Annotated in this window: 216 protein-coding genes and 5 tRNA genes (2 of these 221 only partly in view); 136 read left to right on the top strand and 85 right to left on the bottom strand. The window is 56.4% G+C overall.

What is annotated here, in order from left to right:
* Together BQ8290_RS13770 and BQ8290_RS13765 are read left to right on the top strand one after the other, a co-directional pair.
* Window positions 1-188, top strand: the 3' end of a protein-coding gene (locus BQ8290_RS13770; protein ID WP_108791234.1) for a TIGR03084 family metal-binding protein. Its footprint begins 622 nt before the window's first position; 188 of the gene's 810 nt are visible here — the last part of the coding sequence; its start codon lies beyond the left edge, outside the window; it ends in the stop codon at window positions 186-188.
* A gap of 88 nt (window positions 189-276) precedes the next feature.
* Window positions 277-1,935 carry an acyl-CoA dehydrogenase family protein gene (locus BQ8290_RS13765; RefSeq protein WP_108791232.1) on the top strand — a complete coding sequence of 553 codons (1,659 nt, stop codon included), beginning with the start codon at window positions 277-279 and terminating at the stop codon, window positions 1,933-1,935.
* A 4-nt stretch (window positions 1,936-1,939) separates the two neighbouring features.
* Here the strand turns inward: BQ8290_RS13765 and BQ8290_RS13760 are convergent, their stop codons facing one another.
* Window positions 1,940-2,731 (bottom strand): enoyl-CoA hydratase-related protein, encoded by a 792-nt coding sequence (locus BQ8290_RS13760; protein WP_108792442.1) that lies wholly within the window; start codon window positions 2,729-2,731, stop codon window positions 1,940-1,942.
* Between the two features lie 204 nt (window positions 2,732-2,935).
* On the opposite strand from BQ8290_RS13760, the gene BQ8290_RS13755 reads away from it, so the two are divergent.
* From BQ8290_RS13755 to BQ8290_RS13700, 12 genes are all read left to right on the top strand, one after another.
* Window positions 2,936-6,544, top strand: coding sequence for a hydantoinase B/oxoprolinase family protein (locus BQ8290_RS13755; RefSeq protein ID WP_108792440.1), 3,609 nt, complete (start codon window positions 2,936-2,938; stop codon window positions 6,542-6,544).
* The gene (locus tag BQ8290_RS13750) at window positions 6,545-7,252 is read left to right on the top strand and encodes a 5-oxoproline transporter, DUF969 family subunit (RefSeq protein ID WP_108791230.1); all 708 of its coding nucleotides are present in this window, start codon (window positions 6,545-6,547) and stop codon (window positions 7,250-7,252) included.
* A complete protein-coding gene (locus tag BQ8290_RS13745; protein ID WP_337661421.1) occupies window positions 7,249-8,232 on the top strand; it encodes a DUF979 domain-containing protein in 984 nt (327 codons plus the stop codon). The genes BQ8290_RS13750 and BQ8290_RS13745 overlap by 4 nt, the downstream gene beginning before the upstream one ends.
* Window positions 8,223-9,221, top strand: a complete 999-nt coding sequence (locus tag BQ8290_RS13740; RefSeq protein WP_337661420.1) for a DUF2891 domain-containing protein — start codon at window positions 8,223-8,225, stop codon at window positions 9,219-9,221. The genes BQ8290_RS13745 and BQ8290_RS13740 overlap by 10 nt, the downstream gene beginning before the upstream one ends.
* Before the next feature lie 518 nt (window positions 9,222-9,739).
* Window positions 9,740-10,765, top strand: coding sequence for a hypothetical protein (locus tag BQ8290_RS13735; protein ID WP_108791228.1), 1,026 nt, complete (start codon window positions 9,740-9,742; stop codon window positions 10,763-10,765).
* A gap of 26 nt (window positions 10,766-10,791) precedes the next feature.
* Window positions 10,792-11,271 carry a hypothetical protein gene (locus tag BQ8290_RS13730; protein WP_108791226.1) on the top strand — a complete coding sequence of 160 codons (480 nt, stop codon included), beginning with the start codon at window positions 10,792-10,794 and terminating at the stop codon, window positions 11,269-11,271.
* Window positions 11,272-11,368: 97 nt separating this feature from the next.
* The gene (locus tag BQ8290_RS13725; RefSeq protein WP_108791224.1) at window positions 11,369-12,502 is read left to right on the top strand and encodes a hypothetical protein; all 1,134 of its coding nucleotides are present in this window, start codon (window positions 11,369-11,371) and stop codon (window positions 12,500-12,502) included.
* Between the two features lie 22 nt (window positions 12,503-12,524).
* Complete coding sequence (locus tag BQ8290_RS13720) at window positions 12,525-17,750, top strand: DUF11 domain-containing protein (RefSeq protein WP_108791222.1); 5,226 nt, start codon at window positions 12,525-12,527, stop codon at window positions 17,748-17,750.
* A gap of 69 nt (window positions 17,751-17,819) precedes the next feature.
* Complete coding sequence (locus tag BQ8290_RS13715) at window positions 17,820-19,925, top strand: proprotein convertase P-domain-containing protein (protein ID WP_337661419.1); 2,106 nt, start codon at window positions 17,820-17,822, stop codon at window positions 19,923-19,925.
* Between the two features lie 86 nt (window positions 19,926-20,011).
* Window positions 20,012-20,767, top strand: a complete 756-nt coding sequence (gene otsB / locus BQ8290_RS13710) for a trehalose-phosphatase (protein WP_108791220.1) — start codon at window positions 20,012-20,014, stop codon at window positions 20,765-20,767.
* A gap of 3 nt (window positions 20,768-20,770) precedes the next feature.
* Complete coding sequence (locus BQ8290_RS13705) at window positions 20,771-22,570, top strand: glycoside hydrolase family 15 protein (RefSeq protein ID WP_108791218.1); 1,800 nt, start codon at window positions 20,771-20,773, stop codon at window positions 22,568-22,570.
* Complete coding sequence (locus BQ8290_RS13700; RefSeq protein ID WP_108791216.1) at window positions 22,567-23,958, top strand: trehalose-6-phosphate synthase; 1,392 nt, start codon at window positions 22,567-22,569, stop codon at window positions 23,956-23,958. Before BQ8290_RS13705 ends, BQ8290_RS13700 begins: the two co-directional genes overlap by 4 nt.
* Before the next feature lie 27 nt (window positions 23,959-23,985).
* On the opposite strand, the gene BQ8290_RS13695 is transcribed toward BQ8290_RS13700, so the two are convergent.
* Window positions 23,986-24,447: a response regulator gene (locus tag BQ8290_RS13695; RefSeq protein WP_108791214.1), complete on the bottom strand. Its 462-nt coding sequence runs from the start codon at window positions 24,445-24,447 to the stop codon at window positions 23,986-23,988.
* Window positions 24,448-24,615: 168 nt separating this feature from the next.
* Between BQ8290_RS13695 and BQ8290_RS13690 the strand changes: the two genes are divergently transcribed.
* Both BQ8290_RS13690 and trxB read left to right on the top strand, forming a co-directional pair.
* Complete coding sequence (locus tag BQ8290_RS13690; protein WP_337661418.1) at window positions 24,616-25,416, top strand: tyrosine-protein phosphatase; 801 nt, start codon at window positions 24,616-24,618, stop codon at window positions 25,414-25,416.
* An 88-nt stretch (window positions 25,417-25,504) separates the two neighbouring features.
* Window positions 25,505-26,476, top strand: a complete 972-nt coding sequence (gene trxB, locus BQ8290_RS13685; protein WP_108791210.1) for a thioredoxin-disulfide reductase — start codon at window positions 25,505-25,507, stop codon at window positions 26,474-26,476.
* Between the two features lie 34 nt (window positions 26,477-26,510).
* On the opposite strand, the gene BQ8290_RS13680 is transcribed toward trxB, so the two are convergent.
* From BQ8290_RS13680 to BQ8290_RS13665, 4 genes are all read right to left on the bottom strand, one after another.
* On the bottom strand, window positions 26,511-26,936 hold the full coding sequence (locus tag BQ8290_RS13680; protein WP_108791208.1) for an MAPEG family protein: 426 nt from the start codon (window positions 26,934-26,936) through the stop codon (window positions 26,511-26,513).
* A gap of 33 nt (window positions 26,937-26,969) precedes the next feature.
* Window positions 26,970-27,419: an MAPEG family protein gene (locus BQ8290_RS13675; RefSeq protein ID WP_108791206.1), complete on the bottom strand. Its 450-nt coding sequence runs from the start codon at window positions 27,417-27,419 to the stop codon at window positions 26,970-26,972.
* 91 nt (window positions 27,420-27,510) lie between these two features.
* Complete coding sequence (locus tag BQ8290_RS13670; RefSeq protein ID WP_108791204.1) at window positions 27,511-28,461, bottom strand: pyridoxal-phosphate dependent enzyme; 951 nt, start codon at window positions 28,459-28,461, stop codon at window positions 27,511-27,513.
* 186 nt (window positions 28,462-28,647) lie between these two features.
* Entirely contained in the window at window positions 28,648-29,793 is a 1,146-nt protein-coding gene (locus tag BQ8290_RS13665; protein WP_337661417.1) for a serine hydrolase domain-containing protein, read from the bottom strand.
* Window positions 29,794-29,931: 138 nt separating this feature from the next.
* On the opposite strand from BQ8290_RS13665, the gene BQ8290_RS13660 reads away from it, so the two are divergent.
* Window positions 29,932-31,143, top strand: coding sequence for a saccharopine dehydrogenase C-terminal domain-containing protein (locus BQ8290_RS13660; protein WP_108791200.1), 1,212 nt, complete (start codon window positions 29,932-29,934; stop codon window positions 31,141-31,143).
* Between the two features lie 27 nt (window positions 31,144-31,170).
* Window positions 31,171-31,668, top strand: coding sequence for a GNAT family N-acetyltransferase (locus BQ8290_RS13655; RefSeq protein WP_108792432.1), 498 nt, complete (start codon window positions 31,171-31,173; stop codon window positions 31,666-31,668).
* A gap of 36 nt (window positions 31,669-31,704) precedes the next feature.
* Here BQ8290_RS13655 and BQ8290_RS13650 read toward each other — a convergent pair whose 3' ends face one another.
* On the bottom strand, window positions 31,705-33,117 hold the full coding sequence (locus BQ8290_RS13650; protein ID WP_337661416.1) for a serine hydrolase domain-containing protein: 1,413 nt from the start codon (window positions 33,115-33,117) through the stop codon (window positions 31,705-31,707).
* Window positions 33,118-33,220: 103 nt separating this feature from the next.
* Between BQ8290_RS13650 and BQ8290_RS13645 the strand changes: the two genes are divergently transcribed.
* On the top strand, window positions 33,221-34,414 hold the full coding sequence (locus BQ8290_RS13645) for a carboxynorspermidine decarboxylase (protein WP_108791198.1): 1,194 nt from the start codon (window positions 33,221-33,223) through the stop codon (window positions 34,412-34,414).
* 21 nt (window positions 34,415-34,435) lie between these two features.
* On the top strand, window positions 34,436-34,951 hold the full coding sequence (locus BQ8290_RS13640) for a YbjN domain-containing protein (protein WP_108791196.1): 516 nt from the start codon (window positions 34,436-34,438) through the stop codon (window positions 34,949-34,951).
* Between the two features lie 66 nt (window positions 34,952-35,017).
* Here BQ8290_RS13640 and BQ8290_RS13635 read toward each other — a convergent pair whose 3' ends face one another.
* Window positions 35,018-35,974: a DUF3137 domain-containing protein gene (locus BQ8290_RS13635; RefSeq protein WP_108792428.1), complete on the bottom strand. Its 957-nt coding sequence runs from the start codon at window positions 35,972-35,974 to the stop codon at window positions 35,018-35,020.
* A gap of 158 nt (window positions 35,975-36,132) precedes the next feature.
* Here BQ8290_RS13635 and BQ8290_RS13630 point away from each other — a divergent pair, with 158 nt between their 5' ends.
* Together BQ8290_RS13630 and BQ8290_RS13625 are read left to right on the top strand one after the other, a co-directional pair.
* The gene (locus BQ8290_RS13630; RefSeq protein ID WP_337661415.1) at window positions 36,133-36,690 is read left to right on the top strand and encodes a LemA family protein; all 558 of its coding nucleotides are present in this window, start codon (window positions 36,133-36,135) and stop codon (window positions 36,688-36,690) included.
* A gap of 169 nt (window positions 36,691-36,859) precedes the next feature.
* On the top strand, window positions 36,860-38,065 hold the full coding sequence (locus tag BQ8290_RS13625; RefSeq protein WP_108791192.1) for a type III PLP-dependent enzyme: 1,206 nt from the start codon (window positions 36,860-36,862) through the stop codon (window positions 38,063-38,065).
* A 30-nt stretch (window positions 38,066-38,095) separates the two neighbouring features.
* Here BQ8290_RS13625 and BQ8290_RS13620 read toward each other — a convergent pair whose 3' ends face one another.
* The 5 genes from BQ8290_RS13620 to murI all read right to left on the bottom strand — a co-directional run bounded on the left by BQ8290_RS13620 (window position 38,096) and on the right by murI (window position 43,763).
* The gene (locus BQ8290_RS13620; protein ID WP_108791190.1) at window positions 38,096-39,664 is read right to left on the bottom strand and encodes a DUF6923 family protein; all 1,569 of its coding nucleotides are present in this window, start codon (window positions 39,662-39,664) and stop codon (window positions 38,096-38,098) included.
* 208 nt (window positions 39,665-39,872) lie between these two features.
* Window positions 39,873-40,547, bottom strand: a complete 675-nt coding sequence (locus BQ8290_RS13615) for a nitroreductase family protein (RefSeq protein ID WP_108791188.1) — start codon at window positions 40,545-40,547, stop codon at window positions 39,873-39,875.
* 44 nt (window positions 40,548-40,591) lie between these two features.
* On the bottom strand, window positions 40,592-41,449 hold the full coding sequence (locus BQ8290_RS13610) for a TauD/TfdA dioxygenase family protein (RefSeq protein WP_337661414.1): 858 nt from the start codon (window positions 41,447-41,449) through the stop codon (window positions 40,592-40,594).
* Between the two features lie 103 nt (window positions 41,450-41,552).
* The gene (hemA, locus tag BQ8290_RS13605; protein ID WP_108791184.1) at window positions 41,553-42,773 is read right to left on the bottom strand and encodes a 5-aminolevulinate synthase; all 1,221 of its coding nucleotides are present in this window, start codon (window positions 42,771-42,773) and stop codon (window positions 41,553-41,555) included.
* Between the two features lie 201 nt (window positions 42,774-42,974).
* A complete protein-coding gene (gene murI, locus BQ8290_RS13600; RefSeq protein WP_108791182.1) occupies window positions 42,975-43,763 on the bottom strand; it encodes a glutamate racemase in 789 nt (262 codons plus the stop codon).
* A 178-nt stretch (window positions 43,764-43,941) separates the two neighbouring features.
* Here murI and plsY point away from each other — a divergent pair, with 178 nt between their 5' ends.
* From plsY to BQ8290_RS13550, 10 genes are all read left to right on the top strand, one after another.
* Window positions 43,942-44,538, top strand: coding sequence for a glycerol-3-phosphate 1-O-acyltransferase PlsY (plsY, locus tag BQ8290_RS13595; protein WP_108792426.1), 597 nt, complete (start codon window positions 43,942-43,944; stop codon window positions 44,536-44,538).
* Window positions 44,535-45,683: a DNA-processing protein DprA gene (gene dprA / locus BQ8290_RS13590; protein ID WP_108791180.1), complete on the top strand. Its 1,149-nt coding sequence runs from the start codon at window positions 44,535-44,537 to the stop codon at window positions 45,681-45,683. Before plsY ends, dprA begins: the two co-directional genes overlap by 4 nt.
* Window positions 45,684-45,708: 25 nt before the next feature.
* Window positions 45,709-46,395, top strand: coding sequence for a hypothetical protein (locus BQ8290_RS13585; RefSeq protein WP_108791178.1), 687 nt, complete (start codon window positions 45,709-45,711; stop codon window positions 46,393-46,395).
* Between the two features lie 36 nt (window positions 46,396-46,431).
* Window positions 46,432-47,139 (top strand): glycerophosphoryl diester phosphodiesterase membrane domain-containing protein, encoded by a 708-nt coding sequence (locus tag BQ8290_RS13580; RefSeq protein WP_108791176.1) that lies wholly within the window; start codon window positions 46,432-46,434, stop codon window positions 47,137-47,139.
* A gap of 111 nt (window positions 47,140-47,250) precedes the next feature.
* Window positions 47,251-48,834, top strand: coding sequence for a VWA domain-containing protein (locus BQ8290_RS13575; RefSeq protein ID WP_108791174.1), 1,584 nt, complete (start codon window positions 47,251-47,253; stop codon window positions 48,832-48,834).
* A gap of 98 nt (window positions 48,835-48,932) precedes the next feature.
* A complete protein-coding gene (gene topA / locus BQ8290_RS13570) occupies window positions 48,933-51,536 on the top strand; it encodes a type I DNA topoisomerase (RefSeq protein WP_108791172.1) in 2,604 nt (867 codons plus the stop codon).
* A 124-nt stretch (window positions 51,537-51,660) separates the two neighbouring features.
* Window positions 51,661-52,116, top strand: coding sequence for a hypothetical protein (locus BQ8290_RS15235; RefSeq protein WP_337661413.1), 456 nt, complete (start codon window positions 51,661-51,663; stop codon window positions 52,114-52,116).
* 158 nt (window positions 52,117-52,274) lie between these two features.
* Window positions 52,275-52,682, top strand: a complete 408-nt coding sequence (locus tag BQ8290_RS13560) for a response regulator (protein ID WP_108791170.1) — start codon at window positions 52,275-52,277, stop codon at window positions 52,680-52,682.
* 41 nt (window positions 52,683-52,723) lie between these two features.
* Complete coding sequence (locus BQ8290_RS13555) at window positions 52,724-52,906, top strand: hypothetical protein (RefSeq protein ID WP_108791168.1); 183 nt, start codon at window positions 52,724-52,726, stop codon at window positions 52,904-52,906.
* A gap of 11 nt (window positions 52,907-52,917) precedes the next feature.
* On the top strand, window positions 52,918-53,511 hold the full coding sequence (locus BQ8290_RS13550) for a hypothetical protein (RefSeq protein WP_108791166.1): 594 nt from the start codon (window positions 52,918-52,920) through the stop codon (window positions 53,509-53,511).
* Window positions 53,512-53,530: 19 nt separating this feature from the next.
* On the opposite strand, the gene era is transcribed toward BQ8290_RS13550, so the two are convergent.
* The 3 genes from era to lepB are packed head-to-tail and all read right to left on the bottom strand — an operon-like array spanning window position 53,531 to window position 56,097.
* Complete coding sequence (era, locus tag BQ8290_RS13545) at window positions 53,531-54,469, bottom strand: GTPase Era (protein ID WP_108791164.1); 939 nt, start codon at window positions 54,467-54,469, stop codon at window positions 53,531-53,533.
* Window positions 54,470-54,471: 2 nt separating this feature from the next.
* Window positions 54,472-55,185 (bottom strand): ribonuclease III, encoded by a 714-nt coding sequence (rnc, locus tag BQ8290_RS13540; RefSeq protein ID WP_108791162.1) that lies wholly within the window; start codon window positions 55,183-55,185, stop codon window positions 54,472-54,474.
* A 27-nt stretch (window positions 55,186-55,212) separates the two neighbouring features.
* Window positions 55,213-56,097, bottom strand: a complete 885-nt coding sequence (lepB, locus tag BQ8290_RS13535; RefSeq protein ID WP_108791160.1) for a signal peptidase I — start codon at window positions 56,095-56,097, stop codon at window positions 55,213-55,215.
* A gap of 49 nt (window positions 56,098-56,146) precedes the next feature.
* On the opposite strand from lepB, the gene pgi reads away from it, so the two are divergent.
* The 22 genes from pgi (at window position 56,147) to BQ8290_RS13425 (ending at window position 78,414) form a co-directional block, all read left to right on the top strand.
* Complete coding sequence (pgi, locus tag BQ8290_RS13530; RefSeq protein ID WP_108791159.1) at window positions 56,147-57,688, top strand: glucose-6-phosphate isomerase; 1,542 nt, start codon at window positions 56,147-56,149, stop codon at window positions 57,686-57,688.
* Between the two features lie 367 nt (window positions 57,689-58,055).
* Complete coding sequence (locus BQ8290_RS13525; protein ID WP_108791156.1) at window positions 58,056-58,532, top strand: hypothetical protein; 477 nt, start codon at window positions 58,056-58,058, stop codon at window positions 58,530-58,532.
* A gap of 1 nt (window position 58,533) precedes the next feature.
* The gene (locus BQ8290_RS13520) at window positions 58,534-58,992 is read left to right on the top strand and encodes a hypothetical protein (protein WP_108791154.1); all 459 of its coding nucleotides are present in this window, start codon (window positions 58,534-58,536) and stop codon (window positions 58,990-58,992) included.
* Between the two features lie 195 nt (window positions 58,993-59,187).
* Complete coding sequence (locus tag BQ8290_RS13515) at window positions 59,188-60,633, top strand: DEAD/DEAH box helicase (protein WP_108791152.1); 1,446 nt, start codon at window positions 59,188-59,190, stop codon at window positions 60,631-60,633.
* A gap of 132 nt (window positions 60,634-60,765) precedes the next feature.
* A complete protein-coding gene (locus BQ8290_RS13510; protein ID WP_108791150.1) occupies window positions 60,766-61,794 on the top strand; it encodes an SIR2 family protein in 1,029 nt (342 codons plus the stop codon).
* 101 nt (window positions 61,795-61,895) lie between these two features.
* On the top strand, window positions 61,896-63,248 hold the full coding sequence (gorA, locus tag BQ8290_RS13505) for a glutathione-disulfide reductase (RefSeq protein ID WP_108791148.1): 1,353 nt from the start codon (window positions 61,896-61,898) through the stop codon (window positions 63,246-63,248).
* A 58-nt stretch (window positions 63,249-63,306) separates the two neighbouring features.
* Window positions 63,307-64,329 (top strand): NAD-dependent epimerase/dehydratase family protein, encoded by a 1,023-nt coding sequence (locus tag BQ8290_RS13500; RefSeq protein ID WP_108791146.1) that lies wholly within the window; start codon window positions 63,307-63,309, stop codon window positions 64,327-64,329.
* A 2-nt stretch (window positions 64,330-64,331) separates the two neighbouring features.
* The gene (locus BQ8290_RS13495) at window positions 64,332-65,054 is read left to right on the top strand and encodes an SDR family NAD(P)-dependent oxidoreductase (RefSeq protein WP_108791144.1); all 723 of its coding nucleotides are present in this window, start codon (window positions 64,332-64,334) and stop codon (window positions 65,052-65,054) included.
* Between the two features lie 93 nt (window positions 65,055-65,147).
* Window positions 65,148-65,777: a hypothetical protein gene (locus BQ8290_RS13490; RefSeq protein WP_337661412.1), complete on the top strand. Its 630-nt coding sequence runs from the start codon at window positions 65,148-65,150 to the stop codon at window positions 65,775-65,777.
* On the top strand, window positions 65,777-66,016 hold the full coding sequence (locus BQ8290_RS13485) for a helix-turn-helix domain-containing protein (RefSeq protein ID WP_108791140.1): 240 nt from the start codon (window positions 65,777-65,779) through the stop codon (window positions 66,014-66,016). The genes BQ8290_RS13490 and BQ8290_RS13485 overlap by 1 nt, the downstream gene beginning before the upstream one ends.
* 97 nt (window positions 66,017-66,113) lie before the next feature.
* Window positions 66,114-67,646 carry a carboxyl transferase domain-containing protein gene (locus tag BQ8290_RS13480; protein ID WP_108791138.1) on the top strand — a complete coding sequence of 511 codons (1,533 nt, stop codon included), beginning with the start codon at window positions 66,114-66,116 and terminating at the stop codon, window positions 67,644-67,646.
* A 40-nt stretch (window positions 67,647-67,686) separates the two neighbouring features.
* The gene (locus BQ8290_RS13475; RefSeq protein ID WP_337661411.1) at window positions 67,687-67,929 is read left to right on the top strand and encodes a hypothetical protein; all 243 of its coding nucleotides are present in this window, start codon (window positions 67,687-67,689) and stop codon (window positions 67,927-67,929) included.
* Window positions 67,930-67,945: 16 nt separating this feature from the next.
* Window positions 67,946-68,380 carry a methylmalonyl-CoA epimerase gene (mce, locus tag BQ8290_RS13470; RefSeq protein WP_108791134.1) on the top strand — a complete coding sequence of 145 codons (435 nt, stop codon included), beginning with the start codon at window positions 67,946-67,948 and terminating at the stop codon, window positions 68,378-68,380.
* Window positions 68,381-68,449: 69 nt separating this feature from the next.
* Window positions 68,450-70,699 (top strand): methylmalonyl-CoA mutase, encoded by a 2,250-nt coding sequence (gene scpA, locus BQ8290_RS13465; RefSeq protein ID WP_108791132.1) that lies wholly within the window; start codon window positions 68,450-68,452, stop codon window positions 70,697-70,699.
* A 192-nt stretch (window positions 70,700-70,891) separates the two neighbouring features.
* Window positions 70,892-71,353, top strand: a complete 462-nt coding sequence (locus tag BQ8290_RS13460; RefSeq protein WP_108792424.1) for a DMT family transporter — start codon at window positions 70,892-70,894, stop codon at window positions 71,351-71,353.
* A complete protein-coding gene (gene bioB / locus BQ8290_RS13455; RefSeq protein ID WP_108791130.1) occupies window positions 71,350-72,387 on the top strand; it encodes a biotin synthase BioB in 1,038 nt (345 codons plus the stop codon). The genes BQ8290_RS13460 and bioB overlap by 4 nt, the downstream gene beginning before the upstream one ends.
* Window positions 72,384-73,217 (top strand): alpha/beta hydrolase-fold protein, encoded by an 834-nt coding sequence (locus tag BQ8290_RS13450; protein ID WP_108791128.1) that lies wholly within the window; start codon window positions 72,384-72,386, stop codon window positions 73,215-73,217. The genes bioB and BQ8290_RS13450 overlap by 4 nt, the downstream gene beginning before the upstream one ends.
* Window positions 73,189-74,028, top strand: coding sequence for a heme-dependent oxidative N-demethylase family protein (locus tag BQ8290_RS13445; protein WP_337661410.1), 840 nt, complete (start codon window positions 73,189-73,191; stop codon window positions 74,026-74,028). The genes BQ8290_RS13450 and BQ8290_RS13445 overlap by 29 nt, the downstream gene beginning before the upstream one ends.
* Window positions 74,025-74,441, top strand: a complete 417-nt coding sequence (locus BQ8290_RS13440; RefSeq protein ID WP_337661409.1) for a lysozyme inhibitor LprI family protein — start codon at window positions 74,025-74,027, stop codon at window positions 74,439-74,441. The genes BQ8290_RS13445 and BQ8290_RS13440 overlap by 4 nt, the downstream gene beginning before the upstream one ends.
* Window positions 74,441-75,742, top strand: coding sequence for an O-acetylhomoserine aminocarboxypropyltransferase (locus tag BQ8290_RS13435; protein ID WP_108791124.1), 1,302 nt, complete (start codon window positions 74,441-74,443; stop codon window positions 75,740-75,742). The genes BQ8290_RS13440 and BQ8290_RS13435 overlap by 1 nt, the downstream gene beginning before the upstream one ends.
* Before the next feature lie 111 nt (window positions 75,743-75,853).
* The gene (locus BQ8290_RS13430) at window positions 75,854-77,902 is read left to right on the top strand and encodes an ATP-binding protein (RefSeq protein WP_108791122.1); all 2,049 of its coding nucleotides are present in this window, start codon (window positions 75,854-75,856) and stop codon (window positions 77,900-77,902) included.
* A 233-nt stretch (window positions 77,903-78,135) separates the two neighbouring features.
* Window positions 78,136-78,414, top strand: coding sequence for a hypothetical protein (locus BQ8290_RS13425; RefSeq protein WP_108791120.1), 279 nt, complete (start codon window positions 78,136-78,138; stop codon window positions 78,412-78,414).
* 41 nt (window positions 78,415-78,455) lie between these two features.
* Here the strand turns inward: BQ8290_RS13425 and BQ8290_RS13420 are convergent, their stop codons facing one another.
* The 3 genes from BQ8290_RS13420 to BQ8290_RS13410 are packed head-to-tail and all read right to left on the bottom strand — an operon-like array spanning window position 78,456 to window position 80,895.
* Window positions 78,456-79,226 carry a cyclase family protein gene (locus BQ8290_RS13420; protein WP_108791118.1) on the bottom strand — a complete coding sequence of 257 codons (771 nt, stop codon included), beginning with the start codon at window positions 79,224-79,226 and terminating at the stop codon, window positions 78,456-78,458.
* Window positions 79,223-80,338 carry a 3-dehydroquinate synthase gene (gene aroB, locus BQ8290_RS13415; protein ID WP_108791116.1) on the bottom strand — a complete coding sequence of 372 codons (1,116 nt, stop codon included), beginning with the start codon at window positions 80,336-80,338 and terminating at the stop codon, window positions 79,223-79,225. Before aroB ends, BQ8290_RS13420 begins: the two co-directional genes overlap by 4 nt.
* Window positions 80,329-80,895 carry a shikimate kinase gene (locus BQ8290_RS13410; protein WP_108791114.1) on the bottom strand — a complete coding sequence of 189 codons (567 nt, stop codon included), beginning with the start codon at window positions 80,893-80,895 and terminating at the stop codon, window positions 80,329-80,331. The genes aroB and BQ8290_RS13410 overlap by 10 nt, the downstream gene beginning before the upstream one ends.
* 38 nt (window positions 80,896-80,933) lie before the next feature.
* Here BQ8290_RS13410 and BQ8290_RS13405 point away from each other — a divergent pair, with 38 nt between their 5' ends.
* From BQ8290_RS13405 to BQ8290_RS13385, 5 genes are all read left to right on the top strand, one after another.
* Window positions 80,934-81,143 carry a hypothetical protein gene (locus BQ8290_RS13405; RefSeq protein ID WP_108791112.1) on the top strand — a complete coding sequence of 70 codons (210 nt, stop codon included), beginning with the start codon at window positions 80,934-80,936 and terminating at the stop codon, window positions 81,141-81,143.
* Window positions 81,140-83,038 carry a hypothetical protein gene (locus tag BQ8290_RS13400; RefSeq protein ID WP_108791110.1) on the top strand — a complete coding sequence of 633 codons (1,899 nt, stop codon included), beginning with the start codon at window positions 81,140-81,142 and terminating at the stop codon, window positions 83,036-83,038. The genes BQ8290_RS13405 and BQ8290_RS13400 overlap by 4 nt, the downstream gene beginning before the upstream one ends.
* A gap of 10 nt (window positions 83,039-83,048) precedes the next feature.
* Window positions 83,049-83,936, top strand: coding sequence for a tyrosine recombinase (locus BQ8290_RS13395; protein WP_108792420.1), 888 nt, complete (start codon window positions 83,049-83,051; stop codon window positions 83,934-83,936).
* Between the two features lie 10 nt (window positions 83,937-83,946).
* Window positions 83,947-84,906, top strand: coding sequence for an acetyl-CoA carboxylase carboxyltransferase subunit alpha (locus tag BQ8290_RS13390; protein WP_108791108.1), 960 nt, complete (start codon window positions 83,947-83,949; stop codon window positions 84,904-84,906).
* 102 nt (window positions 84,907-85,008) lie between these two features.
* Complete coding sequence (locus BQ8290_RS13385; protein WP_337661408.1) at window positions 85,009-86,502, top strand: M48 family metalloprotease; 1,494 nt, start codon at window positions 85,009-85,011, stop codon at window positions 86,500-86,502.
* Window positions 86,503-86,648: 146 nt separating this feature from the next.
* On the opposite strand, the gene BQ8290_RS13380 is transcribed toward BQ8290_RS13385, so the two are convergent.
* Together BQ8290_RS13380 and BQ8290_RS13375 are read right to left on the bottom strand one after the other, a co-directional pair.
* Window positions 86,649-86,813, bottom strand: coding sequence for a Flp family type IVb pilin (locus BQ8290_RS13380; RefSeq protein ID WP_108791106.1), 165 nt, complete (start codon window positions 86,811-86,813; stop codon window positions 86,649-86,651).
* Window positions 86,814-86,928: 115 nt separating this feature from the next.
* Window positions 86,929-87,117: a Flp family type IVb pilin gene (locus BQ8290_RS13375; protein WP_108791104.1), complete on the bottom strand. Its 189-nt coding sequence runs from the start codon at window positions 87,115-87,117 to the stop codon at window positions 86,929-86,931.
* Window positions 87,118-87,214: 97 nt separating this feature from the next.
* Here BQ8290_RS13375 and BQ8290_RS13370 point away from each other — a divergent pair, with 97 nt between their 5' ends.
* The 5 genes from BQ8290_RS13370 to BQ8290_RS13350 all read left to right on the top strand — a co-directional run bounded on the left by BQ8290_RS13370 (window position 87,215) and on the right by BQ8290_RS13350 (window position 89,888).
* The gene (locus tag BQ8290_RS13370; protein WP_108791102.1) at window positions 87,215-87,649 is read left to right on the top strand and encodes an NUDIX domain-containing protein; all 435 of its coding nucleotides are present in this window, start codon (window positions 87,215-87,217) and stop codon (window positions 87,647-87,649) included.
* A gap of 128 nt (window positions 87,650-87,777) precedes the next feature.
* Window positions 87,778-87,854: transfer RNA gene (locus tag BQ8290_RS13365), tRNA-Arg, on the top strand.
* A gap of 327 nt (window positions 87,855-88,181) precedes the next feature.
* The gene (folE, locus tag BQ8290_RS13360; RefSeq protein WP_108791100.1) at window positions 88,182-88,805 is read left to right on the top strand and encodes a GTP cyclohydrolase I FolE; all 624 of its coding nucleotides are present in this window, start codon (window positions 88,182-88,184) and stop codon (window positions 88,803-88,805) included.
* Between the two features lie 45 nt (window positions 88,806-88,850).
* Window positions 88,851-89,288, top strand: coding sequence for a hotdog domain-containing protein (locus BQ8290_RS13355; protein ID WP_108791098.1), 438 nt, complete (start codon window positions 88,851-88,853; stop codon window positions 89,286-89,288).
* 45 nt (window positions 89,289-89,333) lie between these two features.
* On the top strand, window positions 89,334-89,888 hold the full coding sequence (locus BQ8290_RS13350) for a DUF5655 domain-containing protein (protein ID WP_108791096.1): 555 nt from the start codon (window positions 89,334-89,336) through the stop codon (window positions 89,886-89,888).
* A gap of 84 nt (window positions 89,889-89,972) precedes the next feature.
* Here the strand turns inward: BQ8290_RS13350 and BQ8290_RS13345 are convergent, their stop codons facing one another.
* Window positions 89,973-90,452, bottom strand: coding sequence for a redoxin family protein (locus tag BQ8290_RS13345; protein WP_108792416.1), 480 nt, complete (start codon window positions 90,450-90,452; stop codon window positions 89,973-89,975).
* Between the two features lie 157 nt (window positions 90,453-90,609).
* Here BQ8290_RS13345 and BQ8290_RS13340 point away from each other — a divergent pair, with 157 nt between their 5' ends.
* The 9 genes from BQ8290_RS13340 to trxA all read left to right on the top strand — a co-directional run bounded on the left by BQ8290_RS13340 (window position 90,610) and on the right by trxA (window position 104,520).
* Complete coding sequence (locus tag BQ8290_RS13340; protein ID WP_108791094.1) at window positions 90,610-91,416, top strand: hypothetical protein; 807 nt, start codon at window positions 90,610-90,612, stop codon at window positions 91,414-91,416.
* Window positions 91,417-91,532: 116 nt separating this feature from the next.
* Window positions 91,533-92,963, top strand: coding sequence for an adenosylhomocysteinase (gene ahcY / locus BQ8290_RS13335; protein WP_108791092.1), 1,431 nt, complete (start codon window positions 91,533-91,535; stop codon window positions 92,961-92,963).
* A 93-nt stretch (window positions 92,964-93,056) separates the two neighbouring features.
* Complete coding sequence (locus tag BQ8290_RS13330) at window positions 93,057-95,414, top strand: PAS-domain containing protein (protein ID WP_108791090.1); 2,358 nt, start codon at window positions 93,057-93,059, stop codon at window positions 95,412-95,414.
* Window positions 95,411-95,893 (top strand): tRNA (adenosine(37)-N6)-threonylcarbamoyltransferase complex ATPase subunit type 1 TsaE, encoded by a 483-nt coding sequence (tsaE, locus tag BQ8290_RS13325; RefSeq protein ID WP_108791088.1) that lies wholly within the window; start codon window positions 95,411-95,413, stop codon window positions 95,891-95,893. The genes BQ8290_RS13330 and tsaE overlap by 4 nt, the downstream gene beginning before the upstream one ends.
* Window positions 95,890-96,915, top strand: coding sequence for a phosphotransferase (locus BQ8290_RS13320; RefSeq protein ID WP_108791086.1), 1,026 nt, complete (start codon window positions 95,890-95,892; stop codon window positions 96,913-96,915). The genes tsaE and BQ8290_RS13320 overlap by 4 nt, the downstream gene beginning before the upstream one ends.
* Window positions 96,912-97,634 carry a sugar phosphate nucleotidyltransferase gene (locus BQ8290_RS13315; RefSeq protein WP_108791084.1) on the top strand — a complete coding sequence of 241 codons (723 nt, stop codon included), beginning with the start codon at window positions 96,912-96,914 and terminating at the stop codon, window positions 97,632-97,634. Before BQ8290_RS13320 ends, BQ8290_RS13315 begins: the two co-directional genes overlap by 4 nt.
* Entirely contained in the window at window positions 97,627-100,650 is a 3,024-nt protein-coding gene (gene addB / locus BQ8290_RS13310) for a double-strand break repair protein AddB (protein ID WP_108791082.1), read from the top strand. Before BQ8290_RS13315 ends, addB begins: the two co-directional genes overlap by 8 nt.
* Window positions 100,647-104,144: a double-strand break repair helicase AddA gene (gene addA, locus BQ8290_RS13305; protein ID WP_108791080.1), complete on the top strand. Its 3,498-nt coding sequence runs from the start codon at window positions 100,647-100,649 to the stop codon at window positions 104,142-104,144. Before addB ends, addA begins: the two co-directional genes overlap by 4 nt.
* A gap of 55 nt (window positions 104,145-104,199) precedes the next feature.
* On the top strand, window positions 104,200-104,520 hold the full coding sequence (gene trxA / locus BQ8290_RS13300) for a thioredoxin (protein WP_108791078.1): 321 nt from the start codon (window positions 104,200-104,202) through the stop codon (window positions 104,518-104,520).
* Here trxA and BQ8290_RS15285 read toward each other — a convergent pair.
* The 3 genes from BQ8290_RS15285 to argJ are packed head-to-tail and all read right to left on the bottom strand — an operon-like array spanning window position 104,517 to window position 106,902.
* Window positions 104,517-104,858, bottom strand: coding sequence for an SEC-C metal-binding domain-containing protein (locus BQ8290_RS15285; protein WP_443112325.1), 342 nt, complete (start codon window positions 104,856-104,858; stop codon window positions 104,517-104,519). The genes trxA and BQ8290_RS15285 overlap by 4 nt on opposite strands.
* 17 nt (window positions 104,859-104,875) lie before the next feature.
* Window positions 104,876-105,679: an inositol monophosphatase family protein gene (locus BQ8290_RS13290; protein ID WP_108791076.1), complete on the bottom strand. Its 804-nt coding sequence runs from the start codon at window positions 105,677-105,679 to the stop codon at window positions 104,876-104,878.
* Complete coding sequence (gene argJ / locus BQ8290_RS13285; RefSeq protein ID WP_108791075.1) at window positions 105,676-106,902, bottom strand: bifunctional glutamate N-acetyltransferase/amino-acid acetyltransferase ArgJ; 1,227 nt, start codon at window positions 106,900-106,902, stop codon at window positions 105,676-105,678. The genes BQ8290_RS13290 and argJ overlap by 4 nt, the downstream gene beginning before the upstream one ends.
* Before the next feature lie 107 nt (window positions 106,903-107,009).
* On the opposite strand from argJ, the gene BQ8290_RS13280 reads away from it, so the two are divergent.
* The 3 genes from BQ8290_RS13280 (at window position 107,010) to BQ8290_RS13270 (ending at window position 110,965) form a co-directional block, all read left to right on the top strand.
* The gene (locus tag BQ8290_RS13280) at window positions 107,010-107,285 is read left to right on the top strand and encodes a hypothetical protein (RefSeq protein WP_108791072.1); all 276 of its coding nucleotides are present in this window, start codon (window positions 107,010-107,012) and stop codon (window positions 107,283-107,285) included.
* Between the two features lie 133 nt (window positions 107,286-107,418).
* Window positions 107,419-110,181: a preprotein translocase subunit SecA gene (gene secA / locus BQ8290_RS13275; protein WP_108791070.1), complete on the top strand. Its 2,763-nt coding sequence runs from the start codon at window positions 107,419-107,421 to the stop codon at window positions 110,179-110,181.
* A gap of 34 nt (window positions 110,182-110,215) precedes the next feature.
* The gene (locus BQ8290_RS13270; protein WP_108791068.1) at window positions 110,216-110,965 is read left to right on the top strand and encodes a TSUP family transporter; all 750 of its coding nucleotides are present in this window, start codon (window positions 110,216-110,218) and stop codon (window positions 110,963-110,965) included.
* Window positions 110,966-110,997: 32 nt separating this feature from the next.
* Here the strand turns inward: BQ8290_RS13270 and BQ8290_RS13265 are convergent, their stop codons facing one another.
* The 3 genes from BQ8290_RS13265 to BQ8290_RS13255 all read right to left on the bottom strand — a co-directional run bounded on the left by BQ8290_RS13265 (window position 110,998) and on the right by BQ8290_RS13255 (window position 112,480).
* Window positions 110,998-111,408 carry a hypothetical protein gene (locus BQ8290_RS13265; RefSeq protein WP_337661407.1) on the bottom strand — a complete coding sequence of 137 codons (411 nt, stop codon included), beginning with the start codon at window positions 111,406-111,408 and terminating at the stop codon, window positions 110,998-111,000.
* A gap of 76 nt (window positions 111,409-111,484) precedes the next feature.
* A tRNA-Asn gene (locus BQ8290_RS13260) sits at window positions 111,485-111,559 on the bottom strand.
* A gap of 84 nt (window positions 111,560-111,643) precedes the next feature.
* Window positions 111,644-112,480 (bottom strand): NAD kinase, encoded by an 837-nt coding sequence (locus BQ8290_RS13255; RefSeq protein ID WP_108791064.1) that lies wholly within the window; start codon window positions 112,478-112,480, stop codon window positions 111,644-111,646.
* A gap of 189 nt (window positions 112,481-112,669) precedes the next feature.
* Between BQ8290_RS13255 and BQ8290_RS13250 the strand changes: the two genes are divergently transcribed.
* A complete protein-coding gene (locus tag BQ8290_RS13250; protein ID WP_108791062.1) occupies window positions 112,670-113,536 on the top strand; it encodes an EAL domain-containing protein in 867 nt (288 codons plus the stop codon).
* A 20-nt stretch (window positions 113,537-113,556) separates the two neighbouring features.
* On the opposite strand, the gene BQ8290_RS13245 is transcribed toward BQ8290_RS13250, so the two are convergent.
* The 3 genes from BQ8290_RS13245 to BQ8290_RS13235 form a co-directional block, all read right to left on the bottom strand.
* A complete protein-coding gene (locus tag BQ8290_RS13245; RefSeq protein WP_108791060.1) occupies window positions 113,557-114,015 on the bottom strand; it encodes a phosphatase domain-containing protein in 459 nt (152 codons plus the stop codon).
* Window positions 114,016-114,025: 10 nt separating this feature from the next.
* Entirely contained in the window at window positions 114,026-117,508 is a 3,483-nt protein-coding gene (gene mfd / locus BQ8290_RS13240) for a transcription-repair coupling factor (protein ID WP_108791059.1), read from the bottom strand.
* Between the two features lie 64 nt (window positions 117,509-117,572).
* Window positions 117,573-117,851: a succinate dehydrogenase assembly factor 2 gene (locus BQ8290_RS13235; protein WP_108791057.1), complete on the bottom strand. Its 279-nt coding sequence runs from the start codon at window positions 117,849-117,851 to the stop codon at window positions 117,573-117,575.
* A 93-nt stretch (window positions 117,852-117,944) separates the two neighbouring features.
* Here BQ8290_RS13235 and recG point away from each other — a divergent pair, with 93 nt between their 5' ends.
* Entirely contained in the window at window positions 117,945-120,020 is a 2,076-nt protein-coding gene (gene recG / locus BQ8290_RS13230; protein ID WP_108791055.1) for an ATP-dependent DNA helicase RecG, read from the top strand.
* A 6-nt stretch (window positions 120,021-120,026) separates the two neighbouring features.
* On the opposite strand, the gene BQ8290_RS13225 is transcribed toward recG, so the two are convergent.
* Window positions 120,027-120,524: an arsenate reductase/protein-tyrosine-phosphatase family protein gene (locus BQ8290_RS13225; protein WP_108791053.1), complete on the bottom strand. Its 498-nt coding sequence runs from the start codon at window positions 120,522-120,524 to the stop codon at window positions 120,027-120,029.
* Window positions 120,525-120,592: 68 nt separating this feature from the next.
* Between BQ8290_RS13225 and BQ8290_RS13220 the strand changes: the two genes are divergently transcribed.
* Window positions 120,593-122,359 (top strand): DUF885 family protein, encoded by a 1,767-nt coding sequence (locus BQ8290_RS13220; RefSeq protein WP_108792412.1) that lies wholly within the window; start codon window positions 120,593-120,595, stop codon window positions 122,357-122,359.
* Here the strand turns inward: BQ8290_RS13220 and BQ8290_RS13215 are convergent.
* Both BQ8290_RS13215 and BQ8290_RS13210 read right to left on the bottom strand, forming a co-directional pair.
* Window positions 122,356-123,660 (bottom strand): AarF/UbiB family protein, encoded by a 1,305-nt coding sequence (locus BQ8290_RS13215; protein WP_108792410.1) that lies wholly within the window; start codon window positions 123,658-123,660, stop codon window positions 122,356-122,358. The genes BQ8290_RS13220 and BQ8290_RS13215 overlap by 4 nt on opposite strands.
* Before the next feature lie 181 nt (window positions 123,661-123,841).
* Window positions 123,842-124,633 carry an SDR family oxidoreductase gene (locus BQ8290_RS13210; protein ID WP_108791051.1) on the bottom strand — a complete coding sequence of 264 codons (792 nt, stop codon included), beginning with the start codon at window positions 124,631-124,633 and terminating at the stop codon, window positions 123,842-123,844.
* Window positions 124,634-124,710: 77 nt separating this feature from the next.
* On the opposite strand from BQ8290_RS13210, the gene BQ8290_RS13205 reads away from it, so the two are divergent.
* From BQ8290_RS13205 to BQ8290_RS13180, 6 genes are all read left to right on the top strand, one after another.
* Window positions 124,711-125,211, top strand: coding sequence for a DUF3429 family protein (locus tag BQ8290_RS13205; protein ID WP_108791049.1), 501 nt, complete (start codon window positions 124,711-124,713; stop codon window positions 125,209-125,211).
* 77 nt (window positions 125,212-125,288) lie between these two features.
* A complete protein-coding gene (thyA, locus tag BQ8290_RS13200; protein WP_108791047.1) occupies window positions 125,289-126,254 on the top strand; it encodes a thymidylate synthase in 966 nt (321 codons plus the stop codon).
* 117 nt (window positions 126,255-126,371) lie between these two features.
* Entirely contained in the window at window positions 126,372-127,700 is a 1,329-nt protein-coding gene (locus tag BQ8290_RS13195) for a thiamine pyrophosphate-dependent enzyme (RefSeq protein WP_108791045.1), read from the top strand.
* The gene (locus BQ8290_RS13190) at window positions 127,697-128,755 is read left to right on the top strand and encodes a transketolase C-terminal domain-containing protein (RefSeq protein ID WP_108791043.1); all 1,059 of its coding nucleotides are present in this window, start codon (window positions 127,697-127,699) and stop codon (window positions 128,753-128,755) included. The genes BQ8290_RS13195 and BQ8290_RS13190 overlap by 4 nt, the downstream gene beginning before the upstream one ends.
* A 3-nt stretch (window positions 128,756-128,758) precedes the next feature.
* Window positions 128,759-130,060: a 2-oxo acid dehydrogenase subunit E2 gene (locus BQ8290_RS13185; RefSeq protein WP_108791041.1), complete on the top strand. Its 1,302-nt coding sequence runs from the start codon at window positions 128,759-128,761 to the stop codon at window positions 130,058-130,060.
* A 112-nt stretch (window positions 130,061-130,172) separates the two neighbouring features.
* Window positions 130,173-130,249 (top strand) — tRNA-Asp (locus tag BQ8290_RS13180).
* 79 nt (window positions 130,250-130,328) lie between these two features.
* Here the strand turns inward: BQ8290_RS13180 and BQ8290_RS13175 are convergent.
* The 4 genes from BQ8290_RS13175 to BQ8290_RS15230 all read right to left on the bottom strand — a co-directional run bounded on the left by BQ8290_RS13175 (window position 130,329) and on the right by BQ8290_RS15230 (window position 132,296).
* The gene (locus BQ8290_RS13175) at window positions 130,329-130,580 is read right to left on the bottom strand and encodes a DUF2842 domain-containing protein (RefSeq protein ID WP_108791039.1); all 252 of its coding nucleotides are present in this window, start codon (window positions 130,578-130,580) and stop codon (window positions 130,329-130,331) included.
* 12 nt (window positions 130,581-130,592) lie between these two features.
* On the bottom strand, window positions 130,593-131,180 hold the full coding sequence (locus BQ8290_RS13170; RefSeq protein ID WP_108791037.1) for a 5-formyltetrahydrofolate cyclo-ligase: 588 nt from the start codon (window positions 131,178-131,180) through the stop codon (window positions 130,593-130,595).
* A gap of 314 nt (window positions 131,181-131,494) precedes the next feature.
* Window positions 131,495-132,073, bottom strand: a complete 579-nt coding sequence (zapA, locus tag BQ8290_RS13165; RefSeq protein ID WP_337661406.1) for a cell division protein ZapA — start codon at window positions 132,071-132,073, stop codon at window positions 131,495-131,497.
* 10 nt (window positions 132,074-132,083) lie between these two features.
* Window positions 132,084-132,296, bottom strand: coding sequence for a hypothetical protein (locus BQ8290_RS15230; RefSeq protein ID WP_337661405.1), 213 nt, complete (start codon window positions 132,294-132,296; stop codon window positions 132,084-132,086).
* A 293-nt stretch (window positions 132,297-132,589) separates the two neighbouring features.
* Between BQ8290_RS15230 and tkt the strand changes: the two genes are divergently transcribed.
* The 8 genes from tkt (at window position 132,590) to BQ8290_RS13120 (ending at window position 139,854) form a co-directional block, all read left to right on the top strand.
* Window positions 132,590-134,587, top strand: coding sequence for a transketolase (tkt, locus tag BQ8290_RS13155; protein ID WP_108791031.1), 1,998 nt, complete (start codon window positions 132,590-132,592; stop codon window positions 134,585-134,587).
* A 15-nt stretch (window positions 134,588-134,602) separates the two neighbouring features.
* Window positions 134,603-135,613, top strand: a complete 1,011-nt coding sequence (gene gap / locus BQ8290_RS13150) for a type I glyceraldehyde-3-phosphate dehydrogenase (RefSeq protein ID WP_108791029.1) — start codon at window positions 134,603-134,605, stop codon at window positions 135,611-135,613.
* A 21-nt stretch (window positions 135,614-135,634) separates the two neighbouring features.
* On the top strand, window positions 135,635-136,054 hold the full coding sequence (locus BQ8290_RS13145; protein ID WP_108791027.1) for a hypothetical protein: 420 nt from the start codon (window positions 135,635-135,637) through the stop codon (window positions 136,052-136,054).
* A gap of 20 nt (window positions 136,055-136,074) precedes the next feature.
* Window positions 136,075-137,274 carry a phosphoglycerate kinase gene (locus BQ8290_RS13140; RefSeq protein WP_108791025.1) on the top strand — a complete coding sequence of 400 codons (1,200 nt, stop codon included), beginning with the start codon at window positions 136,075-136,077 and terminating at the stop codon, window positions 137,272-137,274.
* A 1-nt stretch (window position 137,275) separates the two neighbouring features.
* Complete coding sequence (locus BQ8290_RS13135) at window positions 137,276-137,704, top strand: DUF4440 domain-containing protein (RefSeq protein ID WP_108791023.1); 429 nt, start codon at window positions 137,276-137,278, stop codon at window positions 137,702-137,704.
* A 38-nt stretch (window positions 137,705-137,742) separates the two neighbouring features.
* Window positions 137,743-138,402, top strand: a complete 660-nt coding sequence (locus tag BQ8290_RS13130; protein WP_108791018.1) for a TIGR02466 family protein — start codon at window positions 137,743-137,745, stop codon at window positions 138,400-138,402.
* A gap of 4 nt (window positions 138,403-138,406) precedes the next feature.
* Window positions 138,407-138,862 (top strand): hotdog domain-containing protein, encoded by a 456-nt coding sequence (locus BQ8290_RS13125; RefSeq protein ID WP_108791016.1) that lies wholly within the window; start codon window positions 138,407-138,409, stop codon window positions 138,860-138,862.
* 101 nt (window positions 138,863-138,963) lie between these two features.
* On the top strand, window positions 138,964-139,854 hold the full coding sequence (locus tag BQ8290_RS13120; protein ID WP_108791014.1) for a fructose bisphosphate aldolase: 891 nt from the start codon (window positions 138,964-138,966) through the stop codon (window positions 139,852-139,854).
* Between the two features lie 14 nt (window positions 139,855-139,868).
* Here the strand turns inward: BQ8290_RS13120 and BQ8290_RS13115 are convergent, their stop codons facing one another.
* On the bottom strand, window positions 139,869-140,300 hold the full coding sequence (locus tag BQ8290_RS13115) for a hypothetical protein (RefSeq protein ID WP_108791012.1): 432 nt from the start codon (window positions 140,298-140,300) through the stop codon (window positions 139,869-139,871).
* 151 nt (window positions 140,301-140,451) lie between these two features.
* Between BQ8290_RS13115 and thiE the strand changes: the two genes are divergently transcribed.
* Window positions 140,452-141,126: a thiamine phosphate synthase gene (gene thiE / locus BQ8290_RS13110; RefSeq protein ID WP_108792408.1), complete on the top strand. Its 675-nt coding sequence runs from the start codon at window positions 140,452-140,454 to the stop codon at window positions 141,124-141,126.
* Entirely contained in the window at window positions 141,123-141,695 is a 573-nt protein-coding gene (locus tag BQ8290_RS13105) for an ElyC/SanA/YdcF family protein (protein WP_108791010.1), read from the top strand. The genes thiE and BQ8290_RS13105 overlap by 4 nt, the downstream gene beginning before the upstream one ends.
* 22 nt (window positions 141,696-141,717) lie before the next feature.
* Here the strand turns inward: BQ8290_RS13105 and BQ8290_RS13100 are convergent, their stop codons facing one another.
* The gene (locus BQ8290_RS13100) at window positions 141,718-142,119 is read right to left on the bottom strand and encodes an elongation factor P (RefSeq protein WP_108791008.1); all 402 of its coding nucleotides are present in this window, start codon (window positions 142,117-142,119) and stop codon (window positions 141,718-141,720) included.
* Between the two features lie 254 nt (window positions 142,120-142,373).
* Here BQ8290_RS13100 and efp point away from each other — a divergent pair, with 254 nt between their 5' ends.
* The 3 genes from efp (at window position 142,374) to BQ8290_RS13085 (ending at window position 143,898) form a co-directional block, all read left to right on the top strand.
* Window positions 142,374-142,937, top strand: a complete 564-nt coding sequence (gene efp, locus BQ8290_RS13095; protein ID WP_108792406.1) for an elongation factor P — start codon at window positions 142,374-142,376, stop codon at window positions 142,935-142,937.
* 6 nt (window positions 142,938-142,943) lie between these two features.
* Window positions 142,944-143,762 (top strand): inositol monophosphatase family protein, encoded by an 819-nt coding sequence (locus BQ8290_RS13090; RefSeq protein WP_108791006.1) that lies wholly within the window; start codon window positions 142,944-142,946, stop codon window positions 143,760-143,762.
* A gap of 51 nt (window positions 143,763-143,813) precedes the next feature.
* Window positions 143,814-143,898: transfer RNA gene (locus BQ8290_RS13085), tRNA-Leu, on the top strand.
* Between the two features lie 69 nt (window positions 143,899-143,967).
* Here BQ8290_RS13085 and BQ8290_RS13080 read toward each other — a convergent pair.
* A complete protein-coding gene (locus tag BQ8290_RS13080) occupies window positions 143,968-145,017 on the bottom strand; it encodes a zinc-binding dehydrogenase (protein WP_108791004.1) in 1,050 nt (349 codons plus the stop codon).
* Between the two features lie 121 nt (window positions 145,018-145,138).
* Between BQ8290_RS13080 and BQ8290_RS13075 the strand changes: the two genes are divergently transcribed.
* Both BQ8290_RS13075 and BQ8290_RS13070 read left to right on the top strand, forming a co-directional pair.
* Entirely contained in the window at window positions 145,139-146,947 is a 1,809-nt protein-coding gene (locus BQ8290_RS13075; protein ID WP_108791002.1) for an SLC13 family permease, read from the top strand.
* 239 nt (window positions 146,948-147,186) lie between these two features.
* Window positions 147,187-148,551 carry an amidohydrolase gene (locus BQ8290_RS13070; RefSeq protein ID WP_108792404.1) on the top strand — a complete coding sequence of 455 codons (1,365 nt, stop codon included), beginning with the start codon at window positions 147,187-147,189 and terminating at the stop codon, window positions 148,549-148,551.
* 170 nt (window positions 148,552-148,721) lie between these two features.
* Here the strand turns inward: BQ8290_RS13070 and BQ8290_RS13065 are convergent, their stop codons facing one another.
* On the bottom strand, window positions 148,722-148,907 hold the full coding sequence (locus BQ8290_RS13065; protein WP_108791000.1) for a hypothetical protein: 186 nt from the start codon (window positions 148,905-148,907) through the stop codon (window positions 148,722-148,724).
* A 189-nt stretch (window positions 148,908-149,096) separates the two neighbouring features.
* On the bottom strand, window positions 149,097-150,695 hold the full coding sequence (locus BQ8290_RS13060) for an isocitrate lyase (RefSeq protein ID WP_108790998.1): 1,599 nt from the start codon (window positions 150,693-150,695) through the stop codon (window positions 149,097-149,099).
* Between the two features lie 154 nt (window positions 150,696-150,849).
* Here BQ8290_RS13060 and BQ8290_RS13055 point away from each other — a divergent pair, with 154 nt between their 5' ends.
* The 6 genes from BQ8290_RS13055 (at window position 150,850) to BQ8290_RS13030 (ending at window position 159,861) form a co-directional block, all read left to right on the top strand.
* Window positions 150,850-152,187: a short-chain fatty acyl-CoA regulator family protein gene (locus tag BQ8290_RS13055; protein WP_108790996.1), complete on the top strand. Its 1,338-nt coding sequence runs from the start codon at window positions 150,850-150,852 to the stop codon at window positions 152,185-152,187.
* A gap of 199 nt (window positions 152,188-152,386) precedes the next feature.
* On the top strand, window positions 152,387-153,772 hold the full coding sequence (locus tag BQ8290_RS13050) for a TIGR03013 family XrtA/PEP-CTERM system glycosyltransferase (RefSeq protein WP_108790994.1): 1,386 nt from the start codon (window positions 152,387-152,389) through the stop codon (window positions 153,770-153,772).
* On the top strand, window positions 153,772-155,940 hold the full coding sequence (gene prsK / locus BQ8290_RS13045) for an XrtA/PEP-CTERM system histidine kinase PrsK (protein ID WP_108790992.1): 2,169 nt from the start codon (window positions 153,772-153,774) through the stop codon (window positions 155,938-155,940). Before BQ8290_RS13050 ends, prsK begins: the two co-directional genes overlap by 1 nt.
* On the top strand, window positions 155,940-157,304 hold the full coding sequence (prsR, locus tag BQ8290_RS13040) for a PEP-CTERM-box response regulator transcription factor (RefSeq protein WP_108790990.1): 1,365 nt from the start codon (window positions 155,940-155,942) through the stop codon (window positions 157,302-157,304). The genes prsK and prsR overlap by 1 nt, the downstream gene beginning before the upstream one ends.
* Complete coding sequence (locus BQ8290_RS13035) at window positions 157,297-158,775, top strand: tetratricopeptide repeat protein (protein ID WP_337661404.1); 1,479 nt, start codon at window positions 157,297-157,299, stop codon at window positions 158,773-158,775. Before prsR ends, BQ8290_RS13035 begins: the two co-directional genes overlap by 8 nt.
* A gap of 60 nt (window positions 158,776-158,835) precedes the next feature.
* Window positions 158,836-159,861 (top strand): bile acid:sodium symporter, encoded by a 1,026-nt coding sequence (locus BQ8290_RS13030; protein ID WP_108790986.1) that lies wholly within the window; start codon window positions 158,836-158,838, stop codon window positions 159,859-159,861.
* Between the two features lie 59 nt (window positions 159,862-159,920).
* Here BQ8290_RS13030 and panB read toward each other — a convergent pair whose 3' ends face one another.
* Complete coding sequence (gene panB, locus BQ8290_RS13025) at window positions 159,921-160,793, bottom strand: 3-methyl-2-oxobutanoate hydroxymethyltransferase (protein WP_108790984.1); 873 nt, start codon at window positions 160,791-160,793, stop codon at window positions 159,921-159,923.
* A 146-nt stretch (window positions 160,794-160,939) separates the two neighbouring features.
* Between panB and BQ8290_RS13020 the strand changes: the two genes are divergently transcribed.
* From BQ8290_RS13020 to BQ8290_RS13010, 4 genes are all read left to right on the top strand, one after another.
* Complete coding sequence (locus BQ8290_RS13020) at window positions 160,940-162,373, top strand: sodium-dependent transporter (RefSeq protein WP_108790982.1); 1,434 nt, start codon at window positions 160,940-160,942, stop codon at window positions 162,371-162,373.
* 120 nt (window positions 162,374-162,493) lie between these two features.
* The gene (locus BQ8290_RS15225; RefSeq protein ID WP_337661403.1) at window positions 162,494-163,435 is read left to right on the top strand and encodes a recA-like protein; all 942 of its coding nucleotides are present in this window, start codon (window positions 162,494-162,496) and stop codon (window positions 163,433-163,435) included.
* On the top strand, window positions 163,377-164,972 hold the full coding sequence (locus BQ8290_RS13015; protein ID WP_337661515.1) for a Y-family DNA polymerase: 1,596 nt from the start codon (window positions 163,377-163,379) through the stop codon (window positions 164,970-164,972). Before BQ8290_RS15225 ends, BQ8290_RS13015 begins: the two co-directional genes overlap by 59 nt.
* A 135-nt stretch (window positions 164,973-165,107) precedes the next feature.
* Window positions 165,108-165,443 carry a PilZ domain-containing protein gene (locus BQ8290_RS13010; protein ID WP_108790978.1) on the top strand — a complete coding sequence of 112 codons (336 nt, stop codon included), beginning with the start codon at window positions 165,108-165,110 and terminating at the stop codon, window positions 165,441-165,443.
* Between the two features lie 69 nt (window positions 165,444-165,512).
* On the opposite strand, the gene BQ8290_RS13005 is transcribed toward BQ8290_RS13010, so the two are convergent.
* Window positions 165,513-166,079, bottom strand: coding sequence for a phosphoribosyl-AMP cyclohydrolase (locus BQ8290_RS13005; protein ID WP_337661402.1), 567 nt, complete (start codon window positions 166,077-166,079; stop codon window positions 165,513-165,515).
* Between the two features lie 326 nt (window positions 166,080-166,405).
* Between BQ8290_RS13005 and BQ8290_RS13000 the strand changes: the two genes are divergently transcribed.
* Together BQ8290_RS13000 and BQ8290_RS12995 are read left to right on the top strand one after the other, a co-directional pair.
* Entirely contained in the window at window positions 166,406-169,924 is a 3,519-nt protein-coding gene (locus tag BQ8290_RS13000) for an error-prone DNA polymerase (protein WP_108790976.1), read from the top strand.
* Between the two features lie 22 nt (window positions 169,925-169,946).
* Window positions 169,947-170,699 (top strand): extensin family protein, encoded by a 753-nt coding sequence (locus BQ8290_RS12995; protein WP_108790974.1) that lies wholly within the window; start codon window positions 169,947-169,949, stop codon window positions 170,697-170,699.
* Here the strand turns inward: BQ8290_RS12995 and phoB are convergent.
* The 10 genes from phoB to recJ form a co-directional block, all read right to left on the bottom strand.
* A complete protein-coding gene (gene phoB, locus BQ8290_RS12990; protein WP_108790973.1) occupies window positions 170,696-171,385 on the bottom strand; it encodes a phosphate regulon transcriptional regulator PhoB in 690 nt (229 codons plus the stop codon). The two genes, BQ8290_RS12995 and phoB, sit on opposite strands and share 4 nt — an antisense overlap.
* 148 nt (window positions 171,386-171,533) lie before the next feature.
* Window positions 171,534-172,202: a phosphate signaling complex protein PhoU gene (gene phoU / locus BQ8290_RS12985; protein ID WP_108790971.1), complete on the bottom strand. Its 669-nt coding sequence runs from the start codon at window positions 172,200-172,202 to the stop codon at window positions 171,534-171,536.
* Window positions 172,203-172,949, bottom strand: coding sequence for a phosphate ABC transporter ATP-binding protein PstB (pstB, locus tag BQ8290_RS12980; protein ID WP_337661514.1), 747 nt, complete (start codon window positions 172,947-172,949; stop codon window positions 172,203-172,205).
* Window positions 172,950-172,987: 38 nt separating this feature from the next.
* Window positions 172,988-174,253: a phosphate ABC transporter permease PstA gene (gene pstA / locus BQ8290_RS12975; protein WP_108790967.1), complete on the bottom strand. Its 1,266-nt coding sequence runs from the start codon at window positions 174,251-174,253 to the stop codon at window positions 172,988-172,990.
* Window positions 174,246-175,628, bottom strand: a complete 1,383-nt coding sequence (pstC, locus tag BQ8290_RS12970; RefSeq protein WP_108790965.1) for a phosphate ABC transporter permease subunit PstC — start codon at window positions 175,626-175,628, stop codon at window positions 174,246-174,248. The genes pstA and pstC overlap by 8 nt, the downstream gene beginning before the upstream one ends.
* A gap of 19 nt (window positions 175,629-175,647) precedes the next feature.
* The gene (locus BQ8290_RS12965; RefSeq protein WP_108790963.1) at window positions 175,648-176,694 is read right to left on the bottom strand and encodes a substrate-binding domain-containing protein; all 1,047 of its coding nucleotides are present in this window, start codon (window positions 176,692-176,694) and stop codon (window positions 175,648-175,650) included.
* Window positions 176,695-176,822: 128 nt separating this feature from the next.
* Window positions 176,823-178,199: a porin gene (locus BQ8290_RS12960; protein WP_108790961.1), complete on the bottom strand. Its 1,377-nt coding sequence runs from the start codon at window positions 178,197-178,199 to the stop codon at window positions 176,823-176,825.
* A gap of 112 nt (window positions 178,200-178,311) precedes the next feature.
* Window positions 178,312-179,505 (bottom strand): ATP-binding protein, encoded by a 1,194-nt coding sequence (locus BQ8290_RS12955; RefSeq protein WP_108790959.1) that lies wholly within the window; start codon window positions 179,503-179,505, stop codon window positions 178,312-178,314.
* 91 nt (window positions 179,506-179,596) lie between these two features.
* Window positions 179,597-179,671, bottom strand: a tRNA-Glu gene (locus tag BQ8290_RS12950).
* 105 nt (window positions 179,672-179,776) lie between these two features.
* The gene (gene recJ / locus BQ8290_RS12945) at window positions 179,777-181,576 is read right to left on the bottom strand and encodes a single-stranded-DNA-specific exonuclease RecJ (RefSeq protein WP_108792400.1); all 1,800 of its coding nucleotides are present in this window, start codon (window positions 181,574-181,576) and stop codon (window positions 179,777-179,779) included.
* A 95-nt stretch (window positions 181,577-181,671) separates the two neighbouring features.
* On the opposite strand from recJ, the gene BQ8290_RS12940 reads away from it, so the two are divergent.
* The 3 genes from BQ8290_RS12940 to BQ8290_RS12930 all read left to right on the top strand — a co-directional run bounded on the left by BQ8290_RS12940 (window position 181,672) and on the right by BQ8290_RS12930 (window position 183,655).
* Entirely contained in the window at window positions 181,672-182,154 is a 483-nt protein-coding gene (locus BQ8290_RS12940) for a flavodoxin (protein ID WP_108792397.1), read from the top strand.
* 205 nt (window positions 182,155-182,359) lie between these two features.
* The gene (locus BQ8290_RS12935) at window positions 182,360-183,088 is read left to right on the top strand and encodes a hypothetical protein (protein WP_108790957.1); all 729 of its coding nucleotides are present in this window, start codon (window positions 182,360-182,362) and stop codon (window positions 183,086-183,088) included.
* A gap of 3 nt (window positions 183,089-183,091) precedes the next feature.
* Entirely contained in the window at window positions 183,092-183,655 is a 564-nt protein-coding gene (locus BQ8290_RS12930; RefSeq protein WP_337661401.1) for an AHH domain-containing protein, read from the top strand.
* 13 nt (window positions 183,656-183,668) lie between these two features.
* On the opposite strand, the gene BQ8290_RS12925 is transcribed toward BQ8290_RS12930, so the two are convergent.
* Window positions 183,669-184,652 carry a nitronate monooxygenase gene (locus BQ8290_RS12925; RefSeq protein ID WP_108790953.1) on the bottom strand — a complete coding sequence of 328 codons (984 nt, stop codon included), beginning with the start codon at window positions 184,650-184,652 and terminating at the stop codon, window positions 183,669-183,671.
* Between the two features lie 62 nt (window positions 184,653-184,714).
* On the bottom strand, window positions 184,715-185,758 hold the full coding sequence (locus BQ8290_RS12920) for an amidohydrolase family protein (protein WP_108790951.1): 1,044 nt from the start codon (window positions 185,756-185,758) through the stop codon (window positions 184,715-184,717).
* 560 nt (window positions 185,759-186,318) lie between these two features.
* Here BQ8290_RS12920 and BQ8290_RS12915 point away from each other — a divergent pair.
* Window positions 186,319-187,392 carry a hypothetical protein gene (locus BQ8290_RS12915; protein ID WP_108792395.1) on the top strand — a complete coding sequence of 358 codons (1,074 nt, stop codon included), beginning with the start codon at window positions 186,319-186,321 and terminating at the stop codon, window positions 187,390-187,392.
* Window positions 187,393-187,547: 155 nt separating this feature from the next.
* On the opposite strand, the gene BQ8290_RS12910 is transcribed toward BQ8290_RS12915, so the two are convergent.
* The 3 genes from BQ8290_RS12910 to leuA all read right to left on the bottom strand — a co-directional run bounded on the left by BQ8290_RS12910 (window position 187,548) and on the right by leuA (window position 191,817).
* Window positions 187,548-188,843, bottom strand: coding sequence for an amino acid permease (locus tag BQ8290_RS12910; protein WP_108790949.1), 1,296 nt, complete (start codon window positions 188,841-188,843; stop codon window positions 187,548-187,550).
* 126 nt (window positions 188,844-188,969) lie between these two features.
* Window positions 188,970-190,148 (bottom strand): serine hydrolase, encoded by a 1,179-nt coding sequence (locus tag BQ8290_RS12905; RefSeq protein ID WP_108790947.1) that lies wholly within the window; start codon window positions 190,146-190,148, stop codon window positions 188,970-188,972.
* Window position 190,149: 1 nt separating this feature from the next.
* Window positions 190,150-191,817 (bottom strand): 2-isopropylmalate synthase, encoded by a 1,668-nt coding sequence (gene leuA / locus BQ8290_RS12900; RefSeq protein ID WP_108790945.1) that lies wholly within the window; start codon window positions 191,815-191,817, stop codon window positions 190,150-190,152.
* 337 nt (window positions 191,818-192,154) lie between these two features.
* Here leuA and BQ8290_RS12895 point away from each other — a divergent pair, with 337 nt between their 5' ends.
* Window positions 192,155-192,709 (top strand): YHS domain-containing (seleno)protein, encoded by a 555-nt coding sequence (locus BQ8290_RS12895; RefSeq protein ID WP_337661400.1) that lies wholly within the window; start codon window positions 192,155-192,157, stop codon window positions 192,707-192,709.
* A gap of 121 nt (window positions 192,710-192,830) precedes the next feature.
* On the opposite strand, the gene BQ8290_RS12890 is transcribed toward BQ8290_RS12895, so the two are convergent.
* Window positions 192,831-193,298, bottom strand: a complete 468-nt coding sequence (locus BQ8290_RS12890; protein WP_108790941.1) for a hypothetical protein — start codon at window positions 193,296-193,298, stop codon at window positions 192,831-192,833.
* A gap of 76 nt (window positions 193,299-193,374) precedes the next feature.
* Window positions 193,375-194,532, bottom strand: coding sequence for an alpha-hydroxy-acid oxidizing protein (locus BQ8290_RS12885; protein WP_108790939.1), 1,158 nt, complete (start codon window positions 194,530-194,532; stop codon window positions 193,375-193,377).
* Between the two features lie 391 nt (window positions 194,533-194,923).
* On the opposite strand from BQ8290_RS12885, the gene BQ8290_RS12880 reads away from it, so the two are divergent.
* Entirely contained in the window at window positions 194,924-195,415 is a 492-nt protein-coding gene (locus BQ8290_RS12880) for a YHS domain-containing (seleno)protein (protein WP_108790937.1), read from the top strand.
* A gap of 338 nt (window positions 195,416-195,753) precedes the next feature.
* On the opposite strand, the gene BQ8290_RS12870 is transcribed toward BQ8290_RS12880, so the two are convergent.
* The 6 genes from BQ8290_RS12870 to miaA form a co-directional block, all read right to left on the bottom strand.
* Window positions 195,754-196,059 carry a hypothetical protein gene (locus BQ8290_RS12870; protein WP_108790933.1) on the bottom strand — a complete coding sequence of 102 codons (306 nt, stop codon included), beginning with the start codon at window positions 196,057-196,059 and terminating at the stop codon, window positions 195,754-195,756.
* Between the two features lie 199 nt (window positions 196,060-196,258).
* Window positions 196,259-196,858, bottom strand: coding sequence for a DUF4329 domain-containing protein (locus tag BQ8290_RS12865; protein WP_108790931.1), 600 nt, complete (start codon window positions 196,856-196,858; stop codon window positions 196,259-196,261).
* 16 nt (window positions 196,859-196,874) lie between these two features.
* Entirely contained in the window at window positions 196,875-197,894 is a 1,020-nt protein-coding gene (gene ilvC, locus BQ8290_RS12860; protein WP_108790929.1) for a ketol-acid reductoisomerase, read from the bottom strand.
* A 55-nt stretch (window positions 197,895-197,949) separates the two neighbouring features.
* Window positions 197,950-198,465 carry an acetolactate synthase small subunit gene (ilvN, locus tag BQ8290_RS12855; protein ID WP_108790927.1) on the bottom strand — a complete coding sequence of 172 codons (516 nt, stop codon included), beginning with the start codon at window positions 198,463-198,465 and terminating at the stop codon, window positions 197,950-197,952.
* A 28-nt stretch (window positions 198,466-198,493) separates the two neighbouring features.
* Window positions 198,494-200,218 (bottom strand): biosynthetic-type acetolactate synthase large subunit, encoded by a 1,725-nt coding sequence (gene ilvB, locus BQ8290_RS12850; protein ID WP_443112341.1) that lies wholly within the window; start codon window positions 200,216-200,218, stop codon window positions 198,494-198,496.
* Between the two features lie 290 nt (window positions 200,219-200,508).
* On the bottom strand, window positions 200,509-201,504 hold the full coding sequence (miaA, locus tag BQ8290_RS12845; protein ID WP_108790923.1) for a tRNA (adenosine(37)-N6)-dimethylallyltransferase MiaA: 996 nt from the start codon (window positions 201,502-201,504) through the stop codon (window positions 200,509-200,511).
* Between miaA and serB the strand changes: the two genes are divergently transcribed.
* Together serB and BQ8290_RS12835 are read left to right on the top strand one after the other, a co-directional pair.
* Window positions 201,497-202,402 (top strand): phosphoserine phosphatase SerB, encoded by a 906-nt coding sequence (serB, locus tag BQ8290_RS12840; RefSeq protein WP_443112323.1) that lies wholly within the window; start codon window positions 201,497-201,499, stop codon window positions 202,400-202,402. The two genes, miaA and serB, sit on opposite strands and share 8 nt — an antisense overlap.
* Window positions 202,403-202,530: 128 nt before the next feature.
* A complete protein-coding gene (locus tag BQ8290_RS12835) occupies window positions 202,531-203,364 on the top strand; it encodes a Coq4 family protein (RefSeq protein WP_108790920.1) in 834 nt (277 codons plus the stop codon).
* Here BQ8290_RS12835 and BQ8290_RS12830 read toward each other — a convergent pair.
* On the bottom strand, window positions 203,361-204,047 hold the full coding sequence (locus tag BQ8290_RS12830; protein ID WP_108790918.1) for a nitroreductase family protein: 687 nt from the start codon (window positions 204,045-204,047) through the stop codon (window positions 203,361-203,363). The two genes, BQ8290_RS12835 and BQ8290_RS12830, sit on opposite strands and share 4 nt — an antisense overlap.
* 130 nt (window positions 204,048-204,177) lie before the next feature.
* On the opposite strand from BQ8290_RS12830, the gene BQ8290_RS12825 reads away from it, so the two are divergent.
* Window positions 204,178-204,969, top strand: a complete 792-nt coding sequence (locus tag BQ8290_RS12825) for a Coq4 family protein (RefSeq protein WP_108790916.1) — start codon at window positions 204,178-204,180, stop codon at window positions 204,967-204,969.
* Between the two features lie 265 nt (window positions 204,970-205,234).
* On the opposite strand, the gene BQ8290_RS12820 is transcribed toward BQ8290_RS12825, so the two are convergent.
* The 4 genes from BQ8290_RS12820 to BQ8290_RS12805 are packed head-to-tail and all read right to left on the bottom strand — an operon-like array spanning window position 205,235 to window position 208,960.
* Window positions 205,235-205,573 carry a DUF6122 family protein gene (locus BQ8290_RS12820; RefSeq protein ID WP_108790914.1) on the bottom strand — a complete coding sequence of 113 codons (339 nt, stop codon included), beginning with the start codon at window positions 205,571-205,573 and terminating at the stop codon, window positions 205,235-205,237.
* The gene (gene purL, locus BQ8290_RS12815; protein ID WP_108790912.1) at window positions 205,558-207,810 is read right to left on the bottom strand and encodes a phosphoribosylformylglycinamidine synthase subunit PurL; all 2,253 of its coding nucleotides are present in this window, start codon (window positions 207,808-207,810) and stop codon (window positions 205,558-205,560) included. Before purL ends, BQ8290_RS12820 begins: the two co-directional genes overlap by 16 nt.
* A 16-nt stretch (window positions 207,811-207,826) precedes the next feature.
* On the bottom strand, window positions 207,827-208,501 hold the full coding sequence (locus BQ8290_RS12810) for a hypothetical protein (protein WP_108790910.1): 675 nt from the start codon (window positions 208,499-208,501) through the stop codon (window positions 207,827-207,829).
* A 45-nt stretch (window positions 208,502-208,546) separates the two neighbouring features.
* The gene (locus tag BQ8290_RS12805; protein WP_108790908.1) at window positions 208,547-208,960 is read right to left on the bottom strand and encodes a DUF2177 family protein; all 414 of its coding nucleotides are present in this window, start codon (window positions 208,958-208,960) and stop codon (window positions 208,547-208,549) included.
* A 123-nt stretch (window positions 208,961-209,083) separates the two neighbouring features.
* On the opposite strand from BQ8290_RS12805, the gene BQ8290_RS12800 reads away from it, so the two are divergent.
* The 11 genes from BQ8290_RS12800 to BQ8290_RS12750 all read left to right on the top strand — a co-directional run bounded on the left by BQ8290_RS12800 (window position 209,084) and on the right by BQ8290_RS12750 (window position 216,929).
* Entirely contained in the window at window positions 209,084-209,353 is a 270-nt protein-coding gene (locus BQ8290_RS12800; protein ID WP_108790906.1) for an exodeoxyribonuclease VII small subunit, read from the top strand.
* A 1-nt stretch (window position 209,354) separates the two neighbouring features.
* Window positions 209,355-210,281: a farnesyl diphosphate synthase gene (locus BQ8290_RS12795; protein WP_108790904.1), complete on the top strand. Its 927-nt coding sequence runs from the start codon at window positions 209,355-209,357 to the stop codon at window positions 210,279-210,281.
* Window positions 210,278-210,673 carry a hypothetical protein gene (locus tag BQ8290_RS12790; protein WP_108790902.1) on the top strand — a complete coding sequence of 132 codons (396 nt, stop codon included), beginning with the start codon at window positions 210,278-210,280 and terminating at the stop codon, window positions 210,671-210,673. Before BQ8290_RS12795 ends, BQ8290_RS12790 begins: the two co-directional genes overlap by 4 nt.
* Window positions 210,670-211,182 (top strand): pantetheine-phosphate adenylyltransferase, encoded by a 513-nt coding sequence (gene coaD, locus BQ8290_RS12785; RefSeq protein ID WP_108790900.1) that lies wholly within the window; start codon window positions 210,670-210,672, stop codon window positions 211,180-211,182. The genes BQ8290_RS12790 and coaD overlap by 4 nt, the downstream gene beginning before the upstream one ends.
* Before the next feature lie 73 nt (window positions 211,183-211,255).
* Window positions 211,256-212,005: a peptidylprolyl isomerase gene (locus tag BQ8290_RS12780; RefSeq protein ID WP_337661399.1), complete on the top strand. Its 750-nt coding sequence runs from the start codon at window positions 211,256-211,258 to the stop codon at window positions 212,003-212,005.
* A gap of 42 nt (window positions 212,006-212,047) precedes the next feature.
* Window positions 212,048-213,088, top strand: a complete 1,041-nt coding sequence (queA, locus tag BQ8290_RS12775; protein ID WP_108790898.1) for a tRNA preQ1(34) S-adenosylmethionine ribosyltransferase-isomerase QueA — start codon at window positions 212,048-212,050, stop codon at window positions 213,086-213,088.
* 4 nt (window positions 213,089-213,092) lie between these two features.
* Entirely contained in the window at window positions 213,093-213,548 is a 456-nt protein-coding gene (locus tag BQ8290_RS12770; RefSeq protein ID WP_108790896.1) for a hypothetical protein, read from the top strand.
* 13 nt (window positions 213,549-213,561) lie between these two features.
* Complete coding sequence (locus BQ8290_RS12765; protein WP_108790894.1) at window positions 213,562-214,539, top strand: ATP-binding cassette domain-containing protein; 978 nt, start codon at window positions 213,562-213,564, stop codon at window positions 214,537-214,539.
* Window positions 214,536-215,306, top strand: coding sequence for an ABC transporter permease (locus BQ8290_RS12760; protein ID WP_108790892.1), 771 nt, complete (start codon window positions 214,536-214,538; stop codon window positions 215,304-215,306). Before BQ8290_RS12765 ends, BQ8290_RS12760 begins: the two co-directional genes overlap by 4 nt.
* Window positions 215,307-215,386: 80 nt before the next feature.
* Window positions 215,387-216,514 (top strand): tRNA guanosine(34) transglycosylase Tgt, encoded by a 1,128-nt coding sequence (gene tgt / locus BQ8290_RS12755; protein WP_108790890.1) that lies wholly within the window; start codon window positions 215,387-215,389, stop codon window positions 216,512-216,514.
* A 100-nt stretch (window positions 216,515-216,614) separates the two neighbouring features.
* Window positions 216,615-216,929: a chorismate mutase gene (locus tag BQ8290_RS12750; protein ID WP_108790888.1), complete on the top strand. Its 315-nt coding sequence runs from the start codon at window positions 216,615-216,617 to the stop codon at window positions 216,927-216,929.
* Here the strand turns inward: BQ8290_RS12750 and BQ8290_RS12745 are convergent.
* The 8 genes from BQ8290_RS12745 to BQ8290_RS12710 form a co-directional block, all read right to left on the bottom strand.
* On the bottom strand, window positions 216,926-217,561 hold the full coding sequence (locus tag BQ8290_RS12745) for an NAD(P)H-dependent oxidoreductase (RefSeq protein ID WP_108792391.1): 636 nt from the start codon (window positions 217,559-217,561) through the stop codon (window positions 216,926-216,928). The two genes, BQ8290_RS12750 and BQ8290_RS12745, sit on opposite strands and share 4 nt — an antisense overlap.
* A gap of 102 nt (window positions 217,562-217,663) precedes the next feature.
* The gene (gene rpsD, locus BQ8290_RS12740) at window positions 217,664-218,278 is read right to left on the bottom strand and encodes a 30S ribosomal protein S4 (RefSeq protein ID WP_108790887.1); all 615 of its coding nucleotides are present in this window, start codon (window positions 218,276-218,278) and stop codon (window positions 217,664-217,666) included.
* Window positions 218,279-218,482: 204 nt separating this feature from the next.
* Entirely contained in the window at window positions 218,483-218,836 is a 354-nt protein-coding gene (locus BQ8290_RS12735) for a hypothetical protein (RefSeq protein WP_108790885.1), read from the bottom strand.
* Between the two features lie 172 nt (window positions 218,837-219,008).
* Complete coding sequence (locus BQ8290_RS12730; protein ID WP_108790883.1) at window positions 219,009-219,773, bottom strand: TrmH family RNA methyltransferase; 765 nt, start codon at window positions 219,771-219,773, stop codon at window positions 219,009-219,011.
* A gap of 6 nt (window positions 219,774-219,779) precedes the next feature.
* On the bottom strand, window positions 219,780-220,241 hold the full coding sequence (nrdR, locus tag BQ8290_RS12725) for a transcriptional regulator NrdR (RefSeq protein WP_108790881.1): 462 nt from the start codon (window positions 220,239-220,241) through the stop codon (window positions 219,780-219,782).
* Between the two features lie 9 nt (window positions 220,242-220,250).
* Window positions 220,251-220,517, bottom strand: coding sequence for a hypothetical protein (locus tag BQ8290_RS12720; RefSeq protein WP_337661398.1), 267 nt, complete (start codon window positions 220,515-220,517; stop codon window positions 220,251-220,253).
* A gap of 31 nt (window positions 220,518-220,548) precedes the next feature.
* Window positions 220,549-221,853 carry a serine hydroxymethyltransferase gene (glyA, locus tag BQ8290_RS12715; RefSeq protein ID WP_108790879.1) on the bottom strand — a complete coding sequence of 435 codons (1,305 nt, stop codon included), beginning with the start codon at window positions 221,851-221,853 and terminating at the stop codon, window positions 220,549-220,551.
* Window positions 221,853-222,329, bottom strand: a complete 477-nt coding sequence (locus BQ8290_RS12710) for an RpiB/LacA/LacB family sugar-phosphate isomerase (RefSeq protein ID WP_108790877.1) — start codon at window positions 222,327-222,329, stop codon at window positions 221,853-221,855. Before BQ8290_RS12710 ends, glyA begins: the two co-directional genes overlap by 1 nt.
* A gap of 199 nt (window positions 222,330-222,528) precedes the next feature.
* On the opposite strand from BQ8290_RS12710, the gene BQ8290_RS12705 reads away from it, so the two are divergent.
* Entirely contained in the window at window positions 222,529-223,206 is a 678-nt protein-coding gene (locus BQ8290_RS12705) for a hypothetical protein (RefSeq protein ID WP_337661397.1), read from the top strand.
* 47 nt (window positions 223,207-223,253) lie between these two features.
* On the opposite strand, the gene parA is transcribed toward BQ8290_RS12705, so the two are convergent.
* On the bottom strand, window positions 223,254-223,898 hold the full coding sequence (parA, locus tag BQ8290_RS12700; RefSeq protein ID WP_108790873.1) for a ParA family partition ATPase: 645 nt from the start codon (window positions 223,896-223,898) through the stop codon (window positions 223,254-223,256).
* 129 nt (window positions 223,899-224,027) lie between these two features.
* On the opposite strand from parA, the gene BQ8290_RS12695 reads away from it, so the two are divergent.
* A complete protein-coding gene (locus BQ8290_RS12695) occupies window positions 224,028-224,459 on the top strand; it encodes a hypothetical protein (protein WP_108790871.1) in 432 nt (143 codons plus the stop codon).
* Window positions 224,460-224,508: 49 nt separating this feature from the next.
* On the opposite strand, the gene rpoD is transcribed toward BQ8290_RS12695, so the two are convergent.
* The 3 genes from rpoD to BQ8290_RS12680 all read right to left on the bottom strand — a co-directional run bounded on the left by rpoD (window position 224,509) and on the right by BQ8290_RS12680 (window position 229,045).
* Window positions 224,509-226,524, bottom strand: coding sequence for an RNA polymerase sigma factor RpoD (gene rpoD / locus BQ8290_RS12690; RefSeq protein ID WP_108790869.1), 2,016 nt, complete (start codon window positions 226,522-226,524; stop codon window positions 224,509-224,511).
* A 105-nt stretch (window positions 226,525-226,629) separates the two neighbouring features.
* Complete coding sequence (gene dnaG, locus BQ8290_RS12685; protein ID WP_108790867.1) at window positions 226,630-228,495, bottom strand: DNA primase; 1,866 nt, start codon at window positions 228,493-228,495, stop codon at window positions 226,630-226,632.
* Between the two features lie 97 nt (window positions 228,496-228,592).
* Window positions 228,593-229,045 (bottom strand): GatB/YqeY domain-containing protein, encoded by a 453-nt coding sequence (locus BQ8290_RS12680; protein WP_108792387.1) that lies wholly within the window; start codon window positions 229,043-229,045, stop codon window positions 228,593-228,595.
* A gap of 150 nt (window positions 229,046-229,195) precedes the next feature.
* On the opposite strand from BQ8290_RS12680, the gene carA reads away from it, so the two are divergent.
* Together carA and BQ8290_RS12670 are read left to right on the top strand one after the other, a co-directional pair.
* On the top strand, window positions 229,196-230,377 hold the full coding sequence (carA, locus tag BQ8290_RS12675) for a glutamine-hydrolyzing carbamoyl-phosphate synthase small subunit (RefSeq protein WP_108790865.1): 1,182 nt from the start codon (window positions 229,196-229,198) through the stop codon (window positions 230,375-230,377).
* Window positions 230,374-230,686 carry the 5' portion of a hypothetical protein gene (locus BQ8290_RS12670; protein WP_108790863.1) on the top strand. Its footprint extends 215 nt past the window's final position, so 313 of the gene's 528 nt are visible here — the first part of the coding sequence; it begins with the start codon at window positions 230,374-230,376; its stop codon lies beyond the right edge, outside the window. Before carA ends, BQ8290_RS12670 begins: the two co-directional genes overlap by 4 nt.

Genomic DNA, 230,686 nt, shown 5'->3' with positions numbered 1-230,686 from the left:
GATCGGAACGGATTGAGGGATCGGCGACCGAATTTTGTCAGGTCGTCACGCAATGTCGCAATATTGGCGACACTGCGTTGACAGTAACCGGGCCCAACGCGACCCGATGGATGGATGTGGCACAGTGTTTTGCGGGGCCACCGCAAGACCCGCCACCGCCCGGCGCAAGAGCCAAAAACTCAGCTTAAGCTGCTTTCCCTGTCATAACTGACAAGGTTTGACTGTTCTGATCATAATCCGCTTCAACTCGATCAGATGCCCCGCTACGGCAGTGGTATGAGCGAATGGATTTCTTTGGCGCAACAAGTCTGCGCCGCCACCCAAACTTACCTCGATGCTGTGCGCGAGACCACCGCACGGATCGTTGCGCCCAATGGCAAGCCCGAAGCCGCCTTGATCGAAACACATCAACGTCAGGTGCACGGATTGGCGTGGATCGGAACAGTGGTCGCATCGTTGGAAGCGGTCGCCGATTGGGGTGCGCGGGCGCAAAAGACGGGCCGCTTTTCCGAAGTGGATGAATTGACCCTGCGCATTGGCGTCGGCGAATATTGCCAGCAATTGGTCAGCGCCTTGGCAATGAGCGCAAGCGAGTATTTGCGCCCTTCCGAAATGGGGGTCGAGCCCGCAGCAAATGCATTGCGAGATGACGCCGCAACGCGACGTTTCTTGACCGAAGGCAACACCGCCGAAACGCGTGCAAAGCTTGCGATATTGTTGGCGGATGGTGCGCGTCCGGACGAAGCATTTGATGATGAAACGTTGGATTTGATCCGGGATCAGTTCCGAGCCTTCACCGCAGATCGGATCACACCGCATGCGCATCAATGGCATTTGGCCGATGATTTGATCCCGATCGAAGTGGTTGACGAAATGGCGCAACTGGGCGTCTTTGGCGTTTGCATTGCCGAGGAATTTGGCGGCCTCGGGTTGGGCAAGACCGCGATGTGCCTTGTTTCCGAAGAATTGTCGCGCGGATGGATATGTGCCGGGTCATTAGGCACTCGTTCAGAAATCGCGGGCGAATTGATCGGGGAAAATGGCACCCCCGAACAAAAGGCGAGACTACTTCCCAAGATTGCCGATGGGTCAATATTGCCGACGGCCGTTTTCACCGAACCCGACACCGGCTCAGATCTGGCATCGGTGCGGACGCGTGGCGTATCAAATGCAGACGGCAGTTGGACCATCACTGGGGCAAAGACGTGGATCACGCATGCTGCGCGGGCGGATTTGATGACGGTGTTGTGCCGGACCGATCCGGACACGCCGGGATATGGCGGGTTGTCGATGTTGCTTGCCACAAAAACGCGCGGCGATGATGCCAACCCTTTCCCCGATGCGGGGATAGATGGCAGCGAGATCGAGGTGTTGGGCTATCGCGGGATGAAGGAATACGCCTTAGGCTTTGATGGGTTTGCTGTTTCCAGCGATGGATTGTTGGGCGGTGTCCAAGGGCAAGGCTTCAAACAATTGATGCGAACATTCGAAGGGGCCCGGATTCAAACGGCGGCACGCGCCATCGGTGTGGCTTGGAATGCGTTTGATTTGGCATTGAAATATGCATTGGAGCGCAAGCAGTTTGGGAAAAACCTGCTCGCCTTTCCGCGTGTTTCGGACAAAATCGCGTTGATGGCGACTGAGATCGTTATGGCGCGAGAGCTAACCTATTCGGCGGCACGGCATAAGGATAAGGGCGAACGGTGCGATATCGAAGCGGGAATGGCAAAATTGCTGGCCGCGCGAACCGCGTGGAGCAACGCCGACAACGCGTTGCAGGTTCATGGCGGCAATGGATACGCTCTTGAATATGAGATTAGTCGCGTTTTGTGCGACGCGCGTATCCTCAACATTTTTGAAGGTGCAGGAGAAATTCAGGCACAAGTGATTGGACGCGGCCTGCTCTCTGGTGTGCAGGCCGCGCCGAAATCATAACGGATTAGCGGCCTTTAAAGACCGGCTTGCGTTTTTCTAGGAAGGATCGACCGCCTTCCGCAGCGTCTTCGGTGGAACCGGCGATGCGTTGGCCTTCGGCTTCGTTTTGAAGTGCGGTGGTGAAATCGGTCTGCAATCCACCGCGCAGATTGGCTTTCATCTTTGCCAAGGCGACCGTTGGGCCGGCAGCGAGTTTTTCGGCCAGAGCGTTGGCTTCATCAGCGAGTGCGTCGTCTTCAACGCATTTCGTGATCAATCCAATGCGCTCAGCTTCTTCACCGTGGATGCGTTCACCCAACATCATCATGCGGGTTGCATGCGCCAGTCCGGCGAGGCGCGGCAGCATCCAGCTTGACCCGCCATCGGGCACAAGGCCGATATTAACGAATGCCTGAAGGAAATAGCCGCTTTTACCGGCGATGACGAAATCCCCGGCAAGGGCGATTGAACAACCAATCCCTGCCGCCGGGCCGTTCACGGCGGTTACGACCGGGATCGGCAATTTCCAAAGCGCGGCCATCATCGGGTTATAGCTTTGTTGGAGCACTGTGTACGAACGGTCCCCGCCAGACACAGCGGAATCGCCGCTGCGGCCGCCGGATAAATCGGCGCCAGAACAAAATGCGCGACCTTCGCCCGCAATCAACAAGGCGCGTGCGTCACCCAAATCGCGGATCGCATCGAAAATCTCATCCGCCATCTGCGGCGCACAAGCGTTCAACCGCTCAGGTTTGTTCAGCGTCAGCTTGGCGACGCCTCCCACACGCTCCACGCGGATTGATTCATATTCGGCCATCTCGTCAGTCTCCCAAAATTTGTTCTCTTGCTGCCCCTCTTCGGCCAACCTGGTTGCGAAATGCAACCTCTCAATTTGTTGGTTAGAGTGCTGGCCGCCCCAATTGACCCGGCCCGCCGCGCTTGCAAAGAAGGGTTGTGTTCGCAGGTGCCTCTACAAAAGGAGCCTGTTTCGACGGCCAACTGCAACGAAAGCCTCCCGCATATGAAAGCTTGGCGATTTGCGATTGATCGCGGGGGTACATTCACCGACGTTGTGGCGATGACGCCTGATGGGCGGATGTTGACGGATAAATTGCTATCGGAAAATCCCGATCATTACGCCGATGCTGCGAGCGAAGCGGTAAAGCGGTTGATGAAGGGGGAAGGTGGTGCGAACGCCAATGCACCGATTGCGGAACTGCGGATTGGCACCACGGTCGCCACCAACGCGCTGCTTGAACGCAAAGGCGAACGGTTGGCGCTGGCTATAACGGGGGGATTTGGCGATGCGTTGCGGATCGGCACGCAGGCGCGACCCCACATATTTGCGCGGCGCATCGACCTGCCCGAACAATTGCCCGCCGAAGTCGTTGAGATTGGTGAGCGAGTCGGTGTTGATGGAGAAGTCCTAACACCTCTGGATGAAGTCGATGCGCGGGAGAAGTTCGCGGCGCTGCGGCAGGATGGCTTTGATGCGATTGCGATCGTGTTGGTACACGGCTGGAAATATCGCGATCATGAGGTTCGATTGACGGCAATCGCACGTGAATTGGGCTTTGCTCAGATCAGCACCAGCCACGAAGTTGCGCCTTTGATCAAATTAATCCCGCGCGGCGACACCAGCGTGGTCGATGCCTATCTATCGCCGGTCTTGCGCCGATATATAGATACGTTGCGCGACGAACTGCCCAGCACCAACCGCCTTCGCTTTATGCAATCCAACGGCGGCCTCGCCGAAGTGGGCGCATTTCGCGGTAAGGATGCGATCCTTTCTGGCCCAGCGGGCGGCGTTGTCGGAATGGTCGCGGCTTGCGAACCGTTGGGGCATACAAAGATCATTGGTTTCGACATGGGCGGGACTAGCACCGATGTTGCCCATTTTGGCGGTGAGTACGAATTGACAGGCGACAGCGTGGTTGCCGGCGTGCGCGTCGCCGCGCCAATGATGCAAATTCACACGGTGGCGGCTGGCGGTGGGTCGATTTGCAGCTTTGACGGCGCGCGCTTTCGTGTTGGCCCACACAGCGCCGGAGCCGATCCGGGGCCAGCATGTTACCGCAAGGGCGGCCCCTTAACGGTCACGGACTGCAACCTATTCCTAGGGCGCATCGATCCAGCATTCTTCCCAAGTGTTTTTGGGGAGGGCGGGGATCAACCGTTGGACCGTGTTGCGGCGCGCGCCGCTTTGCAATCCGTCGCCGACATTCTGCCGAAACCAAAGCCATTGGCAGAGATCGCCGAAGGTTTCTTGGCGATTGCGGTCGACAATATGGCGAATGCGATCCGCAAAATTTCGGTTGCCCGCGGCCACGATGTTACCGCCTATGCCTTGGCGTGTTTTGGCGGAGCAGGGGGGCAACACGCTTGCAAGGTCGCCGATCAGCTTGGGATGGAAACGGTGTTGGTCCACCCATTGGCCGGCATATTGTCCGCGTTCGGGATAGGATTGGCACCAATCAAAGTTGTGCGGGAGGTAAGCCTTGTCCAACCTTTGACGCAGGATTTCGCGTTGGAGCTTTCCGATCTAACCGGCCAAGCGCGATCCGCTTTGCTGGATCAAGATATCGATGACGACGCCATCACAGTGTTGCCGCACGCCCGACTTCGGTTTGATGGAAGCGATTCCGTCATCACGGTTCCGTGTGAAGAAATCGAAACGATGGATGCCAAGTTCCGGACTTTGCATCGTCAAAGGTTTGGATATTCCGACGAAGCGGCCAGCATCATCATTGATGCCCTAAGTGTGGAAGCGGTCGGCGTGTCCGGCGGACTTTCATCGGTTGCGGCCATTCCGGCGGAACGCAACAACGCATCCTCATCGTTCAAGGATCCTCGCTCAGACAGTCAAAACGATTGGCGCACATTGACTAGGGCAGGGATGCAAGTTGGGGATCGGATTGCTGGTCCCGCCTTGGTCATCGATCCAGGCTCAACAACTGTGGTCGAGGCGGGTTGGACCGCGGAATTGGCGCAAGAGGGCAGTTTGATCCTATCACGCCAAGTGCCGTTTGAACGCGGTCGCGCAATCGGGACACAGGTCGACCCGGTGCGCCTTGAGATATTCAACAACCTATTCATGGCCATTGCGGAAGAAATGGGCGTTGTCCTCCAATCCACGGCAACGTCGGTGAACATCAAAGAACGATTGGATTTTTCCTGCGCCGTGTTTGACGCGCGCGGCGCATTGATCGCCAATGCGCCGCACATCCCCGTCCATTTGGGATCAATGGGCGACAGCATAGCGCGCGTGGTGGAAGCACGGGGAAATGGCAAAGACGGGCGCGGTTCCCGTCGTGGGGACGCCTATGTCCTGAACGATCCCTATCGCGGGGGCACCCATCTGCCCGACATCACGGTCATCGTTCCGGTTTTCTATAATAACACCGGTGCATCACCCGACGCCTTTGTTGCGGCGCGTGGACACCATGCGGATATTGGCGGCATCGCACCGGGCTCTATGCCACCGGAAAGTCGAACGATTGAAGAGGAGGGGGTCATGATCGACAACCTTCTCATGGTCGATGAAGGGGTTTTTCAGGAAACGGCAATACGCGATGTCTTGGCATCGGCCGTGCATCCAGCCCGCAATCCGGGGCGCAACATTTCCGATTTACGGGCTCAACTTGCGGCCTGCACACGCGGTGCTGATCTGTTGACGGGCGCGGCCCGCGATCAAGGCGCGGATGCGGTTGCGGCCTATATGGGCCACGTCGTCGCCAATGCAGAGGAGAGCGTTCGGCGATTGTTGGGCCGGTTGGATGATGGATCGTTTGCCTACGCGATGGACAATGGAGCTGTCATTAAAGTCGCGGTTAGAATTGATAAGGCACACCGATCCGCCGTTTTCGATTTCACCGGGACCAGCGATCAGCTCCCCGATAACTTTAACGCACCGCGATCCATCACGCGGGCAGCGGCGTTGTATGTTTTGCGCACATTGATCGATGACGCGATCCCGATGAATGACGGATGTTTGCGGCCGATTGAATTGGTTGTGCCAATGGGGTCGATGCTTAACCCGCATCCCGGCGCGGCGGTTGTCGCCGGCAATGTCGAAACCAGCCAAGCGGTTACCGACGCTTTGTTCGCCGCAACAGGGCAGCTTGCGCCAAGCCAAGGGACCATGAACAATTTCACCTTTGGCAACATGGATCGCCAATATTACGAAACCATTTGCGGTGGATCGGGTGCGGGCGTTGATCACGATGGGACCAGTGCGGTTCAAACTCATATGACCAACAGTCGTCTGACCGATCCCGAAATTCTCGAAACCCGGTTCCCTGTGCGATTGGATGGATTTGCCATGCGGCGGGGATCGGGGGGCGGTGGCCGTCACACGGGCGGCGACGGGGTGGAACGCCGTGTGACGTTCCTAGAACCGATGCGTGCGAACATGCTGGCCAATCGTCGCGCTATCGCGCCATGCGGTATAATGGGGGGCGACGATGCGGCGCCTGGTCGCAATTGGGTTGAACGTGCCGATGGCACTCGCGTTGAAATGGGGGCTACGGGGTCGGTCGAAATGAATGTGGGTGACACGTTTGTCATTCTGACCCCTGGCGGAGCCGGTTTTGGACCAACACGGAACACTAGAAACACTGGGGTGGATTGAATGAATTATTGGCCTCTCTTGGGCATTGCCCTTGTGGTTGTCGGCTTTGCGTTGCGGTTCAATCCGTTGTTGGTTGTTGTCACTGCGGCACTTGCCACCGGGTTGCTTGCGGCTCTCGACTTTGTCGAAGTGGTTGAGGCGTTGGGCAAAGCGTTCAACGACAATCGCTACATCTCTGTGACGTGGATCATCCTGCCGGTCATCGGCCTGTTGGAACGCAACGGATTGCAACAGCGCGCGCGGGCGTTGATCGAAGGTGTGCGCGGGGCCACTATGGGGCGGTTGTTGGTGAGCTACCTTTTATTCCGCCAAATCACCGCCGCATTGGGGATGAAAGATGTGGGGGGGCATCCTCAAACGGTGCGCCCGTTGGTTGCCCCAATGGCGGACGCTGCAGCGGAAAAGTCGCACGGCAAGCTGGATGAAGACGAGCGTGAGAAGGTGTTGGCTATGTCCGCGGCTACGGACAACGTGGGGCTCTTCTTCGGCGAAGACATTTTCTTCGCTATCGCCTCTATCCTATTGATACAAAGTGTTTTTGAGAGTTCCGGCTACCCGCTCACGCCGTTGGAATTGTCCGTTTGGGCTATACCTACGGCAATATGCGCGTTCTTCATCCACAGCTCCCGCATACTTGCCTTGGATGGGCGCTTAGCCAAGGTACGACAGGCCGCCTCCCAGCAAGAACATGATGGAGGTGCAGCATGAGCCCCGTCGAAGCAGTCACGCCAGAATGGCAGATGTCGTTTGAAAGCCTGTATTGGCTGGCCGGTGCCTTTTTCGCCTTCTGGTCATTTCTCAGCTTGCGTGACCAAATGTATGGAAATGCTGCATTTTGGGGTATTTTGTCAGTCAGTTTCCTGTTTGGCAGCAATCTTTCGGATTTAGCCAATGGGGTCATCGTTCTTGCCCTGGTAGCGATCGCCGGATTGGGTGGATTAAAGCGCAGCAATCCAGAAACGACCTCTCAATCAGAGCGAGAGCAATTATCAGATAGGTACGGTAATCATCTGTTTTTGGTTGCTTTAATTGTTCCAATAACGGCTGTCGCCGGAACGCTGCTCTACAATTTCACCCCGCTTTTGGAGACCGGATTCTTCAAGGCACGGCAGGAAACACTGATCCTGTTTGGGTTTGGGGTGGTTATCGCCCTGATCGCGGCGGTGGTTTGGCTTAAGCCACCTGTGCTTGCCCCAGCGGAAGAGGGGCGCCGATTGTTGGATTCCATCGGTTGGGCGGCAATCTTGCCGCAGATGCTTGCGGCGTTGGGGGCGGTTTTCGCGGTTGCAGGCGTCGGTGAAATCATTGGTGGCACAGTCGGTGCGGCCATCCCCGAAGGCAGTGTGTTTCTAACTGTCGTGGTGTTTGCCCTTGGTATGGCATTGTTCACGATGATCATGGGCAACGCTTTTGCCGCGTTCCCCGTTATGGCGGCCGCAGTGGGCATCCCACTCTTGGTAGAAACCTATGGCGGCTATCCGGCCGTTATTGGCGCGGTAGGGATGCTTGCCGGATTTTGCGGGACATTGCTGACGCCAATGGCGGCGAATTTTAACATCGTCCCTGCCATCTTGCTGGAACTAAAGGATCAAAACGCGGTGATCCGCCAACAAATAGGGACCGCGATCCCGCTTTGGATTTGCAATGTGATTATCATTTATGTCGGGGCGTTTCTCCTGTGGAACTGACGCAAGCGATGGCCCGAACCTTTGCCCGTGCGGCGCTTGGCCATGTGGGGCAGGAATATCCGAACAAGCTGGACCATGTGATGGGATCGGATGCCGATGCACGCACCCCGCGCGACCTGCACCCGGCATTTTTTGGCAGTTTTGATTGGCATTCTTGCGTCCATTCATGGTGGACCTTGCTGACATTGCTGCGTCTTTACCCCGATATGCCGGAGGCGCGCGACATCGAAGCGTTGGCGGACAAGACCTTCACAGTCGAAAATCTATCCGCGGAACTGGCCTATCTTGAACGGCCAGAATCTCGGGGGTTTGAACGCCCTTATGGCTGGGGTTGGATGCTCTATTTGCACCACGAAGCCGCCCGACACGCTGACCATCCTTGGGCGGATCGAATGGAGCCTTTGGCGCGCGCATTTGCCATGCGGTTCGGCGGGTACCTGCCTGTTCTGACCTATCCCATCACGGTGGGCACGCATGGGAACACAGCGTTTGCGCTTGTCCTGGCGAGGGAATGGGCGGAGCCACGCGATCGCAAATTGGTCGAAGCGATCGATGAATGGTCGATCCGTTGTTACGGCGACAAATCGAACTATTCGGGATGGGAACCGGGCGGGGATGAATTCCTTTCGCCTGTTCTAGTCGCGTCGCTTTTGATGAGCCGGGTGATGGGTGGACCGGAATTTTCCGTTTGGTTTGAAAGCCTTATAATGGACAATGGATGGTTGGATCGTGAATGTCATCCGGTCACAGTGACAGATCGAACCGATGGAAAAATCGCTCATCTCGACGGCCTAAACTTAAGTCGTGGGTGGTGTTTGCGGGCCATCCAAAGAGCGCGTTCGAACGGCGCAGGCGCCGATTTGCTCGAGCGTCGCGCGGTTGAACATCTGGAGGCCGCATTGCCCCATGTAACGGGTGATTATATGGGCGAACACTGGCTCGCCAGCTTTGCTTTGCTGGCGCTTTTGACGCCCGAGAAACCACGATAATCGGCCATTTTTGGCCGTTTTATCACGACAAAGCGAAAAAATTTCAGCTTGCCTATCGGGCGATGTCCGGCGGAGGGAAATTTACCATTTCTCTGACCGATGGGTAGAAAATCTCCCGGAATTCAGCCGGATTTGATCGAAAACTGATCCAGATCCCGCAAAAAATTAACCGTATCCACTTGTAACATTTTGTGTCCGGAACCGCAGAACTCTGCGGTTTCTGGCACTTTGCTAACGGGTTGATAACCATTGCTAGTTATCTGCCCTAGGTATGGATACGCATCATACCAACAGTCCGGTTTTGACCACGTTTGCGAACGCCTCGGGAACCTTTGGGGTTTTCGGGCGAATGAATTTGCAAATTGCAAAATCGCGTCTCCCATTCTGCGAAATTCGACAGAATAACGGTTTGAGCGCGGCTCCCAGAAATCACAACTAATTGAAAACAAGCGTGTTTCACCCTGTGGCACGCTTCTTGAAGCACATGGTTCGAACTCTTTGTGAACGGTAGAAGTACAATGAACACATTCTCCACCCTGTCCCTGCATCACACGACGTCAACGGTGATTGCGTGCGCTCGCACAGCAAGCCCCGTCGTTGCCGCGTTTGCGCTTGCGACCTTAGGGGCTCAGGCCGCGCATGCCGAAGGTGTGGGCGCCGGCACTCTCATCGAGAACACCGCCACCGCAACCTATGAAGACGGTGATGGATCACAGACGGTCGATTCAAACACTGTGGTGGTGCGCGTCGATGAATTGTTGGATGTGACGGTAACGTCGCTCGACAGCGGACCGATTGGCGCCGTCCCGGGCGAGGCTGTTCTTACCTTTGAGGTGACCAACCAAGGCAACGGACCCGAAGCCTATTCGTTGACGGCGAACCCAACCGTCGCCGGGAACGATTTCGATACGACCGTCGTCAACATCGCGATCGATACGAATGGCAACGGCACATACGATGCTGGCGTCGATGAAATCTTGACTGCGCCGGAAACGACCCAAGTGCTTGAGGCGGACGAAGGGCTAACCGTCTTTGTGATCGTCACTGTTCCTGATGGCGTTGTCGATGGCGATGCCAGCGACGTTGAACTGACGGCGGAAGCTCTAACGGGCACCGGCGCACCGGGCACAGTGTTTGCGGGCCAAGGTGTTGATGGCGGCGATGCCATCGTTGGCACAACCGGCGCGGACGACACCGCAGTGGGATCGTTGCTGGTTGGGATCACTTCGGTCGAGTTGACCAAATCCGTTAGCGTCGTTGATCCGTTTGGCGGCACAAGTGTCGTTCCTGGCTCCGTTGCAACCTTTACAATTGTCGCGACCGTTTCGGGCAGCGGGTCGGTTGATGACCTGATCGTTGCCGACGCCATCCCCGAAGGCACCACCTATTCCGACGAAACCGTCACATTGGATGGCGGCGATTTGACCGACGCCAGCGGCGATGACGCCGGCGAGGCATCCGATGCCAGCGGCGTTTCGGTCGACCTTGGCACTGTTGCTGGGGGCACCGTCCACACCGTCACTTTTGACGTCACCGTCGACTAAATTTTTTCAAGCTGAGGACCAGAGAAATGAACACGTTCAAGAATATGATCGCGGCTTTGCTTGTTGCTTCCACGGCAGCGATGCCGATTGCGGCGCACGCTCAGAACAGCGTCGACGTATCCGGCGATGTAAAAGCGGTCGAGACTTCGGTTGACGAGGCCGGAAATGAAACCACGCAATTGGTTGAACCAGGCGTCATCATTCCAGGTGGCCGTTTGGTGTTTGGAACCGATTACACAAACAACAGCGACGAACCGGCAGAGAACTTTGTTGTCACCAATCCGCTCCCAACGGCAGTGCGCCTTGCGCCTGATGCTGATCCGGATCTGATTGTGTCGGTTGATGGCGGGAACAGCTGGGGCACCTTGGCCTCGCTTTCGATCGCCAACGAAGACGGCAGCACACGCACGGCAGCGCATGCCGATGTGACGCATGTCCGTTGGACACTCGCTTCCATCGCGCCGGGCGAAAGCGGCCGGCTCGAATATCCCGCCATTATCCGCTGATCCGCGGACACGAAATCACCCACCGCAAGGTGGAGGATAACCGCCAAGTCTCGTGGGCGGCAATTTTGACACGGGGCACACGCAGAGGACCACTAACATGAAACCAACAACCCAGCTGCTGGGTGCGGTGAGCGCTTTCGCTCTTGTCGCAATGTCCAGCACACCGGCTTGGGCGGTCGGGACGACGGCTGGTGATACCATCACCAACAACGTCTCGGTCTCCTTCGAAGTCGGTGGAGAAACACAAAACGAAGTGACGGACAGTGACACGTTCACCGTTGACCGCGTTGTCGACGTTGACGTGACTTTCACCGGCGCGTCACCTGAATCGGTATCACCGGGTCAAGAGCAGGCTGTATTGTCGTTTGACGTTACCAACTTGTCGAACGACGTCGTTGACCTCGATTTGTCGACTGTCCTGACGGACGGCACGGCCGCCAACATCGAAAACATCACGATCTATCTTGATGCGAACGGCGATGGCGTATTGCAGCAAACCGAAATCGACGCGGGTGCTATCACCTTCCTCGACGAAGTTGCCGCCGATGATGGCTTGGGCACAGAGACGATCGCTGTTCTCGTAGTCGCGGACATCACGACCGACGCTGTGAACGATGACATTTTCGACATCGTTTTGATTGCAGACGCTCACGAAGCTGGCGCAGCTGGCTTGGGTGCCGAAATCTTTGGCTTGGCCGATACCGATGCCAACACCCCTGGCGAAGACACAGTTCTTGCCGACGGCACCAGCACTGGTGAAGAAGCCGCCAACGACGGTGACGATTCCGCATTGGGTCAATTCGAAGTGGCTGGCGCGCTGGTAAGCGTCGTCAAAACAAGCCGCATCATCAGCGACCCTGTAAACGGCACAGACAACCCGAAAGCAATTCCGGGCGCCGTGATCGAATACTGCATTGCAGTGTCGAACGCAGCGGATGCCGCAACGGCGACCGCTGTGACAGTGTCGGATGACCTTCCAGCCGATGTCACTTTCGCAGAAAACGACTTTGGTATCTTTGTGAACGGCACGGCTACGGTCGACAGTTCAGGTGCAACCCCGGTTGCTACCTGCACAATCGACACCGTGAATGACACCGATGGCGAAGCCACCGGCGATGCTGTGTTCACAGAAGACGGCGGAACAGCCGGTGCGGATGAGATCGAAGCGTCGCTTGACGATCTCCCCGCGAGCACCACCCGCTCGGTCTATTTCCAAGTCACGATCAACTAAGATCATAGGCAGGATTTAGACAATGCGTGTTCCCCCCTCTTTCAGGCGCGTCGCAGCGGCACTTTCACTAGTGCTGTTGCCCTTTGGCGTGTCTGGAGAGGGGGCGATCGCTCAAGATAACTCAAGCGACGGTGCGTCGGAAACGATCCGTACGATCGAAAACACCGCCGAAGCTTCGTGGCTGTTTGTGGGGCGCCCTGCGCAGACCTCTTCAAACACAGTGACCTTGGACGTCACTTTGCCACCCCCATCAATTACCGCCTTTCGTCCCACGACCCAGGGCGGGATTGATATGGATTTCCGCGCTCCTTTATGCAGCGCGTCTGGCCAATCCTCGCAAGGGGGCACGGGCGGCTCTGATATCGAATTGACACCAATTGGCGGCCAATACGAACAAAGCAACACCGTGCGCGCCGGCCAAACCGTTGTGTTCGAAGTGAACGCATTTGCCGCAAACGTCGATGCCACACAGATTGACGAGCTAGCGATCACGATCACCACATCTACAGGCGATCGTGAAACTGAGACGATTTTTGAAACCGGCGTAAACACCGGCGTATTTATCGGCCAAATCGGCACGGTCCGCATGCCACCTGCGGTTATTCAAGGCGATTGCCGCCTTAGCATTGTGGATGGCGCGGATATCGGGATCACCGCTTCGCTTCCTGGCAACACCACAGTGTTGGTCGAAACCGAGGTTGATGTTCTCGCCGATCCGTTTGGCGTTGTGTTCGACAGCGAAACCGGTGAGCCTGTGGACGGTGCGACGGTCACTTTGATCGATGTCGCCACCGGCCAACCCGCAACCGTCTTTGCCGCAGATGGTGTGACATCGTGGCCCTCGACCGTCATCTCGGGTCAACCGATCACCGACGGCGCGGGCAATGTTACGACATTGGATGCAGGAGAATTCTGGTTCCCACTGACATTCCTTGGCACGTATCGCCTCGAAATTACGCCGCCAGATCCGTACACCGCACCGTCTGTGGTGAGCCCCGCCGATATCGCGCAAATCACGCGCCCTGATGGACGTGGCTTTATTATTCTTGATGCGTCTTATGGCGGCAGCTTCGTTCTCGATGATCCAACCCCTGTTCAAGTGGACATTCCATTGGATCGTCCGGGATTGGATGTAGGCCTTGTAAAGACCGCATCACGTCAACAGGTCCAGCCCGGCGACATCGTGTTCTATTCGATCACGGCCAACAACGTCGATCGTGACCGCCCGCGTCGCAATGTTGTCGTCACCGACACGCCATCGACTTTCCTTCGCCTGCGCCCAGATTCGATCCGCATTGACGGCGTCGAAAACCCGGATGCCGTTTCAATCACACCAGATGGCCGTCAATTGACAGTGACATTGGGTGATATCCCGGCAAGCAGCTCTCGCCGCATTACATATGCAATGTCCGTTCGCGCCGACGCGCCTCCGGGCCGCGCGTTGAACGATGCGGTTGTCACTGACAGCCTTGGCCGCACATCGCGGGCCAGTGTTGCCGTCGACATTCAACGCGAAACCATTGCCGATCGGATGACCGTTATTGGTCGGATCACGGCGGGTCCGTGTACACTTGATGATCCGCGCCCTGGCATTCCCGGTGTTCGTGTCGTCATGGAAGACGGCAGCTACGCGATCACCGATGCCGATGGCCGCTATCACTTCGAAGGCGTTGTGCCCGGCACACATGTTGTTGCCGTCGCAGGTATGACTTTGCCCGAAGGCGCCGAATTGGTTGATTGCCACCGCGGCACCCGCAACGCGGGCAGCGCAAGCTCACGCTTCGTTATCGGTCAAGGCGGCAGCTTGGTGGTTGCAGATTTCCACGCGGTTCTGCCCGAAGGTGCCCTTGAAGAGGCATTGGTAGAGGCCGCGCCATTGGCAGATACCCGCCCAGACGGCGCAACCGCCCGCGCGGTTAACGCTATCGCCGGCGGTTCAGCGAGAACAGATGCATCGATTGACGCCGAAATCCTCGTTGAAGCCGGCATCGCCGACACGACTGCAGAAGCGGCCGAACAAGCCACTCCGTCCTATGCGCCCAACACCGATTGGATTGCCTTGGGCGATGGCGAAGATGGCTTCCTCAGCCCCGGTCTCACGGCGAACCCGCGTGCTCCGGCGATCCGTGTGGCGATCCGCCATCGCAAAGGGCAAAGCATTGTCCTGCGCATCAACGGGGAAGAAGTCAGCGGACTCGCATTCGAAGGCACTCTAAACCCACAAAGAGGCCAGTTCGCGGTCAGTACATGGCGCGGTGTGCGTCTTGAGAATGAACGCACATTGCTCGAAGCCGATGTGATCAACACCTTTGGCGGCGTCAGCAAGACTTTCACACGCGAAGTTTTCTTCACCACCACTCCAACGAAAGTTGAGCTGGTACCGGAAATGTCGAACCTGGTCGCTGATGGCCGCACGCGTCCTGTCGTCGCTATCCGCGTGCTGGACCGCAACAACCGTCCATTGCGCGCAGGTGTTTCGGGCAACTTTGAACTCAATTCGCCCTATGAAAGCGCCGAGGCGGTTGATCGCCAGCAATTGAACCAGCTTACCGGTTTCACACCAAGTTCGGCCCGCTGGGTCGTTGAAGGCAGCGAAGGCATCGCTCTGATCGAATTGGCCCCGACTATGGTTAGTGGCTCGCTCCGGTTGGATTTTGCCTTTAATGATGGTGAAATCGAACGCGACCAACAATTGGAAGCGTGGATTGAGCCGGGCGACATCGAATGGACCATTGTCGGCCTTGCCGAAGGGACAGTGGGCGCACGCAGTGTTGCTGACAATATGGAGCGGACCGGCCGTTTTGACAGCGACCTTGGCGAAAATGCGCGCGTCGCTCTCTACGCCAAAGGACGGGTGCTGGGCCGTTACCTCCTGACGCTGGCCTATGACAGCGCACAACAGCGCGAAGACCAACGCGTCTTGGGCACGATTGACCCGCAAGCCTATTACACCGTCTTTGCCGATGGATCGTCGCGCCGCTTTGATGCTGCGAGCCGTGAGAACCTGTATGTCCGGATCGAAACGGCCACGTTCTATGCGCTGTATGGTGATTTTGAGACCGCTTTCGACCAAACCCGTTTGGCCCGTTACAACCGCACCGCCACCGGTGTTCGCGGAGAGGCTCGCTTTGGCCAAGTTAAAGCCAGCGGCTTTGCAGCCGAGATTTCAAGCCGCCTGCAACGCGATGAAATTCAAGGTCAAGGCATCTCTGGCCCTTATCAATTGGGCAATCGCAACATCCTCGCTAACAGTGAGCAAGTGACCATCGAAGTGCGCGACCGCTTCCGTTCGGAGCAGATCGTTTCGACCCGCACTTTGACGCGTTTCCTTGACTATAATGTCGACCTTTTGTCCGGCACGATCACGTTCGCTCAACCGGTTTTGAGCCGCGACGACAATCTCAACCCGCAATTCATCATCGTGGAATACGAAACCGATGGTGTGGGCCAAGGTGAAATGAACGCGGGTCTGCGGGTGGATTGGAACAGCGATGATGGCCGCGTGCGCATCGGCGCCAATGCCATCACGGATAAAGGTGACGGCGCACGCACAGACCTCGGCGCCATCGATCTTCGCGCGCAAATTGGCGAAAACACTGAAGTGCGCGGCGAAATTGCTATGAGCCGTAGCGAAGGCGAAACCGCAACGGGTTGGATTGCAGAAGTTCAACACCAAACCGGTAAGCTTGATGTTCTCGCCTATGCGCGGCAATTGGATAGCGATTACGGCATTGGCCAACAAAACGGCGCCGAATTGGGCCGCCGCAAGGTTGGTGTCGATGGCCGCGTGTTCCTGAACGACAATCTGAGTGTAATTGGCAGCGTTTGGCAGGATGACAGTCTGGCCGACAATGGTCGTCGCCGCGCTGCTCAGGCTCAGATCAATCTGACCCGCCGCAACACCGATCTACGCCTTGGGCTGACCCATTTTGATGATCGTTTGACCGACGGGTCAACCAACACATCCACCGTGCTAGAAGCGGGCGCGACACAGCGTTTGTTGGACAATTCCCTCGAAGTGTCGCTGTCCAGCTCCATCGCGCTCGACAACGCCGAAAGCGTCGATTTGCCTGCGCGTCACCGTCTCGGAGTGCGCTACGCTTTGACCAACAATGTTCGCTTGGTTGGCACATATGAAATTGCGGATGGCGAAAATATCGAAGCGCGCCAATTGCGCGGCGGCATCGAAGCCACCCCATGGCAGGGTGGTCAGATTATTACATCTGTCGGTCAGGAAACCATCGGTGAGTTCGGCAACCGCACATTTGCCGCCTTTGGTCTTGCCCAAACCTTGCAAGTGACACCGGAATTGACATTGGACGCCACGATTGATGGCAACCGCACATTGAACGGCGTTCCCAACGGCAATGACCTGGTAAACCCCCTGCAACCGGCGGCAACCGGTGGTCAATTGACCGGCAACCAACAATTCGAAGACTTCAATGCATTTACGATCGGTGCCGCTTGGCGCAAGGATCGTTGGAGTGTGACCGCACGTGGTGAGCGTCGCGACGGCGAACAAGCCGATCGGACCGGCGTGACCTTTGGCGCAATCCGCCAATTGGGCGAAGGCAGCATCGTCGGGTCCGGCGCAACATGGACGCGGGCCGAAGATGCCGGCGGCGCTACAACTGAGATCTTTGACGCCAGCATCGGTTTCGCCCATCGACCCGACGCTTCGGAAATCGCCATGCTGGGCCGTCTTGAATATCGTAGCGATCGCGTCACTGGCGGCGTTGCCGGACAAGCCGGTGGTGCAGGGCGCACAGCCTTGATCGTAGACGGCGATGCTACATCGCGCCGCATCGTCGGCAGCTGGTCTACCAATTGGAGCCCACGCGGATGGGACGAAGATGAGTTCGGCATCGAACATCAAACCCGCCGCGACGAATACACATTGTTCGTGGGTGGTCGTTACAATTTTGACGAATTCGAAGGGACCGAATTTTCCGGGACCACGGTTCTGGCCGGTGCGGATGCACGGATTGGATTGAGCGATAGGTTCGAAATCGGCGCAACCGCAACCGTACGTGCGAACATCGATGATAACGTGACCAGCTTTGCATACGGCCCCACCATCGGCTTTGTCCCCGTGGACGGAATGCTGCTGACGTTGGGTTACAACATCGAAGGGTTCCGCGATGGCGATTTCTCGGCCGCGCGCAACACAGACAAAGGCGTTTTTGCCGCAGTTCGCTTCAAATTCGACACTGAAACTTTTGACTTCCTTGGCCTGGGACGCCGGTAATGCCAATGATCACAACAACCCCATCGAAAGCCACGCGCTTCGACTCAACGATGCTGAATTAAACCAAAAATGCGTTTCGAGACCATAATCCAAAGCGGTGCAACGCTTCTGTCTGCGGCAATCAAATTGCTGATTGCAGGCCTGTGCATGGCGTTTGCTCAACCGGCCCTCGCGCAATCGACTTTTTCCTACACGGTTACGGATGACGGCGCGATTGACGGTACGACCACTTGCGCTGGACCGGCCAACCCGTTGGTTCGCAACTTTTCCGTGGCGGACAGTTTCACTGTTGGCGATGTCAATTTGGGGTTCTTTGCAACGCATACGTGGCGCGGCGACATCCAAGTCACCCTGATTTCGCCAGAGGGCACAGAAGTCGTGCTTGTCGTCGGAGAAACAGGCAGCACCAATGGCGACAATTTGAACGTCTTGTTGGACGATGCCGCTGCCACTGTTGTTAACGCAACGAACATCACCAGTGCGCATTCGGCGACCGAACCGTTGCCGTATGAAAACACCCGGCGTCCCAACAATCCTTTGTCGGCATTCAACGGCGAAGCCAGCCTTGGCACGTGGCGGTTGGAAGCGTGTGACCTTTTGTCGGGTTTTGACGATGGTCTGTTCAGCAGGGCGGACCTGTTCCTGACGTCCCAACCGTCCGATTTCGCGGATTTGTCTTTGACAAAAATCCTGATCGGATCGCCTCCTATCCAAGGCGGAAACGCAACGTGGCGTTTGACGGTGGTGAACGCATCGGATTCGTCAGTATCGGCCGACAATGTTTTGGTCGAAGACACGCTTCCGGCCGGTTTCACATTCAGCAATTCCAGCGGTGATGGGGCGTTCAACCCGGCCAATGGCGAATGGGACGTCGGCACGCTTGATCCGGGCGACAGTGCGATATTGACGATCACCGGCACAATTAGTTCATCGGCTGGCACTACGATTACCAACTCAGCCGAAATCATTGCCAGCAGTGTTTTCGATCCTGATTCTACACCTAATAACGGCAGCACAACCGAAGACGATTTCGCGACTTCTGCATTGACCGTGCAAAGCGGGCGCGCGCCCGGTCAACCACCGCTGCTATCGTGCCCTGCGGGGGCTACCTTGTTTGATTGGGATACCATTGACGAGTGGGTCTCGGGCTCAACCGACAACAGCTATGATTTCGGCACTCTTGGCCAAATCCGTTTCGAACTCGACAATGATGGCGTCTTCTTGGACGCTGCCAATTTTGGCGGTCAATCGCCAAATACATCGCCGGTTTTCTCTGGCGGTTTGCCTACTACCGAGGCCGCGCTCAACATGCTTGCCAACCAAGGTAGCCCGTTGGGAGAGGTGGAGATCGAGATTACGCTGCCGCGTTCTTTGACCGGTGTTCAATTCACGATCTTTGATGTCGATTTCGCCTCAGGTCAGTTTGCCGATCGGGTCGAGGTGGTTGGCAACAATGGCGGGGCGAATTTTGACGCGGTCCTGACCAACGGCAACGTAAACTTTATCCAAGGCGGCAACGTCGCGATTGGTGATGGCGCATCCGGTTCCGATCAAGCGTTGGGCAATGTCGTTGTAACATTCACGCAAGCGGTCGAAACGATCATCATTCGGTATGGCAACCACACGACCGCACCGAACGATCCCGGTCAACAGGCGATCGGCATTCACGACATCACCGTTTGCAACCCGTTCACAACGTTGGATGTGACAAAGGTAAGTTCGATCATCTTTGACCCGGTCAATGGCGCGGCCGTACCCGGGGGTGTTTCGCCCAAAGCGATACCAGGCGCGATGGTCCAATATGTGATTACCGTCACAAACACCGGAAGCGAAGCGACCGACGCAGATAGCGTGGTTGTCTGGGATGATGGCCCTTCGGACGCAAAAATGTGTCTATTAGGCCGCAGCGGCGGGCCGGTTATCTTTGGTGATCCGGGCAACAATTCTGGTCTGAATTATGATTATGGCGGCACGGGCAGCGTGACCCTTGATCTCGCCCTCGACACCGATGACTTGGAATTTTCGGAAGATGACGGAAGCGACAATTTTGAATACACGCCAATCGCAGATGACGATGGCTGCGATACCGAAATCACCGATTTTCGTGTTCGTCCCGGCGGCGCGTTCGATGCAGGCAGAAGTTTCACAATCACGGTGAGATACCAAATCGATTGATCCGTAATCCTCGCCGATCTTTGACGGCGCGTGTTGCAGTGCAGCAGAATTGTTGACCGCACCGGTTGATCCGTTATGCAAACCCAATGCAATCACGCATTGATCTTGGCGTTCCGCCGCCGCTGACATCGCTTTTGGAAAGCGAACGCGTGACGCTTTTCCTAGATTTTGATGGGACGCTTGTTGAATTGGCGCCCGCGCCAGATGCGATCAAACCGATCGCGGATTTGGCGCAACGATTGAACAATCTGACACGGCGGTTGGGCGGTCGATTGGCTGTAATAAGCGGCCGATCCATTGACGATATCATTGGTCATATTGGCCCGATTGATGCGGCGATGGCTGGATCCCATGGGTCCGATATTCGCGACGCCAAGGGCGATGCCTTGGTCGATGCATCGGGCGATGGCGCGATCACCCTGCCGCCGGTCATTGAAACCGCTTTGCGCGATTATGCGAAGAATACGGGCGTGCGTTACGAACACAAACCCCATGGCGGAGCCTTGCATTACCGCAATGATCCCAGTGCTGGACCCAGTGTACAGGCCTTTGCCGAAAAGCTGGCGGCCAAACATGGTTGGATGGTGCAAAGCGGCAAATGCGTGGCCGAATTGGTGGCAAAGGGCGCGAGCAAGGGCGGGGCCGTCGCGGCTCTCATGGCTACCGCGCCTTTTGCCGGGACGGTCCCTTTCTTTATCGGCGATGATCTAACCGACGAAGCCGGGTTTCGCGCATGTCGGGCCATGGGCGGCGCTGGCATTTTGGTCGGCAGTCGTGATGAAACCGACGCCGAATTTTCACTTAACGATGTCGCCGCAGTGCACGCATGGCTGGAGCTATAGAAATTGGCACACACACCAAATCTTGAATTGTGGCCCATTGGCAATTGCCAAGTGTCGGGATTGATCGACCAAACCGGCGCGCTCGTTTGGGGATGTGTTCCGCGGGTTGATGGCGACCCGGTGTTTTCAGCCTTGTTGAATGGCGATCAACGCGATGCGGGCATCTGGCGGTTTGAGTTGGAAGGTCAGATCAGCGCAAGCCAAGAGTACATCCGAAACACGCCAAACCTTGTCACCACATTGACGGCCAAGGACGGCAGCGCGGTCGAAATCCTCGATTTTTGCCCTCGATTTGAGCGGTCCGGCCGGATGTACCGCCCCGTTTCCTATGTCCGCATTGTGCGCCCCATTAGCGGCAATCCCCGCATCCGCGTTATCCTAAAACCGACCAAAAATTACGGCGCTGGATTGGCCGATACGACGGCGGGGACAAATCACATCCGTTACCTTTTGGGCGCGCAAGCCCTGCGTCTTTCCACCGATGCGCCGGTCGGATACATCGTCGAAGGACGCACATTCCGCGTAGAGGCGGACACGCACTTTTTCCTCGGCCCGGATGAACCCTTTGTCGGCAATCTTCGCGAACAGGCCCGTTCGATGGAACAATCCACGCGCAAGTATTGGCAAGGGTGGGTTCGCGGCCTGAGCATTCCGTTGGAATGGCAGGAAGAAGTTATCCGCTGCGCCATCACCCTCAAATTGTGTCAGCATGAAGAGACTGGCGCCATTGTTGCCGCGTTGACCACATCCATTCCCGAAGCCGCCCATTCGGAACGCAATTGGGATTACCGATATTGTTGGATTCGCGATTCCTATTACACAATTCAGGCCCTAAACCGATTGGGTGCGCTCGATGTGATGGAGAAGTATCTCGGCTATCTGCGCAACATCGTTGACGGCGCGCGCGGTGGTCAGATTCAACCGCTCTACTCAGTCATGGGCGAAAGCGAGCTCGACGAAACCACCGCCAGCTATCTTGCCGGATATCGCGGCATGGGCCCCGTTCGCCGGGGGAACGCAGCCTACAAACAAATTCAGCACGACGCATACGGTCAAATAGTCTTGCCCAGCGCGCAGGGTTTCTTTGACAAGCGTTTGTTGAGGCCGGCGGATGAACGCGATTTTGAAAACCTTGAACAGGTCGGCAAAATGGCATGGGCGATGCACGACCAACCCGACGCTGGATTGTGGGAGTTTCGCACCCGCCAAGAGGTTCACACCTATTCGGCCGTCATGAGCTGGGCCGCATGCGATCGTTTGGCGAACGTCGCGGAGCATATTGGCAAAGACGACCGGGCCAAAATCTGGCGAGAGCGGGCAGAGGCAATCGCAGCAACCATCGATGCAAAAGCTTGGAAAGAGGGCGAGAACGGTACCGGCCATTACGGCGCCAGTTTCGAAAGTGACTATCTTGATGCCAGCTTGTTGCAGATGGTCGAATTGCGTTTCCTTTCCCCGGACAATGAACGGTTCAAACAGACATTTGCCGCGGTCGAAGAGCATCTGCGACGCGGCGATCATATGCTGCGTTACGCGGCCGAAGACGATTTTGGTGCGCCAGAAACCGCGTTCAACGTGTGCACATTCTGGCTGATAGAGGCGCTGCATCTTGCCGGGCGGGACGAAGAAGCGCGCACATTGTTCGACACCATGTTAAGCCACACGACCGGGTCCGGCCTTTTGTCAGAGGACCTCGATTATGAAACAGGAGAGCTGTGGGGGAATTTCCCGCAAACCTACTCGCTTGTTGGTGTGATCAATTGCGCCGGTCTATTGTCCAAACCGTGGAGTGAAGTGCGATAAGCCGTCTAGTAGTCATATCGAACCGGGTTGCCGTGCCAAAAGCGCGCGGCGTTGCTGGCGCTCAAGGCGGGTTGGCCGGCGCGTTGAACGCCGCGTTGAAAGATCGCGGCGGGGTGTGGTTCGGTTGGTCCGGTCAAGAAAGCGATGATCGAACAGGCAATATGGACCTGCAACGCAACGACGGCGTGACCACCGCAACCGTCGATTTATCAACCCGCGATGTGGGCGAATATTACAACGGTTACGCCAATTCGACGCTTTGGCCTTTGTTCCATTACCGCATCGATTTGGCGCGTTTCGAACAAAAGACCGGCGAGGGGTACGAACGGGTCAATGACCGCTTCGCAACCAGCGTGATGCCCTTGATTGAGGAAGATGACCTCGTCTGGGTCCATGATTACCACCTTATACCATTGGGAGAGCGATTGCGTGCACGCGGTGTCGAGAACCGGATCGGGTTCTTCCTTCACACACCGTGGCCACCCACGCGATTGCTGACCTCGCTGCCGTTTCATGAACGGTTGGTGCGCACGATGCTTGCCTACGATGTGGTAGGTTTTCAGACCGAAGAATGGTTGTCTAGCTTCGTCCATTATTGCGAAAATGAACTGGGCGCCGAAATCGATCACGATAGCGGGCGGATCACATTTGAAGGGCGGACCGTTACCGCGCGCGCCTATCCCATTGGGATCGATTGGGATCATTTTTCACAGCAAGGCGAAACAGAGGAAGCGAAAACCGCCGAAGATCGCTTTTTGGCTTCCATCCGTGGGCGCACCTGTATGATTGGGGTAGACCGGCTCGATTATTCCAAAGGATTGCCCGAACGAATCGATGGAATTGGCCGCTTTTTCGATGAGAATTCCGAACGGACCCGCGATCTGGTCTTTGTCCAGATTGCTCCGCCCAGCCGCGAAGATGTGGAAAGCTACCAGCACATTCGTGAAACGCTGGAACAGAAAACCGGACAGATCAACGGCGCGCGCAGCGAAGTCGATATCGTGCCGATCCGCTATGTGAACCGTGGATACAGCCATGCCGAATTGTTCGGATTTTTCCGAGCGTCAAAGATTGGCGTGGTTACGCCGTTGCGCGACGGGATGAACCTGGTCGCAAAAGAATATGTGGCCGCGCAAGATCCCGATGATCCGGGCGTTTTGATCCTGTCGGAATTTGCTGGGGCAGCGCACCAATTGGGGTGCGATGGGCAGGGGGCCGTTTTGGTCAATCCTCACAGCCCAGATGGCATGGCCAGCGCGATTAAAAAGGCGTTGGATATGCCGCTGGATGAACGCAAGGCGCGGTACCAACGCATGATCGGGACCGTGCGCGATGACAACGTCCAAAATTGGACAACGCGGTTCTGCGAAGATCTGGCCGCCGGTTGACCCGACAATTCTGGTTTAGGCCGAGCCTCAGATAAACCGCCGCAATGCGGGCTCTGGATCCGTGACCATGCCCGAATTTCTGGCCAGGTATGTTTTTAGATCGGTGTGTTGTGGTTGATCTTTGCGTTTCGATAGGACGCGATTGATACGGCTTGTCAAACCGCGCGGATCAAATGGTTTGCGCACAAAATCTTGAGCACCGGCATAGATTGCTTGCGCTTCGTCTTCGACCCCGCTCATCGCGGTGAACATGACCACGGGCAGATCATAGAATTCCGGCGATCCCCGCAGCTTGCGCAGCAACGTCACGCCGGTCATGCCGGGCATGTCCTGATCCAGCAAAAGGACATCAGGGCGCCGTTTGGCGAGCAGATCCCATGCTTCCTCGCCGGTAGTGACCCAGCCGCAAGCATGGCCAGCATCAATCAAAACCTGAGATGCCAATTCTGCGATCAATTCATCGTCATCAGCAATGAGAATGTACGCCATTTTTCGAGGTGCCTCTTTCCTTAGCGGTTCATCGGTGATGACAGGAATAGTAGGCAAACCCCAATCACGCCTTTGACGCGCCCTTCGGAACCATACCTAAGCAATTTCCCCGGCTACGGTGTGAAACGGACGGCGCGCGGTTGCCGGTTTTGAATGGGCCTGCCACTGATGGTGGCTATGATTCGATCCTCAGAACAGCCGCCATTTTTGTCCGCCCAAGGCATTCACAATCTGCGTGATTACGGCGGCTATTCTGCTGCGGATGGTGGACGGGTGAGAACCGGTTTTCTCTATCGATCCGGACATCATGCCGAAGCGAGCCATGATGATCTGGATTTGATGGCGCAGATTGATCTGAAACATGTGATCGATATGCGCGGCGATAGCGAACGCGCGCGCCATACATGTCAACGGGCGGGCAATTTTGATGGTGAAGTGATCTTCTTTGCCGGCGAAACCGCTGGCCTAGCCCCGCATCTTGAGGCCGCACAAGGCAGCGTTGATGCAACGTCGGCCTTTGATGCCATGGTCGGTTTGTACGGTGCCTTGCCCGATAGAGAAGGGCTGACTTGGGTTTTGCAGCGTTACTTTGCCGCTTTGTCAAAGGGCGCAGGGGCCAGCTTGGTCCATTGCGCAGCGGGCAAAGACCGCACCGGCATGGCGGTTGATTTGCTGCATCACGCGATGGGCGTCCATCCGGATGATGCGATGGCGGATTATTTGTTGACCAACGCGTCACCGCGCAACGAAGAACGCATTGCTCATGGCATGGAATTGATGGGCGACAAATACGGCGGAATTGACGAGGCCACCGTTCGGGTTTTGATGGGCGTTGATGCTGCGTTTTTGAATGCGGCGCGGCAATCTATCCAAACACGGTTTGGATCAACCGACGCCTATCTTGAACGCGCTTTGGGTGTGGATGCGACTATGCGCGATGCGTTGAAAGAACAGCTTTTGGATGGATAACACAATCCATCCCCAACCCAATTGATTGCGAATTGAAGCCGGGCATATGACCGCTTAAATTGGCACAGAACTTAAACAGGAATTGCACATGGCCACTCATCACACAAAGATGCTCATCATCGGCTCCGGTCCTGCCGGATACAGCGCCGCCATCTACGCTGCGCGCGCGATGCTTGAACCAATTGTGGTTCAGGGTCTTCAACCCGGCGGTCAATTGACGATCACGACAGATGTCGAGAACTATCCCGGCTATCGCGATGTGGTGCAGGGACCGTGGTTGATGGAAGAAATGCAGGCTCAGGCCGAACACGTTGGCACGCGGATGATGTGGGACACGATTGTCTCTGTCGATTTGGAGAACGGGGCACCGTTCAAAGCAATCGGCGACAGCGGCGACGAATATATCGGCGAAACTGTGGTGATCTGCACCGGCGCTCAGGCGAAATGGCTGGGCGTTCCGGGCGAACAAGAACTGGGCGGCAAAGGCGTGTCGGCATGCGCGACGTGCGATGGGTTCTTTTTCCGCGGCAAGAAAGTCGCGGTCATCGGTGGTGGCAACACTGCGGTGGAAGAAGCCCTCTACCTCACCAACCATTCTGACGATGTAACCTTGATCCATCGCCGTGACGAATTGAGATCAGAGAAAATCCTCGAAGAACGATTGATGAAAAACCCCAAGATTTCGGTCTTGTGGAACAAGACTGTCGAAAGCTTCGAGGCGGGCGAGGATGGCGCTTTGGGCCATTTGAACTTGAAGGATACACAGACCGGAGAGGCATCGACATTGGCCACGGACGGCGCGTTTGTTGCCATTGGCCATGCGCCCGCAACGGAGCTGTTTAAGGGTAAGCTGCCGATGGATGGCGGAGGATATCTGGATACGGAGCCCGGCACCCCGAAAACCGTCATTCCCGGCGTATTCGCCGCAGGTGACGTAACCGACCACACATACCGTCAAGCGGTTACCGCGGCGGGCATGGGATGCATGGCGGCGCTTGATGGAGAGCGGTATTTGGCCGCACTCGAAGACGCACAAGAAGCGGCAGAAGCGGCGGAATAACACCGCTTCTGCGCGCTCTTTATGCGATCATGCCTTAGGCAAAGACGATCAACGCGGCTTTCACGATCAACGCGATCAGCACGAGGCTCGACAGTGCGAACAAAACAAAGCGAACCATCACTTTGTTTGCGGTGACTTGAACGATGGAATGGACCACGCGCAAACCGGTGTAGATCCACGCCAGGAACGCGTTCATGCCATCGCCCTGTCCCAGGATCGCCAATGTAATGGCCACCGCATAGAACAATGTCGGCGCTTCGTGCAGGTGATTGTAATTGTGCGCTTTCCATTGGACTTCTTGGGGAAGCCTTTGATCAAGCACACCCGTGGCGCGCGCATCATCCGCAGAGATTTGTGCCTTTTGCATCGCAGGGATGCGCGATGCGTACATCCATAGCCAGATGATCATAGTCCAGATCATCAACGCGACGGCGGGTTGCAGAATGTCCATTCCGATCATGTCAGTCGGTGTCCTTTCGGATAGTTTTTTAGCTTAAGAAACGACGCTGGGATCGGCGAACACGGTCGCCATTACGGCCCGAACCGCCAACGCAATCAGCGCGAATGTACTGAGCAAGAACAGCGCAAAACGCAGCGGCAGCTTGTTGACCAAAATCTGCCACAGGGAATGCACAATGCGCAGCCCAACATAGACCCAAGCGATCATCACATCGATCGCACCCGGCCCGACAATCGCCAAAATCGCCACGACCGCATAGAACAATGTCGGTTGTTCGTGCAGGTGCGTGTGATTGTGGGATGGCCAATTGGCCTTATCCGGGATCACCCCTTCTAGGTCTTGGCCGCGTCCGCCCTGTTTTCCGCTAAAATTGGATTTGTCTGCTTTGGCGATGGCGCCAAAGCGAACCGGTACGATCCAGAATAGAACGATGAGCGTCCAAACCACCAGAACGGCGGCCGGCGCGAGCATTTGTGCTTGCATGAGTGAACCCCTCTCTCTTTTTTTGCATCCCTGCGAGAGGGCGGTTCGATTGTCAATTCCACCGGCCCGTGGTGAGCCCCGTCGTTTGCACCTATCCGCCGATGGTCTTTGCAAACGCAGCAGGGTCGGCATTGCCGCCCGTGACCATGATGACGGTGCTGTCGTCCAACGGCGCTTTGCCCGCCAACGCCGCCGCCAAAGCGGCCGCACCGCCCGGTTCGATCACCAATCTGAGGTTGGCAAAGGCCCATCTTTGCGCATGGCGCACTTCGTCGTCGCAGACCGCAATGCCGGGTTCTGCGCGGCCAGAAAGGATGCCGAGGTTGATTGGTTTGGTTGCGGTGGGCTGCAACGCATCGCAGATCGTCGCGGGCGCATCATCGCCCGCATTGACGATGTCGCCTGTGGCCAATGCTTGGCCGACCATGTCCCATCCGACCGGTTCAACCGCATGGATCGCGGCATTCGGACATGCCAGCGATAGGCCCGCCGCCAATCCGCCACCGCCACAACATGCAAGGATACGCGACGGCTCTCGACCAAGCTGGGCAACCGCCTCGATTCCTGCGCTGCCTTGCCCTTCGATCACCCATGGATCGCCAAATGCATGAACCAAAGCTGCGCCGCTTTCCGTGATCAATTTGGCCGCCACCGCGTCGCGGTCTTCGCCGGGGCGGTCATAGAGAATGATCTCGGCACCCAATGCGCGCGTGTTGTCCAATTTCACCTGCGGTGCATCGCGTGGCATCACGATGGTTGCGTTGATCCCCAATCGCCGCGCCGCCCACGCCACGCCTTGGGCATGGTTGCCCGAAGACACCGCGACCACGCCGGCCGCGCGATCCGCCTCGTTTAGGTTGGAAAGACGCCACCATCCGCCTCTGATCTTGAACGCGCCAACCGGTTGCAGGTTTTCCGCCTTCACATGGACCGTCACACCGTCAATCTCCACCGGCAGCAGCGGTGTCGGCGGTAGGATCGCGGCGATGCTCTTTGCAGCGGCGATCACGCCTTGTCGGGTCGGGGTGCGAAGGTCAGTCATTGCGATACAAGCCTATTGTGGAGTGAGACTTTGAGAGAGACATGGACCGCATGTTACACGGTCCAAAGCGCGAAAAGAGGTCCGTATTTCTGCGCTTTGCGCGATATTGGCACAGCCGCGTGTTGGAAAGGGAATGACCATATGGACGGCCTATGCAACACATTGGCACAGTAGGAAACGCCCGCCTTAACTTGTCCGGTACGCCGATTGTTCAACTTGTGCGAAGACACCCAAGGCGCGTTCATCCCCGAACGGCAAGAATTGCATCAAAGCCAGACCGGCAATGTCATTGGCCGGATCGATCCAGTAATAACAATTGGCGATCCCGGCCCACGCCAAACTGCCCGCGGCCCGGCCATTGCGACCGTCCTTTGGGTTGATCAGGAACCCTAAACCCCATTCGCTCTGCATATCTGGGAATGCATCGAATGTGTTGGCAAGCATCGGCACGAAGCTTTCCATTTTACCTGCGCGAATGCCGCCGATTTGATTGGTCGACATGGATCGAACGCTTTCCTCGCTTAGGATCCGATTGCCATCAAACACACCCTTACCAAGGATCATCTGCATAAAGCGCATGTAATCCGGCGCAGTGGAATAGAGCCCGCCACCGCCGGACGTAAATTCCGCCGCGTCACCGCCGCCAATTTCTAGGGGGAAGGGGGCAAAACCATCCGCTGTCGCCGCCATGAGGGAGACCCGACGGCTCGCTTTGTCCGTCGGAACGGCAAATCCGGTGTCTTTCATGCCCATCGGTTCAAAGAATTGCTGCGCCATGTAATCGCCCAGACTTTGTCCACTCACCGCCTCCACCGCGAGCCCGACCCAATCTGTGTTTACGCCATACAACCAATCGCTGCCCGGTTCGAACATCAGGGGCGACTTTAAGCTGTTCAACGATCCCGGCACCACTTCGCCTTGCGCTTTGCCCATATCGCCGCTGGTGAAGGAATATCCCAATCCCGATGTGTGGGTCAGCAAATGGCGCAGGGTAATCTGACTGTTGGCGGCCCGCGTTTGCGCGCTGCCATCGTCGGCAAACCCGATAAGGACCTGAGCATCGCCGAGATCGGGCAACACCGCGCCAATGGGGTCGTCCATCGACAAGGCGCCGCGTTCAACCAATTGGAGGGCCGCCGCAGACGTGATCGCTTTTGTCATAGAGGCGATTTGAAAAATGCTGTCCGTTGCCATTGCGTTGCCGGATGCGGCGTCCGAAAGGCCGGCCGCGGCCAAGGATGTGATGCCGCCGCTGTTGCCGATCGCGGCGACCGCGCCGATCACATTGGTTTTGGAAAGAGCGGTGTCGAGGGTGCTTTGAAAATCGTTCATCGCATCAGCCTTGTGCGTTTTCGGCATTGTGTCAATCAACCGATCCCTTTGCGCAAAATCAGAGCGATGATTGAGCCTATCGTTCCATTGGATTAAGGGCGGCATTCAAGAATCATCTTAGCGAAGAGGCGTTTGGCCATGTCGAAAATATTGGTAGTCGGGGCAGGGGGCGTCAGCTCCGTTGCGGTCCACAAAATGTGCATGAACGCAGGCATTTTCCCCGAATTGCATTTGGCCAGTCGGACCAAGTCAAAATGCGATGCCATCGCGAAAAGCGTGAAGGCACGCACAGGTCAGTCGGTTGAAACCTACGAAATCGACGCCGAAGAAGTCCCCGCCATGGTCAACTTGATCAAGAAAATTGGCGCGACGCTCGTCGTGAATCTGGCGCTTCCCTATCAAGATTTGCCGATCATGGATGCGTGTTTGGAAGCGGGCGTGCATTACCTAGATACGGCGAATTACGAGCCCAAGGATGAGGCGAAATTCGAATATCACTGGCAATGGGCCTATCATGACCGTTTCAAAGAAGCGGGTTTGATGGCGTTGTTGGGCAGCGGGTTTGATCCTGGTGTGACCAGCGTTTTCACGATGTGGCTAAAGAAACATAAGTTGAAGACGATCCGCACTCTGGACATTCTCGATTGCAATGGCGGCGATCATGGTCAGGCGTTCGCAACCAATTTCAATCCCGAAATCAACATCCGCGAAGTGACCGCCCCGGCGCGGCATTGGGAAAATGGCGATTGGGTGGAAACGCCTGCGATGCAGGTTTCAACCCCGTTTGATTTTGAAAAGGTCGGCACCCGCCAGGCGTATTTGATGTATCACGAAGAGCTGGAAAGCCTTTCGAAATTCAATCCAGAAATGGAGCGCGCGCGGTTCTGGATGACGTTTGGCGATGAATATATCAAACACCTCACTGTCTTGCAGAATGTTGGCATGACCGGGATTGAGCCGATCAAATATCAAGGACAGGAAATCATCCCGCTGCAATTCCTCGCCGCTGTGCTGCCCAAACCAGAAAGCCTAGGCGAAACGACCAAGGGCAACACCAATATCGGGTGCATCGCAACGGGCGAGGCGTTGGACGGATCGGGTGAGAAGACGTTCTACATCAACAACATTTGCAGTCACGAAGCCGCCTATGAGGAAACCGGCAACCAAGCTGTCAGCTACACGACCGGCGTGCCTGCGATGATTGGCACGGCGATGATGGTGACGGGAACATGGGCCGGAAACGGAGTGTTCAACATGGAAGAAATGGACCCTGATCCGTTTATGGACATGTTGAACGACCATGGATTGCCGTGGCAAGTGAAGGAATTGGACGGGCCGGTCGCGTTTTGATCGGTGCCGCCCGATGAAGAGAAGCCCGTGTTGATACGGCCCGCCGACGATCAGGACGGCGAAGCGATCTGGCGGATTGTTGAACCCGTCATCCGTGCCGGCGAAACCTATGCAATCGATCGCGACATCAGGCGCGATGATGCGATCGCCTATTGGATGGGAACGGGCGACGCCGGTTGGGACCAAGAATGCTTCGTTGCCGAATTGGATGGGGTGGTCATGGGCACATATTACCTGCGCCGCAATCAGGGTGGAGGCGGCGGCCATGTGTGCAATTGCGGCTACATGGTTTCGTCCGATGCACAGGGTAAAGGGCTGGGTCGGACACTGTGCAAACATTCAATGATCGCGGCGCGCAATGCTGGCTTCACTGCGATGCAATTCAATTTCGTCGTTTCCACCAACACGGGCGCGGTTGCTCTATGGCGAGAATTGGGTTTCGATATTGTTGGAACCGTTCCCAAAGGGTTTGACCATCCTGAAAAAGGGCTGGTCGATGCGCTGGTGATGCACCGAACCCTTTGATCTGGCCGTTGCCTGCTTGGCGATGATCTAACGAGATTAGCTCGCTTTTGTAGACCCGGTGTAAGCGATGATCAGACGCCACACGGCCCACGTCACCCCGGTTACTGCGCCTGCGATCATGGCCAATCCCATATCGGGGACAAACAATCGGATGGTGTGAAGGGGCGCGCCAAACGCTTGAGGGACGATCAAGAACACCGCCATCGCCAACCCAACCGTCGTAACCAATGGGAACCACAGGCTGAACCGACCGGACCACCCGGTCTTGGCTCTAATCGCGGCGCGTTTGACCCATGCCCATATCATCGCAATCACAAACAGGATCGGCAGCGCCGCGAGCATGACGAAGGTCGCTTGTTGAGGAAGGGGGCTGGCCTCGCCGTTGTAGTCCCGTCCCAACGCGCGCGCAGTGACACCATTGCGCAATTCAATGGTGCCGCCAAACCCGATGCCCGACCCGGCATTGGTCAGCACGGCGACGCCTTTCTTCTCTGCCGGGATCATTGTGGCCAATGCTTCATATCCGGGGTTGGAGCCTGAGTGATAGACGGTGCCGTCCTGCGTGTTCACAAACCATCCCAGCCCATAGAAGGGAGATGCGTCGTTGGCCGGTTGCATCATTTGAGCTTTGCCCGCGGCGCTCAATACGTCGTCTTCGCCATTCATCATGACGGAGAGGTATCGCGCCATATCCCGCGCGCTGGCCACGATGCCGCCTTGCGGCCCAGATCCGCGCCCGGTGAAGACTTCGTTTGACGGGGCTTTGGTCCAAAACCAAGGTCGGTGCCCGGTTGCCATACCGTTTGTGTTGTCGGGCCCATGGACGAAACTGTCATTCATGCCGATCGGGCTTAGGATATTGTCGGCGGTGTAATCGGCGTAATCTTGTCCGCTCAAAACTTCGATCAACCGGCCCAACACCTGATAATTGGCGTTGGAATATTCCCATGTTTCGCCCGGCTGGGACACGGGCGTCATGCCGGCGATGTTGTCCACTCGTCTAGAGAGGGATGCCGCATCCATCGTCAAATCGTTCTGCGACATATTGCCCTGAAGCGTGGAATAACCGCTGGTGTGGCTTAACAATTGGCGGACTGTGATCGCGCTTTGCGGTCGACCGGCATAGACGTCCAGATACCGGCCAATCGGCGCGTCCAATTCTGCTGCACCGGCTTCCACCAATTGCATCACCGCCAGCGCGGTGAAGCTTTTGGAAACCGAACCGATGAGGAACGGCGTGCTAGGAGCGACTTCGGTTTCCTCGTCGGATCTCAGCAGACCGTGTTGATCGCCGCTAATCTCCCCTTCAAAAGTTACGCCATAGGCCAATCCGGGCACGCCAGCCGAGGGCATTTCCTCCGCGACAAAGGCATCGATCGATGTGGCAGGGCCGCTCGCATGCAATGTGGATGCGAGGATGAGAGCAATCATGGCGGCAAAACGGTGCATTTCTTCTCCTTATCGTCGCCGTCAATAGCACAACAGAACCGCGTCGGGGCGTGATCTTCGCGAAAAAACCGTTAGAGAGCATGGTATGACCCAATCAACACCCATGACCACCCAAGCGGGCAATCCCGGCGCGTTCACACAGTTTGATCTCAACCGCGTCGATAGCCCAGCCTTTGTCGTGGACGCGGCAAAGATCCGCGCCAATTGCCAAATCCTCGCCGAAATCCGCGATGAAGCCGCGAGCGACGGCGCGAGCATCAAAGTTTTCGCCGCGCTAAAGGCGTTCTCCATGTGGTCGGTTGCGCATATTATGGGCGAATATCTCGATGGTGTTTCGACAAGCGGTTTGTGGGAGGCCCGGCTTGCATCGGAGTTTTACGATGGGGAAATCGCCACCTATTCGGCCGCTTTCAAACCGGAGGAATTGGAGGAGATCTGTCGCCTATCCGAACATGTGATCTTCAACTCCCCTGGCCAGATGAAGCGCGCCGCATTGATCCTTGATCACGCTGCAACAACGGGCGGTGACGTGTCACCGGGATTGCGGATTAATCCGATGTTGGCGACCGGCGATGTCCCCAAATATGATCCCAGCGCGCCGGGATCGCGGCTCGGCTTTCCTATCGATCAATTGACCGAAGAGGCGATGGAAGGCGTGGAGGGCATCCACTTCCACAATCTGTGCGAGCAGACCTTTGAACCGCTGCAACGGACGTGGGACCGGGTTTTTGACGCGATTGAGCCGTGGTTTGGTCAACTCAAATGGATCAATATGGGGGGCGGACACCACATCACCCGCGCAGATTACGAACGCGCCGAATTGATTGAATTCTTGAAAGATGCGGCGGCGGATACCGGCGCCGAAATCATTATCGAACCCGGCGAAGCCATCGCCTTGGATGCGGGCATTTTGGTTGGAACATTGCTGGATACAGGCTTCAATGAAGTGCCGATCGGCATCACCGATGTATCCGCGACATGCCACATGCCTGATGTGTTGGAGGCGCCGTACCGCCCGGCCATGATGGGCGAGCTTTCCGACGCAGACACGATCCCGATCCGGTTGGGCGGTCCATCGTGTTTGGCAGGCGATGTGATCGGCGATTACAAATTGCCCGTAAAGGCCGATCCGGGCGCGCGTTTCGCCTTTCTGGATCAGGCGCATTACTCGATGGTCAAAACCAACACATTCAACGGCGTCCAACTGCCCAGCATATGGTTGTGGGATAGCGAAACCGACGCGTTGGAATGCGTAAAACGCTTTGAATATGAAGACTTTCGAGGCAGGTTAAGCTGAATCGAAACAAAGGGGGTAAGAATGGTGAAACTCGGGATATGGGCGATTGCCCCGTTGATGTTTGCGATACCGGCACAGGCGCAAACCTACTCACCAGAATTGCTCAAAAAATCGGTGACCCTTGAGGATTTGCAAGCGGTTGTTGCCTCGCTCGATCATGAAGTTTTGGAAGTCAACGAAGACGAAAATTTGGTGGTCGGCCAAGACGCCGATGGGGCTGCTTATTTTCTGTTCGGAACGGCGTGCAATGTAGGCGGCGTTCCCGGTTGTCAGGGGATTAACATGCAGATCCGGTATCGGCTTGCACCAGAGGTCACTTATGAAAGCGTTGCAGAGGCAAACTACGATCAAGCCGCCGTGCAAACTTGGGTGGATTTCGAAGATAAAGTCTTGGGTGTCACGCGTTATCAAGTGCTCGATTACGGGGCGACAATGGCCAATATTCGAGAGAATGTCCGGGTGTTGTTGGATGTAGCGCCGGTTTCGGCCGCCGTTGCGGCGGGCATCAACCCGGAACAGGAACAAAAATCGTTCTAGCGGGCAGTCTGGTTGGATGGCCAACCGATAGCATCTGAGTGATCAAGTTTGCGTTCGCTTGCGCGCTTAAAGCTGCGATCTGCCGCGCTCGTTCTGATTGATGGCCAACGCCAATCGCGCCATTGCGCCAAATTGATCTGTGGCTTCGGCGACGCGGTTCTCGTCGTCGCGCGCATCCATCGATCCGCTTTCAAACAGATTGCCGCTTTCCACGACCAAAATGACTTCGCCGCGGCTGAACAGGGCGCGCACGGCATCCCCGTTAAACGCGCGTTCTAGGGCGAGCAAATGTTCGACATAGGATGGGTGGATAAGCACGCGCGCCTCAACCTGATCATCGCTCCACACCTCGAACACGTCTTCGAAATCAGGGTGGACCTGATCGACGTAATCCAGCCTATGCCCGTCAAACGTGGCGTGGTCTTTCCGCCCGCCAAGGCCCAACCATTTGCGGTGTTTCCCCTTGCGTTGAAGCAGGGTGGTGGAATGGAAATCGCGGCCAAATTCCATATGGACCAAAGCCCCGCGAAACACCGTCACCCATCGGCGGTTTTTGCCCGACCCGCGGCGTTCCTCCAAATGCGCTTCGTATAGGTTGAAGTCATGCCCTTCGAGCGAGCCGTACCAACGGTCTTCGAAAGTGTCGCGATCATATCCGGGCAATAGACCATAGGTCATTGCCGCTTCGAATTCGCTGCCTGGGTTCACATCGTGTTCGTATGAAATGCCAAATTCGCGTGCGATGGCGGAATTGATGCCAATTTTGATCGCGCGCTTCGCCTCGGAAATTGGCATGTATCCCCATGCCGCTATCCCGCCAATAATGACAAAGGTCAGTAGGATCCCAAAGCTACCGAGCGATGATCCCGAAAACCACGCGAAGGTCAAAATTGGCAGGGCGATGATCCCGGAATAGAACCAGCGGTTGAACGCTTTCTTTTTTGCTTCCGCGCGCATGGATTCTTGATCGGCCAACCATTGGCCGAGATGCCCCTGCATCAATCCTTGCACATTAGCGTCCATCGTCGTTCCTTTGCCCCGGATAATGGCCATCCCCTTGGCCCAAAGATCACCCCAGAGATTGCCCAAAGATCAAGGCGCAATCGCCTTTCGATCCTTGGGCCTTTCCCTTAACCTCTTAACGCTACTATAGATGTGCCCGGTAAAGGAGGGGCAAACAAATGGGAATGTTGAGTTTTGTTGTGATTGGCGTTGTTGTAATCGCCGCGTTTGTGGTGATTGGCATTTACAACCGATTGGTTGGGCTGCGCCAAAACGTGCGCCAAGGCAAAGCCGATATTGATGCACAATTGCGCCAACGCCATGATTTGATCCCAAACCTTGTCGAAACCGTCAAAGGGTATGCCGGTCACGAAGCCGCCACATTGGAAGCGGTGATCGCCGCGCGCAACACCGCGAAACAAGGCGAACCTGACAGCGGCAGCGAAAAAGGGTTGCGAGTCGCTCTCGACAACCTTTTGGCTTTGGGAGAGGCCTATCCCGATTTGAAAGCCAGCAGCAATTTCCAAGAATTGCAGCGTGAGCTTGCCGATGTCGAAGACAAATTGGCCGCCGCCCGCCGCGCGTTGAACGCCGCCGTTGCTCAATTCAACACCGCACGCGAAGCCTTCCCTGCGATCATGTTCGCCGGCGCGTTTGGCTTTCAACAGGCCGATTTCAACACATTGGATGACAGCGAGCGCGGGACGGTCGATCAAGCGCCCCAAATCGGGTTTTGACCAAATGGTAAAAAAGTGCGGGAACCAACAAGCATTTTGAACGATTTTGTTTGCGAAACCGCGCATCGGCTATATATGCGCGCTTCCGCTGCCCCAAGGGACACATACCGCAAGGCAGCCCAAACCACATCATGTGGTCAGAAACTAAACCTTCTGGGGGTCCCTTGAGTTGCTCGTATATCCTGACGCCAAGACTGTAGCCCAGGCGCTAACGCCTGAAGAGCCGGTGATCCTTAATCGCCCGCATGCTGCGCGGCGTGCTGCGCGCTTTTTCGTCGAGAAGTTTCCCGGCAAAGTGCTTTATGCGGTGAAGGCCAATCCGGCTCCTGATTTGATTCAAGTTCTATGGGAATCCGGCATCACGCATTACGACGTGGCCTCCATCGCCGAAGTGCGGTTGGTGCGGGGAATTCTGCCCGATGCCAACCTGTGCTTCATGCACCCGATCAAAACCCGCAGTGCCATTAAAGAGGCGTATTTCCAACACGGCGTTGTCACGTTCAGCCTCGATTCGATGGAGGAGCTGGACAAGATCGTAGAGGCATGCCGCGACCCCGAAACGGGTGAGGAAGCGCAAGATTTACGCCTGTGCGTGCGGATTAGGGTTTCCAGCGAATATTCCGAATTGTCGCTTGCCTCGAAATTCGGCTGTGACCTGCTTGAAGCGCCGGAATTGCTGCAAAAGGCGCGCCAGCATTGCGATTGGTTGGGCGTGTGTTTCCACGTTGGCAGCCAGGCGATGACGCCGTTTGCCTTTGTTCAGGCGATCGACCGCACCCGCGCCGCAATTGCGCAGGCCAGCGTCGTGATCGACATGATCGACATTGGCGGCGGTTTCCCCAGCGTCTATCCTGAGATGGAGCCACCTCCTCTCGAAGATTACTTTGCGATCATCCATCACCACTACGAAGCGTTACCCATCGCCTACAATGCCGAATTGTGGTGCGAACCGGGCCGCGCTTTGGCCGCTGAATATTCGAGCATGATCGTGAAGGTCGAAAAACGGCGCGGATCCGAATTGTACATCAACGACGGCGCCTATGGTGCGTTGTACGATGCGGCGCATGTTTCGTGGCGGTTCCCGGTGAATGCGTTGGAAGATGATCTGCGCGATCCGATAGAGGATTTTGCGTTTTACGGCCCGACTTGCGACGACGCGGATTACATGGCCGGACCATTCGCATTGCCCGGCGATATCCAAGCGGGCGATTACATCGAAATCGGGATGTTGGGCGCGTATGGCGCGGCGATGAAGACTGGTTTTAACGGGTTTGGCGACGCGCAATGCGTCATCGTGAGCGACGAACCTATGATGAGCCTTTTCGACGGGTCACGCCAACCCACGGCCAGCGACAACGTCATCTCGCTTCGATAGCGCCAACGCCTTGGCGTTTATTCGTCCGGCCTATTGTATGCGGCCGCGCATGTAGAAATTAGCGCTTCCGGATGGTTGCAGTGCGCCTTGGGGCATGATGCAGATAAAGCGGACATTGGGATCGTATCCGGATTGGGGTTCGTATCCGCATTGATCGATGGAACTGGGTTTGGTGTCGGAACTGGAAAACCGCACATCGCGATCAAAGCTGAAATTCAATCCCGATCCGTTGTCGCGCCATGCGACGGGGTCGGTTTCCATGAATTCTGCCGATCCGCCCGTGTCCAAGTCCCCAAAATAAAACCGAACGTCGGCAGGCCATTGATCAATGATAACCAATGTATCGGGGTCAACCTCTTGATCGCCTGTGTTCGATATTTCGATGTCGTAGATCACGTCATGGCCGGGTAGGAAAAAGGCCGACCCCGCGGATTGTTGATGGACGCTTGATTGTTTGCGCACTTTTAGACGGGGGCGAGTGACCGTGATTGTGACTGTCGCCTGTGCGACCAACCCGGATTGGTCCTTAATTTCATAGATGAAAGTGTCCTCCCCGGAAAAACCCGGCTCTGGCGTGTAGATAAAGGATCCGTCAGCATCGATTTCGACCGATCCGTTGGATGGCGGGCTGATTAAATCGGTGGTGACTGTGATGGGCGTCCCATCAGGATCGTTGTCCACGCCGTTGCCGCTGCCGGCGATTACGTTCACGTCGACCAATGCGGTTTGAAACGCGGTTGAGAACGCATCGTCATAGGCGACTGGAGGGAAATTGGGGAAGGGCATCCTGCGGCAAGAACTGCCGTCATTGCTGTTGCTGGGATCGCCAATCGCGACCAAAACAGCGCGCGGATTGGGTGTTAAATAGTCAAGGATTTCATACACATTTCCCGTTGTGTTGCGGAACGTAAAGACCCGGCCGTTCACATCGGACCATGTTGCGCCGCTGGACCCTTCATTGGGGTAATCGGCGATGGAACGAACGACATTCTCGCCTGTGTTCACGTCGATCAAAGACAATTGCGTGCGGCCCGGCGCGATCAACCTTTGGCCAAGGGGCGTGTCCACAAATGCCCAATCGGCCGCGCCGCTGGCCAAGGATTGCGATAGGGTAATGGGGGTTTGTTGTTGGGTCGCCAAATTGACCCGCATCACGATGTTGTTGGATCGGCGCAAATACATATTGTTGGCATCATCGATGTCGCCAATGTACGAATTGAACCCAATGGCGAACATGTCGGTCACGACGCCGTTCGCATCGACCCTGATAATGCCGCTGGAACGCGTGGCGTAGAAGAAATCGTCGTTCGGGTTGTAGGCCAAAGAATTGTACGAAGAACTGCGTTGTCCGACATTGGTGTATGTCGATGTCGCGGTGTCGAAAATCCGCAATTGGCCGCTTTGCACCTGATAGATGTCGCCGGTGCAGGTGAACCGGGCTTGCGCGTGAGCGGGCCCGTCAAAAGCGACGATCCCTCCCAGACAAACGATAAGCGCGATCAAACACCGGGTTGGAAGGGAGCGGGCCCAGAAGAACCACCCGCTCCCTTCAGGGGGTGCAGAGACGTTTGTGTCATCGGTGAGGGTCCGAAATGTCACGACAAACTCCGCAAAAGGTCTGTCACAGACACAGCACGGACCGTGCCAAGATTAGAAAACCTTGTATTTCAATGAGATAGTGTGATGCGCTATTGGCGGCTCAACCGACAGAATGAGAATCTTCGCAAATTGCGCAGGCAATCCCTTTGCAATTTGCGAAATTCACCAAATGTACAGCATGTCTGACTTCGGGCGAAGCCGGCGCCGTTCAATCAAATCCGACAAACCGCGCCGCTTCGGCCACGGTTTTGCGTTCGCTGACCACGGCATTGGCGGGAAAGTCCGGATCGGGCCATCCCAATGCTATGGCTTTCATGATCACCTGTTCATCAGGGATGTTCGCGTGTTCGCGCACCACGGGCGATTGCATGATCCCTTGGGAATTGATGACACAGCCAAGGCCGCGCGACCATGCGGCGTTCACCAAAGCGGTGGTCGCTGCGCCGCAATCAAAGGCGGTGTCGTCGCTTGTCGTCAATTCACGGTCATAGGTGATGATGACGCAGACCGGCGCGTCAAACTGGCGAAATCCGCGAAGGACCCAATCCTGACGCCGCTCTTTATCATCGCGTTCAATCCCCATGGCACCGAACAATTGTTTCGCCACGCCAATCTGACGTTCCCGATGAACGCCGGCAAACGGTTCGCCGCGCCGAAATTCGCGGCTGTCGGGCTCTCCGGCCAAAATGCGTTCGGTGTTCCCTCTGCGGATCCGGTCGAGAGGTTCGCCGGTGATCACATGAAAATGCCACGGTTGGGTGTTCATCGATGTGGGCGAACGTACGGCAAGGGCGATGATTTCTTCGATAATTGCCTGCGGCACGGGCTTATCAAGGTATCCACGGATAGAGCGGCGTCCAAGCACCACGTCATCATAATTCATGTTGGATTGGTCTTTCAGATTTGAAATTCAGGAGGGTCAAACAATCAGGCTTCGAAATAGGGCCTATCACCGGCGATTGTCACGCGTTCCATCATGCGCCTTGCCGGGAAATAATCCGACACAGCCAGATGTTGGCAAACACGGTTGTCCCAAAACGCGATGGAACCCGGGCGCCAACGAAAACGGCATTGCAGTTCGGCGTCCTTGGCGGTCGCATACAAGTGATCGAGCAGCCAACGGCTTTCCGCCGAAGACAACCCCTCGATGTGCGATGTGAAGGCGGTGTTGACGTAGATTGCCCGTTCGCCCGTTTCGGGATGCGTGCGGATTACCGGATGGCGCATGGGCGGGAATTTATCATGCAAATCCTCCGGCGTTTTGCCCAAACGCTTGGCGAAAACACGGCTGATATCGTGGACCGCGGTTAGCCCTTCGCAGAAACGCTGCATCTGTTCAGACAGGCGTTCATAGGCGAGGTGCATGTTGGCAAACAGTGTGTCGCCGCCGCAATCGGGCACTTCACGTGCGTACAGGATCGAGCCCAGCGATGGTTCCTCGCGCCATGTCACATCGGAATGCCAGTAATTTTCCTGACCTCGGCTATTGGGGCCATGGGAAATGCGCAGGACTTCTGGGTTTGGTTGGTCCTTGGGGGTCGCGGGGTGGACCTCCAATTCGCCAAAGTGGCGGGCAAAGGCGATATGCTGTTCCTGAGTCAGGTCCTGATCGCGAAAGAAAATCACGCCGTGTTTCAACAAGGCTGCGCGGATTTGCGGGATGCTGTCGGCGATGTTTGCATCGCCCAGGTCAATATCAAGGATCTCGGCCCCAACTGCGGGCGTCATCGGTTCAATGCGAAGCATGCCCGTGTCGAGCGTAGTGCGATCAAATGTAGTGGCCAATCAACCCTCCCAAGTCCGGCTTGAGAGGCTTGTGCCCGGTCATACGAGGCGGATCAAGTTATCCATTATGATGCAGCGCAGCCGGTTGGGCGCGGTCGGCGGATCAGGCGGCCTGCGCCAGTTCCATATCCATCCGATCCCAAATCTCCACCAACGCCTCTGTCAATTCGTCCATCATCGCATCGGTGTGATGCGGGCCGGGGGTGAACCGCAGGCGTTCTGTGCCGCGTGGGACGGTGGGGTAATTGATCGGTTGAACATACACGCCGTATTCCGCGAGCAGAATGTCGCTGATCTTTTTGGCGCGGGCAGGGTCGCCCACCATCAACGGCACAATATGCGTCGTGCTGTCCATTACGGGCAGCCCACTTTCGGCGAATTTCAGTTTCAACGTCGCCGCCGACTTTTGATGAGCGTTGCGTTCGACATTCGAGGATTTGAGGTGCTTCACCGACGCCAAAACCCCGGCGACCAGAACCGGTGATAGCGACGTGGTGAAGATAAAGCCGGGCGCGTAGGAACGGATGCAGTCAATAACCCGCGTATCGGCCGCAATGTAACCACCCATGACGCCAAAGGCTTTGCCCAGTGTCCCTTCGATAATGTCGATCCGGTGCGCGGCGTTATCGCGTTCCGAAATGCCACCGCCGTGATCGCCATACATGCCAACTGCATGCACTTCATCGATGTAAGTGAGCGCGTTGTATTTTTCGGCAAGATCACAAATGGCGTGAACCGGGGCCACATCGCCATCCATTGAATAGACGCTTTCAAACGCGATCAATTTCGGTGTTTCGTGGTCTTGTTCGGCCAACAATTCTTCGAGATGTGCCATGTCGTTGTGACGGAACACCTTTTTCTCACACCCAGAATTGCGGATGCCGGCAATCATGCTGGCATGGTTCAATTCATCTGAGAAAATCACACAACCCGGCAGCAATTTCGCCAAAGTGGACAAGGTCGCATCGTTGGAAACATAGCCGCTGGTGAACAACAACGCGCCTTGCTTGCCATGCAAGTCGGCCAATTCCTGTTCCAATTCGACATGGTAATGCGTGTTGCCGCCGATATTGCGCGTGCCGCCCGAACCCGCGCCCACATCGTGCAACGCTTTTTCCATCGCGCCGATCACGACATCGTGTTGACCCATGGCGAGATAGTCGTTGGAACACCAAACCGTGATGGGTTTGGGTCCATTGTGACCATGGAAACACCGCGCATTGGGATAGGCGCCTTTGTTGCGCATGATGTCGATAAAGACCCGATAGCGGCCTTCTTCGTGCAGACGGTCAATCGCTGAATCGAAAATCTGGTTGTAATTCACTGGTCAAACGCTCTTGTCTTTGTGGACCGCGCCTTTTGCAAAAGGTGGCCCGTTTATCAGGCTCTCACAATCCGAAATGAATTGGCCGCAATGACACGGCACAGACCATACAACCCCAACATGGCCCAAAAGTTTCGTTGGGGGTATTTAGGCGCGATGGAGAGGTTTTGAAACCACGATCTTTGCGAGTGGTTTGCAGGTCTAGAACGCTTGCGCCGGGGCGAATTCACGCGAAGAAAGCGCGCTTTCCAAACCCCCGGCATTGGATATAGGGCCGGTGACGACGAACCGGTTTTGACCCGATTTTTGAAATGGCTGACCCGCCAACCGATCCACCACGCGCCGGGCGATACCGGCCGCGCCGTCGACAAACTGGACATCGGAAGACCAACCCAGATCGGCAACCGCCACGTCTTTCAATTCGTCCGACAGCAACGGGAAGTGGGTGCAACCTAAGATGACGTGATCGATCATCGCGCCGTTTTCGCCGGTCGAAACGCCTCTCAACGCCTCTGCCAAAACGCCGCGGTCAACCGTGCCGCCGCGCAATTTCCGCTCTGCTTCGTTGACTAAACCCGGCGCGGCGTGGCGCAACAAGGTTTTGCCGACCACAAATTCGCGTTCAAGATCATCGACATAGGCTTGGCGAATGGTCGCCTGTGTGCCCAAGAGCCCGATCACACCAGACCGGCTTGCTAAAGCGGCGGGTTTGATCGCAGGGACCGTGCCAACGATGGGCACTTCCATGACCTCGCGCACCATGCCCAGTGCAATCGTTGATGCTGTGTTGCACGCAATACAGATGAGGCGCGGCTCAAACCGTTCCGACATTTTGCCCAGCAAACCGGCCACGCGGGCCGCAATTTCCGCCTCGGATTTGGTGCCATAGGGCAATCCGGCAAAATCGGCGGCGTAAACGATCGGAGCATCGGGCAGGGCGCGATGCACTTCGTCGTACACGCTAAGACCGCCTACGCCGGAATCAAACACCAAAATCGGTGCCTCAGGATGGACCTCGGACGGTGAAGCCGGAGAAGGCGCGGCGTGAGAAATAATCGGTCCTAATCATCTGAAAACTTGTCGAGACGCAGTGTATTACTTAGGCGTTGGAAAAAGAAAAGATGGCGCACGGAACCGCGTCGCAATTTGAAAGCGCAATGGGGATATGATGGAACCGGTATTAGCAGCGTTGTTGGGCTATATTTGTGGCTCTATCCCATTCGGCTTGTTGCTGACCAAAGCGGCCGGCTTGGGCGATGTCCGCAACATCGGTAGCGGCAATATCGGCGCGACCAATGTGCTTAGAACCGGCAATAAGGGATTGGCTGCGGGCACATTGCTGCTTGATCTGCTTAAGGGGCTTGCCCCGGTTGTGGCCGCCGGAATGATTTGGGCCGGGGACAACGGCGCGGTCGCCAAAGCGTTTGCCGCCGGCGGCGCGGTGATCGGCCATTGCTATCCCGCTTGGTTGAAATTCAAAGGGGGCAAGGGTGTCGCAACCAATGCCGGTGTCGCCTTTGGCCTCGCATGGCCAATCGGGCTTGCCTATGCCTTGGTTTGGGTGTCGCTGTTGCTGATTTTCCGCATTTCATCATTGGCCGGGATGGCGGCCGTTATCGCCGCCGCAGCAGCCGCGCCTTTGTTTGGATTTCCGCAATACTTCCCGGTTCTGGCCGCGATTGCTGGCCTGATCGTGTACCTCCATCGCGAAAATATCGGCCGATTGGTCAAGGGTGAGGAGCCGAAGATCGGCGGCAAAAAATGAACCAAGCGGAGGCCGCCGCCTTGTCACAGGAAGAGGCGTTTGCGCGGATCCGGCTGTTGCGGTCCCCAAATATTGGGCCGATTGCGTATCGCCAGTTGATTGCGCGGTTCGGCAATGCTGTCCACGCGATCGAGGCGTTGCCGGATTTGGGCGCGCGGGGGAAAAGGCGATATTCTCCCATCGCCAAGGACCGGATTGAGCGTGAGATTGAGGGCGTTCGTGCCGCTGGAGCGCGATACCTGTTTCATGACCAACCCGATTACCCCGAATTGCTAAGCCGATTGGACAGCGCGCCGCCGATCATAACGTGTCGGGGCCGGTTGGAATTGGCGTCGCAACCCTGTGTGGCCATTGTTGGCGCACGCAGCGCATCGGCGGCGTCTGTCACCTTGGCCCGGACATTCGCCGCGCAATTGGCGCAACGAGGGTTTACGATTGTTTCCGGATTGGCGCGCGGGATTGATGGCGCCGCACACGAAGGCGCACTGAACGCGGTGGACGCCGATATCGGCGGAGGGCGCACCATCGGGGTTATCGCCAGTGGGATCGACATCGCGTATCCCCCTCAACACAAAGAATTGCAGGAACGGATCGCGCAAGAAGGGTTGTTGATTGCCGAACAACCGCCGGGGACCGAGCCACGCGGTCGCCATTTTCCCAGCCGCAACCGCATCATCGCCGGTTTAGCAAGCGGGACATTGGTCGTCGAAGCGGCGCCCAAATCGGGATCATTGATCACCGCGCGATTGGCGGCGGAGGCGGGACGCGAAGTGATGGCCATTCCCGGTTCCCCGCTCGACACGCGATCGCACGGTTGCAACCAATTGATCCGTGATGGGGCGATATTGATCAGCGAGCCACAAGACGTGATCGAATTGGTAGAAGATTTCACCGGCGCGCCGCGATCAACCTATCGCGTTGCCGAGGAATCCGAAATTTACGAACCCAATGCATCAGAGCCAAACGAACCGATAGATGCGGCGGTGATAGAGGCATTGTTGTCCACTGCGCCCATCGCGATTGACGAATTGATCCGTCAATCCGGGGGCAGCGGCGCGGCGGTTCAAATGGCGTTGCTGGAATTGGAATTGTCCGGTGCGCTGGAACGGCATGGCGCGGGCAAAGTGAGTTTGAACGGTGCATAATTCTAAGGATGGCAGTTAGGGTCGCATGGCATTTATCCAACTACGACAGATCAGCGCGGGCGCGTTGATATCCAACACATTTATTGAACTTGCGCGGATTAAGAAAGAAATTGGGATCTACCTAGCCGTGTTCACGGCCATCGCAGTGATTGCCGAATTTGCTCCTTTGGGGGAAGAGCTGGGCTGGTTCCCAGCGACGATCCTCTATTTCCTCGGCCAATATTACCTGTACCGCGAAATGTTGACGCGAGGCGGGATGATTGTGGATTCGCGTTTCAAGGTTTTTAGCCTGTTTTTCATGGCCTTGGTGCTCGTAATCCCGCTCTATCTGGGGTTCACGTTACTCTTCATTCCCGGCCTTCTCTTGATGACGAAATGGGTCATGGCCCCGGCGATTCTGGTATCGGAGGAGACCCATTTGTTCGATGCTCTTGGCGCAAGCTGGTCGTTGAGCGATAACAATGTGATGTCGATTGGTGTCGCGTTGTTCGTCATCGGATTGATTTGGTTCGTCATCGTTATGGTCGGCGGCACAGGCGCCGGGTTAATTGAACAGGTTGTGCTCAACATACGGGGTGCCAATGATGGCAGGATGGGGCCGCTAATTTGGCCATTTTTGCACACACTCCCCCTGTTGTTGATGGGTGTTTCTGTGAGCGCGTATCGCGCGCTTAACGATGCGGGGCACGACATGGTGTCGGTTTTCGAATGACCGAACTGATGACGAAATTTTGGGGAGAATAATGCCATGAACGACAGAGTAAATCTGGCCAGCTTACTGTCGGTCACGGTCGATGAAATTCAACAGAGTTGGCAAGTGATTTTGATTTACTCGGCGTTGATCTTGGTGATTTCGGCCGCAATGTTCGGGGTGATCGGCGCGACGGAAAATGGCTTTATCGGATCTGATGTCTGGAACGTTTTCAGGTCGCGGGCCGCGACGGGCTCGACCGTAATAATTGGGGCGCTTGCCGCGGTTGCATTCCAAATTCTGGCGAGTTTCTATTTGCTTGCCGGGATGTTTCATCGGTCCACATCGCCTAGTTTTGACACGCTATTGCCCTTTATTGGCATAACCATTCTATCTTGGCTCGTGATTGGGATCGGCTTTCTGCTTTTAATTATCCCTGGGATAATTTTCATCGTGCGTTTGACTCCATTGCTTCCGATTGTCCTTTCGCAAGAAGGGCCGTCCTTTGATGCGTTTGGGAAAAGTTGGGACATGACGGACGGTCGAGGATGGTCGATCTTTGGCGCTTATGTCATTTTGTATATTGCCTTGTTGGTTGTGTCCGGGATTATGACGGGGTTGTCTGCCCTTTTGGGGCCTTGGGGCATGGTATTGGCCGAAGGGTTCCAAACACTGCTATCCTCCATCATCTTCACCGCCCTATCGGTGGGGGCCTATCGTTTGATGATAGATGACACGCAGGACCTGTCGCAAATCTTTGAATGACAGAGATTTTTGCCTCCTCCTGAACAAAACGACACGTCGATGCTCATAAACGGTTCATCGCGATCCGGATAATTCTCGTTCCCAATCAAAGGTATTGAAGGGGAAGAGGTTATGAAACGTGTGATCGCTTTGGCGTGTTGCGCCAGCTTAACCGCGACGGGTTTCGCCATTCCAAGTTTTGCGAGTTCAACCACGCGGATCCAATTGTCCAATGACCGGATCGCGCCGGTACCGCCGCCTGTGTCAGGTCGCGATTATTGCCGTCGGCCTGCGGCGTTGCCGGATCTGGGTGATGAACAACAGGTCAATCAACAGTCAAAACCATCGTCACCGCGCGGGGGCAGAGCCTATTCATCGGCCGCGCCAGCGCCGCCCATGGCAGTGGCCGCGCCTCCACCGCCATCGGCCGAAGCAGCGGGCAGTGGTGACACGATCTCCGTCACCGGAAGCCGCGCAGCGGCAGGGGCTGATCGATCGGCGGTTGCGCGGTCTTTGCCGCCGCGACCCCGTCCGCCTATGCCCGGCCCGATCCCACCACGCCCACCACAACCCCAACCGCAATCGGGTCTGCTGACTGCGGGTGAACACGACGATCTGCTCAATCCAGAGCTTTACGAAGATTACAAACGCAAGAGCAATCTTGGTCAGCAAATCCAAAGCCTGCCCAATGTCGATACGGGTCGTTTGTTGACCGTGGAATTGCGCGATCGGCGCGGGCGCAGCGTACCCTTTGCTGAGGTCGAAGTGCGGTGCGAAGACGGCAATTCGATCACGTTAAAGACGGTTGCCGATGGCCGCGCTGTGTTCTTCCCCGGTATGGACCGGTTGAGCGATGATGTCTGGGTGCGGGCCGGGGGCAGCGATTGGCGCGCCGTGCGTTTGTCGAATGAACCGGGCGCGCAAACCGTATCCATCACACAAAGGCGCGCCGCGCCCGCTGTACAGAAACTCGATCTGGCAGTGGTGGTGGATGTCACCGGCTCGATGTCGGATGAACTCGCCTATCTCCAAACCGAATTGACGGCAATTATTGGTGCGCTCGAAACGCGTCATTCCGATCTTGATGTGCGGGTGGCGTTTACGTTCTACCGCGATCAAGGCGATCAATTCGTCACGCGGACGTTCGATTTCGACGGTAACGTAGACCGCGCACAAGGCCGGTTGGGACAACAAGTCGCCATGGGCGGCGGCGATTATCCCGAAGCGATGCAGGATGCGATGATTCGCGCCGCGCGGTTGGATTGGCGCGATGACGCGGTGAAAACACTGTTGCTGGTGGCCGATGCGCCGCCGCACAATCGCGATGTCGATAAAACGTGGCTGGCGGCAGAACATCTGCGCAATGAACGGGTGCACATCGTCCCGGTGGGCGCATCGGGTGTGGCCGATATGGCCGAATATGTCATGCGGGCGATGGCTGCAGTCACTCAATCGCGTTACACGTTCCTCACCGATGATAGCGGGATCGGAAATCCGCACGCCCCACCGGCGATCGATTGCTATCTAGTCACGCGGCTCGATCATTTGCTGCGCCGTGTCATCGACAGCCAATTGTCGGGACGCCGGGTTGAACCGTCGCAGAATGAAATTGTGCGCGCCGTTGGCCAATATGATGCGGGTCGATGCGTCCTACCGCCCGATTTTCAGGCCAGCCGCGTAGAGACGGGGGAAGACAAGCCGCAGCAAGCGGGCTAGAGGCCTTGCGAAATGCGCGAGAGGGTGGGTTGACGTAGCGCCCAAACCCGGCCCACCCTCGCGTGTACGTACACGTGTAAGGATTTCAGACCTCTACCATGCAGCTTGTCATTGTTGAGTCGCCGGCCAAGGCGAAGACTATCGAGAAATATCTGGGCAGCGACTTTAAGGTCCTCGCCTCATATGGTCACGTGCGCGACCTGCCGCCCAAAGATGGCAGCGTGCGCCCGGACGAAGATTTCGCGATGGATTGGGAACTGTATCGGGACAAACAAAAACGGTTCAAAGAGATCGCGGATGCCGCAAAAGACGCATCGCGCCTCGTTCTCGCAACTGACCCTGACCGCGAAGGCGAAGCGATCAGTTGGCACGTCCAAGAGCTTTTGAAGAAGCGCAAAGCGTTGCCGACCAAGGTGGACCGGGTCACATTCAACTCGATCACGAAAAAGGCCGTGACCGATGCGATGGGTGCCCCGCGCGAATTGGATCAACCTTTGATCGACGCCTATTTGGGCCGTCGCGCGCTGGATTACCTTTTTGGATTCACGCTCTCTCCGGTTTTGTGGCGCAAATTGCCGGGTGCAAAATCGGCCGGACGGGTGCAGTCGGTCGCTTTGCGATTGATCGTTGATCGGGAACGCGAAATTGAGGCGTTTAAACCCGACGAATATTGGTCTGTCCTCGCCAAAATGCAGCATGATGGGACCGCGTTCGATGCGCGGCTGGTGCGGTACAAAGGTGATAAGCTCGAAAAGCTTTCGCTGGGCGCGGAAGGCATCGCGATGGAGGCAAAGGCCGCCGTCGAGGCAGGCCGGTTCACCGTTGAGGCGGTTGAGACAAAGCCGTTAAAGCGCAATCCTTCGCCGCCATTCACCACATCGACCATGCAACAAGAAGCCGCGCGCAAGCTGGGCTTTTCGGCCAGCCACACGATGCGGTGTGCGCAATCTTTGTACGAAGCGGGCGCGATCACATACATGCGGACCGATGGCGTTCAAATGGATATGAGCGCTATTATGGCCGCGCGCGATGCGATCGAAGAACGCTTTGCAACCGAATATCGGCCGGAAAAACCGCGCTTTTATTCATCCAAAGCCAAAAACGCGCAAGAAGCGCACGAAGCGATCCGCCCAACCAATTTCAGCCGGGATAAAGCCGGGTCGGGCGATGAGGCAAAGCTGTATTCGCTCATCTTCAAACGCGCCATGGCCAGCCAAATGTCCGCCGCCCAAATGGAGCGGACCACGGTCACTATGCGCGACGCCACCGGTCAGCACGAACTGCGCGCGACCGGCCAGGTTATCAAATTCCCGGGCTTCCTTGCGGTCTATCAGGAAGGCTTTGACGACAAGGAAGAAGATGAGGACGGCCTGTTGCCGGCGATGAAAGAGGGCGATGCTCCGGCGAAGACAGCCGTTGAAGCAACGCAACATTTCACACAGCCACCGCCGCGTTTTTCCGAAGCGTCTTTGGTCAAACGGCTTGAGGAATTGGGCATTGGTCGCCCATCCACCTACGCCTCAACGATCCAAACTCTGCGTGATCGCGACTATGTTCGGATGGAGAAAAACCGTTTCTTTGCAGAGGAAAGCGGACGTTTGCTCACGGCCTTCCTCGAACGGTTCTTCCCCACCTATGTCGCCTATGACTTCACCGCCGGGATGGAGGATGAGCTTGATACCGTGTCCGACGGACGCGAAGATTACAAAACTCTGCTCGCCAAATTCTGGAAGGATTTTAAGCCCAAAACCGAAGAGGTCATGGAAAAGCTCCCGAGTGAAGTGACCGAAGTTTTGGACGAGTATCTGTCCGACTATCTGTTCCCCGAACGCGAAGACGGCAAAGATCCCCGTCACTGTCCGCTTTGTGAAACAGAGGGACGCGAAGGAGGCCGGATTTCGCTTCGTGGCGGCCGGTTTGGCGCGTTTATCGCGTGTCAGAACTACCCCGAATGCAAATACACGCGCCGCTTTGCACAGCCGGGCGCGGATGGCGAAGATAGCGGCCAAGACGGTTTGATGGGTACTCACCCGGAAACCGGCGCGGAAATTCACCGCAAATCGGGACGTTTCGGCCCCTATGTCGAAATGGATCACGAAGAGAAGAAAAAGCGCGCGTCTATTCCCAAAGACCTCGACGATTTCGATTTGGATTGGGCAGTCAAACTTCTCGACCTGCCGCGCATCATCGGCGCACACCCGGAAACGACGAAAGACATCGAAGCCGCAATTGGGCGGTATGGCCCGTATCTGCGCCACGATGGCAAATACGCAAAGCTGACCAGCACGCGCGACGTGTTCGACACCGGTATGAACGCGGCGGTCACATTGTTGGCCGAAGCCGCCAATCGCAAAGGCGGCGGCCGCGGCAAAGCAGAACCGATCAAGACGCTGGGCGAACACCCGACCAGCGGTGGAGAAATCAAGGTCATGCCGGGGCGTTACGGCCCTTATGTGACCGACGGCACGACCAACGCGACCATCCCCAAAGATGTGAAGCCTGAGGACGTCGAAGCCGCGCAAGCGATTGAGTTGATCGATGCCCGCGCTGCAAAGGGTCCGGCGAAGAAAAAGCGCAAGAAAGCCGCGCCGAAGAAGAAAGCAGCTCCTAAGAAAGCGGCTGCGAAGAAGCCAGCGGCAAAGAAGGCGACAGCGAAGAAGGCACCGGCCAAGAAGCCCGCTGCGACAAAGGCGGCCGAATAAACCAAAGGCGGCCCATGATCCAAGATCGGGCGCGCCAACGGCCCATGGGCGGCATTCCTAACCGCTGTTCGCATTTCATTTAGTATTATCCCCTATCCCCTTTCGGGAGCTTGGGGACGACACTGTGATTGAAATCGAAGTTCAGAACGAAACACACCAAACGCAGGAGCGCATGCGCTTTTCCGCAGTGCCGCGCATTGGCGAAGGCATTAGGTTGCGTGAACCTGACGGGGTTTGGGCCAGCTACGATGTGTTGGATGTGTGGTATCAAAAGGCCGAATTTGGCGATGTATGGATGCCGTATCTGCACATTTGCATCACGCCGGGCGAGGCCGATATTGTCGATGAGAGCGTGAGACAGCACTCGCACGTTGCGGTTGAACCCGCCGTACCTGTGGCGCCCGTACCAACCGCGCCAGCCATGCATCCCATGGCAACGCAGGCGCCGCAAACGCATCCGCAACCAGAATCCGAACCCGAACCCATTGGCGCGTATGATCACGAAGACGCCGCGCATGATCTGGGCACGGAAAGTCAATTTGCCTCGCTTGCCGGGGAGGCCGAGCCATTCAAAATCTAATCAAACGCACAACGGGCGCGCACAAGCGCGCGGCCGATCTTGAACGTCAAGAACGCGCAAAACAGCACGCGGCGGAGCAATCGATCACGATTGCAGAGCCAGCGCCCCATGGCGCAGGATCGCAAGATGTCGATGCCATTGTTCGCGCGGCCAAGGCGTTGCGCGATGGCGCGCCGGTTGCAGAGGTTCAACAGGCACCGGTTAAAACCTGTCTAATCGTGGATGACAGCCGTGTTATCCGCAAAGTTTCGTCGAAAATCGCCCGCAGCCTGGGCTACGTTCCGGTTGAGGCGCAGGACGGCATGGAGGCTTTGGCCCGGTGCAAACGCGGCATGCCCAATCTGGTTTTGACCGATTGGAACATGCCAGAGATGGACGGGCTGGAATTTGTCACTGCTTTGCGAGCCATTCCGACGCCTAATCCCCCGACCGTTGTGTTCTGCACGTCCAAAGGGCATGTCGAGGACATCCAAGAGGGGATTCAAGCCGGCGCGGATGACTACATCGTCAAACCGTTCGACGAGGCGGCTCTTCGAGCGAAGTTGGAGCGGCTTGAGGTCGACTAGTCCTCTCGCCAATTGGCTGTGCACCCGTTAAAGGGCATGCCATGGGCAAAGAACATTTCGAACGTCACAAACAACCGTGGAACGCCGAAGAAGCGGGGCGGTTGAAACTGCTCGCGTCAAAGGGGCAGGGGTTGAAACAGATCGCAAAGGCATTGGGCCGCAGCGAGGATTCAACCAAGAGCTTTGCCAAACAGCAGAAGATCAAGATCGCTAAGAAGCGGTAGGGGCGGAAAGCATGGTCGCTTCAATGATGATCGGTTTGGCAGCGGCGGGCGCGTTGGCCTTACCTTCGGTCGACCCACAAGACGTTCACCGCGCGACGGACCAAGTGCCGGTTGTAAGCACGAATCCATCTTGGTCGACAGAGGCGCTCATTTTTGTCGATCAATCCGGCGATGTGTTCGAATGCACGACGCAGCATTCCGAAGGAAGCGAGCGCGTCTTTAGGCAATTGTGCCGTGAATTCCGTAGATTGAAGGTCGAAGCTGCGAGCGATCGTGAGGGACGGCCGATCCACGGTGTTTTGGGCATTCGTGTCACCAGATTCCCTGGTGCGGAACGCGATGCAGGATCGGTTACGGAATATCCGGACATGATGTTGCCACTGCCAAACCTTCAGGTTGCCGGGATGGTCAGTGCATTGGTCGAAGTGGAAACGGACGGGCAAATCACGCATTGCGAAATTGCTTTGTCGCCGGACATTGCAGACACCGCCTCACAACAAGCTGTCTGCGATTTTTTGCTGACTGTCCCGATTGCGCCGATGATCGGCACGGATGGCCATGCCGTTCGCTATGTCCGCTTGGTCAAGGTGTTTGTGAACGGTTGAAACGGTCCCGATCAAACGGTCACTTAACCCAATCCAGCCCCATTTCTTCAAACACTTCTTTGTCTTCGCTCCATCCTTCGCTGACTTTGACGTGAAGGAACAAATGCACCTTTACGCCCAAAATTTCGGCCAGTTCCGCGCGGGCCGCTTCGCCAATGGCTTTGATGCGCTGCCCGCCTTTGCCCAGAACGATGGGTTTTTGGCTGTCGCGGGCGATCACGATTTGCTGGCGCACTTCGACGCTGCCGTCTTTGCGCACTTCGTAGCTTTCCGGGCGCACCGCGGCGTCATAGGGCAATTCTTCGTGAAGCTGAGCATAAAGCTGTTCACGGGTGATCTCGGTCGCAAGCAGGCGCTCTGATGCGTCGGAAACCTGATCCTCGGGATACATCCATGGTCCCGCGGGCATCAATTTCGCCAAGGCTTCCTTCATTTCGGACACACCGTCACCGGTAAGCGCGGAGACAAAGAACACCTCGTCAAACGCGATCCGTTCGCCCAATTCCTGTGCCAGCGCGAGGAGGGGTTCTTTCTTGGCCCGATCCACTTTGTTGAGGACGAGGATCTTTTTCTCAGGCCGTTTTTCCAACGCCTCGAGCAGCGGAATCAACTCGTGGCGCCGTTGTTTGATTGGGTCGACGATCAACAACACTGCATCGGCGCTTTCCGCACCTTCCCAAGCGGCGCTAACCATAGCGCGATCCAGACGGCGGCGCGGTTCAAAGATACCGGGCGTGTCGACAAGGATCATCTGAACGTCGTGTTTGGGTTCCCCATGCAACGCAATTCCCAACATACGGGCGCGCGTGGTTTGCGCCTTGGCGCTGGTGATGGCGACTTTTTGGCCGACCAATTCATTCACCAATGTGGATTTGCCTGCATTGGGCGCGCCGATAATCGCGACGACACCGCATTTCGTATCATCGGTCGCGTCGCCCAACTCATTCACCGTATTCACGTTCAACCGAATTCCTCCAAGAATGCTCTCGCAGCGAGCTTTTCCGCTTCGCTCTTGCTTGTGGCGGTGGCCTTTGCGGCGCCTACCGAATGTATGCTCACTTCAACGGTGAACCGGGCCGCATGATCCGGACCGCTGCGTTCAATGATGGCGTATTCTGGCATGGCGCGTTTGTTGCCCGCAGCCCATTCCTGCAACGCGCTTTTGGGGTGTTTTGATTTGCCCGCATCGCCATCCAGTTGGCCGGCCCAAAGCCGATAGACGCAATCGCGCGTAATGTCGTATCCATTTTCGACAAAGCTGGCGCCCAACAACGCCTCCATCACATCGCCAAGGATATTGTCGCTGTCGGCGCCGCCGTCCTCGCGGGCCTGTTTGCCCAATCGGATGTGGTCCGATGTGCCTATGGATCGTGCGATCCGCGCGCAAGTCGCGCCGCTGACCAATGCGTTGAGCCGTTGGGACAATTTTCCTTCTTGCCCGGTGCTGTCGCCGAACAACCAACTGGCCACGGATAGACCCAAAACCCGGTCGCCCAAAAATTCCAACCGTTGATAATCGGCATCGTAGTCGGCGCCTTTGCCGTGAGAGCGCGCATTGGGGGCGGTGGAATTGAAACTGCCATGGGTCAAAGCTTCGACCCACACCTCTTCGTTGCGGACGGTGAAACCGGTTGCGGTCAACCAATCGCGTGTTTCTGATGGCAACTCGTTCATCGTGTTGTTCCGATCATTGGGGTGCGATCACAATCCATTGCCAATCCGGCTCCAACGTGCGGCGGTAAACCATGTCCATGGCTTGATCCATTCCGCGCTGCCATCGGTGGACCACATGATGATCGTCGCTTCTCCGACCAAATTGGCCTGAGGGACGATGCCAACCGCATCGCCGGAGCGCGCCTCAAACCGGCTGTCGCGGGAGTTATCTCGATTGTCGCCTAAGACAAACATGTGCCCTTCGGGGATGACCGTCGGGGCAAAACTGTCGGCGGGCGTGTTGCCAAAATCCAAGACGGTGTATTGGCGGCCGTTCGATGACCCATCAACGGGTATAGTTTCGCGGAATTGTGTGTACCGGCAAACCTGTTCGCCGGCGTCGTTGGTGGCCTCTTGCCCGCCCCACGCACACGATGTGTTGATGGAAAGCGGGATTTCGAAATCGTCGATCGCTTCGCGTTCAATCATTTCGCCGTTCAACAAAATGCGCCCTTCGACCATCGCGATGCTATCGCCAGGCAATCCGATCACGCGTTTCACGTAATCGGTTTTGTCGATCGGATGTTTGAAGATTACAACATCGCCGCGATCCGGCTGCGTCGCCAGAACCCGGCCGGGGATCAACGGCGCGCTGTAGGGCAGCGAATAGCTGGAAAAGCCATAGGGCCACTTCGCCGCAAGCAGATAATCGCCGTTCCAAAGCCGGGGAAGCATGCTTTCCGATGGGATGGAAAAGGGCGAAAAGATAAAGCTGCGGAAGATCAAAACCGCCAATAGCAGTTTGAAAAGGAACCAAAGAAAGCTTGCAAAGCTCTCTTTTTGCTCCCCTGATTCATCGGGGCCTGCGCCGGTATTGGGCGCATTATCCGGGGACGCGGGAGAGGGCGACAGAGATTGGGTCTTAACATTCATCACCGCTCCCCTTACTCGCGGCTACAGTTTGCGCAAAGGGGTTTGCCCAATGACTGATCACACAAAAATCACTGACGCTTGGACGCGGCTGGCAAAATTGCCGCAAACCACGCTTTCTGACCTGTTTGCCGCCGATGGCGATCGCGTTGCCAAAATGAGCCAACGGATCGACGCGGATCTGGGCGAATTGGGGCAATTGGGGATGTTGCTGGATTGGTCAAAGACCCATCTGGACGATGCGGCCTTGGATGTGTTCGAAGATTTGGCGCAGACCGCCGGTTTCGATGCGGCGCGTGATGCGTTGTTTGATGGTGGCATTGTAAACCCCACCGAAGGGCGACCCGCAACTCATGGCGCAATGCGCGGCAGCGGCACCGAAGCGGACGTCGAAGAAGCCGAAGCGTTGCTGGCGCGGATGGGAATGTTGGTCGAAGCGATCCACGAAGGGGCGTTGGGCACAATCAAACACCTCATCCATATCGGCATTGGCGGATCAGCGCTGGGACCTGCCTTGGCGGTGGATGCGTTGACCCGCGATTTGAAACTGGTTGATGTCCATGTCGTTTCGAACATCGATGGCCTGGCGCTAGAACAAGCGTTTGCCGCCTGTGACCCGGAAACCACGTTGATCGCGGTGGCATCCAAGACTTTCACAACGACCGAAACCATGACCAACGCGAACAGCGCGCTAAAATGGTTGGCGGATAACAAAGTGGATGATCCTTCGGGTCGGATCGTCGCCCTGACCGCAAACCCGCAAGGTGCGGTGGATTTTGGCGTGGATGAAACACGCATCCTGCCGTTTCCCGAAAGCGTCGGTGGCCGCTATTCACTCTGGTCCAGCATCGGTTTCCCGGTCGCTTTGGCCGTGGGTATGGAAGATTTTCAAGCGATGTTGGCGGGCGCCCAGGCGATCGATACACATTTCCGCGGGGCCAATGGGCGGACCAATGCGCCTTTGCTCGCCGCGTTCGGTGATCTGTATTACACGCGTATTCGCGGGTGTCAGACACGCGCGGTGTTCGCGTATGACGAACGCCTCGCTTTGCTGCCGGACTATCTGCAACAGCTGGAAATGGAATCGAACGGCAAAAGCGTTCGTGCCGATGGCGGGCCCATCACCCAACCCACCGCGCCGGTAACGTGGGGCGGGGTGGGCACCGATGCTCAACACGCCGTGTTCCAATTGCTGCACCAAGGGACGCATTTGATCCCGGTCGATTTCATCGCAACCGTTGCACCCGGCGATGAATTGGACCCGGCGCATCATCGCAATTTGTTGTTGAATTGCCTTGCGCAAGGGGCGGCGCTGATGGCTGGCAAGCAATCGGACGATCCCGCTCGCAATTATCCCGGTGACCGTCCTTCTGCGATGTTCTTGCTGGATGATATCGATGCTGCCACTTTCGGCGCGATGATCGCGTTCCATGAACACCGCACTTTTGCCGCGGCGGTGTTGATGGGCATCAACCCGTTTGATCAATTCGGTGTCGAATTGGGCAAAGCCATGGCGAAATCGATCGACAGCGGTGAGGGTGACTTTGACGCGAGCACGTTGGCTTTGATGGCGGCGGCTGGGCTTAAGGTTTAGAGATTCTCGAGCTTCAACCTCTGTTCATCTTCGGGGCTCTAAATATGAATATGCGTCGTGGGCGGCACTGTCCTCCACACGTCGCCATTTTGGGAAGCGGTGTGAGCGGTATGAACCCGGCTCACTCCAATTGGCCATCACGTTTTTGGTCTGATGTCAGATTGTTAAGCATGGTTGGCATGATTCTCCCGATTCACGACGCAAACCAACGTTCAATCGCAACACTGTTACTCTGATGTGTACAATCTCGCATGCAAGTTTCGCTGCGGCGCAGCATTAGAGTCCGATTTGCACTTTCACCGAAACTGCGTATTTTCGCATTCCTGTCGCAGCTTCCCCCGCTCGTTTTCAAAGGTCCTTACCTGCTATGTTTTTGTTTGCCATTCTTGCGGCGCCTGTCGCGGCCTTTGCGCTTAACCCGGCAGAACCGGCTGAATTGGACGGGGCGCAATCAGACGAAGTGACCTTGGAAATCCAAGAAACCGAGTTGGAAGAACGGGTTGCGACGCGCGCCATTGAAGTGGCCGTCGAAGAAGAAGTGATGACCGCGATGCCCGTGCAATTGGTATCATGGGATGGCGACTTTGAATTTATGAAGACCTCGCGCCGCTTGCGCATTTGGCGTTCGCACATTGCTTACAATTTGACCGTTGATGCCGAAGGGAATGCGACCGGTTGCGAATTGACCGAAACGTTCCGGATGCGCCGCGTGTCGGATAGTTTGTGCGCCGTGTTGATGGAGCATCATACTTTTGAACCCGCGCATGATGAAAGCGGCACTCCGGTTGCTGGCGAATATTCCGCGCGGTTGGCTTATGCCGAAATGTACGAGCGGTTGAATTAATATGGCGGCCAAGCGGCTTTTGGTTCACCCATTGGCGGCATTGGCGCTTTCTACAACTCTAACAGCGATACCCGCGACAGCGGCGGCATCTACGGCGGCTTTGCAAGGCGAGCCGACTGACGAAGCCGCGCCGATGGGCAAAGCCGAGCCGGAATTGATTGCGTTTGATGGCATAAACCTTTTGGCGCGTGCGGCATCTCGCCAACGGATTTTGTCGCAGGAATTGACCTTTATCATCGCCGTTGACGCCATTGGCACGCCGACCCATTGCGAAACCAAGCGAAAATTCCGCCGCGCGGCGACCCAAATCGATCTGTGCCGACCCATATTGAACTATTCGCGTTTCAGCCCGGCAACCGACGCATCGGGCAATCCGACGGCGGGCCAGTATGAGATGAACATCAATTACAATTCGATGATTGCCCGGCGGGGCCCGCCCGGCTCGAACGATGATGATTGACTTTTAAGGGGCGAACCCCCATTTGCGCCGCACATGAGGCGTTACAGCCAGCGTGAAGCGGCCGGTCCGATCGGATCCGCCTCGGCTACGCCTCGTACCAAATTTCCCTACTTCCCTTTTCACGCGGGCGGTTCCTAAACCCCGCGCTTCGCACGCCCTATTGGCGCGTGCGCGTCGCACATATTGCGAGTCACAATGACACAATTTTCGGACCTCGGTCTATCTCAACCTGTTCTTCAAGCCCTTGATCTAAAAGGGTATTCGACCCCAACCCCGATCCAAGAACAGGCAATCCCGCCCGTTCTTGAAGGGCGCGATTTGTTGGGCATTGCGCAAACTGGCACCGGTAAAACGGCGGCATTCATGCTGCCTGCTATCGATCGGTTGCGCGCATCGGACAACAACATTCCATTCAAATCCTGCCGTATGCTGGTGCTGGCCCCGACGCGTGAATTGGCGATGCAAATCGCTGCCAGCGCAAAGGATTACGGCGCGCTTGCAGGATTGAAAGTGCAATCCATCGTCGGCGGTACATCGGTCAACAAAGACCGCAACAAACTGCACCGTGGCACCGATATTTTGATCGCGACGCCGGGCCGTTTGCTCGACCTGATCGATCAAAAAGCGTTCAATCTCGGCTCAGTCGAGGTGCTCGTCTTGGATGAAGCCGATCAGATGCTTGATCTTGGTTTTATCCACGCATTGCGCACCATCAACAAATTGGTGCCAGACAACCGTCAAACGCTCTTTTTCAGCGCAACGATGCCGAAATCGATCAAGGAATTGGTCAGCGGATATTGCAAAAACCCGGTCCAAGTGTCGGTCACTCCGGAAAGCACGACAGCCGAGCGGATCGAACAATTCCTCTTCATGGTTCAACAGGATGAAAAGCAAGCATTGCTCGAAATGATCCTGTCGGGCCGGCACGAAACGCCGGGGGAACTTGAACGGATATTGATCTTTACCCGTACGAAGCACGGCGCGGATCGCGTTGTGAAAAAGCTAAGCCAGCGCGGCATCCAAGCCAACGCAATCCACGGCAACAAATCGCAACCGCAACGTCAGCGCGCGTTGGATGAATTCCGTCGGGGCAAAACGAATGTCCTAATCGCGACCGATGTTGCCGCGCGCGGGATCGACATCCCGGGCGTTAGCCACGTCATCAATTATGAATTGCCCAATGTGCCCGAACAATATGTGCACCGCATCGGAAGGACTGCGCGCGCCGGCAAAGATGGTGTTGCAATCGCGTTCTGTGCCGAGGATGAGCGCGCTTATCTCAAGGATATTCAAAAGACGACAGGCGCAGAATTGGACCGACTGCCTTTGCCGGACAATTTCCGTGCGGTTGTCGAAGGGGTCGGACCGACAAAACCGGCACCACGTGGGCAAAACCGCGTGTCGAGCAAGCGGATCAAACCGCGCCCAACCGGCGCTAGCAAGCCGCGCGGCGAGGGCGGGAAAAACTCTGGTGTCAAACACCCTGATCGTAAGGGAAAGCCGGGCGGTAAACCCGGTGGCCGTCCCGGCGGCGGTCGCCCTGGTGGCGGTCGGCCCGGTGGCGGTCGTCCTGGCGGGCGGCGCGGCGGCGGCGGTGGTCGTGGCGGCAATCAGGGCGGCGGGGGCGGCGGGCAACGTTAAGCCCGCTATCCCGGCCTATTGACGCGGCAGACCATCCGGATTTTTTCGCAATATCGCGATCAATTCTAAGCGAAAATTAAGCATACGGCCTCTAAGTGACGATCACCGTTAACGAAGAGGCCGACCGCTCCCATGATCAGAACTGATACCACCCTGATTGTAGGAGCTGGGGCCAATCGCGAGATTGAGATGCCCGATGGGCCGGATCTTTTGTCAAAGATTGCCGGTGGCTTTGAATTTGAACGTCTCGATTCCGAGGTAAAGTCCCGGGATCTGGTGAATTTTTCGATCCTGTTTCAACGTGTCGCCGGCGAACTCGACATGACCTATGACGAATTGGTCGCGGGCGCGATGGCGATCCGCGATGCGACTTTGGTCAGCACGTCGATCGACGCGATCCTCGAACAATATGGCCACGATCCGGCTGTGCTTGCCGCGGGTAAATTGGCGATTGTGTATTACACGCTCCAAGGGGAATCGAAATCGACCATGGCGGTTGAACCGCGCGCCTCGGGTGAGCTGCCGTTGCGGGGGACCGACAATTGGTTGTTCCAATTGGGTCAATTGATTGTGAAAGGCGTCCCGCGCGCTCGGGCCGAAGAGGCTTTTGAAAAGCTTTCGATCGTGTGTTTCAATTATGACCGCGCAATTGAACATTACCTGCCATGGGTGGTTCAACGCGCCTTTGGCATGACCATCGACGAAGCCAATGAACTGGTCGCGAACCGGCTGCGTATTGTGCATCCCTATGGCGTTGTTGGCCGCCTGCCGTGGCAGGGGGATGAGGAATATGGCGCGGTTTGGGGGGACACCGATCCCGACAACATCGTGCGTTTGTCAAAACGGATCTATACCGCCAGCCAACGTGCCAATTCGCGTCAATTCCAATCCTATCTGCGGTCGGAAATGTCGCGCGGCAAACGGCTTGGCTTTTTGGGATTTGGGTTTGATCCGATGAACGTCGCCATGCTGTTCGATCAATTGGAACACGACAATCCCGATATGCTCGTCAGCCTTGTCGACATCAGCCCGACGCAGCAAAAGGCAATTTTGCGGCTGATCTATCGTCTTACCGGGATCGAAGATGAAAGCCGGATCACGCTTGAGAATATGAAAGCGTCGGAATTGTTGCGCGATTACGGGCGATTCCTCGAAAGCTGATTGGCGACGTGTAACTTACCCCTCCATTCTCCCGTATTGCTGTTGGCAATTCACGGGGAGAAGGCCATAGGCTGATCCCTGTATAGGAAGGGAATTGAGCGATGGCTGAGGCCGAATTTGACTACGATCTTTTCACAATTGGTGGCGGTTCCGGCGGTGTCCGGGCCAGCCGTATTTCGGCCTCGCATGGCGCAAAAGTCGCCATCGCAGAGGAATACCGGATGGGCGGCACCTGTGTTATTCGCGGCTGTGTGCCCAAAAAGATGTTGGTTTACGCTTCCATGTTCGCCGAAGAATTGGGCCATGCGGCGCATAAAGGGTGGACCCTAGGCGAAAAGAGCTTTGATTGGCCGACGCTGCGCGATTTCGTGAACAGCGACGTCGATCGCCTCGAAGGGCTGTATGACGGCACATTGGGCAATGCCGGGGTCGAGGTGTATTCCGAACGCGCCGTCATCACCGGGCCCAATTCCGTGCGGCTTGCATCGGGCAAAGAAATCACGGCGAAGAAGATCCTCGTTGCAACGGGTGGGTGGCCGATGCTTCCCGAATTTGATGGCAATGAACATTGCATCACGTCCAACGAGATTTTCCATGTCGAAGAATTCCCCCAACGTTTGATGGTGTTGGGCGGCGGGTATATTGCCGTAGAATTCGCCGGTATTTTCAACGCATTGGGCGGTGATGTTACACTGGTCAATCGCACGGATACGATCCTGCGCACTTACGATTCGGACATCGTTGATCGATTGCCGGTTGTGATGAAAGCGCGCGGCATGGACCTGCAATTGGGCACTGTCGTTGATAGCGTGGCGAAGAACGATGATGGATCGTTCACCGTGACGCTTACTAATGGCGTGACCAAGCAAGTTGATCGAATCTTGGTCGCCACTGGACGCAAACCGAACAGCGAAGGTCTGGGCCTCGAAACGGCGGGCGTTGAGCTAGGCAAAGCCGGCGAAATCCTCGTCGATGCCTACAGCAAGACCAGCTGTGACAGCATCTATGCCGTCGGTGATGTGACCAACCGTGTGCAATTGACCCCGGTGGCCATCCGCGAAGGGCATGCCTTTGCCGATACGGTGTTTGGGAACAATCCACGCGCCGTGGACCATTCATGCATCCCTAGTGCGGTGTTCTCACAACCTTCGATCGCGTCGGTTGGTCTGACCGAAGCCGAAGCGCGCAAAGAGCATGGCGATATTGCGGTCTACACGTCCGACTTCCGTCCGATGAAAAACATCTTTTCGGACCGGATGGAACGCGGGCTTTATAAGATGGTGTGCCATGGCGAAACGGGGCAGGTTCTTGGCCTGCACATGATTGGTCCGGAATCAGCGGAGATCATTCAGGCGGCGGCGGTCGCGATCAAAGCAAAGCTGACAAAGGCCGATTTCGATGCAACCACCGCAATTCACCCCAGCATGGCCGAAGAGTTGGTGCTCCTGAAGTAAATTGCGCTTTGCAACTGGCCCGACTACGCTCCCGTCGAACGGGGAGTAGGAAAGCAAGATGTCGAGCACAATTTTGGTAACCGGCGGGACCGGATATATTGGCGGCGAGCTTATAGATCAATTGCTCGCCGCCGGTAAAACGGTTCACACCACCGTGCGCAGCAAAGCCAAAAGCGAGCTGCGTTTGCGCACGCGTTGGGGCGATGCGGGCGAACGGCTTGCAGTATTCGAAGCGGATTTGGAAAGCGATGCAGGGTGGGCGGAAGCGTGCGCTGGATGCGATGCGGTTGCGCATGTGGCCTCTCCCTTTCCCTTGGCTGCACCCAAGAACGACGATGAACTTATTGTCCCTGCGCGCGAAGGTGCCTTGCGGGCGTTGCGCTTTGCCGATGGGTCGGGGGTCAAGCGGTTCGTTTTGACAAGCTCGGCCGCCGCGATAGCCTATGGTCACCCGTTGGAAAAGAAGCACTTCGATCATTCCGACTGGACCGACGCGGCGTCCCCCAGCGTGGCCGCATACGCAAAATCCAAAACCATCGCGGAAAAAGAGGCACGTGCATGGGTCGCGCAGAACGCACCAGACATGGTGTTCTGTTCGATCAATCCGGTCGCCGTTTTCGGACCGATCGCGAATGACGATTTGTCGACATCGATTGAGATGGTTCAAAAGATGGTCGATGGATCGATCCCGTTGGCGCCCAATATGGGTATTGGCGTAGTCGATGTGCGCGATGTTGTGCGGGCGCATTTTGCGGCGTTGGAATTGCCCGATGACACGGTGCGCGATGGCCGTTTCCCTTTGCAGGAAAAGTTCATGTGGATGCGCGACATGGCCGCCACATTGCGTGCCCGCGCGCCTGAGCTTGCGGGAAAGACGCCCACGCGGCCAATGCCCGATTTTCTGGTTAAATTGCTGTCGCCATTCTTGAACGAGATGAAGATGTTGAAAAGCGAGCTTGGCAAAACGCGCGATGTCGATGGTTCACACTCGGCCCAGGTCTTGGGCTTTGACTACATTGCCGCTGAGCAGACGTTGGAAGACACGCTGCGCAGCTTGGCCGAACATGGGTTGATCAAATAATCATGAATCTGAATGAAAAGAGTGTCTTACTGACCGGTGGGACCAACGGCATTGGCCGCGAGATTGCGCTGCAATTAAAGGATAAGGGCGCTCACGTTGTTGTGACCGGGCGCAATCCCGAACGGATCGCCGCGATGGAAGCGGCGGGGTTTGAAACAATGGCCGCGGACCTATCCAACGCGGCCGGGGTTGATGCCCTTATCGCGCAATGGGGCGATCGTCCCTTGGATGTCTTGTTGAACAATGCTGGACAATTGGTCGATCACGATTTTCGTAAAGGTGCAGTGGATGCGGACGCGGCCGATGTTGCGATCTATGCCAATTTGAACGCCCCAATCCGTCTAATTGCTGGTTTGATCGATGCGCTAAAGTCGCGCCCATCCTCCGCCATCGTAAACGTGACCAGCGGTTTGGCGATTTCTCCCGCCGCGCGTCAGCCGGTCTATTGTGCGACCAAATCGGGATTGCGCTTTTACACCCTGTCCTTGCGGGAACAGCTAAAAGAGACGGCGGTGCGCGTGATTGAGGCATTGCCTCCCGTTGTTGATACGCAAATGAACGACGGCAATCCGATGAAGAAAATGCCCGCCGAAGAATGCGCACGGCAGATTGTCGAAGCGCTTGAGAAAGATCGGAATGAAGCGAATATCGGTATGACGAAGGCGTTGAGATGGGCGGAATCCCTATCGCCTTCTTTGGCTCGTAGTGTGACGTTGAAATTTTGATATGCAGTAAGAAATTTATGTAAAACATAAAATACATGTTGTTTTATGAAATTTCGACGCTATCAACGCTCCCAGATTGAGGTCTGGGAGTTTATGATGTCTGCAAAATTCATCCGATTTGTGCTTGAGGCGGTGATCGCCTTGTTCTTTATCGCCGCTTTCCTTTTGATCGGCCGGGCGACGGCATCCGCGTTGAATGGGGATTTTGGCGTGCTGCAATGGCCGGTTCAGGCGGGAGCCTATGGCCTTGAAATGGCGATGAGTGATAGCGCGATGGTCAATTTCACGGACGGCACTCTGCAAATTTCGGATCAGCCGCTTTGGCACGCGATCGATCTGGGCTTTTCCTTCGCGACAATTGCGCTTTTTATCGCTGCACTGATGGTGCTTCGTTCTGTTCTAACCGGTTTTGCGCAAGGCGAATTGATCAACGCCGAAAACGCACAAGCGCTTAGGAAAATTGGACACATCCTGCTTACAGTGTGCGCGTTATCCGTGGTGCAGGCGCTGGTTCTCCAACCCGCTATCCTTGCCGCTGTGACGCCTGTCGATGGGACTGTCTTGCACCCATCATTGTCGTGGGATGTGCAGGGGGCGACGAATATTTGGCTGCATTATGATCCGCCCATCATTACGTTCGCATTGGGCGGTTTGGCGCTGCTGTTTTCTGAGGCGTTCAAAACGGGAACCGCGTACCGCAATGATAGCGAAAGTGTGGTGTAATGCCGATAGTCACAAATCTTGACGTGATGATGGCCAAACGAAAGATCAGTTTGAAAGAACTGGCCGAGCGGATTGGCATTTCCAACACCAATTTGTCGCTGTTGAAAACAGGCAAAGTGCAAGGCGTTCGGTATCGAACTTTGGAGGCTTTGTGTCACGAATTGGACTGTCAGCCGGGCGACATTTTGGAATATCGACCCAGCGACGAGGCAACGCCCCATGCGGCGGATGCGGATTAAAACACCGCGACAATAGCGTTTTTGATACGTTGACCCTGCGGCTAGGGTCCGGCAACGGACTTGTCACGTGTGCAACAATGCCAAAGGGCCTGATTGAATGTCTGCCAATATTGCTGAAATGGAACGCCGTCGCGAAGCCGCCAAAATGGGTGGTGGGCAAAAGCGGATCGATGCTCAACATTCCAAAGGCAAACTGACCGCCCGCGAACGGCTCGACGTGTTGTTGGACGAAGGCAGCTTTGAAGAGGTCGACACCTATGTCGAACACGACTGCGTCGATTTCGGCATGGAAGAGCAAAAGATTCCCGGCGATGGTGTTGTAACCGGCTCGGGCACGATCAACGGCCGGTTGGTCTATGTCTTTTCGCAAGATTTCACCGTCTTTGGTGGATCGTTGTCCAAACGGCATGCGGAAAAAATCTGTAAAGTGATGGACACCGCCATGAAAGTTGGTGCGCCGGTAATCGGCCTCAACGATTCCGGCGGTGCGCGGATTCAAGAAGGCGTCGCCAGTCTTGGCGGATACGCCGAAGTGTTCCAACGCAATGCCTTGGCCAGCGGCGTCGTGCCGCAAATCAGTTTGATCATGGGACCGTGCGCGGGCGGGGCGGTGTATTCCCCAGCGATGACCGATTTCATCTTTATGGTGAAAGACAGCTCTTACATGTTCGTCACCGGCCCCGAAGTGGTGAAAACGGTCACCAACGAAGAAGTGACACAGGAAGAATTGGGCGGCGCGATCACCCATTCCACCAAGACTAGCGTGGCCGATATCGCGTTTGAAAACGATATAGAGACTTTGTTGGCAACCCGCCGGTTCTATGACTACCTGCCCCTGTCCAATCGCGAAGATCCTCCTGTGGTCCCCACAAATGATCCGTGGGACCGCGAAGAAGTGTCGCTCGACACGTTGATCCCGGACAATGCGAACCAGCCTTATGATATGCATGAGGTGATTTCGAAGGTACTGGATGACGGCGATTTCTTTGAGATTCAGCCGGGTCACGCCGCGAACATCATCTGTGGTTTTGGCCGGGTCGAAGGGCGCACCGTGGGTGTTGTCGCGAACCAGCCGATGGTTCTGGCCGGTGTGCTCGACATCAATTCATCCAAAAAGGCCGCCCGGTTTGTGCGGTTCTGCGATGCGTTCGAAATTCCGATTGTCACCTTGGTCGATGTTCCCGGCTTCCTGCCCGGTACGTCTCAGGAATTGGGCGGCATCATCAAACATGGCGCGAAATTGCTGTTCGCCTATGCTGAGGCAACCGTGCCCAAAATCACCATCATCACCCGCAAAGCATACGGCGGCGCATACGATGTGATGGCGTCAAAACACCTTCGCGGTGATCTCAATTATGCATGGCCCACAGCGGAAATCGCGGTGATGGGCGCGAAAGGTGCGGTGGAGATCATCTTCCGCAAGGATCGCGGCGATGCGGAAAAGATCGCGGAAAAAACCAAAGAATACGAAGACCGCTTTGCCAACCCATTTGTGGCCGCATCGCGCGGATATATCGATGAGGTGATCCACCCGCATTCCACGCGCCGCCGCATTGCCCTTGGGCTTCGGAAATTGCGGACCAAAGTGTTGGAGAACCCGTGGAAGAAACACGATAACATTCCGCTCTGATCCTAGCGGAGGTTATGCGCGGTGGTAGGAGAGGACCCTATTGCCAACGCAGAAATCTGCGCTCACATTGCCCGCGATGTTCGTTGCGATCTTCACCGGGGCCATGCTTTTGATGACGCTGTATTGCGCGTTTATGGTCGTAGGCGCGTGGCGAAATCCCGAAAATTGGCACATCGATGGCGAGACGAAAGAGGTGGTGTTTCACTCTTGGCTCGACATCGGAATATTTTGCACGATCGGCGCCGTTTGCGCCTTGGTTGCGTTGTTGGGTCTAATCTTTTGAATTGGGAAGATGTGCGATGAAACTTGGCCGGTTAAACCATATTGGCGTTGCGACGCCTTCGATCGCGGATTCCATAGTGCATTATCGCGATGTGATGGGCGCGACGGCCATCACCGAACCGTTTGATCTGCCCGAACAAGGGGTAAAGGTGTGTTTTGTCGACACGCCCACTGACACCGGTTTGAACGGCACTCAGATTGAGTTGATCGAACCCTATGATGAAAGCTCGCCGATCAACGGATTCCTCGCGAAGAATCCGGCCGGCGGCCAGCACCATGTCTGTTTCGAAGTGCCCGATATCGAAGCCGCGCGCGCCGACTTTGATGCGTTGGGCAAACGCATCCTTGGCCCAACGCGCATTGGTGCGCATGGCACGCCGATCTTTTTCCTTCATCCCAAAGACATGCAGGGCATGCTGACGGAAATTATGGAAACGCCAAAGGATCATTGAACGCGGCGTCGCGCATCCCATCAAGCTTGCTAGGTTTCGTTCACCCAGCGATTGTGCTTAGAGGCGTGCATGACTGAAAAACCGACCCCCGCCGATTGGAAAGCCCTAGCCGATAAAGAGAGCAAGGGGCGCGACCTTACCTGGGAAACACCAGAAGGTTTCGCGATCAAGCCGCTTTATACCAAGGACGACCACGCGGATTTTGATGCCGGGCTACCCGGATTTGCGCCGTTCACCCGCGGCGTAAAAGCGTCAATGTATGCGGGGCGGCCATGGACGATCCGGCAATATGCGGGTTTCTCCACGGCGGAAGAATCCAACGCATTTTATCGCCGCAATCTGGCTGCGGGGCAAAAGGGGCTATCGGTAGCCTTCGATCTCGCGACGCACCGGGGTTATGATAGCGATCACGAACGCGTCACCGGCGATGTTGGTAAAGCCGGCGTGGCGATCGACACGGTCGCTGATATGCAGATCCTGTTCGATCAAATTCCGCTCGACACGATGTCGGTTTCTATGACGATGAACGGCGCGGTTATTCCTATCCTCGCATTCTATATCGTCGCAGGCGAACGTCAGGGTGTGAGCGCGGAGAAGCTTTCGGGCACGATCCAGAACGACATCTTAAAAGAGTTCATGGTTCGGAACACTTACATCTATCCGCCCGAACCCAGCATGCGGATTGTTTCGGATATCATCGCATACACATCGGCCAACATGCCGAAATTCAACAGCATTTCCATCAGCGGCTATCACATGCACGAAGCCGGGGCGACAGCGGTTCAAGAGCTCGCCTTTACCATCGCGGATGGCAAGGAATACGCCGAAAAAGCGATGGCGACAGGCCTTGATATTGATGCGTTTGCTGGCCGACTTTCATTCTTTTTCGGGATCGGCATGAACTTCTTCATGGAGATCGCCAAGCTGCGCGCCGCGCGCACGTTGTGGTATAATGTGATGGACGGTTTGGGCGCGAAATCAGACCGGTCCAAAATGCTGCGCACACACTGTCAGACCAGCGGCGTGTCGTTGCAGGAACAAGATCCATACAACAACGTGATGCGCACCACGATTGAGGCTATGGCCGCAACATTGGGCGGAACCCAATCGCTGCACACCAACGCATTGGATGAAGCCATCGCGCTGCCGACGGACTTCTCCGCTCGCATCGCCCGGAACACGCAATTGGTCCTGCAAGAGGAAAGCGGCATCACCAATGTCGTCGATCCCTTAGGTGGATCGCACTATATTGAAGCGTTGACCGCGACACTGGTTGAAGAGGCGGAAAAACTGATTGCAGAAGTCGATGCAGCTGGCGGCATGACCGCATACGTTGCGACCGGCGCGCCCAAGGCCGCGATTGAGCGCGCGGCGGCGGAGAAACAAACCGGTATCGACAAAGGCGAAACTGTTATCGTCGGCGTGAACAAATATCAGCTCGCCAAGGAAGAGCAGATCGACACGCTCGACATCGACAACGCCGCCGTGCGCAAAAGTCAGATCGAACGCATCGCCAAAGTGCGCGAAGGTCGCGATGAAGCCGCATGTCAGGCGGCGTTGCAGGCATTGGCTGAGGCGGCGGCTGCGAACCCGGCGACCCACCGCGAAGCCGTCGCAAGCGGTCGAGATGAAAACGGCATTCCATTGCCTCCATCAAAAATCGCCGAACTTGAAAAGATGGCCGACGTCAATCTGTTGGGCAAAGCGGTGGAGGCCGCGCGCCACGATGCGACATTGGGCGAAATTTCGGCGGCGATGGAACAGACATTTGGCCGTCACGACGCAACACCAAAACCGGTGAGCGGGGTTTACAAAACTGCCTATGAATTCGACCAACGTTGGGCCCAGGTTACCGGCGGTGTGGACGCGGTGGAACGGCGGTTGGGCCGAAAGCCGCGGATAATGGTCGCCAAAATGGGCCAAGACGGTCACGATCGCGGAGCCAATGTAATCGCATCGGCCTTTGCCGATATGGGTTTTGAAGTTGTCTCAGGCCCCTTGTTCCAAACACCCGAAGAAACGCGAGATATGGCGCTGCGCAAGGACGTGGATGTGGTCGGCGCATCTAGCCTCGCCGCGGGCCACAAAACGTTGATCCCAGAACTCATCCGCTTACTAAAAGAAGCGGGTCGCGGCGACATCAAAGTTACTGCGGGCGGCGTTATCCCTCCGCAAGATTACGACTTCCTGCGCGAAGCAGGCGTACAGGGGATTTACGGTCCCGGATCAAACGTGGTCGAATGCGCGGCGGATATTCTGACGCTGTTGGGGCACAATATGCCGCCGCTTGGTGAAGGGCTTGATGAGGCAGCCGAGTAGTGTGGAAGGCACACAGCCGGTTTGCTTCGATAATCGGAGTTCCACTCTTGCTTGCGTACAGCGGACAATTATAGGGTTTCTATCGCGCGGCACCATTGATCGCTGTTGCTGCCATTTCGGTCGGCATGATGCATCTTTCTCGTGTGCATTTCCAGTGAGCTGCGGAAAAACAATTTTGCGTTGCGGGGTCAAATGAACCTTTCCACTGACACATTCGCCGCGCTCGCTCTGCTGATGTTTTTATCGGGCATCGGCATCCCCATTATGGCCACATTAAACGGCGGGTTGGGCGCCCAACTGGGCAGCCCGATTGCCGCTTGCCTGATCTTGCTTGGGGTTGCCGCAGTGATTGCCGGCAATTTGATGCTTTTTACAGGTAATGTCCCTGCCGCGCAAAGCTTCACGTTAGACAGGCCCATCCTCTATTTGGGCGGGGCATTTTTCCTGTTCTATATCCTCTCGATCACATGGGCAGGGCCAAAGATGGGGATCGGTAACGCGGTATTCTTCGTGTTGCTTGGCCAATTGGTGGCCGCAGCGGCGATTGATCACTATGGCCTATGGGGCGCGATCAAAACAGAAATCACGGTGCGCCGTATCGCTGGCATCATGTTGATGGCAGCAGGCGTGTATCTGGCAAGGAAGACGACATGAGCACCATCCGCAACGATTGGACCCGCGATGAAATCGCGACCCTTTTCAATCTGCCCTTCACAGAGCTGTTGTTTCAAGCGGCCAGCGTCCACCGCGAGAACCATCCGCCGGAGCAAATCCAACTGTGCACGCTGCTGTCGATCAAGACCGGCGGTTGCCCCGAAGATTGCGGATATTGCTCTCAGTCGGTGAAAGCCGATAGCGGCGTTGAAGCGACCAAGTTGATGGATGTTCAGGCGGTGTTGCAACGCGCGGCGCAGGCCAAGGATGCGGGAAGCCAGCGGTTCTGCATGGGCGCAGCATGGCGCAATCCGAAAGACCGCGACATGCCCGCGATTGTAGAGATCGTTAAAGGCGTTAGCGACATGGGGCTGGAAACCTGCATGACGCTTGGCATGTTGGAGCCGCATCAGGCCGACATGCTCGCCGAAGCGGGCCTCGACTATTACAACCACAACATCGACAGCAGCCCAGAATATTATGAGCGGGTGATTTCTACACGCGATTTTCAATGCCGCCTTGATACGTTGGATCACGTCCGCAAATCGGGCATCAATGTGTGCAGCGGCGGGATCGTCGGTATGGGCGAAACACGCGATGATCGGGTGGGCTTCATCCACACGCTCGCCACGTTGGAGGCGCATCCCGAAAGCGTGCCGGTCAACGCGTTGGTTCCGGTAAAAGGCACTGTTTTGGGCGATATGCTCGCCGACACGCCGATGGCAAAGATCGACGATATCGAATTTGTTCGCACGGTCGCGGTCGCGCGCATCACGATGCCGATGAGCATGGTCCGGCTTTCTGCGGGCCGCGAAAGCATGAGCGAAGCGACGCAGGCATTGTGCTTCCTGGCGGGTGCGAACTCGATCTTTACCGGCGACAAATTGCTCACCGCGCCCAATGCGGGTGATGACAGCGATGGGGCTCTGTTTGCGAAACTGGGCCTAACCGCTCTGCAGCAGGAGGAACCCGCGCGTGCTATGGCGAACGGCACCCTTGCACAACAAAACACGGTTAGCGAGCCCGCCGAGTGATCAGCGCCTTCGCCGCGACGCTGTTGGTGCTGCAACCTGTTGGTGATTTTGCACCGCTGACCATCGGTGAAACCGCCACGTTCCATATTCTGGACGAAGACCGCGCGGTGAATGTCATTTTGCCGCCGGACTATAACGACCATCCTGATCACGTTTGGCCGGTTGTTTATATGCTCGATGGGGCATTGGATCAGGATTTGATGATGGGTGCAGGCATAGCCGGTTGGAACCGCCTATGGGGCCGAAGTCAGTCGGTGATTTGGGTCGGGGTCGAAACGAAAGATCGGCAACGCGAACTGCTTCCGCCAACACGGAATGATGCAGAGGCGGGTCGTTACCCGACCGCCGGGGACAGCGCGATTTTCCGTAACTGGTTGGTGAACGCGGTGATGCCGCGCATTGCCGAACGGTATCGTACGGACGGGGCGTATTTGGTGGGGGAAAGCGCGGCCGGACATTTCGTGGTTGAAACGTGGATCGAAACGCCCGCCGCTTTTGCAGGATATGCGGCGATTTCGCCCAGCCTTCAATGGGACGAAGAAAGCCTTTCGAACCGGTTTGATGCCGGCGACCCTGTGCGACCTGCGCTTTATATTTCTTTGGCTGACGAAGGCGGCGCCACTGAAAGCGGCGTCATGCGCGCCATCGGCGCAATGCCGACCGATCAACCATGGTGTTTTTCCGACCGGCGCAGCGATTTGAAACATGCCACCTCGTTGCACGGCCTTTTGCCGGAGGCGCTGCAATTCCTGCTCCCAACACGAGCCGATTGGTTGGAGGAATTTGGCTTCGAATTGCGCTGTGACCAAAGCGGTCCAAAGGCGGGGTGAGGGCGCATTGAGCGAAAGCGCGCTTGGATTTTGCGTCGATGCTCTTTTGCCGAAAGCGCGCGGCGGCGGACAATTGCGCATGGGCCTTGTCCGGTTGAGCGAAGACGAATGGCTACAACCTGTTCCCGACCTATCCGCACGCCGTGCGGGTTTTTCCGACTGGTCAGAGGGCGTGCAGCTTACACCAGAGGCTGACGCGCCGGGACGCGAATTGGCCGGAATGATCGGCGTTGAAGGCGGTTTGCCAGAGGCCGCGGCGGCGTCGCACGAAGACATGTGTTTGCTGACCCTGCGGGACGATGAAGAGGTCTATCGGCTGATCGGAGCTGCTGTCGCATGGCCTTCTGACTGGCACCCAAAAGACAAAATTGGCCTGCCCTTGCGCGCGCTCCATGCACCGATTGCAGGGTATGAGGCGCAGCTGGCGACGGGCGTGGATCGGTTTATGGAAACGCTCAAACCCGGCGCGATTTATGGGCGGTGCAATTGGTTTATCGCCGCCACGGGTGAGCGGCGATGGCTCGAAACCCGCTCCCCTCTAGACGCTTTTGCTCATGTCACGTCGGCGAACGCTGGCGATACATTGTTTGTGCGCTCCGAACGTCAAACATTGCGACGACTGCCAAAAACAGGCGCAATCCTTTTCACGATAGGCATTTATGTCGACCCCTTGGGTACGTTGACGGACGGAAACATCGCCATGCTTGCCAAGGCTACACAAAATCTTGTTGCGGGGGAGGGTGACCGGCGCGGCGCGCCTGCCTATGCTGATGCTCTGGCCGGATTTGCCGCACAAAGGAACGCCTTATGATTGCTGTTCATACGATCGCCGCGCTGTTGTTGATGGGGATCAACGACGATCTGCCCGTCTGCAACGCCGAAGCGGCGGAACAGGGTATTCAGATGGAGATGAACATCTGCGCTTTTCGTGATTTCCTGATCGCGGATGCGGAACTCAACGCACAATGGCAGATCACCCGCGACGCGATGCGCGAACGCGATGCGAACTTTGCCCGGTACAACGATGGTGACGATCGCCCCGGCTATTTCGATACCTTATTGGAGGCGCAGCGCGCATGGCTGTCCTATCGCGATGCCCACTGCCGCAGCGAAGGGTATTATGCCCGTGGCGGCAGCTTGGAACCCTTGCTGACTTCGACGTGCAAAACCGCGCTGACTGAGGCGCGCACCAAACAATTACGCGAACTTGTGGAGCTACCCTGATGACCGATTTGCCGCCCGACACCCGTCCCGAAACTCTAAGCGTTCATGCCGGCACGGCCCCTGATCCGACAACCAATGCGCGGATCACGCCGATCTATCAAACCGCATCCTATGTTTTTGACAGCCCGGATCACGCGGCGAACCTGTTTTCACTGGCGGAATTCGGCAACATCTACACCCGCATCATGAACCCCACGAACGATGCATTAGAAAAGAAAGTCGCAGCGTTGGAAGGCGGCGTTGGCGCGCTGGGCGTTGCATCGGGCCACGCGGCACAATTGATCGCGTTTCACACATTGATGGAACCGGGCTGCAACATCGTAGCCGCCAAGAAATTGTACGGCGGATCGCTCAATCAATTGGGCGAAGCGTTCAAGAAATTCGGTTGGGAAACGCGTTTTGTTGATGCGGATGATCCAGAGAACGTGCGCGCCGCGATGGATGACAAAACGCGCGTAGTGTTCATCGAAAGCCTCGCCAATCCCGGCGGTGTGGTCAGCCATATTGGGCCGATCGCAGACATAGCCCACGCAGGCGGTGTCCCGTTGATGGTGGACAACACCATGGCCAGCCCGGCGCTGTGCCGCCCGTTTGAACACGGGGCGGATATTGTGGTCCATTCGACCACCAAATTTCTGAACGGTCACGGCAATGCGGTTGGCGGTGTGATCGTCGATAGCGGCAATTTCGATTGGAAGGCGCAAGCCGACAAATACCCATCTCTAACCCAGCCCAATGGGTCCTATCACGGGGCGATTTTGGTCGATGCATTGGAGCCGATTGGCCCAATTGCATTCATCATTGCGTGCCGCGTTCTTGGATTGCGTGATCTTGGTCCGGCCATGGCGCCGATGAACGCGTTTTTGGCGCTCACTGGGATGGAAACACTGCATCTTAGAATGGAGCGGCATTGCGCCAATGCGCTGGCTCTGGCCCAATGGTTGGAGGGCCATGAAAAGGTCGCTTGGGTTAGCTACGCTGGCCTGCCTTCAAGCGAGTATCATGCCAACGCTCAGAAATATCTCGGCGGGCACGGTGGGGCCGTCTTCACCTTTGGGCTGAAAGGCGGATTTGAAGCGGGCAAAGGGCTCGTGACGAACGTGAAACTGTTCAGCCACCTCGCCAATATTGGTGACACACGCTCGCTTATCATTCATCCCGCCTCCACCACACACAGCCAACTTGACGAAGAAGGATTGGTCGCAGCCGGAGCCGGTCCCGATGTCATCCGTGTGTCTGTGGGCATTGAGCATATTGACGACATAAAGGCGGATTTGGATCAGGCGCTCGCCTCATTGTAAATTTTGCCTTCGATCCCCGCGCTGCAACCCCACTTCCGATAGGTTGATTGGTGCGGGGTAAGGCGGCATAGGCTGCTGCCACAGTTAAGTTGCCAATTTTGGAGCCTCGATTTGTTTTCGAAAATTCTGATTGCCAATCGCGGCGAAATTGCATGCCGCGTTATTCAGACAGCTAAGAAAATGGGGATCGCCACCGTGGCGGTCTATTCCGATGCAGATCGAAACGCCCCGTTCGTACGATTGGCGGATGAGGCCGTGCATATCGGTGCGTCGCCTGCGGCAGAAAGCTATTTGATCCCTGAAAAGATCATCGCCGCGTGCAAAGAAACCGGCGCGGAAGCGGTGCATCCGGGCTATGGCTTCCTCTCTGAACGCGCTAGCTTCGTCGAAGCCTTGGCCGCAGAAAACATCGCCTTTATCGGCCCACCTGCCGGTGCGATTGCCGCGATGGGTGACAAGATTGAATCCAAGAAACTGGCAAAGGCCGCGGGCGTCAATGTGGTCCCCGGTTTTGTCGGCGAAATTCGTGACACCGATCACGCCGTCGAGATCAGCGACGACATCGGTTACCCGGTGATGATGAAGGCCAGCGCCGGAGGCGGCGGCAAAGGTATGCGGCTTGCTTGGTCTGAAAAGGACGTGCGCGAAGGCTTTGAAGCCACCAAACGCGAAGGGCTAAACTCCTTTGGCGATGATCGCGTTTTCATTGAAAAATTCATCGAAAACCCGCGCCATATTGAGATCCAAATCCTTGGCGATAAACACGGCAACATTCTGTATCTGAATGAACGAGAATGTTCGATCCAACGGCGTCACCAAAAAGTCGTCGAAGAGGCACCGTCGCCATTCGTGACCCCCAAAATGCGCAAAGCGATGGGCGAACAATCTGTCGCCTTGTCCCGCGCGGTGGATTACCATTCGGCCGGCACGGTTGAATTGATCGTGAGCGGAGCGGATCCGACCGGGGAAAGCTTTTATTTCCTCGAAATGAACACACGTCTTCAGGTGGAGCACCCTGTCACAGAAGCGATCACGGGCATCGATCTGGTCGAACAGATGATCCGCGTTGCGGCAGGCGAAGCGCTTTCCATGACGCAAGACGACATCGGTATTGATGGGTGGTCGATTGAAAACCGCGTCTATGCCGAAGATCCCTATCGCGGCTTCCTGCCATCAACCGGACGGCTTGTGCATTATTCCCCATCGGTTCCCGGTTGGACCGATGACGGCGAAGTGCAGGGCAAAGCGCGCCGCGGTGTGGCCCATGGCGCAGGCAGTGTGCGCGTAGACGATGGCGTCTTTGAAGGCGGCGAAGTGTCCATGTTTTACGATCCCATGATCGCAAAATTGATCACATGGGCGCCAACTCGCGAAGGTGCCGCTGACCTTCAGATTGAGGCGCTTGATCGTTTTCGGATCAAGGGATTGGGCCACAATGTCGATTTCCTTAGCGCGATTATGCAGCATGAGCGGTTCCGTTCAGGCGAATTGACCACTGGTTTTATCGCGGAAGAATATCCCGATGGATTCGTCGGTGCCCCGGCCAATGACGCGTTGATGCGTCAAATGGCGGCGCTGTTTGCGGGCGCTGAATTCACCAGCCAAGTGCGTGCGCGCCAAATTTCAGGTCAATTGAACTCAGCCGAAAATCCGCCTTCTGATTGGATGGTGAAAATCGGCGATCGCGCGTTTGATGTCACGCTTGAAGAAGGCGGCGCCGAAGTTGACGGCGAGAACGTTCGGGGCACGTGGGATTGGGAAGTCGGCATGCCGATCGCAATGGTCACCGGCGATGGTTCCGAAACCCACGATATGGCGGTTCAGGTTGAACGCGTGGGTGTGCGGTGGCGGATGACCACCCGTGGGGCTTCACACGAAGCGATCGTGTTGCCTGCGCGCGTTGCGCCGCTGGCCGGTCATATGATCGAGAAAGAGCCGCCCGATCTTTCCAAGATGCTGATTTGTCCAATGCCGGGCATGCTGGTGAAACTGCATGTGAGCGAGGGGGAAACGGTTCAACCGGGTCAACCGCTTGCCACGGTCGAAGCGATGAAGATGGAAAACATCCTGCGCGCGGAAAAAGAGGCTACCATCGCCAAAATCAACGCCGAAGAAGGTGAAAGCCTTGCTGTTGATGCAGTGATTTTGGAATTGGATTGACGGTTTCGGCGTAGACAGCGCCTTACAATCTTAGCCTTCGCCGCAATCTTAGGTGCCCAAGACTAGGGTAACCTGCGCATGGTTTTGTATTGATCCGACAATTTCATGCATGGATGCGGGTTTGTCCACACCATGACTGGCAAATGCGCCCTGATTAAGGGACGATCTTCTTACCGAATCGGGTTTGTCGCGTTCTTGGACGGTTGCGGCGACCCCATTTAGGGAGATCGAATGTGGCTAAAAAAGGCACCGGTTATTTCGACCGGAAAGGGAACTTCTTCAAAACGGGCCGGGAGGCAACCGAAAGCGATCTGGCGGCATTGCTGGGTCAAATCGGCGACGGCGAAAGCTTGGCACCCGGGATCGCGCACACGATTTTGGACCGGCGGTTGGAGATTGAGCGTCTGTTTGGTGAACACGATGAAATGATGGCAGAGGAAGCGGCCGGTAAGGGCGCAAAGCTTGCCAATATTTCCGACAAGGTCACAAAAATCCAACGACCCGCAGGCTAAGCGCGAACATCCGGACCCGACGATTGGTCGGGCGTACGACCTTACCCGTCGAGCATCGCAACCGCGCGTATCCAACCGGCGCTGGCGCGTTCAATTTTCACTGGGAAACAGCTGAACGTGAAGCCATGCGCGGGTAAGTTTTCCAAATTGGTTAGCTTTTCGATTTGGTAATAGGGGCGGATTCGTCCCGCCTTGTGGCCTTCCCAAATGATCGATGGATCGCCTGTTTCGGCCCATTTCTTCGCCGTGTGGCTGAACGGAGCATCCCAACTCCACGCATCGGTGCCTACAACTTCGACGCCGCGCTGCGTTAGCCACAAGGTGGCTTCTGCGCCCAGACCCACGCCTTGATCGGTGAAATTGTCTGTGCCGTAAATTGCGCCCGATTGGATCAACACAATGTCGAGCGGTTGAAGCGTGTATTCAATCGCTGCAAAGGCAGCCTCCAATTCGGCCGCGGTGACGACATGGCCGTGGGGCAAATGAGAAAAATCCAACTTTACGCCGGGCCGAAAGAATCGATCCAGCGGCGCTTCGTCGATGCTGGGTGCGGGGGCCGCGCCATCATTGGTGGTGGAATGGTAATGCCACGGCGCGTCCATATGGGTGCCGTTGTGCGTCGACAATTCGAGCATTTCGACAGCCCACCCTTCTCCATCGGGCAGATCGTCTTTTTCTAGGCCGGGAAAAAACATGGCGATTTGGGCCCATGTGTCCTCATGCGTCATATAAGTGACTTTGGGGCGCATCACTTCGGGGTCTGAGATCACGTCATTGGTGATCGGAATGGAAAGATCGATAAATTGGGTCATGCGCGCTCCAATTCCGCATCAAGAAACGCGGCTACATCAGACAATGCGACGTTGCGCGCCATATAGGCAGCGCCAATCCCTTTCAGCAGCAGGAAGGGCAGGTGGTCGCTTTCCATTTTCTTGTCGTGCCGCATGTGATCGACCAAGCGTTCGCCGTTGCATCGCATCTGCAACTCGGTGATTTTTGATCGAAGGCCGGACGCCGCAATGGCGGTTTCCACACGGTCGGCATCGACGGCTGTCATTTCCTCACGACGGGCGGAATAACGCGCCGCCAAAACCATCCCAAGTGCGACCGCTTCGCCGTGGAGAAGTCGGTCGGAAAAGCCGGTTTCCGCCTCCAAAGCATGGCCGAATGTGTGGCCCAAATTCAGCAAAGCGCGCACGCCGGTCGTTTCGCGCTCATCCTCTGCGACGATCTTTGCTTTTGCGCGGATGCTGGTGGCGATCGCGTGTGATAGAGCCACCGGTTCCCGCGCCAGGACATCGGCTGCGTTCTTTTCCAGCCATTCGAAAAAGCCGATATCGCCAAGCGCGCCGTATTTGATCACTTCGGCGTAACCGGCGCGCATGTCGCGATCGGGCAATGTGTTCAAAACCAATGGATCGATTAACACGGCGGACGGTTGGTGAAAGGCACCGATCAAATTCTTGCCGGCACCGGTGTTGATCGCGGTTTTACCACCGACCGAACTGTCCACTTGTGCCAACAAGGTGGTCGGGATTTGAACAAAGCCGCATCCGCGTTTCATCACGGCGCAAGCAAAGCCGGTCAAATCACCGACAACCCCGCCGCCCAAGGCAAAAACACGATCCGATCGGGTGACGCCCAAGGCCAAAAGCCAATCGGTCAAACGTTCCAAAACCGCCCAGCTCTTTGCGCCTTCACCGGGCTCCACGACGAACCAATCGGCCGTGTGCCCGGCGGAGTTAAGTGCTTTGTCTACGCGTTCAGCAAAGATTCGATGCGTGTTTGTATCCGCAACAAACGGCACTTTGCGATCGGGCGCGGGTAGGTAATCGGTGGCCCATTCGCCAATCCGGTCCAACAACCCCGCCTCTATCGTCACATCGTAAGCGCGCCCGGCCAACGCCACATCAATCACAGCCATTCGTCTATTGCCTCAATAATTGCGCGCGCAGTGTCGGAGTGCGGGCCGTCATGGCTCTCAACCCGAATGGGGGCCTGAGCGTAGAATTGTTGTCGTGCGCCCATCAAATCGGTCAGGATCTTCCGAGGATCACCATTTCGCAGCAACGGGCGCGTGTTGCGGCGCGATGTTCGTTCAACCAGAGTGTCGATATCGCAATCGATCCACACAGCAAGACCGCGTTCCAAGATGATTTGCCGCGTTTCGGTGTCAACGAACGCCCCGCCGCCGGTCGCAATGACGCCGGTGCTCTCTTCGATCAGGCGTCCGATTACGCGGCGCTCTCCATCGCGGAAATACCCTTCGCCAAATTCATCAAAAATCTCTGGGATGGATCGTTGGGCGGCCTGTTCGATGGCATCATCGGCATCAACAAAGTCGCGATTCAACATGCTTGCGAGCCGCCGTCCCACGGTGGATTTGCCCACGCCCATTAAACCGACCAACACAACAGGTCGGTCGAGCCGCCTTGAAATTGCGGCGATATCGGTTTGGGTCAAAGGCACGTTCGCGGTCATTGCCCCATCGCCTATAGATGGGGTAGAGCGCGCGCAACATGTCTAAACAACGCATTCTCCCACTTGAACTGTCGGACACCGCGGCGAAAACCGGTGGTCGCAAGTGGGCGATCTATGGCGTTTTGGCGGTGGTCGTCTTGTTGGTGATCGCGTATATTGACGGCGGCGAAGAGCCGATCCGACCTATCGAACAACAAATTGCGCTGCCTCAGGCGGGCGGCAATTCCATCAATTCGGGTGAAGAATGATGAAACGCGGTGTTTTGACCACGGGAACAACATCGGTGGCTTTGGCGGTGGCGTGCCTCGGCGCGGTCGCGGCATCTTGGGTTAGCGCGCAGGAAGCGCCCGAATCGCTGCTGCCACCTGGATTCGATGATCCAATTCCCGCACCAACGCCTGCGCCTCCGCCAACCGTAGCGCCTCCGGTTGCGCCGGTCGGCCCCGCACAACCTGTAACCGGCCCAGCGACAGGACCGGCGACGGGCCCTGCGCCGGCTCCGGGCGCTCCTTTGCCCGGCAATATTCCGCCTGCGCCGCAATTGTCCGAGGATGAGCTATCCGGGCTGCCATCGCTCGAAGAGCTGGAAGACCTTTCGACTGATCAGCTGGATGATCTGTTGGGGCTAAAACCGAAATTCGACATTCCTCCAGCTGCCCGTCGATCATTGGCGCAAGTGGGCGTGATTTCTCCACAAGAAGGCGGCTTGCCGATTGCCGGTCTTGCCAATCAACCGGAGAATCTGGTCCGCGCCATTCTCGCAGGGATGCGCGGGCCGATCGTGTCGCGGTGGGGGCACATTCTGACGCGCCGCACCATGGCGAGCCGTCTGGCCGCACCCGAAGGCATGGACCCGGTCGAATTTGCGACCTTGCGTGCGGGCGTTCTGAATTCAATTGGCGAATATGCTGTCACGCGCGGGCTTGTTCAGGATGTCGACACGGGCAATTGGTCTGAGGCAATGACCAGCCAAGCGTTGACCGCTTATATTGCGTCATCGGATTTGGTTGGCGCGTGTCCGGCGGTTCGTTTGCAGGGATCATCGCGTGAAAATCCCGAATGGGTGATGATGCAGGCCATCTGCAACGCCTATGCGGGTGAAGGTGCGCTGGCCGGATCGCAATTGAATGGTGCGCAAAATGATGAAATTGCGCCGGAAATCGATATTTTGCTGGCCCAGCGTTACGCCGGTGCGGCCGGCCGTGGGCGCGGCGGCACCACTGTAAGTTGGGATGGCGTAGAAGAATTGACCCCATGGCGTTTTGCGATTGCCAACGCGGTCGGCGACACCATTCCGGCTGCTTTGTTGGAAAGCGCGCTTTCTGGGCCGCGCGGTGTGTATTACCCGCTTTCTGCAGCGTCTGCGCCGATGTTACCGCTTTCAACAAGGGCGCAATATGCCGAAGTCGCGGCGAGCCGCGGCGTGTTGTCAGCTTCGGCGATGGTTGACCTGTATTCACAAGTCTATTCCGACAATTCCATCAGCGGCGTCGCGACACAGCGTGCAGTGCGCTTGCGTGAGGCGTTTGTCGGCACCGATGCGAACACGCGCATTGCCGCGATGAAAGGGCTTTGGGGAGAGGGCGATGCGGGCTTCTCTGGCCAAATCCTAACCGCCTATGCTGCGGCGCGGATCGCACCCTCGGCCGAAAATGCCGATGACGCCGGTGATTTGATCGCATCCATGTTGACGGCCGGGCTTGATCGCGATGCGGCGGCTTGGCGTGATGTTGTGGAGCCGGGATCGTTGGCGTGGGCGTTGATTGCTCTGTCTGATCCCAACGGCGGCAACGCGACCATCGAAGGGGTGGACGCATTCTACGGCGGCGACGACAGCGAAGAGGCGATGAAATCGGCCTTTCTTGTCGCCGGATTGGCTGGGCTTGATCGTTTGAGCATGGCCGACGCGAACAATTATGGCGCAGATCTGGGCCGCATCACCCGCTGGACCCGCGTTATTGGGCGCGCTGCAGAGGTGCGAAACCCAACCATGGTGGCGATGCTCGCCGGCCTAGGCATGCAAGGGGAACAATGGTCCCAGATGACCCCGCTGCACCTCTATCATGTCGTATCTGCTTTGCGCCAAGTGGGCATGGAGGCCGAGGCTCGCTTGATAGCCGCAGAGGCGGTTGCGCGGATTTGACGAGGCGCTGATGTCGGCGGCGGTTCAATCGTTTCTGGATATGTTGGCCGCAGAACGCGGCGCGGCGGCAAACACTGTGTCCGCTTATCGTCGGGATTTGGACGGTGCCGAAGAGGTGGTCGGAGAACTGGCCAAGGTTGATCGTGCACAAATCGAAAAGCTGGCCGGCGCTTGGTCTGCATTGGCCCCATCCACGGTGGCACGCAAAGCATCCGCCTTGCGTCAGTTTTTTGGGTTCGCGTTGGACGAAGGATGGCGCGAGGACGATCCCTCTGGCGCTTTGCCCAAACCACGGACCCGACGGCCGCTTCCCAAAGTGTTGGGGCATGATGCGGTTGAAACGTTGATGTCGCGCGCGGAATTGGAGGCATCGACCGGTAAACCCGCCGCTGTCCGGCAATTGGCTCTCATTGAAATGCTCTACGGATCGGGCCTCCGTGCGACGGAACTTGTGGGATTGCCGCTATCCGCTGTGCCGCGAGATGCGCCGATGATAACTGTGATGGGCAAGGGCGGTCAGGCGCGCATGGTCCCGGTTAGCGAACGGGCGCAAATGGCATTGTCGCGGTGGATTGAGATTCGTCCCAGCGATCCAGCGTCAAAATTTCTTTTTCCATCACGCGGTGGAAAGCACCTGTCGCGGGTACGCCTTTTTCAATTGCTGAAAGAGCTTGCCGCACGGGCCAATCTTGATCCAACCGGCATCAGCCCGCATGTCCTACGTCACGCATTTGCCACGCATTTGTTGGAGGGTGGCGCAGATCTTCGGGTGCTTCAAACACTGCTTGGTCATGCCGATATTGCGACCACACAAATCTACACCCACGTCGATGCGGCGCGGTTGGTGGAGCTTGTAAATTCACGACACCCGCTTGCCACACGCGAGCGTTCCGATTAGCGGTTCTGACATGATTTCTTACCTCGAATTCGAGAAACCGGTTTCCAGCCTTCAAGACCGCATTGCAGAATTGCGCGGCGTTGATGCAGATCACCAGGTTGATGTGGCATCTGAGATTGAGCGTCTTGAGGGCAAGAGCGCGGAATTGTTGGCGAGCACCTATGCCTCGTTGACTCCGTGGCAAAAAACCCAAGTTGCTCGGCATCCGCAGCGTCCGCATTTCCGCGACTATGTCAAACACGCCTTCACCGATTTCATGCCTTTGGGCGGCGATCGGTGTTACGGTGAAGACGAAGCGATCATGGGCGGCTTTGCCAAACTGAATGGCCCGGATGGCGTTGGACGGCGCGTGATGTTGATCGGCCACGAAAAAGGGCACGACACACACAGCCGGATCAAACACAATTTTGGCATGGGCAAACCCGAAGGGTATCGCAAAGCGATCCGTTTGATGGAGCTTGCAGGTCGATTTGGTCTTCCGGTTGTCACCTTGGTCGACACATCGGGTGCGTTTCCGGGAATTGAGGCGGAAGAACGCGGCCAAGCCGAAGCCATCGCCCGTTCGACGGAAGCCTGCCTTGCCTTACCGGTGCCAATGGTTGCGGTCGTCGTGGGTGAGGGCGGCTCCGGCGGAGCCGTTGCTTTGGCCAGTGCGGAACGCGTCTTGATGCTCGAACATTCGGTCTATTCGGTGATCTCACCCGAAGGCTGTGCATCGATCCTTTGGCGCACATCGGAAAAAGCATCCGAAGCCGCGCAAGCCATGAAAATCACCGCCCAGCACCTAAAGCGGCTGAACGTGATCGACAGAATTGTAAAAGAACCTATCGGGGGCGCCCACCGCGATGGGCAAATGATGGCCCGAAACCTTGCGAATGTCCTGACCGAAGAGCTTGATAAATTGAGTGAAATGGACAGCGAAACATTGAAGCGGATGCGCGAAGAGCGGTTCTTGCAATTGGGTGGATGACGTGCGGGGGGCTTGCCCCCGTGGCCTACATTCCCGATAGTTGATCTCGTACAAAAAGCCGTTGGCGGTGGGGCGCGGCGGAACTTTTGCGGGAGAGAACGCATGGCCAGAATTACAAAAGCGATGATCACGAAAAGGCACCTCGTCGCAGGTGCAGCGCCGCTTGCATTGGTTTTAAGCGGTTGCATGGGCGGGGGTTCCATCCCGTCGGCATCCACACCGATCACAACGACAGAGGCACAGCAGGGCGCGGAATATCACCCGCAATTGTTGGCGCAATTTGGCGGCGCAATGACAGGATCTCAGGCGCAATATGTCGAGCAAGTTGGCAAGAACATTGCCGTTCAATCGGGCCTTGGCAATGCGCGTGAAAGTTTCACCGTTAGCCTTTTGAATTCTCCGGTGAACAACGCTTTTGCGGTGCCGGGCGGGTACATTTATACGACGCGCCAATTGGTCACATTGATGAACAATGAGGCGGAATTGGCCGGCGTAATGGGCCATGAAGTCGGCCACGTCGCAGCACGTCATTCGCAACGCCGCCAACAAACCGCTCAACGCAATTCAATTTTGGGAGTGCTTGGCGCCATCGGCAGCTCAATATTGTTGGGCGATAGCGGCGTTGGCGAAACCCTTTCGCGCAGCTTCCTCCAAGGATCGCAGCTTTTAACATTGCGCTTTTCGCGATCACAGGAAACGCAGGCGGACGATTTGGGTATCCAATATCTGACCCAAGCCGGGTACGATCCGCGGGCTATGGGCACAGTTTTGGCAAGTCTTGCTGCTCAAAACAGCTTGGATGCTCAACTTCAGGGTCGCGACAACGCTACCGTTCCGGAATGGGCATCGACTCACCCCGATCCGGCCAGTCGGGTGCAGCGCGCGCTAGGTGCTGCGCAAGGGCTCCCCGGTACAGTCACGAATCGCGACACATTCCTGCAACGGATCGATGGCCTGCTTTATGGTGATGATCCCGAACAAGGCGTGATCGAGGGGCGCAACTTCATCCACCCAGAATTGCGGCTGACATTTGCCGCACCTCAGGGTTTCTACATGGTCAACTCGTCCAGCGCGGTGAGTGTGAACGGCCAAAGCGGACAGGCGCAGCTGACATTGGCACCGTATAACGGCGATCTGGATAGCTATATTCGTCGGCAATTCACCGAATTGGGCGGCGAAAACAACAATCTAACGCCGCAGAGCATTGAACGCACGACTGTGAATGGCATTCCGGCCGCCTATGGTCAGGCGCGCGTCAACAACGGCAATTCCCAAGTCGATGTGACGATTTTCGCGTATGAATTTGCGAGCAACCGCGCCTATCACTTCGCTGCGATTACGCCGGCGGGGCGCGCCAATACATTTTCATCCATGTTCCAGTCCATGCGCAGGATCAGCGCAAGCGAAGCGGCTCAAGTGATTCCACGCCGGCTTGATGTGGTCACGGTCCAACGCGGTGACACCGTTGCGGGTCTGGCGCGTCGCATGGCATATGATGATGGGCAGGTAGCCCGATTCCGCGTGTTGAACGGATTGAGCGCAAATGAAGGATTGATCGCGGGTCAAAAAGTGAAAATCGTCGTTCGCGGACGGTGATTGTTCGGGCTGTGCGCCCGGATCGTCGCGACGCTGCACAACGCTGCATTAAGGCGCGCGTTTCGACAATCACGGATTGCAGACACAAAAAAAGCGGCGGGGCAAAACCCCGCCGCTCTCTTTTTGGTCAATTAAGCCGTTAAGACTTAAGTTTCCATTTCAGTTTGAACTTCCGAGAATGTGTCCGAAAGGGTGTTACCCAGTGAACCCATTGCGGTGATTGCAGCAACAGCGATCAAAGCAGCGATAAGGCCGTACTCAATTGCAGTCGCGCCTTGCTCGTCACGAGCCATTTTGTTGAAAAATTTCATTTGTAGTCTCCTGGTTTTGGTCTTCGGTACCCGTGTCCAGCCAATTGGATTGCCCGGACATTTTTTGAATTAATGAATAGCTCTTGATAAATTCCTAATTTGGAACCTTTCAAATTTATGAACCGTCCATCGCCTCCACAGACGCGGTTTCAACTTCACTCCATGTTTCGATGGTCGCCTGGGCTACGCCCTGGAGAGCACCAATCATGGCGATCACGATCAAACTCACGATCAGTCCGTATTCAACGGCAGTGGCACCTGAATTGTCGTTCCAAATGTGCTTAAGGAATGGCGTCAATTTCATGAGGTCACCCGTCACTTACGTTCCTGATGAGTTACAAATCGCCGCGCGGGGTTAAGAAAAGATTGATGAGAGCCAACAAAATGGAAAAAAATCCGACATGGTAGAACGTGAAGCATGGGGACCGACCTATGTGGTTGCAGGGGCACTTCGCATTTCCGAAGACAAATGGCTTATGCATCGTAGACCTTTGGAAAAGGATCACGGCGGCCTATGGGAATTCCCGGGTGGCAAGGTCGAAGATACTGAAATTCCAGTAAAAGCTTTAGTAAGGGAACTGCACGAGGAGCTGGGCATAGAGGTCAGCGTCAGAGATTGTGAGCCGGCCGGATTTGCCGAGGAACGGGGCCTGTCGGCGCGGGCAAACGGGCGTTCTCCGATTGTCATAATGCTTTACACAATCGCCGATTGGAAAGGTGAGGCCCGCGCATTGGAAGGCGGACGAATCGAAAGATTTACGCCCGATCAGATTGCGAATTTGGACAAACCGCCTTTGGATCAGGAATTGGCGCGGCGGCTTTTTGGCAATCCTTGACGCGCGGATCGCGGATGAATGGAGCGGCGCGCGCTATAGCGCGGTGTTCGCAATAGGGGTCAGATTAGAAAGAACCCACAATCAGCTATTGCCAAGCGCGCGGCGGATGCTATGTGCCCCTTCACCGCGCGCCAGTAGCTCAGCTGGATAGAGTACCTGACTACGAATCAGGCGGCCGGAGGTTCGAATCCTTCCTGGCGCGCCAAGAAAACCCATCCTCTGCTGAGGGTGGGTTTTTTTGTTGGATCGTCCCGATCACCATCAGGGCACGCGAAAGCGGCGGATTCAGTTTACGCATTGATACAGGTTTATGGAGCCGGATCAGGGGATTGGGGGTGAAATCCCATGACCGTGCTCTATATATTGGCGGTAGGGAGAGGCTCTGAACGATTGTGAATGCGGTGAAGCGGTTGGCGTGCAAATTTTGCACGGAACCCTTTGATGCTAAATCGGTTTTTACTCTTAGGATCATGATAAACCATGGGAAGGGTCCATTTGCGGCTCTGCCTGGATGCCTAAGAAAGACAGTGCCATGAACTACTTGAACGTGCATGATTACGACGAATTTGACCCGGAGAACCCATTGAGTAAACCAGATGTTCCCGAAGACGTGCAGGAAGCGGTCCGCACTATTTTGCGCTGGGCAGGCGATGATCCCACACGCGAAGGCTTGCTCGACACCCCCAAACGCGTCGGCCGAGCGTGGCTTGAATATTGTCAGGGCAATCAAGAGGACCCCGCTGTTCACTTAAGCCGAATTTTCGAAGAAGTGGGCGGTTATGACGAGATCGTCCTTTTGAAGGGCATCCCATTTCATTCGCATTGCGAACACCACATGGCGCCGATCACCGGCAAAGCGCACATTGCCTATCTTCCCGATAAGAAGATCGTCGGCATCTCTAAACTCGCCCGCGTGCTGCATGGCTTTGCCAACCGTTTGCAGGTTCAAGAACGGCTAACCGCTGAAGTGGCGGAGTGCATTTGGAACAACCTAGAACCGCGCGGCGTCGCCGTTGTGATTGAGGCGGAACATGGATGCATGACTGGACGCGGGGTTAAAGTGCACGAAGTGGAAATGCTGACCAGCCGCATGATGGGGTGTTTCCTCGACGATCATCGCAGCCGCAAGGAAGTTATGAGTCTGATGGGCTTTTAAAGCACCGGCTTGAGGTAGGCGTCATTTCGTAGCACTGTTCGCGCGATGACGTCTTCACCTTACAAGCCGGTTCTTACGGCTCAGCAATTGGCCGACTTCTTTGTCGAGGCCTTTCCCGGACAGAACAGCGGGGCGGTGCAATTCGTGCGGGTTGATCCCGGCGTTGTTGAATTGAGGCAAACACCTGATGAAACCATGTTGCGGCCCGGCGGCATCGTTTCGGGTCCGACGCAAATGGCGATTGCGGATCGCGCTGCCTATGCGGTGATCCTCGCCCATATCGGAATCGTTCCGATGGCGGTGACCAGCAACCTTAATATGAGTTTCCTGCGCGCTTTGCCGGCAAAACCGTTCTTTGCCGGTGCACAGCTTATAAAACTGGGCCGCCGGCTCGCAACGGTTGATGTGCGGATTTGGTCCGATGATCCTGCCATTCTCGCCGCGCAATCCACGGTGACTTACGCCATCCCTGCGGAAACTTGATCGATCCCTCTGGCGCTATACATTGCCCCAATCAGGGAGTGTGCAATGTCGACAGTGGATAAACAACTCGCGACGATGTTGGCCAATGTGCCAGAAAAGACCGGCAAATCCATGGCCGACTGGATGACGGTGATTGCCGCATCGGGCTTGGACAAACACGGCAAGATCTTGGCGATGTTAAAGGGCGATCATGGCGTAACCCATGGTTTCGCCAATCTCATTGCGGCAGAGGCGTTGAAAGCCAATGCCGGGGACCAGGCGCCCACCGATCCGGTCGCCGATCAATATTCCGGCGCAAAAGAGGCGTTAAAGCCGATCTACGACGCGATCGTGGCTTTTGCTCAGTCATTGGGCGATGATGTCGAAGTCGCGCCCAAAAAGACCAGCGTCAGTCTTAGGCGCAAAAAGCAATTCACGCTCATCACCCCTGCTACGAAAAGTCGGATTGATCTTGGCCTCGCGTTGAAAGGGGATGCGGCACAAGGGCGTTTGGAAACATACAACGCCATGTGTTCGCACCGGGTCCGGTTGGAAAGCGTCGAAGATTTTGACGATGAAGTGAAAGCGTGGGTGAAAGAGGCGTATTCTCGATCTGGGTGATAGCCCAAAATCAAACGCGCCCCCGGCTTAGCGATAGCCGGAGGCGCGCAATGATGTCGTTAGGTCTAACTTTCGAGCGAGCGATCACATCTGATCGAGCATGTGCTCTGCGCTGGAGACTTTGAAATCGCCGGGCGCTTCGACGTTGAGTTGTTCGACGACACCGTCATTCACAACCATCGAGAAACGCTGACCGCGTTTGCCCATACCAAAACCAGAGCCATCCATGGTCAGGCCAACGGCTTCGGCGAAATCCGCATTGCCATCGGCCAACATAGTAATGTCGTCCGACCCAGCAGCCGAATTCCACGCGCCCATAACAAAGGCGTCATTGACCGCGGTGCCGACAATTTCGTCAACGCCTTTGGCTTTCAGATCAGCGGCCTTTTCGACAAAACCGGGCAGGTGTTTGGCCGAGCAAGTGGGTGTGAACGCGCCGGGTACAGAGAAAAGCGCGACTTTCTTGCCGGCGAAATAATCGGTGGCCTGAACCTGTTCGGGACCTTCGGCGGTTGCTTTGACCAAGGCTACATCGGGAAGCTTGTCGCCTACAGAAATCGTCATTGTTTTCTCCATCAGTTGTGGGCCCAATATAGGCACTTGGATCGCGGCGGCAATGGATAAGGACGCGGCAAAACGCGGTTAAGTTCGCTTTACTGTGGGTCTTGAACTTCGGGTAAACCTAGGCGGATAGTTTGTGTTCCGGTGGGTTGGAAAAGCCATGGGAGAGCAAGATATGCGCATGCACAGCAATTCAATCGGTCCTTTTGTCAAAGGCGTCGCGATCGCCGCGATGATGACCGCGACGACGGGCGCGTTTGCGCAGAGCGGCCCTCAACCGATCACGCCATCGTTCAACGGCGAATACATAAGCCCGATCATCGACAATGCACAAAACATCCGCAGCCTCAACATCATGTTGATGGTCACATCGTTGAGGTGCCGGACAAGCGGGCATGATTTCCGGGGTGAATACGAATTGTTCGCCGCCGCGCATCGCCAAAACCTCGAAGAGGCAAGCCAACATCTGACCCACAATTTGGTCGCATCGCACGGGGAAGACGGCAGCCACCGGGAACTGGACCGGATGGGTGTGGCGATTGCCAATCAATACGGGGATGGGCACCCAACCATGGGATGCCCTGAGTTAAAGCAGGCAACGTTAGAATTGGCGATGAGCCAAGATCGCGCTCAATTGGCAGCAATGGCGGGTCGGTTGCTGGATGAAAAAGCCGATGCGCCTCTTGTGGCGCAATGGACTGCGTCTTCGCGACCTGGCCAAACCGCGCCTGCTGTGCATAGCCCCCCACAAGTCGAAACCCAATTCTCTGACGCACCACAGGCCGTGGCACCATCAGAGCAAAGCAACCGCAATCCCGGCGAATCCGAAGCGCGGCAACCGACAAGCACACATCACAACCCTGCAAAGGCACGACGTGCATTGAATGAACCGCAGGCCATGTCGGATGATGGGGGGCAAGCGGAACAATCGGATCGGGAACGCGTACCGAATTGGCTGCGGGGGTAGGGCGCCTAATGGAGATGGTGGTGGTGCACATAGAGATATAAAGAAAACTTTATATTTGATTGTCCGCGGGGAGATCGCTAGGGGCGCGTAATAATATTACCCTATCGGAGACTCTCATGGCCAAGACAGCATCGGGCAACGCCCCCACCCAAGAGCACATCATCAAAGACATTGCCCTTGCGCAATATGGTCATGATGAAATCGGGATTGCTGAAATTGAGATGCCGGGCCTTATGGCTCTGCGCGAAGAATACGGCGCGGCACAACCGTTGAAAGGTGCACGGATCACCGGGTCTTTGCACATGACGATCCAGACCGCCGTTTTGATCGAAACGCTTGTCGCTCTTGGCGCGGATGTGCGTTGGGCGACCTGCAATATCTTCTCAACCCAAGATCACGCCGCCGCCGCGATCGCCGACCAAGGCATTCCAGTGTTCGCGATCAAGGGTGAAACGCTCGCCGATTACTGGGATTATGTTGGCCGCATTTTCGATTGGTCCACCGACAGCGACCTCGACCTCACAACCAACATCATCTTGGATGATGGCGGTGACGCGACGATGTTCGCATTGTGGGGCGCGCGCCTTGAAGCGGGCGAAGAGATGCCAGCGCCTGCGAATGCCGAAGAAATCGAATTCCAACGCGCATTGAAAGCCTATGTCGCTGCAAAGCCGGGTTACCTCACCAAATCGGTGCAGAACATCAAAGGCGTTTCTGAAGAAACCACCACAGGCGTTATGCGTCTTTATCAGATCGCCAAACAAGGCAAATTGCCTTTCCCTGCGATCAACGTGAACGACAGCGTGACCAAATCGAAGTTCGACAACCTTTACGGTTGCAAGGAATCCTTGGTTGATGCGATCCGCCGTGCAACCGACGTTATGTTGGCAGGTAAGGTCGCATGTGTCGCGGGTTACGGCGATGTTGGTAAGGGATCGGCTGCGTCGCTGCGCGATGGCGGCGCCCGTGTGATGGTGACCGAAGTCGACCCAATCTGTGCCTTGCAAGCGGCCATGGATGGCTACGAAGTGGTCACGATGGAAGAAGGCGCAAAGCGTGCGGATATCTTCGTCACCGCCACCGGCAACGAAGACGTTATCACCGGCGAACATATGAAGGCGATGAAGAACATGGCTATCGTGTGCAACATCGGCCACTTTGATAGTGAAATTCAGATCTCTGCTCTCGACAATTACGAGTGGAAGGAAATCAAAGAGGGCACCGATATGGTGACCATGCCCGATGGCAAATCGTTGTTGATCCTTGCCAAAGGCCGTTTGGTGAACTTGGGCTGTGCCACCGGTCACCCAAGCTTTGTGATGAGCGCGAGCTTCACCAACCAAACGCTGGCTCAAATCGAATTGTTCACCAAGTCGGATGAGTATGAGAACGACGTCTACGTTCTGCCAAAGCATCTCGATGAAAAGGTTGCCGCGTTGCACCTTGAAAAATTGGGTGTTGAGCTGAGCAAGTTGAGCCAGAAACAAGCAGATTACATCGGCGTTCCGGCGGCTGGACCGTTCAAACCAGACCATTACCGCTATTAATCATCCGATTGCCCCCACAACTAAACGATGTTGTGGGGGCTTTCGCCCTCTTATGCGGTTGCAAGCTTCGCATCTCCGGCATAGCTGGTTCTTATGGAATTTTCGCCGCTTGCCCTGATTGCGATTGCGCTGCTTCTTGCTGGGTGGACCATTGCGGCTGTGATCGCGATGTTGCGGGCCGGTGCAAAGACCCGGCGGACCAAGGCGCTTCAAAAATCGCTTAAGCGAATGCAGCAAATGTTGGACGTCGCACCGGCGATCCCTTTGCTGGTTCGGGTGGATGGCCGGATCGAAGCGCCAGAGCGGCTGGCGCGGTGGCTTGGCCTTGATACGATGCCGACTTTCTTAAGCGAATTGAGCGGTGAGAACGGTACGGGATTGTCGGCCGCGCAAACCGCCGATCTGACAGAGAAGATCGCGCTAACTCAGAAAAGCGCCGCCCCGTTTCAAATGGTTCTTACCCCGCCGGGCGCGAAACGGAGCCTGTCTTTGCAGGGGGCCTTGGCCGATCCTCAAGTGTCACCGGGCGGTGCAGCGATCGTTTGGGTGTTCGATTTCACAGCCAGCGAAGACGAATTGTCGCAATTGCGCGATACGGCCGGGCGGGCAGAGGCGGATTTTTCCGCGTTGATCGGCCTAATCGAAGCGGCGCCCATGCCGATGTGGTTCCGCGATGCCGACATGCGATTGAGGTTGGTCAATCAAGCCTATGTTGAGGCCGTGGGCGCAGAAAGCCTGCAAAAAGTGGTCGCCGAGCAGGTTGAATTGCTGGAACCTGATGGCGGCAAAACCCCCGCGGACATCGCGCGTGACTGTTTAGAGAAGCAGGTGGAATCGCAGCGCATCGACGCCGTCACAATTGATGGCGAACGGCGCAGTTTGCGAGTGACCGACCTACCGCTTGGCCAAGATGGAGTGGCCGGCTACGCGATCGATATTGAGGAACAACAACAGGTTACGCGAGAGTTCAAAGCGTTCCGCGATGCACAGCGGGCGATGTTGGATCAATTGTCCATCGGCGTTGCCCAATTCAACGCTCAAGAACAATTGACCTTTGCGAACCGGCCGTTCCGGCGCCAATTTGGATTGACCAACGAAACCGTGGGCGCACGATTGGCGTTCGATCGGTTCCTAGCCGAAGCTCGTGAAAACGGCAGCACGCCGGAAGTTCGGGATTTTCCCGAATGGCGGCGCGAACATCGCGCATGGTTCGACAGCGCGGAAACTCAGGAAGAAAATTGGCCCTTGTCGGGCGGCACGCATCTTAGAATTGTGGCGCAGCCTATGCCCGATGGCGGGCTTGTCATGTTTGCAGAAGACCGGACCGAGCAATTGGCGCTGTCTGCAACGCGCGATACATTGCTGCGCACGCGCACGGCCACTTTGGACAGCCTAATCGAAGCGCTCGCCATTTTTGCCCCTGATGGTTCGGTCCAATTGTGGAACCGGAGTTTCGCCGCGACATGGGGGCTGCCACCGGAATTCCTCGACACCCATCCCAGCGTCGAAGGGTTGTTGGAAGCGATTGCGCAAAACCTCGCCAAGCCGGGGCATTCCGAACAAATTGGCGGTGTTGTGCGCGCGGCCACATTGGATCGGCGTGAGAAACAAGGTCAGGTGGTTTTGGCCGATGGCCGCACATTGCGATTTGCCGGGGTGCCGCTGCCGGATGGCAACGGATTGCTGACTGTGTTGGACATTACGGATTCGCAAAAGGCCGAAAAGGCATTGAGAGATCGGGCGGTCGCATTGGAGGAAGCGGACGCGGTCAAGGCGCGGTTCCTTGCCAATATGTCGTATGAATTCCGAACGCCGTTAACGACGATTGGCGGCTTTGCCGAATTGTTGAAAAGCGGCGCAGCTGGCGAAGTGAACGAACAGGCATCCGAATATGTCGATGCGATCCTAACCTCGGTCGCGCGATTGACCGAACAAGTGGAAAATGTGCTCGACCTGTCTCAAAGTGAGGCCGGATTGTTGCCCATCGACAAAGAAGAGATCGACCTACTCCCTTTCCTTACCGGATTGGTGCGAGATCGGGAGCAGTTGATTATCAACGCCGGATTGGGCCTTGATCTCAAAGGGAAACGTGGACGCATGGCGGATGCCGATCCGCGTCAATTGGCCCGTGCGGTTGGAAACCTATTGGACAATGCGATCCAAGCGACCCCCGAAAACGGCAAGATTGTGATCGAAATTCCCAAGCCTGCGAAAGGCGATGCATGGGGCGCGATGATCATCATAACCGACAATGGCAACGGCATGACCCCCGATGAATTAGCCCGCGCAGAAGGCAATTTGAACGCGGCCGATCGCGATGTCGATGCGCAAGGTCAGGGGTCAGGTTTGGGCATTCGCTTGGCTCGGCAATTGGTAGACGCGCACGGCGGAACCTTGGAAATTGCGAGCGAGAAGGGCGTCGGAACGGTCGCGGCCATCACACTGCCATGACCGATTCTCCTGCCGCTTTAGAAACGCGTCACATTTTGCCCGATCTTCGCGCGATGGAGGCATTCGGCGCTCGGATTGCTTCCTCCTTACGCCCGGGCGATGTCGTCGCGTTAGAAGGGGGATTGGGCGCGGGCAAAACGACGTTAGCGCGCGCGATTATCGCAGCATTGGGGTATACGGGGGAGGTTCCTTCGCCCACCTTCACGATCGTAGAAACCTATGATACGCCGCCTTTGCGTTTGCCGATAGTCCATGCCGATTTTTATCGGTTGAACGATCCGAGCGAGGTCGAGGAAATCGGCCTAGATGATTACCGCGACGGTGCCGCCTTGATTGCGGAGTGGCCCGATCATGCGGGCGGATTTGGCTATGAAACCGCGTGCCTGACCATTGCAATAGAGCCTGCCACTAAAGATGCGGATGGCGGTCGGATTGCGATTGCTCGGGCGGGTGCGGATTGGCTAGAGCGGTGGTCATGAACGAACTCCCCAAAGGCCTTGAAGAATTCCTAACCGACGCAGGGTGGGGCGGGGCCGCCATAGACCCCATTCCCGGTGATGCGTCATTTCGGCGATATTTCCGCATTCGCCGTGATGACGGCAGCACGCCGGCTCGCGCAATGTTGATGTACGCTCCGCCGCCGGAGGAAGATCCGCAACCGTTCTTGGAAGTCGGCGCATGGTTGAACGACAACGGTTTTCGCGCGCCGCAAATCTATCATGAAAAACCCGCGCAAGGTTGGGTCCTAACCGAAGATTTTGGCGATGATCGCATGCGCGAATGGATTGAGGCCAACCCATCCGGAGAGATTGGCGCCTACAAGACCGCGGTCGATGTGCTTAGCACGTTATCGCGGACCGATCCGGGGCCCTTCGCGCCCTATGATATGGATGTGTATCTGCGCGAAGTCGGATTGTTGGTGGAATGGTACTGCCCGGCAATGAACCTTAGCGTGGATGATAATGGCTTCTATGCCGCTTGGACCGAAGCGTTGACGCCGTTGATCGACGCGAAAAATCCGGGCGTTACCGTCTTACGCGATTATCACGCCGAAAATATCATGATGCTGTCGCCCGAAAAGGACGGCGAAGCGGCAGGAACAGGCGCGCAGGGCTTGATCGATTTCCAAGATGCATTGGTTGGTCACCCGGCCTACGATCTTGTCTCGCTGCTTCAGGATGCGCGCCGCGAAGTTTCAACTCAGTTGGAACGCGACATGCTCGACTTTTACCGGGGGCAATGCGGTTTGTCTGGCGAAGCCGGCGATCAATTTGAAGCGGATTATGCGCGGCTTGGTGCGCAACGCAACGCGAAGATCGTGGGCATTTTCACGCGGCTTTATAAGCGTGATGGAAAACCGCGTTACCTCGACCTGATCCCGCGAGTTTGGGAGGCGATGGAGCGCGATTTGGCGCACCCGGGAATGGCTCCTGTTGCACGGTGGTTTGATGCCAATATTCCTCCCGAACTGCGCAAGGCCCATGGGGGCAAAGTGGCATGACCAAACCGGGTTTGGCGAGCGACACGGCCATGATCATGGCAGCCGGGATGGGCAAAAGAATGCGCCCTCTCACCGCCTCAACGCCCAAGCCGATGGTCCGCGTCGCAGGAAGACCCTTGATTGATCACGCTCTCAATCGGTTGGAAGATGCCGGCGTGGCAAACGCTGTTATCAATGTGCATTACCTTGCCGATGCGCTTGAGGCGCATGTTCGAAACCGTGTTCAACCCAAAGTGGTGATTTCCGATGAGCGGGATCAATTGTTGGAAACGGGTGGCGGCATGGTCAACGCGCAATCGCATTTGCCCGATCCATTCTTTTGTCTAAACGCCGACAACATCTGGCTTGATGGCCCGCGCGACGCGTTTCATGATCTTTCGAACCGGTGGGATCCAGAAAAGATGGATGCGTTGTTGTTGCTGGTCGGCCATGCGCGCGCCGCGAATTTTAATGGCTTGGGCGATTTTTACATGGACCCCGAAGGGCGCTTATCGCGCCGTCGACCGGAACGGATCGCTCCATTTATCTACACAGGCATTCAATTGGTATCGCACCGTTTGTTGCGCGATGCCCCTGATGGCAAATTTTCGACCAACATCCTTTGGAACCGCGCGATCGAAGAGGGGCGCTTGTTTGGCGTTTCATTCACGGGGCAATGGTTCGAAGTGGGCACTCCCGAAGCAATTCGGCCCACCGAAGACGCGCTAAAACGTGGGTGAAGGGCAACAGCCCACGGTCTATTCGATCGCGGCTCATCGCGGTTTTGCCGATGCGTTGGTCGCGGGGATTGTGCCGCGCTACGGTGATGCTGAATTTGGTCTAGCGCGGCTAACGATGTTGGTGCCCAGCAGCCGCGCAGCGCGCACCATGACCGAAGCGTTCATTCGTCATGCCGGCGACACAGGCACAGCCGGAATGTTGATGCCTCGCATGGTTGCGGTTGGTGATCTCGACCTTGATGAAGCGTTAGGGGCGTTGCTCGATCCCTTGGGTGCGCGCGATATTCCACCTGCTGTGGAACCAACACAACGTTGGTTGGAGATCGCCGAACTCATCCGCCAAGAACGCGCCGATCTAAAGGAAACGCCGCTGCCCGGGGCCGCGCGGTTGCGGTTGGCGCGCGATGTGGCGCGGACGATGGATCGGCTTTTGGTCGAAGAAAAAGCGCCCGAAGATCTGACCGGCGACGCGGTGCTTGATCTGTTGGGTGATTTGTCCGGCCATTGGCAAAATTCGCTACGGTTGTTCGCCCGAGTTCAGGCGCGATGGCGGGTGCGGTTGGACGAATTGGGCGCGGTGGACGCAGCGACACGGCGCAACATGTTGTTCGACCGTGCGGCGCGCAAATGGCGCGAAACGCCGCCTCTATCCCCCATTATCGCTGCCGGTGTGACCAGCGCATCGCCGGCCTTGGCGCGGATGTTGCGCGCGATTGCGGGACTGCCCAATGGCGCGGTTGTTTTGCCCGATCTCGATCTGGCCTTGTCCGATGAGGCTTGGGATGAATTGGGCCAAGCGGGCGCGTCAGATGAGCCGGGCGGTGATGTCTTTGGCGGCAAGGACGCGCTGACCCATCCGCAATATCACCTCAAATTGCTGCTTCAGAGGATGGGCGTTGCGCGGGCCGAGGTCCGACCATGGCATCGCAAAGGGACCACAGCAGCAGAACCCGCCCGCAGTCACGCCATTAGCTCGCTATTCCTGCCCCCACAGGCGAGCAAATCGTGGATCACTTTGGATAGAGACAAACGCCGCCTAACCGGCGTGCGTTTGATGACCAGCGCAACCAGCGAAGAGGAAGCACAAGGGATAGCGATGCTGGTCCGTGAGGCGTTGGAGGAGCAAGAGAAACGAGTGGCTGTCATCACGGCAGACCGTTCGCTGGCCCGCCGGGTTGCCCAACATTTGGCGCGTTGGAATGTGGATGCGGACGATTCTGCGGGTCGATCCTTGGCGTTGACGCCTGCCGGGCGGTTGTTTGGCTTGGTCGCGGAATTGGCATCGCACGGAGCAAATCCGGCGCAGCTCATCGGCACGCTGGCGCATCCATTGGTGCGATCGGGCGACCCGGACGAGCGGCGCGTGTGGCTGCAATCTTTGCGGGCGTTTGATCGCGCCTTGCGCGGCCCCACGCCGGCGCCTGGATTGGAACCCTTGCGGGAGATCGCCCGCAAAGCCGGAATTGGAGAATGGTGGGAAGAAGTCGCGGCTGTTTTGTCACCGGTCTTGGATGCTTCGCCCGATATCTTGCTAGCCGATGCGATCGATAAAGTGGTGGTCGCGGCAGAAGCTTTAGCCGGAGAGGCCGCGTGGGCGCGAGAGGATGGTCGGGCATTGTCGGCCATGGTCGAAGACCTGCGATTGCATGCGCGCGCATTGGAGACGCGCATTGCCACCGATGATCTGGCCGGGATCATGCGTGATGCGATGGAGGAAATCGCGGTGCGTCCGCCTTATGGGGGACACCCGCGCGTTGCGATCTATGGATTGTTGGAATCGCGCATGGCTCGCGCTGATTTGGTTGTATGCGGCGGTTTAAACGAAGGGTCTTGGCCACAACTTCCCGGTGCCGATGCGTTGTTGGCGCCGGGCGTTTTGCGGGCACTGGGCGTCCCGGGCGCCGAATTTCGGATCGGGCTATCTGCGCATGATTTGTGCGGCGCATTGGGCGCACCCGAAGTCGTGTTGAGTCGCGCCCAGCGTGATTCAGAAGGACCGACCTTGCCATCGCGCTTTTTACTAAGGGTCGAAGCGTTGTTGGGTGAGATGGCGGAAGATCATCGGGAGAAACGAATTCCGTCGATGCTACCCGCGCTAGACCGCGCGCCGCCACCTGCTCCTGAATATCCCCGTCCAACGCCGCGACCCAATCCGGATCAACGCAAGGTTGATATCAAAGTCACCGCGCTCGATCGGCTTTTGGGTGATCCGTATCAATTCTACGCTCAAGAGATTTTGGGCCTGAGTAAGATGGACCCGCTCGCAGCGGATCCCTTTGGTGATCCAGCGTTGCGCGGCACATTGGTGCACGAAATCCTTGATGCGTGGCACAAGGCGCGCAGAGCCGAACCGGATTTAGCGCTTATCCCATTTGCCGCTCGAAAATTCGAAGATGCTCGGGTCCACCCGCTTTTCAAAGGCTTGTGGCAACCGCGTATTTTGGCGGCGATGGAACGGTTTGAACAATGGGTGGACGAAGCCGCCGCCGATGGTCGCATCGTCCTTTCAACCGAAAGCAAAGGCAGCATGGTTGTCAACGGGATCACCGTGCGTGGCCGCGCGGACCGGATCGATCGGCATGAAGATGGAACGTTGGCAATTGTCGACTACAAAACAGGCGGCTCGCCCAGCGCCGCTCAGGTTGAGGCCGGCTACGCCTTGCAAATGGGTTTGCTTGGCCTGATTGCGCGCGATGGTGGGTTCAACGATGATGACCAAATCATCACGGGCGACGCGACCAAGTTTGAATATTGGTCATTGGCCAAGAAAAGCGGCGAATTTGCCTATCAAGATGAACCGTTAAAAACCGGCCGCAAGCGGTCTGGTCTAACGCCGGAAGAATTCCTACCCTGTCATGAGGATTTCTTGAACAAGGCAATTGGCACCTATTTGTTGGGCGACGCACCGTTCACGGCCAAGGAAAACCCAGATTACCCCGGCTATTCCGACTACGATCAATTGATGCGGTTGGAAGAATGGGTGATCCGATTGTCTGAACCGGGGGATGTAAGATGAGCGGCGCGGTCTTTCCCCTGCAAGACAATCAATTGGATGCCGCCAATCCGCGCGACAATGTGTGGCTTTCGGCGTCGGCAGGCACCGGCAAAACTCAGGTGTTGTCGGCTCGCGTTCTACGTTTGTTGCTAACCCCGGGCGTGGACCCAAGTCAGATCCTTTGTCTAACTTTCACAAAGGCAGGGGCCGCGGAAATGGCCAACCGTATCAACGCGGTTTTGGCGCGATGGGTTCGGTTGGAACCGGGGCGTTTGGCGGTTGAATTGTCGCATCTGGGTGCGGACATCGACCCCGCAACACAGGAGCGCGCGCGCACTTTATTCGCTAGCGTGATCGATTGCCCCGGTGGCGGGCTGCGCATCGATACGATCCACGCCTTTTCCCAATGGCTCTTGGCCAATTTCCCCGAAGAAGCGGATTTGCCCCCCGGTGCCCGTCCGATGGAGGACCGCGAAAAGGAATTGTTGGCGCGCGAAGTCTTGTCCGAAATGTTGGACGAAACTCAGCGGGATTATGACCCCACAATTGTTGCCGCCGTTGAAAATTTTGCGCTGGTGAAGGATCCCGATGCCCTGCGATATTGGTTGATGCGATGCGCGGGCGCTGCGGATTTGTGGGAAGGGGCCAACGCTTGGCAACCGCCAATGCGTGGACGTGTCTTACGATTGTTGGACATGCCCAGCGACGCCGACGAAGCATGGGTCAATGCGGGTTTGGACACAGATGTGTTCCCCGATGATGCCATGCGCGCGATGCTGCCCCTGATGCAGGAATGGGGCACAAAAACAGGCGAGCAAACAGCCGAGTTTATCCCGCGCTGGCTGTCGATGGACCTGAATCAACGGATCGCCAACATCGACGTCTTCTTCGACACGATCTTAAAGAAAGACGGCACTCCGCGCGCCATGGCCAAACCGGCCAAGGCCCAACCGCGCTTAAGCCAATGGCAAGACGACATTGCTCAAGCGATCGCGATGGTTTCCGAACGTCGGGCTTTGTTGGCCTTGGCCGAATTTGTCACGCCGGCGCTTGAAATTGGGTGCGCCTTTGCGTTGCGATGGGAGGCGGCGAAAGCGCGCGAGGGATGGCTCGATTTTGACGATCTCATTCGCAAAGCAGCCCATTTGCTGGGCACGACACAGGCGGCCGACTGGATCCGCTACAAACTCGATCGCAGTTTTGATCACGTCCTCATTGATGAAGCGCAGGACACCAACGCATCGCAATGGGACATCGTCTTTGCCTTGATCGACGATTTCTTCAGCGGGGAGGGCGCGCGGGGCGATGTCGTGCGGACATTGTTCACGGTGGGCGATTACAAACAGGCGATCTTTGGTTTTCAGGGGACCAGCCCTGAAAACTTTGCGAAGGCAAAGGACAAAGTCCACGCCCGCATCGAAGCCGCCAAATCCCACGCCCATGAATTGCGCGAAGATCGCCGATTGCCGACATGGAACGATTTGGATCTGGGCCGATCCTTCCGCACCGCTTTGCCCGTACTCGATTTCGTCAATCGCACGATTGAGGGGATCGGTTTTGAGGCATTCGGCCTTACCAAAGCGCCAGCGGAGCATGTGGGCGCGGATCGCGCAGGTCTTGTCGCAATGTGGGATCCGGTCACCGGCAAACCGGATGATGACGATGTTGATCAAACACGCGATTGGTTGCCCGCGCACGACACCCAATTGGCCGAAAAGATTGCCGAACAAGTGCGCCGCTGGGTCAGCGACGAAGAGCCATACGTCCTAGAAAAGGGCGAAAAGCGCCACGCACGCGCGGGCGACATCATGGTGTTGGTGCGCAAACGTAAAGACTTGGCCGCGCAAATTGTAGCCAAACTGCACGCAAAAGGTGTGGCGGTGGCTGGCGTCGATCGGCTCCGCTTGGGTGCGCCGCTCGCGGTGAAGGATTTGATGGCGGCGTTGCGATTTGCGGCGCAGCCTCTCGATGATCTTAGCCTTGCGAACTTATTGTCGTCCCCATTGATGGGCTGGTCTCAGGACGACTTGCTTGCCCATGTCCCGCGCCCGAAAAAGGTGCGATTGTGGGAACATATCCGCAAAAGCAGCGATCCGATGGTTGTGCAGTCGGTGGAAAAATTGGGTGCGTTGCTGCGCCGTGCGGATTTTGACACGCCGCAAGATGTGTTGGCGTGGTTGTTGACCGGCCCTTGGCATGCGCGCCGCGAATTGATCGCGCGATTGGGGCGAGAGGCGAACGATCCGATTGATGAATTGGTCAATGCAGCGTTTTCGTATCAGAGCGCCCACACGCCGAGCCTGGCAGGCTTCATCGAATGGTTTGACGCTGGCGACGGTGAATTGAAACGCGATGCGGATGAGGCAACAGGCCAAGTGCGCGTGATGACAGTGCACGGTTCGAAAGGCCTGCAGGCACCCATCGTAATCCTAGCCGATGCGACGGGAGAAACCGGACAGGGTGGATCGCTTGAACTGGCTGATGATCCCGTTGGAGATCAGGCTGCGGACGCAAGTCCAGTGCCGTTGCCTTCGCTGTCGAAGGACGAAAAGGTTGGCCCGGTGAAAGCCGCCGATGACCATGCCAATATTGCCCAAATGCAGGAACATTGGCGGTTGTTGTATGTGGCGATGACCCGCGCAGAAGAAGCCTTGTTTATCGGCGGATCGCTTGGCCGGAGATACGCCGACAAAGGTCCACCCGAAGACAGTTGGTACGCGCATCTAGAACCCATTTTTGATGGTCCGCCGATGGAAGATCCGATTTGGGGCACTCGGCGTGAATGGGGTGTGCGGGCCGATCCCTTGGTCGTTGATGACACAGCGATGGCGATGCCCCCGGCGCAGGCTTTGCCCCATTGGGCAACCGCGCCAATTGGCGATGAACCGCGTCCACCCAAACCCCTCGCGCCTAGCAATGCGGGCGAAGAGCGCGGCCCCGATCCACCCCTGGCGCCCGATGCGGCGGCGATTGCCGCGCGGCGCGGGACCTTGATCCACCGATTGTTGGAACGTTTACCCGATTTGCCTGTGACGGACTGGCGCGAAGTGGCAGGCGCGTGGATGGAGCGTCATGCCCGCGATCTGGACGGTCCGGTGCGCGATGAGATGATCGACAGCGCCATCGCGGTCTTAGACGATCCGCAATTCGCCGCGATATTCTCTCCCGATGCATTGGCAGAGGTGCCGTTGGCGGCGACGATTGGCGGTGTTGTGGTGGCCGGCATGGCGGACCGATTGTTGGTCACAAAGGACGCAGTGACCGTTATCGATTTTAAAACCACGCGCCGCCCGCCAATGCGCGTGGATCGCGTGCCCAACGCGACGGTGCGTCAGATGGCGGCCTATGTTGCCGCGCTTGAGGTGATCTATCCCGGTCGCGCGATCCATGCTGCCGTCTTGTACACGCAAACGCCGCAAATCATTGCGCTTTCGGACGTTACATTAGAGGCACAAAAGGATCGTTTGGGCGCGGCGCAGGATTCCTATTCGCCCGAAACCATCACAGCGTATTGAGTGCGGCGCTTGCGCACCCTAAGTCTGTTGCAACGACATTTAAGGAGAAGCCGTCATGGCCACTGTCAACGTCACCGATGAGAATTTCAAAACCGACGTACTGGAAAGCGACAAACCCGTTTTGGTCGATTTTTGGGCCGAATGGTGCGGACCATGCAAACGCCTTGCACCGGCGCTTGAAGAGATCAGCGAAGAATTGGGCGAAGCCGTCACAATTGCGAAAATGGACATCATGGAAAACACCGGCGTGCCAGCGGATATGGGTGTTCAATCCATTCCATTGATGGTTCTTTTCAAGAACGGCGAGCCGGTTTCGCGCAAATTGGGCATGGCCCCGAAAAGCGAGCTTAAGGAATGGCTCGAAAGCGAAATCTAATGAATTGGGGGCGCCGGTGATCGGCGCCCCTTTTTCTTATCGCCAATAATCGTGCCGTTCCGATCCATCGAAAGCGGCCTGATTTGAGGCAACATTTCTTGAAAGCTCTTCCCCGAATGACAGGGGCACGGATCGTTCCGGCCGAGCTTTTCGATCAGCTCTTTATCCCCGCCAACAAATCGCAAACCGCGCTTTACATGCGTTTCGGATGGATAGCCCCTACGGCGTTTAGATGTACGCTCGAAAGCAGGGGAGCTCGGTGAGGTCGTTGGTTTTATGAGCCATGATAGCCTCCTCTTGATAGGTCTTCGATGGTGAAGACGCAGCGCAGCTATCACAATTTCCCCCGCGCCGCCTATTTTAGGACGCGTGCGACAAATTCATCCCAGATTTTTGGACAAGATGCGCCGACAAGGCCGGGCAGGCCGTGTTCGTCGACACGATATTCGCTGCCGTCCAAACGCGCCGCTTTCCCGCCCGCTTCGTTCAGCCACAGAACGCCAGCGGCGTGATCCCATGCCAATGTCCGCTTAAAACTCGACACGTCGTTTATTCCCAATGCCAAACGCGGATATTGTTCCGCCGCACAGCGCGGAATGTCGACCAAGCTGTAATGCGGTGCAATTTTGGCATCCACCATTGCATTTTGCTCTTCGGTTAAGAACGTTCTGGCGATCGCGGTGATTGGGGGCGTCTGGCCCGTGGTTTTCGCGGTGATCCGTTCGCCATTCACAAACGCGCCTTCGCCGGCCTTTGTGTGGCACAAACGATCGGTGATTGGGTCATACATCCATCCCGCAACCGCCTTTCCCCCGTCGGCAAGGGCGATGATGATCCCGAACGGTTCTTTGCCTTCAGTGAAATTCGCTGTCCCATCAAGCGGGTCTATGATCCAGCATTGCTCAGACAAGTGATCAAGGACGGATTTGTCTTCGGCCACCGCCTCTTCGCCAACGATGGCAACGCCGGGAGACAGTTTGGTCAAGGCTTCGGTTAAGAACGCTTCGACTTCGCGATCGACCACGGTGACGGGATCATCGACGCCCTTCATCTCGATCTCGTCGTCGGCCAGCGCCTGAAAACGCGGCAACATCGAACCGCGCGCGGCAAAGCGCATCAAGTCCCGGATTTCGGCGTCTAACGCACTAAGCTCACTCATGATCTGTAATCCGCATTGATGGAGATGTATCCGTGGGTCAGGTCGCATGTCCACACGGTCGATTGTCCGTCGCCCATGCCCATATCCACGGCCAAATCGATGTCGTCCCCCTGTAAATGTTGGGCCACGGGGGCTTCGTCGTAGTCTTCGACTGGAACGCCATTGCGCGCGGCCCAGACGCCGCCAAAAGCGATGGACAGCTTGTCCCGATCCGCCGGTTCGCCCGCTTTGCCCACGGCCATCACAACGCGGCCCCAATTTGCATCGGCTCCAGCGATAGCGGTTTTGACCAAGGGTGAGTTGGCCACGGCCAATCCCACGCGGCGCGCGCTGCCATTGTCGACCGCGCCCGACACTCTGATCGCAATGAATTTTGTCGCCCCTTCGCCATCGCGCACGACCAATTGCGCCAGTTGCCGGGTGATGTCAGTCAGCGCCGCAGCAAAGGCATCCGCGCCGGGGCTGTCCCAACCGGTAATCGTCGCATGATCCGCTTTCCCGGTGGCAAAGGCCAGGACGGTGTCGCTGGTCGAGGTGTCGCCATCAACGGTGATGCAGCTAAAGGTTTGCAAGTTCGCTTGTGACAGCAATTCTTGCAAGAAATCGGGTGCGACCCGCGCATCGGTGAAAATATAGCCCAGCATGGTGGCCATATCGGGGGCGATCATGCCGGACCCCTTGATGATCCCGCATAATTCGACGCGGGTGTCCCCAATCATTGCGGCGCAATGCGCGCCCTTCGCAAATGTGTCGGTTGTGGCGATGGCGTCCGCTGCGTCTTCCCATCCGCATAGATCGGCGCTCAACGCGGCGGCGACGCCTGCGCGGGCCTTATCCTTGGGTAGGGGGACGCCGATCACCCCGGTCGATGACACCAGAACGTCGTATGGATCACAATTCAACGCGTCACCAACTTGCGCCATGATCTCTTCAACCGCTTCGCGCCCGCGATACCCGGTGAAGGCGTTGGAATTGCCTGCATTCACGATCAAAGCGCGCGCCGTCCCGCGCTTCACTTGTTCGCGGCCCATTTCGACTTCGGTCGATGCACAGGCGCTTTGCGTGAATACGCCCGCCACGCTGGTGTCTGCATCAACCTTGATAAAGGTCAAATCGGCGCGATCCCATTCTTTGTAGTGGGCCCGCGCCACGCGCAATTCTACGCCGGCGATCGTAGGCATATCGGGAAATGGGCAGGCAAGGGGGGATTGAGTGAGTTCCATATCAGTGCCCCGTAATGCGGTTAACGCCGCGCTGCAATTGCGGCTTTGTTGGCGGTGGGAAAGCCGGTAGACGTCTAGGCCAAAATAGCGTAACCGACTTTCCCAATATGCGTCGTCAATTAATCACTCTCTTTGCGCTTTTCACCGGGCTCGCTGCGCTTCACGCGCCGGCGCAGGCTTCGGCTTTGGAATCGCTTGTGTTTGATGCGCGCGCATTTGCACGGGCCAATGATACCGCGACCAGCGTAAGCTGTCAGTGTCAGCATCCGCCCAGAGAGGGCACGGCCAAATGCCCATCGCGAGACCGGCAACGCGCCCCTGCGCGCCTGCCCAATTCTCTTCGTCCAACGATCGTATTCGGAAGCGAACGCGCGCTAGAGTAGCGACCCGTAAAGCTTTTCTATCGTAACGCGCCGGTGCAACCGCGCGAACCTCTATTACATTGTGAACACACCGTAAGGCCCCGCACTGCGTGGGCTATGCGCGTTTTAAACAACACCCAAAGGCATCGTCCCCATGTTCGATAAACTCGTCAAAACTGTCTTCGGCTCTTCGAATGATCGTTACGTTAAATCGCTCGGCAAGACCGTTGAAAAGGTCAATGCGCTAGAGCCGATGATCAAGGAATTGTCCGACGAAGCGCTGCAGGCACAAACCAACAAATTCCGTGAACAATTGGACGCGGGCAGCACGCTTGACGACATTCTGCCCGAAGCGTTCGCGACCGTGCGCGAGGCATCGACCCGCGTTTTGGGCATGCGCCATTTCGATACCCAGTTGATCGGCGGTATCGTCCTTCATCGCGGCGAAATTTCGGAAATGCGCACCGGCGAAGGCAAAACGCTGGTCGCGACGCTTGCCACATATCTCAACGCGATTGAGGGCAAGGGCGTGCACGTTGTGACCGTCAACGACTATTTGGCGCGCCGCGATGCGGAATGGATGGGGCAATTGTACACGTGGCTTGGCCTGACCGTCGGCGTGATCGTTCCGAATATGCCGGAAAACACCAAACGCGATGCCTACAATGCCGACATTACATACGGCACCAACAACGAATTTGGCTTCGACTATCTGCGCGACAATATGAAGCATGAGCGCAGCCAAATGGCACAGCGCCCATTCAATTTCGCGATCGTCGATGAGGTGGATTCGATCTTGATCGATGAGGCGCGCACGCCATTGATCATCTCTGGACCAACAGAAGATAAGTCTGATCTGTACATCAAATTGGACGAGGTCGCGAAAGAGATCCCCGAAGATTGGTACGAAAAGGATGAGAAAACCAAGAACATCCAGTTGACCGAAGACGGGCTGGAATCGGTTGAAAAGATGCTGATCGATAAGGGGCTCTTGGAAACCGACAACCTGTATGACGTTGAAAACACACAGGTCGTGCATCACTTGGACCAAGCTTTGAAAGCGGTCCACATGTTCAAACGCGATGACAATTACATCGTGAAGGACGGCAAGGTTGTCATCATTGATGAATTCACCGGCCGGATGATGGATGGTCGCCGTTGGTCAAACGGTTTGCACCAAGCGACTGAAGCCAAAGAAGGCGTCAAGATCGAGCCCGAAAACCAGACGATGGCGTCGATCACGTTCCAAAACTATTTCCGTATGTACCCAAAGCTTGCCGGAATGACCGGCACCGCGGCCACCGAAGCGGCCGAATTTTGGGATATCTACAAAGTGCATGTGGTCGAGATTCCGACCAACCTGCCGGTTCAACGCGTCGATGAAGAAGACGAGTTTTACAAAAACACGGTCGACAAGTTTCAGGCAATCGCAAAAGCGATCGCTGAGAAATCTGCGCTTGGTCAACCGATTTTGGTTGGCACAGTGTCGATCGAAAAATCTGAAATGTTGAGCCAGTTCCTCGACAAAGAGGGCGTCAAACACGAAATTCTGAACGCTCGCCAACACGAACGCGAAGCGCACATCGTGGCGCAGGCGGGCCGTCTTGGCGCGGTGACCATTGCCACCAACATGGCCGGTCGCGGTACCGATATTCAATTGGGCGGAAATCTCGATTTCCGGATCGATGATGAATGCGGTGCAATGGAAGATGGATTGGCGAAAGACGCCGCAATCACTAAGATTAAAGAAGAGGTTGCGGCAGAAAAGCAGAAAGTGCTTGAGGCGGGCGGCCTGTTTGTTTTGGGAACGGAACGGCATGAATCACGCCGGATCGACAACCAACTTCGCGGGCGTTCCGGTCGTCAGGGTGATCCGGGTCTTTCGCGGTTCTATCTCTGTCTCGAAGACGATCTTTTGCGCATTTTTGGCCCTGACACTTTGTTCGCCAAGATGATGAATTCGAACCTCGAAGACGGCGAAGCGATTGGGTCCAAATGGCTTTCAAAAGCGATTGAGACCGCGCAGAAGAAGGTGGAATCGCGCAATTACGACACGCGTAAGCAAGTCGTTCAATACGATGATGTGATGAATGACCAACGCAAGGTCATCTATGAACAACGCGCCGAAATCATGGACAGCGAAGCGGTCGATGATGTGGTCGTGGATATGCGCCACGATTCAATCAACGCGATCATCAACAGCACGTGTCCGCCGGGCACCTATCCTGAACAATGGGACGTCGAAGGGCTTAGGGAAAAGCTGGAAGATGTCTTTGGTTTAACGCCGCCGCTCGACGAATGGCTTCAGGAAGATCAGGTTGAGCAGGAATTCATCGAAGATCGGATTGTGAAACAAACCGATGAAATGATGGAAGCCAAGATGGCCAAGAACGATTCCGGCATCTGGCGGATGGTCGAAAAAGATATCCTGCTGCGACAGCTCGACAACCACTGGAAAGAACACCTCGCAACGTTGGATGCCCTGCGTCAGGTCATCTGGATGCGCGGCATCGCCCAAAAACAGCCGATCAATGAATACAAACAGGAAGCGTTTGGATTGTTCGAAGGGATGTTGGATACGCTGCGTGAGGAAGTCACGAAGCTGTTGTTCAAATCCGAACTGCGCATCGCACAGCCTGAGCCGGAGGCGCTCCCTGATCTGCCCGATTTTCTGACGGGTCATATCGATCCGCTTACCGGGTTGGAGAATTCCAACGACGGTGACGGGTCGGCGGAACGTCCAGAATTGTTTGGATCGCTTGCGGGTAGCCCACGGGCAGCATCGGGACCGGGCGGTGCGAACACCGACAACCCGTACGCGAATTTGCCCGTTAGCCGGAATGCACCGTGCCCATGTGGTTCGGGCAACAAGTATAAGCATTGCCATGGGGCCGCTGGCGCCAAACAAACTGTGTAATGCAAAAAGCCAGGGTGAGGGCGCAGAGTAAGCAATGCCGCTAATCGTTCTCCTCACCTTCGGCTTTTTCGTCGCGGCGTTGCTCTATGCCAGCGTCGGGTTCGGCGGCGGATCCACGTATCTTGCCTTGTTGGCGCTATCGGGGCTCGATTACCGCGTGCTGCCGATGGTGGCGCTCGCCTGCAACATCGTGGTGGTTGCAGGAGGCACTGTGCGGTTTGCCCGCGCAAAGATGACCCCGTGGAAAGGCGCGCTTGTTCTGACAGTTGTGGCGGCCCCAGCGGCGTTTCTGGGCGGTCTCGTTCCGATCGATCGCGACGCGTTTCTTTTGATGCTTGGCGTCAGTTTGGTCCTTACCGGGGTCACATTGTTGATCCCGGTGCGTGAAGAAACGGTGGGAGAACGATCCAGCCTCGCGAAATTCCTGCCTGTAGCGGCCGCACCATTGGGTTTTGTCGCCGGATTGGTGGGTATTGGCGGCGGCATCTTTCTTGCCCCGCTTTTGCATCTAACGCGTTGGGACAATGCCCGCGCGATCGCGGCCACGGCCAGTGTATTCATTCTTATCAATTCGATGTTTGGATTGGCCGGGCAATTGTTGAAACACGGCCCAACGATGTTCGGCGGCGCAATGGCAGAGGCATTGCCCTTGCTGATTGCCGTGGTGATTGGCGGTCAAATTGGAAGCCTGATGGCGGTGAAATTCCTACCGCAACGCTGGATCAGATGGGTGACCGCGATTTTGGTCGCGGTCGTAGGGGCCCGGTTGCTTTTCGAAGTGTAATGCACCCCGTCACCAGACCCCATGTCCGATATTTAAGTATCCACTTCGGTGAAGTATGCGCCGGCCATATCGTCGTCGGCCAACCGTTCGCAGGTCCGTTTCATCCGCCGGTTGAAACGCACGACATGATCGCGTGAATGCGACATGCGCTGTGCAGTGTTGAACTGTTCTTGGACATACTCGTATTCGCGGGCGATTTCTTGATCGAGCCGCGCACGCGCATCGGCGCGTTCCATACCCTGAGTCACCGCCAGTTCGACCGCTCTGTCTGACCATCCGTTGATGCCGGCGTCATCGACTTCAAAATCGTGTTGACGACACGTCTGCGCCATTGCGACGACATCGGCGATTTTCTCAAATTGCTTTTCGGTGTCACGATCCAGATCACCGCTTGCCATCAGAATGAGCAAAGGTGTGGTCGCGAGTAAGGCTCCAAACGTCATGGAATTCTCCCATTGAAAAACAGTCCCATGGCAGAAGTACCACCATCGGAGCCCGTTTGTCTAAATTAGAAGAAAATGGCTCCCCGAGTTGGATTCGAACCAACGACCAAGTGATTAACAGTCACCTACTCTACCGCTGAGCTATCGGGGAACATCACTCGATCTGTCTGCCGAGTGCGAGGGGCGCGTATATGATTCGTGCGCGCGCAATGCAAGAGGGTTTTGTGCGAAATCTTCAATCCACCGCAAACTGTTCTGCAACAATGCGATCTGCGAGCGATTGGCCTGGGTCAAACAGCAATTCCAATTCCAAATCATGGGCGATTTCGATCGAAACTTCGGCAATGTCGCGCAATTCCTTTTGATCGGCCACCGCCGCAATTGGGCGTTTCGCCGGTTCGAGGACGCGAAACTTGATCGGCATTTCATCCGGCAGGATCGCCCCGCGCCACCGCCGCGGTCGGAACGGGCTGATGGGGGTGAGGGCAAGCATACCGCTGTCTAAGGGTAGGATTGGCCCGTTGGCGGAAAGATTGTACGCGGTTGATCCGGCCGGCGTCGCGACCAGAACGCCGTCTCCAACCAATTCTTCGATCCGAACGCGGCTGCCCACGGTAATCTCGATCTTTGCGGTTTGCCGCGTTTCCCTGAGCAGCGACAATTCATTGATGGCGTTCATTGTGTGCTGTTCGCCGTCCTGGGTCGTTGCGGTGATGCGCAGGGGTGCAATTGTCTTGCCCCGCGCTTTGTTCAAACGCGACATCACGGCCGAGCGTTTGTTGAACCGGTTCATAAGGAAACCAACAGTGCCAAGATTCATGCCGTAGGCGGGGATGACGCGTCCGCTATCCAACATCGAATGGAGCGTTTGCAGCATAAAACCGTCACCGCCCAATACGATCGCGGCCTCCGCGTCGTGCAGGGCGCACCAATCGCGTTCCGCCCAAAGCATCGAAAATGCCTCTTGCGCGCGCGGAGTTTCCGACGCGAGCAATGCGACTTTTTCAAACGGACGGTCGTATACTTTGCCCGATTCCGCCGTTGGATCAGCCTGTGTCGGCGTGTTCCCCATTTAAATTCTCCCCATTCGCCGCCGTGCAATAGCCATCGCTGCGCGCGTTGCGCAGTCATGTTCATTGATTGTTGCGGCGCGCCCCCCATTTTGACGCGGTTGATTTCGTGACTTATCCTGATGTTCCAAATCTGGTCGGATTGCAATTGGAAGGCGCAATGCAATCAAACTGGGTCTAAGGCGAAAACTATGACCGACGCATCATCATCTGGCTCCGGCCTAAGAACCGGAACGCTGCCGACTTCGTTGCGGGGGCCCGTGCGCGGGAATTTCCCCGGCGTGAAAGCGGCCGCATTGGAAACGGATTTGTTGCGCGCGCTTGACCGGCGCGAGATCGAAGTTTTGTTTCAACCACAATTTTCGTGCCGCACCGGCGCGGTTGTTGGGGCCGAAGCATTGGCCCGTTGGCAGCACCCGACACTGGGCGAAATCGGCGCGCGCGATTTGTTTGCGATCGCCGAACGCGCGGCCTTGGTGGCGCCTTTGTCCCGGCATGTTGTGGCACGCGCCTTGGAAGATGCGGGCAATTGGCCCGAAGAATTGACCTTATCTTTGAACATCACGCCCGAAGAGATGGGCGACACGCGATTTGCCGCCGATTTCGCAGAATTGATCAGCAAGAGCACCATCGCACCGGCGCGACTGATGTTGGAGATCACAGAAGACCTGCTGCTCAGAAACCTTGAACAAGCGGCTGCGGCGTTGAACGCTCTTCGAGGCTTGGGCTTCCGAACAGCGCTTGATGATTTTGGCGCAGGCTTCTGCAATTTTCGATATCTGCGCGAATTGCCGCTCGACGCGATCAAGCTTGATAAGATCATGGTCGATGACGTCCCCGGCGATGCAAAGGCGGTGGCTGTGCTGCGGGCGATTATGGCGCTGGGTAAGGCGCTGGAACTGGATATCTACGCAGAGGGCGTGGAGAGCGACGTCCAACGCGCTGCGATCATCGCGGAAGGGTGTGACTATTGGCAGGGTTTCCTGCGCGCACAACCGATGAAAAGCGAAGGCGTGCTTGCCCTATCACGGACGGCACGCGGACGCGGGCACGGGTAATTAGGCGACCCAATCCGCTGCTAAAAATCGCCCACATCGCATTGCAAACACGTAATGCCTCTGCGCCGCCACATATCGACCACTTGTTGCCGATCATCGACGGTGAATTGAATGGCCAATCCTTCGGCTAAGAGCGCATCGAGCAGCTCTTCTTTGATGATATGATCGGCTCTGTTGTCTTTGTCTTTGCGCATCAACAGGCGCCCAAATGGCAACTCGTTCCAGGAAAACCATTGTTCGGTCAATTTTCGGAACCGTTCGTTCCGACCAGTGACCAAGATCACTTCAAATTCAGGTGACGCCCAAAGCGTCTTGTACAACGATACGACCGGTTCGTTGGGAGTGTCGTCTCCCATCGCATCGTTAAAGGCTTTCCAATCGGGGGAGGGGCCATCCAGAAAAGGTCGGCGATGGGCGATGTCTGCCAGGGTACCATCGATGTCGAACAGGACGGCTTTAGCAGGATGAGGACTATTCACTTCGATGCTCTCACAATTTCGCTTTCGCTGCCTTGCGCGCGATGCCTGACAGCCCCTTGGTCAATTGGAACAGGCCGTTGAGGCGGCTTTGAGGATCGCTCCATGCGCGGTTGATGACCAGCTTCATATCTGGGCGCAGTTTCGCGGATTCTTTGAGTCGGTCGACATAGGCGATGAGGCCGGGGCCGTCGGGGAAGTCATCCTTGTGGAAGGTGACCAAAGTCCCGCGCGCGCCCACATCAATTTTTGCGATGTTGGCGATAATCGCCTGATGCTTGATCTCGATCAGACGCACGAGGTTCTTTGTCGGCTCCGGTAGATCGCCAAAGCGGTCGATCATTTCAGCGGCCAGACTTTCAATCTCGGCCTTGTCGGCGGCTTGGTTGAGGCGACGGTACAGCGCCATGCGTACGGCAAGATCGGGCACATATTCTTCGGGGATCATGATCGGCGCATCAACGGTGATCTGCGGCGAGAACGCGTCTTTCGCCTTCTCCAGCCCCATTTCGCCCGCTTTTGCCGCAAGGATCGCGTCTTCGAGCATGGATTGATACAGTTCGAAGCCAACCTCGCGGATGTGGCCCGATTGTTCATCACCCAACAGATTGCCTGCACCGCGAATGTCGAGATCGTGACTGGCCAATTGGAAGCCAGCACCGAGCGAATCCAGATCGCTGAGAACCTTGAGGCGTTTCTCCGCAATCTCGGAAAGCTGCACGTCCTTTTCGTAGGTGAGATAGGCGTATGCGCGCAGTTTCGATCGGCCCACGCGGCCGCGCAATTGATAAAGCTGTGCCAAGCCAAAGCGGTCGGCACGGTGGATGATGATCGTGTTGGCCGAAGGCAGGTCGAGGCCGCTTTCCACGATGGTGGTGGACAGCAGGACTTCGTACTTGCCATCGTAAAACGCGCTCATCCGTTCTTCGATTTCGCCCGCGCCCATTTGGCCGTGCGCGGAGATCGGCTTTACCTCGGGCACATTTTCACGCAGCCATTCTTCGACTTCGGCCATATCCGAAATTCGCGGGACAACGATGAAACTTTGGCCGCCGCGATGGTGTTCGCGCAGCAAAGCTTCGCGCATGACCATATCATCCCATTCCATGACATAAGTCCGCACCGCCAACCGATCGACCGGCGGAGTTTGGATGGTTGATAGCTCGCGCAGCCCCGTCATCGCCATCTGCAATGTGCGCGGGATAGGAGTCGCGGTTAGGGTCAACATATGCACGTCAGAACGCAGCTGTTTCAGCTTTTCCTTATGCGTCACACCAAACCGTTGTTCTTCATCCACGATCACAAGGCCGAGGTTTTTGAATTCGGTGGATTTGGAAAGGATCGCGTGAGTGCCCACAACGAGATCCACGGTTCCATCGGCAAGCCCATCGCGCGTTTCGGCGGCCTCTTTTGATGAGACTAGGCGCGATAGCCGTCCGACTTTCAATGGGAAGCCGGCGAAGCGTTCGGCAAAATTTTGATAATGTTGACGGGCAAGCAGAGTTGTCGGCGCGACGATGGCGACTTGTTGACCGTTCATCGCGGCAACGAAAGCTGCGCGCAAGGCGACTTCGGTTTTGCCAAAGCCAACATCGCCGCAGACAAGCCGGTCCATCGGTCTTCCGCTTTCCAAATCGCGCAGCACATCGGCAATGGCGGCGTCTTGGTCGTCGGTTTCTTCCCATGGGAAACGATCAACGAATTGGTTGTAGCTGGCCTCTTCCGCTTCGAAGACGGGCGCTTTTTTCAACGCGCGCTCTGCCGCGACTTTCATCAATTCACCTGCAATCGCGGTGATGCGCTCTTTCAGTTTCGCCCGGCGTTTCTGCCACGCCTCACCGCCAAGTCGGTCGAGCATGACGGCATCCTCGGATGAGCCATAGCGCGACAGAACGTCGATGTTTTCAACCGGGATGAACAATTTGTCGCCGCCGCGATATTCCAACGCGACACAATCATGCTGGCTTTTGCCGACAGGGACAGGGTCAAGGCCGAGATACTTGCCAATGCCGTGTTCGACATGGACGACCAAATCGCCCTTCGCCAGGGCCTGAAGTTCGGCGAGAAATGCGTCGGAATCCTTGCGCTTCTTCTTACGCCGCACCAACCGATCGCCCAAAACATCCTGTTCAGTCAGGATTTCCAGATCGTCATTGGCAAAACCCGCCTCAAGCGGGAGGACCATCGCGGCGGTTTTTCCTTTGGCGGATAAGCCCAAGGCCTCCTGCCAACTGTCGGCAAGGATCGCGGGTGCGCCCGCTTCTTCCAAGATGGAGGCGATGCGTGAACGGCTGCCGGTGGAATAGGCTGCGAACAAAGGCTTGCGTCCCGATTTTGCGATGCCCGCAAGGTGTTTGGCCGCGGCGTCGTAGACATTGTCACCACGGGCGCGTTCCGGTGTGAAATCGCGCGCCGCCTTAAACCCAAAATCGATATTGGTGTCGCCGTTGGGGGCGGCGAATACGCTGGCGCGGTGGGCCGGAGCGTCTTTTATGGCGGTGTTGAATTCGTCTTGCCCAACATAGAGCGCGTCTTGCGCCAAGGGGCGATAGCTGCCGGTTTTCTCGCTCGCGGTGCGGCCGCGTTGTTCGTGATAATCGGATATATCGGAAAGCCGTTCTTCGGCTGCACCCAATGCGGATTGATCGATCACCACCAAATCATCTTTGCCCAGATGATCGAAGAGAGTGCTCAAATTCTCTTCAAACAGCGGCAACCAATGTTCCATTCCCGCCAAACGCCGCCCATCGCTGACGGCTTCGTATAAAGGGTCTTGGGTTGCGGTCGCGCCGAACAATTCGCGATAGCGAGAACGGAACCGTTTGATGCTGTCTTCGTCCAGCAGCGCCTCTGAAGCCGGCAGGAGCAGGTGGGAATCCAGTCGTCCTGTAGATCGCTGTGTCGAGGTGTCGAACAGGCGCAGGCTTTCCAATTCATCGCCAAAGAAGTCGAGCCGCAATCCTTCGTCGAGCGAGGATGGAAAAATATCGACGATGGACCCGCGCACCGCAAATTCGCCGTGATCAATAACTGTGTCGGTGCGCGAATATCCTTGCCGCGTTAGCAGGGCGGCAAGGCTGTCATGGCCAATGGTCATGCCCGGTTTGAATTCGCGCACGCTTTCGCGAATGCGGAATGGGGTGAGCACGCGTTGCAGGGCGGCGTTCACCGTGGTGACCAACAATTGCGAACCCGACGATGGGCGCTGCAATCGGAACAGAGCGGAAAGGCGGGCCGCACTCACCGTCAAAGCGGGGCTGGCGCGATCGTAGGGCAAGCAATCCCACGCCGGCAATTCGAGCACTTCCACCTCAGGAGCGACAAACCGCGCGGCTTCGGCAACACTGCGCATAGCGGCATCGTCGGGCGCGATGAAAACCGCCCGCTTGTTCGCTGCGCGCGCCAGATCGGTGAGCACAAGCGGTTGCGCCCCGCGTGGCAGCGAGGAAAGGGTGAGCGGAGCGCTCGCGGAAAGGATGCGATTGAGGTCTGGCATATCTGTTTATTTCAAAGGCGGATCGCGCAAGAGCGTTCCCGCATCCCGCAAAAGAAAAGCGGCCCTAGCTTGGGATGTCGACGTAGTCGAGTTTCTGCATTTTTTCGATCAGCTCGCCTTGAAACTTGGGCGGCACATCCTGTGTCTGTAGGCCCCATGCCATGATGTCGACATCGTCTTCGGCCAGCAAATCTTCGAACCAATTCATTTCGGCGTCACCCCACGTGGCATGGTAGCGATCAAAGAACCCGCCGATCATGTAATCTGCCTCTCGCGTGCCGCGATGCCAGCTGCGAAATTTGGCGCGGGCTAGGCGGGTTTCTAAGGTGGGCATATCGTTCATAACGGATGTCTTCGCAGTTTGAGCGTCTGTGACAGGGGTAAAATGGCGGTAAGGCACTCGCAGAACAGGCGCAACCGGGTATAGGGTGTGGTGATGCGTCCCGAAATTCTCAACACGATCTTTGCGGAAAGCCAAACGCTGGACGGCGTGGGCCCAAAAATGGCGAAGCCGCTAGAAAAGCTGGGCCTGACCCGGATCAAGGATATCGCGTATCACCTGCCGGAACGGTTTGTTTCGCGCCGCGCGATTGCCAACTTGGACGAAGGTGCGGAGGGTGAGCAGGTGATTATCGCGTTGACCGCGACTGAACACCGCGCGCCCTACAATCCGGGACGGGGCCCGTATCGGGTGATGGCACAGGATGAGGCGGGCAACATATGCGCGCTGACCTATTTCGGGCGCGCGTCCTACACCGCGAAAAAGCAATTGCCCGTCGGGGAAAAGCGGTGGGTCGCCGGGCGGCTCGATCGGTATGGCGATATGCTGCAAATCGTCCACCCCGACCATGTCGAAACCGATTCCGCGGCGCATTTGGCCCGAATGAATGAACCGGTTTATGCCTTATCCGAAGGTTTAACACAGCCACGGATTGGCGCTCTGGTTGCCCAATCGATTGACCGATTGCCGACATTACCCGAATGGATAGAGCCCAGCCAATTCGACAAGTCCGGTTGGCCAAATTGGCGCGATGCGTTGTCACTTGCGCACAAAGACACCCATGAAAAGGCCCGCGACCGGTTGGCCTATGATGAATTGCTCGCCAACAGTTTGGCGTTGTTGATGGTGAAGGCCGAGGGCCGGCGTCGCCGGGGTCAACCTTTGATCGGCGATGGGCGATTGCGCGATCGGTTGAGTTTGCCGTTCGAAATGACCGGCGCGCAAAAACGATCGGTGACTGAGATTGAGGGCGACCTTCAACAGGAATCGCCCATGCTCCGCCTGCTTCAAGGGGATGTTGGTGCGGGAAAGACGGTCGTCGCGCTGGAAGCGATGTTGATCGCGAATGAGGCCGGGAAACAGGCGGCACTGTTGGCCCCGACCGAAATCCTCGCGCGGCAACATTTTGAAACACTGCGCAATATGGCCGCGCCTACTGGCGTCGAAGTGGCGCTGTTAACGGGCAGGGCGAAAGGCAAAGAGCGTGAAAGCATCCTGATGGGATTGCTTGATGGGTCGATTCATATTTTGGTCGGCACCCACGCCATTTTCCAAGACACGGTGAACTACAAAGACCTCGGCCTGGTTGTGATCGACGAACAGCATCGATTTGGGGTCGCTCAACGATTGGCTTTAGCAGGGAAGGGGCGGCGCGCGCCGCACACTTTGGCGATGACCGCAACGCCAATTCCACGCAGCCTAACTCTTGCCCAATATGGCGAAATGGATGTTAGCCGCTTGGACGAATTGCCGCCGGGACGTCAGGCAATCGACACCCGCGTGGTTGCGCAGGAACGCATGGACGATGTCGTCGCCGGGGTTGAACGCCATTTGGCCACTGGGCAACAGGCCTATTGGGTGTGCCCGATGGTGCGAGAGGCCAACGGTTCGTTCCAGACGGCCGACATCGCAGCAGCGGAGGCGCGCTATGCCGCCCTGCAAGAGCGTTTTGGCGACGCGGTTGTTATGGTCCACGGTCAGCTAAAGCCCGAAGTCAAAGACGCGAACATGGAACGGTTTGCCAGCGGCGGTGCGCAATTGTTGGTCGCAACGACCGTTATCGAAGTGGGTGTGGATGTGCCCGCCGCCACTCTCATGGTGATCGAACAGGCCGAACGGTTTGGTTTGGCGCAATTGCACCAATTGCGCGGCCGCGTTGGCCGGGGCAGCGAAAAGTCAGTGTGCTTGTTGCTGCGCGCAGCCGAATTGTCAGAGACCGGAAAACGGCGGCTCGCTTTGATGCGGGAAACACAGGATGGGTTTCGGATCGCCGAAGAGGATCTTGAACTGCGCGGCGGCGGCGAATTGTTGGGCACCAGACAATCGGGCGATGCGGCGTTTAGGATCGCGGATTTGGAACAGGTCCAAAAAATGCTTCCGATTGCGCATGCCGATGCGCGCATGTTGATCGATCATGACGGCGGCCTGACCAGCGAACGGGGCGAGGCGGCGCGTGTCTTGTTGTACTTGTTTGAACGCGATTGGGGTGTTCAATTGCTGCGCGGGGGATGAACGCGCTTAGAACTCGGCGTCAACGCCATCCCGTTTGAACCGCTCAATCAATGCGATTGCGGCCTCATTGACCAAATCCCAACACGCAACGAAACCTTCTTCATCGCCGTAATAGGGATCAGGGACGCTCGTGCCTTCTTTGCCTTCAACCGCGTCCAACAACATGGCGATCCGCGCGGTTGAATGACGCGGGGCGCGCGCCTTGATCCCGGCCATATTGGCACCATCGAGGGCGAAAATATGGGTGAAATCGGTAAAGTCTTGCGCCGTCAATTGGCGGCCGAACAAACCGCCAATGTCCACGCCGTTCGCCCGTGCAGTGGCGATGGCGCGCGGATCAGGAGTGTGGCCGATGTGATACGCGGCGGTGCCTACGGAATCTACGCGAATGTCCAGTCCCGCTTTGCGCGCTGCATCCGCCATCGCCCCTTGGGCCATCGGTGATCGACAGATATTGCCCAAGCAAACAAACAGAACAGAAATATTATTGTTTGGCGCTTCCATGATGCGCGCCTAATACTATCACTGACCGCGCGTTTTCAAGGCGCAAGATGTTGAAATGGAGTGGAATTATGATGCGCACATTTGTTTCGGGATTGATGCTTGCGACTTTGCCAATTGCGCCATTAATGGCTGGCCCAGTGGAAGATTACGAAACCTTGCGCGAAGAAGTGTGGCAATCCACCTTGGATTCATCTCCGACATTGGCAACCAGGGTCGGTGATCGGCGCGGCGATGGGCAATTGGGTGATTTGTCTCTCGATCAATATCAGACCGACATCAACGCTGCTCGAACATTTCGGCTTCGTTTGGATGCAATTGACCAAGCCGCCCTGCCGATTGACCTTCAGGTTGATTACGCGGTGCTTGTAAGCAGTTTGGACGATGCCATCGCCGCCAGTGAACACGACCAAACCAAATTCATCATGTTCACCAATCGCGGCGGGTGGTTCTCTGGCTTTGCATCGCTGCCTTATCGGTCGCCGTTCTTCACGCTGGCCGATTATCAAAGTTACGTGCAGCGTCTATCAGCGTTTGCGCGGGTCAATGCGCAAGGGCTAGAGCGCAGCCGCCAAGGGGTCGCCTTGGGATTGACGCAGCCGTGTGAGCCCATGATCGGGTTTGAAAACCGGATTGAACAACAATTGGTCGATGATGTTGCATCGTCCCCATTTTGGCAGCCATTTGCAGGCGGAAAACCCGGCGCGATTACTGATGTAGAATGGGAAGAGCTAAAAGGGGCGGCGCAATCGGCCATCGAAACTGAGGTTTTGCCTGCCTATCAAGAATTCCTCAATTTCTACAACGATGAATACGCGCCCAATTGCCGCAGCGGCACGCCGGGTATCCTCGCCACACCGGGTGGCGATGCCTATTACGAATATCGCGTGCGTAGCTTCACCACGACCGATATGACCCCGGATGAGGTGCACAATTTGGGCCTATCCGAAGTCGCCCGCATCCGCGCAGAAATGGTCGAAGTGGCCACCGGCGCCGGGTTTGAAACCCGCGCGGCGTTCATCGAACATCTGCGCACCGATCCGCAATATTACATGACCGACATTGACGAATATGTTGCGCATGTCGCGGCTCTGGCAAAGCATATTGATGGGTTTATGCCGCAATTGTTTGGACGGCTTCCGCGCCAACCCTACACCGTGGCCCCGATCCCTGCGCCCAATGCACCGGGCAACACCACCGCTTATTACGAGCCGGGTTCTTTGGAGACAGGCGCGGCGGGAATTTATCGGATCAACACGACTGAGTTGGATCAACGCCCCCTTTGGGAACTGCCCGCTCTTGGCGTTCATGAAGCGGTGCCGGGACACCACCATCAAATAGCCTTGCAGCAAGAGCTCGACATTCACCCGCTGCGCGCAAACGGAACCTACTTTACCGCATTTGTCGAAGGGTGGGGTCTTTATTCAGAGCGTCTGGGCATTGAAATGGGCCTGTACGATACGGCACCAAAACAAATGGGGCGGCTGTCCTATGAGATGTGGCGCGCGACCCGGTTGGTCGTCGACACCGGCCTGCATTCAAAAGGTTGGAGCAAAGAACAGGCGGTCGCTTATATGCTCGACAACACGGCCCTTTCGCCTGCCAATATCGATGCCGAAGTTAACCGGTATATGACATGGCCGGGTCAGGCGTTGGCGTACAAAATCGGTGAACTGAAAATCCGCGAATTGCGCAGCCGTGCGGAAGAAGCGTTGGGCGCGGCATTCGACCTGCGTGATTTCCACGATACCGTTCTGGAAAATGGGGCGATCCCACTTTCCGTGTTGGAAGCGCATGTTGACCGTTGGATCGCCGCGGAATTGGCCGCGGCCGATTAATCCGTTTTGACGGGGAAGGGCTGAGTGTCGCTTAGCACTTCCTCGATCATGCGGCGAACATTGACCTTTGCCTGAAGGCGGGCGCCCAACAAAGCGGTGCCGCTGACCTTGCGTTGCACAAATAGGGTTTCAATCGGGGGAAGGGTCCATGTTTCCTTATCCTGAGCGATGGCCATGCCTTCGTCTCGCAACAGTGGGACAAAGGCCCGGTCGCCAAAATCGAACGGCGCATCTTGGCTCATTTCGCCCAGAATGATGTCGATCATTCGGTTGACGCGATCGGGATATTTCTCCGCCACAATCGGGGCCATAAAACCTGCCTCGATCGCGGAGCTTAAAACCGCGTCTCGATCTCCTTTTAGCCCCGCATTCAGCATGGTACGATAGCCGTTGGCGACCGTGGGGTCGACCGCGCGGCAGGCTCCGAAATCCAACAAGACGATTTCGCCCGTTTCGCGCCGGTAGCGGAAATTGGCGAAGTTCGGATCGGTCTGCATCACGCCAAAATCGAACAACTCCCGCGCCACCAATCGCATCAATCGGGCCGTCACTTCATCGCGGCGTTCGTTCGGTTCGTTTTCCAATTCTTCAATGCTGACGCCGTCTTCGAAACTCATCGCGAGGATCGATCCGCGGGTTAGGCCTTCGTGCAATTGCGGCACAACAAAACCGGGGACCCCGTTGAGCTGTCTTTTGAACAGCGACATTTGCTCGCCTTCGCGGTGGTAGTCGGCCTCTTCGTGCAGTTGTTTTTTGGCCGCCACCAATAGCTTGTCGATTTCGAGTTCGGGCGGAGCAAATCCGGCGACCTTTAACAGGGTCATCACATTGTCGACATCGCTGTTGATGCTTTTGGCTACGCCGGGATATTGAACCTTGATCGCCAATTCCTGACCGTCGCGGGTCAAGGCCTTGTGAACTTGGCCGATCGATGCGGCGGCGATCGGGCGAGGGTTGAACCAACGAAACTGCTTGCGCCAATCATTGCCCCATTCCGCTTTGAGAACTTGGTCCAATTGCTTGGTCGGCATAAAATTCGCCTGATCGCGCAACGTCGCAAGAATCTTGGCGAGCTCTGGGGGTAGAAAATCGCCTGAATCGAGGCTGATCATTTGTCCCATCTTCATCGCCGCGCCGCGCAAATGGGCCAACCGATCGGTCATGCGTTGGACATTGCCGGGAGTTAGGATCAGGTCGCGCGCGGATAAAGGTTGGCCGCTCGTCAATCGTCGTGCGCCCTCCGCCGCCATGCCTCCGGCGACGCCGCCAACCAATCGTCCAAATGTACCGATGCGCGCCATGCGGCCCGACGGTACCGCTTTTTCGCGCGCTCTATCTTTCGATCTGTCGCGGCTGTTTTGACCCGACGTTTCATCGAATTCAGAAAAATCGTCGGTCAAATTGCGGGTGTTCCTTTACGCGCGGGGTTCGTTCAACAACGACACACCTGCCCGGGTGTTCCTGTGCTTTTGTCTGCTGGGCTCAGCTGATGCAGAGGCCGCCATCAACGGGCAGGCTTTGCCCGGTGATGTAGTCGCTATGCGGAGAGGCGAAGAACACGGCCAAGCCTTCCAAACCTTCGTGATCGCCGGGTCTGCCAAGGGGGATGCGACGCGACATCCATTCGGCAAATTTGGGATTGGCGGCGGCGGTGATGTCCGTTTCATAATAGCCAAACAACAATGCGTTTGCCGTGATCCCATGGCGGGCCAATTCAAAGGCCGCCCCACGCGTCAATCCGTTCACCGCCGCTTTTGATGCGGCGTAATCTGAGCTTTTGTTGACGCCCATAATCGATTGACCCGACGATGTGACGATCAATTTGCCACCCGGATCGCCCTTTTCTGCGCGCTCGATCATGTGCCGCGATGCATGTTTGTAGACGAGGGCGGGGCCGCGCGCGTTGATCGCCATTGTCGCGTCCCATCCATCGGTGGTCATGTCGGGTATGCGCGTTCCGGCCCCGGAAACACCTGCATTTGCAAAGGCTGCATCAACACGGCCAAACGCCTTTAACGTGGCAGTCATTGCCGTTTCAACGTCTTCGTCGTTGGCGACATCGCATTGCAAGGCAATGACTTCGCCAATTCGTGATCCATCATCGGCAGTTATAGCGCGCAACTCGGCAATTGCGGCGTCGTTCTTTGCCGTATTGCGGGCCCAAATGGCGACGTTCGAACCGGCTTTCACCAATCCGCGTGCCATGCCCAATCCAAGGCCGCCATTGCCGCCGGTTATGACCGCGGTGCGGCCCGTCAAATTGAAGATATTCATGGTCGCCACCGGTGCCGCATATTGGCCGATCCCGCAAGTTTGGGGGAACTCAACAGAAGCGCAGGTTTTGAAGCACTATGGACTCAACTTCTTCCCCTGACGCCGACACACCCGCCGCTGTTGCATCGCGTGGACCATCGCTAGCCCCTGCATCCACCGGATTGGGTCTTGCCGGATTGTTGCCGCAGATTGTCTGCGTCGCGCTTGCCGCGACAGGGCATGAATACGCCTTCACCGCCTTGGCCGGGGGTTTCGCCTATGCGGCGGCGATTTTCAGCTTTCTGGGCGGAGTGTGGTGGGGGCAAGCGATAGCCAAACAAGAGAGCGGTGCAATGATCTACGTCGTCGCCGTCCTACCCAGTTTGTTGGCCGTTGCCTTGTTCCTGCCGTGGAGTTTTGGATGGGACTGGCCCGGACCTGCCCTAATATATCTTGGTGCATTGATCGCCTTGTCCCCGATGGTGGACCGAGCAATGGGCTTTGCCGCGCCAGATTTCATGCGGTTGAGAATTGTTCTTTCGCTTTGTCTGGGCGGTTTGACGATAGCGCTTGGCTTTGTCGCAGAGGCGATTGTTTGATCGACGCAATCAGTTCGGGCGATAAGCGGTGCGGGCAACTTGTTCCGCCGGCTTTTGCGTCGCTATAGACTGACACTATGTCCAAAGCATCGAATCCCGCATCCCATCCCGATCACCCCGAATGGCAATATCTCAATTTGATGCGTCAGATTTGGACCACGGGCAATGAACGGGCGGATCGGACCGGGGTTGGCACGCGGTCCATTTGTGGGGCGCAATTGCGCTATGACCTTGCCGATGGGGCGATGCCACTGCTCACGACAAAGCGGGTCTATTGGAAAACGGCCACGCGTGAAATGTTGTGGTTTTTGACGGGCGAAACGAACATCCGCCCACTGGTCTTGCAAGGCGTCAAAATATGGAACGAATGGCCGCATGCCCGTTACGTCAAAGAGACAGGGGAGAAAATCGCGCTCGATGCTTTTGTAGAACGCATCGCCGATGACGAATCGTTCGCCGCGCGTTGGGGTGATTTGGGCCCCGTCTATGGCAAACAATGGGTGGATTGGCCCACCTACCAATATCGCAAAGACGGTTTGTACGAACGCGGACCGGGCATCAATCAAGTGGCCCAGGTGGTCGAAAGCCTGACTTCTAACCCAGGTAGCCGACGACACATCATCGAAGGGTGGAACGTCGCCGAGCTTGACCGGATGGCATTGCCGCCATGCCACAAAACCTATCAATTCCATGTCAGCACCGATGGCGACGGTCAGAGCCGATTGAATTGTGTGCTGTACCAACGCAGCTGTGATGTCGCATTGGGATTGCCGTTCAACCTATGGTCGGCCGCTTTGTTGACGCGGATGATGGCGCAACAAACGAGCATGGCGCCGGGTGAGTTGGTGTGGATGGGCGGCGACGTTCATCTCTATTTGAACCACGCCCATTTGATCGAAGAACAATTGTCGCGTGAGCCTCAAGGCCAACCCACTTTCGAAATCACGCGAAAGCCCGAAACAATTTTCGACTACAAAATTGAGGATTTCGTGGTGCAAGATTACGCGCCGCTACCCCCGATTAAGGCACCTGTTGCGGTGTGATTGCGCGTCCTTGACCGCTTTCAAATGCTGACATACGCGCTCCTCAAGAGGCCCTGAAAACGCCGCGATCATCGCGGTCTTTCGCGTCGGCCTTTCGACTTTTTGGGAGAGCGCTTTATGGCCGATGCGGCCGATACTCCGAAACCTGTTGCTGCCAATTCTGGCGACAACCGACCCGCGCTTGCACTGCACGTGCCAGAGCCGCGATCGCGCCCCGGCGATCCGGTAAACTTTGCCGATGTCATCATCAGCGAAGCGGGCGCACAGCCGCGGCCGGACGAAGGCACCAAACCCGAAGACATGAAGGACCTAGCCTATGACCTTGTCCGGGTCCTGGGTGATGACAACAAGGCGCATGGGCCGTGGGATCCGAAATTGGATCCCGACACGTTGCGCACCATGTTGGGGCATATGGCGATGGTTCGTGCCTTTGATGAGCGGATGTTTCGTGGTCAACGCCAAGGCAAAACGTCGTTCTATATGAAATGCACCGGCGAAGAGGCGACCAGTGTCGCGTCGTCTATGGCATTGGCCAGCGATGACATGGTGTTCCCATCATATCGTCAGCAAGGGATCCTGATCGCGCGCGGATACCCATTGATTGAAATGATCAATCAAATCTATTCGAACAAAGGCGACAAATTGAAGGGCCGCCAATTGCCCATCATGTATTCCAGCCGCGAACACAGTTTCTTCTCGATTTCTGGCAACCTCGCGACGCAAACACCCCAGGCGGTGGGCTGGGCCATGGCCAGCGCGATCAAAGGCGACAGCCGGGTCGCCGCGACTTGGGTGGGCGAGGGCAGCACCGCGGAAGGCGATTTCCATTCCGCATGCACCTTTGCCACCGTTTACAACGCGCCGGTGATCTTGAACGTAATCAACAATCAATGGGCGATTTCCAGTTTTAGCGGTTTCGCCGGGTCGGAACGCACCACTTTTGCTGCGCGGGCGTTGGGATATGGTCTTGCGGGTCTACGCGTGGATGGCAACGACGCTTTGGCGTGTTTCGCCGCACAGCAATGGGCCGCCAATCGGGCGCGGGCCAATCAAGGGCCCACATTGATCGAGTATTTCACCTATCGCGCAGAGGGGCATTCCACCTCTGATGATCCATCAGGCTATCGTTCGGCACAGGAACGCGAAGAATGGCCGTTGGGCGATCCCGTCATGCGATTGAAAGATCACCTTATCGCCATTGGCGAATGGGACGAAGACCGTCAGGCCGCAATGGACAAAGCGTGCGCCGAAGAGGTCAAAGCGACCACCAAAGAAGCCGAAAAGAACGGCATTCTTGGGCACGGTTTGCATCATCCATTCCACACAATGTTCGAAGACGTGTTCGAAGAGCTGCCATGGCATCTTAAAGAACAGGCCGCGCAAGCGACACGGGAACGAAAGATCAAATGGCCTGATCATCACCCCAAAGATGGAGCGGGAAAATGAACGCTCAAACCAAAGACATGAACGCTCCAGAGGCGGGCGCAGAACGCCGGATCAACATGATCGAGGCGATCAACGAAGCGTTGGATGTGATGTTGGAACGCGATCCCGACGTTGTCGTGATGGGCGAAGACGTCGGTTATTTCGGCGGTGTTTTCCGTTGCACCGCCGGGCTTCAGGAAAAGCACGGCAAAACCCGCGTTTTCGATACGCCGATCAACGAATGCGGGATTATCGGTGTGGCCGTGGGCATGGGGGCGTATGGATTGCGTCCGGTCCCCGAAATTCAATTTGCCGATTATATCTATCCGGGCCTTGATCAATTGATCTCAGAAGCCGCACGTTTGCGGTATCGTTCGGCCAATGAATACATCGCGCCAATGACGGTGCGATCGCCATTTGGCGGCGGGATTTTTGGCGGACAAACGCACTCGCAAAGCCCCGAAAGCTTGTTCACTCATGTGGCGGGCCTAAAAACTGTGATCCCGGCGACGCCTTATGATGCCAAAGGGTTGTTGATTTCGTGCATCGAAGACAACGATCCGACGATCTTCTTTGAACCCAAACGGATCTATAACGGCCCGTTCACCGGCTTTTATGACAAGCCTGTGGAGCCGTGGAAGAAGCACGACGACAGCGTTGTGCCGGAGGGATATTACAAAATCCCATTGGGTAAAGCGCGACAGGTTCAATCGGGCGAAGAGCTGACCGTGCTTGCCTATGGCACCATGGTCCACGTGGCCGAAGCGGTCTGCAAGGCGAAAGGTATCGATGCCGATATCCTCGATCTGCGCACGCTGGTCCCTCTGGACATTGAGGCGATTGAAGCATCGGTGAAGAAAACGGGACGGTGCCTCATCGTTCATGAAGCGACCCGCACAAGCGGCTTTGGTGCCGAGCTTTCCGCGCTGGTGACAGAACGGTGTTTCTATCACCTCGAAGCGCCCGTTGAACGCGTCACCGGATTTGACACACCGTACCCGCACAGCCTCGAATGGGCGTATTTCCCCGGACCTGTTCGCATTGGCGAAGCCATCGACACAATTTTGAAAGACTGACCCATGGCAAAGTTTACATTCAACATGCCCGATGTGGGCGAGGGCGTGGCAGAGGCGGAAATCGTCGAATGGCAAGTGAAGGTCGGCGATAAAGTCGAAGAAGACCAACACCTTGTCGATGTGATGACCGATAAGGCCACGATTGATATCGAAAGCCCGGTTTCGGGAACCGTTATCGAGGTCGCCGGTGAAGTGGGCGATACGATTTCGGTCGGCGCCATGTTGTTGGTGGTCGAAGTTGAAGGTGACGCAGCGGACGAAGCCGCCGACGACGCACACACTGCGGACGATGCAGCAAGCGAGGAAACGAGCACAGATATGGCGGTGCCAGTGGCCCCGACCGTGACAGTCTCTGAACCTCAACCTGCGCCCGCGCCAACACCCGCTCCAGCTCCGGCACCAACCGAAGCGGCGCAACCTTCCGTATCGCGCGACAAAACTATGGCGAGCCCTGCCGTGCGTCGGCGTGCACGCGATCTTGGCGTCGATTTGAACGATGTGAAATCTGCCGATGGTGGCCGCGTGCGTCACGGCGATCTCGATCAATTCCTCGCCTACAATTCGGGCGGTGGCTTTTCACCGGCGGGCAAATCGCGCGCCGATGAACCGGTAAAAGTGATCGGGTTGCGCAAGCGAATCGCTCAGAACATGAGCGCCGCCAAACGCAACATTCCGCATTTCACCTATGTCGAAGAATGCGACGTGACCGATTTGGAAAAAGCGCGCGCCGATTTGAACGCGGTTCGTGGCCAAAAGCCTAAGCTGACCATGCTTCCTTTGTTGATCACCGCATTCTGCAAGATGCTGCCCAAATATCCGATGATCAATGCCCGTTACGATGACGAAGCGAACATCGTGACCCGTCACGGCAGCGTGCATTTGGGCATGGCGACTCAGACCGATAACGGTTTGATGGTTCCGGTGATTCGCGACGCTCAGGCGCGCAATCTATGGCAATTGGCAGTCGAGATTGGCCGGTTGGCACAGGCGGCGCGGGATGGCTCGGCAAAATCGGAAGAGCTTTCCGGTTCAACGCTCACTGTCACTTCGTTGGGGCCGTTGGGCGGGGTTGCAACCACGCCGGTGATCAATCGACCCGAAGTCGCCATCATTGGACCCAACCGGATCATTGAACGCCCGATGTTTGTTACGGGTGCGGATGGTCAGGAGCGAATCGAAAAACGCAAGTTGATGAACATCTCCATCTCCTGCGATCACAGGGTGGTTGATGGCTTTGACGCGGCAAGCTTTATTCAGGACGTAAAAAAGCTAATTGAAACGCCAGTTTTGCTGCTTTCGGACTAAGTTTTCAAAAATGTTGCAAAATGGCTGTCACGGGCGTTGACAGCTATTCAAACCGGGCCTAATTGCCCGGCTCCCAAGCGGTGCAAACCACAGTTTGAACGGTCAAGTTTAAGCGGGTGTAGCTCAGTTGGTTAGAGCGCCGGCCTGTCACGCCGGAGGTCGCGAGTTCAAGTCTCGTCACTCGCGCCACTTGGGAAATCAATGAAACATCATCGAATGCGGTTCCCGCTTAACGGCGCGATGCCATGTAGGCGATTGTGTCCGGCCCTTACTCTTGTTCGGCGTCAGAAGATGCTGGGGCAGGGGCGGACCATTTGCCGGTTTCCATCCAAATTAAGAACCGCCTGAGCGGCAAAAGCCAGATTACGCCTAGGATAAGGTAGGCAATGGTCTGCGCTAGGCCCGGCCATGATCCGATCACATCCGGCGCATAACGCGCGATGAGAATCGCATAGACCATGATCCCGATGAAAAGACCGAAAATGCCAACGGGGATTCGCCAGGTTGGTGTGTCACGCATGGATCTGCTCTCTTATTTCAGGCCATAGATGCGCGTTGGCGTTACAACGGCATCCAAAGCGATATCATGCGGTTCCACCGGCAGCGTGTCGGTCAATTGCGCATCCCATGCCAACCCAATCGCTATGCGACCGGGATGTTCCGCCAACCAACGATCATAATGACCGCCGCCTTGGCCCAATCGGTCCAAATTGTCGGTGAAGCCGACCAAAGGCACGAACACGACATCGGGCGTGACGGGCTCAGCATCGAATCCCGGTTGTTTTAGGCCATAGGAGCCAGAGACTAGGTCGCTTTCGTCATAGGGGTCCGTATGCGCACGAAACGACATCGTTGCATCATCCGACGCGAAATAGGGCAATGCAACGGTGTGGCCGGCATCTTGAAAGAACCGAGCGTATCCCCGCGCGGACGCTTCGAAGCGGGTGGCGTGGTAGAGGCCGATGACGGCGTCCTGCCCAATCTTTGCCGCCAACGGGGCAGGAGGGCGATTGAACAACAACGCTTGGATCGAAGAAGGCTGCTCCAAGACATGCTCGCGCCGGGCGGCAAGCAAGGATTTGCGCAGTTCGGATTTTGATGGGGTAGGGGGCGTGTCCATTGCAGGCTCAGTAAATGTCGAAGTCAGGGGCCGCAAGAGCGCCTTGTCCCATTTGCGCGGGCCCCATCAGCGATGGCCCAAGCGCCGAGCGCCTATGTCGGCGCAGCAAAATGACGGGACCACTATGAGTCGTTTGCCGAGAAATCCTCTGACGCTGAAAGTGTCAGGTGGGCGCCGTTTACCCAAGTCCCAAGGGTCCGCTCCAAAAAGGAACGCATTGGCCCGTGAACCCAGGAAGGGACAGCTCCCGAGGATTGCTTATAGCCCCAGGGATTTTCCGTGGCTCGTGCTGAGCAGCCCCGCCGCTTGATGATTTAGTGCGAAGTGCCCCGACCTTCAAGCTCGCTCGCGGTCGCTTCTGCGCGTGTGGCCAGTGCTTCGAGCTTTTCTGCCAACGCTTCGGATAGCGCGGCGTCCTCTGCTGGCCCGCCGAATAGATCGTGTTGATGCCGGGCGCGCTCCTGCATTTCGGCGATTTCGGCCTTCAATTTCTCATTATCTTTGCGAGTGCGCTCTTCGGCTTTGCGCAAGGTTTCGATCTCCGCGCGCAATTCGGCTTTCTTGCCGCCCGATTTTTCTTTTTGGTGATCGACGCTGTTTTTGACTTGTTTCAATTCATTCGCGGCGTCGTCTGCGGCGCGTTGCATCGCTTGCTTGGTTTCTGCCAAGTCTGCTTGCGCGTCTTTGATCGCCGATTTCGCCTCGGTCAGTTCATCGGCCATGAACAAAGCGGCAAAAACGATGTTTTGCGCCTCCAACGCGGCCCGGGAGGATCCTAATTTTGCGTAATTCTCATTGATCAACGCGCCGAGTTTTTCGACACGCTCTTCTTCGCCGGGACCGCAAGCGATGGAATAGGTTTTGGGACCGATTGTGATGCGGACTTCGCTCATAACGGCGGGATCATCCTTCCAATTCTTCGATGAGTGAATCGAGTTCGCCAATCGTATCAGCGACTTCCTCACGCAACTTCTCATGCGCGTTGATCAATGCAATTGTGCGCGCAGAACCTGCATTGTCGCCCTTATCCCCGGTGCCTTCGGGGCGTGCGGCATCTATCCGCGCCATGGCGGTGGTGATGCGTGTCATCGCTTGTTCGATCCGGGCGGCGCTCATGATGGGTAATATTTACCAACTTATCGCGCCTTCGCAAAGTGTTGCGTGATCCTGTTGATAAGTGCTCTCGTATTTTCCCTTAGCGCGCGGCTGACTTTTGCGCTTTTGTTGCGATGTGTTGATGATCCGATGGAGCGTGCAAAAGCATCCCTTGCGCGTGCCAAAGCCACAGATCCAACGGGGATCGAATGGGGGCAAAGGTTGACCTAGTCCGACCTCTCGGCAATGGCCCATTGCATGTTCTCACCGGGGCGAATCGCGCCCGATTTTCGACCTAGGAGCATTCCCGCGCCATGACACTTGATGCCGCCCGCCTCCAACCAATGGCCAACGCCATTAGAGCGCTTTCCATGGATGCCGTTCAAGCGGCCAATTCAGGCCACCCCGGTATGCCGATGGGCATGGCCGACGTCGCCAGTGTTTTGTTTTCTGGTCATTTGAAATTTGACCCCGCGCGGCCGGATTGGGCCGACCGGGATCGTTTCGTTTTGTCGGCAGGTCACGGTTCGATGTTGATGTATTCGTTGCTTCACCTGACGGGGTATGCGCGTCCGACGATGGATGACATTCGCAATTTCCGTCAAATGGGCAGCCCATGCGCCGGTCACCCGGAAAACTTCCTGTTGGAAGGCGTTGAAAGCACCACCGGCCCACTGGGCCAAGGTTTGGCGATGGCCGTGGGTATGGCCATGGCAGAGCGTCATTTGAACGCGGGCTTTGGCGATGATTTGGTTGCTCACCGGACTTGGGTGATTGCCGGGGATGGCTGTTTGATGGAAGGGATCAATCACGAAGCGATTGGCCTTGCCGGGCACCTGCATCTTGGACGGCTCAATGTCCTTTGGGATGACAACAACATCACGATTGATGGCCCCGCTGACCTTTCGACCAGCGAAGACGTAAAGGCACGGTACGAAGCAACCGGTTGGCATGTCGTAAGCTGTGATGGTCACGATTTTGCTGATATCGACCGCGCTATCACCGCTGCAAAAGCCGATCCGCGTCCATCGTTGATCGCGTGCAAGACAGTGATCGGAAAAGGCGCTCCTAACAAACAAGGCACAAGCGCAACCCATGGCGCTCCATTGGGACCCGATGAGATTGCCGCCGCGCGCGATACATTGGGTTGGACATCTGAACCGTTCGACGTGCCCGCAGAAATCCTTTCCGATTGGCGCGCGACGGGTGAAGCCGGCGCTGCGGCGCACGGCGCCTGGCAACAAACTTTGGCCGCATCGGACAAACGCGCCGCGTTTGAGGCGCAAATGGCGGGGACATCGGATCACGCTTCGGCAGCGATCGAAGGGCATATCCGCGCGCTGGCCAAGGAGCCTCAGAAGGTTGCGACCCGCAAAGCATCGGAAATGGCGCTCGGACCGTTGACCGAAACTCTCCCGCAAATGATCGGCGGTTCAGCCGATTTGACCGGTTCAAACAACACCAAAACACCCAGCACATTGCCGATGACGGCGGACGATTATGCCGGTCGCTATGTCTATTACGGCATTCGCGAATTCGGCATGGCCGCCGCGATGAACGGTATGGCGTTGCATGGCGGCGTGGTTCCGTATGGCGGAACGTTCCTGATCTTCTCCGACTATTGCCGCAACGCAATCCGTCTGTCGGCGCTGCAAAAAACACAGGTCGTCTATGTGATGACGCATGACAGCATCGGATTGGGCGAAGACGGTCCAACGCACCAGCCGGTGGAACAAGTGATGAGTTTGCGGCTCATCCCGAATCTCAACACATTCCGCCCATGCGACACCATTGAGACCGCCGAATGTTGGGCACATGCGCTTTCTACGCCAGAAACCCCATCGGTTCTGGCCTTGTCACGGCAAGGTTTGCCGCAATTGCGCGGTGAGGGTGATGAGGCGTGGTCGGGCGCGGACAACCGTTGTTCCAAGGGCGGTTATCGCCTTCGCGCAGCCGGCGCATCGCGCAAAGCCGTGATCGTCGCATCCGGCAGCGAAGTAGCCTTGGCTATGGAATGCGCCGACCGGCTTGAAGCCGACGGCGTTGGCGTTGATGTGGTTTCCATGCCGTGCACGGAATTGTTCGACGCCCAAGATGATGGCTATAAAGCCGACATCCTACCGCAGGACGCGTTGATCGTATCGATCGAAGCGGGCAGCACATTGGGCTGGGAACGCTACACCGGCAGGAACGGCATCAATATCGGGATGGACACGTTCGGCGGGTCCGCCCCAGCGAGCGATCTGTTCGCTCATTTCGGTTTCACTGCGGACGCGATCGTGCCGCAAATTCAAAGCAAGTTGAACAACTAAGCAGGACAATCCCTCATGGCTACCAAAGTTGCAATTAACGGTTTCGGTCGCATTGGCCGCCTTGTCGCCCGCGCTATTCTTGAGCGCAGCGATCACGATCTTGAATTGGTCTCGATCAACGATCTGGCGGACACCAAATCGAACGCGCTGTTGTTTCAATTCGATTCCACGCATGGTCGTTTTCCCGGCACAGTAGAGGTCGCCGACGGCGCCATCGTTGTGAACGGCAAAAGCATTGCGGTGACGTCTGAGCGCGATCCCGGCAATTTGCCTCACGGCGAACAGGGCATAGACATTGTGTTGGAATGCACCGGCTTCTTCCAAAGCGACGAAGCGTGCCAGCCGCACCTTGCCGCTGGTGCAAAGCGCGTTTTAATCTCTGCCCCGGCAAAGAACGTGTCGGCGACCGTCGTATACGGCGTGAACCACGACATTTTGACTGCGTCTGACGTGATCGTCTCCAACGCAAGCTGCACCACCAACTGCCTGTCGCCGATTGCGAAAGTGTTGAACGACACAGTCGGGATTGAGCGCGGCTTTATGACCACGATCCATTCTTACACCAACGACCAACGCATGTTGGACCAAATGCATGGCGATATGCGCCGGGCACGCGGCGGTGCGCAAAACATGATCCCAACCACCACCGGTGCCGCGCGTGCTGTTGGTCTTGTTTTGCCGGAGCTGGCGGGCAAGTTGGACGGGTCGAGCGTTCGCGTGCCGACGCCCAACGTCAGCCTCGTCGATCTGGTGTTCCAACCGGGTCGCGAAACCACGACCGAAGAATTGAACGCTGCGTTGAAAGCGGCATCGGAAACTGGCCCAATGGCTGGTGTTCTGGATTACACCGATCAACCTTTGGTGAGCTCAGATTTCAACCACTATCCCGCCAGCTCGACGGTCGACAGCCTCGAAACATCGGTGATGGATGGCAAACTTGCGCGTGTCGTGAGTTGGTATGACAATGAATGGGGCTTCTCAAACCGCATGATCGACACCGCCGGTGTCATGGCGAGCTTTCTTTAAGTTAGCGCCGCCAACACGAACATGACCGAATTGGAACCCGAATATCTGCTTGCACTTGCCCAGCAATTCGGGTTCCTCGGTGCCTTTCTCGGTGGGGTGTCGGCGACTTTATTCGTCACTTTGTTGACGCTGGCCAAACCGTCGCTTTTGGTCAGATGGAGCATCGGATCGGCCGCATTGGGCGCTTCGTGCTTTATCATCACAGCGTATATGAGCGTTGGCGTGATCGCACAAAACCACCCGCTTTCACCACGCGCGCCGATTGAGAGTTCGGATGGCTATGTTCCGACGCTCATGTATCTTAGCTTTGTGATCGGGGTTTTTTCCTTGCTCGCGGCGATTGGCGTTAGCGGTTGGACGCGTTCTAAGCCGCTGGGCTATGTTACTACCGCTGTGGCTGGGCTCGCCGCGCTTCCACTGTTGGCCGATTTGGCCTCTTAAACGTCGGAGATTTTGGTTTAATGTCCAAGTTCAAAACGCTCGATGATTTGGGTGATGTGACCGGAAAAGTCGCGTTGGTCCGGGTCGATTTGAACCTGCCGATGAAGGATGGCTCTGCCACCGACGTGACGCGGGTTGAGGCAATCAAACCAACCGTCTTAGAATTGGCCGATCGCGGCGCGAAAGTGTTGATGTTGGCGCATTTCGGGCGTCCGGGCGGTCAACGATCCAGTGTGCTTTCGACCAGCATGGTCGTGGGCGATGTTGAAGGCGTCTTGGGCAAGGAATTGATGTTCATTCCAGAGGTCTCTGGCCCTGTGGTTGAACAAAGCATCGGCATTCTGCGCGATGGCGATATCGGATTGCTGGACAACACGCGGTTTTGGCCGGGTGAAGAAGCGAACGATGCCAATTTCGCAAAAGCGATTGCTGCGCATGGCGACTTTTTTGTGAACGACGCGTTCAGCGCGGCGCATCGCGCCCACGCCACGACAGAGGGGATCACGCATCACCTGCCGTCATATGCGGGCCGCGCGATGGAGGCCGAATTGAAAGCGTTAGACGCGGCCTTGGGCAATCCAGAGGCTCCGGTGGCGGCCGTGGTTGGCGGGGCAAAGGTTTCGACCAAACTCGCCGTTCTTGAAAACCTTGTGGGTCGGGTTCAACACCTCATTATTGGCGGCGGCATGGCGAACACGTTCCTTGCTGCGCGCGGTGTGGATGTGGGTAAATCGCTGTGCGAACATGATCTTACCGAGACCGCTTCGAATATTATGGACACCGCCGATCATGCCGGATGCACGGTGCACCTGCCTTATGATGTGGTTGTGGCCAAAGAATTCGCGGCAAACCCTGCTTCCTTGCGGACATGCAATGTCCACGAAGTCGCAGAAGATGAGATGATCCTAGATATCGGTGCCAGCGCCGCAGAGGCGTTGGCCGATGTGCTTAAAACGTGCCGCACATTGGTTTGGAACGGACCGTTGGGCGCGTTTGAAACCGAACCGTTTGATGCGTCCACAATGGCGTTGGCGCGCACAGCGGCGGCGCTCACCCAAGAAGGGTCATTGATAAGCGTGGCCGGGGGCGGCGACACGGTTGCAGCGTTGGCGCAGGCCGGCGTGACCAAAGATGTGACCTATATTTCAACCGCTGGCGGTGCTTTCCTTGAATGGATGGAAGGCAAGGAATTGCCCGGCGTGGCTGCTCTTACGGTTTGATATGGCGGACGTTGAACAAAACTTTGAGGTGTTGGAGAACCGGCTGATGCGGGCGTGGGTTCACCGCGACACAAGCGATCTTAAATCGTTGATATCGGGCGACGGCATTTTGATGTTCGGGATAAAACCTCCGGTCTTGTTGGATCGGGCCAGTTTCGTGTCGGCGGTTCAACACGATTTTCTCTGCAAAGGTTTTCGCTTTCATGAAGTGACCGCGCGCAAATACGGCAAATGCGTGTGGTTTTCGGGCCATGTAGAATTAGAACTTAAACTGGCTAACAAAGAATGGGCCGGGAACTTCCTAGTGACCGATCTTTGGCGCAAAGGGGCAATCCGTCGTCGATGGATGTTGGCCGAACGCAGCCTATCGCCGGTTGAACCCAATTCCGGCCTTTCGGACGCGATCCGCGCAATGCAATTGTGGCGCTAAGGCGCGCATTGATCGTTGTGGAGCAGTAGGAGGCCCAAATGTCAGAAACACGCCACCTTTTCGCAACGCCCTTTGTGATCGATCGGCTGCAAAGCGCCGAAGGCATTGGCGTCTTGAAAGAGGCGATCTTGGCAGAGCGCGCGCGCGATGCGGCCGGGGTCCAAATCTCCAATTTGGGCGGATGGCATTCCAACACGAATATGCTCGATTGGGGCGGAGAAGCGGCCCGCGCTTTGGCGCATAAAGCGATGATGATGGCGGACGAAGCCACCGGTCACGCCGATGCGGGCAGTGCCTCCGAATACAGCTGGGTCCCAGAAATGTGGGCCAATGTATCGGGGCAAGGACACGCCAATCAATATCACACCCATCCTGGAAGCTATTGGTCCGCCGTGGCCTATATCGATGACGGGTATGAAGGGGTGAGCGAGGGCAACCTGGGCGGAGAATTGCAATTGTCCGATCCGCGCATGCCCATGGTGCGCATGACCGCCCCGAAATTGCGCCTAAAAGACCAAGCCGGCATCGCCCAGAAAAGCGAACCCATCATGCGGCCAACCACAGGCTTGATCGTGATGTTCCCAAGTTGGCTGCAACACGCCGTGCGCCCGTTTCACGGCGGTGGCACGCGAATTTCGGTGGCCATCAATTTGGTGCCGGCACGAAAACACAATCCCGACACCGCCCAAGGACAATGACCCAATGACCGAGACAAAAACAGAATATGGTTATGGGAACGCTGTCCCTTGCGATGACGGTGAATTCGCCGGTTGGTATTATTGGAATCACGACCCGTTTGAAACGCAATCGGGCCCGTTCTTTATGCGCCGCGAAGAGGACGGATCCTATCTCAGCGCCTTTCGCGCGAAAGATCACCATATGAACGGCGCTGGGTTCATGCACGGCGGTTGCTTGATGACGTTTGCCGATTTCGCACTGTTTGCCATTGCGACCGATGAACTGAACGGGGCGGCCGCCGTTACCATGAATTTGTCGACCGACTTTCTAGGCGCGGCCAAACCGGGTGCGTTGATGGAAGCGCGCGGCGAAGTGACACGCGGCGGTGGCAAAACAATTTTCGTGCGTGGTTTGATCACCGCAGATGGCGAACCCGCATCCAGCTTCACCGGAATTATTCGCAGCTTCAAAAAATCTTGATAATTCACACCTAAATTTGGCGCCGGTTGCAGCCTGACTAACCGCTGGCTAAAGCCCGACACATATCGTTCCCTCACGAGTAAGAAAGGCGCAGAACCGCCATGAACACAGATCAGATGACCGCCAAGATTGCCGCTGGACAAGGTTTTATTGCAGCCCTGGATCAATCCGGTGGCTCCACACCAAAAGCGTTGCGCGGATACGGCGTTGAAGACAGCGAATGGTCGGGTGATGGCGAAATGTTCGGTGCCATTCACGCCATGCGCAGCCGGGTGATTACATCGCCATGTTTTGGCAGCGGAAAAATCTTGGGCGCGATCCTGTTCGAACGGACAATGGACAGCGAAGTCGAAGGAAAATCCACCGCAGACGCGTTGAAAGCGCGCGGCATCGTGCCATTTATCAAAGTGGATCAAGGCCTCGCGGATGAGGCGGATGGCGCTCAGATGATGAAGCCGCTGGATAAATTGCCGGCACTGCTCGAAAAATCGGTCGCCAACGGCATGTTCGGCACCAAAATGCGTTCGGTCATCAAATCGGCTAACCCAGTGGGTGTCGCGGCGGTGGTTGCGCAGCAATTCGAAGTTGGCAATCAGATCGCCGATGCGGGCCTTATGCCCATGCTTGAACCGGAATACGACATCACCGCCGAAGATCGCGCCGCTGGCGAAGAGATCCTACTGGCTGAGATCATGAAAGGTCTCGACGCGCTTCCCGAAGGGCGCAAAGTCATGTTGAAATTGTCGATCCCAGTGAAGCCGGGCCATTACACACCTGCCATCGAACACCCCAATGTGTTGCGCGTGGTTGCGTTGTCGGGCGGTTTCTCCACCGATGAAGCATGCGACAAATTGGCCACCAACCCCGGTATGATCGCCAGCTTTAGCCGCGGTCTTCTGCAAGATTTGCGCAAGGGGCAAAGCGACGACGAATTCGACGGGACGTTGGGCAAAGCGATTGATCAAATCGCCTCGGCCAGCATCGCGGGCTAACGCGTCTTAGGCGCTTACCGCAATTCGTCGTAGCGCAACGGCACAAATTCGAGATCCAGCGCGTATTCGCTCAACCGGATAGCGCTGCGTTCGCTGGGTCTCGTGCCGGCGCCGCGCAGAATAAGATATCCGCCGGGCACAGCGACGGGTTCATCCAATTCCAGAACAACCTCTCGCATCCCGCGATAATCGTGGAGGATTACAGAAAGCACTAGGGTGTTTTCGCGGGTGCAAAACCGGATGTCGGCACAGCGAGTGTCGCGCACAATCCCAAATGGTGTCACGTCCAGATCGCCGACGGTCGCCCGTTCGAAAAAGCCGACGCCGCTGACATAGGTTTCATACCCTTGCGCGTGCACCGGAGCCGTGATCGCCATCACAGCCGCAATCGATCCCAAAACGCTCAATCGAGCCGTTCGGCGTTTCACCGTGTTTATGCGGGTCATCTGGCAATCTCCTTTACCCGATGATTACCATGCGCGCCGCGCACATGTGCAGTTTGCGATGTGGCTGTGTCGTGTCAGGACAGGTGCGATGCACACCATCAAACCAGGCAATGGATTGTTGCGGCGATAATGCGGCGCTATGGGCAGCCTCATGACCGAATTTCCAGAGATACCCACCCAACTCTATTTGATCTCTCCACTTGAAGTGGGCGGCGATTTTCCCGCGCGGCTCGATCGCGCTTTGGCCGCTGGCAAAGGTGTCGTCACCGCGTTCCAGTTTCGCGTAAAAGGGTTGAGCGCGCACGAGCGCCAACACGAAGCGGCCGCGCTGGCTCAACCGCTGCAAGACATTTGCGCTGAGCATGATGTCGCTTTTATCGTCAATGATGACGTGGCCTTGGCCAAACGATTAAAGGCCGATGGCGTGCATTTGGGGCAGGGCGATGGCGATCCCAAGGACGCGCGCGAAGAATTGGGCAACGAAGCCCAAATCGGTGTGACTTGCCACGCATCCCGGCATCTTGCGATGGAAGCAGGAGAGGCGGGCGCGGATTACGTTGCCTTTGGCGCGTTCTTCGAATCGTCCACCAAAGACAAAGGCGATGCAGAGCGTCCAACACCGGAAATCATCGAGTTTTGGAGCGAGCTTTTCGAAATACCACTGGTCGCCATTGGCGGCATCACGCCTGAAAATTGTGGACCATTGGTAGCGGCAGGTGCCGATTTCCTTGCCGTATCCGGCGCGGTTTGGAACGGCGACGAAGCCGCTGCAGTCGAAGCCTTTGCCAAAGCGATGCAGGAAAACGCGCCAAAGCCAACAGAATGAAGTGGATTGCGACTTTGGTCGCGGCCTTCCTAATGTGGATTGCCGGCGTTGCGGTGTGGATTGCATCGGGACCATCCGAGAACACCAACGACTATGCGGATGTTGCCATTGTCTTGGGCGCGGCGGTTGATGGCGATGCACCTTCGCCGGTGTTCGCCGCGCGCATTGATCACGCTATTGATCTGTTAAAGTCTGGGCGCGTGCAAATCATCATCTTCACTGGCGCACGCTCTGTCGAAGGCACCATCTCGGAATCAAAGGCGGCGCGGCAATATGCGATTGATGCAGGCGTCCCCGCAGGCTTTATCGAAACGGAATCGCTCTCGCGCACCACGCACCAAAACTTGGTTGAAGCAGATGCGGTGATGAAAACGGTCGGAGGGCGCAGCGCCTTGATCGTATCAGACCCGCTGCACCTGCGTCGGGCGTATGCGATGGCAAAGGGTATGGGCATGGATGCTCAGGTGAGTGAGACGCGTTCAACCCGCTATCAATCATGGTCGACCAAAGCGCCATTTTTGCTGCGCGAGGTCTACTTTATCCATCACTACTGGATATTCGGTGAGTGAACGGCGCGGCGGTGTTAGTGACTTAACGTGATCCGCGCCGTGTGCAGAGCAGATCGCTGCGCGTTCCGCCGGCGGCCAATTTGCGCAATTGATTGTCGCCAACGCGTTCAAATTGCTGACCCTTTTTGGGACCACGGGTGAATGTCAATTCGTCTCCGCGCAGAATATATGTTCCCGCGCCAGATGTGCTTTCATACCGTGACGCGGTGAAAATGCGGAATGTCTCTTCCGCGACTTCGATGAAAGCTTCGCCGCCTGCATCGCCGGGCAGGGCGCATTGATAGGTGCCGTGCGGCATGGTGCGCAATGCGCCGCCCGATGGCGAAGCAACGACGCTTTGGCCGTCGTTCTGACCGATCGCAGGCGCAAAGGCCGCAAAACCGGCGGCGAACGCGGTTAACAAGATTACGTGAATAGTCTTCATAAATAGGAGGTCCTTGGCGCAAAGCCTTAGCATTGTGCGTTTGCGAAGGCCAATGCGTTAACCACGAAACGGCAGACCGGCCCAAATTGGCGGACCTGCAACGCTGCTTTGGCCGTGTGCCGACCGGGCGAAATACGGGCGCGCTTGAAGTGGTTTGCATCACCCGCTATTGGGCACGCCTGTATTGGGCTCTGTATTGGATGGCGCATCTGCGATCCGCGCAGCTCCACCTCATCAAAGAAAGACTATCTGCCATGAAGATCAGCGGCGTCGACATTCGTCCCGGCAACATCATTGAGTATGAAAAAGGCATCTGGAAAGTCGCCAAGATTCAACACACTCAACCCGGCAAGGGCGGGGCATACATGCAGGTCGAAATGAAGAACCTGCAAGATGGCCGCAAAACCAATGTGCGGTTCCGCAGCGCCGACACAGTCGAAAAAGTGCGTCTGGAAACAGCGGACTACCAATTCCTTTACGAAGACGGCGACATGCTCGTCTTTATGGATCAGGTGAATTACGAACAAATCATGCTGCCATCCGATCTGCTCGGTGATGCGCGTCCATTCCTTCAAGACGGTATGCAGGTCATGCTTGAGCTTTGGGAAGAAAAACCCATCAGCGTGCAATTGCCGCAACAAATCGAAGCCGAAATCGTCGAAGCCGACGCGGTCGTTAAGGGACAGACCGCTTCTTCCAGCTACAAGCCGGCCGTTCTGGACAATGGCGTTCGCATTATGGTTCCGCCGCATATCGGCAGCGGCACACGCATCATCGTTGATGTGTATGAGCAAACCTATGTCGGCAAGGCGGGCTAAGCGCACATGTCGATGTTTTCAGGATTGATCCGCGTGATGGAACGCGCCGCGCGCAAAGCGGGCGGGCGTTTGCGCCGCGACTTTGGCGAAGTTGAACATTTGCAGGTGAGCCGCAACGGCCCTGCGGATTTCGTCGCTAAGGCGCAAATGCGCTCTGAGCGGATTTTGTATGATGAGCTTTTGAACGCACGCCCTGATTGGGGATTTGTGTTGGAAGAAGCGGGCATTATCGAAGGTTCGCCGGATATGCCGCGCTGGATTATCAGCCCGCTGGACGGTGCAAACAACTTTGCCCACGGCATCCCGCATTTCGCGATCAGCATCGCGGTGCAAGAACCCAAGCTTGATCGAACAGGTTGGCACGAAGTGTCGGGCGCGGTGATTTATCACCCCGTGAACGACCAGACCTATTGGGCAGAAAAATCGCGCGGTGCGTGGTTGCAGGATGCGCGTCTGCGCGTGTCAGCGCGGCGGCACATGTCCGATGCATTGATTGCCACGGGTATTCCCTATGCTGGTCATGGCGACTTTGCCGAATGGAGCCGTATTTTCGGTGCAATCGGACCCGAAGTCGCTGGCATTCGCCGTCTTGGCGCGGCATCGCTAGATCTGGCCTATGTGGCTCAGGGACGGTTTGACGGCTATTGGGAAAGCGGGCTCAACGACTGGGATACTGCCGCGGGTTGCCTGCTTGTTCGCGAAGCTGGCGGCTTTGTCAGCGACTATCGCGGGCGGTCAAATCCGGTGCATTCAAAGCAGATTTTGGCTGCAAATGATGCGCTTCATTCCCGGATGCATAAAATTTTGGCAGGAAGTTTGCGCTGAGCCCTTGCGAGATCCGCAGGGGGCCGCTAACAGCCTCGCCTCACACAGGGTGCCCCTGTGGTGGAATTGGTAGACGCGTTCGACTCAAAATCGAATTCCTAACGGAGTGCCCGTTCGAGTCGGGCCAGGGGCACCAACTTTTTTGAAAACTTGGATTGATGTGTTTGCGGGTAGCAATTGCCCGATCCGTCTTCGGTCGCCTGTATCAGCTCACATCGATTTTTAGTTTGATTACGCCTTCTTCGCGGCTGTCAAAGAGGCGGTAGGCCTCTGTGCCTTCGCTTAGGTCGAAACGGTGGCTGAATAGGCCAGATGCTTCGATGCGGCCGCTTTGGATCAATGGCACCAGATGGGGCCACATATTCTGCACATCGCAAATTCCCCCGCGCACCGTCACGTTTTTGAAAATGATCAGAGGTAGGGGGAGGGTGTCGTCGGGTTCTGGTATGCCGATAAAGCTGGCCGAACCGCCGCGGGCAACCAAAGGTAGGACCGAATTGATCGCGCCTTTCGCGCCCGATGCCTCAAACACCGATTGCGCACCGGCGCCGCCGGTTGCTTGCATAATCTGTGGCACCAGGTCGGGCCCGGGCGCAAACACTTCGGCACCCAATGCGGCCGCCATGTCGCGGCGTGATTGCACCGGATCGATGGCGAAGACGCGCGCTGCACCTAGGGCAAAGGCCAATTCTACGCCCATAATTCCGATCGGGCCAAGGCCCACGACGGCCACCGTGCCCCCGGGTCGTGGATCGGATCGTGTTAGGCCGAAATACGCAGTCGCCATCCCATCGGTTAACAACAAGGATTGTTCATCGGTTAGCCCATCGGTCGATAGCAACGTCGCATCGGCGTTAGGGACATTCACAAATTGAGCCTGCCCGCCCTCCAATTTTTGACCCAAGCCGAAGGCGGTCGACTCGTGGCATCTGTGCGGATGACCGGTCAAACATTGGGAACACATCCCACACCCTGTTCCACCGGCGGCCAGGACTTTGTCACCAACCTTAAATCCGTGAACATCTGCGCCCGCTTCGACGATTTCTCCGATAAATTCGTGGCCGACGCAAAAATGCGGCGTGTCTTCGTCATATTGCGTGTTTCCGATATGGGCGCCGTGATACATGTGAAGGTCGCTGCCGCAGATTGAACAGGCACGCACTTTGATGATTGCGCTGTTGGCGCCGCGCAATTCGGGATCGGGGTAGGTTTCATAGCGAATATCGCGCGGCCCGTTGAACACCAATGCGTGCATGTTGTCTTTCCTCTTCTAAATCTCCACACACCATCGCCGCGCGGCGCGGGCCCGGCAAGAGATTCCATCAAAACACTTGCCAAGATCACCGCTTATTGAGAGATCATCGAAACCATCACGTATGATTGATTTTCCATCCTATCACGCCATTGCGGCAATGTTCGTCACGATCTTGATGTTCGTCGGCTTTGTCCGTGGGCGTATGTCGATTGAAATCGTGTCATTGTTGACGATCGCGGTGATTGCGATTGGCCTGTATTTCTTTCCCATCGAAGGCAGCCGCCCGATTGATGGCCTCGCGCTCGCTTTTGGCGGGTTTGGTCACTACGCGTTGATCACGATTTGCGCGTTGATGATCATGGGGCGGGGATTGGTCGTGACCGGGGCGTTGGAACCGGCGGCGCGCGTATTGGAGCGTGTGTTTAAGGTCAATCTACAGCTTGGCCTGCTCATATCGCTCTTGATCGCATTGATATTGTCGATGTTCGTCAACAACACGCCGGTCTTGGTGTTGATGATTCCGATCTTCGCCGCTCTCGCGCATCGCGGCGCAATGCCCACGTCGAAAACTCTGATGCCGTTGAACGCCGCATCGTTGATCGGTGGTCTCGCAACGACCATCGGCACATCGACCAACATCCTTGTCGTGTCGATCGCGGTGGATTTGGGCATGCGCGAAATGGGCGTGTTCGATTTCACACCGATCGTGTTGCTCGCGGCCTTGGTTGCGCTGCCGTATATGTGGTTGGTGATGCCGCGATTGTTGAAAGACAATCGCACAGAGGCACAGGTGCAAGAACGGCAATTCCACACCCGTTTGCGGGTTGGCAATCAATCCATGCTGGCCGGCGAAGAATTGGCCTTGATCCAAGAGAAATTGCCCAAAGGCATCAAATTTCACAGCCCGCCAACCGGCCCATTGCAGCCCCAACAGCGCCTCCATATTTCCGGCAGTCACGAAGCGTTGGAAGACGCGACGCGCGAATTGAAAGGCGAACTCGCGCCAAGCTGGGTCATGGACCGGATCAAACGCATGGCATCGGCACAGGGCGAAGATGTCTTGGTGGTGGAAATGACGGTGACGGCGGATTCCCGCCTGATCACGCGCACCTTGCCCAGTTCCGGCATCGCTGACCTATACGGCGTCGCGGTCTTGGGCATTCACCGGCCTGATCGTTTGTTGGGAGAACGCGACCAATATTCGGACGGCGGCGACCTTCGCATTACAGAGGGCGACGTTTTGTTGGTGCAGGGCTTGGAGAGTGATCTCCAAGATTTCGCCCGCGCCGACAGCTTGTTGATGTTGGAAGGTGCGCGCGAATTGCCGCGCCGTTCAAAGGCTTTGTTGTCGGCGGCGATCATGGCGTTTTCGGTGATCACGGCGGCGATCGGGTTGTTTCCGATTGCGATCTCGGCCTTGGCCGGGGCGATTTTGATGTTTGTCACCGGCTGTGTGAAATTTGATCGCGTGGGGCGCGCGCTATCGGGCCAAGTGATTGTGCTGGTCGCGGCTAGTATCGCGATTGGCCGTGTTATCGATGAAAGCGGCGCCGCCGATTGGCTGGGTCAGGCGCTGTCATTGGGTCTGGCCTATTTGCCGACGCCCTTGGTTTTGGCCGCGATCATGGCGTTTGTGACTGTGCTCACCAATTTTGCCTCCAACGCGACGGCGGCGACGGTGGGAACCCCAATCGCATTCAGCATCGCGGCGCAATTGGGCCTGCCGCCAGAGCCGCTGGTCTTGGCGGTCTTGTTCGGTTGCAACCTGTGTTACGCGACCCCGATTGCCTATCAAACCAACATGTTGATCATGGCAGAGGGGCAATATGAATTCACCGATTACATCCGAACGGGCGTTCCTTTGGTGGTGTTAATGGTGACGACGTTGTCGTTGATCTTGGTCTATTGGTACGGCCTGTGGTCGTTGTGATGGCGGTGAGGATCGCTTTCCTACTGCCCACGACTGTGCCAGCTTAAAATGATGCATTCAGAGCCACCAATTGCGAGCACAGAGCAGATCAATCGGGATAGGCCGAAGAGCGTTTTAGTCACTTAGGACCGTGTAACATGCGGTCCATGTCTCCAATTATGTCATGGTGGTCATGACATGCGGCGAATTCGAATTGAACGAGGGGAAACGGGATGATGAAGCAAGGGAAAGCCAAAGGAATGGCTCATTGGATGGCCGGAGCGGCTTTGGCGATGGCATGGAGCGCTCCGGCACTGGCAGACGCCCACACCGACAGCAGCGAAGCCCATGCAGCCATTCACAGCGATGGGCTGCGTGCGGCTGTGATGGAAGACATGCCGGGCCTTGTTGAACTGTATCAAGACTTGCACGCCAACCCAGAGCTTAGCTTTCAAGAATTTGAGACCGCAGCGAAGTTGGCGGAACGGGCGCGGGCATTGGGCTTTGATGTCACCGAAGGCGTGGGACAGACCGGTGTGGTTGCCGTGATGGAAAACGGCGATGGTCCAACCGTTATGCTGCGCGCGGACATGGACGGGTTGCCGGTGATCGAACAAACCGGTCTGCCCTATGCCTCGACCCGCACAGCTATCCCGGCGAGCGGTGTTGAAACGGGCGTGATGCACGCATGCGGCCATGACACGCATATGGCGGCTTGGATCGGCGCGGCGCAGCTTCTGGCGGAACGCAAGGATCAATGGTCCGGCACGCTGGTGATGATCCTGCAACCGGCCGAAGAAACGGGCGAGGGCGCTCTGGCGATGCTCGAGGATGGATTGTTCGAACGCTTTCCAAAACCCGATTACGTATTGGCCTTCCATGATGCCGCTGGCGCACCGGCCGGTTTCATTGGGTATTCGAAAGGCTACGCCCTCGCCAATGTGGACAGCGTGGATGTCGTGATCCCTGGCATTGGTGGACACGGCGCCTATCCGCACACGACAAAGGACCCGGTGGTGATTGGCGCCCACATCGTGACTCGTCTGCAAACACTGGTCAGCCGCGAGATCAGCCCGCTTGACCCGGCGGTTGTGACCGTTGGCAGTTTCCGCGCGGGTTCAAAACACAACATCATCAGCGACGAAGCACGGCTTCAGATTACGGTGCGCAGTTACACCGATGAAGTGCGCGCGCATTTGCTTGAAGGGATTGCACGGATTGCCCGCGGCGAAGCGTTGGCGGCCGGCATGCCCGAGGATAGGCTGCCTGAGGTGACGGTGCAGGACCCCTACACACCATCCACCTACAACACGCCGCAATTCACCGAGCAAGTGATGGCCCGTTTGTCGCAACGATTCGAAGGCCGCGTTCGCGAAACACCCAGCGTGATGGGCGGTGAAGATTTTGGCCAATTCTACCGCGCGGATCCTGACAATGTGGAATCGCTCATCTTTTGGGTGGGCGGAACGCCATTGGAGCAATACCAAGCGTCAGAGCGCGGCGAAGTTGAATTGCCCAGCTTGCATTCCCCGTTTTGGGCTCCCGACGCGCCTGTTGTGATCGCAACCGCTACAGAGGCTCTGACGGCGGCGACATTGGACCTTATGCCAAAGAGCGGCGGATAAGGGCGGGGCGCCATCATCCGGGTGCCGAAACCTGTGATCCAAAAGTGACGGCCGCCAGATACAAGGAAATCCCTGTATCCGACGGCCGTTTTCTCCTCCCCAGGAGAACTGTTTAAAGCTGGGAGCGCTATCGCCGATGCCCGTTAGACGATTGGCATAGCGGTTCGCGATTACTCCGCGTCAGGGACGTACGTACCCAAACGGTGGTGCAAAGCGTTGATCTTGGCCAGCTCTTCGCGGTCTTCGGTGCCACGAGCGTGGCTTTCCAAAGCACGGCGCAACAGCTTCATGTCTGCTGTTGAAAGAAGCGCGCGGGCCCGTGCCGGTTCGCGGTTTGGTGTGTCGGTATCGCTCATTGTCTCTCTCCGTGGTCCTATGCGGACATGGTGGTGATGACTTCGCTCATGAAGGTATGAATTGGTTCCCGCAAGGCCGCTTGTTGCGTGTCCTCGCGGGAACCCCTCTCCAACTGTTCAATTCGCTTGGCTTCGCACTTGTCGATTGTGGATTGCCCAACCGCCAAGTGTTTCGCCTATCGCTTTGGTTTAAGCCGCCGCGAATTGGTTCATCGTGTTGTCTTTGCCGCCCGCTTTCAACGCGGCCTCGCCAGCAAAGTACTCTTTGTGGTCGTCGCCCATATCGCTGCCGGCCATGTTCTGGTGCTTTACGCAGGCAATACCTTGGCGGATTTCCTCACGTTGCACGTTCTTAACGTAGCCGAGCATCGCCTGTTCGCCGAAATATTCACGGGCCAGGTTGTCGGTGGACAAAGCGGCAGTGTGATATGTTGGCAAAGTGATCAGGTGGTGGAAGATACCGGCGTGGCGCGCGGCATCCGCTTGGAATGTGCGGATTTTCTCATCGGCTTCGATGGCAAGATCGGTGCCATCATAATCGATGCTCATCAAACCTGCGCGGTTGAATGCCGACACGTCTTTGCCCGCTGCTTCCCATGCATCGAACACTTGTTGGCGGAAATTCAACGTCCAGTTGAACGAAGGCGAGTTGTTGTAGACCAATTTCGCATTCGGGATCACTTCGCGAACACGGTTCACCATGCCAGCGATCTGTTCAACATGCGGTTTCTCGGTTTCAATCCACAGCAAGTCTGCGCCGTTCTGCAACGAAGTGATGCAATCCAGAACGCAGCGATCTTCACCGGTGCCGGCCTGGAACTGGAACAGGTTTGATGGAAGGCGTTTCGGCGCCATCAACTTGCCATCGCGGCTGATAAAGACCTGACCGTTGGAAATGTTGGCCGGATCCACTTCGTCACAATCGAGGAATGCGTTGTATTGATCGCCCAAGTCGCCGGCTTCTTTCGAATAAGCGATTTGTTTTGTCAGGCCCGCGCCGAGCGAGTCAGTGCGTGCAACGATGATGCCGTCTTCAACGCCCATTTCGAGGAAAGCATGACGGATCGCACGGATCTTCTGAAGGAAATCTTCGTGTGGGACGGTCACTTTACCGTCTTGGTGGCCGCATTGCTTTTCGTCCGAAACCTGATTTTCGATCTGCAAAGCGCACGCGCCCGCTTCGATCATCTTCTTTGCAAGCAAATAGGTCGCTTCGGCGTTGCCAAAGCCGGCGTCGATATCGGCGATGATCGGAACAACGTGGGTTTCGTAATTGTCGATCTGGTTCTGAAGGTCTTTTGCTTTCACTTCGTCGCCGGCTTCGCGTGCCGCATCAATGGCGCGGAACAATCCGCCCATTTCGCGCGCATCGGCCTGTTTCAAGAAGGTGTAGAGCTCTTCGATCGTCTCAGGCACGGTCGTTTTTTCATGCATGGATTGGTCGGGCAGCGGGCCAAATTCGCTGCGCAATGCGGCAACCATCCAACCCGACAAATAGAGGTAGCGTTGTTTGGTGGTGCCAAAGTGCTTTTTGATCGAGATCATTTTCTGTTGCGCGATAAATCCGTGCCAGCAACCCAGTGATTGGGTGTAGGCGGCCGGATCGGCATCATAGGCGTCCATGTCGGCGCGCATGATCTTTGCGGTGTACTTCGCAATGTCGAGGCCGGTGGGGAACCGGTTTTGGATCGCCATACGCGCAGCGCTTTCCGCATCGATCGCTCCCCAGCTGGGACCGTTGGATGTGATGAGTTGCTGCATTTGAGCGATGGTGGCTTGATATGTCATGTTTGGCTCCGGGATCTTTGAGAGGGGGAGGTGATGAATTTGTTATGCAGTGTTGCAGCGCAGCATGATAGGAAAAATGACAAAACTTCGTGTCTGTATCGCGACTTTTGCGGTAATTCTTGTGTAACGTTGTAAATATAGTTACAAGCGGGGAATGTCTGAAAACCCTCTCCTTGCCGGTCCTTCGCTGCGTCGATTGCGTAAACGCGAAGGTTTGACCCAAGCCGCTATGGCGGCCTCGCTCGGCATCAGTCCCAGTTACCTCAACTTGATTGAGCGCAATCAACGACCCTTATCCGCGCGGGTGCTTGTCCAAGTTATCGAGCGTTTCGATTTCGATCCCAGCTCTCTTCGTGAAGACGAAGCGATCGGTGGAATTGATGGACTTGCGCGGCGTATGGCGGATCAACGCTTTGCCGATCTGGGCATCGATCGCGAGGAATTGCAGGAATTCCTCGCTGCAGCGCCTCAGGCCGCTGCAGCGTTTGTACGCCTTTACGACAATTCGCATCCCGGCGAAGAACGCAGTGACGATCCGATTGGCGAAGCGCGTCAGGCAGCGGAGCGGTGGCAAAACCATTTCCCCGATCTTGATCACGCCGCCGAAGAATTGGCCGACCAATTGCGCCTATCGCGCGGCGATATCAGCGCCGCATTGATTGAACGCTTGCGTGAGAAACACCGACTCTCTGTGCGGGTGCTGCCCGCCGAAGTGATCCCGGGGCTTGTCCATCGACTTGACCTGCATGCCCGCCAATTGCAGATTTCCGAAATGCTGCCGGGCGCAGCACGTCGGTTTCAGATCGCACGACAAGTTGGCAGCATCGAACAACGCGATGCGATTGAAACCGTGGTCGCCGGGGCAAACCTATCCAGCCCCGATGCGCGCGAAAGGTTTCGCGACTACGTGACCGATTACCTCGCGGCGGCGTTGTTGATGCCATACAGCCGGTTTTTGCGGGCATGCGAACAAACGCAGTATGATCTGGCCGTGTTGCAGCGTCGGTTTGCGGTCAGTTTTGACCAGCTTGCGCAGCGATTGACGACGTTGCAGCGCGTTGGCGAACGAGGGCTCCCATTCTTTAACGCTCGATTTGGTCGAACGGGTCGGATGGTACACTTCACTGCCGGTGCAAGCGGGGCGATGTACCCTCTAGATGGAGCGCGCTGGCCCGCATGGGCGCCGTATGCTGCATTTGAAAGCCGGGGCACGATGTTGATGCAAGCGGTGACGTTCGGTGAAGGGGAGGGGCCACAACGCCATTGGTTCACCATCGCGCGCACGGTTGAGGTTGATGGAGCGGCGTGTTCCGCGCGGCGCTCGGTCGTTTTGGGAATAGAGGCGCGGTTTGCTGGGGAATTGGCGCATGCCCGCGGTGTCTCGTTGGATGTGGCGGATGCCGTACCGCTTGGCGTTGGATGCCCAAGATGCGGCCGTGCGGACTGCTTGACCCCGGCACCTGCACGATTGGCCAGCACGCCAACGGTTTAGATTGCAGCGCGGAGTCTGAATGACCCATTTGCAGGGTTGAGCGGTGATGCATGGCAAGATTGTTCACGGTTATGCCGTTGTTAACCGCGCAGCTTCCCGGAAAAGCGGGCGAAATAGCCGTTGTAAAATTTACCGACACTTAAGCACTCGGACCTAAAAGGGGATCGCACGAAACCCATTTACAAGGCCGCGCTTTGCAATGATCCGCTTGTTTAAGCATTATATTCCTCACGCCGTGATGTTGCTCGGCATGCTAGATTTTGCCTTGCTTATGGTGGCAAGCGAAATGGCATGGTTGGTCCGTTCGGCGCAGATCGGGATGGACCCCGGTCCTCTCAGCAATCGCTGGATCCCGCTCTTGGGGTCGGCCAGCGTCGTTTGGCTCGCGATGATTTCAGTGGGTGTCTACGGACCTTACGCATTGCGTTCGCTGCGGTTTGCGGGCGCGCGATTGTTGGTTGCGATAAGTTTGGGCATCATTGCGCTCGCCACGCTCGATTGGATCTTGCCGGGTGACACATTTTGGCGCTCCACATTGCTGTATTCGATGGGCTTTGCGATCGTTGTTCTGGTCGCGGATCGGTTGCTGTTGAACAGCTTCCTTGGATCATCATCCTTTCGCCGCCGGGTTATGGTCTTGGGTGCAGGGGATCGGGCCCAAAGATTACGCAAGCTGGGCGAAAAGCCCGAAGCAGGTTTTGCCATTGTTTCCTATATCGCGATGGGTGAACCCGAACGCGCCGTCGAAGAGGCGATCCCGCGCGAGGCGATCCATGATTTGGGACGGTTTGTCGAAAACCTCGGGGTCAGCGAGGTTGTGCTCGCATTGCAGGAACGTCGGAATGCCTTGCCGTTGAACGACCTTTTGCGGATCAAGACAAAGGGTGTTCACGTCAACGATTTCTCCAGTTTTCTAGAACGCGAAACGGGCCGCGTTGATCTTGATACGGTCAATCCAAGTTGGTTGATATTCTCAGATGGTTTTTCAAGCAGTCGGATGTTGTCGAGCGCGGTGAAGCGCATTTTTGACATCACTGCCAGCCTCGTCCTTCTGCTGGTTACATTTCCGATTATCGCCATTTTTGCAGCCATCGTGAAAATGGACAGCAAAGGACCTGCATTCTTCCGACAGGAGCGTGTGGGGTTGTTTGGAGAGACATTCTATCTCACCAAATTGCGATCCATGCGCACAGATGCCGAAAAGGACGGTGCCAAATGGGCCGAGGAAAATGATCCGCGCGTGACCCGCGTTGGTCGTTTCATCCGCAAGGTTCGGATCGACGAATTGCCACAAACATGGGCCGTTCTAAAGGGGGAAATGAGCTTTGTTGGGCCACGGCCCGAAGTCCCCAAATTCGTCGATCATCTTCAAGAAGAGATCCCGTTTTACGGCGAACGCCACATGGTAAAACCCGGTATCACGGGGTGGGCTCAAATCAATTATCCCTACGGCGCGTCAATCGACGATAGCCGCAAAAAGCTCGAATACGATCTGTATTACGCCAAAAATTATACGCCGTTCCTAGATTTCGTAATCCTCTTGCAAACGGTCCGCGTGATCCTTTGGCCTGAGGGAGCGCGGTGATGTTAAATCTCTCCGCTTTTGCGCCTTACGCAATGCTAACCTGCTATCTCGCAGGCGCCTTGATGAGCGCCTGCGCGGGGTTGTGGATTGCGCGGTTCGGTGATCGTGAGCGCCCTGATCGCAGGGCAATTTTGGCCGCATGCGGAGCCATTGCAATTTGGTGCACGGTGTCGGTTACGTTCACGCCCGGTGAACCGGCGATCGAATTGGCAGAAACAGCGCGCAATCTTGCGCTGATTGCGGTTATCTTCCGCTTGTTCGCGGCCGATGGACGGGACGAAAGCCTTAAACCGACCCGCCCTGTGATCCTTTCGCTCGCGCTTGTCCAATTGATGCAACCGGTGTTGCTGTTTGTGAACGCGCAGGCGGGAATGATCCCAGAGGTTGCGCAGATCCTTTTCGAAGTCGGCACCGTCTTGAACATGTTGGTGGCGATCGGAGCGTTGGTGCTGCTGCACAATCTCTACGCAGGCGCATCGGCTTCTTCGAGAAAGCTGATCCGATGGGCGTGGATCGGGCTGGCGGCGGTGTTCGCCTATGATCTCAACTTTTTCACAATCTCATATTTGGGCGGCGAATATCCGGCGGTTTTGGTGACGGTGCGCGGTTTGATCGTGGGCCTTGCGGCGGGATTGTTGGCGTGGGGTGCTAACTCTGCGAATGCTGGACTTCAATTTAGACCATCGCGCGCAGTGACGTTCCAAACATTGTCTTTGCTGGTCATCGGCAGTTACCTGCTTGTCATGGTGTTGATCACGCGTTCGCTCGCCTTGCTTGGCGGCGATGTTGCCCGCGCCAGTCAGATCGTGTTCCTTGCGCTGGCATGCGCAGCGGCGATCCTTTGGCTTCCTTCCGAACGATTGCGGGGATGGTTGCGGGTCACAACGGTCAAACATCTGTTTCAACACCGGTACGATTATCGCGAAGAATGGTTGAGGTTCACCCGGACCATTGGACGCGGGTCTGGAACGGTACAAACCAGCGGTGCCAATTTCCACGCTTCGTTTCATGAGCGTGCGGTAAAGGCGATTGCCGATATCACCGACAGTCCCGCCGGATTGCTGCTTGTGCCCAATGAAGAGGCGCAATTGGAACTGACGGCGCGTTGGAATTGGGCAATGATCGAAGTGCCCGCAATTGCCGGTGACTTTGCGCTGTCCGGTCTATTGGAACAACACAATCATATCCTTGATCTTGATGAAGTGCGCAGCGGCACGGATCATCACGGTGAACTGGCGCATGTCCCCGAATGGATGTCAGAGGCGGAGGATGCATGGGCGGTTGTGCCGCTGATCCACTTTGATCGTTTGGTGGGAACCATTGTCTTGGCGCGGCCGCGGATTGAACGCGGTTTGGATTGGGAAGACTTTGATCTTCTGCGCGTGGTGGGCCAACAATTAGCCAGCTACCTTGCCGAACAAGCCGGTCAACAGGCGTTGATGGATGCCAGTCGATTTGATGAATTCAATCGCCGGATGGCGTTCGTGATGCACGACATCAAGAATTTGGCGAGCCAGATTTCGCTGCTTTCGGGCAACGCGCAAAAGCATGCCGACAACCCCGATTTCCGGGCCGATATGCTGGTTACCCTTCGCAATTCGTCGGACAAACTGAACGCTCTGCTCGCGCGGCTTAGCCGGTATGGTTCGGCCCAAACGAATGATGTGCGTGAGATCGATTTGGCAAAGATTGCCACCGGCATCGCCGATCGGTTCAAGTCGGTGCACCCGGTTTCAGTGACCCGTGCCGATCCTGTTCAAGTCTTGGCCGATCACGAAGGATTGGAACAAGCATTGATCCACCTCGTCCAGAACGCGGTGGATGCAAGCAAGCAGGGCGGTCAGGTTTTCATGAGCGTCGCAAGCGACGGTTTGAGCGGTCAAATCGACGTGGTCGATTCCGGCGAAGGGATGTCGCCCGAATTTGTCCGCAACAGCCTGTTCAAACCGTTCATTTCATCAAAGCAAGGCGGCTTTGGCATCGGAGCGTTCGAGGCGCGCGAAATGATCAAGGCGATGGGCGGCCGAGTGAATGTGGAATCGCGCGAAGGGGTGGGCACACGTTTCAGCGTCACCTTACCTGTGCCCGAGGCGGCCAAGCTGCTGGAGAGCCGTGAAACCAAAGCCGAAAATCCTGACGAAAATTCAAACCAAAAAGAAGTCGCATAATGGCCGAAAAGAAACCCACATTGCTGGTCATCGAAGACGATGAGGGCCTGCAGGCGCAATTAAAATGGGCGTATGATGATTTTGAAGTCGTCATTGCAGGTGACCGCGACAGCGCCATCGCCGCCTTGCGCAGCGAGACGCCGGCTGTCGTGACGCTTGATCTGGGATTGCCGCCTGATCCCGATGGCACGAGCGAAGGTTTCGCAGTGCTTGATGCGATCATGGCGTTAAAGCCAGATACGAAAGTGATCGTAGCCAGCGGCCACGGCGCGCGCGAAAGCGCTTTGCAAGCGATCGAACGCGGGGCCTATGATTTCTATCAAAAGCCCGTCGATATTGATGCGTTGGGATTGATTGTCCGTCGGGCATTCAACCTGCATCAAATCGAAGAGGAAAATCGACGTCTTGTTGCCCATGCAAGCGAAGACAAAACGGTCCTTGGCCGATTGATCACCGGCGCGCCGGAAATGGTCAAAGTTGCCCGCACAATCGAACGCGTCGCCAGCGCCAATGTGTCTGTGATGTTGTTGGGCGCAAGCGGCACCGGCAAGGAATTGTTGGCTCAAGGATTGCACGACGCAAGCAACCGTTCGGACAAACCCTTTGTCGCCATCAACTGCGCCGCGATCCCTGAAAACCTGCTGGAAAGTGAGTTGTTTGGGCACGAAAAAGGAGCGTTTACCGGGGCGGTGAAGACCACAGAAGGCAAAATCGAAAGCGCCGATGGGGGCACACTTTTCCTCGACGAAGTTGGCGATATTCCATTGCCGCTTCAGGTGAAGTTGCTGCGCTTTCTTCAGGAGCGCACGATTGAACGGATTGGTGGGCGCAAAACAATATCGGTCGACACGCGTATCGTATGCGCAACCCACCAGAACCTGGAATCAATGATCGGCGAGGGGACGTTTAGAGAGGACCTTTTCTATCGTTTGGCCGAAATTGTTGTTCGGATACCGGGTCTATCTGAACGCCACGGCGATGCCGTGTTGTTGGGTAAGGCGTTTTTGAAGCGTTTCTCCCACGAGATGAACCCAACGGTCACCGGCTTTGCTCCGGATGCGCTGACTGCGATTGATGGGCACGATTGGCCGGGCAATGTCCGCGAGCTTGAAAACAGGGTGAAGCGCGCGGTCATCATGGCCGACGGCAAACTGGTGAATGCGGGCGATTTGGATTTTGATGATGGCGACGGCGAAGACACCGAAGTGCTCAACCTAAAATCCGCACGCGAGCAATCCGATCGCCGGGTCATTCGCCACGCATTGGCCCGCAGCGAGGGGAACATTTCGAGCACTGCAAAGCTGCTTGGGATTAGCCGTCCGACATTGTACGATTTGCTAAAGCAGTATGATCTCCATGCGTAAATTTGCGACATTGGGCGCCGCCTTGTTGTTGGCGAGTTGCTCCGGCCAAGAAGGGCCGAGCAGCAATTCCGCGATCACCGGAGATGCCTCGTTTCTTGAATTGATCGACGACGCGCGTTTGGCCGTGGCCAACGGAAATCTGCCAGAAGCCGGGCAATATTACGATCAAGCGCGCGAGATTGAGCCAGAAAACCCTGGCCTTTGGGTCGATATTGCGCGGCTAAGATTTCGCGGTGGAGAGCATCTGACCGCGATCGAGGCGGCGGATTACGCCTTGGAGCTCAACCCGAATTACGCGCCGGCTTTGTTGATGCGCGCGCAATTGGTGCGGGATGCCAACGGTCTTTCTGAATCGCTGATCTGGTTTGAAGCCGCAGCGATTGCAGATCCGCGCAATCCCGAAGTGTTGGCAGATTACGCGGCTACACTGGGTGATTTGGGGCGTTACCAAGATATGCTGACCGTGGTGCGGCAATTGGCCGACTTTGCGCCAACCTACCCACAGGTCCACTATCTTCAGGCGGTGTTGGCCGCGCGTGCCGAAGACCCGGTGTTGGCCAGCACTCTGTTGAACCGAAGCGGATTGGCGAACAACGGTGTGCCTTCTGCCCTAATGCTCGACGCGATTGTTGATCTGCAACAAGGTGCTTTTGATACAGCGGCCGAAACGTTGGAGCAATTGACGGCGCGTCAACCAGACAATGTCAGAGTGAACGAGCTCTATGCTCTTTCCTTGTGGTTGGGCGGACGCGATCGCGTGATTGTCGATCAATTCGGTCAGTTGGCTCAAAGCGATGATGCCTCGCCATATTTGATGATGTTGGTTGGCCGCAGCCTGGAACGGATGGGGCAACGCGAACGAGCGATCCCGTTTATCCTAAAGGCTAGAGAAGCACGCGGACGCGAGCGGATTGTCCTTAACAGCGATGCCCCGAACGGAGTGCCTTTGCCGCCATCGACTGCGCAATTGCGGCGATTGGTAGAAGGTGAAAATCTCTCGCGTGCAAGGCGGGCGGCGGATCAATTGATCGAAGAATTGCCGCAATCGGGCGACATCTATGCCTTGGCCGGCGACACGCATTTGGCGAGCGGCAATGCACAGGCCGCTTTGGAACGGTACAGCGTGGCTGCGCAGGTGCGGCGGTCATGGCCGTTAACGCGCAAGATCATCGATGCCTATCGCGAATATGGTGATGAATTGGCAGCCGAAGTGTTGTTGACGCGGTATATTGCCGGTGATCCACAGAACACCGATGCGCTGCTCCTCTTGGCAGAAAGCAGCGCAGAGCGTGAGGACTGGCTGAGAGTGGCTGTGTTGCTTGATACGGCAATTGGATTGGGGGCGGGTAATGATCTTGCGGTCCTATCCTTGCGCGCTCAGGCGGCCGAGGGGTTGGAACGAGAGGAGGAAGCCGCACGCTTTAATCAGCTTCGTCTAGAGCTTGCCCCGGACGCCTTCATCGCAAGCTAACAAACGGCGAACCATGCGCGCGGCTCGACATTCGTGATGTGAGCGGGCAGGGCGCGGGGTATGAAATCCCGCTTTGCCTTGTTTGCCGATCCGATGATCTTGGTTCTTTTCATTGCGACATTGCTGGCCAATGCGTTTCCCGCCACAGGAGAAGCTCGGGCCACTGCGCAATTCGTTTCGAACGCCGCAATATTCCTATTATTCCTAGTGAATGGCATGCGGATCGCACGCGGAGAGATCGCGCGGGGCCTTTCCAATTGGCGGTTCTTTCTGCCGCTGTTCCTTTGGGTTTTCGGGGCCATGCCAGCGATCGGCCTAGGCTTGTCCAGCGTCGCAACCTTGTGGCTGCCGCCTATGGTCGCTTTGGGATTTCTGTATCTGGGCACGCTGCCATCGACCGTGCAATCGGCGACATCTTACACCAGCCTGGCCGGGGGTAATGTTGCGTTGTCCGTGGTGGGCGCAGCCTTAATCAATATTGCGGGTGTGTTCATCACCGCGCCTCTGTTTGCCGCATTAGCAGGTAGCGAAGCCGCAGACATTGGCACCGAGACGATTATGCGCATCGGCCTTATCTTGGTTTTACCATTCATCATCGGCCAAATGGTTCAGGGATGGACGATAGACTGGCTGAAAGAGCGCAAAGGCCAAGTCGCGTGGGTCGATCGGATCGTGATTGGAACCGCGGTTTATGTCGCGTTTTCCGGCGCGGTGGAACAAGGTTTGGCCGGGATGTTTGGCGCAATGGGGTGGGCGATTTTTGCCGCACTCTTATTGGCGTATCTGGTGCTGGCTACGGGCGGCGCTTGGATCGGTGCCGGGGCGCTGAATTATCCAAGGGGGGACCGGATCGCTTTCGTGTTTGCTGGTTCTCAAAAAAGCGTGGCCATCGGTGCGCCGCTGGCTGCGATCCTTTTTCCCGCCAACGTGGCCGGCTTCGTGATCGCGCCCTTGTTGCTGTACCACCTGTTGCAATTGATGTTCGCCGCGCCGTTTGCGACCATATTGGCCGGGTCCGACGCGGATCAGAAAACGGGGCAAGACAACGCCTCAGACAATCAGGGCGCAACCAACCGGGGCGCCTAATGCTGCGAGAGCGGTAGACGCGTTGAGCACACTGTCTTCTGAGTGAAGACCCCGTGCGATCACTTTTTGGGTTGATAGGTTTGTTCTTCGCCGGGAAAGCTGCGGTCGCGCACTTCGCTTGCATAGGCGGCAACCGTTTTGTCGATCATACCGGCGATGTCGTCATACCGTTTCACAAAACGGGGCACGCGTTCAAACATGCCCAGCATATCCTCGGTCACCAAAACCTGACCATCGCATTGGGCAGATGCGCCAATACCAATCACAGGTATCTCCAGCGACTTGGTCAGCGAAATTGCAATCGGTTCAATCACCCCTTCTGCGACCACCGCAAAGGCACCCGCATCTTGAACCGCTTTGCCATCGCGCATGATTTTCTCATGCTCTTCCTGAGATCGCCCGCGCGCCGCATATCCGCCCAAGACATTCACCGCTTGGGGGGTAAGGCCAACATGCGCCATTACCGGGATGCCGCGATTGGTTAGAAAGGCAATGGTTTCGGCCATCGCCTCGCCGCCTTCCAATTTGACAGCGGCGCAACCTGTATCTGCCATGATCTTGGCCGCCACTTCGAACGCTTTTTCGGGAGAAGCTTCGTACGCACCAAATGGCATGTCGACGACGACAAGGCTGTGGTAGCTGCCGCGCACCACCGCTGCGCCGTGATTGATCATCATATCGACGGTAACGGGCAACGTGCTGTCCAAACCATAGATCACCTGACCCAGCGAATCCCCGACCAGCAATATGTCGCAATGCGCATCAAGCAATTGCGCCTGACGCGCAGTGTATGCGGTCAACATAACTAGGGGTTCTTGGGTGGTGCCGTCTTTCTTGCGATCCCGAATGCGCGGTACCGTCAGCCTTTTTCGTGGCTTTGGCGTGGGGGTCGCTCGGCTGGTGCTCGTATCAAGCTGGAATGTAGTAGACATAGGCAAAGCATTTAGCGCCCCGTCTCAAAGAAGGCAAAGTGTACAATGTGTCGTCAACCCTTGGCGCAGGCGCGGTTTCGTTGCAGTAAGGGGCTATAAAGGGACAGGCGCGGTGATTGCCGCGCGATAAGAGGGTATTTTAAGACATGGTAGCATCCACCGGTTCGACCGCGCGTGAGGGTTGGTCATCGCGCAGTGCGTTTATTCTGGCCGCCGTTGGCGCGGCGGTTGGTTTGGGGAACGTTTGGCGTTTCCCAACGCTCGCGGGTGAAAATGGGGGCGGGGCGTTTGTCCTGTTCTATGTCGGCTGCGTTTTCCTATTGGGCCTACCTCTTGTTGTGTCTGAGATTTTTATTGGACGGACCGGGCAGAATGATGCGGTTGGTTCAATCCGTACGGTCGCTGAAAAGTCTGGAGTGTCGAAAGCGTGGAGCGGGTTTGGCCTGCTCGGCGTTGTTGCGGCATTCCTTATTTTGTCATTCTATTCGGTCGTAGCCGGGTGGGTGCTGTATTATGTTGGCGTTATGGGCGGCGACTTTTTGAGCGCGGTTGGCTCAGGTGATCTTTTCCGCGGTGCACTACCGGGAGAAAGTCAAACCGATATTCAGGACCGTCTGGGTGGGCTGTTTGGCAATCCTTGGCTGCTTCTTGCCATGCATGCGGTGTTTATGGGCGCGACCTTCACGATTGTAGCGCGTGGGATTGGCTCGGGGATTGAGGCGGCTGCGACGATCTTGATGCCGATGTTCTTCGTCTTGCTTGTTGGGATTACGATTTACGGTGCCTTTGTGGGCGATATGACAGAGGCTCTGGCCTTTCTGTTTACGCCCGATTGGTCGAAGCTGACGCCGCAAGTGATGAACACTGCGCTGGGTCAGGCGCTGTTCTCGCTGTCTTTGGGGGTTGCTGGACTGATCACTTATGGGTCTTACATTAAGGGTTCAGCGGGGCTTGGGCCAACTTCTTTGACCATCGCTTTTGCCGACACCGGTGTTGCTTTGATCGCTGGATTGATGATTTTCCCAATTGTGTTCGCTGTGGGACTGGACCCTGCGGCTGGCCCGACGTTGGTGTTCCAGACATTGCCGTTCGCATTTCAGACGATGCCGGCTGGGGCTTTGATCGGTCTTTTGTTTTTTGTCCTGATCTTGGTGGCCGCTGTTACCAGTTCGATTTCACTGCTTGAGGTGCCCGTCGCTTGGGGCATTGGTGAGATGGGGTGGAGCCGTCCAAAATCGACGATGATTTTTGGCGGCGGCGCGTTCCTTATTGGGGTGGCGTGTTTGCTTGGCTACAATGTGTGGTCTGATGTTCGCCTACTCGGGTTCTGGTCGCTCTTTGCGGAGACTGACATTTTGGACACGGTTGATGGGTTTACCGGTAAGGTGATGTTGCCGTTGGGCGCGTTCTTTACGGCCATTTTTGTCGGTTGGCGTGCTGATCGCAAGTTGGTTGCTGAGATGACTGGTTTGTCGGGCGTTTGGCTGAGTGCTTGGCGGTTCTTGATTGCGTGGTTGTGCCCGCTGGCCGTGGGCCTGATTTTGGTAACTGGGTTGTTCCCGGAGATCCTTGGGGCCTGATTTATTGAGAGAGCCGGATTGATTGAGAGGGATTGCAGGCCATGCGGCTTGTAATCCCTTCTCAATTGTGGAACATAATAGGAACAAATGAGACTCACCTGAGTCTTCACAGTGTTCCTTATGAAAAATTCTATCCTTCCTTCCGGCGTGAAAGCGCACGATGCCCTGACCGAGACTTTGTCTGTTCCTTCTCTTCCTAAAGAGAGGGCTGCGCGCGTGCGTCTGTCGGCGAATGACATTGTCGCCTCACCCAAAGATTTGGTGAGGGAAGGTCGGTGGAGGCCAGGTCTCTCAGATCAACCGCTTCATAGTGAGATTTTCGCAAGCGCGTCGGATGCGGGCGGAGCGGGGCTTGCGCTGGCCTTGGCCTGTGATGCTTTGTTGTCTGACGCTCTGTCGTGCGATGCTCTGTCGGTGGATGGGAACGCAAAGAGGCGCCGCGATCCCACGGCGGAAGCGATCGACCGTCGCCAGGTCCTATGGGTGCAAGATAAACGGGCGGTTGAACGCAGCGGTAGGCCCTTTGCCCAAGGGTTGCCGCCGGAATTGCGGGACCGATTGATCCATGTCGAGGCACAGAACGCTCAAGACGCTTTGTTCGCGCTCGAAGAAGGTTTGAAGTGCCGCGATCTTGCCTGTGTGATCGGAGAGATCGTGGGCAATCCGAGGGCGCTCGATTTCACCGCATCGCGACGATTAAGCCTGACGGCCCAAAAACAGGGGATCGCGCTGTGGCTGGTGCGGTTGGAGGCAGAGGCGGATTTGTCATCGGCCCGAATGCGTTGGCAGGCCGAACCGGCCCCATCTGCGCCGCCGCTTTGGAATGCGGATGCTCCCGGCGCACCGGCATGGAAGGCGGAGCTGTTTCGGGCGCGAAACCACGCTCCTGGCAAATGGATTTTGAGCAATGAAGACGGACGCCTCTGCGCACAACAACCCCCCGAAAACAGGTCAGGAAACCGGCACCACTCTGCTCAACAATACACAGCACGGTCGCAGAATATTGGCCATTTGGTGCGCCCGACTGTCGGTCGATCGCTGGCGGCTGTCGCTCGCGCCTAATGGGGAGGGGGTCGAACGCGGGTGCGGCCCAGACGCGGAACCCACCGTTCTCATCACTGAAACAGCGCATGGGCCACGCGTTGATGCGGTGAATGATGCCGGTGCACTGGCCGGTGCACAGCCAGGAATGATGCTCGCAGATGCGCGCACTTTGTGTCCGCAGATCCAAACCGCCCCTGCGGACCCGGCGGGCGATCTCGCCTTTCTGGAAAAGCTTGCCATTTGGGCGCAACGCTGGGGTCCGTGGAGCGCGCTCGATCCGCCTGATGGTGTGTTGGTTGATATCACGGCGGCGGCGCATCTTTTTGGCGGAGAGAGGCGCTTGCTGGATGATGTGGATGCCGCATTTGCCAAACGCAAATTGACGGTTCGCGCCGGTATTGCACCGACTGCGGGTGCAGCGTGGGCGATGGCGCATTATGGCGCTCAGAACAGGGGCGCGCGTCTCATCCTTGGGGGGCACGAGGATCCCATGCGCCGTCTGGCCGATTTCCCGGTCGCAGCGCTTAGGCTGGACGGTGATGTTTTAACGGTGCTGCGACGCTTGGGCCTCAAACGGCTTGGCGATCTTGCTGATATCACGCAAGGCGCCGTGAACCGATCCGAAGCGGCGGCGCGGGACGCGCTGCATCGTCGATTTCGCAATCGCAAATCCCCTTCGGCCAATCCGCTCATCCGGCTTGATCAAATATTGGGCCGCGTGCCCGAACCTCTTTTGCCTGTGGTTCAACACACAATGCCGTTGGTTCAACGCCGGTTGATGGAACCGCTGCGCCATCGTTCCTTGCTGGATCAGGTGCTTGCCGATTTGGCCACCGATATGGCGCGTGAATTGGAGGGGCGGGGTGAGGGTGCCCGGCGGCTTGATCTGGGCCTATGGCGTGTTGATGGAGAGGTGATTGTACGGCGGCTTGAAATGGCCGCGGCGACACGGGAGCCGGCGCATATCAACCGGCTGTTTGCGGAAAAACTGGAAGGTATTGATGCCGGGTTTGGGATCGAAACGGTGCGTTTGCGCGCCAGTTGGGCCGAACCAATGGATGTGGATCAACGCGATGTCGAAGAGGCGGCCGAACGTCACGGCACATCGCTTGCCGCGTGTTTGGATCGGTTGAGCGTGCGGCTTGGTCCAAGCGCGGTGCGACGCCCGATCCCATATGCCAGCCATCTGCCGGAACGGTCGCAAATCTGGCACCATCCGTTAAGTCCGGAATCGGCCGCGCACGCCATTGTGGAACCGCGCGCCAGACCGTTGAAATTGTTGGATCGGCCGGAACGGATTGCGGTGCTTTACGCGTCACCCGATGGCTATCCCCAACGCTTTCGTTGGCGTGGCAAAGTGCACGAAGTGAACCGGGTTGAAGGACCAGAGCGTATTGCGCCGGAGTGGTGGCGGGAAAAATCGACCGTGCGATTGCGTGATTACTATCGGATCGAAGACGATAAGGGACGGCGGTATTGGATGTATCGCCACGGTTTGGCGACAGATGGGCGTGGCGGGATGCCCGATTGGTTTTTGCAGGGACTTTACGCGTGAAGGCCAAAGCAAAGCGGTGTGACGTGATGCAATGGGTGGTAATCCGCCTCGTGCTTTCTGCCACACATCGCATGGTTAATTCCTGTTTACCGGCGCGGTTAAGCTTTGTTTACAGACTTCTGCGAAACAGGCTCCATGACCGCCTATTCTGTCATAAGCAGGGCCGAACGTAGACCCCTAAGCCTCATGGTGAAAAGCCGTGTGAAATCGCGCGTCACCTATGTCGATATGATCGACATTTCCCAAGGCGGCTGCAAAATCAAAGCAACCCGAGGTTTCGCCACGGTGGGGGACCGCGTGACGATGAAAGTCGGCGGCATCAACGCGCCATTGGGCACGATCGTTTGGATCGAAGATCGTTTCGCCGGCGTCGCATTCGAAGGGCAAATGCACGCGGCCGTTTTGGACCATCTGTGTTCCGCGAACGGTGCGGATATCACCCCTCAACAACACCAAATCTACCGCGTTTGAACGCCACCCTCTGACCAAAAAAAGGGGGCCGGAGCATTGCCCCGACCCCCATTCTTACCAACGTACCGTTCAGTTAGGGCTGAAAGGCAATGAGGAATGGTGCAGGACAATTTTGAGATCACCGGCATCGTCTTTTTCATAGGCGAATGAATATTCGACCTTTGTTTCGTTGCCGTCTGATCCGGTGAAGAAGTAATTGCCCATGGCAACCGCCATATCACCGTCTTCGTCGATCACGGTGCCGTTGTTTTCCCAACGAACCGCGCTGTAGGGCGCGATGGCAAAGCCGCCATCTTCGGTGCCTTCGGTGCCAACGAAGTAGCTAAGCGCTTCTTCGGATGTTTCGCGGAATTGATCTTCGGAAGCCAATGTCGGCTTGAACAGGATCGTTGCATCATCGCCATAGGCGTAATGCGTTGCGATGTGTTCCGCGGCGCGGCCGCTGTAATCGCCTTCTTCTGTGAAGACCTGGCCGATTGCGACAATGCCTTCGCCCCAAGCGATCTGAGCCGCTTCTACTTCGGCTTCGGTGATTGGATTGGCTTTGGCCGCGTCCGCCTTGGTCGCTGCGCTATCGCAAGCAGCAAGGGTGAGGGCGCTAACGCCGATCACTGGGACAATCATAAATTTGTTCATACTGTACTCCCTTACGGAGAGCGCCGCGCGCCCCCCATAAATAACATCGGCATCATTCGCCGCAGGTTACGTCCGACATCACGAGCAGGATTGCTCGCCAGAGGGGCCCGGTCGTGCTGTGATAATGTTTCATCCGCGCATGGGTTCCCATTTCATTGCACAATTTGCATTTGGTGATTGAGGGGTGAGAACATATAAGGAACACGAAGGTGTTCCGATGACCCAAAAATCGCTCAAACAGAAATCCCAAACCTTACCGATACGGCGGAATGTGATGCGTCATGCGCATCGTATTTCACGGGGAATAGGGATGTGTGGGGCGTGATATGCCAGACGCGCCGCTTACCCCCGATAAACGCACGTTGGAGATTGATCCGGACCTGATCGAGGCGCCACCGCGTGCGCCCTTTGTCGAATTGGGCCTTGTCAGTTGTTTTAGCTTTCTGCGCGGCGCTTCGGATGCGGTTGATCTGGTGACGACCGCTCAACGGCTTGGCTATGATGCAATTGGCATCGCGGATGCGAACAGTTTTGCCGGTGTGGTGCGCATCCACACAGAGGCGAGCACGTTGAAATTGCGGCCCGTCATCGGATGCCGGATCGAAACGACCGAAGGGATAACCTTCCTCGCCTATCCCAAAAACCGCGCCGCTTATGGTCGTTTGTGCCGCTTGATCAGCGCCGGGCGCATGCAAACTCTCTCGGGGGAGTGGCAGGAAAAGGGCGTGTGCGAGATCAGCCTGTCGATGTTGGCCGATCATGCAGAGGATGTGCAGTTGATCGTGATGCCACCAGAGGATTTGGAGACGCGTTTCACCATTCCCGCTTGGGCCAGCAATGTTGTAGCGTTGGATGGCAGCGACTTGGGGGGCGATGTGTCGGGTATTCTACCGGATCTGTTGCCGCATTTGATGCGCGGTTTGCCAACGTTGCGCCATTGCGCGGCCAGTTTCTTGTATCGGGGCAATGACGTTGCTCGGATCGACCGCCTCGACGCTTTGGCGCGGGCCAATGGTCTCGCCCTGCTTGCCACCAATGATGTGCGGTACCACGCGCCCGAACGTCGCCCGTTGCATGATGTGATGACAGCGATCGCGCATAAGACGACGGTGTCAGAGGCGGGTCACTTGCTCCACGCCAATTCGGAACGGCATTTTAAAAGTCCCGATGAAATGCGCCGCCTGTTTGAAAGGTGGCCCCACGCGATAGACGCCGCGCGCGAGGTCGCCGACCGTTGCGATTTCACACTTGATGAACTGCGCTATGAATATCCGGAGGAAATTTATCCCGACGGCCAATCACCACAGGAATATTTGCGAACAGAAACATGGCGCGGTGCGGATCGGCGGTACCCGTCCGGCGTACCGGAAAGCGTCCGCGACACGTTGAAACGCGAATTGGCGCTGATCGAAAAGCTCGACCTTGCGCGGTATTTTCTCACCATCAAAGACATCGTCGATTTCGCCCGCAGCGTTGATCCGCCGATCCTATGCCAGGGGCGCGGTTCTGCAGCCAATTCCGCTGTGTGCTATTGTTTAGAGATCACCAGCGTTGATCCGGCCAAACATCAATTGTTGTTCGATCGGTTTATCTCTGAGGAACGCAAAGAGCCGCCCGACATTGATGTCGATTTCGAGCATGAGCGGCGCGAGGAGGTGATCCAGCATATTTACAAGAAATATGGCCGGCACCGCGCCGGTCTGACCGCAACCGTCATCCATTACCGTCCGCGTATGGCGATCCGCGAAGTCGGCAAAGCGATGGGATTGTCAGTGGATGTCACAAGCTCGCTCGCGCGGACGGTTTGGGGCGGAATGGGGCGCGAAATTGGGGAGGCCCATATCGAAGATATCGGCATGAATTTGTCCGATCCGCATTTGCGCCGCGTTTTGAAATTGACCGAACAAATGATTGGGATGCCGCGTCATTTGTCACAACATGTGGGCGGATTTATCCTCACGCACGGCGCGCTTACCGAAACGGTGCCGATCGGCAATGGTGCGATGCCCGATCGCAGTTTTATCGAATGGGATAAAGACGATATTGAGGCGTTGGGCATTCTGAAAGTCGATGTCCTGGCTTTGGGGATGCTGACATGCATCAAAAAGTGCCTCGATCTTTTAAGCGATCATCATGGCCGTGACCTGACATTGGCGAGCGTTCCGCGCGAAGACCCGGAAACTTATACGATGCTGCGCAAGGGAGATTCCTTGGGTGTTTTCCAAGTGGAAAGCCGGGCTCAGATGAATATGCTGCCGCGCCTGCGTCCGCGCGAATTCTATGACCTCGTGATCCAGGTTGCGATTGTGCGTCCCGGCCCAATCCAAGGGGACATGGTGCACCCATACCTCAAACGCCGTCGAGGTGCAGAACCAGTGCAGATCCCCGCACCATCGCCAGCGCACGGGCCGCCCGATGAATTGTCGAGCATTTTGGGCCGCACATTGGGAGTCCCCATTTTTCAGGAACAGGCGATGAAAATCGCCTTGGATGCGGCAAAGTTTAGCAGCCTTGAGGCCAATCGATTGCGCAAGGCGATGGCGACATTCCGGTCACGTGGGATGGTCGATGAATTGCAGGATATGATGGTCGGACGAATGGTGAAACGCGGATACGACCCCGATTTCGCAGAGCGTTGCTTCAATCAAATTCGCGGCTTTGGGGAATACGGTTTTCCCGAAAGCCACGCGGCGTCCTTTGCGCATCTGGTTTATGTGTCCAGCTGGCTCAAATGCCATTTCCCGGCTGCTTTCGCGGCGGCTTTGTTGAATTCACAACCGATGGGTTTTTACGCGCCGGCGCAAATCGTTCGTGATGCGCGCGAACATGGGGTGCAGGTGTTGGCGGCGGATGTGAACCGCAGTGAATGGGATTGCACGTTGGAAGAACAAGGCGATGTCATCGAGACCAGCGATACCGGCGATGCGAAAACGGGCCGGTTCGATCGCCATATCGCTTTGCGTTTGGGGCTGCGTCAGGTGGATGGATTGCACGAACATATCGCCGCGCAATTGATCGCAGAGCGCGTTGATCATGGCCCCTATCAAGATGTCGCCCAATTGCGTGAACGCGCCAGACTATCCCCTGCGCATATTGAACGGCTTGCCAGTGCGGATTGTTTCGGATCGCTGGAATTGTCGCGTCGACAGGCATTGTGGGATGCGCGCAGTTTGATCGCGGGCCCCGATTTGCCTTTGTTCCGGGCAGCGGATGAACGCGACGAAGGGGCGGAGCGAGCCAAAACAAACCTACCCACTATGCCCATGAGCGAAGAGGTGGTCGCCGATTATCAGACGACCCGGCTAAGCCTGAAGGCGCATCCTTTGGCGTTCTTGCGTCCATCCTTGGCAGAGCGCGGCTTCGTCCGGGCAAGCGATTTGAGAAATCGTAAATTCCGCAGTGTGGTGCACGTTGCCGGCGTGGTTTTGATCCGGCAACGCCCCGGCAGCGCAAAGGGCGTTTGCTTTATCACATTGGAGGATGAGACAGGCGTCGTGAACCTTGTCGTGTGGCCCGACCTTAAAGAAAAACAACGCCGCGTGGTGATGGGTGCGCGATTGATGGAGGTGCGCGGCCGGGTCGAATATGACGACGAAGTGATCCATGTCATTGCACAACACATGACCGACGCGAGTGATCAGCTTTACGCGTTATCCGATGATATGTTGAACGCGCCGACTGCGCGCGCAGATCACGTCAACGCACCCTTGTCGGGGAGAAACCCGCCGCAAGGCAAACAGGATAAAGAGGCATTGAGACCGCGCGATTTGATCGATGAATTGCCCAATGTTACCGGGCATCCGCGCAATCACCGTATCATACCGAAATCACGCGACTTCCATTAGACTTCCGCGTTAGAACGGTGTCATGCCACGCAAATCACGACAATCCAGAGCAAAGCGAGAAACCGGCACATTTCGAATAGAGGCGCGTCTCATCATTGTTGCAATCATCGCCATGGTCGGTTTTGCCGGATGGGTCTGGTTGGAAGGGCACCCCGAACACAATCCGATGGCGCCGCTTGATCTGCGCGACCCCATCGGCATGGCGACCGCTCGGAAAATAGCCGTGCTCAAAGACGATGTCACCGCGTGTCATGCTGCGCTGGAACGCAGCGAGGTTGCTTACACCGTTTTACCCCCATTGGCCGATGCATCGGGAGAGGGCGCGTGCGCACGCCCCGATAGAACGCAATTGGACAGTTTCCCCATGGGGCCGACCAACCCTTCGGTGACCTGCCCCGTGGCCACAGCGATGGTCATGTGGAAAGCGAAAAGCGTCGTACCCGCTGCAAAAGAGATCATGGGCAGCAACATCGCCCGGATCGAACATTTGGGAACCTACAATTGCCGCAGAATGCGCGGCAGCGGATCAAGCGGGTGGAGCCAGCACGCCACCGCAAACGCCATCGATATCGCGGCGTTCGTTTTGGAAGACGGCACACGCATTAGCGTGTTGAACGATTGGGATGGTGGCGATGCAAAATCGCAATTCCTACGCCGGGTCCGCGATGATGCATGCGGGGTTTTTGCGACCGTCCTATCGCCGGATTTTAACGCCGCTCATGCTGATCATTTCCATTTTGACCAAAGCGCCCGTTGGAGCGGTGTTTGCCGTTAGATGGCCTCTAACGCATAACCGGCGGAGCGGACCGTTCGGATTGGATCTTTGACCCCTTCGATCCCAATCGCTTTGCGCAGTCTGCGGATGTGCACATCGACGGTGCGCAGCTCAATATCCGACCCTGTTCCCCAAACACCGTCTAGCAATTGCCCACGGCTGAACACACGGCCCGGGCTTTCTAGGAAGAATTTGAGCAAACGGTATTCCGTTGGACCCAATTGCAGCGATTGCCCGCGGCGTTGAACCTTGTGCGCAACCGGGTCGAGCTTGATATCGCCGACCTCAATCGTCTCTCCGGCCAATGCAGGGCGGATGCGGCGCATCACTGCTGCAACCCGAGCAAGCAGTTCGCGTGGGGAAAATGGCTTTGTCAGATAATCATCCGCGCCGGTTTCCAGTCCGCGCACGCGATCATCCTCTGCCTCACGGGCGGTGAGCATAATAATGGGGACATGCGCGGTTGCTTTATCGCGGCGCAGGCGCCGACACACTTCTATGCCGCTGGTCCCTTCGATCATCCAATCCAGGATGATGAGGTCGGGGACATCCTCGCTCGCCAGGACCATGGCTTCATCGCCGTCACCGGTACATCGAACGTTATAGCCTTCGTTCTGAAAACGATATTCGAGCAATTCGGAAAGGGATGGATCGTCTTCGACCAACAGCAATTTAGCAGCGGACATAGCATTCTTCCTTCAAACCCGTCCCGACTACTCGTGCGAGGCGGTCGTTCGTGACCATGTTTCAACTGGGCTACAGTTTAATGAAATTGCAGCCCGCTATTTTCCACATCACACGAACGAATGCGTCCAACGCCGCCAGTCGCCGCGATTATCGATCTTCTTCGGGAGGATACGTGCCGGTCGCTGCGAAATGAACCATTTCTGCGACGTTGGTGGCGTGATCGCCAATTCGTTCTAGGTTCCGAGCCACAAACAACAGATGTGCCGCACTCGAAATCGTCGCAGGATTTTCAACCATGTGACTCACAAGGTTACGGAAAATGCTGTCGTAGAATGCGTCCACTTTATCGTCGGTGGCGATAACTTCTCGGGCCAATCCGGCATCACGAGCAGCATAGGCGGTAAGGACATCGTGAACCATTTCGCCGGCCACTTCGCCCATCGCGGGCAGCAATGTCAGAGGTTCAAACCGATCACGACCCTCGATCTTACCAACGCGCTTTGCGATGTTCTTTGAATAATCGCCGATCCGTTCAATCACACCGGCAATCTTAAGCGCGGCGATAACTTCGCGAAGGTCATCCGCCATCGGAGCTCTCAACGCGATCACCCGGATTGCCAATTTGTCGACCTGTGATTCCAGTTCGTCCAGTTTCTTATCGGCTTTGACGACTTTTTCCGCGCGCTTTGTATCGCCCGCTACAAGCGATGCGAGAGCTTCCTCAATCGCCACTTCGGCAAGGCCGCCCATCTCTCCGATTAGGCCCCGCAGACGGGTGATGTCCTCGTCGAACGCTTTAACTGTATGGTCTGTCATCTATCCGTACCGCCCAGTGATGTAGTCTTTCGTCCGCTGCTCAATTGGTGTTGTGAAGATGTCTGAAGTTCGCCCGTACTCGACGATGTTTCCAAGGTGGAAAAACGCAGTTCGTTGAGAAACGCGCGCTGCTTGTTGCATCGAATGGGTCACGATAACGATTGCGTAGCGATCCGACAGCTCTGCAATGAGCTCTTCGATCTTTGCCGTGGCGATCGGGTCCAAAGCGGAACACGGCTCGTCCATAAGGATCACTTCGGGATCAACCGCAATAGCGCGGGCGATGCAAAGGCGTTGTTGTTGCCCGCCTGATAACGCTGTTCCAGGATCGGTCAGTCGATCTTTTACCTCGTTCCACAAACCCGCGCGGCTAAGAGAATTTTCGACGATTTGATCGAGATCATCTTTGTCATGGAAAATCCCGTGGATCCGGGGGCCATAGGCGATGTTTTCGTAAATCGATTTCGGGAATGGATTGGGCTTTTGAAAGACCATCCCAACCCGGGCGCGCAGGCGGACGACATCCATCGAGCTTGAATAAATGTCTTCGGAATCGAGCTCAATCTTACCTTCGACGCGGGCCGATGGAATGGTGTCGTTCATCCGGTTCAGGGCGCGTAGGAAAGTCGATTTCCCACACCCCGATGGCCCAATAAACGCCGTCACATATTTGGATGGGATCGAGATTGAAACATCGTCGATAGCTTTCTTGTCGCCGTAGTAAACCGAAACGCCAGTGGCGCTCATTTTGGCTTCGACGGCTTCAAGATTTGGATGGATGACTGTCACCAGGATTTCTCAAACTTGTTGCGTAGATAAATCGCGAGGCCGTTCATCAACAGCAGGAAAATCAGCAGGATGATGATAGCAGCACTTGTTCTTTCGACAAACCCTCTGTCGATTTCGTCCGACCACAGAAAGATTTGAACCGGCAGAACGGTGGCCGGAGAGGTAAAGCCGTCAGGAGGCGTGGCAACAAACGCGCGCATACCGATCATAAGCAACGGCGCGGTTTCACCAAGGGCGCGGGCCATACCAATGATGGTGCCCGTCAATATTCCCGGCAGAGCAAGCGGCAAGACATGGTGGAACACCACCTGAACCGGCGAAGCGCCAATCGCCAATGCGCCGTCGCGAATTGACGGCGGAACCGCTTTGATCGCATTGCGGCCCGTAATCACAATGACCGGCATCGTCATCAAGGCCAACGTCATACCGCCGATAAGAGGCGCAGAGCGGTAGGTCGGGAATATGGTGAGAAAGACTGCCAAACCCAACAAGCCGAAGATAATCGAAGGAACAGCGGCCAGATTGTTGATCGACACTTCGAGGAAATCGGTCATCCGGTTCTTCGGAGCGTATTCTTCAAGGTAAAGCGCGGCCATCACCCCGATGGGGAATGCCATCACCAATGTAATCAGCATGGTGAGCATGGAACCTTTCAGCGCGCCCCAGATACCCGCAAGTTGGGGATCGGTCGCAGCAGAGCGTTCCATAAAGCCGATGTCGAAATTCTTGCTGAGATGACCCTCTTCGATCAGGCGATCGGCAAGCTCCATCATTTGTGGCGAGCCTTCGTCGGAGTAACCCGCCGCAAGGTCCGGTGATGCCGCCAAGTCGAACTCAACCGTGCGCACCAAGATCGAGGGATCTTCATAAATGCGCTGAGCGACATCGCGCCATGCTTGTTGGTTCAACTGTGCTGCGCCGTCTGCGCCCAGCGTTTGTTCCGCCGATGCCGTGATGACATCTCTCAATCCCTGCGATTCAAGCGAACGCGCCGCTTGGCTTAAGGTGAGTTGTTCGCCTGAAAGTTGAAGGTCGCTTTGCGAAAAGTCGATTTCAACCGCGGCTTCAACGCGTTGAAAGCCACCAATGCCGTTAAGCGTCATGTTGCCCAGCAGCAAAACCAAAACCGAAACCGCAAAAACAATCGACGCAAGGCCGAGAAGCTTAAAACGACGCTCTTTCGCGTAACGGGTCTTCAACCGCTGTTCGAACTTGTCCGATCGCAGCGCGTCGGAACCTGTGTGGGTGCCAGAGCTACTCATATGCTTCGCGATACCTTTTAACGACGCTCAACGCGACGAAGTTCAAAGCCAGTGTCACCATGAATAGGATGAAGCCCAGAGCAAACGCGCTCAACGTGGCTGGGTGATCGAAACTGCCTTCGCCGGTTAGCATCGCGACGATTTGCACCGTGACCGTCGTCATCGCTTCCAATGGATTGGCCGACAGGTTGGCCGCGGTAGAGGCGGCCATCACCACGATCATCGTTTCACCAATTGCCCGGCTGATCGCGAGCATGACACCGCCAACGATACCCGGCAGGGCAGCTGGGACGAGAACGAGTTTGATTGTTTCGGACGTGGTTGCGCCCATCGCCAAACTGCCATCGCGCATGGCTTGGGGAACGGCGGCAATGCTGTCATCGGCCATGGATGACACAAACGGGATAATCATAACCCCCATGACCACGCCAGCGGCCAGCGCGCTCTCACTCGATGCATTGGCAAAACCAACGGCGATCGCGGCGTCGCGAATAATTGGGGCGACCGTTAGAGCGGCGAAATAACCATAAACAACGGTCGGAACACCCGCGAGAATTTCAAGCGCCGGTTTGGTCCATGCGCGCACGGTGGGATGCGCGTATTGCGTCAGATATATGGCGCTCATCATGCCAATCGGGATCGCAACAATCATCGCAATGACCGCGCCGATCAGGATGGTACCCCAAAACAAAGGCACCGCGCCGTAACGGGTGGGGTCGGGGTTTTCCGGATTGGCCATCGGGTCTGGCGACCAAAACGTGCCAAATAAGAAATCGGTGAAGGAAACCATCTCAAAGAAACGGAAGGTTTCAAAAATCAGGCTGGCCAGAATGCCAAACGTGCTGAAGACAGCGACAAGAGAGGCGAGGATCAAAAGCGCCATAATCGCTTTTTCGACGCGGTTTCTCGCACCAAATTCAGGTTTCACTCTAAGGTACGACCACGCGCCTGCGGCGCCGGCAATGATCACGGTCAGCACGAGACCAATCGAACGATACAGTGCGATCGCTTCGCTGAACGGCGTAATCAGGGGGAAGGCGGCGCTGTTTTCGGTGGTCGAAATTGACCCATTGGCAACGGCGCGTGCCTCTCTAAGCGCATCGATCCGCGCGCTTTCAAACTGTGGCAATCCGTCCGCCGCCGGATGCGCAAGCACCGATTGCAAAACAAGGTTCGACGATATCGAATCCCATATCACCACAAACAGTATGGTTGGTACGAAGACCCAAAGGGCAACGTACCAACCATGATAGACCGGTAGACTGGCTAATCTTTCGTCGGCATTCGCGCGCAAGCTCCATGCTCGACTGCGCGCCGCCAACCATCCTGCAAGGGCAAGGCCCAGTACGAGGAGAAAGGAAGAAGCCAGCGTCATACTTAAGGTCTCAGTTCTGTTACTTCAGATCAGACCCGTCGATCGTAGCCTGTTCATTCACGCCCGCGAGATTCGCGGCCATAACGTCTTCGGGAGAAGCAACTAGGCCAATGCTGGCCAGAGGACCACCTCGCTCCCACATGGTTGTCCACTCATTTAGATATTCGGCCAGCCCAGGGATTTGGCCGATATGCGCTTTCTTGACGTAGACATAGAGTGGGCGAGCACCCGGATAATCAAAATTCGCGATGTTTTCATAGGTTGGTTCAACGCCGTTCATGCGGAGGCCTTGAACCTTGTCGGCGTTCTCTTCGAGGTACGAATAACCGAAGACACCAACCGCGTTTTCGTTGCTCTCAATTTTCTGGACTATCAGATTGTCTTGTTCGCCTTGATCGACATAGAGGCCGTCGGCGCGCACTTCGGTGCAGACTTGGTCGTAACGATCTTCGTCGCTCTCTTCCAATTCGGCCATCGCTGGGTTGCTGTTGCAGCCAACTTCGAGGATCAATTCCTTGAGCGCGTCGCGTGTGCCCGATGTTGTAGGCGGACCGTAAACAAGGATTTTCACATCTGGCAGCGATGGATCGACATCGGCCCATGTTTGGTTGGTTTGTTCGCCGCCATACGGGCTTTTGGCGAGGGCTTCGTAGACGATTTGAGGGGTAAGGTTTAGCTCGATGCCGCCCTGTGCCGAAGCAAAGGCGATCCCGTCGAGACCAACTTGAAGTTCGATGATGTCGGTGACGCCGTTGTTCTGGCAGTCCTCAAATTCCGACGCCTTCATCCGGCGCGAAGCATTGGCTGTATCAGGGGTGCTGGGCCCAACGCCCGAGCAGAACAATTTCATGCCGCCGCCGGTTCCGGTCGATTCAATGATCGGCGAAGGAATTTCCGGGTTTGAGCGAGACAGCGATTCAGCAACCGCGGTAGCGAACGGGAAAACCGTCGACGAACCGACAGCACGGACCGAATCGCGACCTTCAACCGAGCCAAGCTCATCAGAGCAGCCGGCAAGGGCAAGGGTTGGGGCAAGGACGACAAATATTGACTTAGCGAGTTTCATTTTTGCTCACTCCAGTTCGAGTTAGGCCTGTTCTAAGAAGCCTCGTTGGCGATGGAAGTTTCGGATTTGTGACGAAATCGAAAAAGACTTGTCTAATCGGCTCGATCTCGTCGCCACACTATGGGGAATTAGAAATCGACTTGCGCTCTTAGGCCGACGACGTGGACGTCATAAGAGCCGTTTCCGTTGGCTTGCGGCAGGGCCGAATCGCCATAGGAAAGCAAACCGTAGTTCAACAGCAAACGGGTGTAGTCGGTGAAGGTCCAGATCAAGGACGCTTGCAGACTTTCCTGAGTTCCGCCGATGATGTCCTCGTCATTCAAATCGAGATAATCGTAACGCAAGTTCAATTGAATGGCGCCGCTGCCGCCTTCGCCGACGGGATTTTGCGGTTTCACACGGCCGAATGTGCCGATTTTGTACCCGCGCGTGTCCCCTTCCGTCAGGAACAGGCCGACTTCTGCCGATGCACCCAAGAATGACGGATCAGCAAAACCGATTGGACGATCGACGGATTGCGAAAAACCTTCGATCGCGATGTGGAACGGTCCCGAAATGGCCGCCGCTTCGAGACCGATGCCGAGCTCGCTATTGGCGGAGAAACGGTCGGTGTTGACGAAACGATTGTCGGTGAAATGGACCAAAGGCCGTGTGCGGTACCGCACTGTGTTGCCATCGCCCAGATCGTTGTAATGGACAGAACCACCAAAGTGCAGCTGGGTCGAACCCGTCACTGGGGCAAACACGACACGGCCATCAAAACTGGTGTTGCCATTGGGCAAGTCTTCGCTGTTATCGGAGAAGACACCGCCTTGGAGCAGAAGCGTGTCGGTCTTGTATTGACCCGAAACACCCACACGGCGTTCAAAACCGAACGCATCGGTCCAAGCAGAGCGTTCGATGAACGACGTGTTCAAGCTGCTGGAAAGTTCTTCCAATCCTTGGAACGTGTTGTGTTGACCGACAGAGAGGGTGAGACCGCCGTCTTTATAGGTTATGATAGCATCGGTAAGAGCCACTTCGTTCTCGGCGAAGTCTGCTTCGACCTTATAGCCAAATCCGCCCGGAATATCGCCAGAAACGCCAAGCCGGACACGGCGGGCTTCTGCGTCAAATCCGCTGTCTGCGCCGGTTGAGCTAGGCGCGCCAACATAACCGAAATCCATATTGACCCGGCCGCGCGGTTTAAAGCTCCAACCATCAGAATTTGAAACCTGAGGGGCGCCTCTGAATTCGACCTCTGCGGCGTCGCTCTGGTCGGCGCTGACCGCTTGAACCGATGCGCTGGCGGCTTCTGCGGCCTCGGCGGCCTCGTTCGCGGCCTGCGTTGTTGCGGCGAGTTCGCTTTCAAGCTCTGCGAGACGATTGGCAAGTCGAGCCAATTCGGTCCGAAGAAGAGCCATCTCTTCAGAAGCAGTAGGCGTAGCCTGAGCAACGGCCTGTGTAGAAACAGAACTGCTGAGAAGGGCCACAGATACGAACAATGGTTTACAGATTTTCGTCATTTCGAATCCTAAACAATATCGGACTGCGCTGCCCAGTATGACGAGTCTGTGACTCTAGTGTGACACTCGATTGACGATTGTGACGGGCCGGTGACCTGTCGCCGCTGAGGTCTTAATTGGCTTGGGGGTCGCCCTTGGCGACTGGCAATCGGATGATGACATTTGTGCCGATGCCAAGCTGACTATCAATGTCGAGACGGCCTCTGTGGCGTTCAACAATGTGTTTAACAATCGCAAGACCAAGGCCCGTACCACCGGACGCGCGGCTTCTTCCTGGGTCGGTCCGATAAAATCGGCGCGTCAAATGCGGGATCTGATCCGGGGCGATGCCTTCACCCTTGTCGGATACGGTTACGCGGGCTTCGCCGGCGCGCGAAAGGTCCAGCTTTACACGCACGGGAGAGATTTCATCGCCGTACTTCAATGCGTTGTCGACAAGGTTGCGAACGACCTGTTCGATCTGTTGCGGATCGCCCTGAATGAGCGGGTTCTCTGCAAATTCCAGTTCAATCATGTCGCTGCGATCGGGGCCGGCCGCATCCCGTGCGGCGCGATCCACGATGGGTTGCAGTTTTACCATTTCCACCGGCAATTCGCTCTTGCCCGCTTCCACGCGTGACAGACTCATCAAATCGCTGATCAAGGCCTGCATCCGTTGTGCCTCACGCTCAATCGTATCGAGGAATCGACCGGTCGTTTCCTCGTCGAGGTCTTCGCGGGCCTCCTGTAGCGTTTCGACATACCCAATGATGGCCGATAACGGCGTGCGAAGTTCATGGCTCGCATTGGCAACGAAATCGGTGTGCGCCCGGCTAATGTCGGATTCTGCGGTTTGGTTGATAAATTCGATGATCGCCGAATTGCCGTCCAATGTTTGGCGGCTCACTTTCCAAATGTCATGCCGACGCACAAGGCCGCGAATAATGGCCTGACCCGCTTCCTCTTTGCCCAGCAGGGCAATTGCCTCGGGCTGACGGAAAACGACGCGGGCGTCTTGACCGACGATATGGTGACCCAAAAGCTTGCGCGCGGCGCGATTGGCGCTGGCGACGGTATTCTTGTCGGTGACGAATATGGGGGTCGAGGAATTTTCGGTTAGGTCCCGGATGGAATCCAGCGAAAAGGTCTTATTCGCGTTTGTGGAGGGTTTTGGGGACGGTTTCGCAGACACAATCAGCAAAGAGCCGATCCACAATATCAGGACCGACATGGCGATCACCGAATCGATCCTAAGCGCAATCAGGGCGACAAATGTCACCAGAGCCAGAAAAACACCTGTACGAGGAAGCGACTGCCACATGCTCATAGCAGGTGCTCTAAACTGCTCCAGCACAAGGTCAAACCCTGTGTGAACAATTTTGGTGTCAGATATCTGTACGAAGTGGGAGGTGCAAAAGTGGTGACCCCTACGGGAATCGAACCCGTGTTTCAGCCGTGAAAGGGCCGCGTCCTAACCGCTAGACGAAGGGGCCACGCTCAATTGCGAGAGCGCGCATCTAGGGGGGCGGGGGGAAGTGGTCAAGCCCGATCACGCCGGTTTTGTGAAAAATAATTTCATCGGCGATTGTTCGTCCCTGTCAATCGGCGAAAGCGGCGTCCTCTAAGTGAAGCTCTGCCGCCGGGCGTGGACCCCAATCGTCAATCTTTACCCGTCCTGCGAGATGGAAGAGGCGCCCTTTGGATCGGTGGAGCAAAGTTTGCGCCATTTCTGTTTCCGCGGCGCGAAATGCGATTCCTTTGAAGGACCGTCCATCGCCGCCCGACGCGATAATACGCAAATGATCTTTGCCGACGATGTCTGCCTTCACAATACGCACAGGTCCAACCGCCACCCTTGGGGCGGGCCAGCCAACGCCATACGGCCCCGCAGCTTCCAATGTGTTGACCAATTCAGGGGTCAGCCCGCCAGGAGAGAGCGAGAGGTCGAGCTGCATGCTTTGGCTTAATTGAGCGCGCTCCACGTCGCGGGCAAGGCGCGTGTCGAGGAATTCGGTGAATTCCGCGAGCTTGCCGTTGGCGATGGTCATTCCCGCCGCCATGGCGTGACCTCCGCCAGCAACCAGCAAGTCGGCCTCTCGCGCAGCGATGATCGCCGCGCCTAGATCGACGCCGCTGATTGACCGGCCGGATCCTTTGCCGACCCCTTCGGCTTCGTCGAGTGCGATGATTATCGAAGGCTTTCCTGTTTTCTCTTTGATTCGCCCTGCGACAATACCGATCACTCCGGGATGCCAACCGGCCCCCGAGACTACCTGCACCGCCATATTATGCTGCCCATCCAATTGCGCTTCGGCGGCCTCTTGCACTTCGGCTTCAATTGCGCGGCGTTCTTCGTTGAGAGCGGACAGTTTTTCGGCAATGTCGCGTGCTTCATCTGGGTCGCGTGTGGTCAACAACCGCACACCTAATGTGGATTCGCCGATCCGTCCGCCCGCGTTGATCCGTGGGCCCAAGGCGAAGCCAAGATCCGATGCAATCGGCGCGCGTTTTAAACGGCTTGCATCCATCAACGCCGCCATCCCGATCCGTTCACGCCGGGCGAGGATTTTGAGCCCTTGGGAGACAAAGGCGCGGTTCAATCCATGAAGAGCGGCAACATCAGCAACGGTGCCAAGGGCGACCAAATCCAGCAGCGCCATCAAATCAGGCTCGTCCCGGTCGGCGAAATAGGATTTTGCTCTAAGATTGCGAACCAAAGCGATCCCCAAAAGGAACGCAACGCCGACCGCGGCAAGGTGCCCATGGCTGGCCGCTAGATCGTTTTCATCTAAGCGGTTCGGATTGACCAAAGCGGCGGTCGGCGGGAGATCTGCGGAACATTTATGGTGATCGACCACGATAACGTCCACGCCCGCGTCACGCGCCATGGTCAAAGCCTCGTGTGCCATCGCACCGCAATCGACGGTCACGATCAAACTTGATCCGTCCTCCGCCAATTTAACCAAGGCTTCGCCCGTAGGACCGTACCCTTCAAGCAAACGATCAGGGATGTAATATCCCGCCTCAACACCCAATCCTCGCAGCAATTCGACCAGCAAGGCGGCGCTTGTCGCGCCATCAACGTCGTAATCGCCGTAAATCGTGATCGTCTCTTGCGCGATCACCGCGTTGGCGATCCGTTCGGCGGCACGTTCCATGTCGCGGAATTCCGATGGATCGGGCAGAAACTCGCGCATCGTTGGCTTGGCGTGTTTTTGCACCTCGTCCTCTGCCACGCCGCGGGTCATCAACAATTGCGACAAGATGGTGTCGTCCAATCGCGCACCATCGCGATTGGTATCATCACCCAAATCCATATTCCCGCCGCGCCAATGCCAGCTGCGTCCCGCAAAGGATTGTGAAACACCAAGGACGTGAGAGAGTGAGTGGGAGGCCATGCACGCCAAATAGCGCATTGACCCGGCACAAAACAGAGCCGCCGGGCGACAATCGACGATTGACTTTGCACCTGCATATTGGCGAGGCATGGGGCATGGACGACAACACAAAGCTCTTGGTCATTTGGCACAGCCGCACAGGGGCCAGCGCGAGCATGGCCAAAGCCGCAGCCGATCACGATCTGGCGCGTTTGGTTGAAGCCCCCGATGTGACGCCCAATGATCTGTTGTCAGCTACCGGTTATTTGTTCGTTGGCCCAGAGAACCTTGGCGCGTTGAGCGGTGCGATGAAAGAGATGTTCGACGCGAATTACTATCCCGTTCTAGGGAAGATCGAAGGCCGACCCTATGCCACGATCATTGCGGCCGGCTCAGACGGGGAAGGGGCCGTGCGCCAGTTGGATAGGATTGTCACCGGTTGGCGGCTGCGGCGAATTGCAGAACCACGGATAGTCAACTTTTCTGCGCAAACGCCAGAAGCCATTCTTGCAGAAAAATCACCATCCAACAAAGTGTTGCGCGACTGTAATGAGTTGGGGAGAGCGATGGTTGAAGGGATGTTAACAGGTGTATTCTAAATCATGCCTAATAAAGTGTAACATCCCATCAATCGGGACTCGACGATAGTTGGAAATGAAGCCAAGCTTAATTGCGGATGCTTCATGTCGTGAAGCAGAGAAGGGGTAGTGGATAATCACTGAAACATCGGCTTCCGATGCGAAAGGGCTCTACCTGCTGTTTGCGAAGGGCAAGCGGCCCGATCGCGCTGCGATACGTGAGTTCGTGGCCAATCAACGCGCGGTGAATCTCACCCATGATCCGGCCGATGATGTGCAATTGCAATTGGTCGCCGCCGAAGGGGAGGCGCTGGATCGTCCAGAACCGATGGACGTTCCAATGCAAGACGTGCGTTGGTTAGAATTGCTGCGCGACGGTTTGATGTTCGACCTGAGCGGGCTAGCCTCAGGTGACGCCATGCCTTTCCCCAGCGTCGATCACATATTCGATTTGAAAGAATCCCCGGCTGCGATCGGGCATGAAGCCTTGCAGTTAAAGCCCGGCCATCATTTGGTTGGCGGCGAGCGGTCGATCCCAGTGGTGAAGGGATTGGTCGCGCTTGCACGAGATTTGGTCCACCATTTTGACGACATAGAAGCCATTGTTTGGCCACCATCGTCCAGTGCGATCGGACCGCGATTTTTTGAATCGGTGATCACGGCTTGGTTGGATGGAGGGCCATTTCCTGCACTTGGACTCACGGCCTTTCGCGAAACTATAGATGGGGCAATCCAAAGTATTGGACTCGATTATTGGATTAATCAGGAACTTAGGATTGAATCACCGCTTTCTATAGATAAGGTAACCGCTACAAGACTGGGTGTGAGATTGGTAAATCAAATGGTTTTGGTTGGTGGTATTGATGGAGGTGAGCGGATTACCGCGCCCGATGGCAATGCTTTAGTTATGCGTTCTTCCCAAAATGGTAAATTCATCAGAGTTTGGCGTGAATAGTTAGTGATACAACAGGGTCGCTCCTTTTTCTCAATCAACAGACCGGCGAAGCACACCATAGCTCGGGCGTTAGCGCGCAAGCGTGTGGCGTTTCGGTCGGTCAATCGTCGCGGCATGCCGGGTCATGATGCCGGGGTGCAACGCCATCATCTGTTGCCGCGGCAATTGCTGTCTCGTCGATGCTTTGGGTTGATGTTTGACACGATCGGTCGCGACCTGGTCGACTTCGATGATTTCCGCGCCAACGGTTTGCTCTTGCCTGCCACGGATGAGGCCAGTCTTAGAATTGGAATGCCACTCCATCGCGGACCACACCGGCAATACAATCAATTGGTGATCGAGCGGGTGGGCCGGATTGAGGCGCATTGGTCAAAAACGCGCTTTATCGATGCGGAATTGGCCGTAGCGGAGGCCTTGGACCGGCTATCGCTGTTGCAATCAGCGCTAAGGCGGCGTCTTTTGTGCGAGCGACGCCGACTGATCCTCAATCGCAAAGATCCGCTCGGCAAAGGGTTTGACTTTGCCGAGCTGGATTCCATGGCGGAAGCCTTGTGGAAGGCCACCTAATATTATGCCGGTCTTACGACCAGGCTGTGTAGTTTGAATTCTCGAGCATTTGCGCTTTGGCGGCATGGTATTCGCGTTCCATCCGGGCGACCATATCTTCGACAGTGCCAACCGACTTAACGGCACCGACACCTTGGCCAGAACCCCAGATGTCTTTCCATGCTTTCACTTTGGTGTTGCCGCCCGATCCAAAGTTCATTTTGGAAGGATCGCTGGTCGGCAGATCGTCTGGGTCAAGGCCCGCTTTTTCAATTGAAGATCGCAGGTAGTTGCCGTGAACGCCGGTGAACAGGTTCGAATAGACGATCCCTTCCGCCGACCCTTCGACGATGCCATCTTTGTACGCCTGATCCGCGTTTGCTTCCTCTGTCGCGATGAACGCACTGCCCGCATAGCCAAAATCTGCGCCCATAGCCTGAGCCGCAAGGACAGACGCGCCGTTGGCAATGGAACCGGACAAAGCAACCATTCCATCAAACCACTCACGAATTTCCTGCATCAAGGCAAAGGGCGATTGCGTGCCCGCATGGCCACCGGCGCCCGCAGCGACCGGGATGAGGCCGTCTGCGCCTTTTTCAATCGCCTTTTTCGCAAAGCGGTTATTGATCACATCGTGCATCGTAACGCCGCCCCAACTGCGAACTGCGTCAAAGATCTCTGTGCGTGCACCCAAAGACGTGATGATCATGGGAACTTGCCATTTTTCGCAAGTCGCCATGTCTGCCATCACGCGATCGTTGGATTTGTGGACGATTTGGTTCACCGCAAACGGCGCAGCAGGTCTATCCGGATTTTCCCGATTGTGTTTTGCCAATTCTTCCGTGATTTGATGCAGCCATTCATCGAGCAGCGATTGCGGGCGCGCATTGAGCGCCGGAAAACTGCCGATAACCCCAGCCTTACACTGAGCGATCACCAATTCTGGGCCGGATACGATGAAAAGCGGGGAGCCAATCAACGGCAGCCGAAGGCGATCAAATGGGGCGGGAAGGGGCATAGAGTTCTCCTAGTAACACGTTTGCAAAGCGCTTTTAACGCTCGGTAGGTTGCTGATTGCAATCAGGCAAGCACGTCCTCAACGCTGTAGAACCGTGATGCGTTCCCGGCGTACAAGTCTGCTTTCTCACCCGCGCTTGCATTGGTGGTGATCCGCTTGAATGCATTCCATAGAACCGGGTAGGTCGCGCCCCACCGATCGACGGGAAAGTTGCTTTCAAACATCGCGCGTTTTGTACCGAAAGCCTCGATGCATGTGTCGATATAGGGTTTCCAAAGACGCGCCAGTTCTTCCGATCCGACGCCCGCCGCCGGGCCATTCTCTGGCATGGCGCAGTTATGCATGGCCAACCCGCCCAGTTTCACCATCACATTCTCGCATTGGCCCAGTTCTGTGATCGCATCGCGCCAGACGCCAAACCGTTCCTGAAGCTTCCCGGTGTAACTCGCCATGCCCAACGGAGTGCCGCAATGATCCAGACAGATGGGCGTATCGGGGAATGCGCGGGCGAGGTCGATGACATCGCCGATTTGCGGTTCCAAGATCCACGCGTCAAAGCTCATCCCGCGTTTGCCCAGTTCCGCAAACCCTTCGCGAAACGTTGCATCGCGGTACAGCTCAGGCGGTGCATGGAACGGAGGGCCCAACACTTCGGGATCGGCATCCCACGCACCTTGATGCCGGATGCCTTTGAACCGATCCGGAGACGCCGCCTTTAGCGCGTCGAGCACGTCACCGGCTGCTGCGCCGCGCGTTAGGTCGGCGTGGCCCACAATGCCGGCACAGGCGCGTAAGGGGCCGTATAGGCCGCTTGCCGACTGCGCCGCGACGCCATTGACATACTCGACCTCACCGATCGGTTTCAACGCCTCGCCATTGGCCGCGTTGTAGAATGCGCCGCATTCCATGAAGACCGTTCCCACCACGTTGTGTCCGGTGGTCACATCGGCATGCAAGTGGTCGAAAGTGTAATACGCCGCATCCACCAGAGTTTCGATGAAGCGATGCCGGGGTTCTGGGAACATCGGCATCATTGGGCGCAGGTCCCACAGGTGATGATGCGGATCGATGATCGGCAAGTCTGGCTCAAGGATAGCTTCGGTCATATGCGCTTCTCTCTCCCACGTTGGGTTGTGTCACTCATATGCGTTTTCATAGGCTTAGCCGAGACATGGACCGCATGTTACACGGTTCTAGGCGCAAAAAGTGACGATGCATAAGAGCGCCGAACCATTGCCCGCGCAAGGCGCAGATTGAAGAGGGCGAGAGAAAAAACACCCGATGTGTTTATCGAGCGCGCCGGATGTAGGAAATCTGCGTCTGCTCTTGGGGCTTTTCATGGCAGCAATGGGCGACCGGTATTGGGGGTGGAATCGGACGTTGGCCTCGCAAGGAGTCAGGTCCTGTTCTTCTACTGAATAAGAGGTCGCACAGAAATCAAACCGGTGTGAGTCAGCCCTTTGCTTCTGTCACAATGCTGCGGTCAATGTCCGTGTAGATTTTGAATACATGGACAAGGGCCATTGGCCGGGCGGCTTTTCGCACCAGTCCTTCTCACAAGCTTCGAGCTTGGCATCTTAAATTGCCATTCGCAGCGAGAATATCGCTATCAATTGCATGTTAGTGCGGTTATTGTTCTCCGAGATTTGCTGTTTGGAGTTTTGGGTTGAAGAATCTTTTTTTGGTGATCGTTTCGGCAGGGGCGTTGAGTATTTCAAGCTCAGCGTTCGCGCAAAGCAACACAAGCACCGTGACCCAAACGGGTGCAAGCGATCAAGCAACTGTCACCCAATCAGGCTCGAACGCAGTAAGCACTATTACGCAGTCCGCTGACAGTGTGAGAGCAACGGTTGTTCAGTCGGCTGACAATAACAGTTCCACTATCTCACAAGATGCAGATGGAGTTGGGGCTAACGCATTCCTTGCTTCGGCGACAACTACGCAGTCTGGTTCCAACAACACATCCAATGTCACTCAGCGCGGCATTGTTGACGCAAGCAATGTGAACCAAACCGGCTCTGACAACAGCGCTTTGGTGCTTCAGGGGCAAGATTCCGTCAGTCAGTCGAGCTTCATCTTCCAGCAAGGCAACTTCAACAGCGCTGATCTGCAACAAGGCACCGACCTTATTGGCCAAGCCGACGAAGACAATGAGAGTTCTATCAGCCAGTTAGCCGACAACAACATTGCATTTGTTCGCCAGCTAAGCGCCGACAACTTTAGCAATGTGTTTCAACTGGGTTCGGACAATGAAGCGCGCGTCGTGAATCAAGGAGATCCGCTCGATTTGGCCAACAGCGCCGACAACAGCAGTTCGATCGTCCAATCGGGCGATGGAAATTTTGCGTCAATCGATCAGATTGGCACCTTTTTAGCCTACACCGTCAATCAAGCGGGCGACAGCAATCGCTCAGTCGCCGCACAATCGGGCGAACTTAACAGAATTACCGTCTCGCAGGCTGATGGCGACGGAAACGTGTCGACAGCGGTTCAATCCGGGATATCAAATATTGCAGATTTGGTTTTGGATGGTGATTTGGGCACATCCGACGTGGACCAATCGGGTGAAAGCAATTCAGTAAGGCTTGTCCAAGATCTTGGTACCGGAATATCATCGAACGTCATCCAGAACGGCAATCTCAATAATGCAGAGATTAGGCAGTCTGGGGACGGCGATGCGTCGGTTTTATCGCAAGTGGGCAACGGGAATACGGCGACTGTTAACCAGAACGTTCCTTAAGCGCATGACAAAGTCGTTTTTTGACGCTTAGTGTCCCACTCAGACCGGGTGGCCGTTCGCAATTGGGTCGGTAACGGAACGTCACGTTTGCGATTGGGTGATGTTGTTGCGGTTATGTGGTTTAGGCGTTGGTTTGTTCAACACCTGACCAATTCTCACAAAAGCTCAGACGCCTGCCGTCTCACGCCTGCCTGTGCCAGCCAGTACAGCGCTGCGCCAATCGCGATCATACCCATTGTCGATAGAACCGCGCTTGCTGGAATCTGTATCGACAACCAAACGATCATGGCCACTGCAACGGGTAAGATGATCAGCCAAACCGGGCCGGTCGCATCCTTAAGTCCGCGAAAGTTGCTGCGCCACAAAACGCCAAACGATATCAGGACGAGGACGAAAATGATCTGTTCCACGGCGACCAACAACGTCGCCAGTGTCGCGAAGGTTCCGGTTACGGCGATCAACGCCACGAATGCTCCAAACGACAAAATTGCGTAGTCCGGCGTCAGAAAGCGCGGCGATACATGGGCAAAAAATCTCGGGAGGAGCCCGCTTTCGCCCATGCCATACAATATGCGTGGGAACGCGATAAAGCCGGCCAATTGATTGGTGGCGATAGAGAAAACTGCTGCGACGCTGATCATCAAAGCGCCCCAATCGCCAAACAATTTTTGCGCCGCCGCGGCGAGGGGGATATCGCCGTCCCCGACCTCTGGGCCGATGGCGATATAGGCCCACATGATGATCGCATAGATGACCGCGACGCCAACCAGCGCAACAATGACGGAGCGATAGATGGTGACGCGCGGGTTCTTTGTCTCGCCGGCTGATCCGATGGATGCTCCAAAACCGGAAAAGGCGTAGGCGATCAACAGCGCAACCGATTCAAGCCCGGTGAATGTCGGCAATTCGGCGGTAAGGGGCACGCCATTGGTGGCCAATCCCACCGCGCAAAGCAGGAACAGCGGACCGAGTTTTAACACGGTTCCCACGCCCAGTCCGCCTACCGAACGTTTCGTCCCAACAACGCACAGGCCGGTGGTGATGGCGATGCAGGCAACAACCGTCACAAGGTGAACGACCGGTCCACCAAAAACCGGGAACAATGCGGCCAGATAGGAAACCAACACGTGGAAATTCGCCGCTCTGCCAGTGCTGCTGGCGCAAATTACGAACCAGCCCACCTGAAACCCGGTGAATTTGCCCAGGGCCGTTTCGACATAGAGCTGTGCCCCGCCGGACTCATCGAACAAGGTCGATAATTTGCACGCGGCAACCGCCAAACACGCCGTGGGAATGGCAAACAACAAAATTGCCCAAGGCGCAAAATTGCCAAGACCAACATAGAGCAATGCGGGCAGGGCAAAGATGCCGGCACCGATCATCCCATTGAGGTTAAGCAGACTCGCCCCAAGAGTGCCAACCACGCGAGGTGGCTCCAATTTTTTTGTCATCAATCCCCCAATGGCGGTGGGGTAGCCTACAAGGGTGGCTTTAACAAACCTCGGTTCAATTGCGGCGGGGAGTCCTGGAGTTAGCCACTTACCACGATGAAGTTGGAGCAGGTTTGCGCGCTCTGCTCAGCGTTCGATCAAAGCAGTCGCAGTCGCTCTGTTCAGATAAGCCGCGGATGCAGTGTTCGATGTAACCACGACGACCCGGCGCGGCGTTTCGTTGGTGGCAGGGCGCGCGATGAAGATGGAGCGATAGCCCGCATTTGCGCCTGTGTGCCATACTTCTTGGGCGTCTCTGTTGTCGTCTAAAGACAGCATCACGCCCATGCCATAGTGCATATTTGGCGCGAAATCGGTTTCGGCTTCCGGTGTGATCATTGCCTGCGCAATTGCGCTGGGTATTGGGTTTTCAACGCCTGCTGCTGAATCCAGCAAGGCCGTTACAAAACTGGCGTAGTCATTTGATGTTGACCAAAGGCCGGCGGCCGCTTTTTCTGGATAGATGTGCCAGCTGTCTTCAAGTGAGCTGAAGACCCCTTGGGTCGGGGCAAAACCACTGTCTGCGCCGATGATTGCATAGGGAGCGAAATCGTCGGGATCGCTGGACTGTGCAAAGGTGGATTGCTCCATACGCAGCGGGCCAAAGAGCATGTCTTGGGCCGCCACCTCAAAGCTCTTGCCAGTGACATCTTCCACCCACAATTGCGCGATCGTATATCCGCCGCCTGAATAGCGGAATTTGCCGGGCGTGCCGTCAAATTCCAAAGAGAATTCAAAGAAGCGAGGTGGCGATCCGATGACCTGAGCAGGGGTGGGAACATCGCCATTGCGCGGATAACCGGGATAGCCAGATTGCGATGCCCCGGTTGTGTGGGAAAGAAGCTGACGGAGAGTGACTGGCCGATCGCCGCCAGCAAGCGCCGCGATGTCGATTGAGACAATTTGCGCGCGGATATCATCGTCTATCCCGACATCTTTTTGATCCGCGACCATCAGGATCACGGTCGCGGAAACGACCTTAGAAAGGCTGGCCAATTGCATCAATCCGTCTGCATGTGCCCGGCCAAAGTAATGGGTTTGCCGTTCGGTATCACCATTGAGCACTGTAACAGCCATCGCCGTTACGCCGAGTTTTTCTGCCTCTATTGCGATGAGATTTGGAACGCCGATCGGCGGACTTTGGGTTAGGTTTTCTTCGAATTCTGGATCAACAGACGGCTCAATCAATCCGGCTATTATGAAGGCCGAGGTGATCAGCGCGATTATTGCCAATCCGGCAAGAATGCATCCCTTGGCCTTTGACATCTTATCCCACTGCCGAATTCGCTGCGCTTAGAACGGCGCGCACGCTGGCGGTGGCGACGTCTTCGTCGATGCCGCATCCCCAGATTACCCGGTCGCCGCTTTCGCATTTCAGATAGGCGGCGGCGCGCGCATCGCGTCCCGAACCCAAAGCATGCTCTGTGTAGTCGAGAACTTTGATATCCAGATCAAAGGCCTCCTCGATCGTGGTCACCACGCTTGAAATGAGGCCGTTGCCCCGTCCAGAGACGCTTTGCTCCCCGCCATCGACTGCGATTTTTCCGGCGAACAGGCGGGTGCCGTCTGCCGCACGGCTTTCTTCGTAGTCGACCAGCTGGAAATATTTGTCCGGCGTTTGGACGTGATAGGTCGCCTTGAACGCGTCCCAAATGTCGGCCGCATTCAGTTCACGGCCCAATTCGTCGGCCAATGTTTGGACACGGCGCGAGAAATCGGCCTGCATCGCTTTGGGCAGTTTGAGACCCTGATCCTGTTCCAGAACCCAAGCAAATCCGCCTTTGCCGCTTTGCGAATTGACGCGGATGACCGCTTCGTAATTGCGGCCCAGATCGGCCGGATCGATGGGCAGGTATGGCACGCGCCAAGTTTCATCATTCTGCGTCCCGCGTGCTTCGAAACCCTTTTTGATCGCGTCTTGGTGGCTGCCGGAAAAGGCGGTGTAGACCAATTCACCGCCGTAAGGGTGGCGTTGGTGCACGGGCAAGTCGTTGCAATATTCGACCGTCTCAATCACGCGATCGATGTCAGAAAAATCAAGCTTTGGATCAACGCCTTGCGTGTACAGGTTGAGGCCCATTGTCACGAGGCAACAATTGCCCGTGCGCTCGCCATTGCCGAACAGGCATCCTTCAACCCGGTCCGCGCCCGCCATCAATCCCAGCTCTGCCGCCGCGACGCCGGTGCCGCGATCATTGTGCGTGTGGAGCGATATGATCGCGCTTTCGCGATTGGGCAGGTTGCGACAGAAATATTCGATCTGATCGGCGTAGATGTTGGGGGTCGCTGCCTCAACCGTGGCGGGCAGGTTCAAGATTATGGGCTTATCCGGTGTCGGTTTCAAAACCTCCATAACCGCCGCGCAAACATCGATGCTGAAATCAATCTCTGCGGTTGAAAATGTTTCGGGCGAATATTGGAAATGCCATTCGGTTTCGGGGCGTTTGGCGGCTTCGTCGCGCATAACTGTTGCCCCAGCGATGGCGATGTCGCGCACCTCAGATTTTGACATGCGGAACACAATGTCGCGCCACGCCGGGCTGACTGCGTTGTAAAGGTGCACAATCGCTGCGCGCGCACCGGTCAAGCTTTCAAAACTGGTCTTGATCAAATCCTCGCGCGATTGCGTGAGCACTTGGACGGTTACATCGTCGGGGATCGCGCCCGATTGGACGAGGCCGGAAATAAAGTCGAATTCCGTTGCGCCCGCGCTGGGAAAGCCGACCTCAATCTCTTTCACGCCGATTTCGACTAGAAGGTCAAAGAAACGGCGTTTCTTCACCGCGTCCATAGGGTCGATGATCGATTGGTTGCCGTCGCGCAAATCGGTTGAGAGCCAGCGCGGCGCACGGTCGATGACGCGGCTTGGCCATTGGCGATCGGGCAGGTTGATTTGCGGAAATGGGCGGTACTTGGTCGAAGGCTGTTTCAGCATGGAACTGGCTCTTGCTCTTAAAATAACTTGTGAGAAGTGAAGCGTTTCGAAACCCTTGAACGAATGGGGCCCGCTATACTCTCGCGCAGAACCCTAGACCGCCCAAGGGCGCATAAGTCGTAGAAGGAGTGTTGTGCGATAAGCCATGGCGACAGTCTTTGCCTATTATTCTGCGCAGCGCAAGCCGGGGAGGAAATTGCGCACAAAATCGTTTCCATTCCGAATTTGTGAAATTGGGTGTAACCATTCATTCGCACCGCGCGAATTGCCCAATGTTACCGGCGATACGGCCATAGGCAGCCAGTCGGGACTATCAGTTTTTAAGGAGGACTACCCCATGAAGAAATCAATTTTTGCCCCCATGACCGCCATCGCTTTGATGGCAACTCTTGCTGCTTGCGGTACCGAAGCTGCACCTGAAGGCGACAGCATGGTAGCCGAAGCAACCGAAACAGCATTGTTTGCCGATCTCGGTGGTGAACCGGTTGGCCCAATCTATCGCAAAGCGAAAGCCGACACGTTGGCCGTTTCTGGTTACGACGTTGTCAGCTACTTCACCGATGACGGCGTTCCCGTTGTTGGCGCCGAAGAATTCACCGTGCGTTACGAAGGTTTTGATTACCGGTTTGCCAGCGAAGCAAACGCCCAAGCTTTCATTGAAGAGCCAGCCAAATATGCCCCTGCTTATGGCGGGTATTGCGCATGGGCCATCGGCGCCAATGACGCGTTGGCACCAGGTGATCCAGAAGTTTACGAGATCGTCGACGGCACGCTCTACTTGAACTTCAACGAAAGCGTTCAAGGCAATTGGCAAAAAGACATCCCAGGCTTCATCGCCAGCGGTGACACCAATTACCCAACACATGATGCAAGCGAGCATTACCAAGATTAATCTGAGTTGATCTTAGATGTGCGAAACGCCCCCGTTGCTCGACAGAGTGACGGGGGCGTTTTCGTTTAGGCCCCAATTCATTCTTGGGCCTGTTCGCAATTGGCGCATTGCGGCGCGCGCGTTACCCGCAGCGGGCGTCCCGGATGATGCCTTGCACGTCCAACATGATGTTCAAACGCGGATTGGATGAATCCGGGCGGATATACAGGCTGCCCGCTTCGATAAATCGGACATCGGCGGCACCGGCGGCGGCGCTCAGGATGTTTGCGCGCGTTGCCTCATCCGCAAGCCGCCCCATAAATGGACCCATTTTGTTGGCGTTGCATGTTGCGCTGGCGGGATCCGTCGCGGTGCCAGGCGCAAACGCGCCAGGTGCGGCGTTTGTTCGCGGCGGCGCAGTTGTGGGTGGGGGCGGGGCATAGGCCTGATCCGACGATGCAGTCGATGTGCTGGCTTGCGCTGGAGTTTCGCCGTTGATGCGCGCGGCGAATGCATCCGCTTCGCTGGTTGCGTCGGGCGTTTCGGTTGCGCTGCACCCAGTAAGCGCAATCAGCGCGCTGACGGACACTAAAACAAATCGCGTGTTCATTGATGATCCCACCGGCTCACGTTGATGGATATGCTAAGGCCAAAGGAACTTTGCAACTTAATGACAGGCCCCGTATTCATAACAGGGTCCTTTGCCGAATGCGGTCATTCGTCAATTGATCGACTTGGGTAACCCCCATCAATCGCATGCCGCGTTCGATTTCATCCTTCAAAATGGCCAAGGCTCGCTCGACCCCGTCCTGACCCGCTGCGGCCAGGGCATAAAGGTACAATCGACCGCCCGACGCGGCGGTGGCGCCAGAGCACATGGCCTTTAGCGCATGAGTGCCACGACGAATCCCACCATCGCAGATGATTTCGATCTCACCGCCAACCGCATCGACGATTTCGGGTAATTGATCATAGGGGGCCCGGCTGCCGTCCAATTGGCGTCCACCATGGTTGGAAATCATGATCGCATCCGCGCCGATTTCGACCGCGCGGCGTGCGTCTCCGGCACTCATCACGCCTTTCAAGACGAAAGTGCCACCCCATTGTTGGCGAATGGCGGCGGCGGTATCCCAATCCATCGAAGTGTCCAACATTGTGTTGAAATATTCCGCGATGCTGACCGCTTTGCTCGATCCTTCGCTGACATGGGTGTCGAGGTTGGGCAGGCTGAATTTTTCGCGGAAGAGATAATCCAGCGTCCATTGCGGGCGTGTTGCGTAACTCAAGATGCTGGCCGGAGTGAAACGGGGCGGGGTGGTGAAACCGCTGCGCAAACACCGTTCCCGCTTGCCGGAAACGATGGTGTCCACGGTCAAGGCCAATGCGTCAAAGCCCGATGCCTGACACCGTTCGATCATGTTCGTGTTCAATCCGGTGTCTTTATGGACATACAATTGGAACAATTTTGGGCCGCTGGTCATAGCGGCGATGTCTTCGATGCTGCGGGTTGCGAGGCTGGATATGCCAAACCACAACCCGAATTTCTCCGCTGCTTTTGCGACGGCGGTTTCGCCTTGCCAATGAAAGGCGCGTTGCACCGCGGTGGGAGACAGCATCAGGGGCAGGGCGCTTTTGCGGCCAAGGATCGTGCAGGAGGTGTCGATATCCGCCACGCCGGCCAAAACATCCGGGACCAGATCGACGCCATCGTAACTGCGCGTGTTGCGCGCCTTGGTCAGTTCATCGTCGGCTGCCCCATCAATGTAATCAAACACGGGAAACGGCAGGCGCGATTTCGCCAACTTCCGAAAATCATCAATATTGTGGCAATCCGATAACCGCATGCGCACCCCTTTTGGTATCGTATGTTTCGGGCGAGCTTTACGCCAATCCGGCTGTATGCATCCTACGACACACCGCCTGTAAAACCCGTTGTCCCACGGGCATATTTATCCTGACGCAATGCGACAATCGTGTCGAGTGTTCGTGCGTTTCGGCACCGAAAATCTCCCTCTCAGTCGGAGCGATTTCGGACGTTCTGCAAACTTTTTTGAATTTTTTTTGGGTTGCCTGTCACCAAATTGCGTGACCGGGCGAACTGCTTGATGTGCGCGGCCACTTGGCGGCTCTCAGGACCCCCGGACCGGTAACCCCCTTATCCGGTTCTTACCCCTGACGCCCCATCCTGAATGCCAGCCAAGTGGTCGCAGCACGACGAAATTTAGGAGAACCCCGATGAAACTTAAATTCCTTATGCTCGCGGCTGCTGCGTTCGGCGCTACGGTTGCAGGACCAATTGCATTGACCACACCTGCGCATGCCGATGGTGGCGTGTTTGTTGGTGTCGAAGGCAGCACGGTCGCCCTTTCTGGCTACGATTCAGTCAGCTATTTCCAAGGCAACGGTACACCCGTTTTGGGCAATGCCCGTTTCATGGTCGAACATGATGGTGCCCAATTCCACTTTTCCAGCCAAGCAAACGCCGATTTGTTTGAAGAGAACCCGGATCGCTACGCCCCACAATATGGCGGCCACTGCGCATGGGCGATGAGCCGCGGCTCGCTCGCACCGGGTGATCCGACGCTTTATAAAATCCACGGCGGCAAGTTGTATTTGAACTTCAATCGCAACGTCCAAGAAACCTGGCTTGGCGACGTTGATGGCTTCATCGCAAAATCCGATCCCGCTTGGGCTAATGTGCCCGATGGCAAACGGTTCGGCGATTAAGCTTTACCCCATTGGCGTCCCGGCATTTTGGCCGGCAACTCCCCTGACCCCCCTGATGCGCCGGTCTGATTTTCTGGGACGCCAATACCCGATCACAACAACCCGATCCCCTCAAATACGACACTAGAATTACACTCTGGAAGGAAATTCAAAATGGCTACTACTATGAACCTTGCGAAGATGATGATGGTTGCCGGTGGACTGGCGGCTGCAACAGCAGGCGCGCCGGCATTGGCAGACGCACCATGCGGTCCAAGCGGTTATTCCGCACCGCGCTCCATCGACACCAGTTCAGCAGAACGTCGCGCCAATCGCGAAGCCCGTCGCCAAGCGCGCGCTCAACGCGAAGCCGCCTGCGCCGCAGCTGCATGTGCAGCCGCCGCATGCGCAGCCAAAGCGTGCGCCGCAGCAGCGTGTGAAGCGTCTGCCTCTGCCGCATCGTGCGCTGCATCGGCTTGTGCTGCATCCGCATGCGCCGCTTCGGCTTGCGCTGCCTCTGCTTGTGAAGCTTCGGCCTGCGCCCCAAGCGCTTGCGCCGCATCAGCTTGTGCACCCGCTGCCTGACGGGTGCATACTTGGCGTGGCCGGGGGCCGTTCCTCCTAGTGCCTCCGGTCACGCCTTTTTTCGATAGCCCGCGACCCATCCGGTTATCGTTTTCAGGCTTGCCCTTAGGGTCGCATTTCGATGGATTGTTACGGCATTCCCCCTGATTGAGCGGTTCCCCTGCTGCTCTTTGCTGACAAACCCATCGGCGAAACACACAGCTGCCCGCGAAAGGAGAGGACCCTTTCGCGGGCGGTTTTCGTTGTGATGGATAGAGGTGGTTTAGGGATCGGTGCGCGTCAGCATCCGCGATCCGCGGTGCTGAATCGATCGGCCAATTCTTGCACCGTATAGCTTGAAGGAATGATATCACGGTCACAGGGTCGGTAATTCGGATCCTGTGTCACGCATCCTTCGCCGCACACTTGCCGCGCGATGGCCGTTTCATGATCGATATGCCACAAACGCCCACCGGGCGTCGCGATGTACCCATCCATCCCTGTGGCCACGTCGCTTTCAATATCGACAAGCGAAGGCACTTCTCCGTCAAAGCGGGGGGAGTGCTTTCCGTGTGTGTGAAAGCTGGCGATGGGGACCATGCCGGGTTCATCGAAATAAGCGATGTCGCAACTGGAAATGCTGCCGGCATTGGGACGGGATACGCCCAATTCGCCATTGTCAGTTTCGAATATGATGCCGCACAATTCAATGTCTTCGGCAAACGAGCGCGTTTGCAGTGCATCCAGCTCCTGCCGAGCAAAGGATTGGACCTCTGATTGCGGGACGACCGCGATCAATCCGTCGGTGCCTTTCACATTCAGATAGGCACGTGCCACGATCACCACCCATGCGAAGGCGATCACGACAAAGATTATACGGGTGGAGTTTGCTCTCAGCATCCTCCACCCGATGGCGTTAGTTTTTCGACTTGTCGACCAACTTGTTTGCGCTGATCCACGGCATCATTGCGCGCAGTTCGGCACCGGTCTTCTCAATCGGGTGCGCTTCGGCACGCTTGCGAGCGGCCTTCAATTCCGGCTGACCAGCGCGGTTATCGAGAACAAAGTCCTTCACAAACCGGCCTGATTGAATGTCATCAAGGACACGCTTCATTTCTGCCTTGGTCTCATCAGTGATGATGCGCGGGCCAGTGGTGATGTCGCCGTATTCGGCGGTGTTGCTGATTGAATACCGCATGTTGGCGATGCCGCCTTCATACAGCAGATCTACGATCAACTTGGTTTCGTGCAGGCATTCAAAATAAGCCATTTCGGGCGCGTAGCCCGCTTCGGTCAGGGTTTCGAAACCGGCCTGGATCAGGTGGGTGATGCCGCCGCACAGAACGGCTTGTTCACCGAACAGATCGGTTTCGCATTCCTCGCGGAAATTGGTTTCAATAATGCCGGACCGACCGCCTCCAACACCGCTGGCATAGGCGAGGGCAACGTCGTGCGCGCTGCCGCTGGCGTCTTGGTGGATTGCGATAAGGCAAGGGACGCCGCCGCCGCGTTGATATTCGCTGCGCACGGTGTGGCCGGGGCCCTTTGGTGCGATCATGATAACGTCGATATCGGCAGGTGGTTCGATCAGGCCAAAGTGCACGTTAAGACCGTGTGCAAAGGCGAGGGCGCTGCCCGGCTTCATATTGCCGGCAAGGTCATTTTCCCAGATGCCAGCTTGATGTTCATCTGGCGCGAGGATCATCAGAATGTCGGCCCATTTTGCCGCTTCTGTGTTGGTCAGGACTTTAAAGCCAGCCTCTTCGGCTTTCTTTGCAGTTGCGGAACCTTCGCGCAGGGCAATTGCTACTTCGGCAACGCCGCTGTCACGCAGGTTTTGCGCATGGGCATGGCCTTGCGAACCGTACCCGACAATCGCAATCTTTTTGGATTTGACAAGGCCGAGATCGGCGTCGGCGTCGTAATAGACTTTCATGGGTTTTCCCTTTGTTTTCGTATATTTGTTGAATTCAAAAACTGTGTCGTGCGGTTTAGCTGCCACCGGCCCCGCGCATCATGCCAACCACGCCGGATCGGCCCACAGAAACGAGGCCGAGTTCGCGCATCAACACGATGAAACTGTCAATCTTATCCGGCGCACCGGTTAGCTCAAAAACGAAGCTGGACGTGGTTGTGTCGACCACATTGGCGCGAAAGTGCTGCGCAATGCGCAAAGCCTCGACCCGCGATTCCCCTTTTCCCGCAACCTTGATCAGAGCCAATTCACGTTCGACATGGGGGCCAGCGGCGGTGAGGTCGGTCACCTTGTGGACAGGAACCAGCCGTTCCAGTTGCGCCTCTATTTGGTCAATAACCTCAGGTGGACCATTGGTGACGACGGTGATCCGGCTGATCGCGTGATCATCGGAAATATCCGCCACGGTTAAGCTGTCGATGTTGTAACCGCGCGCCGTGAATAGGCCGGTGATCTTGGCCAGGATACCCGGTTCATTATCGACCGTTACGGTAAGGACGTGCCGTTCGGATTCGGCGTTCTTGATTTTCATGATCTTCGTTTTCCTTGACCGGCGCGGGTTAAACCAACGCTTTGGCTTCGTCATCCATCGTGCCGTCGACCTGATCGCCGTAAAGCAGCATTTCGGTGTGCGCCGCGCCCGATGGAATCATCGGCAGGCAATTGGCATCTTGGGCGACGCAGCAATCGACGATCACGGGACCATCATGGTTCATCATTTCCAAGATACCCGCATCCAGATCGGCCTCATCGGTGATGCGGATACCCTTCCAGCCATAGGCCTCGCCCAATTTCACGAAATCGGGAAGACTGTCGGAATAGGAGTTGGAATACCGGCTTTCATAGGTCAGTTCCTGCCATTGGCGGACCATGCCCATATACTCGTTGTTGAGGATGAAAATCTTGACCGGCAGACGGAATTGGGATGCCGTGCCAAGCTCTTGAATGTTCATCTGGATCGATGCCTCACCGGCGATATCGATCACCAGCGCATCGGGGTGGCCCAACTGCGCGCCAATCGCGGCGGGCAAGCCGTAGCCCATTGTGCCAAGGCCCCCACTTGTCAGCCATTTGTTCGGTTCTTCAAACCCAAAATATTGCGCCGCCCACATTTGATGCTGACCCACTTCCGTGGAGATGATCGGGCTTTTGTCGCGGGTAAGGGCGTGCAGGCGTTCCACCGCCTTTTGCGGCATGATGGCCTTGGGATCTTTTCTTGAGCGTTCGGGATAGGCGAGGCATTCGCGCGCGCGCCATCCGGCAATCCGAGCTTTCCATTCGCCCAGATGGCGCGCCTCACGTTCGCCCCATGCGCTTACCATCTGTTCCAGAACCGTGGCGCAATCGCCTATAATCGCGAGGTCGACCGTCACGTTCTTGTTGATGGAAGAACGGTCGATGTCGATGTGGATTTTCTTGGAATCGGGAGAGAACGCATCAAGACGGCCCGTTACCCGGTCATCAAAGCGCGCCCCGATACAGACCATCACATCGGCCTTGTTCATCGCCATATTGGCTTCGTATGTGCCGTGCATTCCCAGCATACCGAGCCAATCGGAATGCTCGCTTGGAAACGCGCCCAATCCCATTAGCGTCGATGTGACCGGCGCGTTGGTTAGGTCTTGTAGTTGACGCAGCAGGCGCGTCGCCTCTGGCCCGGAATTGATAACGCCGCCTCCTGTATAAAGGATCGGACAATCCGCGTTTGCGATCATGTCGATGGCTTCGGCGATTTGCTCTGCCGGGGCGACCAGTTGCGGCGCGTAGCGATGCGAAGCGGGCCGCGATGACGCGTTGGTTTTGGATGGGACAGCGATCTGCACATCTTTGGGTATGTCCACGACAACCGGACCGGGACGGCCCGTGGTTGCTATGCGAAAGGCTTCTTCGATCGTTGCCGTCAGGTCGGCGGGGTCTTTGACCAGATAATTGTGCTTCGTGCAGTGGCGCGTGATGCCAACCGTATCAGCCTCTTGGAACGCATCCGTGCCGATCAAGGCGGTGGGAACCTGACCCGTAATCACGACAAGCGGAATCGAATCCATCCAAGCATCGGCAATGCCGGTGACCGCGTTGGTCGCACCGGGCCCGGATGTGACAAGAACCACGCCGGGTTTGCCGGTGGCCCGCGCATATCCTTCGGCAGCGTGCGCCGCGCCCGCTTCGTGCCGGACAAGGATGTGGCGAATTCGTTCGTCGCCAAACAGCTCATCGTAAATGGGCAAGACCGCTCCACCAGGATAGCCGAAGACATATTCGACCCCCTGTTCGACCAGACTTTCCATCAACAAGGCGGCTCCTGAAAGCTTCGCCACAACCGTTCTCCTAAAAATTCAACCGCTCAAGAAAAAGGCCCGAAGCGAATGTTCGCATCGGGCCTCTTCAGGATGTTTCGTAATCGAAGCGTCCTAAATCAACCCGTTTCCCGTACTAGAATGACGATAATCATGATTGAAATAGACCTTCACCTATAATCTGCGACGCTACGGATAGCGATATTTTGCGACAGAACCAAGTGCGACTTAAAGGGCTGTCTTGATTGCTCGCTAATGGTCACATTCTATCGCGTCAAGCATTAATGTTGTAATAATGATGCAAAAACGTCGTCAATCTCGATATTTTTTAAGTCTAATTTGGGCCAATCGTCGGGGGATTGGTTCCGCAACCACGTAAATTGCCGTTTTGCGTATTGGCGCGTGGATTGCGCGCCCGCTGCAATCGTATCCTCACGCGATGCGCCATCGCGGATCATTGCGGTGATTTCGGGGACGCCAATCGCGCGCATCACTGGTAATTCGGGAGAAAGGCCGCGTTCCAATAAGGCTTCAACCTCTTCGATTGCGCCGCTATCCAACATTTGTTCAAAGCGCGCGTCGCATCGGTCGTAAACCCATTGGCGTTCGGGCATCATAACGAGAGGGTGCAGGGTCACCTCATCGCCGATGCCACCTGTTTTCGCCTGTTGCCAATCGCCTAATGTCACCCCGGTGGACCGTTTTACCTCCAATGCGCGCGCGATCCGTTGGGTGTCGCCGGGGTTGAGGTCGGCGGCGCGCACAGGATCTTCGATCATCAACGCGGCATAGGCTGTTTCCACATCCATCGCGCGCACAACCTCGCGGATTTCGGGTTCAATGGCGGGGATGGGGGCGATCCCTTCGATGAGGACCTTCAAATACATGCCGGTGCCCCCGACCAAGATCGGAACCGCGCCCTTTTTATGGCATTGGGCAATTTCTGCCTTGGCCCGCACGGCCCAATCGGCGGCAGAGCATGCGTCCGCGCCGTCCCACGATCCGAACAGGCGGTGTTCAACACCTTCCATTTCTTTTTCTGATGGCCGGGCGGATAGGACCTGCAAATCGGCGTAAACCTGCGCGCTATCGGCGTTGATGATAACAGCGTTGCGATCCTGTTTGGCCAAAGCTTGTGCCAGGTCGATCGCACATGCGCTCTTGCCGCTCGCGGTTGGCCCTGCAATGAGCGCCAGCGGGTGTGACGTCGCGTGTGACGTTGGCTCTGACAATGGCTGATCTTTCTTGGCCGGTTTGGGAGATTTCTTGGTGCTCATTTCGCGTCTGATAGCAGACCAGAACCCGGATGGAACGGGTGATCTCGAAACGATGCTCAAGCCGGTTAGCTATGCCTTGGCGCACAGCGATTCCGTTCCGCATTATGAGAGCGCCGAAATATTTGATTTGGATGTGCCGGTTCTGGAAATGCGATGGGGCTGTGATGATGTCCGATTGATTCAAAACATTATCGATGCGCATTTCCCATCGAGCGATTCACTGGTCACATCCGCGGAGCCGCGCGTGCCGCGATTGTTTGTCTCTGATATGGATTCGACCATGATTGGTCAGGAATGCATCGACGAACTCGCCGATTTCGCCGGATTGAAAGAACAAATTTCCGACATCACAGAGCGTGCGATGCAGGGTGAATTGGATTTCGAATCCGCTTTGAAGGAGCGTGTGGCGTTGCTGAAAGGGTTAGAGGAAGCCGCGATAGAGCGTTGTTTGCGCGACCGTATTTCTCCAACACCCGGGGCAAAGACTCTGTGTCAGACATTAAAGGCATTTGGGTGTCGCAATATCTTGGTCACCGGCGGTTTCCATCATTTTGGCGATGAGGTCGGCGCGATGTTGGGTTTTGATCGGGTGGTTGGAAACCGGCTTGGCGTGGCCGACGGTCGTCTAACCGGTGGTCTAGACGGGCCGATTACCGATGCGAACACGAAAATGGCCGTTTTGATCGAAGAGGCCACCCGGTTTGGCGAAGACGCCACCACTTTGGCGAGCGGCGATGGCGCCAATGACATTCCGATGATTGAGGTTGCGACGTACGGTTTTGCCTATCGTGCAAAGCCAAAGGCACGGGCGGCTTCCAATGGCCGGATTGATCGCGGCGATCTGACTTCGATACTTTCGCTTTTGGGAATTCCTCGCGACGACTGGACGACGGGGTAGGGCGCACGACACTCACCCAACACCCATACGCAACATTGCGTGGGTCTCTTTACAGAAATGTAAGCGATTCTTGTTAGCGGTCACATTGCAAACTTTGACCCCTAAGAATCGACCGAGGCCCGACGATCATGCAAAACATCGCCGATTATTCCAATCAATACGCCGCCGATGGCACCGTTTTACTGCACCCTGATCGTCCCAAGGCGCGATATTCATTGCCAAGCGCGATCAAGAACTTTCGCCTTTTGATGAAGAACAAAGAAGACACCAGCTTGGTGTTCAAGATCTACGAGGCGCTTCCCCCGCGCACATTCATGCCGCGCGTGCAGAATTTGTCTCAATCCGAGCACGGCGAATTCTTGCGTCAAACAGAACGCGATTTGCCGGAAATTTTGGACGATCATGCCGCTTTGCGTCGGACGCCAAAGGGCAGTCTGGCCCATGCCTATTGCGATTTCATGGAAAGCGAAGGTCTGACGGCAGCGGGTCTGGTGGCGGATGCAGAAAGCACCGGTCGCCCTAAATATGACGATATGGCCCAATGGTTTGGCGATCGTTCACGCGATCTGCACGATATGTTCCACGTCCTTACCGGATACGGACGGGACGCGTTGGGCGAACAATGCGTGTTGTTGTTCACCCACGGTCAGAGCCCCAGCCACGGTCACTTGTTGATCGGTTATGCTGGCTCGCTGAACATTAAAATGCAGGTCAAAGGGAGCCGCGCACCGATCATGGCCGCCGCCCAACAAGCGCGCCGGACCGGCAAAGGGTCACCGCGCCTCATCGAAGAACCGATCCGCGAGTTGTTGAAACAGCCGGTCGATCGTCTGCGCAACGCGTTGAACATTCCAGAGCCGACCGTGTACCGGGAATGCCATAAGATCTGGTGTTCAGAAGGCATCGATCCGTACAATTTGTTGGCGGCCGAAACGCAATCGGGCGATTTGGTGTCCGCTTAAAGCCAGCTTGAAATCTGGCTTAGGGGTTTCTTTTTCAACGCATGGGCGGGGACGGTGGCGTCGTCGGTTGGGCGACCCACAACCACGATCATCAATGGTTTTTCCCATTCCGGTCGCTCGCAAGCTTCGCGCAAGAACCCCATAGGCGACGGCGTGTGGGTAAGAGTGGCCAATCCCGCTTCGTGCAGGGTGGCGATCAACATGCCGCATGCGATGCCGACGCTCTCATTGACGTAATAGTTTTGCGTCTTGCCGTCTTCGTCGATGCCGCCTTTGCGCTGGGCAAACACCACGATCAAGTAAGGCGCGGTTTCCAAAAACGGCTTGGCGTCGTCGGTGCCCAACTCTTTCAGCGCGCCCAGCCATTCGTCGCTGGCTTTAGGGGCGTCACCATCGGCACCATAGAAGCGGCGCTCTTCCGCCTCTGCCGCTTCGCGAATGGCGCGCTTTTTCTTTTCGCTTTCAACAACCGCGAAATGCCACGGTTGGTGATTGGCTCCATTTGGGGCTGTGCCGGCGGCCTCTATGGCTGCCTCGATTGCCTCGCGCGGGACAGGAGCGTCTGAGAAATACCGGCAGGTTCGCCGTTCTTTCAACGAATCGCGCAGCGCGCGGGCGCGTGCGACGCTTTCATCATCGGGTAGCGCGGTAAGAGCGTAGGGTGTTGTTTCATGGTCTTGCATTGCGCTCTATTGCCATACTGTGCGGACAAGGGAAGAGTGACGTTACGAAACCGGTGGTTGACGACTTACTGACATCAATGTAAGTTTCAATTCATGTACTCAAATCGAGTCGCTCTACTGGGAGGTATTGATGGCAATTCTTGATCTACCAATGGTCGCAAATGACCGCGATATGGCTGGCTTTCGCCCGTTTAAGGCCTTGCATCATTTCAAGAACCTCATCGCCGATAAAGAGGACACCAAACAGGTGTTCTACATCATCGAAGCCCTAAAGGGGCGCAAACCGTTCGATCAGGCCAAAGCGTTCATCCAATCGGAAGAGGGCCGAGATTTCATGATCCGCGAAGACGGCAATCCGATCTCTGAAAAATTGGATGACCACGCGACATGGGCCGATTGTGGTCCGGAAACTTTGGCCCATCACTATATCAGATTCATGAAGCGCGAAGGGCTGACCGCGGCGGGATTGGCCGAAGAAAGTTACGATTGGCGCCCGCGCGAAGAACGACCCAACGATCAGGTGGAATGGTATCTTTGCCGTCTGCGCGACACGCATGATCTCTTCCATGTTCTAACGTCTTACGGCCGTGATGCCTTGGGCGAAGCCGCGCTGCTTGGCTTTAGCTACGAGCAGAATCAGAACTTAGGCGTGAAATTTATCGCCTACGCTGCCGCGCGTCAGATCAAGAAAGTGTCCGGCACAAAAGCGCCGATTTACGCTGCGATCAAAGAAGGCCGCGAATTGGGCAAGGCGGCGGCGAAGCTCGCGCATATGGATGTCGAAAAGGTCATGCGTGAAGACATCAATGAAGTGCGCGCGCGGATGAATATTGGTGAACCCGTGATCTATCGCGAATGCCTACGCATTCTTGAAAGCGAAGGGAACACGGAAGAGCAATTGTTGGCACCGCAAGCTGCCTAACGGTCCGCCCTGCGGATGACGAATTTCATTCCCGGCCAGACGGTATAGACGGCGCAAATTGTATTGATGAAGCCGGTGGCCAATCCGATGGTTTATGCGGCCGCTTGATCCAATTGGGTCTGGCGGCCGCAACCTTTTTCGAAACGAACACGCCGATCGATGGCGTCGGCGGCGGCTTACAGCACCCCATCGAACCAAGATCGATACGTGCCTTACAGATTGCACGTTTTCGCATGTGACGCCCCGGAATACACGGCGGTCATTGTCACCAAACCTGCATCGAGCAATCACCGTAATCCACCACCAGATGCCACAACGCCCCGATCGCGAACGCGCGCGCCCACCATCGCGGGATGAACATCATGACGGTGAATGCCAGCGCGGCCTCCCACCCATGGAGAAGGTGGAAACCAATGCTGCACCTGTCCGGATCGAACATGGGTGTGGCCAACACATGGTCGAAATCGATCGCGTTTGCCGCGGCAATGACCGCCCCGTTTCGCAACCAATCCCGACGCCAAATAACCCACGCAATGGCAAACGGCACCAACCAGTGCCCGCCATAATGCAGGATCGGTTGTAGCGTTTCTATCCGCCCATCCAATCGGCGAAGAAGCTGTTATGCGCAGCGTGCATTTCGGACAAAGAAACGCCCAAAAGGCCATCCCCTCCGACGGTTCCGATGCGGTGGAAGCCGACCATTTCCGCCTCTGGAATATCGGGTCCTTGGGCAACGATCCGGTTGAACGCGTCGGAATTTTCGGGCGACACCGTGATGATGTACCGCGCCTGATCCTCGCCGAACCACCATTGTGCCTTTGTATAGGCGTCGTTTTCGGAAACCGTTGCGCCGATCCCGCCGGACATTGCCATTTCGGCCAAAGCCACGGCCAAACCGCCATCGGACAAATCATGCACCGCGCTAAGAATGCCTGCGCCGATCAATGTGCGCACGATCTCACCCGCGCCGCGTTCTGCGGCGAGGTCCACCGGAGGCGCGCGGCCAGCATCGAGCCCTTTGACAATGTCGAGCCACAAGGACTTGCCCAAGTGCGAACGCGTGGGATCGGGTTTGGCCCAGAATTCTGGCGCAATTATGTAGATCGCATCGCCTTCTGATTTGAACGCCGGCGTGACCATAGTGGCCGCATCGTCGATCAATCCAACGCCACCAATGGCGGGCGTTGGCAGAATGGCACTGCCGCCGCCGGTTGCTTTGGATTCGTTGTAAAGCGACACGTTGCCAGACACGATGGGGAAATCCAACGAACGGCACGCCTCGCCCATGCCATCAAGAGCATGGACAAATTGTGCCATGATTTCGGGCCGTTGCGGGTTCGCAAAGTTTAAACAATTGGTCACGGCGAGAGGCCGAGCGCCAACCGCGCACAGATTGCGATACGCTTCTGCGATGGCTTGTTTGCCGCCTTCATACGGATCGGCATGCACATAACGAGGAGTGCAATCGGTGCTCATCGCGAGCGCTTTATCGGTGCCATGAACACGCACGACGCTGGCATCGCCGCCGGTTTGCAGCGTGTCGGCCATCACTTGGCTGTCATATTGTTCTGCGATCCAACGACGCGATGCGAGGGCAGGGGACGCCAACATGGTGAGCAGATCCGCGCCCGGGTCATCGCATGTCGGAGTGTGGTCGAGCGGCGTGATCTCCGCCCATTTTGCGTATTCATCTTTCGACAGATACGGACGGTCATATTCTGGCGCGTCGGCGGCCAGAGGGCCGAGCGGAATATCGCACACCACTTCGCCATCAAATTCGAGGACCATGTGCCGCGTGTCGGTCACTTCGCCGATAACGGCGAAATCCAATTCCCATTTTTCAAAGATCGCCTGCGCCATGGCTTCTTTGCCGGGTTTGAGGACCATGAGCATCCGCTCTTGGCTCTCGCTCAACATCATTTCATACGGCGTCATGCCGGTTTCGCGGCACGGCACCTTGTTCATATCCAACCGGATGCCGGCCTTGCCGTTGGTGGCCATTTCGACACTGGAGGAGGTGAGGCCCGCTGCGCCCATGTCTTGGATGGCAACGATGGCATCGGTCGCCATCAATTCCAGACACGCTTCGATCAGGAGTTTTTCCGTGAACGGGTCGCCAACCTGAACCGTAGGCCGTTTTGCCTCTGCGTCTTCTTCGAAATCCGCGCTGGCCATGGTCGCGCCATGGATGCCATCGCGTCCGGTTTTTGAACCGACATAGACGATTGGATTGCCAACACCGGTCGCGGCGGAATAGAAAATCTTATCCGTATCCGCGACGCCGACCGTCATCGCATTGACGAGGATGTTTCCGTCATATGCGGGATGAAAATTAGTCTCTCCACCAACGGTCGGAACGCCGACGCAATTGCCATATCCGCCGATGCCGGCGACAACACCTTGAACCAGGTGTTTCATCTTGGGGTGATCGGGGCGGCCAAAACGCAGGGCATTCATATTGGCAACCGGCCGCGCGCCCATCGTAAAGACGTCGCGCAGAATGCCGCCAACGCCGGTGGCCGCTCCCTGATACGGTTCGATATAGGATGGGTGGTTGTGGCTCTCCATCTTGAAGATCGCAGCCTGATCATCGCCAATATCGATGATTCCGGCATTCTCACCCGGTCCGCAAATCACCCACGGCGCCTCTGTCGGCAATTTCTTCAAATGCAGGCGTGAGCTTTTGTAGCTGCAATGCTCTGACCACATCACGGAAAAGATGCCCAACTCAACCAAATTGGGCGTGCGGCCCAATCCGCTGAGCACGCGATCATACTCTTCGGGAGACAGGCCGTGTTGTTCGACGACTTCGGGGGTGATTTCGGAGTTGTGTTTGCTCATGCGAGCACCCCATAAATTACAGGCTCGCTGCCGCCAACCCGCCGCGTTGTGTGAAATAGCGGTTCTCCCCGACCCACACGGCAAATCCGGTTAAAATTCCAAAGGCAATCAGCGATTGGGCATAAACCATCATATTTGCCTCTGTTGGGGGAGGGGCGAACCAGTTGATCGCTTGAAACAGGAACAAGGCGCCGATCAACACCATCGGTTGGATCGCCGGTCCGCGCGACCGTTTGAGGTAATAGATAATCGCGGCAAGGGTGATGCCGATTTCCAAAGGCATCGCGATTTCTGGGTGATTCCAAAGGCCAAGGCCATACACCTTGTCACCGCCGGCCAATGTCAGATCGGGGGCATGGGTCAACCAATCGAGAACCCAATGCGACGCGACAACAACCGCCGACAACAATCCGGCGATCGTATCCTTGTGCCAAATCGCGATGACGATCCCAAAACTAATCGCCCACGCGCCCACCGCGGCTAAGGAATGGGTGTAAGGCATATAATAGAGGTCAAACGGCACCATCACCGTGGCATCTGGATCGATCCGCATTTTTTCCACGCCGATCATCGCCAGCGCAAAGAACGCCCAATCCACCAACTGCGCCGCCACGAAATAGGTGCCCAGTTTGGGGCCGCGTGAATATGCGGCCGCTGCGACAAAAGCGGGTGCAAAATGACCGATAAACATGCGTGTGTGCCCCGTTATCCTAGTATCGCTATTCGGTTGCGACGGTTATCCGTCGGTCCGATGTGTTAGTTTCAGCGTTAGCCACGTTACGATAGCGCTCGTCGAGCCGGTCGCAAACGCGCCCCACATAATGTCCACAATCGTGATCTTCGTCGCCCAAACTTTAAACACAGCTTGGCTGGTTAAATCGAATGTTGCGTAACACAATGCACCCAACAGCACGCCGTTGAGCAGCGCGACCGACACTCTCCCGCTTTCCAAACCGGGGCGAATCGCAAACCACACTGCGCCCGCCAAATAGATGATGTAGAATGCGCCCGCCGCGACCGGGTTGAATTCGTCGGCCATGATTTCGCCAATATGCGGTTCGTACAAATTGGGCCCGGCCCAATTCAACCACATCGCATCCAGCACGCCGAAGATAACAGCCGCCAAAAGTGTGGCGATAACCCATTTCATCGTCGATCGTGTCCCTGTTTGCCCCGCGCATTGCCCTTGCCGGTAGTGCAAAAGCAATTCTTGGGGACTGTGCCCGTTACACAGCCTTGACCGGGCCGACCGTCAGCGTCAATGCTCAGCGCTATGGATGAAGGAAACACTTCGGCCCAATCGGGCACCGACATTGCGAACATGACGTTTGAACAGGCGCTCGTGGCGCTGGAAGATATCGTGCAACAATTGGAACGCGGCGATGTGCCGCTTGATCAATCGATCACCCTTTACGAACGGGGCGAGAAATTGCGCGCCGCGTGCCAGAATAGGCTCGACACGGCTCAGGCGCGGATTGAGAAAATCGTCGCTGGGTCGGACGGAGTGCCCACCGGCACTGCGCCGCTAGACGGCGGCAGCTAAGATGGCTGGTGGCTCCAATGTTGTCGGGATCAACGGCGATATTCTGAAAAGCGGATTGAAACGGGTCCAACAGGAAATCGACTCCGTCTTTGACGCGTTCTTGCCGATCCCATCTGACACCAGCGCGAGATTGGTCGAAGCGATGCGTTACGCCGCCATAGGCGGGGGCAAACGGGTTCGACCGTTATTGGTGGTGTCGACGGCAGAATTGTTTGGTGTCGACCGCACGGCGGCCTTGCGTGCGGGTGCCGCGGTGGAGGCCATCCATGTCTATTCATTGATCCACGATGATCTGCCATGCATGGACGATGACGATCTGCGCCATGGAAAGCCAACGGTGCACAAAGCGTTCAACGAAGCCACTGCGGTTTTGGCGGGCGACGCGTTGCACGCATTGGCGTTTGAAATTTTGGCGGATGTCGGGACCAGCGCCGATCCGTTCGTGCGCAGCGAATTGATCGCCACCCTTGGTACAGCCAGCGGTATGAACGGCATGGCCGGTGGTCAGATTATGGACATGGTCGCCGATGAAGAGGGCGTGGATTACGATCTGCATACGATCACCCGACTGCAACAATTGAAAACCGGCGCTTTGTTGGCTGCAAGTGTTGAGATGGGCGCGGTCCTTGGCAAGATCCCACCGGAAGGACGCGCTCACTTACGGGCCTATTCGCGTGATATCGGATTGGCGTTTCAGATTGCCGATGATCTCCTCGACGTTGAAGGAGATGCGGAACTGGCGGGCAAGGCGCTGCGCAAAGACAGCGAACAAGGCAAGCAAACCTTCGTCACTTTGATGGGGGTGGATAAAGCGCGCGAACAGGCGCGGGCCTTGGTCGATCAGGCGATCGCCCATTTGGCCAATCACGGCAGCGAAGCAGACATGCTGCGCGCGCTCGCCCGGTTCATTGTGGAGCGGGATCGGTGAAAATTGGCATTGCCTCAACCCTAGTGTTGGTGAGCGCGGTCTCCGGCTGTTCATCAGACGTAGAGAGCTCGGGCAATGGCGATCAATCTGTGGACGCAACCCTCGTCGCATCCTTGGTCGATCGTTTCGATGTGCCAGCATGCGCGGATGCGAGCCTACGATACAGCGGTCGACAAGAAAGTCCCGACGGCATGTTTGTACAGCGTATTTACGATGCCCCTGTCGATTGCAGGGATGGATTGATCGCGATGTTCGCGACCGTCAATTTTACTGAGCAAGGTCCTAACAGCTATGCGGGAGAAATTTCGGATGGTTCCAAAGAGCGGATCGAATTTGAATTCAATAACGGCAGCTCAGCCGGGACAATTAGATGGGAGGTCGATGTAGAATGACACGCCGTATTGGGATTTATCCCGGAACATTCGACCCGATCACATTGGGCCATGCTGATATTATACGGCGTGGTTCCAAATTGGTGGATCACCTCATCATTGGTGTGACCACGAACCCTTCTAAAAATCCCATGTTTTCGACCGAGGAACGGTTCGCCATGGTGGAACGCGAAGTGGCGCAAATGGGCCTCGACAATGTCGAAGTCGTTGGGTTCAACGCGTTGCTTGTGAAATTTGCGCAAAAACAGGGCGCCAATGTGATCATTCGCGGTTTGCGCGCCGTCGCCGATTTTGAATATGAGTATCAAATGGCTGGCATGAACCAGCAATTGGACGACGATATCGAAACGGTGTTCTTAATGGCTGACGTTTCGTTGCAACCAATCGCGTCAAAATTGGTAAAAGAAATCGCGCTTTACGGCGGAGATATCACACCATTTGTCAGCCCGCCGGTTTGCAAAGAGGTCAATGTGCGGGTGGAGGAGATCGGCCGCAAAGGGGATTATTGATCCATTGCCCAACTGTCGATGATGGTCAGATCATTCATTGAAGTGTCAGGCTGTGCCGGTTACAGGCGAAATCATGAAAATTGCTATGTTTGAGAACACCATGAAAAACGTCCTATCGTCGATCGCAGCGCCCATCGCCGCATTGGCATTCTTGGCGGCGCCTTCCGCCGCCTTTGCGCAGAGCGACGAAGGCGACATGGATATGTCCCAAGACGAAGAGGCTGCGGCCGCTCCGGTGGACACGCGGACCTATCCCGCGATCAGCTTTGATCAAACTGAAAAGCCCGAAAACATTTGGGTGTTGGACCTTTCAAACGGTGAACGTGTCAAAATCCGTTTGATGGAAGAATGGGCGCCGGCCCATGTGGAGCGTATTAAGACGCTGACCAATCGCGGGTTTTACGATGGCGTGGTGTTTCACCGTGTGATCGATGGATTTATGGCCCAGGGCGGTGACCCCACTGGAACGGGTCAGGGCGGATCTGAGCTCCCCGATTTGAACGAAGAATTCAACCCGATGCCGCATGTTCGCGGATCGTTGGCCATGGCGCGTGCGACAGAAGAAAACAGCGCGAACAGCCAGTTTTTCATCGTGTTCTATCCGCGCTTTAGCTTGGACAAGCGCTACACCAATATCGGCCGTGTGATCGACAATATGGGTGCTGTGGACACGATCAATCGCGGCGAACCACCGCAAAACCCAACGCGCATCCTCCAAGCGTCCTTCGCTAGCGACAATCGTCCGGTCCCTGCGCCCACCGCACCTGTTGCGGCACCATCGCAAGATATCACGGCAGATTTGTTGAACGCGCCGCTTCCTTAAACGGCTATCTTTCGCAATCTCTAGGCGGTAGGCGCGCTATCCATGCGTGTTGACCTGTTTGATTTTGACCTTCCGCAAGAACGGATAGCCCTGCGCCCTGTGCGACCGCGCGATGGCGCGCGTATGTTGTTGGTAAAGGGACAAGATCGTCCGTTCGATGATCGTGGTGTTTCGGATCTTCCCGATATGCTGGAACCCGGCGACGTCTTGGTTTTCAATGACACACGCGTGATCCCAGCCCAATTGGAAGGCCGCCGTGCCAACGGCGAGGCCAAGATTGGTGCAACATTGCACAAACGCATCGATCTGCGCCGATGGCAGGCGTTTATCCGCAACGCAAAGCGGGTGAAGGTGGGCGATCAATTGGTCTTTGGCGGTGGGGTCACAGCGATTGCAGAGGCCCGCTACGATGATGGGTCGATGACTTTGATGTTCGAAGGCGACGACCCGGTTGAAGTTTTGCTGGATCGAGCCGGCACAATGCCTCTGCCCCCGTATATTGCTCAGAAACGCGGCGTCGATGAACGCGATCTTTCCGATTACCAAACGATGTTCGCCGCCGAAGATGGCGCGGTTGCGGCGCCCACGGCTTCTCTGCATTTTACCGATGCCTTGGTTGCTGCGTTGGATGCGCGCGGTGTTCAACGAGAAACGCTAACTTTGCATGTGGGGGCGGGGACGTTCCTACCGGTGAAGGCTGATGACACCGACGATCACGCCATGCATTCCGAGTTCGGGCGGATTGATGCCGAAACAGCAGGCCGGATCAATGCGGCGCGCGCTGCGGGAGGGCGGATTATAGCCGTCGGCACCACCTCTTTGCGATTGCTGGAAAGCGCCGCGGCGACAGATGGCACCGTGCGCGAATTTGCCGATGACACGGCCATTTTCATCACGCCGGGTTATCAATTTCGCGTTGTCGATGGTCTTATGACGAATTTTCATCTCCCCAAATCGACATTGATGATGTTAGTCAGTGCGTTGATGGGGCGTGATCGTATGATGGCGGCTTACCAGCATGCGATTGCTAACGGCTATCGTTTCTATTCCTACGGCGATTCCAGCCTCTTGCTTCCGGAGTGACACAATGAAGAAAACCATTTTGACAATGATCGTTGCGGCAGCGGCAATCCCGGCTAACGCGCAAACTCAAATTGCCTATCCCAGCGAGCAATCGCGCGCATTGGGCGAATGTTTGGCGCTTTCATCGACGGGTCGAGATCGGATCGTGGCGATGCGTTGGATGGCTGCGAATATCGGCAGCAGCTCCGTGATGCAGGATATCGTCACCGTAGACGCCGAAGGGAAAGTTGAAGCGGACCGTGCCATGGCGGCTTTGTTCACGCGGCTTTTTTCGCAAGATTGCGGCGAAGAAGCGGCCGTGTTGATGAAAGCGCGCGACAATGCCGGGATTGAATCGGCGGGCGCGCGTTTGGGTCAAATTGCGATGCAGGAATTGATGGGCGATCCGGCCGTGATGCAGGGGATGACCGCTTATGTTCAATACATCGACGCGTCCGCCTTCGAAGAACTTCTCAAGTAGAATTTGACAGGGCGTGAGCAGCACAATCCTAAAGATCGAAGGACTTACCAAAGTCTATGCCGGCGCCAGAGGCGCAGGGGTCACCGCGCTCGACGGCGTGGATTTGGAAATTCGTCAGGGTGAAATTTTCGCCCTACTGGGCCCCAACGGCGCGGGAAAGACGACGTTGATCGGGGCGGTGTGCGGTTTGGTCCGGCCAACATCCGGCACCATCACAGCGTTTGGCTATGATCTGGCTCGCGATTGGCGCAAGGCGCGTGCGCGGATTGGATTGGTGCCGCAGGAATTGAGCACCGACATGTTTGAAACGGTGGAACGTGCCGTTTCCTATTCGCGCGGATTGTTCGGTCACCCCCCAGATAAAGAACGGATTGCCGACATCCTTAAAAGCCTATCGCTTTATGAAAAGCGGTCCAGTCAAATCCGCGAATTGTCGGGCGGCATGAAGCGCCGCGTTCTGATAGCCAAGGCTCTCGCGCACGAGCCTGAATTGCTGTTCCTGGATGAGCCAACCGCCGGGGTCGATGTGGAGTTGCGCAAAGGTATGTGGGATCAAATCGGCGCTTTGCGAGAGCGGGGCACCACGGTTATCCTGACCACGCACTATATCGAAGAGGCCGAATTGATGGCCGATCGCGTTGGCATAATTCGCGGTGGCCGCATTTTGATGGTCGATGATAAAGACGCGATGATGCAGCGCATGGGCACGACAGAGGCCGTAATCGAATTGTCCGCACCGCTGTCCAAACTGCCAGACTCGATCGCCGCATTCCCCGTAACGATCAGCGATGATGGCCTGAAATTGTGTTACCGAGGCGGGACAGTGTCCTCAGATGGGGGCACAGGCGGCAGCGAAGACGTAGCCGGTTTGACCAAAGCATTGATCGCGGCGGGGATCGATTATCGCAGCATAGATGTGCACGATTCATCACTTGAAGATATATTCGTCGACCTTGTGAATGACGGTTCTGGAAAAGAGGAAGCGGCATGATGCGTTTCAATCTCAGAGGCGCGTGGTCAATCTATCAACGCGAATTGATGCGCGCGATGCGCACCGCGTTTCAATCCATTTTGTCGCCGGTTCTGACGACCAGCTTGTACTTCATCGTGTTCGGCACCGTTATTGGCGCCCGGATGGAACCGGTTGATGGCGTCGCTTATGGGGCCTTCATTATTCCGGGTCTTTTGATGCTGACTCTGTTGGGCGAAACGACCAGCAATTCGAGTTTTGGCATCTACATGCCGCGTTTCACCGGAACCATTTACGAGCTTTTGTCCGCCCCAGTCGGTGTGGCCGAAACACTGATTGGATTTGTAGGTGCAGCGGCGACGAAGGGGTTGATACTGGCGGCGATCATCTTGGTCACGGCAACATTCTTTGTCGATTTTGAGATCGTCCATCCCTTCTATGCGATCGGCTTTATCGTGTTGGTCACGGCGAGTTTCTCCCTATTCGGATTTATCCTGGGGGTTTGGGCGGACAGTTTTGAGAAGCTTGGGATTATCCCGCTGTTGATCCTCACCCCGCTGACATTCTTGGGCGGGACATTCTATTCGATCGACGAATTGCCGGAACCGTGGAATGCCATAGCCTTGGCCAATCCGATCGCGTTCTTGGTGAGTGGTCTGCGGTGGACGTTCTACGGGACATCGGACGTGTCGATTTGGGTCTCGCTTGGCCTGACATTGGGCTTTCTGGCGCTTTGTACGGCGGTGATCGCGTATATCTTTAAGACCGGTTGGCGCCTGCGTGAATGATCCGCGCTTAGGGCGGTCTAACATCGCCAAGTGTGGATTGTTGCTCGACATAGGTACGCGACGGTTTAAGGGGTCTGGCGATGTCCAACAGGTTCAATTTCACGCTTAACGCCGTCGATGGCCGCGCCCGCACCGGGGTAATTCAAATGCAGCGCGGAGAAATTCGCACGCCTGCATTCATGCCGGTGGGCACCGCAGCGACGGTGAAGGCGATGAAGCCAGAGGCTGTTCGTGCGTTGGGTGCCGATATCATCCTTGGCAACACCTATCATTTGATGCTTCGACCGGGCGCGGAACGCGTCGCGCGGCTTGGTGGGTTGCACAAATTCATGAATTGGGATCGGCCTATCCTAACCGATAGCGGCGGGTATCAGGTGATGAGCCTATCGGACCTCAACAAATTGACCGAGAAAGGCGTGGAGTTTCGGAGCCATATTGATGGGTCGAAACACATGTTAACTCCGGAACGGTCGATGGAGATTCAACGTTTGTTGGGTTCCGACATCATCATGGCGTTTGATGAATGCCCACGTTCCGACCGCCCTCGTGATGAAATCGCTGCCAGTATGGAAATGTCCATGCGATGGGCCAAACGCAGCCGCGAAGGTTTCGACAGCGGCGAAGAGCATGCAGAGCGGGCCGCATTGTTCGGCATTCAACAGGGTTCTTTGGACGAAGAATTGCGTGCGATCAGCGCCGACAAATTGATTGATATTGGTTTCGATGGATATGCGGTTGGCGGCCTCGCCGTGGGTGAGGGACAAGAGGCTATGTTCGCCGTGCTCGATTATGCCCCCGAACAATTGCCCAAAGATCGTCCGCGTTATTTGATGGGAGTTGGCAAGCCCGATGATCTTGTCGGTGCGGTGGAACGCGGAATCGACATGTTCGATTGCGTCCTGCCAACGCGATCTGGGCGCAATGGTCAGGCGTTCACTTGGAATGGGCCGTTGAACATGCGCAACGCCCGTCACGCAGAGGACACAGGGCCTCTGGATGAAAAGTGCGGTTGTCCGACATGTTCTAAATATTCGCGCGCCTATATCCATCACTTGATCAAAAGCGGTGAGATTTTGGGCGCAATGCTGGTCACAGAGCACAATCTGGCGTTCTATCAATCGTTGATGGCGGCGATGCGCGATGCGATTTCAAATGGGACATTTGCCGAGTTTGCGCGCGGTTTCCGACGGGATTATTTGAAGAAATAGGATGCGAATGCGCCTGTTTGGCACCCGTCGTGATCACAAGGTTGGACGATGGTTACACTAGGCACTCGACAAACCGTCCGCATCAGGCCAAATCGCGGCCATGACTGAGAACACGGCCAAATCCCCCGAGAGTTGCGAATCGATGATCGACGTGCGCGCAGGCGTTGACGCGACCGATCGCGAATTGGTGGCTTTGTTGGAAAAGCGATTTGGATATATGCGCGCCGCCGCACGGATTAAGCCGACGCGTGACGCCGTCCGCGATGAAGAGCGCAAGGCCAGCGTCATCAACGCGGCGGTTGCCGATGCCGAACATCGCGGCATTCCCGGCGAGGTTGTGGGCGACATTTGGGAACGGCTCGTCGAAGGGTCGATCGCCTATGAAATGGTCGAATGGGACCGCATTCGCGATTAATCCGATTGCGGTTTGAGAAACCGTTCTAGGCGCATTTCTTTCTTATCCGGCGCGTGAGGTTGGATTGATGCCGCCATGGCTTTGATTTTCTTGTCCCATTTGGCGATCCCCTTTCCTGCGGCGCCGTCTTTGATCGCCCCACAGGCAAGGAAGCGCACGGGCTTAAATCCAACAAAGCCCAACACCTGACGTTTCCAGCGGTGGATGATCGAATTCTTATAGAGCAGCCGGAGAAAGAACGGGGGTGTGTCCATTGTCGCAATGACATCCGCGGACCGACCGACCATGAATTTGTCCCACAGCGAACCGGTTTCTTGAAAATTGTACATAAAGCCGGGCAGGAAAAGCCGGTCGATCAAACCTTTTAGCTCCGCCGGTTCGGCGCCCCACCACATGGGAAAGGAGAATACGGCGTGATCGCACGCGTCAAATTGCTCCGCCAGTTTTTGTAAGTCAGGCTCCCAATCGGTGCGTTTGAGATATCCGTTGCGTAAGATCGGCGTGAATTCCAAATCGCGCAGATTGATCCGTGTGACATCGTGGTCATCCGAGATAGCCGATTGGTAGATGTCCAAAAGGTGAGACGAGAAACGGGATTGCCCCGGGTGACCATCAATCAAAAGCACATTCATCGCCATGTTCCTTACTGTTTCACCTTGCTTGCCTTTGCACAGGGCAAAAGAAAAGGGCGGCCCCAATGGAGCCGCCCTTTTTCGTTTTCGTGTCGTCGCGGATTAGCGCGAGTAGAACTCAACCACGAGGTTTGGTTCCATTGTGACCGGGTAGGGCACCTCGTCGAGCTTTGGAACGCGTGTGAATGCGACTTTGTCGTTGCCTTCTGGAACAACGTAGTCGGGAATTTCACGCTCTGGCAGGCTCTGCGCTTCGATGACGAGAGCCATTTCCTTGGCTTTGCTGCCCAGGCTAATGACATCACCAACGTCGATGCGACGGCTAGCAATGTTACACTTCACACCGTTTACATAGATGTGGCCGTGGCTGACGATTTGGCGAGCAGAAAAGATCGTTGGCGCGAACTTGGCGCGGTACACGATCATATCCAAACGGCGTTCGAGCAAACCGATAAGGTTTTGGCCGGTATCGCCTTTCAAACGCGTTGCGTCTTTATAAGTCGAACGGAACTGTTTTTCCGTCACGTCGCCGTAATACCCTTTGAGCTTTTGTTTGGCGCGCAATTGCAGGCCGAAATCGCTCATTTTGCTCTTACGACGCTGACCGTGTTGGCCGGGACCGTAGGAACGCTTGTTCACTGGGGAATTTGGGCGACCCCAGATGTTTTCACCCATCCGGCGGTCAAGCTTGTACTTGGCGCTTTTGCGCTTCGACATACGTCTTTCCTTCAATTTTGCTGGGCTGGCCAAATGCCAACCGTTTAACCCGGCATCGCTCCGTATGAATTCATGCCTGAAAGGCCGTTCTCATACGCGGCTACCGCTTCACCGGGGTGCGGAGCCAATTGCGAAGGCGCGCCATTAGCTTTCGTTGGCGCGCCCGTCAAGCATATGTCGCGGTTTGAAACTCACCGCGTGCGATCAACGTTGGTTGTTGAGGTCGCGCCACCCTTGTTCCGTTAGGCAAACGCGGCTTTTCCGACGGCTCGACATGTCCAAACGAATGCGGCGGCAAATGCGCTCTTCTTCTTCGGCTTCCTGTGCCGCAGCGGGTTCAGCAGGGGCAACTGGTGTCACTGGTGGAATTTCAATAGCGCCAGAGCTTTGTGTGGTCGCTGGTGCATCTGTCGCAGGCGCAGTCGCTGGAGCTTCTGCGGCGGCTGCGTCGCCTTGCGTGTTTTCCTGAGGCTCATTGGCGAAAGCAGAGACGGCCAAAAGTGGTGCCGCGAAGGCAATAGGGGTGATGGCCGCAATACGGGTGAGGGTGAGTTTCATCAGTATTCTCGCATAGTTAGGGAAGAGAGAACGGGATTGCTAGCGAGCCAATTGCGATGTGTCCACCGTCCAGCGATGAACGACATTTGATGCCAGTTATTCGACATTTTTCGGCATTTTACTGCGTCAAACTTTGCCCGATTGATATCATGGACGTGCGTTGTCCATGGTCTCAATCTTCCGGATCGCGAGGCCCCCGTTCAAGCGTGCTCAAAATCCCGCGCAAGGTTCGGATTTCGAGGTGGTTCCAGCCCGGCTTGGTCAACACATTGCGCAGTGTACGAGCGGTCGCCTCGCGGCGCGGTTCGGGCAGAAAGTATCCGCGCGGGTTCAGCAATTTCTCAAAATGCCCGACCAATCCGTCCAGCTCATTTTGAGGGGCGGGCGGGAGCCATTCGTCTTCGGCGGTGGGTTGAACCAAAGTGTCGGGTTGCGGTGCCAATTCTGCGGAAATTCTGGACCATTCATAGGCGACCAAAATGACAGCCTGAGCCAGGTTAAGCGACCCGAATTCTGGGTTGATTGGGACGGTCAGAATGTGGCGGGCAAGCGCAACATCCTCTGTCGCCAATCCGGACGCCTCGCGCCCAAATATCACCGCGTGACGGCCCACCTTTGTGTGCATCAACCGCGCGGCCCCATCGGCGCCCACCACCGGCTTTTGCACGCCGCGTTTGCGGACCGTCGTTGCATAGACATGTTCACAATCCGCCAAAGCTTCTGCGGTGGTGTCATAGATCTTGGCTTGGTCCAGCACGATGTCCGCACCTGCGGCCGATGGACCGGCCGATGGATTGGGCCATCCGTCGCGCGGCGCCACGATCCGCATTTCGGTGAGGCCAAAATTGAGCATGGCGCGTGCCGCTTTGCCGATATTCTCACCCAATTGAGGGCGGACGAGCACGATGATGGGTTTGTTGGTTTCTACCGCGCCCATGGCGGCTTAATCCTTGGCCGCGTCGACGACCGTGCTCGCAAATTCTTCAAAATCGCGGGCTTCGGAGAAATCGCGATAGACGCTGGCGAAACGGATATAGGCGACGCTGTCGATTTGTTTTAGACCGTCCATCACCATTTCGCCAATTCGCGCCGAAGGCACTTCGGGTTCGCCGGCGGTTTCAACCTGACGTTGTATGCCAGAGATCAGTTGATCGATCCGCTCCTGTGTGACGCCGCGTTTGCGACAGGCAAGGGCAACGGATTGTTCGATTTTTGACCGGTTGAATGCCTCTTTGCGGTCGCCCGATTTTACAATCGTGACCTCGCGCAATTGCACGCGTTCAAAGGTTGTGAAACGGGCACCGCACGACCCGCATTGCCGCCGGCGGCGGATTGCGGTGGAATCCTCGGTCGGACGGCTGTCCTTTACCTGAGTGTCGTCATTGGCGCAGAAAGGACAGCGCATGGAGGGAGCTTATTTCCGAATGTGATGATGCAGCGCAAGGCCGGCGCCGGCCACAAGACCCGCTGCCAATCCCACGCCGGGAAGAACAATACCGGCAACCGCGCCAACGGCCGCCGCTTTCAAGACTGGTTTCGTGGAATCGTGGTCAAATCCGTCTTTGATCATGATCGACACTTCGTCACGGGTGTCTTGGACCCAATCTTTATCTTTCTTCTTTCCCATTGCTTCCTCGTCTTCGTTTACAATCACAGCGTCGTTTTTCACAATTTTGGTCATAGCGAACTTTTCTTGCCGATAATGAAATTAATTACTCGGGATATACAGGAAAATTCTTGCAAAGCTCTGAAACTCGACCGCGGACCCGTTCTTCAATCTGGGCATCGCCTTCGGGGCCATTCTTTGAAAGACCTTCGACGACTTCGGCAATTAGCTCACCAATCTGGCGGAATTCCGCCGGGCCAAACCCGCGCGTGGTGCCCGCCGGTGTTCCAAGCCGTACGCCGCTTGTGACGAATGGGGAGCGGGTGTCGAACGGGATGCCGTTTTTGTTGCAAGTCAACCAAGCCCGATCGAGACCTTTTTCCGCGTCTTTGCCGGTCACATTCTTTGCAGTGAGATCGACAAGCATCGAATGGTTATCTGTGCCGCCCGATACAATGCGCAGCCCGTTGTCCTCGAGGCTTGCGGCAAGAGCGCGGGCATTTTCGACAATGCGGTGCGCGTAGGATTTGAATTCTGGTGCCAAGGCTTCGCGGAACGCGACCGCCTTTGCGGCCACGACATGCATAAGCGGGCCGCCTTGAAGCCCTGGGAACACCGCCATGTTCAGCGGCTTTGTGAATTTCTCATCGTTCCAAAGGATAATGCCCGAACGTGGTCCTCGCAGACTTTTATGCGTTGTCGATGTGACGATGTCGCAATGCGGGAATGGGGAAGGGTGCGCGCCGCCAGCGACCAAACCGGAAATGTGGCTCATATCGCACAACAATGTGGCCCCCACTTCATCGGCAATGGCGCGGAATGCTCCAAAATCCCAGACGCGCGAATAGGCGGTGCCGCCGCAAATAATGATCTTTGGTTTGTGTTCGCGCGCCGTGGCCGCAACCGCCTCCATATCGATCAATTCTTCGCCTTCGGTCACACCGTAGCTAACCGGGTTGAACCATTTGCCCGACATGTTGACCGGCGATCCGTGAGTAAGATGCCCACCAGAATTAAGGTCGAGGCCCATGAACGTGTCGCCGGGCTGTAGTAGGGCCAGGAACACCGCTTGATTCATTTGGCTGCCGCTGTTGGGTTGGACGTTGGCAAAATTGCAGCCGAACAATTCCTTAGCCCGGTCGATTGCCAATGTTTCGATTACGTCGGCGTAGTCACACCCGCCGTAATAGCGTTTGCCGGGGTACCCTTCGGCGTATTTGTTGGTGAAAACGCTGCCGGTTGCTTCCAGAACGGCCTTGGAAGCGATGTTCTCGCTCGCAATAAGCTCGATCTTGTCCTGCTGACGTTTCAGTTCGCTGCCAATAGCCGCCGCGATTTCAGGATCCGCCTTGGCAAGATCATCGTTCCAGAAACCATCCAGAGGGGCGGCGGCGGTGGGTTGAGTGCTCATTAGTGGGTCTCAATATGGTCGGTTTGAACAGGTGGATGGCCAAGTTTCGCAACACGGCGTTGATGACGCCCAGCCGGGTCATTCGCATCGGCAAATTCGGTGCTGAGGAAAGTAGCTACGCAAGACTTCGCCATTTCGATGCCCGTCAACCGCGCGCCAAGGGCAATGCAATTTGCGTTGTTGTGTTCACGAGCCAACGCCGCAGAGAGCGGTTCGGAAACCAACGCGCATCGCACAGCGGCGTGACGGTTGACGCTGATTGAGATGCCGATCCCTGATCCGCAAAGAGCGACGCCGAATTCAACCGTTCCATCCGCGATTACAGACGCCAATTTGTACCCATAATCGGGGTAATCGACGCTCTCACCCTCTTCAGGGCCAAGGTCGGCGACTTCGTGTCCTTCGGCCATCAACCATTCGGCAATTTCTGCTTTCATGTCGGTGGCGGCGTGATCTGAGGCTATGGCTATACGCATGGCCGGTTACATAGTCAGAGGCGCGCCTTGGTTCCACCCCGGATCGCCCGCTTTTCGACGGCTTGTGCGCGTGTTTTTCGCAAATTTGCGTTGAATTGGGACAATTAGCCCGAATGAGCCTCTTGTACAGATCGGCTGCATGTTTCATCTTTCGCGACCGTCGCCGTGTTTTCATCGTTTTTCTACAGGTTTGGCCGCCATGCGTTCTGCCCTTTTTGCCTTTCTCATTGCTTGGTTTGCATTGCCGGCATGGACGACGGCGTTGGCCGATCCCGGGACCCCGGCAGAGAGGGTGACACGGGCTTCCGCAATTGACGATGGCTATGGCGCCGTCACGATTTCGATCCGAAGCGAGCTGTATTTGGATGATCCGATCCACGTCTATTTCCTGCGCGACGGCGGTGACGTTGCCAATGATACAGATGTCGTGCGGTTCAACCGGCGTCAGGGCTTCTTCTCGTTCGGCAACGACACGGTCAAATACAAGGTTCAAACGTATCAATTGCGCGCCGGCACCTATCGCCTTGTGGCCCACGGTATGAATTGCGCAAAAGTGCCTGCGATCAACGAAAGGTGCTTGGTCGAAGAGCCGGGCATCTACGGGTCGTTGGAATTGTCCAGGCCCAGCCGCGGCTATGATGAAGATGCGCCTTCATTTGAGGTGCGTGCGGGTGCTCTTACCAATGCGGGCGATTTTGCCTTAACGGCGCGCAACACAATCGAATGGTCGGAAATTCCCGAAGTGGAATTGCGGCGCACGCGCAGCAGGTTTGGGCGATTGCCGGCCGCTCCTGTGCCCGTAGTGCCGGAAGATTATCGCCTCAAATACGGATTGAACGCAAGGTCATATGATGACGATGCCGGACGCCGGTATTAAAGTAATAAGGCGTGTGTCGCACCAATTGTACAGGGCGAACTCTCGGCTTACTTATCCTGCTTTTTGAACGTTTTGCGTAGCCATTTCCACAAGGCTTCGATCTCTTTGGCGGCTTTCCCATCCGGGTCCATTTCGCCGGCGGTTTCACCCTTGGCCGACGACCGGTGAAAGGCGGCGCGATCGCCCAGTTCCACCGGACATACTTTCAATCCCATCTCTTTGGCAGTGCTCCGCGCCTCTTCTGTCAGGACAGTCGCGCCCGATGGCACCGAGTTGAGCACCACAAAGGCCGGTTTTTTCGCAAAGGAGACCAGATCTGCAATCGGCTCCAGTGCATGCAGATCGAATGCACGCGGCTTTGTCGGGATAAGGACAATGTCCGCGGCCTTTATTGCCTCACGTGCAGCCGCATCGGCATGAGGTGGTGTGTCTATCACGATGAAATCGACGCCGTTCTTGGCCGCACTTCCGATGGTTCTGGCAAGCCGGGCAGGGGGCGCGGTCACCACTACGGGTAAGAAATCCCCCCGCCAATCGCCCCACGCCGCCGCCGTCGCCTGGGGATCGGTGTCAATTACACAACTTTCACTCTTGGCTTGGGCCGCTCGCGTGGCGAGGTTGACCGCAAGTGTTGTTTTACCCGAACCGCCCTTTTGGCTGACAATGGCGATGACTTTGGCTGAATTCGACACGGAGTATGCTCCTTAGAGGGGCTATGTCATATGCCCGGCGCGGTTGGAGGAAACAATATGCAGGCGCGGATGTCTTGGTGAAATGCGCAATAAAGCGATCTTTAGGTTTTCGCAGTAGAAGTCATCGGCATGAAAAAAATGACTCTAAATGCTCTCGCTCTTGCCGCGTTTTCGATGACTTCGGCCTGTATGCCGGGTGGCGGCGATTTTCAGGCCGGAGAGTGGGAAGTTGAAGGCTGGATGGAATCTGACATTCACCCAGATCGCATCGAGCCGCAAACCCATTCTGCCAAAGTGTCGGAGCAATTGGCGGCGATGGATGCCAAAACGGTGTTTTTCAACGCGTTCTACAGTGCAGGAGCGGCGGGAGATGTCGTGTTCGCGAATGGCGAGATTTCGGGACATCTCAGCCAATCGGCGGTCGCCCCATTTCCCGAACATACGCAGAATGTGACAGGATCGTATCAGTCGGATGCGTTTGAAGTGCGCATCACATTGCCCGAGATCGCAGGAATCCAAGCCTATCAGGTGGTCAAAGGTCGGTTAGTCGAACCTATGTGACGAGATTATTGTGATCGGGACGCCGATGGCGCCCCGATCAACAACAGATTTACTGATCCAAGAACGAACGCATTTTGCGCGAACGGCTTGGGTGCTTCAGCTTGCGAAGCGCCTTTGCTTCGATCTGACGAATACGTTCGCGCGTCACGCTGAATTGTTGGCCCACTTCTTCCAAAGTGTGATCGGTGTTCATGCCGATACCAAACCGCATCCGCAAAACACGCTCTTCACGCGGTGTGAGCGAGGCGAGGACGCGGGTGACGGTTTCTTTCAAGTTCGCTTGGATCGCGGCATCCACAGGGATGATTGCGTTCTTATCTTCAATGAAGTCACCCAGATGCGAATCTTCCTCATCACCAATTGGTGTTTCAAGGGAGATTGGCTCTTTGGCGATTTTCATCACCTTACGCACTTTTTCCAATGGCATGGACAGACGGGCTGCCATTTCCTCTGGAGTAGGCTCGCGGCCTTCTTCGTGCAGGAATTGACGCGACGTGCGGACCAGTTTGTTGATCGTTTCGATCATGTGAACCGGAATACGGATCGTGCGGGCCTGATCCGCGATCGAACGCGTGATCGCCTGACGAATCCACCATGTCGCATAAGTCGAGAATTTGTAGCCGCGACGATATTCAAATTTATCAACGGCCTTCATCAAACCGATGTTACCTTCTTGAATAAGATCAAGGAATTGGAGGCCGCGATTGGTGTATTTTTTCGCAATAGAAATCACGAGACGCAGGTTCGCCTCGACCATTTCCTTTTTCGCGATGCGGGCTTCGCGTTCGCCTTTTTGCACCATGTTCACGATGCGGCGGAATTCAGGCAAAGCCATGCCGGTGTTGGCGGCAATATCTGTGATTTCGGTGCGAATGCGGTCAATCGCGCCGTCTTCTTTATCCGCGAACGCTTTCCATTTTTTGTCCTTCTTCGCGTTGGCCGCGATCCAGCTGTCGTCCAATTCATTACCGACATAGGATTTGAGGAAATCGATGCGCTTAATCTTATGACGCTCTGCCAAACGCAGCATTTGGCCACCCAACGCCGTTAGACGGCGGTTAAAGGCGTACAGATTGTCGACCAGAAATTCGATTTTGGTCGCGTGGAACTGCATGCTTTCCACTTCGGCAGTGAGCTCTTCGCCGAGCTTTTCGTATTTCTTCTCTTTCGCTTTGGGGAATTCGCCCCCATCGGCCAGCGTGTCGACACGTTCAGCCTGAAGTTTCTCGAAAGATTTGAACAATTTGGTGATGCGGGCAAACCGTTCGATCGCGTCGGGTTTAAGCGCGGCTTCCATCTGAGCGAGAGAAAGGGTGTTGTCCTCCTCTTCTTCTTCTTCTTTCTTTTCAGAGCCTTCTTCGCCCTCTTCACCGTCTTCGCTTTCATCAGACGTGTCATCGTCATCGTCGCGAATGGTGGGGCCGGCGGTTTCTTCCGAAATCTCGCCGTCGTCTTCCTCGTTCTCTTCCTCCATCTTGTCAGGCGGAGGTTCTTTGGAAAGCATGGCATCCAAATCGAGGATCTCACGAAGCTGCATGTCTTCGTTGTTGAGTGCTTCGGACCATTGGATGATTGCGTGGAATGTGATCGGGCTTTGGCAAAGGCCCATGATCATCATGTCGCGGCCGGATTCGATCCGTTTGGCAATGGCGATCTCGCCTTCGCGGCTGAGCAGTTCGACCGCGCCCATTTCGCGCAGATACATGCGAACCGGATCGTCGGTCCGACCATCGGCGGCGGTCTTTTTGACCACCGGCGTTTTGGCGTCTTTCTTGGCTGCGCCTTTTTTGTCGCCAACATCGATCTCTTCGACCTCGGCTTCTTGTTCTGCTTCGGCTTCGGCTTCTTCGTCGTTTTCGACAATCTGAACACCCATTTCCGACAAGGCGGTTTGGATGTCTTCGATTTGATCCGAATTCATGTCGCTCGGCAAAGCGGTGTTCAGCTCATCATAGGTGATGTAGCCTTTCTTCTTCGCCTTGGTCATGAGCTTCTTCACAGAAGCTTCATTCAGATCAATCAGCGGAGCGTCTTCTTTGTCGGCTGTTTTTGCGGTTGATGCCATGAAGTATCGTCAATCTGTTGTCCGGTGAACGGTCGATCGGTCACCCTTTTTTGGGGCCGTCTCGCACACACCATTGTTAATCCCGTACCAGCGCGAAGTGCCGGCTTAATCCTGTGTGGCCGGTGAACCGGCCTTTCGCCTACCGAACGCTTTTAAACGTTCGTCAACTGTCGTGAGCTGTTGTCGCAACCGGGCCTGCTCGGCAAATGACCCTTCGGGATCATCGTCGAACCGAGCAATCGTTGCCGCCATAGCGGCTTCGAGTGCTGGTTTTTGGGCCAGCAACGACACAGCTTCGGCCAGTTCCTCGCGCGCTTCACCGGGGGATGTGCCTTCTCGAAGAAAGGCGTAACGTTGGTCTTCCGGTGGGGCAGGATAGCCTTGCACGTCTGATATGGCGTTTGTTGTGTGCGAATCAAGCGTTTCCGACAGCTCTATCAGCGATTCAATTGCGGGCGCGGCTTTTGGGTCAAGGTTTGCCAGCCTGGAAAGGGCCTCTGCGTGTCTCGCGATTTCACCGGGATGGCGCACCAATCCGGCGATAACGGAGGACAATAAGGTGGCCCGTTGCCCTCCTTGCATCGCTCTGTTCAAAATATCGCGGGTCCCTTGAGAAAGACTGCGTGGCGCCGATTTTTGGCCATTCCATGATCCGCGTTGGAACGGTGTGCCTTGATTGTTGCGCGGTTCGCGCGGCGGATAGGCAAAGGCAGAGAATCGATCGAGCAGTTCGCGCCGGTACAACGCGCGGATGTCTTGATCCTCAATCGAATCTACGTGCTCCATCAAACGCGCTTTCAACCCTGCTTTGGCCTCTGGGCTGGAAAGCGGCTTTGCTTCGCGTTCAAAATTCCACAAAGTATCCAGCAAGCTGCTCGGCTCTGACAGGAGCTTTTCCATCGCGCCGGGCCCTTGATCATTGATCAGATCGTCAGGGTCCATGCCGCTTGGCAATCGCACGATCGACAAAGAACGCATCGGAGCCAGCATGGGGAGCGCGCGGGTGACGGCCCGCATCGCAGCCTTTTGACCTGCCGCGTCGCCATCGAAGCACAAGATTGGCACCTCGACCATGCGCCACAACATTTCCAACTGCATTTCCGTAAGCGCGGTGCCCAATGGGGCGACGGCATCGGTAAACCCGGCCTGAGCCAGGGCGACGACGTCCATATACCCTTCGACTACGACGATGCGGCCCGATTGGCGCGAAGCCGGGGCTGCGCGATGCAAATTGTAAAGCGTGCGCCCCTTGTCAAAGAGCGGGGTGTCGGGGGAATTGAGATATTTCGCGACGCCCCCATAACCGTTGGCGCGTTTGCCCAATATCCGTCCGCCAAATGCGATCACCCGACCACGCGCATCCTGAATAGGCAGCATGACTCGTTCGCGGAAACGATCATAGGTTTTGCCGTCATCGGTTTTGATCCTCATGCCTGACTCAACCAACATCTGTTCGTCGAAACGAGAGAGAGCGGCCTTCAACGCCTGTTTGCTCTCTGGGGCATAGCCAAACCCGAATTCACGCAAAGTTTCCGGTTTTAGCCCACGATCCTTTAAGTAGGTCAGCGCCTCACGCCCTTCGGCGCTGCGCAAGGTGTGCACGAACCAATCCTGTGCCTCGGTGGTGACATCGACCAACTCGGCACGCTTTTCCGCGCGTTTTGCTGCGATTGGATCGGGGGCAGGGACCTCCATCCCGGCCTCCGCCGCCAGTTCCTTGATCGCGTCAATAAACGACAACCCGCGTTGTTCGGTCATCCAGCTGATGACATCGCCATGCGCGCCGCAGCCAAAGCAGTGATAAAACTGCTTTTGATCGTTCACGTAAAAGCTGGGCGTTTTTTCATCATGGAATGGGCAACACGCCGTCCATTCCCGCCCTTTTTTGACGAGCTTGTCGGTGCGCATGATCACGGTTGATAGCGTGATCCGCGCGCGCAGTTCGTCTTTCCATTGCGGGGTTATGGCCATGGCTGCAAAAATGGGCCGAAAGCGACCGGGGTTCAACCCGGCAACTGTCGGCGCTGTGGACCAATCTGTGCGCTAACGGATTTAAGTCAGGATTTGATCAGCTCAAAGCGGCCTTAACCAGCCCGCTGGCCAATTTTCCGTCTAGCACGGCGCCGTGGCGCGATTTCAATTCGCCCATGACTTTGCCCATGTCTTTCATGCTGTCTGCGCCCAATTCCGCTTTGATCGCATCGATTGCGGTTTTGGTTTCGTCCTCGCTCATCATTTGAGGGAGGAAGCCTTCGATCACGGATAGCTCGCCTTGTTCTTTTGCGGCCAATTCGTCGCGGCCGCCAGTGACATACATCTCAATCGATTCGCGCCTTTGCTTGGCCATTTTTTGCAAAACGCTGGTGACCAAGGCGTCATCGTCGATTTCTTTGGAGCTGGTGCGTTCCTCAATGTCGCGATCTTTGATTTTGGCCGAAATCTGGCGAAGGGTCGCGGTGCGTTCCTTCTCTTTGGCTTTCATCGCGGTGATGGTGGCGGCTTTAATATCGTCTCTGATCATGACAAATTGAACTTTGCTGTGGATGGAGTGGTGTTGGAACGCGCCATAACGCATGATCGGGGCCGCGCCTAGGTTGACGCGCGCGCGCACCCTCTCTAGCCGGTGGGTCTTAGCGACATTGCTGCGAAAACCAATTTAACGGAGTGCCCCATGGCCCCATCCGCCACTATTCCTGCGCAACCCAAAGACGCGACCGGATGCGTTGTTCTGGCCGATGGTTCGGTCATATGGGGCAAAGGCTTTGGCGCGGTTGGTGAAGCGGTCGGCGAGGTGTGTTTCAACACTGCCATGACCGGTTACCAAGAAGTGATGACCGACCCGTCCTACGCGGCTCAAATTGTCACATTCACTTTTCCCCATATCGGCAATGTCGGCGCGAATGCCGAAGACGTCGAAGGCGACGTTGATGCCGCCGTTGGCTGTATCGTGCGCGAAGACGTGACCCAGCCATCCAATTTCCGCAGCATCGAGGAATTCACCGATTGGATGGCGCGCAACGGCAAGATTGGTCTGGCGGGTGTGGATACACGCGCTTTGACGCGTCGCATCCGCAAAAGCGGCGCACCGAACGCGGTGATCGCGCATTCGCCCGACGGAAATTTCGAAGTCGCGGCCCTTATTGCTCGCGCACAAGAATGGAGCGGGCTTGAAGGATTGGACCTGGCGATTCGCGTGACCCGCGATGATCAACAAAGCTGGGAAGGCGGATATTGGCGATTGGGCCATGGTTATGGTCGGGCCGCTGACGATGCGACGCCGCATGTTGTCGCGATCGATTTCGGTGCCAAAGACAATATCTTCCGCAATCTGGTGAAGGCCGGCGCGAAAGTCACAATTGTCCCGGCAAAGACATCATTGGACGCGATCATGGCTTTGAAACCGGATGGCGTGTTCTTGTCCAACGGCCCCGGTGATCCCGCAGCCACTGGAGAGTATGCTGTGCCCGTGATCCAAGGCTTGCTGGATGCCGATATGCCGATTTTCGGCATTTGTCTGGGCCACCAAATGCTGGCGTTGGCGGCGGGCGCAAAGACGATCAAAATGCATCAGGGGCATCGTGGCGCCAATCACCCGGTCCAACGCGTTGGAGAAGGTTGGGGCGACACCAGCGGTCTGGTCGAAATCACCAGCATGAACCACGGTTTCGCGGTCGATGGCGACACATTGCCAGAAACGGTGGAACAGACCCATGTGAGCCTGTTTGACGGTTCCAATTGCGGCATCGCAGTAAAGGGCAAAAACGCGTTCGGTGTGCAATATCACCCTGAAGCCTCACCCGGACCGCAAGACAGCTTCTACCTGTTTGAGAAGTTTGTCGGAGGCCTGGCGTGAACAAGCTTTTTGGCCTTGTCCCACTTGCGTCGTTGTTGCTGCTGCCCGCGTGCTCATATTTCGACGATACCGACCCGCGTGAGGGCGCAGAGACGGTAGAGCAGTGCCTTGCGCGTCTGGCGTCCACCGTTGCTGGTCTTAGCGATGAACTCGATACGACCACGGCCCGGATGGCTTACACTTATGACATCACCAAATTGGGGCTGGAAGAGCTGCAACAACTGACCGTTCCGGGCAGTGATGAAACGGCCGGCGCGCGGCTTATGGCGGCGACCAACGAAACCTCTACCGCTGTTGCGCGCTTTAGAG

The organism is Erythrobacter sp. Alg231-14, assembly GCF_900149685.1.
Taxonomy (GTDB): Bacteria; Pseudomonadota; Alphaproteobacteria; order Sphingomonadales; family Sphingomonadaceae; genus Erythrobacter.
Note: the sequence above shows the minus strand (reverse complement) of the source record. Positions and strands in the feature narration are given on the sequence as shown.

Excerpts from the sequence above, each read along its gene's own strand:
- tgt (WP_108790890.1), top strand. The coding sequence starts at position 215,387 with ATGTCCAACAGGTTCAATTTCACGCTTAACGCCGTCGATGGCCGCGCC.
- BQ8290_RS13125 (WP_108791016.1), top strand. The coding sequence starts at position 138,407 with ATGACCGAGACAAAAACAGAATATGGTTATGGGAACGCTGTCCCTTGC.
- BQ8290_RS12710 (WP_108790877.1), bottom strand. The coding sequence starts at position 222,329 with ATGCGTATAGCCATAGCCTCAGATCACGCCGCCACCGACATGAAAGCA.
- BQ8290_RS12865 (WP_108790931.1), bottom strand. The coding sequence starts at position 196,858 with ATGCTGAGAGCAAACTCCACCCGTATAATCTTTGTCGTGATCGCCTTC.
- BQ8290_RS13420 (WP_108791118.1), bottom strand. The coding sequence starts at position 79,226 with ATGACCCAATTTATCGATCTTTCCATTCCGATCACCAATGACGTGATC.
- BQ8290_RS13065 (WP_108791000.1), bottom strand. The coding sequence starts at position 148,907 with ATGAGCGATACCGACACACCAAACCGCGAACCGGCACGGGCCCGCGCG.
- mfd (WP_108791059.1), bottom strand. The coding sequence starts at position 117,508 with ATGCCAGACCTCAATCGCATCCTTTCCGCGAGCGCTCCGCTCACCCTT.
- mce (WP_108791134.1), top strand. The coding sequence starts at position 67,946 with ATGAAACTTGGCCGGTTAAACCATATTGGCGTTGCGACGCCTTCGATC.
- rpoD (WP_108790869.1), bottom strand. The coding sequence starts at position 226,524 with ATGGCATCAACCGCAAAAACAGCCGACAAAGAAGACGCTCCGCTGATT.
- BQ8290_RS13645 (WP_108791198.1), top strand. The coding sequence starts at position 33,221 with ATGACCACCCAAGCGGGCAATCCCGGCGCGTTCACACAGTTTGATCTC.
- ahcY (WP_108791092.1), top strand. The coding sequence starts at position 91,533 with ATGGCCAAGACAGCATCGGGCAACGCCCCCACCCAAGAGCACATCATC.
- BQ8290_RS13005 (WP_337661402.1), bottom strand. The coding sequence starts at position 166,079 with ATGAACAAATTTATGATTGTCCCAGTGATCGGCGTTAGCGCCCTCACC.
- BQ8290_RS12880 (WP_108790937.1), top strand. The coding sequence starts at position 194,924 with ATGAAACTTAAATTCCTTATGCTCGCGGCTGCTGCGTTCGGCGCTACG.
- BQ8290_RS13615 (WP_108791188.1), bottom strand. The coding sequence starts at position 40,547 with ATGAATTATGATGACGTGGTGCTTGGACGCCGCTCTATCCGTGGATAC.
- ilvC (WP_108790929.1), bottom strand. The coding sequence starts at position 197,894 with ATGAAAGTCTATTACGACGCCGACGCCGATCTCGGCCTTGTCAAATCC.
- BQ8290_RS13250 (WP_108791062.1), top strand. The coding sequence starts at position 112,670 with ATGACCGACGCATCATCATCTGGCTCCGGCCTAAGAACCGGAACGCTG.
- BQ8290_RS13575 (WP_108791174.1), top strand. The coding sequence starts at position 47,251 with ATGAAACGTGTGATCGCTTTGGCGTGTTGCGCCAGCTTAACCGCGACG.
- BQ8290_RS13665 (WP_337661417.1), bottom strand. The coding sequence starts at position 29,793 with ATGAACGATTTTCAAAGCACCCTCGACACCGCTCTTTCCAAAACCAAT.
- prsR (WP_108790990.1), top strand. The coding sequence starts at position 155,940 with ATGGCCGAAAAGAAACCCACATTGCTGGTCATCGAAGACGATGAGGGC.
- BQ8290_RS13170 (WP_108791037.1), bottom strand. The coding sequence starts at position 131,180 with ATGGACACGCCCCCTACCCCATCAAAATCCGAACTGCGCAAATCCTTG.
- otsB (WP_108791220.1), top strand. The coding sequence starts at position 20,012 with ATGCAATCACGCATTGATCTTGGCGTTCCGCCGCCGCTGACATCGCTT.
- panB (WP_108790984.1), bottom strand. The coding sequence starts at position 160,793 with ATGTCTACTACATTCCAGCTTGATACGAGCACCAGCCGAGCGACCCCC.
- BQ8290_RS12825 (WP_108790916.1), top strand. The coding sequence starts at position 204,178 with ATGGCAATTCTTGATCTACCAATGGTCGCAAATGACCGCGATATGGCT.
- BQ8290_RS13290 (WP_108791076.1), bottom strand. The coding sequence starts at position 105,679 with ATGAGTGAGCTTAGTGCGTTAGACGCCGAAATCCGGGACTTGATGCGC.
- BQ8290_RS13185 (WP_108791041.1), top strand. The coding sequence starts at position 128,759 with ATGGCAAAGTTTACATTCAACATGCCCGATGTGGGCGAGGGCGTGGCA.
- BQ8290_RS13635 (WP_108792428.1), bottom strand. The coding sequence starts at position 35,974 with ATGGACGCTAATGTGCAAGGATTGATGCAGGGGCATCTCGGCCAATGG.
- BQ8290_RS13235 (WP_108791057.1), bottom strand. The coding sequence starts at position 117,851 with ATGAACGATATGCCCACCTTAGAAACCCGCCTAGCCCGCGCCAAATTT.
- BQ8290_RS12695 (WP_108790871.1), top strand. The coding sequence starts at position 224,028 with ATGAAAAAAATGACTCTAAATGCTCTCGCTCTTGCCGCGTTTTCGATG.
- BQ8290_RS13075 (WP_108791002.1), top strand. The coding sequence starts at position 145,139 with ATGATTGATTTTCCATCCTATCACGCCATTGCGGCAATGTTCGTCACG.
- queA (WP_108790898.1), top strand. The coding sequence starts at position 212,048 with ATGCGTGTTGACCTGTTTGATTTTGACCTTCCGCAAGAACGGATAGCC.
- BQ8290_RS13380 (WP_108791106.1), bottom strand. The coding sequence starts at position 86,813 with ATGAAATTTTTCAACAAAATGGCTCGTGACGAGCAAGGCGCGACTGCA.
- BQ8290_RS13265 (WP_337661407.1), bottom strand. The coding sequence starts at position 111,408 with ATGACGTTTGGAGCCTTACTCGCGACCACACCTTTGCTCATTCTGATG.
- BQ8290_RS13550 (WP_108791166.1), top strand. The coding sequence starts at position 52,918 with ATGGTCGCTTCAATGATGATCGGTTTGGCAGCGGCGGGCGCGTTGGCC.
- BQ8290_RS13190 (WP_108791043.1), top strand. The coding sequence starts at position 127,697 with ATGAACGCTCAAACCAAAGACATGAACGCTCCAGAGGCGGGCGCAGAA.
- ilvN (WP_108790927.1), bottom strand. The coding sequence starts at position 198,465 with ATGAAAATCAAGAACGCCGAATCCGAACGGCACGTCCTTACCGTAACG.
- BQ8290_RS13020 (WP_108790982.1), top strand. The coding sequence starts at position 160,940 with ATGGTAGCATCCACCGGTTCGACCGCGCGTGAGGGTTGGTCATCGCGC.
- BQ8290_RS13145 (WP_108791027.1), top strand. The coding sequence starts at position 135,635 with ATGACCGAATTGGAACCCGAATATCTGCTTGCACTTGCCCAGCAATTC.
- dnaG (WP_108790867.1), bottom strand. The coding sequence starts at position 228,495 with ATGGCCATAACCCCGCAATGGAAAGACGAACTGCGCGCGCGGATCACG.
- topA (WP_108791172.1), top strand. The coding sequence starts at position 48,933 with ATGCAGCTTGTCATTGTTGAGTCGCCGGCCAAGGCGAAGACTATCGAG.
- secA (WP_108791070.1), top strand. The coding sequence starts at position 107,419 with ATGTTCGATAAACTCGTCAAAACTGTCTTCGGCTCTTCGAATGATCGT.
- BQ8290_RS13680 (WP_108791208.1), bottom strand. The coding sequence starts at position 26,936 with ATGATCGGAATGGACATTCTGCAACCCGCCGTCGCGTTGATGATCTGG.
- BQ8290_RS13695 (WP_108791214.1), bottom strand. The coding sequence starts at position 24,447 with ATGGCGTACATTCTCATTGCTGATGACGATGAATTGATCGCAGAATTG.
- gap (WP_108791029.1), top strand. The coding sequence starts at position 134,603 with ATGGCTACCAAAGTTGCAATTAACGGTTTCGGTCGCATTGGCCGCCTT.
- BQ8290_RS12885 (WP_108790939.1), bottom strand. The coding sequence starts at position 194,532 with ATGCGGTTATCGGATTGCCACAATATTGATGATTTTCGGAAGTTGGCG.
- pstA (WP_108790967.1), bottom strand. The coding sequence starts at position 174,253 with ATGAGTAGCTCTGGCACCCACACAGGTTCCGACGCGCTGCGATCGGAC.
- BQ8290_RS13270 (WP_108791068.1), top strand. The coding sequence starts at position 110,216 with ATGCCGCTAATCGTTCTCCTCACCTTCGGCTTTTTCGTCGCGGCGTTG.
- BQ8290_RS13675 (WP_108791206.1), bottom strand. The coding sequence starts at position 27,419 with ATGCAAGCACAAATGCTCGCGCCGGCCGCCGTTCTGGTGGTTTGGACG.
- purL (WP_108790912.1), bottom strand. The coding sequence starts at position 207,810 with ATGAGCAAACACAACTCCGAAATCACCCCCGAAGTCGTCGAACAACAC.
- efp (WP_108792406.1), top strand. The coding sequence starts at position 142,374 with ATGAAGATCAGCGGCGTCGACATTCGTCCCGGCAACATCATTGAGTAT.
- BQ8290_RS13090 (WP_108791006.1), top strand. The coding sequence starts at position 142,944 with ATGTCGATGTTTTCAGGATTGATCCGCGTGATGGAACGCGCCGCGCGC.
- BQ8290_RS13370 (WP_108791102.1), top strand. The coding sequence starts at position 87,215 with ATGGTAGAACGTGAAGCATGGGGACCGACCTATGTGGTTGCAGGGGCA.
- BQ8290_RS13520 (WP_108791154.1), top strand. The coding sequence starts at position 58,534 with ATGGCGGCCAAGCGGCTTTTGGTTCACCCATTGGCGGCATTGGCGCTT.
- BQ8290_RS13050 (WP_108790994.1), top strand. The coding sequence starts at position 152,387 with ATGATCCGCTTGTTTAAGCATTATATTCCTCACGCCGTGATGTTGCTC.
- BQ8290_RS12870 (WP_108790933.1), bottom strand. The coding sequence starts at position 196,059 with ATGGGTCGCGGGCTATCGAAAAAAGGCGTGACCGGAGGCACTAGGAGG.
- BQ8290_RS13525 (WP_108791156.1), top strand. The coding sequence starts at position 58,056 with ATGTTTTTGTTTGCCATTCTTGCGGCGCCTGTCGCGGCCTTTGCGCTT.
- scpA (WP_108791132.1), top strand. The coding sequence starts at position 68,450 with ATGACTGAAAAACCGACCCCCGCCGATTGGAAAGCCCTAGCCGATAAA.
- pgi (WP_108791159.1), top strand. The coding sequence starts at position 56,147 with ATGACTGATCACACAAAAATCACTGACGCTTGGACGCGGCTGGCAAAA.
- BQ8290_RS12720 (WP_337661398.1), bottom strand. The coding sequence starts at position 220,517 with ATGACCAAAATTGTGAAAAACGACGCTGTGATTGTAAACGAAGACGAG.
- BQ8290_RS15225 (WP_337661403.1), top strand. The coding sequence starts at position 162,494 with ATGAAAAATTCTATCCTTCCTTCCGGCGTGAAAGCGCACGATGCCCTG.
- BQ8290_RS13225 (WP_108791053.1), bottom strand. The coding sequence starts at position 120,524 with ATGGAAGCGCCAAACAATAATATTTCTGTTCTGTTTGTTTGCTTGGGC.
- BQ8290_RS13485 (WP_108791140.1), top strand. The coding sequence starts at position 65,777 with ATGCCGATAGTCACAAATCTTGACGTGATGATGGCCAAACGAAAGATC.
- tsaE (WP_108791088.1), top strand. The coding sequence starts at position 95,411 with ATGACCGATTCTCCTGCCGCTTTAGAAACGCGTCACATTTTGCCCGAT.
- BQ8290_RS12925 (WP_108790953.1), bottom strand. The coding sequence starts at position 184,652 with ATGCCCCTTCCCGCCCCATTTGATCGCCTTCGGCTGCCGTTGATTGGC.
- thiE (WP_108792408.1), top strand. The coding sequence starts at position 140,452 with ATGACCGAATTTCCAGAGATACCCACCCAACTCTATTTGATCTCTCCA.
- BQ8290_RS13755 (WP_108792440.1), top strand. The coding sequence starts at position 2,936 with ATGAAAGCTTGGCGATTTGCGATTGATCGCGGGGGTACATTCACCGAC.
- addA (WP_108791080.1), top strand. The coding sequence starts at position 100,647 with ATGAGCGGCGCGGTCTTTCCCCTGCAAGACAATCAATTGGATGCCGCC.
- BQ8290_RS13060 (WP_108790998.1), bottom strand. The coding sequence starts at position 150,695 with ATGACATATCAAGCCACCATCGCTCAAATGCAGCAACTCATCACATCC.
- BQ8290_RS13130 (WP_108791018.1), top strand. The coding sequence starts at position 137,743 with ATGTCAGAAACACGCCACCTTTTCGCAACGCCCTTTGTGATCGATCGG.
- BQ8290_RS13500 (WP_108791146.1), top strand. The coding sequence starts at position 63,307 with ATGTCGAGCACAATTTTGGTAACCGGCGGGACCGGATATATTGGCGGC.
- miaA (WP_108790923.1), bottom strand. The coding sequence starts at position 201,504 with ATGAGCACCAAGAAATCTCCCAAACCGGCCAAGAAAGATCAGCCATTG.
- BQ8290_RS12780 (WP_337661399.1), top strand. The coding sequence starts at position 211,256 with ATGAAAATTGCTATGTTTGAGAACACCATGAAAAACGTCCTATCGTCG.
- BQ8290_RS13385 (WP_337661408.1), top strand. The coding sequence starts at position 85,009 with ATGGCCAGAATTACAAAAGCGATGATCACGAAAAGGCACCTCGTCGCA.
- BQ8290_RS12910 (WP_108790949.1), bottom strand. The coding sequence starts at position 188,843 with ATGACAAAAAAATTGGAGCCACCTCGCGTGGTTGGCACTCTTGGGGCG.
- BQ8290_RS13315 (WP_108791084.1), top strand. The coding sequence starts at position 96,912 with ATGACCAAACCGGGTTTGGCGAGCGACACGGCCATGATCATGGCAGCC.
- phoB (WP_108790973.1), bottom strand. The coding sequence starts at position 171,385 with ATGTCCGCTGCTAAATTGCTGTTGGTCGAAGACGATCCATCCCTTTCC.
- BQ8290_RS13105 (WP_108791010.1), top strand. The coding sequence starts at position 141,123 with ATGAAGTGGATTGCGACTTTGGTCGCGGCCTTCCTAATGTGGATTGCC.
- BQ8290_RS13175 (WP_108791039.1), bottom strand. The coding sequence starts at position 130,580 with ATGCGTGACACACCAACCTGGCGAATCCCCGTTGGCATTTTCGGTCTT.
- bioB (WP_108791130.1), top strand. The coding sequence starts at position 71,350 with ATGAGCACCATCCGCAACGATTGGACCCGCGATGAAATCGCGACCCTT.
- BQ8290_RS13220 (WP_108792412.1), top strand. The coding sequence starts at position 120,593 with ATGATGCGCACATTTGTTTCGGGATTGATGCTTGCGACTTTGCCAATT.
- folE (WP_108791100.1), top strand. The coding sequence starts at position 88,182 with ATGAACTACTTGAACGTGCATGATTACGACGAATTTGACCCGGAGAAC.
- BQ8290_RS13400 (WP_108791110.1), top strand. The coding sequence starts at position 81,140 with ATGATGAAACGCGGTGTTTTGACCACGGGAACAACATCGGTGGCTTTG.
- BQ8290_RS13345 (WP_108792416.1), bottom strand. The coding sequence starts at position 90,452 with ATGACGATTTCTGTAGGCGACAAGCTTCCCGATGTAGCCTTGGTCAAA.
- BQ8290_RS13035 (WP_337661404.1), top strand. The coding sequence starts at position 157,297 with ATGCGTAAATTTGCGACATTGGGCGCCGCCTTGTTGTTGGCGAGTTGC.
- leuA (WP_108790945.1), bottom strand. The coding sequence starts at position 191,817 with ATGCTGAAACAGCCTTCGACCAAGTACCGCCCATTTCCGCAAATCAAC.
- BQ8290_RS13215 (WP_108792410.1), bottom strand. The coding sequence starts at position 123,660 with ATGGCGCGCATCGGTACATTTGGACGATTGGTTGGCGGCGTCGCCGGA.
- BQ8290_RS13490 (WP_337661412.1), top strand. The coding sequence starts at position 65,148 with ATGATGTCTGCAAAATTCATCCGATTTGTGCTTGAGGCGGTGATCGCC.
- zapA (WP_337661406.1), bottom strand. The coding sequence starts at position 132,073 with ATGAGCGAAGTCCGCATCACAATCGGTCCCAAAACCTATTCCATCGCT.
- BQ8290_RS12965 (WP_108790963.1), bottom strand. The coding sequence starts at position 176,694 with ATGAAACTCGCTAAGTCAATATTTGTCGTCCTTGCCCCAACCCTTGCC.
- tkt (WP_108791031.1), top strand. The coding sequence starts at position 132,590 with ATGACACTTGATGCCGCCCGCCTCCAACCAATGGCCAACGCCATTAGA.
- BQ8290_RS15230 (WP_337661405.1), bottom strand. The coding sequence starts at position 132,296 with ATGAGCGCCGCCCGGATCGAACAAGCGATGACACGCATCACCACCGCC.
- pstC (WP_108790965.1), bottom strand. The coding sequence starts at position 175,628 with ATGACGCTGGCTTCTTCCTTTCTCCTCGTACTGGGCCTTGCCCTTGCA.
- BQ8290_RS12810 (WP_108790910.1), bottom strand. The coding sequence starts at position 208,501 with ATGTTTATCGGTCATTTTGCACCCGCTTTTGTCGCAGCGGCCGCATAT.
- BQ8290_RS12895 (WP_337661400.1), top strand. The coding sequence starts at position 192,155 with ATGAAGAAATCAATTTTTGCCCCCATGACCGCCATCGCTTTGATGGCA.
- BQ8290_RS12705 (WP_337661397.1), top strand. The coding sequence starts at position 222,529 with ATGCGTTCTGCCCTTTTTGCCTTTCTCATTGCTTGGTTTGCATTGCCG.
- BQ8290_RS13670 (WP_108791204.1), bottom strand. The coding sequence starts at position 28,461 with ATGACTGACCTTCGCACCCCGACCCGACAAGGCGTGATCGCCGCTGCA.
- BQ8290_RS12940 (WP_108792397.1), top strand. The coding sequence starts at position 181,672 with ATGGACGACAACACAAAGCTCTTGGTCATTTGGCACAGCCGCACAGGG.
- phoU (WP_108790971.1), bottom strand. The coding sequence starts at position 172,202 with ATGACAGACCATACAGTTAAAGCGTTCGACGAGGACATCACCCGTCTG.
- BQ8290_RS12955 (WP_108790959.1), bottom strand. The coding sequence starts at position 179,505 with ATGAGCATGTGGCAGTCGCTTCCTCGTACAGGTGTTTTTCTGGCTCTG.
- gorA (WP_108791148.1), top strand. The coding sequence starts at position 61,896 with ATGGCTGAGGCCGAATTTGACTACGATCTTTTCACAATTGGTGGCGGT.
- BQ8290_RS13715 (WP_337661419.1), top strand. The coding sequence starts at position 17,820 with ATGCGTTTCGAGACCATAATCCAAAGCGGTGCAACGCTTCTGTCTGCG.
- BQ8290_RS12730 (WP_108790883.1), bottom strand. The coding sequence starts at position 219,773 with ATGGGCGCGGTAGAAACCAACAAACCCATCATCGTGCTCGTCCGCCCT.
- BQ8290_RS13630 (WP_337661415.1), top strand. The coding sequence starts at position 36,133 with ATGGGAATGTTGAGTTTTGTTGTGATTGGCGTTGTTGTAATCGCCGCG.
- BQ8290_RS12995 (WP_108790974.1), top strand. The coding sequence starts at position 169,947 with ATGCCACGCAAATCACGACAATCCAGAGCAAAGCGAGAAACCGGCACA.
- BQ8290_RS13735 (WP_108791228.1), top strand. The coding sequence starts at position 9,740 with ATGAACACATTCTCCACCCTGTCCCTGCATCACACGACGTCAACGGTG.
- coaD (WP_108790900.1), top strand. The coding sequence starts at position 210,670 with ATGACACGCCGTATTGGGATTTATCCCGGAACATTCGACCCGATCACA.
- BQ8290_RS12905 (WP_108790947.1), bottom strand. The coding sequence starts at position 190,148 with ATGTCAAAGGCCAAGGGATGCATTCTTGCCGGATTGGCAATAATCGCG.
- BQ8290_RS12760 (WP_108790892.1), top strand. The coding sequence starts at position 214,536 with ATGATGCGTTTCAATCTCAGAGGCGCGTGGTCAATCTATCAACGCGAA.
- argJ (WP_108791075.1), bottom strand. The coding sequence starts at position 106,902 with ATGGAACTCACTCAATCCCCCCTTGCCTGCCCATTTCCCGATATGCCT.
- BQ8290_RS12800 (WP_108790906.1), top strand. The coding sequence starts at position 209,084 with ATGGATGAAGGAAACACTTCGGCCCAATCGGGCACCGACATTGCGAAC.
- recJ (WP_108792400.1), bottom strand. The coding sequence starts at position 181,576 with ATGGCCTCCCACTCACTCTCTCACGTCCTTGGTGTTTCACAATCCTTT.
- BQ8290_RS13355 (WP_108791098.1), top strand. The coding sequence starts at position 88,851 with ATGACGTCTTCACCTTACAAGCCGGTTCTTACGGCTCAGCAATTGGCC.
- BQ8290_RS13725 (WP_108791224.1), top strand. The coding sequence starts at position 11,369 with ATGAAACCAACAACCCAGCTGCTGGGTGCGGTGAGCGCTTTCGCTCTT.
- BQ8290_RS12890 (WP_108790941.1), bottom strand. The coding sequence starts at position 193,298 with ATGAACACGCGATTTGTTTTAGTGTCCGTCAGCGCGCTGATTGCGCTT.
- BQ8290_RS13010 (WP_108790978.1), top strand. The coding sequence starts at position 165,108 with ATGACCGCCTATTCTGTCATAAGCAGGGCCGAACGTAGACCCCTAAGC.
- BQ8290_RS13205 (WP_108791049.1), top strand. The coding sequence starts at position 124,711 with ATGGACTCAACTTCTTCCCCTGACGCCGACACACCCGCCGCTGTTGCA.
- BQ8290_RS13320 (WP_108791086.1), top strand. The coding sequence starts at position 95,890 with ATGAACGAACTCCCCAAAGGCCTTGAAGAATTCCTAACCGACGCAGGG.
- BQ8290_RS13410 (WP_108791114.1), bottom strand. The coding sequence starts at position 80,895 with ATGACCGCGAACGTGCCTTTGACCCAAACCGATATCGCCGCAATTTCA.
- lepB (WP_108791160.1), bottom strand. The coding sequence starts at position 56,097 with ATGAATGTTAAGACCCAATCTCTGTCGCCCTCTCCCGCGTCCCCGGAT.
- plsY (WP_108792426.1), top strand. The coding sequence starts at position 43,942 with ATGGAACCGGTATTAGCAGCGTTGTTGGGCTATATTTGTGGCTCTATC.
- BQ8290_RS13255 (WP_108791064.1), bottom strand. The coding sequence starts at position 112,480 with ATGGGGAACACGCCGACACAGGCTGATCCAACGGCGGAATCGGGCAAA.
- BQ8290_RS13070 (WP_108792404.1), top strand. The coding sequence starts at position 147,187 with ATGGCTCATTGGATGGCCGGAGCGGCTTTGGCGATGGCATGGAGCGCT.
- BQ8290_RS12770 (WP_108790896.1), top strand. The coding sequence starts at position 213,093 with ATGAAGAAAACCATTTTGACAATGATCGTTGCGGCAGCGGCAATCCCG.
- BQ8290_RS13120 (WP_108791014.1), top strand. The coding sequence starts at position 138,964 with ATGAACACAGATCAGATGACCGCCAAGATTGCCGCTGGACAAGGTTTT.
- BQ8290_RS13395 (WP_108792420.1), top strand. The coding sequence starts at position 83,049 with ATGTCGGCGGCGGTTCAATCGTTTCTGGATATGTTGGCCGCAGAACGC.
- pstB (WP_337661514.1), bottom strand. The coding sequence starts at position 172,949 with ATGAGCGCCACTGGCGTTTCGGTTTACTACGGCGACAAGAAAGCTATC.
- BQ8290_RS12745 (WP_108792391.1), bottom strand. The coding sequence starts at position 217,561 with ATGAATGTGCTTTTGATTGATGGTCACCCGGGGCAATCCCGTTTCTCG.
- BQ8290_RS13115 (WP_108791012.1), bottom strand. The coding sequence starts at position 140,300 with ATGACCCGCATAAACACGGTGAAACGCCGAACGGCTCGATTGAGCGTT.
- BQ8290_RS13350 (WP_108791096.1), top strand. The coding sequence starts at position 89,334 with ATGTCGACAGTGGATAAACAACTCGCGACGATGTTGGCCAATGTGCCA.
- BQ8290_RS13660 (WP_108791200.1), top strand. The coding sequence starts at position 29,932 with ATGTCGAAAATATTGGTAGTCGGGGCAGGGGGCGTCAGCTCCGTTGCG.
- BQ8290_RS13030 (WP_108790986.1), top strand. The coding sequence starts at position 158,836 with ATGAAATCCCGCTTTGCCTTGTTTGCCGATCCGATGATCTTGGTTCTT.
- BQ8290_RS12680 (WP_108792387.1), bottom strand. The coding sequence starts at position 229,045 with ATGATCAGAGACGATATTAAAGCCGCCACCATCACCGCGATGAAAGCC.
- prsK (WP_108790992.1), top strand. The coding sequence starts at position 153,772 with ATGTTAAATCTCTCCGCTTTTGCGCCTTACGCAATGCTAACCTGCTAT.
- BQ8290_RS13650 (WP_337661416.1), bottom strand. The coding sequence starts at position 33,117 with ATGCACCGTTTTGCCGCCATGATTGCTCTCATCCTCGCATCCACATTG.
- dprA (WP_108791180.1), top strand. The coding sequence starts at position 44,535 with ATGAACCAAGCGGAGGCCGCCGCCTTGTCACAGGAAGAGGCGTTTGCG.
- BQ8290_RS13555 (WP_108791168.1), top strand. The coding sequence starts at position 52,724 with ATGGGCAAAGAACATTTCGAACGTCACAAACAACCGTGGAACGCCGAA.
- BQ8290_RS13280 (WP_108791072.1), top strand. The coding sequence starts at position 107,010 with ATGCGTCGTCAATTAATCACTCTCTTTGCGCTTTTCACCGGGCTCGCT.
- BQ8290_RS13760 (WP_108792442.1), bottom strand. The coding sequence starts at position 2,731 with ATGGCCGAATATGAATCAATCCGCGTGGAGCGTGTGGGAGGCGTCGCC.
- BQ8290_RS12830 (WP_108790918.1), bottom strand. The coding sequence starts at position 204,047 with ATGCAAGACCATGAAACAACACCCTACGCTCTTACCGCGCTACCCGAT.
- BQ8290_RS13140 (WP_108791025.1), top strand. The coding sequence starts at position 136,075 with ATGTCCAAGTTCAAAACGCTCGATGATTTGGGTGATGTGACCGGAAAA.
- BQ8290_RS13765 (WP_108791232.1), top strand. The coding sequence starts at position 277 with ATGAGCGAATGGATTTCTTTGGCGCAACAAGTCTGCGCCGCCACCCAA.
- BQ8290_RS13135 (WP_108791023.1), top strand. The coding sequence starts at position 137,276 with ATGGCGGACGTTGAACAAAACTTTGAGGTGTTGGAGAACCGGCTGATG.
- BQ8290_RS13580 (WP_108791176.1), top strand. The coding sequence starts at position 46,432 with ATGAACGACAGAGTAAATCTGGCCAGCTTACTGTCGGTCACGGTCGAT.
- BQ8290_RS13435 (WP_108791124.1), top strand. The coding sequence starts at position 74,441 with ATGACCGATTTGCCGCCCGACACCCGTCCCGAAACTCTAAGCGTTCAT.
- BQ8290_RS13100 (WP_108791008.1), bottom strand. The coding sequence starts at position 142,119 with ATGAAGACTATTCACGTAATCTTGTTAACCGCGTTCGCCGCCGGTTTT.
- BQ8290_RS13515 (WP_108791152.1), top strand. The coding sequence starts at position 59,188 with ATGACACAATTTTCGGACCTCGGTCTATCTCAACCTGTTCTTCAAGCC.
- BQ8290_RS12750 (WP_108790888.1), top strand. The coding sequence starts at position 216,615 with ATGACTGAGAACACGGCCAAATCCCCCGAGAGTTGCGAATCGATGATC.
- BQ8290_RS13460 (WP_108792424.1), top strand. The coding sequence starts at position 70,892 with ATGAACCTTTCCACTGACACATTCGCCGCGCTCGCTCTGCTGATGTTT.
- BQ8290_RS13080 (WP_108791004.1), bottom strand. The coding sequence starts at position 145,017 with ATGCACGCATTGGTGTTCAACGGGCCGCGCGATATTCGCTATGAAACC.
- BQ8290_RS13055 (WP_108790996.1), top strand. The coding sequence starts at position 150,850 with ATGTCTGAAAACCCTCTCCTTGCCGGTCCTTCGCTGCGTCGATTGCGT.
- BQ8290_RS13405 (WP_108791112.1), top strand. The coding sequence starts at position 80,934 with ATGTCTAAACAACGCATTCTCCCACTTGAACTGTCGGACACCGCGGCG.
- trxB (WP_108791210.1), top strand. The coding sequence starts at position 25,505 with ATGGCCACTCATCACACAAAGATGCTCATCATCGGCTCCGGTCCTGCC.
- BQ8290_RS13440 (WP_337661409.1), top strand. The coding sequence starts at position 74,025 with ATGATTGCTGTTCATACGATCGCCGCGCTGTTGTTGATGGGGATCAAC.
- BQ8290_RS13745 (WP_337661421.1), top strand. The coding sequence starts at position 7,249 with ATGAGCCCCGTCGAAGCAGTCACGCCAGAATGGCAGATGTCGTTTGAA.
- BQ8290_RS13330 (WP_108791090.1), top strand. The coding sequence starts at position 93,057 with ATGGAATTTTCGCCGCTTGCCCTGATTGCGATTGCGCTGCTTCTTGCT.
- nrdR (WP_108790881.1), bottom strand. The coding sequence starts at position 220,241 with ATGCGCTGTCCTTTCTGCGCCAATGACGACACTCAGGTAAAGGACAGC.
- BQ8290_RS12735 (WP_108790885.1), bottom strand. The coding sequence starts at position 218,836 with ATGAAACTCACCCTCACCCGTATTGCGGCCATCACCCCTATTGCCTTC.
- BQ8290_RS13000 (WP_108790976.1), top strand. The coding sequence starts at position 166,406 with ATGCCAGACGCGCCGCTTACCCCCGATAAACGCACGTTGGAGATTGAT.
- BQ8290_RS13510 (WP_108791150.1), top strand. The coding sequence starts at position 60,766 with ATGATCAGAACTGATACCACCCTGATTGTAGGAGCTGGGGCCAATCGC.
- BQ8290_RS13585 (WP_108791178.1), top strand. The coding sequence starts at position 45,709 with ATGGCATTTATCCAACTACGACAGATCAGCGCGGGCGCGTTGATATCC.
- BQ8290_RS13210 (WP_108791051.1), bottom strand. The coding sequence starts at position 124,633 with ATGAATATCTTCAATTTGACGGGCCGCACCGCGGTCATAACCGGCGGC.
- trxA (WP_108791078.1), top strand. The coding sequence starts at position 104,200 with ATGGCCACTGTCAACGTCACCGATGAGAATTTCAAAACCGACGTACTG.
- BQ8290_RS13750 (WP_108791230.1), top strand. The coding sequence starts at position 6,545 with ATGAATTATTGGCCTCTCTTGGGCATTGCCCTTGTGGTTGTCGGCTTT.
- BQ8290_RS13195 (WP_108791045.1), top strand. The coding sequence starts at position 126,372 with ATGGCCGATGCGGCCGATACTCCGAAACCTGTTGCTGCCAATTCTGGC.
- rnc (WP_108791162.1), bottom strand. The coding sequence starts at position 55,185 with ATGAACGAGTTGCCATCAGAAACACGCGATTGGTTGACCGCAACCGGT.
- BQ8290_RS12920 (WP_108790951.1), bottom strand. The coding sequence starts at position 185,758 with ATGACCGAAGCTATCCTTGAGCCAGACTTGCCGATCATCGATCCGCAT.
- BQ8290_RS13640 (WP_108791196.1), top strand. The coding sequence starts at position 34,436 with ATGGTGAAACTCGGGATATGGGCGATTGCCCCGTTGATGTTTGCGATA.
- BQ8290_RS13690 (WP_337661418.1), top strand. The coding sequence starts at position 24,616 with ATGGTGGCTATGATTCGATCCTCAGAACAGCCGCCATTTTTGTCCGCC.
- BQ8290_RS12960 (WP_108790961.1), bottom strand. The coding sequence starts at position 178,199 with ATGACGAAAATCTGTAAACCATTGTTCGTATCTGTGGCCCTTCTCAGC.
- BQ8290_RS12835 (WP_108790920.1), top strand. The coding sequence starts at position 202,531 with ATGCAAAACATCGCCGATTATTCCAATCAATACGCCGCCGATGGCACC.
- BQ8290_RS12795 (WP_108790904.1), top strand. The coding sequence starts at position 209,355 with ATGGCTGGTGGCTCCAATGTTGTCGGGATCAACGGCGATATTCTGAAA.
- recG (WP_108791055.1), top strand. The coding sequence starts at position 117,945 with ATGCGTCCCGAAATTCTCAACACGATCTTTGCGGAAAGCCAAACGCTG.
- ilvB (WP_443112341.1), bottom strand. The coding sequence starts at position 200,218 with ATGGAAAGTCTGGTCGAACAGGGGGTCGAATATGTCTTCGGCTATCCT.
- rpsD (WP_108790887.1), bottom strand. The coding sequence starts at position 218,278 with ATGTCGAAGCGCAAAAGCGCCAAGTACAAGCTTGACCGCCGGATGGGT.
- carA (WP_108790865.1), top strand. The coding sequence starts at position 229,196 with ATGGCCCCATCCGCCACTATTCCTGCGCAACCCAAAGACGCGACCGGA.
- glyA (WP_108790879.1), bottom strand. The coding sequence starts at position 221,853 with ATGAGCACTCAACCCACCGCCGCCGCCCCTCTGGATGGTTTCTGGAAC.
- BQ8290_RS13730 (WP_108791226.1), top strand. The coding sequence starts at position 10,792 with ATGAACACGTTCAAGAATATGATCGCGGCTTTGCTTGTTGCTTCCACG.
- BQ8290_RS13720 (WP_108791222.1), top strand. The coding sequence starts at position 12,525 with ATGCGTGTTCCCCCCTCTTTCAGGCGCGTCGCAGCGGCACTTTCACTA.
- BQ8290_RS13495 (WP_108791144.1), top strand. The coding sequence starts at position 64,332 with ATGAATCTGAATGAAAAGAGTGTCTTACTGACCGGTGGGACCAACGGC.
- BQ8290_RS13375 (WP_108791104.1), bottom strand. The coding sequence starts at position 87,117 with ATGAAATTGACGCCATTCCTTAAGCACATTTGGAACGACAATTCAGGT.
- BQ8290_RS13390 (WP_108791108.1), top strand. The coding sequence starts at position 83,947 with ATGATTTCTTACCTCGAATTCGAGAAACCGGTTTCCAGCCTTCAAGAC.
- aroB (WP_108791116.1), bottom strand. The coding sequence starts at position 80,338 with ATGGCTGTGATTGATGTGGCGTTGGCCGGGCGCGCTTACGATGTGACG.
- BQ8290_RS12805 (WP_108790908.1), bottom strand. The coding sequence starts at position 208,960 with ATGAAATGGGTTATCGCCACACTTTTGGCGGCTGTTATCTTCGGCGTG.
- BQ8290_RS13480 (WP_108791138.1), top strand. The coding sequence starts at position 66,114 with ATGTCTGCCAATATTGCTGAAATGGAACGCCGTCGCGAAGCCGCCAAA.
- thyA (WP_108791047.1), top strand. The coding sequence starts at position 125,289 with ATGTCCAAAGCATCGAATCCCGCATCCCATCCCGATCACCCCGAATGG.
- BQ8290_RS13340 (WP_108791094.1), top strand. The coding sequence starts at position 90,610 with ATGGGAGAGCAAGATATGCGCATGCACAGCAATTCAATCGGTCCTTTT.